Annotated in this window: 247 protein-coding genes, 2 tRNA genes and 2 pseudogenes (2 of these 251 only partly in view); 172 read left to right on the forward strand and 79 right to left on the reverse strand. The window is 60.4% G+C overall.

What is annotated here, in order from left to right; genetic code table 11:
* A protein-coding gene (locus HALNA_RS14630; protein ID WP_049937074.1) for a DHH family phosphoesterase crosses the window boundary here: on the forward strand, positions 1-232 show its end. 1,226 nt of this gene lie to the left of the window's left edge; only the last 232 of its 1,458 coding nucleotides appear in the window; its start codon lies off the left edge, out of view; it ends in the stop codon at positions 230-232.
* On the opposite strand, the gene HALNA_RS14635 is transcribed toward HALNA_RS14630, so the two are convergent.
* From HALNA_RS14635 to HALNA_RS14655, 5 genes are all read right to left on the reverse strand, one after another.
* Complete coding sequence (locus HALNA_RS14635) at positions 229-519, reverse strand: PRC-barrel domain-containing protein (RefSeq protein WP_049937075.1); 291 nt, start codon at positions 517-519, stop codon at positions 229-231. The genes HALNA_RS14630 and HALNA_RS14635 overlap by 4 nt on opposite strands.
* A 96-nt stretch (positions 520-615) precedes the next feature.
* The gene (locus tag HALNA_RS14640) at positions 616-2,814 is read right to left on the reverse strand and encodes an LUD domain-containing protein (protein WP_049937076.1); all 2,199 of its coding nucleotides are present in this window, start codon (positions 2,812-2,814) and stop codon (positions 616-618) included.
* Complete coding sequence (locus HALNA_RS14645; RefSeq protein WP_049937077.1) at positions 2,807-3,319, reverse strand: LUD domain-containing protein; 513 nt, start codon at positions 3,317-3,319, stop codon at positions 2,807-2,809. The genes HALNA_RS14640 and HALNA_RS14645 overlap by 8 nt, the downstream gene beginning before the upstream one ends.
* A 45-nt stretch (positions 3,320-3,364) precedes the next feature.
* Positions 3,365-5,089 (reverse strand): Nramp family divalent metal transporter, encoded by a 1,725-nt coding sequence (locus HALNA_RS14650; protein WP_245576037.1) that lies wholly within the window; start codon positions 5,087-5,089, stop codon positions 3,365-3,367.
* Positions 5,090-5,275: 186 nt separating this feature from the next.
* The gene (locus HALNA_RS14655; protein WP_049938089.1) at positions 5,276-5,827 is read right to left on the reverse strand and encodes a helix-turn-helix transcriptional regulator; all 552 of its coding nucleotides are present in this window, start codon (positions 5,825-5,827) and stop codon (positions 5,276-5,278) included.
* Positions 5,828-6,153: 326 nt separating this feature from the next.
* On the opposite strand from HALNA_RS14655, the gene HALNA_RS14660 reads away from it, so the two are divergent.
* Both HALNA_RS14660 and HALNA_RS14665 read left to right on the forward strand, forming a co-directional pair.
* Entirely contained in the window at positions 6,154-7,863 is a 1,710-nt protein-coding gene (locus tag HALNA_RS14660; RefSeq protein ID WP_394324591.1) for an L-lactate permease, read from the forward strand.
* 102 nt (positions 7,864-7,965) lie between these two features.
* Positions 7,966-10,980, forward strand: coding sequence for an FAD-binding and (Fe-S)-binding domain-containing protein (locus tag HALNA_RS14665; protein WP_049937078.1), 3,015 nt, complete (start codon positions 7,966-7,968; stop codon positions 10,978-10,980).
* Here HALNA_RS14665 and HALNA_RS14670 read toward each other — a convergent pair.
* The 3 genes from HALNA_RS14670 to HALNA_RS14680 all read right to left on the reverse strand — a co-directional run bounded on the left by HALNA_RS14670 (position 10,977) and on the right by HALNA_RS14680 (position 12,809).
* Entirely contained in the window at positions 10,977-11,735 is a 759-nt protein-coding gene (locus HALNA_RS14670) for a helix-turn-helix transcriptional regulator (protein ID WP_049937079.1), read from the reverse strand. The two genes, HALNA_RS14665 and HALNA_RS14670, sit on opposite strands and share 4 nt — an antisense overlap.
* Positions 11,736-11,958: 223 nt before the next feature.
* On the reverse strand, positions 11,959-12,378 hold the full coding sequence (locus tag HALNA_RS14675; RefSeq protein ID WP_049937080.1) for a GIY-YIG nuclease family protein: 420 nt from the start codon (positions 12,376-12,378) through the stop codon (positions 11,959-11,961).
* Complete coding sequence (locus tag HALNA_RS14680) at positions 12,375-12,809, reverse strand: thiol-disulfide oxidoreductase DCC family protein (RefSeq protein WP_049937081.1); 435 nt, start codon at positions 12,807-12,809, stop codon at positions 12,375-12,377. Before HALNA_RS14680 ends, HALNA_RS14675 begins: the two co-directional genes overlap by 4 nt.
* An 89-nt stretch (positions 12,810-12,898) precedes the next feature.
* On the opposite strand from HALNA_RS14680, the gene HALNA_RS14685 reads away from it, so the two are divergent.
* Positions 12,899-15,199 (forward strand): DEAD/DEAH box helicase, encoded by a 2,301-nt coding sequence (locus HALNA_RS14685; RefSeq protein WP_049937082.1) that lies wholly within the window; start codon positions 12,899-12,901, stop codon positions 15,197-15,199.
* On the opposite strand, the gene ppk1 is transcribed toward HALNA_RS14685, so the two are convergent.
* On the reverse strand, positions 15,196-17,463 hold the full coding sequence (gene ppk1, locus HALNA_RS14690; RefSeq protein WP_084510168.1) for a polyphosphate kinase 1: 2,268 nt from the start codon (positions 17,461-17,463) through the stop codon (positions 15,196-15,198). The two genes, HALNA_RS14685 and ppk1, sit on opposite strands and share 4 nt — an antisense overlap.
* 162 nt (positions 17,464-17,625) lie before the next feature.
* Between ppk1 and HALNA_RS14695 the strand changes: the two genes are divergently transcribed.
* The 5 genes from HALNA_RS14695 to HALNA_RS14710 all read left to right on the forward strand — a co-directional run bounded on the left by HALNA_RS14695 (position 17,626) and on the right by HALNA_RS14710 (position 24,983).
* Positions 17,626-18,777 carry an alpha-1 4-glucan-protein synthase gene (locus HALNA_RS14695; RefSeq protein WP_049937083.1) on the forward strand — a complete coding sequence of 384 codons (1,152 nt, stop codon included), beginning with the start codon at positions 17,626-17,628 and terminating at the stop codon, positions 18,775-18,777.
* Between the two features lie 209 nt (positions 18,778-18,986).
* Positions 18,987-20,153 carry an ABC transporter substrate-binding protein gene (locus tag HALNA_RS14700; protein ID WP_049937084.1) on the forward strand — a complete coding sequence of 389 codons (1,167 nt, stop codon included), beginning with the start codon at positions 18,987-18,989 and terminating at the stop codon, positions 20,151-20,153.
* Between the two features lie 6 nt (positions 20,154-20,159).
* Positions 20,160-21,761, forward strand: coding sequence for an ABC transporter permease (locus HALNA_RS14705; protein ID WP_049937085.1), 1,602 nt, complete (start codon positions 20,160-20,162; stop codon positions 21,759-21,761).
* Positions 21,751-22,890, forward strand: coding sequence for an ABC transporter ATP-binding protein (locus HALNA_RS19460; protein ID WP_084510068.1), 1,140 nt, complete (start codon positions 21,751-21,753; stop codon positions 22,888-22,890). The genes HALNA_RS14705 and HALNA_RS19460 overlap by 11 nt, the downstream gene beginning before the upstream one ends.
* Positions 22,890-24,983: a DUF7846 domain-containing protein gene (locus tag HALNA_RS14710; RefSeq protein WP_245576038.1), complete on the forward strand. Its 2,094-nt coding sequence runs from the start codon at positions 22,890-22,892 to the stop codon at positions 24,981-24,983. Before HALNA_RS19460 ends, HALNA_RS14710 begins: the two co-directional genes overlap by 1 nt.
* Here the strand turns inward: HALNA_RS14710 and HALNA_RS14715 are convergent.
* A complete protein-coding gene (locus tag HALNA_RS14715) occupies positions 24,958-25,848 on the reverse strand; it encodes a Vms1/Ankzf1 family peptidyl-tRNA hydrolase (RefSeq protein WP_049937087.1) in 891 nt (296 codons plus the stop codon). The genes HALNA_RS14710 and HALNA_RS14715 overlap by 26 nt on opposite strands.
* Before the next feature lie 81 nt (positions 25,849-25,929).
* Between HALNA_RS14715 and HALNA_RS14720 the strand changes: the two genes are divergently transcribed.
* Entirely contained in the window at positions 25,930-27,090 is a 1,161-nt protein-coding gene (locus tag HALNA_RS14720; RefSeq protein WP_049937088.1) for a lycopene cyclase domain-containing protein, read from the forward strand.
* Between the two features lie 87 nt (positions 27,091-27,177).
* Here the strand turns inward: HALNA_RS14720 and ilvD are convergent, their stop codons facing one another.
* Both ilvD and HALNA_RS14730 read right to left on the reverse strand, forming a co-directional pair.
* Complete coding sequence (gene ilvD, locus HALNA_RS14725) at positions 27,178-28,920, reverse strand: dihydroxy-acid dehydratase (RefSeq protein WP_049937089.1); 1,743 nt, start codon at positions 28,918-28,920, stop codon at positions 27,178-27,180.
* 145 nt (positions 28,921-29,065) lie between these two features.
* Positions 29,066-29,599: a MogA/MoaB family molybdenum cofactor biosynthesis protein gene (locus HALNA_RS14730; protein WP_049937090.1), complete on the reverse strand. Its 534-nt coding sequence runs from the start codon at positions 29,597-29,599 to the stop codon at positions 29,066-29,068.
* A gap of 225 nt (positions 29,600-29,824) precedes the next feature.
* Between HALNA_RS14730 and HALNA_RS20675 the strand changes: the two genes are divergently transcribed.
* The 10 genes from HALNA_RS20675 (at position 29,825) to HALNA_RS14775 (ending at position 36,541) form a co-directional block, all read left to right on the forward strand.
* Complete coding sequence (locus tag HALNA_RS20675) at positions 29,825-29,983, forward strand: hypothetical protein (RefSeq protein WP_169719049.1); 159 nt, start codon at positions 29,825-29,827, stop codon at positions 29,981-29,983.
* 87 nt (positions 29,984-30,070) lie between these two features.
* Entirely contained in the window at positions 30,071-31,111 is a 1,041-nt protein-coding gene (locus HALNA_RS14735) for a zinc-binding dehydrogenase (protein ID WP_049937092.1), read from the forward strand.
* A complete protein-coding gene (locus HALNA_RS14740) occupies positions 31,101-31,391 on the forward strand; it encodes a hypothetical protein (protein ID WP_049937093.1) in 291 nt (96 codons plus the stop codon). The genes HALNA_RS14735 and HALNA_RS14740 overlap by 11 nt, the downstream gene beginning before the upstream one ends.
* 77 nt (positions 31,392-31,468) lie before the next feature.
* A complete protein-coding gene (locus tag HALNA_RS14745; protein ID WP_049937094.1) occupies positions 31,469-31,819 on the forward strand; it encodes a DUF5802 family protein in 351 nt (116 codons plus the stop codon).
* A gap of 194 nt (positions 31,820-32,013) precedes the next feature.
* Positions 32,014-33,231: a CaiB/BaiF CoA transferase family protein gene (locus HALNA_RS14750; protein ID WP_049937095.1), complete on the forward strand. Its 1,218-nt coding sequence runs from the start codon at positions 32,014-32,016 to the stop codon at positions 33,229-33,231.
* Positions 33,231-34,328 (forward strand): LeuA family protein, encoded by a 1,098-nt coding sequence (locus HALNA_RS14755; RefSeq protein ID WP_049937096.1) that lies wholly within the window; start codon positions 33,231-33,233, stop codon positions 34,326-34,328. The genes HALNA_RS14750 and HALNA_RS14755 overlap by 1 nt, the downstream gene beginning before the upstream one ends.
* A gap of 66 nt (positions 34,329-34,394) precedes the next feature.
* Positions 34,395-35,006 carry a translation initiation factor IF-2 subunit beta gene (locus HALNA_RS14760; protein ID WP_049937097.1) on the forward strand — a complete coding sequence of 204 codons (612 nt, stop codon included), beginning with the start codon at positions 34,395-34,397 and terminating at the stop codon, positions 35,004-35,006.
* Between the two features lie 38 nt (positions 35,007-35,044).
* Entirely contained in the window at positions 35,045-35,764 is a 720-nt protein-coding gene (locus tag HALNA_RS14765) for a fumarylacetoacetate hydrolase family protein (RefSeq protein ID WP_049937098.1), read from the forward strand.
* A 38-nt stretch (positions 35,765-35,802) separates the two neighbouring features.
* On the forward strand, positions 35,803-36,051 hold the full coding sequence (locus HALNA_RS14770; protein WP_049938091.1) for a DUF7385 family protein: 249 nt from the start codon (positions 35,803-35,805) through the stop codon (positions 36,049-36,051).
* Between the two features lie 55 nt (positions 36,052-36,106).
* A complete protein-coding gene (locus tag HALNA_RS14775) occupies positions 36,107-36,541 on the forward strand; it encodes a universal stress protein (protein WP_049937099.1) in 435 nt (144 codons plus the stop codon).
* Here HALNA_RS14775 and msrB read toward each other — a convergent pair whose 3' ends face one another.
* Positions 36,542-36,991, reverse strand: a complete 450-nt coding sequence (gene msrB / locus HALNA_RS14780) for a peptide-methionine (R)-S-oxide reductase MsrB (protein WP_049937100.1) — start codon at positions 36,989-36,991, stop codon at positions 36,542-36,544. It lies immediately after the preceding gene.
* Between the two features lie 42 nt (positions 36,992-37,033).
* The gene (locus HALNA_RS14785) at positions 37,034-37,708 is read right to left on the reverse strand and encodes an HAD family hydrolase (RefSeq protein WP_049937102.1); all 675 of its coding nucleotides are present in this window, start codon (positions 37,706-37,708) and stop codon (positions 37,034-37,036) included.
* 157 nt (positions 37,709-37,865) lie between these two features.
* Here HALNA_RS14785 and HALNA_RS20920 point away from each other — a divergent pair, with 157 nt between their 5' ends.
* The 5 genes from HALNA_RS20920 to HALNA_RS14810 all read left to right on the forward strand — a co-directional run bounded on the left by HALNA_RS20920 (position 37,866) and on the right by HALNA_RS14810 (position 44,763).
* Complete coding sequence (locus tag HALNA_RS20920) at positions 37,866-38,441, forward strand: hypothetical protein (RefSeq protein WP_049937103.1); 576 nt, start codon at positions 37,866-37,868, stop codon at positions 38,439-38,441.
* 145 nt (positions 38,442-38,586) lie between these two features.
* Complete coding sequence (locus HALNA_RS14795) at positions 38,587-39,621, forward strand: lamin tail domain-containing protein (RefSeq protein WP_049937104.1); 1,035 nt, start codon at positions 38,587-38,589, stop codon at positions 39,619-39,621.
* Positions 39,622-39,749: 128 nt separating this feature from the next.
* Positions 39,750-41,381 (forward strand): COG1361 S-layer family protein, encoded by a 1,632-nt coding sequence (locus HALNA_RS14800; protein ID WP_084510069.1) that lies wholly within the window; start codon positions 39,750-39,752, stop codon positions 41,379-41,381.
* Between the two features lie 54 nt (positions 41,382-41,435).
* Positions 41,436-43,826 (forward strand): efflux RND transporter permease subunit, encoded by a 2,391-nt coding sequence (locus tag HALNA_RS14805; protein ID WP_049937105.1) that lies wholly within the window; start codon positions 41,436-41,438, stop codon positions 43,824-43,826.
* A gap of 28 nt (positions 43,827-43,854) precedes the next feature.
* On the forward strand, positions 43,855-44,763 hold the full coding sequence (locus tag HALNA_RS14810) for a dihydrodipicolinate synthase family protein (protein ID WP_049937106.1): 909 nt from the start codon (positions 43,855-43,857) through the stop codon (positions 44,761-44,763).
* Here HALNA_RS14810 and HALNA_RS14815 read toward each other — a convergent pair whose 3' ends face one another.
* Complete coding sequence (locus HALNA_RS14815; protein ID WP_049937107.1) at positions 44,764-44,961, reverse strand: hypothetical protein; 198 nt, start codon at positions 44,959-44,961, stop codon at positions 44,764-44,766.
* Positions 44,962-45,046: 85 nt separating this feature from the next.
* Between HALNA_RS14815 and HALNA_RS14820 the strand changes: the two genes are divergently transcribed.
* The 11 genes from HALNA_RS14820 to HALNA_RS14870 all read left to right on the forward strand — a co-directional run bounded on the left by HALNA_RS14820 (position 45,047) and on the right by HALNA_RS14870 (position 53,434).
* Positions 45,047-45,817: a PHP-associated domain-containing protein gene (locus tag HALNA_RS14820; protein WP_049937108.1), complete on the forward strand. Its 771-nt coding sequence runs from the start codon at positions 45,047-45,049 to the stop codon at positions 45,815-45,817.
* A 47-nt stretch (positions 45,818-45,864) separates the two neighbouring features.
* Positions 45,865-46,824 carry a S49 family peptidase gene (locus HALNA_RS14825; RefSeq protein ID WP_049937109.1) on the forward strand — a complete coding sequence of 320 codons (960 nt, stop codon included), beginning with the start codon at positions 45,865-45,867 and terminating at the stop codon, positions 46,822-46,824.
* The gene (locus HALNA_RS14830) at positions 46,814-47,818 is read left to right on the forward strand and encodes a motility-associated ABC transporter substrate-binding family protein (RefSeq protein WP_049937110.1); all 1,005 of its coding nucleotides are present in this window, start codon (positions 46,814-46,816) and stop codon (positions 47,816-47,818) included. The genes HALNA_RS14825 and HALNA_RS14830 overlap by 11 nt, the downstream gene beginning before the upstream one ends.
* A 58-nt stretch (positions 47,819-47,876) precedes the next feature.
* Complete coding sequence (locus HALNA_RS14835) at positions 47,877-48,422, forward strand: peptidylprolyl isomerase (protein WP_049937111.1); 546 nt, start codon at positions 47,877-47,879, stop codon at positions 48,420-48,422.
* 54 nt (positions 48,423-48,476) lie between these two features.
* On the forward strand, positions 48,477-49,928 hold the full coding sequence (gene pabB, locus HALNA_RS14840) for an aminodeoxychorismate synthase, component I (protein WP_049937112.1): 1,452 nt from the start codon (positions 48,477-48,479) through the stop codon (positions 49,926-49,928).
* Entirely contained in the window at positions 49,925-50,506 is a 582-nt protein-coding gene (locus tag HALNA_RS14845) for an anthranilate synthase component II (RefSeq protein ID WP_049937113.1), read from the forward strand. Before pabB ends, HALNA_RS14845 begins: the two co-directional genes overlap by 4 nt.
* Positions 50,491-51,357: an aminotransferase class IV gene (locus HALNA_RS14850; protein WP_049937114.1), complete on the forward strand. Its 867-nt coding sequence runs from the start codon at positions 50,491-50,493 to the stop codon at positions 51,355-51,357. Before HALNA_RS14845 ends, HALNA_RS14850 begins: the two co-directional genes overlap by 16 nt.
* Before the next feature lie 82 nt (positions 51,358-51,439).
* A complete protein-coding gene (locus HALNA_RS14855) occupies positions 51,440-51,895 on the forward strand; it encodes a hypothetical protein (RefSeq protein ID WP_049937115.1) in 456 nt (151 codons plus the stop codon).
* 60 nt (positions 51,896-51,955) lie between these two features.
* A tRNA-Leu gene (locus HALNA_RS14860) sits at positions 51,956-52,040 on the forward strand.
* 547 nt (positions 52,041-52,587) lie between these two features.
* Positions 52,588-53,073: a DUF5813 family protein gene (locus HALNA_RS14865; protein ID WP_049937116.1), complete on the forward strand. Its 486-nt coding sequence runs from the start codon at positions 52,588-52,590 to the stop codon at positions 53,071-53,073.
* Positions 53,074-53,113: 40 nt separating this feature from the next.
* Positions 53,114-53,434: a hypothetical protein gene (locus tag HALNA_RS14870; RefSeq protein WP_049937117.1), complete on the forward strand. Its 321-nt coding sequence runs from the start codon at positions 53,114-53,116 to the stop codon at positions 53,432-53,434.
* Here the strand turns inward: HALNA_RS14870 and tmk are convergent.
* Positions 53,431-54,009 carry a dTMP kinase gene (tmk, locus tag HALNA_RS14875; protein WP_049937118.1) on the reverse strand — a complete coding sequence of 193 codons (579 nt, stop codon included), beginning with the start codon at positions 54,007-54,009 and terminating at the stop codon, positions 53,431-53,433. The two genes, HALNA_RS14870 and tmk, sit on opposite strands and share 4 nt — an antisense overlap.
* Before the next feature lie 165 nt (positions 54,010-54,174).
* On the opposite strand from tmk, the gene HALNA_RS14880 reads away from it, so the two are divergent.
* The 5 genes from HALNA_RS14880 to cofG all read left to right on the forward strand — a co-directional run bounded on the left by HALNA_RS14880 (position 54,175) and on the right by cofG (position 58,963).
* Positions 54,175-55,062 (forward strand): complex I NDUFA9 subunit family protein, encoded by an 888-nt coding sequence (locus tag HALNA_RS14880; protein ID WP_049937119.1) that lies wholly within the window; start codon positions 54,175-54,177, stop codon positions 55,060-55,062.
* Between the two features lie 158 nt (positions 55,063-55,220).
* The gene (locus HALNA_RS14885; RefSeq protein ID WP_211226027.1) at positions 55,221-56,408 is read left to right on the forward strand and encodes a tubulin/FtsZ family protein; all 1,188 of its coding nucleotides are present in this window, start codon (positions 55,221-55,223) and stop codon (positions 56,406-56,408) included.
* Entirely contained in the window at positions 56,377-57,177 is an 801-nt protein-coding gene (locus HALNA_RS14890; RefSeq protein WP_049937120.1) for a hypothetical protein, read from the forward strand. The genes HALNA_RS14885 and HALNA_RS14890 overlap by 32 nt, the downstream gene beginning before the upstream one ends.
* Entirely contained in the window at positions 57,177-57,794 is a 618-nt protein-coding gene (gene cofC, locus HALNA_RS14895) for a 2-phospho-L-lactate guanylyltransferase (protein WP_049937121.1), read from the forward strand. Before HALNA_RS14890 ends, cofC begins: the two co-directional genes overlap by 1 nt.
* 32 nt (positions 57,795-57,826) lie before the next feature.
* Positions 57,827-58,963, forward strand: a complete 1,137-nt coding sequence (gene cofG, locus HALNA_RS14900) for a 7,8-didemethyl-8-hydroxy-5-deazariboflavin synthase subunit CofG (RefSeq protein ID WP_049937122.1) — start codon at positions 57,827-57,829, stop codon at positions 58,961-58,963.
* A gap of 4 nt (positions 58,964-58,967) precedes the next feature.
* On the opposite strand, the gene HALNA_RS14905 is transcribed toward cofG, so the two are convergent.
* Both HALNA_RS14905 and cofH read right to left on the reverse strand, forming a co-directional pair.
* On the reverse strand, positions 58,968-59,522 hold the full coding sequence (locus HALNA_RS14905) for a hypothetical protein (protein WP_049937124.1): 555 nt from the start codon (positions 59,520-59,522) through the stop codon (positions 58,968-58,970).
* Between the two features lie 2 nt (positions 59,523-59,524).
* Complete coding sequence (gene cofH, locus HALNA_RS14910) at positions 59,525-60,892, reverse strand: 7,8-didemethyl-8-hydroxy-5-deazariboflavin synthase subunit CofH (RefSeq protein WP_049937125.1); 1,368 nt, start codon at positions 60,890-60,892, stop codon at positions 59,525-59,527.
* Positions 60,893-60,985: 93 nt separating this feature from the next.
* On the opposite strand from cofH, the gene uppS reads away from it, so the two are divergent.
* Together uppS and HALNA_RS14920 are read left to right on the forward strand one after the other, a co-directional pair.
* Positions 60,986-61,915 carry a polyprenyl diphosphate synthase gene (uppS, locus tag HALNA_RS14915; RefSeq protein WP_049937126.1) on the forward strand — a complete coding sequence of 310 codons (930 nt, stop codon included), beginning with the start codon at positions 60,986-60,988 and terminating at the stop codon, positions 61,913-61,915.
* A gap of 37 nt (positions 61,916-61,952) precedes the next feature.
* Positions 61,953-62,843: a mechanosensitive ion channel family protein gene (locus HALNA_RS14920; RefSeq protein WP_049937127.1), complete on the forward strand. Its 891-nt coding sequence runs from the start codon at positions 61,953-61,955 to the stop codon at positions 62,841-62,843.
* On the opposite strand, the gene HALNA_RS14925 is transcribed toward HALNA_RS14920, so the two are convergent.
* Both HALNA_RS14925 and HALNA_RS14930 read right to left on the reverse strand, forming a co-directional pair.
* On the reverse strand, positions 62,779-63,987 hold the full coding sequence (locus tag HALNA_RS14925; RefSeq protein ID WP_049937128.1) for a DMT family transporter: 1,209 nt from the start codon (positions 63,985-63,987) through the stop codon (positions 62,779-62,781). The genes HALNA_RS14920 and HALNA_RS14925 overlap by 65 nt on opposite strands.
* A 224-nt stretch (positions 63,988-64,211) precedes the next feature.
* Complete coding sequence (locus HALNA_RS14930) at positions 64,212-64,820, reverse strand: undecaprenyl diphosphate synthase family protein (RefSeq protein WP_049937129.1); 609 nt, start codon at positions 64,818-64,820, stop codon at positions 64,212-64,214.
* A 107-nt stretch (positions 64,821-64,927) separates the two neighbouring features.
* On the opposite strand from HALNA_RS14930, the gene HALNA_RS14935 reads away from it, so the two are divergent.
* Positions 64,928-66,241 carry a DUF92 domain-containing protein gene (locus tag HALNA_RS14935; RefSeq protein ID WP_049937130.1) on the forward strand — a complete coding sequence of 438 codons (1,314 nt, stop codon included), beginning with the start codon at positions 64,928-64,930 and terminating at the stop codon, positions 66,239-66,241.
* Positions 66,238-66,657: a GNAT family N-acetyltransferase gene (locus HALNA_RS14940; protein WP_157573554.1), complete on the forward strand. Its 420-nt coding sequence runs from the start codon at positions 66,238-66,240 to the stop codon at positions 66,655-66,657. Before HALNA_RS14935 ends, HALNA_RS14940 begins: the two co-directional genes overlap by 4 nt.
* Here HALNA_RS14940 and dnaG read toward each other — a convergent pair.
* On the reverse strand, positions 66,654-67,982 hold the full coding sequence (gene dnaG, locus HALNA_RS14945) for a DNA primase DnaG (protein ID WP_049937131.1): 1,329 nt from the start codon (positions 67,980-67,982) through the stop codon (positions 66,654-66,656). The two genes, HALNA_RS14940 and dnaG, sit on opposite strands and share 4 nt — an antisense overlap.
* A 158-nt stretch (positions 67,983-68,140) precedes the next feature.
* On the opposite strand from dnaG, the gene HALNA_RS14950 reads away from it, so the two are divergent.
* A complete protein-coding gene (locus HALNA_RS14950; RefSeq protein WP_049937132.1) occupies positions 68,141-68,959 on the forward strand; it encodes an MOSC domain-containing protein in 819 nt (272 codons plus the stop codon).
* 52 nt (positions 68,960-69,011) lie between these two features.
* Positions 69,012-69,932: an HFX_2341 family transcriptional regulator gene (locus tag HALNA_RS14955; RefSeq protein ID WP_049937133.1), complete on the forward strand. Its 921-nt coding sequence runs from the start codon at positions 69,012-69,014 to the stop codon at positions 69,930-69,932.
* A gap of 4 nt (positions 69,933-69,936) precedes the next feature.
* On the opposite strand, the gene HALNA_RS14960 is transcribed toward HALNA_RS14955, so the two are convergent.
* Positions 69,937-70,983 (reverse strand): enolase, encoded by a 1,047-nt coding sequence (locus HALNA_RS14960; RefSeq protein ID WP_049937134.1) that lies wholly within the window; start codon positions 70,981-70,983, stop codon positions 69,937-69,939.
* 80 nt (positions 70,984-71,063) lie between these two features.
* Complete coding sequence (locus HALNA_RS14965; protein WP_049937135.1) at positions 71,064-71,813, reverse strand: DUF1405 domain-containing protein; 750 nt, start codon at positions 71,811-71,813, stop codon at positions 71,064-71,066.
* A 102-nt stretch (positions 71,814-71,915) separates the two neighbouring features.
* On the opposite strand from HALNA_RS14965, the gene pdxS reads away from it, so the two are divergent.
* On the forward strand, positions 71,916-72,815 hold the full coding sequence (gene pdxS, locus HALNA_RS14970) for a pyridoxal 5'-phosphate synthase lyase subunit PdxS (RefSeq protein WP_049937136.1): 900 nt from the start codon (positions 71,916-71,918) through the stop codon (positions 72,813-72,815).
* An 18-nt stretch (positions 72,816-72,833) separates the two neighbouring features.
* Here the strand turns inward: pdxS and HALNA_RS14975 are convergent, their stop codons facing one another.
* A complete protein-coding gene (locus tag HALNA_RS14975; protein WP_049937138.1) occupies positions 72,834-74,315 on the reverse strand; it encodes a PAS domain-containing sensor histidine kinase in 1,482 nt (493 codons plus the stop codon).
* Positions 74,316-74,402: 87 nt separating this feature from the next.
* Positions 74,403-75,284, reverse strand: coding sequence for a homoserine kinase (locus HALNA_RS14980; RefSeq protein WP_049937139.1), 882 nt, complete (start codon positions 75,282-75,284; stop codon positions 74,403-74,405).
* A 103-nt stretch (positions 75,285-75,387) separates the two neighbouring features.
* Here HALNA_RS14980 and HALNA_RS14985 point away from each other — a divergent pair, with 103 nt between their 5' ends.
* Positions 75,388-76,725 (forward strand): MFS transporter, encoded by a 1,338-nt coding sequence (locus HALNA_RS14985; protein WP_049937140.1) that lies wholly within the window; start codon positions 75,388-75,390, stop codon positions 76,723-76,725.
* Here HALNA_RS14985 and carA read toward each other — a convergent pair.
* Positions 76,722-77,789: a glutamine-hydrolyzing carbamoyl-phosphate synthase small subunit gene (carA, locus tag HALNA_RS14990; protein ID WP_049937141.1), complete on the reverse strand. Its 1,068-nt coding sequence runs from the start codon at positions 77,787-77,789 to the stop codon at positions 76,722-76,724. The genes HALNA_RS14985 and carA overlap by 4 nt on opposite strands.
* 97 nt (positions 77,790-77,886) lie before the next feature.
* Here carA and HALNA_RS14995 point away from each other — a divergent pair, with 97 nt between their 5' ends.
* On the forward strand, positions 77,887-78,300 hold the full coding sequence (locus HALNA_RS14995) for an Lrp/AsnC family transcriptional regulator (RefSeq protein WP_049937142.1): 414 nt from the start codon (positions 77,887-77,889) through the stop codon (positions 78,298-78,300).
* Positions 78,301-78,308: 8 nt separating this feature from the next.
* Here HALNA_RS14995 and HALNA_RS15000 read toward each other — a convergent pair whose 3' ends face one another.
* Positions 78,309-78,725, reverse strand: coding sequence for a DUF7522 family protein (locus tag HALNA_RS15000; RefSeq protein WP_049937143.1), 417 nt, complete (start codon positions 78,723-78,725; stop codon positions 78,309-78,311).
* A 96-nt stretch (positions 78,726-78,821) separates the two neighbouring features.
* On the opposite strand from HALNA_RS15000, the gene HALNA_RS15005 reads away from it, so the two are divergent.
* The 5 genes from HALNA_RS15005 to HALNA_RS15025 all read left to right on the forward strand — a co-directional run bounded on the left by HALNA_RS15005 (position 78,822) and on the right by HALNA_RS15025 (position 82,273).
* Positions 78,822-79,253, forward strand: coding sequence for a DUF5778 family protein (locus HALNA_RS15005; protein WP_049937144.1), 432 nt, complete (start codon positions 78,822-78,824; stop codon positions 79,251-79,253).
* Between the two features lie 211 nt (positions 79,254-79,464).
* Positions 79,465-80,805, forward strand: a complete 1,341-nt coding sequence (gene hemA, locus HALNA_RS15010) for a glutamyl-tRNA reductase (RefSeq protein ID WP_049937145.1) — start codon at positions 79,465-79,467, stop codon at positions 80,803-80,805.
* A 123-nt stretch (positions 80,806-80,928) separates the two neighbouring features.
* Positions 80,929-81,207, forward strand: a complete 279-nt coding sequence (locus HALNA_RS15015; protein WP_049937146.1) for a 4a-hydroxytetrahydrobiopterin dehydratase — start codon at positions 80,929-80,931, stop codon at positions 81,205-81,207.
* Positions 81,204-81,563 (forward strand): LWR-salt protein, encoded by a 360-nt coding sequence (lwrS, locus tag HALNA_RS15020; RefSeq protein ID WP_049937147.1) that lies wholly within the window; start codon positions 81,204-81,206, stop codon positions 81,561-81,563. Before HALNA_RS15015 ends, lwrS begins: the two co-directional genes overlap by 4 nt.
* A 50-nt stretch (positions 81,564-81,613) precedes the next feature.
* Positions 81,614-82,273 carry an HAD family hydrolase gene (locus HALNA_RS15025; RefSeq protein ID WP_049937148.1) on the forward strand — a complete coding sequence of 220 codons (660 nt, stop codon included), beginning with the start codon at positions 81,614-81,616 and terminating at the stop codon, positions 82,271-82,273.
* On the opposite strand, the gene HALNA_RS15030 is transcribed toward HALNA_RS15025, so the two are convergent.
* The 3 genes from HALNA_RS15030 to HALNA_RS15040 all read right to left on the reverse strand — a co-directional run bounded on the left by HALNA_RS15030 (position 82,270) and on the right by HALNA_RS15040 (position 86,175).
* A complete protein-coding gene (locus tag HALNA_RS15030) occupies positions 82,270-82,935 on the reverse strand; it encodes a HalOD1 output domain-containing protein (RefSeq protein ID WP_049937149.1) in 666 nt (221 codons plus the stop codon). The two genes, HALNA_RS15025 and HALNA_RS15030, sit on opposite strands and share 4 nt — an antisense overlap.
* Before the next feature lie 136 nt (positions 82,936-83,071).
* On the reverse strand, positions 83,072-84,958 hold the full coding sequence (locus HALNA_RS15035; RefSeq protein WP_211226028.1) for a molybdopterin biosynthesis protein: 1,887 nt from the start codon (positions 84,956-84,958) through the stop codon (positions 83,072-83,074).
* Positions 84,955-86,175: a molybdopterin molybdotransferase MoeA gene (locus tag HALNA_RS15040; protein ID WP_049937151.1), complete on the reverse strand. Its 1,221-nt coding sequence runs from the start codon at positions 86,173-86,175 to the stop codon at positions 84,955-84,957. The genes HALNA_RS15035 and HALNA_RS15040 overlap by 4 nt, the downstream gene beginning before the upstream one ends.
* An 85-nt stretch (positions 86,176-86,260) precedes the next feature.
* Between HALNA_RS15040 and HALNA_RS15045 the strand changes: the two genes are divergently transcribed.
* The 8 genes from HALNA_RS15045 to HALNA_RS15080 all read left to right on the forward strand — a co-directional run bounded on the left by HALNA_RS15045 (position 86,261) and on the right by HALNA_RS15080 (position 94,111).
* The gene (locus tag HALNA_RS15045; RefSeq protein ID WP_049937152.1) at positions 86,261-86,617 is read left to right on the forward strand and encodes an Hsp20/alpha crystallin family protein; all 357 of its coding nucleotides are present in this window, start codon (positions 86,261-86,263) and stop codon (positions 86,615-86,617) included.
* A 5-nt stretch (positions 86,618-86,622) separates the two neighbouring features.
* A complete protein-coding gene (locus HALNA_RS15050; protein ID WP_049937154.1) occupies positions 86,623-88,299 on the forward strand; it encodes an ABC1 kinase family protein in 1,677 nt (558 codons plus the stop codon).
* Between the two features lie 54 nt (positions 88,300-88,353).
* Positions 88,354-88,731 (forward strand): translation initiation factor IF-5A, encoded by a 378-nt coding sequence (locus tag HALNA_RS15055; protein ID WP_049937155.1) that lies wholly within the window; start codon positions 88,354-88,356, stop codon positions 88,729-88,731.
* Positions 88,732-88,807: 76 nt separating this feature from the next.
* Positions 88,808-89,638 (forward strand): agmatinase, encoded by an 831-nt coding sequence (speB, locus tag HALNA_RS15060; RefSeq protein ID WP_049937156.1) that lies wholly within the window; start codon positions 88,808-88,810, stop codon positions 89,636-89,638.
* A 31-nt stretch (positions 89,639-89,669) separates the two neighbouring features.
* Complete coding sequence (locus tag HALNA_RS15065) at positions 89,670-90,428, forward strand: Nif3-like dinuclear metal center hexameric protein (RefSeq protein WP_049937157.1); 759 nt, start codon at positions 89,670-89,672, stop codon at positions 90,426-90,428.
* Positions 90,429-90,512: 84 nt separating this feature from the next.
* The gene (locus HALNA_RS15070; protein ID WP_049937158.1) at positions 90,513-92,162 is read left to right on the forward strand and encodes a hydroxysqualene dehydroxylase; all 1,650 of its coding nucleotides are present in this window, start codon (positions 90,513-90,515) and stop codon (positions 92,160-92,162) included.
* Positions 92,153-93,049: a hypothetical protein gene (locus HALNA_RS15075; RefSeq protein WP_049937159.1), complete on the forward strand. Its 897-nt coding sequence runs from the start codon at positions 92,153-92,155 to the stop codon at positions 93,047-93,049. Before HALNA_RS15070 ends, HALNA_RS15075 begins: the two co-directional genes overlap by 10 nt.
* 48 nt (positions 93,050-93,097) lie before the next feature.
* Entirely contained in the window at positions 93,098-94,111 is a 1,014-nt protein-coding gene (locus HALNA_RS15080; RefSeq protein WP_049937160.1) for a deoxyhypusine synthase, read from the forward strand.
* A gap of 33 nt (positions 94,112-94,144) precedes the next feature.
* Here HALNA_RS15080 and HALNA_RS15085 read toward each other — a convergent pair whose 3' ends face one another.
* Complete coding sequence (locus tag HALNA_RS15085; protein ID WP_049937161.1) at positions 94,145-95,092, reverse strand: ArsA family ATPase; 948 nt, start codon at positions 95,090-95,092, stop codon at positions 94,145-94,147.
* Between the two features lie 695 nt (positions 95,093-95,787).
* Between HALNA_RS15085 and HALNA_RS20150 the strand changes: the two genes are divergently transcribed.
* The 18 genes from HALNA_RS20150 to HALNA_RS15150 all read left to right on the forward strand — a co-directional run bounded on the left by HALNA_RS20150 (position 95,788) and on the right by HALNA_RS15150 (position 102,849).
* Positions 95,788-95,979 carry a hypothetical protein gene (locus tag HALNA_RS20150; RefSeq protein ID WP_157573555.1) on the forward strand — a complete coding sequence of 64 codons (192 nt, stop codon included), beginning with the start codon at positions 95,788-95,790 and terminating at the stop codon, positions 95,977-95,979.
* The gene (locus tag HALNA_RS15090) at positions 95,979-96,536 is read left to right on the forward strand and encodes a DUF6735 family protein (RefSeq protein ID WP_049937162.1); all 558 of its coding nucleotides are present in this window, start codon (positions 95,979-95,981) and stop codon (positions 96,534-96,536) included. The genes HALNA_RS20150 and HALNA_RS15090 overlap by 1 nt, the downstream gene beginning before the upstream one ends.
* A complete protein-coding gene (locus HALNA_RS15095; RefSeq protein WP_049937163.1) occupies positions 96,536-96,886 on the forward strand; it encodes a hypothetical protein in 351 nt (116 codons plus the stop codon). Before HALNA_RS15090 ends, HALNA_RS15095 begins: the two co-directional genes overlap by 1 nt.
* An 8-nt stretch (positions 96,887-96,894) precedes the next feature.
* Entirely contained in the window at positions 96,895-97,302 is a 408-nt protein-coding gene (locus HALNA_RS15100) for a hypothetical protein (protein WP_049937164.1), read from the forward strand.
* Positions 97,299-97,562, forward strand: a complete 264-nt coding sequence (locus HALNA_RS15105) for a hypothetical protein (protein WP_049937165.1) — start codon at positions 97,299-97,301, stop codon at positions 97,560-97,562. The genes HALNA_RS15100 and HALNA_RS15105 overlap by 4 nt, the downstream gene beginning before the upstream one ends.
* 45 nt (positions 97,563-97,607) lie before the next feature.
* Positions 97,608-98,057 carry a hypothetical protein gene (locus HALNA_RS15110; protein ID WP_049937166.1) on the forward strand — a complete coding sequence of 150 codons (450 nt, stop codon included), beginning with the start codon at positions 97,608-97,610 and terminating at the stop codon, positions 98,055-98,057.
* A 90-nt stretch (positions 98,058-98,147) separates the two neighbouring features.
* Positions 98,148-99,008 carry a poly-gamma-glutamate hydrolase family protein gene (locus tag HALNA_RS15115; RefSeq protein WP_049937167.1) on the forward strand — a complete coding sequence of 287 codons (861 nt, stop codon included), beginning with the start codon at positions 98,148-98,150 and terminating at the stop codon, positions 99,006-99,008.
* Positions 99,009-99,197: 189 nt separating this feature from the next.
* On the forward strand, positions 99,198-99,401 hold the full coding sequence (locus HALNA_RS15120; protein ID WP_049937168.1) for a hypothetical protein: 204 nt from the start codon (positions 99,198-99,200) through the stop codon (positions 99,399-99,401).
* Positions 99,398-99,616 (forward strand): hypothetical protein, encoded by a 219-nt coding sequence (locus HALNA_RS20680; RefSeq protein ID WP_049937169.1) that lies wholly within the window; start codon positions 99,398-99,400, stop codon positions 99,614-99,616. Before HALNA_RS15120 ends, HALNA_RS20680 begins: the two co-directional genes overlap by 4 nt.
* Positions 99,613-99,852, forward strand: coding sequence for a hypothetical protein (locus tag HALNA_RS20160; protein ID WP_157573557.1), 240 nt, complete (start codon positions 99,613-99,615; stop codon positions 99,850-99,852). Before HALNA_RS20680 ends, HALNA_RS20160 begins: the two co-directional genes overlap by 4 nt.
* The gene (locus tag HALNA_RS15130) at positions 99,849-100,232 is read left to right on the forward strand and encodes a hypothetical protein (RefSeq protein ID WP_157573558.1); all 384 of its coding nucleotides are present in this window, start codon (positions 99,849-99,851) and stop codon (positions 100,230-100,232) included. Before HALNA_RS20160 ends, HALNA_RS15130 begins: the two co-directional genes overlap by 4 nt.
* Positions 100,229-100,654 carry a hypothetical protein gene (locus HALNA_RS20165; protein WP_157573559.1) on the forward strand — a complete coding sequence of 142 codons (426 nt, stop codon included), beginning with the start codon at positions 100,229-100,231 and terminating at the stop codon, positions 100,652-100,654. The genes HALNA_RS15130 and HALNA_RS20165 overlap by 4 nt, the downstream gene beginning before the upstream one ends.
* Positions 100,647-100,796 carry a hypothetical protein gene (locus HALNA_RS20170; RefSeq protein ID WP_157573560.1) on the forward strand — a complete coding sequence of 50 codons (150 nt, stop codon included), beginning with the start codon at positions 100,647-100,649 and terminating at the stop codon, positions 100,794-100,796. The genes HALNA_RS20165 and HALNA_RS20170 overlap by 8 nt, the downstream gene beginning before the upstream one ends.
* Positions 100,793-101,092, forward strand: coding sequence for a hypothetical protein (locus HALNA_RS15135; protein WP_049937171.1), 300 nt, complete (start codon positions 100,793-100,795; stop codon positions 101,090-101,092). The genes HALNA_RS20170 and HALNA_RS15135 overlap by 4 nt, the downstream gene beginning before the upstream one ends.
* A gap of 288 nt (positions 101,093-101,380) precedes the next feature.
* Positions 101,381-102,037 (forward strand): hypothetical protein, encoded by a 657-nt coding sequence (locus HALNA_RS15140; RefSeq protein WP_049937172.1) that lies wholly within the window; start codon positions 101,381-101,383, stop codon positions 102,035-102,037.
* The gene (locus tag HALNA_RS15145) at positions 102,034-102,366 is read left to right on the forward strand and encodes a hypothetical protein (protein WP_049937173.1); all 333 of its coding nucleotides are present in this window, start codon (positions 102,034-102,036) and stop codon (positions 102,364-102,366) included. Before HALNA_RS15140 ends, HALNA_RS15145 begins: the two co-directional genes overlap by 4 nt.
* Positions 102,363-102,539, forward strand: coding sequence for a hypothetical protein (locus tag HALNA_RS20175; protein ID WP_157573561.1), 177 nt, complete (start codon positions 102,363-102,365; stop codon positions 102,537-102,539). Before HALNA_RS15145 ends, HALNA_RS20175 begins: the two co-directional genes overlap by 4 nt.
* Complete coding sequence (locus tag HALNA_RS15150; protein ID WP_049937174.1) at positions 102,532-102,849, forward strand: hypothetical protein; 318 nt, start codon at positions 102,532-102,534, stop codon at positions 102,847-102,849. Before HALNA_RS20175 ends, HALNA_RS15150 begins: the two co-directional genes overlap by 8 nt.
* Before the next feature lie 121 nt (positions 102,850-102,970).
* Here HALNA_RS15150 and HALNA_RS15155 read toward each other — a convergent pair whose 3' ends face one another.
* Positions 102,971-103,234: a hypothetical protein gene (locus HALNA_RS15155; protein ID WP_049937175.1), complete on the reverse strand. Its 264-nt coding sequence runs from the start codon at positions 103,232-103,234 to the stop codon at positions 102,971-102,973.
* A gap of 367 nt (positions 103,235-103,601) precedes the next feature.
* Between HALNA_RS15155 and HALNA_RS15160 the strand changes: the two genes are divergently transcribed.
* Both HALNA_RS15160 and HALNA_RS15165 read left to right on the forward strand, forming a co-directional pair.
* A complete protein-coding gene (locus HALNA_RS15160) occupies positions 103,602-104,462 on the forward strand; it encodes a hypothetical protein (RefSeq protein ID WP_049937176.1) in 861 nt (286 codons plus the stop codon).
* A gap of 703 nt (positions 104,463-105,165) precedes the next feature.
* A complete protein-coding gene (locus HALNA_RS15165) occupies positions 105,166-106,182 on the forward strand; it encodes a restriction endonuclease (protein WP_049937177.1) in 1,017 nt (338 codons plus the stop codon).
* Between the two features lie 24 nt (positions 106,183-106,206).
* On the opposite strand, the gene HALNA_RS15170 is transcribed toward HALNA_RS15165, so the two are convergent.
* The gene (locus HALNA_RS15170) at positions 106,207-107,001 is read right to left on the reverse strand and encodes a hypothetical protein (protein WP_049937178.1); all 795 of its coding nucleotides are present in this window, start codon (positions 106,999-107,001) and stop codon (positions 106,207-106,209) included.
* Between the two features lie 152 nt (positions 107,002-107,153).
* On the opposite strand from HALNA_RS15170, the gene HALNA_RS15175 reads away from it, so the two are divergent.
* Entirely contained in the window at positions 107,154-107,540 is a 387-nt protein-coding gene (locus tag HALNA_RS15175; protein ID WP_049937179.1) for a hypothetical protein, read from the forward strand.
* On the opposite strand, the gene HALNA_RS20180 is transcribed toward HALNA_RS15175, so the two are convergent.
* Positions 107,537-107,761, reverse strand: a complete 225-nt coding sequence (locus HALNA_RS20180) for a hypothetical protein (protein ID WP_157573562.1) — start codon at positions 107,759-107,761, stop codon at positions 107,537-107,539. The two genes, HALNA_RS15175 and HALNA_RS20180, sit on opposite strands and share 4 nt — an antisense overlap.
* 249 nt (positions 107,762-108,010) lie before the next feature.
* Here HALNA_RS20180 and HALNA_RS15180 point away from each other — a divergent pair, with 249 nt between their 5' ends.
* The 3 genes from HALNA_RS15180 (at position 108,011) to HALNA_RS20185 (ending at position 111,565) form a co-directional block, all read left to right on the forward strand.
* Complete coding sequence (locus HALNA_RS15180; protein WP_049937180.1) at positions 108,011-108,586, forward strand: hypothetical protein; 576 nt, start codon at positions 108,011-108,013, stop codon at positions 108,584-108,586.
* 91 nt (positions 108,587-108,677) lie between these two features.
* Entirely contained in the window at positions 108,678-109,658 is a 981-nt protein-coding gene (locus tag HALNA_RS15185) for a hypothetical protein (RefSeq protein WP_049937181.1), read from the forward strand.
* Entirely contained in the window at positions 109,655-111,565 is a 1,911-nt protein-coding gene (locus tag HALNA_RS20185) for a hypothetical protein (protein ID WP_157573563.1), read from the forward strand. The genes HALNA_RS15185 and HALNA_RS20185 overlap by 4 nt, the downstream gene beginning before the upstream one ends.
* 24 nt (positions 111,566-111,589) lie before the next feature.
* Here the strand turns inward: HALNA_RS20185 and HALNA_RS15195 are convergent, their stop codons facing one another.
* The gene (locus HALNA_RS15195) at positions 111,590-112,369 is read right to left on the reverse strand and encodes a hypothetical protein (protein WP_049937183.1); all 780 of its coding nucleotides are present in this window, start codon (positions 112,367-112,369) and stop codon (positions 111,590-111,592) included.
* Positions 112,370-112,582: 213 nt separating this feature from the next.
* On the opposite strand from HALNA_RS15195, the gene HALNA_RS20190 reads away from it, so the two are divergent.
* The 26 genes from HALNA_RS20190 (at position 112,583) to HALNA_RS15305 (ending at position 127,880) form a co-directional block, all read left to right on the forward strand.
* Complete coding sequence (locus HALNA_RS20190) at positions 112,583-112,723, forward strand: hypothetical protein (protein WP_157573564.1); 141 nt, start codon at positions 112,583-112,585, stop codon at positions 112,721-112,723.
* Positions 112,723-113,151, forward strand: a complete 429-nt coding sequence (locus tag HALNA_RS15200; protein WP_049937184.1) for a hypothetical protein — start codon at positions 112,723-112,725, stop codon at positions 113,149-113,151. Before HALNA_RS20190 ends, HALNA_RS15200 begins: the two co-directional genes overlap by 1 nt.
* Positions 113,148-113,705, forward strand: a complete 558-nt coding sequence (locus tag HALNA_RS15205; protein WP_157573565.1) for a hypothetical protein — start codon at positions 113,148-113,150, stop codon at positions 113,703-113,705. The genes HALNA_RS15200 and HALNA_RS15205 overlap by 4 nt, the downstream gene beginning before the upstream one ends.
* On the forward strand, positions 113,698-114,276 hold the full coding sequence (locus tag HALNA_RS15210; protein WP_049937186.1) for a hypothetical protein: 579 nt from the start codon (positions 113,698-113,700) through the stop codon (positions 114,274-114,276). The genes HALNA_RS15205 and HALNA_RS15210 overlap by 8 nt, the downstream gene beginning before the upstream one ends.
* Entirely contained in the window at positions 114,273-114,545 is a 273-nt protein-coding gene (locus HALNA_RS20195) for a hypothetical protein (RefSeq protein ID WP_157573566.1), read from the forward strand. Before HALNA_RS15210 ends, HALNA_RS20195 begins: the two co-directional genes overlap by 4 nt.
* A gap of 5 nt (positions 114,546-114,550) precedes the next feature.
* A complete protein-coding gene (locus tag HALNA_RS15215; protein WP_049937187.1) occupies positions 114,551-115,081 on the forward strand; it encodes a hypothetical protein in 531 nt (176 codons plus the stop codon).
* Entirely contained in the window at positions 115,078-115,533 is a 456-nt protein-coding gene (locus tag HALNA_RS15220; RefSeq protein WP_049937188.1) for a hypothetical protein, read from the forward strand. The genes HALNA_RS15215 and HALNA_RS15220 overlap by 4 nt, the downstream gene beginning before the upstream one ends.
* Complete coding sequence (locus HALNA_RS15225) at positions 115,530-115,883, forward strand: hypothetical protein (protein WP_157573567.1); 354 nt, start codon at positions 115,530-115,532, stop codon at positions 115,881-115,883. The genes HALNA_RS15220 and HALNA_RS15225 overlap by 4 nt, the downstream gene beginning before the upstream one ends.
* A 146-nt stretch (positions 115,884-116,029) precedes the next feature.
* Positions 116,030-116,224: a hypothetical protein gene (locus HALNA_RS15230; RefSeq protein WP_049937191.1), complete on the forward strand. Its 195-nt coding sequence runs from the start codon at positions 116,030-116,032 to the stop codon at positions 116,222-116,224.
* Complete coding sequence (locus HALNA_RS15235; RefSeq protein WP_049937192.1) at positions 116,221-117,939, forward strand: helicase HerA domain-containing protein; 1,719 nt, start codon at positions 116,221-116,223, stop codon at positions 117,937-117,939. Before HALNA_RS15230 ends, HALNA_RS15235 begins: the two co-directional genes overlap by 4 nt.
* Positions 117,936-118,442 carry a DUF2283 domain-containing protein gene (locus tag HALNA_RS15240; protein WP_084510070.1) on the forward strand — a complete coding sequence of 169 codons (507 nt, stop codon included), beginning with the start codon at positions 117,936-117,938 and terminating at the stop codon, positions 118,440-118,442. The genes HALNA_RS15235 and HALNA_RS15240 overlap by 4 nt, the downstream gene beginning before the upstream one ends.
* A 55-nt stretch (positions 118,443-118,497) precedes the next feature.
* Positions 118,498-118,731 carry a hypothetical protein gene (locus HALNA_RS15245; RefSeq protein ID WP_157573568.1) on the forward strand — a complete coding sequence of 78 codons (234 nt, stop codon included), beginning with the start codon at positions 118,498-118,500 and terminating at the stop codon, positions 118,729-118,731.
* Positions 118,732-119,146: 415 nt separating this feature from the next.
* A complete protein-coding gene (locus tag HALNA_RS15250) occupies positions 119,147-119,392 on the forward strand; it encodes a hypothetical protein (RefSeq protein ID WP_049937196.1) in 246 nt (81 codons plus the stop codon).
* A gap of 431 nt (positions 119,393-119,823) precedes the next feature.
* Positions 119,824-120,228, forward strand: a complete 405-nt coding sequence (locus HALNA_RS15255) for a hypothetical protein (RefSeq protein WP_049937198.1) — start codon at positions 119,824-119,826, stop codon at positions 120,226-120,228.
* Positions 120,229-120,430: 202 nt separating this feature from the next.
* On the forward strand, positions 120,431-121,330 hold the full coding sequence (locus HALNA_RS15260; RefSeq protein WP_049937199.1) for a hypothetical protein: 900 nt from the start codon (positions 120,431-120,433) through the stop codon (positions 121,328-121,330).
* Positions 121,327-121,617 (forward strand): hypothetical protein, encoded by a 291-nt coding sequence (locus tag HALNA_RS20200; protein ID WP_157573569.1) that lies wholly within the window; start codon positions 121,327-121,329, stop codon positions 121,615-121,617. Before HALNA_RS15260 ends, HALNA_RS20200 begins: the two co-directional genes overlap by 4 nt.
* A complete protein-coding gene (locus HALNA_RS15265) occupies positions 121,617-121,856 on the forward strand; it encodes a hypothetical protein (protein WP_049937200.1) in 240 nt (79 codons plus the stop codon). Before HALNA_RS20200 ends, HALNA_RS15265 begins: the two co-directional genes overlap by 1 nt.
* Positions 121,857-121,900: 44 nt before the next feature.
* A complete protein-coding gene (locus HALNA_RS15270) occupies positions 121,901-122,509 on the forward strand; it encodes a hypothetical protein (RefSeq protein ID WP_049937201.1) in 609 nt (202 codons plus the stop codon).
* Between the two features lie 29 nt (positions 122,510-122,538).
* Entirely contained in the window at positions 122,539-123,108 is a 570-nt protein-coding gene (locus HALNA_RS15280; protein ID WP_157573570.1) for a hypothetical protein, read from the forward strand.
* A 141-nt stretch (positions 123,109-123,249) separates the two neighbouring features.
* Positions 123,250-123,978 (forward strand): DDRGK domain-containing protein, encoded by a 729-nt coding sequence (locus HALNA_RS20205; RefSeq protein ID WP_157573571.1) that lies wholly within the window; start codon positions 123,250-123,252, stop codon positions 123,976-123,978.
* Between the two features lie 142 nt (positions 123,979-124,120).
* On the forward strand, positions 124,121-125,056 hold the full coding sequence (locus HALNA_RS15285; protein WP_049937204.1) for a DUF932 domain-containing protein: 936 nt from the start codon (positions 124,121-124,123) through the stop codon (positions 125,054-125,056).
* 80 nt (positions 125,057-125,136) lie between these two features.
* On the forward strand, positions 125,137-125,397 hold the full coding sequence (locus tag HALNA_RS15290) for a hypothetical protein (RefSeq protein ID WP_049937205.1): 261 nt from the start codon (positions 125,137-125,139) through the stop codon (positions 125,395-125,397).
* Between the two features lie 254 nt (positions 125,398-125,651).
* Complete coding sequence (locus tag HALNA_RS15295; protein WP_049937206.1) at positions 125,652-126,659, forward strand: hypothetical protein; 1,008 nt, start codon at positions 125,652-125,654, stop codon at positions 126,657-126,659.
* Positions 126,660-126,666: 7 nt separating this feature from the next.
* On the forward strand, positions 126,667-127,065 hold the full coding sequence (locus tag HALNA_RS20210) for a hypothetical protein (RefSeq protein WP_157573572.1): 399 nt from the start codon (positions 126,667-126,669) through the stop codon (positions 127,063-127,065).
* 78 nt (positions 127,066-127,143) lie between these two features.
* Positions 127,144-127,455, forward strand: coding sequence for a hypothetical protein (locus HALNA_RS15300; protein ID WP_049937207.1), 312 nt, complete (start codon positions 127,144-127,146; stop codon positions 127,453-127,455).
* Between the two features lie 53 nt (positions 127,456-127,508).
* Positions 127,509-127,880 carry a hypothetical protein gene (locus HALNA_RS15305; RefSeq protein ID WP_049937209.1) on the forward strand — a complete coding sequence of 124 codons (372 nt, stop codon included), beginning with the start codon at positions 127,509-127,511 and terminating at the stop codon, positions 127,878-127,880.
* Positions 127,881-127,885: 5 nt separating this feature from the next.
* Here HALNA_RS15305 and HALNA_RS15310 read toward each other — a convergent pair whose 3' ends face one another.
* The 4 genes from HALNA_RS15310 to HALNA_RS15325 form a co-directional block, all read right to left on the reverse strand.
* Complete coding sequence (locus HALNA_RS15310; protein WP_157573573.1) at positions 127,886-128,338, reverse strand: hypothetical protein; 453 nt, start codon at positions 128,336-128,338, stop codon at positions 127,886-127,888.
* A 26-nt stretch (positions 128,339-128,364) separates the two neighbouring features.
* Positions 128,365-129,264 (reverse strand): hypothetical protein, encoded by a 900-nt coding sequence (locus tag HALNA_RS15315; protein WP_049937211.1) that lies wholly within the window; start codon positions 129,262-129,264, stop codon positions 128,365-128,367.
* An 88-nt stretch (positions 129,265-129,352) separates the two neighbouring features.
* Positions 129,353-129,655, reverse strand: a complete 303-nt coding sequence (locus tag HALNA_RS15320) for a hypothetical protein (RefSeq protein WP_049937212.1) — start codon at positions 129,653-129,655, stop codon at positions 129,353-129,355.
* Positions 129,652-130,002, reverse strand: a complete 351-nt coding sequence (locus HALNA_RS15325) for a hypothetical protein (RefSeq protein WP_049937213.1) — start codon at positions 130,000-130,002, stop codon at positions 129,652-129,654. Before HALNA_RS15325 ends, HALNA_RS15320 begins: the two co-directional genes overlap by 4 nt.
* A gap of 197 nt (positions 130,003-130,199) precedes the next feature.
* Between HALNA_RS15325 and HALNA_RS21705 the strand changes: the two genes are divergently transcribed.
* The 13 genes from HALNA_RS21705 to HALNA_RS20220 all read left to right on the forward strand — a co-directional run bounded on the left by HALNA_RS21705 (position 130,200) and on the right by HALNA_RS20220 (position 134,971).
* Positions 130,200-130,463, forward strand: a complete 264-nt coding sequence (locus tag HALNA_RS21705) for a winged helix-turn-helix domain-containing protein (RefSeq protein ID WP_394324598.1) — start codon at positions 130,200-130,202, stop codon at positions 130,461-130,463.
* Complete coding sequence (locus HALNA_RS20215) at positions 130,460-130,708, forward strand: hypothetical protein (protein WP_157573574.1); 249 nt, start codon at positions 130,460-130,462, stop codon at positions 130,706-130,708. Before HALNA_RS21705 ends, HALNA_RS20215 begins: the two co-directional genes overlap by 4 nt.
* Before the next feature lie 44 nt (positions 130,709-130,752).
* Positions 130,753-131,217, forward strand: a complete 465-nt coding sequence (locus tag HALNA_RS15330; RefSeq protein ID WP_049937214.1) for a hypothetical protein — start codon at positions 130,753-130,755, stop codon at positions 131,215-131,217.
* Entirely contained in the window at positions 131,217-131,573 is a 357-nt protein-coding gene (locus HALNA_RS15335) for a hypothetical protein (RefSeq protein WP_049937215.1), read from the forward strand. The genes HALNA_RS15330 and HALNA_RS15335 overlap by 1 nt, the downstream gene beginning before the upstream one ends.
* The gene (locus tag HALNA_RS15340; protein WP_049937216.1) at positions 131,573-131,911 is read left to right on the forward strand and encodes a hypothetical protein; all 339 of its coding nucleotides are present in this window, start codon (positions 131,573-131,575) and stop codon (positions 131,909-131,911) included. Before HALNA_RS15335 ends, HALNA_RS15340 begins: the two co-directional genes overlap by 1 nt.
* Positions 131,908-132,210, forward strand: coding sequence for a hypothetical protein (locus tag HALNA_RS15345; RefSeq protein WP_049937217.1), 303 nt, complete (start codon positions 131,908-131,910; stop codon positions 132,208-132,210). Before HALNA_RS15340 ends, HALNA_RS15345 begins: the two co-directional genes overlap by 4 nt.
* A complete protein-coding gene (locus HALNA_RS15350; protein ID WP_049937218.1) occupies positions 132,210-132,485 on the forward strand; it encodes a hypothetical protein in 276 nt (91 codons plus the stop codon). The genes HALNA_RS15345 and HALNA_RS15350 overlap by 1 nt, the downstream gene beginning before the upstream one ends.
* A 23-nt stretch (positions 132,486-132,508) precedes the next feature.
* Positions 132,509-132,829: a hypothetical protein gene (locus HALNA_RS15355; RefSeq protein WP_157573575.1), complete on the forward strand. Its 321-nt coding sequence runs from the start codon at positions 132,509-132,511 to the stop codon at positions 132,827-132,829.
* 125 nt (positions 132,830-132,954) lie between these two features.
* Positions 132,955-133,644 (forward strand): N-6 DNA methylase, encoded by a 690-nt coding sequence (locus HALNA_RS19470; protein WP_084510073.1) that lies wholly within the window; start codon positions 132,955-132,957, stop codon positions 133,642-133,644.
* Positions 133,644-133,892: a hypothetical protein gene (locus HALNA_RS15370; RefSeq protein WP_049937222.1), complete on the forward strand. Its 249-nt coding sequence runs from the start codon at positions 133,644-133,646 to the stop codon at positions 133,890-133,892. The genes HALNA_RS19470 and HALNA_RS15370 overlap by 1 nt, the downstream gene beginning before the upstream one ends.
* Before the next feature lie 38 nt (positions 133,893-133,930).
* Entirely contained in the window at positions 133,931-134,368 is a 438-nt protein-coding gene (locus HALNA_RS15375; protein ID WP_049937223.1) for a hypothetical protein, read from the forward strand.
* A gap of 230 nt (positions 134,369-134,598) precedes the next feature.
* Complete coding sequence (locus HALNA_RS15380; protein WP_049937224.1) at positions 134,599-134,802, forward strand: hypothetical protein; 204 nt, start codon at positions 134,599-134,601, stop codon at positions 134,800-134,802.
* Positions 134,795-134,971, forward strand: a complete 177-nt coding sequence (locus HALNA_RS20220) for a hypothetical protein (RefSeq protein WP_157573576.1) — start codon at positions 134,795-134,797, stop codon at positions 134,969-134,971. The genes HALNA_RS15380 and HALNA_RS20220 overlap by 8 nt, the downstream gene beginning before the upstream one ends.
* A 206-nt stretch (positions 134,972-135,177) precedes the next feature.
* On the opposite strand, the gene HALNA_RS19475 is transcribed toward HALNA_RS20220, so the two are convergent.
* Positions 135,178-135,717, reverse strand: a complete 540-nt coding sequence (locus tag HALNA_RS19475) for a TATA-box-binding protein (RefSeq protein ID WP_084510075.1) — start codon at positions 135,715-135,717, stop codon at positions 135,178-135,180.
* A gap of 154 nt (positions 135,718-135,871) precedes the next feature.
* Here HALNA_RS19475 and HALNA_RS15385 point away from each other — a divergent pair, with 154 nt between their 5' ends.
* From HALNA_RS15385 to HALNA_RS15405, 6 genes are all read left to right on the forward strand, one after another.
* A complete protein-coding gene (locus HALNA_RS15385) occupies positions 135,872-137,884 on the forward strand; it encodes an N-6 DNA methylase (protein WP_049937225.1) in 2,013 nt (670 codons plus the stop codon).
* Positions 137,885-137,886: 2 nt separating this feature from the next.
* Positions 137,887-138,732, forward strand: a complete 846-nt coding sequence (locus HALNA_RS15390; protein WP_049937226.1) for a hypothetical protein — start codon at positions 137,887-137,889, stop codon at positions 138,730-138,732.
* Entirely contained in the window at positions 138,732-139,388 is a 657-nt protein-coding gene (locus tag HALNA_RS15395; protein ID WP_049937227.1) for an HFX_2341 family transcriptional regulator domain-containing protein, read from the forward strand. Before HALNA_RS15390 ends, HALNA_RS15395 begins: the two co-directional genes overlap by 1 nt.
* Positions 139,389-139,502: 114 nt before the next feature.
* Complete coding sequence (locus HALNA_RS15400; RefSeq protein WP_049937228.1) at positions 139,503-141,074, forward strand: type I restriction-modification system subunit M; 1,572 nt, start codon at positions 139,503-139,505, stop codon at positions 141,072-141,074.
* Positions 141,074-142,318 (forward strand): restriction endonuclease subunit S, encoded by a 1,245-nt coding sequence (locus HALNA_RS19480; protein WP_084510077.1) that lies wholly within the window; start codon positions 141,074-141,076, stop codon positions 142,316-142,318. Before HALNA_RS15400 ends, HALNA_RS19480 begins: the two co-directional genes overlap by 1 nt.
* A gap of 32 nt (positions 142,319-142,350) precedes the next feature.
* Positions 142,351-145,323 carry a type I restriction endonuclease subunit R gene (locus HALNA_RS15405; protein ID WP_084510079.1) on the forward strand — a complete coding sequence of 991 codons (2,973 nt, stop codon included), beginning with the start codon at positions 142,351-142,353 and terminating at the stop codon, positions 145,321-145,323.
* Here the strand turns inward: HALNA_RS15405 and HALNA_RS15410 are convergent.
* A complete protein-coding gene (locus tag HALNA_RS15410; protein WP_049937229.1) occupies positions 145,318-145,869 on the reverse strand; it encodes a TATA-box-binding protein in 552 nt (183 codons plus the stop codon). The two genes, HALNA_RS15405 and HALNA_RS15410, sit on opposite strands and share 6 nt — an antisense overlap.
* 135 nt (positions 145,870-146,004) lie before the next feature.
* On the opposite strand from HALNA_RS15410, the gene HALNA_RS15415 reads away from it, so the two are divergent.
* A complete protein-coding gene (locus tag HALNA_RS15415; RefSeq protein WP_049937230.1) occupies positions 146,005-146,229 on the forward strand; it encodes a hypothetical protein in 225 nt (74 codons plus the stop codon).
* A 202-nt stretch (positions 146,230-146,431) separates the two neighbouring features.
* A complete protein-coding gene (locus HALNA_RS21785; protein ID WP_449404870.1) occupies positions 146,432-146,587 on the forward strand; it encodes a DUF7837 family putative zinc-binding protein in 156 nt (51 codons plus the stop codon).
* 196 nt (positions 146,588-146,783) lie between these two features.
* On the opposite strand, the gene HALNA_RS20225 is transcribed toward HALNA_RS21785, so the two are convergent.
* Positions 146,784-146,960, reverse strand: a complete 177-nt coding sequence (locus HALNA_RS20225) for a hypothetical protein (protein ID WP_157573577.1) — start codon at positions 146,958-146,960, stop codon at positions 146,784-146,786.
* Between the two features lie 199 nt (positions 146,961-147,159).
* On the opposite strand from HALNA_RS20225, the gene HALNA_RS15420 reads away from it, so the two are divergent.
* Positions 147,160-147,393, forward strand: coding sequence for a hypothetical protein (locus HALNA_RS15420; protein WP_049937231.1), 234 nt, complete (start codon positions 147,160-147,162; stop codon positions 147,391-147,393).
* Positions 147,394-147,782: 389 nt separating this feature from the next.
* Positions 147,783-148,808 (forward strand): hypothetical protein, encoded by a 1,026-nt coding sequence (locus HALNA_RS20230; protein WP_157573578.1) that lies wholly within the window; start codon positions 147,783-147,785, stop codon positions 148,806-148,808.
* Between the two features lie 294 nt (positions 148,809-149,102).
* Here the strand turns inward: HALNA_RS20230 and HALNA_RS15425 are convergent, their stop codons facing one another.
* The 4 genes from HALNA_RS15425 to HALNA_RS15440 all read right to left on the reverse strand — a co-directional run bounded on the left by HALNA_RS15425 (position 149,103) and on the right by HALNA_RS15440 (position 152,551).
* Complete coding sequence (locus tag HALNA_RS15425) at positions 149,103-150,041, reverse strand: hypothetical protein (protein WP_157573579.1); 939 nt, start codon at positions 150,039-150,041, stop codon at positions 149,103-149,105.
* A 14-nt stretch (positions 150,042-150,055) separates the two neighbouring features.
* Positions 150,056-150,790 (reverse strand): HD domain-containing protein, encoded by a 735-nt coding sequence (locus HALNA_RS15430; RefSeq protein WP_169719051.1) that lies wholly within the window; start codon positions 150,788-150,790, stop codon positions 150,056-150,058.
* Between the two features lie 267 nt (positions 150,791-151,057).
* Positions 151,058-151,243: transfer RNA gene (locus tag HALNA_RS20235), tRNA-Thr, on the reverse strand.
* A 666-nt stretch (positions 151,244-151,909) separates the two neighbouring features.
* Positions 151,910-152,551, reverse strand: a complete 642-nt coding sequence (locus tag HALNA_RS15440) for a tyrosine-type recombinase/integrase (RefSeq protein WP_049937234.1) — start codon at positions 152,549-152,551, stop codon at positions 151,910-151,912.
* 209 nt (positions 152,552-152,760) lie between these two features.
* On the opposite strand from HALNA_RS15440, the gene HALNA_RS15445 reads away from it, so the two are divergent.
* Together HALNA_RS15445 and HALNA_RS15455 are read left to right on the forward strand one after the other, a co-directional pair.
* On the forward strand, positions 152,761-153,027 hold the full coding sequence (locus tag HALNA_RS15445; protein ID WP_049937235.1) for a hypothetical protein: 267 nt from the start codon (positions 152,761-152,763) through the stop codon (positions 153,025-153,027).
* Between the two features lie 54 nt (positions 153,028-153,081).
* Positions 153,082-154,986, forward strand: a complete 1,905-nt coding sequence (locus tag HALNA_RS15455; RefSeq protein ID WP_157573580.1) for a hypothetical protein — start codon at positions 153,082-153,084, stop codon at positions 154,984-154,986.
* A gap of 17 nt (positions 154,987-155,003) precedes the next feature.
* On the opposite strand, the gene HALNA_RS20240 is transcribed toward HALNA_RS15455, so the two are convergent.
* Positions 155,004-155,240 (reverse strand): hypothetical protein, encoded by a 237-nt coding sequence (locus HALNA_RS20240; RefSeq protein ID WP_157573581.1) that lies wholly within the window; start codon positions 155,238-155,240, stop codon positions 155,004-155,006.
* A 232-nt stretch (positions 155,241-155,472) separates the two neighbouring features.
* Here HALNA_RS20240 and HALNA_RS15465 point away from each other — a divergent pair, with 232 nt between their 5' ends.
* Complete coding sequence (locus tag HALNA_RS15465; protein WP_049937239.1) at positions 155,473-155,907, forward strand: hypothetical protein; 435 nt, start codon at positions 155,473-155,475, stop codon at positions 155,905-155,907.
* 57 nt (positions 155,908-155,964) lie between these two features.
* On the forward strand, positions 155,965-156,603 hold the full coding sequence (locus tag HALNA_RS15470; protein ID WP_049937240.1) for a hypothetical protein: 639 nt from the start codon (positions 155,965-155,967) through the stop codon (positions 156,601-156,603).
* 26 nt (positions 156,604-156,629) lie between these two features.
* On the opposite strand, the gene HALNA_RS15475 is transcribed toward HALNA_RS15470, so the two are convergent.
* Together HALNA_RS15475 and HALNA_RS20245 are read right to left on the reverse strand one after the other, a co-directional pair.
* Complete coding sequence (locus tag HALNA_RS15475) at positions 156,630-157,532, reverse strand: hypothetical protein (RefSeq protein ID WP_049937241.1); 903 nt, start codon at positions 157,530-157,532, stop codon at positions 156,630-156,632.
* Positions 157,533-157,536: 4 nt separating this feature from the next.
* Positions 157,537-161,676 (reverse strand): hypothetical protein, encoded by a 4,140-nt coding sequence (locus HALNA_RS20245; RefSeq protein WP_157573582.1) that lies wholly within the window; start codon positions 161,674-161,676, stop codon positions 157,537-157,539.
* 122 nt (positions 161,677-161,798) lie between these two features.
* On the opposite strand from HALNA_RS20245, the gene HALNA_RS15485 reads away from it, so the two are divergent.
* Positions 161,799-162,380: a hypothetical protein gene (locus tag HALNA_RS15485; protein ID WP_049937243.1), complete on the forward strand. Its 582-nt coding sequence runs from the start codon at positions 161,799-161,801 to the stop codon at positions 162,378-162,380.
* 39 nt (positions 162,381-162,419) lie between these two features.
* On the opposite strand, the gene HALNA_RS15490 is transcribed toward HALNA_RS15485, so the two are convergent.
* The 11 genes from HALNA_RS15490 to HALNA_RS15540 all read right to left on the reverse strand — a co-directional run bounded on the left by HALNA_RS15490 (position 162,420) and on the right by HALNA_RS15540 (position 175,475).
* The gene (locus HALNA_RS15490) at positions 162,420-164,015 is read right to left on the reverse strand and encodes a glycosyltransferase family 2 protein (protein ID WP_049937244.1); all 1,596 of its coding nucleotides are present in this window, start codon (positions 164,013-164,015) and stop codon (positions 162,420-162,422) included.
* Positions 164,016-164,225: 210 nt separating this feature from the next.
* On the reverse strand, positions 164,226-164,825 hold the full coding sequence (locus HALNA_RS15495; RefSeq protein ID WP_049937245.1) for a hypothetical protein: 600 nt from the start codon (positions 164,823-164,825) through the stop codon (positions 164,226-164,228).
* A gap of 111 nt (positions 164,826-164,936) precedes the next feature.
* Entirely contained in the window at positions 164,937-165,869 is a 933-nt protein-coding gene (locus HALNA_RS15500; RefSeq protein ID WP_157573583.1) for a hypothetical protein, read from the reverse strand.
* A 334-nt stretch (positions 165,870-166,203) separates the two neighbouring features.
* Positions 166,204-168,165 (reverse strand): COG1470 family protein, encoded by a 1,962-nt coding sequence (locus tag HALNA_RS15505; RefSeq protein WP_157573584.1) that lies wholly within the window; start codon positions 168,163-168,165, stop codon positions 166,204-166,206.
* A 799-nt stretch (positions 168,166-168,964) separates the two neighbouring features.
* Complete coding sequence (locus HALNA_RS15510) at positions 168,965-170,158, reverse strand: hypothetical protein (RefSeq protein WP_157573586.1); 1,194 nt, start codon at positions 170,156-170,158, stop codon at positions 168,965-168,967.
* 150 nt (positions 170,159-170,308) lie between these two features.
* Positions 170,309-170,707 (reverse strand): hypothetical protein, encoded by a 399-nt coding sequence (locus tag HALNA_RS15515; protein WP_049937249.1) that lies wholly within the window; start codon positions 170,705-170,707, stop codon positions 170,309-170,311.
* A 795-nt stretch (positions 170,708-171,502) separates the two neighbouring features.
* Positions 171,503-172,441: a hypothetical protein gene (locus HALNA_RS15520; protein WP_049937250.1), complete on the reverse strand. Its 939-nt coding sequence runs from the start codon at positions 172,439-172,441 to the stop codon at positions 171,503-171,505.
* A gap of 15 nt (positions 172,442-172,456) precedes the next feature.
* The gene (locus HALNA_RS15525; RefSeq protein ID WP_049937251.1) at positions 172,457-173,017 is read right to left on the reverse strand and encodes a hypothetical protein; all 561 of its coding nucleotides are present in this window, start codon (positions 173,015-173,017) and stop codon (positions 172,457-172,459) included.
* Between the two features lie 12 nt (positions 173,018-173,029).
* Positions 173,030-174,727, reverse strand: a complete 1,698-nt coding sequence (locus HALNA_RS15530) for a hypothetical protein (protein ID WP_049937252.1) — start codon at positions 174,725-174,727, stop codon at positions 173,030-173,032.
* Complete coding sequence (locus HALNA_RS15535; RefSeq protein WP_049937253.1) at positions 174,724-174,912, reverse strand: hypothetical protein; 189 nt, start codon at positions 174,910-174,912, stop codon at positions 174,724-174,726. Before HALNA_RS15535 ends, HALNA_RS15530 begins: the two co-directional genes overlap by 4 nt.
* 38 nt (positions 174,913-174,950) lie before the next feature.
* Positions 174,951-175,475, reverse strand: a complete 525-nt coding sequence (locus HALNA_RS15540; RefSeq protein WP_157573587.1) for a hypothetical protein — start codon at positions 175,473-175,475, stop codon at positions 174,951-174,953.
* A gap of 318 nt (positions 175,476-175,793) precedes the next feature.
* Between HALNA_RS15540 and HALNA_RS15545 the strand changes: the two genes are divergently transcribed.
* Entirely contained in the window at positions 175,794-176,216 is a 423-nt protein-coding gene (locus tag HALNA_RS15545) for a hypothetical protein (RefSeq protein ID WP_049937255.1), read from the forward strand.
* 75 nt (positions 176,217-176,291) lie between these two features.
* Here HALNA_RS15545 and HALNA_RS20255 read toward each other — a convergent pair whose 3' ends face one another.
* Together HALNA_RS20255 and HALNA_RS20260 are read right to left on the reverse strand one after the other, a co-directional pair.
* Entirely contained in the window at positions 176,292-177,941 is a 1,650-nt protein-coding gene (locus HALNA_RS20255) for a M48 family metalloprotease (RefSeq protein ID WP_157573588.1), read from the reverse strand.
* Positions 177,942-177,946: 5 nt separating this feature from the next.
* Positions 177,947-178,423: a hypothetical protein gene (locus HALNA_RS20260; protein ID WP_157573589.1), complete on the reverse strand. Its 477-nt coding sequence runs from the start codon at positions 178,421-178,423 to the stop codon at positions 177,947-177,949.
* A 310-nt stretch (positions 178,424-178,733) separates the two neighbouring features.
* Here HALNA_RS20260 and HALNA_RS21225 point away from each other — a divergent pair, with 310 nt between their 5' ends.
* From HALNA_RS21225 to HALNA_RS15605, 14 genes are all read left to right on the forward strand, one after another.
* A complete protein-coding gene (locus tag HALNA_RS21225) occupies positions 178,734-178,955 on the forward strand; it encodes a hypothetical protein (RefSeq protein WP_157573590.1) in 222 nt (73 codons plus the stop codon).
* 6 nt (positions 178,956-178,961) lie between these two features.
* Complete coding sequence (locus HALNA_RS15560) at positions 178,962-180,131, forward strand: hypothetical protein (protein WP_049937257.1); 1,170 nt, start codon at positions 178,962-178,964, stop codon at positions 180,129-180,131.
* A complete protein-coding gene (locus tag HALNA_RS15565; RefSeq protein WP_049937258.1) occupies positions 180,131-182,641 on the forward strand; it encodes a VirB4 family type IV secretion system protein in 2,511 nt (836 codons plus the stop codon). Before HALNA_RS15560 ends, HALNA_RS15565 begins: the two co-directional genes overlap by 1 nt.
* Positions 182,641-183,618, forward strand: coding sequence for a hypothetical protein (locus HALNA_RS15570; RefSeq protein WP_049937259.1), 978 nt, complete (start codon positions 182,641-182,643; stop codon positions 183,616-183,618). Before HALNA_RS15565 ends, HALNA_RS15570 begins: the two co-directional genes overlap by 1 nt.
* Positions 183,615-185,537, forward strand: coding sequence for a type IV secretory system conjugative DNA transfer family protein (locus HALNA_RS15575; protein ID WP_049937260.1), 1,923 nt, complete (start codon positions 183,615-183,617; stop codon positions 185,535-185,537). Before HALNA_RS15570 ends, HALNA_RS15575 begins: the two co-directional genes overlap by 4 nt.
* On the forward strand, positions 185,534-185,947 hold the full coding sequence (locus HALNA_RS15580) for a hypothetical protein (protein WP_049937261.1): 414 nt from the start codon (positions 185,534-185,536) through the stop codon (positions 185,945-185,947). The genes HALNA_RS15575 and HALNA_RS15580 overlap by 4 nt, the downstream gene beginning before the upstream one ends.
* Positions 185,948-186,020: 73 nt before the next feature.
* On the forward strand, positions 186,021-187,055 hold the full coding sequence (locus HALNA_RS20265) for a hypothetical protein (RefSeq protein ID WP_157573591.1): 1,035 nt from the start codon (positions 186,021-186,023) through the stop codon (positions 187,053-187,055).
* Positions 187,056-187,415: 360 nt separating this feature from the next.
* Positions 187,416-187,694, forward strand: coding sequence for a hypothetical protein (locus HALNA_RS15585; protein WP_049937262.1), 279 nt, complete (start codon positions 187,416-187,418; stop codon positions 187,692-187,694).
* 615 nt (positions 187,695-188,309) lie between these two features.
* The gene (locus HALNA_RS15590) at positions 188,310-190,565 is read left to right on the forward strand and encodes a hypothetical protein (protein ID WP_169719052.1); all 2,256 of its coding nucleotides are present in this window, start codon (positions 188,310-188,312) and stop codon (positions 190,563-190,565) included.
* A gap of 10 nt (positions 190,566-190,575) precedes the next feature.
* On the forward strand, positions 190,576-191,013 hold the full coding sequence (locus HALNA_RS20270; protein ID WP_157573593.1) for a hypothetical protein: 438 nt from the start codon (positions 190,576-190,578) through the stop codon (positions 191,011-191,013).
* A 60-nt stretch (positions 191,014-191,073) separates the two neighbouring features.
* Positions 191,074-191,304 carry a hypothetical protein gene (locus tag HALNA_RS20275; RefSeq protein WP_157573594.1) on the forward strand — a complete coding sequence of 77 codons (231 nt, stop codon included), beginning with the start codon at positions 191,074-191,076 and terminating at the stop codon, positions 191,302-191,304.
* Positions 191,305-191,314: 10 nt separating this feature from the next.
* A complete protein-coding gene (locus HALNA_RS15595; RefSeq protein ID WP_157573595.1) occupies positions 191,315-191,572 on the forward strand; it encodes a hypothetical protein in 258 nt (85 codons plus the stop codon).
* Between the two features lie 228 nt (positions 191,573-191,800).
* Positions 191,801-192,100 (forward strand): hypothetical protein, encoded by a 300-nt coding sequence (locus tag HALNA_RS15600; RefSeq protein WP_049937265.1) that lies wholly within the window; start codon positions 191,801-191,803, stop codon positions 192,098-192,100.
* Entirely contained in the window at positions 192,097-192,366 is a 270-nt protein-coding gene (locus tag HALNA_RS15605; protein WP_049937266.1) for a MarR family winged helix-turn-helix transcriptional regulator, read from the forward strand. The genes HALNA_RS15600 and HALNA_RS15605 overlap by 4 nt, the downstream gene beginning before the upstream one ends.
* On the opposite strand, the gene HALNA_RS15610 is transcribed toward HALNA_RS15605, so the two are convergent.
* On the reverse strand, positions 192,351-192,674 hold the full coding sequence (locus HALNA_RS15610) for a hypothetical protein (protein WP_049937267.1): 324 nt from the start codon (positions 192,672-192,674) through the stop codon (positions 192,351-192,353). The genes HALNA_RS15605 and HALNA_RS15610 overlap by 16 nt on opposite strands.
* A gap of 51 nt (positions 192,675-192,725) precedes the next feature.
* On the opposite strand from HALNA_RS15610, the gene HALNA_RS15615 reads away from it, so the two are divergent.
* Complete coding sequence (locus HALNA_RS15615) at positions 192,726-194,717, forward strand: ATP-binding protein (protein WP_049937268.1); 1,992 nt, start codon at positions 192,726-192,728, stop codon at positions 194,715-194,717.
* Between the two features lie 189 nt (positions 194,718-194,906).
* Entirely contained in the window at positions 194,907-195,440 is a 534-nt protein-coding gene (locus HALNA_RS15620) for a winged helix-turn-helix domain-containing protein (RefSeq protein ID WP_049937269.1), read from the forward strand.
* Positions 195,441-195,444: 4 nt separating this feature from the next.
* On the opposite strand, the gene HALNA_RS15625 is transcribed toward HALNA_RS15620, so the two are convergent.
* The 5 genes from HALNA_RS15625 to HALNA_RS15645 form a co-directional block, all read right to left on the reverse strand.
* Positions 195,445-196,293, reverse strand: coding sequence for a DUF6610 family protein (locus tag HALNA_RS15625; RefSeq protein WP_049937270.1), 849 nt, complete (start codon positions 196,291-196,293; stop codon positions 195,445-195,447).
* A gap of 154 nt (positions 196,294-196,447) precedes the next feature.
* Entirely contained in the window at positions 196,448-196,630 is a 183-nt protein-coding gene (locus tag HALNA_RS15630) for a hypothetical protein (RefSeq protein ID WP_049937271.1), read from the reverse strand.
* A 5-nt stretch (positions 196,631-196,635) separates the two neighbouring features.
* Entirely contained in the window at positions 196,636-196,953 is a 318-nt protein-coding gene (locus HALNA_RS15635) for a hypothetical protein (RefSeq protein ID WP_049937272.1), read from the reverse strand.
* 255 nt (positions 196,954-197,208) lie between these two features.
* Positions 197,209-198,195 carry a tyrosine-type recombinase/integrase gene (locus HALNA_RS15640; protein ID WP_049937273.1) on the reverse strand — a complete coding sequence of 329 codons (987 nt, stop codon included), beginning with the start codon at positions 198,193-198,195 and terminating at the stop codon, positions 197,209-197,211.
* Positions 198,196-198,708 (reverse strand): hypothetical protein, encoded by a 513-nt coding sequence (locus HALNA_RS15645; RefSeq protein ID WP_049937274.1) that lies wholly within the window; start codon positions 198,706-198,708, stop codon positions 198,196-198,198.
* Positions 198,709-198,964: 256 nt separating this feature from the next.
* Between HALNA_RS15645 and HALNA_RS15650 the strand changes: the two genes are divergently transcribed.
* Both HALNA_RS15650 and HALNA_RS15655 read left to right on the forward strand, forming a co-directional pair.
* Entirely contained in the window at positions 198,965-199,216 is a 252-nt protein-coding gene (locus tag HALNA_RS15650) for a hypothetical protein (protein ID WP_049937275.1), read from the forward strand.
* Positions 199,213-199,506: pseudogene (locus tag HALNA_RS15655) on the forward strand (nucleic acid-binding protein); the annotation flags it as partial. The gene HALNA_RS15650 and the pseudogene HALNA_RS15655, both read left to right, overlap by 4 nt.
* 458 nt (positions 199,507-199,964) lie before the next feature.
* Here HALNA_RS15655 and HALNA_RS15660 read toward each other — a convergent pair.
* The 3 genes from HALNA_RS15660 to HALNA_RS15670 all read right to left on the reverse strand — a co-directional run bounded on the left by HALNA_RS15660 (position 199,965) and on the right by HALNA_RS15670 (position 202,513).
* The gene (locus HALNA_RS15660) at positions 199,965-200,693 is read right to left on the reverse strand and encodes a hypothetical protein (RefSeq protein WP_049937276.1); all 729 of its coding nucleotides are present in this window, start codon (positions 200,691-200,693) and stop codon (positions 199,965-199,967) included.
* An 87-nt stretch (positions 200,694-200,780) separates the two neighbouring features.
* Positions 200,781-201,170 (reverse strand): ArsR/SmtB family transcription factor, encoded by a 390-nt coding sequence (locus HALNA_RS15665; protein WP_049937277.1) that lies wholly within the window; start codon positions 201,168-201,170, stop codon positions 200,781-200,783.
* Positions 201,171-201,337: 167 nt separating this feature from the next.
* Positions 201,338-202,513: a Rossmann-fold NAD(P)-binding domain-containing protein gene (locus HALNA_RS15670; RefSeq protein WP_049937278.1), complete on the reverse strand. Its 1,176-nt coding sequence runs from the start codon at positions 202,511-202,513 to the stop codon at positions 201,338-201,340.
* 239 nt (positions 202,514-202,752) lie between these two features.
* Between HALNA_RS15670 and HALNA_RS15675 the strand changes: the two genes are divergently transcribed.
* A complete protein-coding gene (locus HALNA_RS15675; protein WP_049937279.1) occupies positions 202,753-203,097 on the forward strand; it encodes an ArsR/SmtB family transcription factor in 345 nt (114 codons plus the stop codon).
* 123 nt (positions 203,098-203,220) lie between these two features.
* Here the strand turns inward: HALNA_RS15675 and HALNA_RS15680 are convergent, their stop codons facing one another.
* Positions 203,221-207,621: a PAS domain S-box protein gene (locus tag HALNA_RS15680; RefSeq protein WP_049937280.1), complete on the reverse strand. Its 4,401-nt coding sequence runs from the start codon at positions 207,619-207,621 to the stop codon at positions 203,221-203,223.
* Between the two features lie 115 nt (positions 207,622-207,736).
* Here HALNA_RS15680 and HALNA_RS15685 point away from each other — a divergent pair, with 115 nt between their 5' ends.
* From HALNA_RS15685 to HALNA_RS15695, 5 genes and pseudogenes are all read left to right on the forward strand, one after another.
* A complete protein-coding gene (locus HALNA_RS15685) occupies positions 207,737-208,147 on the forward strand; it encodes an ArsR/SmtB family transcription factor (protein WP_049937281.1) in 411 nt (136 codons plus the stop codon).
* 67 nt (positions 208,148-208,214) lie between these two features.
* A complete protein-coding gene (locus tag HALNA_RS20280; RefSeq protein ID WP_157573596.1) occupies positions 208,215-208,370 on the forward strand; it encodes a hypothetical protein in 156 nt (51 codons plus the stop codon).
* A gap of 32 nt (positions 208,371-208,402) precedes the next feature.
* Positions 208,403-208,564, forward strand: a pseudogene (locus tag HALNA_RS21230) (ion transporter); the annotation flags it as partial.
* 167 nt (positions 208,565-208,731) lie between these two features.
* Complete coding sequence (locus tag HALNA_RS15690) at positions 208,732-208,926, forward strand: cold-shock protein (protein ID WP_049937282.1); 195 nt, start codon at positions 208,732-208,734, stop codon at positions 208,924-208,926.
* Between the two features lie 114 nt (positions 208,927-209,040).
* The gene (locus HALNA_RS15695; RefSeq protein WP_084510085.1) at positions 209,041-210,171 is read left to right on the forward strand and encodes a mandelate racemase/muconate lactonizing enzyme family protein; all 1,131 of its coding nucleotides are present in this window, start codon (positions 209,041-209,043) and stop codon (positions 210,169-210,171) included.
* Here the strand turns inward: HALNA_RS15695 and HALNA_RS15700 are convergent, their stop codons facing one another.
* Complete coding sequence (locus HALNA_RS15700; RefSeq protein ID WP_049937283.1) at positions 210,172-211,797, reverse strand: spermidine synthase; 1,626 nt, start codon at positions 211,795-211,797, stop codon at positions 210,172-210,174. It lies immediately after the preceding gene.
* Positions 211,798-211,880: 83 nt separating this feature from the next.
* Between HALNA_RS15700 and rdfA the strand changes: the two genes are divergently transcribed.
* The 3 genes from rdfA (at position 211,881) to HALNA_RS15715 (ending at position 214,900) form a co-directional block, all read left to right on the forward strand.
* Positions 211,881-212,480, forward strand: coding sequence for a rod-determining factor RdfA (rdfA, locus tag HALNA_RS15705; protein ID WP_049937284.1), 600 nt, complete (start codon positions 211,881-211,883; stop codon positions 212,478-212,480).
* 133 nt (positions 212,481-212,613) lie between these two features.
* Positions 212,614-214,542, forward strand: coding sequence for an archaea-specific SMC-related protein (locus HALNA_RS15710; protein ID WP_157573597.1), 1,929 nt, complete (start codon positions 212,614-212,616; stop codon positions 214,540-214,542).
* Between the two features lie 109 nt (positions 214,543-214,651).
* On the forward strand, positions 214,652-214,900 hold the full coding sequence (locus HALNA_RS15715; RefSeq protein ID WP_049937286.1) for a hypothetical protein: 249 nt from the start codon (positions 214,652-214,654) through the stop codon (positions 214,898-214,900).
* Between the two features lie 74 nt (positions 214,901-214,974).
* Here HALNA_RS15715 and HALNA_RS15720 read toward each other — a convergent pair whose 3' ends face one another.
* Complete coding sequence (locus tag HALNA_RS15720; protein ID WP_049937287.1) at positions 214,975-216,822, reverse strand: BCCT family transporter; 1,848 nt, start codon at positions 216,820-216,822, stop codon at positions 214,975-214,977.
* A gap of 78 nt (positions 216,823-216,900) precedes the next feature.
* Between HALNA_RS15720 and HALNA_RS15725 the strand changes: the two genes are divergently transcribed.
* A complete protein-coding gene (locus tag HALNA_RS15725) occupies positions 216,901-218,136 on the forward strand; it encodes an NAD-binding protein (protein ID WP_049937288.1) in 1,236 nt (411 codons plus the stop codon).
* A gap of 183 nt (positions 218,137-218,319) precedes the next feature.
* Positions 218,320-218,760: a universal stress protein gene (locus HALNA_RS15730; protein ID WP_049937289.1), complete on the forward strand. Its 441-nt coding sequence runs from the start codon at positions 218,320-218,322 to the stop codon at positions 218,758-218,760.
* 32 nt (positions 218,761-218,792) lie between these two features.
* Here HALNA_RS15730 and HALNA_RS20685 read toward each other — a convergent pair whose 3' ends face one another.
* Both HALNA_RS20685 and HALNA_RS15735 read right to left on the reverse strand, forming a co-directional pair.
* Complete coding sequence (locus HALNA_RS20685) at positions 218,793-218,963, reverse strand: hypothetical protein (protein WP_169719053.1); 171 nt, start codon at positions 218,961-218,963, stop codon at positions 218,793-218,795.
* 51 nt (positions 218,964-219,014) lie between these two features.
* Positions 219,015-219,482 (reverse strand): hypothetical protein, encoded by a 468-nt coding sequence (locus HALNA_RS15735; RefSeq protein ID WP_211226030.1) that lies wholly within the window; start codon positions 219,480-219,482, stop codon positions 219,015-219,017.
* A 78-nt stretch (positions 219,483-219,560) separates the two neighbouring features.
* Between HALNA_RS15735 and HALNA_RS15740 the strand changes: the two genes are divergently transcribed.
* Positions 219,561-220,142 (forward strand): hypothetical protein, encoded by a 582-nt coding sequence (locus HALNA_RS15740; RefSeq protein WP_049937290.1) that lies wholly within the window; start codon positions 219,561-219,563, stop codon positions 220,140-220,142.
* A 9-nt stretch (positions 220,143-220,151) separates the two neighbouring features.
* On the opposite strand, the gene HALNA_RS15745 is transcribed toward HALNA_RS15740, so the two are convergent.
* The 3 genes from HALNA_RS15745 to HALNA_RS15755 form a co-directional block, all read right to left on the reverse strand.
* Positions 220,152-221,903 (reverse strand): BCCT family transporter, encoded by a 1,752-nt coding sequence (locus HALNA_RS15745; protein WP_049937291.1) that lies wholly within the window; start codon positions 221,901-221,903, stop codon positions 220,152-220,154.
* Positions 221,904-222,125: 222 nt separating this feature from the next.
* Positions 222,126-224,675 (reverse strand): GcvT family protein, encoded by a 2,550-nt coding sequence (locus HALNA_RS15750; RefSeq protein ID WP_049937292.1) that lies wholly within the window; start codon positions 224,673-224,675, stop codon positions 222,126-222,128.
* On the reverse strand, positions 224,676-226,104 hold the 3' portion of the coding sequence (locus HALNA_RS15755; RefSeq protein WP_049937293.1) for a GcvT family protein. 1,148 nt of this gene lie beyond the right edge of the window; the window shows 1,429 of its 2,577 coding nt (coding positions 1,149-2,577); the start codon falls outside the window, past its right edge; the stop codon is at positions 224,676-224,678. It abuts the gene before it with no gap.

The raw sequence follows: 226,104 nt of genomic DNA on the forward strand, positions 1-226,104 counted from the left end.
CATCCGCATCAACATCGGAAACGTGTTGGACGACGCCTACGGCGGCATCGGCGAGACGGGCGGCCACTCGACACAGGGAGGCGTCGAGATTCCGCTCGGCCTGTTTACCGGCATCGAGGCCAGCGAGGACAACCGGGATACGCTCCTGGCGCTGGCCGAGGAAGCAGTTCGCAAGAAGCTGTTCGACGCGATGGGCGTCGAGAGCGCGGCCGAGGCTGGAAACGGGAGTTAGGCGACGACCTCTTCGTCCTCGTTGTCGTCTTCTAGCCGTTCGACCACGTCGTTGATCAGGATGACGTCGCCGACGGCCCGGACCCAGCGGTACGGGATCATCACACCCTTGCCGGCCTCGATGCGGCCGGCGAACAGTTCCTGGCTGAGTTCGCCAAGTGCGAGTCCGGTGACGGCCTGCTGGTTCAGATCCAGTCGCACGTCCTCGACTTCCCCGACGAAGACCCCGTTGTTCGAGTACACCTCGCGCCCGACGAGCGTCGTAATCTCCTGTGGCGTGCCGTCCATACCCCACCCTGTTCGCCGCGGGTCTTAATAGTTCGCGGATAGGGGCGACGGTGGTGTGTGGCGGCGCATCAGCGGCGGCTTTCGTGCGCGTCTTGTTTACGGCGCGATCAACTCGACCGGATGCGTCGACGGCCGCGAGAGCAGGGCGTCGAGTTGCTCCAGACAGGAGGTGCCGCTGGCGACGACGGTTCGATCCCGTGTTTCCGGTGTCGAGAACTGCTCGGCCAGGTCGTCGCCCACGTCCATGCTCAGTTCGTAGTAGGTGTCCTTGTAGCCGAAGGAGCCGGCCATCCCACAACACTCCACGTCGGAAGTGAGCACGTCGTAGCCGAGGTCCTCGAGCACGGCGACGGTATGGGCCTCCAACCCCAGCGTCCGCTGCTGGCAGTGGGCGTGGTAGGCGACTTCGTCGCCGTCGCCGGCGCGGAGGGCGTCGGCGTCGGCGCCGTTCTCCAGTAGGCCGTAGACGTACTCCATGATCTCGTAGGAGTGCTCCCCCAGTCGCTCGGCGGACGCTTCGGGGAGGAACCGCTCGTACTCGCCGTCGAACATGGCGAGGTCGGAAGGTTCGATCACGACCACGTCGCGCCCGGCGTCGATGTATTCGGCGAGGGAGCCGTAGACGTCGTGAGCGTGGTCCTCGGCGGTGGCGATCATCCCCTGCGAGAGGGGGGCGCGACCGCTGGAACGCACGGCGGGCACGCGGACGGAGACGCCGAGCGCCTCCAGTACGCGCACCGCGGCCTTCCCGCGTTCGACCTGGACGTGGTTGGTGTAGACATCGGGGTAGAGGACGACTTCGCGGGTCGGATCGGAGACGGTGGAGACGCGGTTCCCGAACCACTCGACGAGCGTCTCACGCTGGAATTCGGGCAGGTCACGGCGGGCGTCGACCCCGGCGACGCGTTCGAGCGCCCACCGGGCCGCCCCGGTGTCGGCGAGCCAGTTCGAGACGGGGGCAGTCGCACTGCCCAGTTTCGCCAGCGTCTCGAAGTTGCCGAACAGCCGCTTGTCCAGATCCAGTCCGCCGGGCTCCTCGTCCGGCGTCAGCCCCTCGACGAGGAAGTCGTAGCCCTCCGGTTCCTTCCCGCGGTTCACCCGATCGCGGACGACGGTGTTGATCCACGGGATGTCGATCTTGGTGGGACAGCCGTTGACACACCGGGAACAGCCGGTACAGAAGTCGTTGAACTCGGCGGCGGTGTCGAGGCCCTCGATGCCCGCCTCCCACCCGGTGCCGATGCCGCCGGAGTACGTCTCGCCGCCGAAGGCGTGACCGCCGACGTGCTGGAAGTTGGCACAGGAGTTCGAACACTGGCCACAGCGGATGCAGTACAGCGTCTCGCGGAGTTGGTCGTCCTCGCGCATCGCCATGCGGCCGTTGTCGATCAGGACGAGATGGAAGTCGCGGTCGGAATCGCGCTCGGAGAGCGGCGTCTCGTCGTCGTCGAAGTCGACCGTCGGCGAGTCGACCGGCGGGGTGAGCAGGGAGACGTAGGCGGTGAGGGCCTGACCCGTGCCCGACCGCGCGAGGAGTTCGAGAAACGGGGAGAGCTCGTCGGTGGAGGGAACCACCTTCTCGACGCCCGTGACGGCGATGTGGGTATCGGGCGTGACGGCGCATTTCCGTGCGTTGCCCTCGCTGGTGACGATGGCCATCGTGCCCGAATCCGCGGTGACGAAGTTGGCGCCGGTCATGCCGATATCGGCGTCGCGAATGCGCTCGCCCAGCTTCTCGCGGGCGAAGCTGGTGAGTTCGTTGGCCGTCTGCGGCGGGTCCGCGGGGTCGAACACCGTCTCGAACAGCTCCGCGATACTCTCTTGGGAGCGGTGGATGGCCGGCGCGATGAGATGCGAGGGCGTCTCGTCGGCGAGCTGAACCACCCACTCGCCGAGGTCCGTCTCGACCACGTCGACGCCGTCCTCGGCGAGGGCGTCGTTGACCTCTAGCTCTTCGGTGGTCATCGACTTGCTCTTGACCATCCGCTCGGCGTCGTTCTCGGCCGCCACGTCGCGGATGTACCGGTTGGCGTCGGCGGCGTCGTCGGCGACGTAGAGGTGGCCGCCGTTGTCCTCGACGGCTTCGCGAAGCCGGTCGATCAGTTCGGGGAGGCGGTCGATGGCGTCCTCCTTGATTTCGCGGGCACGGTCGCGGAGTTCCTCGTAGTTCTCCAGGTCGGCGACCGCCTCCTGTCGCTTCCGGTTGAAGCCCTTGGTGTTCTCCTCGATGGCGGGACCCTCGGTCGCCATCAGGCGCCGGATTTCGGCCGCCTTGTCGCCGCGACCCTTACTCATCGAGCATCACCACGTGGACGGCCTCGGGGCCGTGGGCACCGAGGACGAGTTTCCCCATGTCGGCGGTGGCGCTCGGGCCGGTGGCGACGATGGCGCTCAAGTCCTCCGCTCGGGCGGCGTCACCGAAGCGGTCCAGCGCCTCGGGCAGGTCCGGGAGCACGTCGCTCGCGCGGAGCACGGGAACGTGGAGTTTCGGGTAGAGGGAGACGAGTTCGGCACCGTCGTCGGTCGAGGGCAGGAGGACGCTCCCGTAGTTGGCGACGCCGTAGGAGGCGGGCGTGACGCCCGTCGCGGCGCGTTCCAGGTCGGCGGGCGTGGGGTCGACGGTCACGCTGTCGGGGTATTCGACATCGAACGGGAGGGAGACGCCGACGGCCGGATCGCGGACGATGCCGTCGAGCGTCGTCGCGAAGTCCTCGACCGTCGTCCGGGTCGACTCGACGCCGAGGTCGTCGAGGGCCGCCTCGAACGTCGAGAGGGTCGGGTTCGTGGTCGTCGTTGCCATGCCCGATAGCTTGGGACGCGGCGGCTTTGTAGCTTCGGTCCGCGGTCAACGACCGGCGAGGGCCGCGACGGTGCCCGACGCGGCGCGCTTGGCGCCGACGGAGCGAACCACCGCGTACGCCTGCACGAGCGCATACCCCACCCAGAGGGCGTAGCCCCCGGGACCGCTACCGACGACGCCGACGCTCGTCCCTACGCCGTCGACGCCGGCGGCGGCCGCCGTCTGGCCGATCAGGAGGACGCTGAAGTAGCCGTAGAAGCCCGACGCCCACCACATGGCGACGAGCCGGCTCCAGCCGGGCTGGAGGTGTTCGGGGAGTCGCCGCGTGTTGACGAGGAGGGTGAGGACGGTGTACGGCCACATCATCACGCCCGAGAGGGCGGCGCCGACGACGAGCAAGAGGAAGGGACCACAGGTGCCGAGCGGCGCCGAAAAGAGGAGGATGACGACCACGCCCCAGACGGTGAAGCCGGTGAGGAGCCACCAGAACAGCCGCGAGAGATCCCAGCCGGCGTCGCGCGCGAACGTCTCGTAGACGGCGTCCGCGGAGTTGCGGACGAACGACTCGACGATGGCGTACTCGGTGGTAAAAAGGGCGACGAAAAGGAGGACGAAAACGAGCAACGCCCCGAGGCCGCCGAGCGAGGGGGCGATAGTGCCAAGCCACATATCGAGCGCGTTCGCGTCGGCCCCCGGCGCGTGCCGGCGCGCGACGGCCATCAGCACCGTCGCCACGAGGAGGAGGCCAACGACGAACGTGAGGAGGTGTTCGACCTGAATCACGCGCCACCAGCCGCGCCACCGCTGCAGATTCAGGGCCGTGGCGCGGAAGGTGAAGCCGTCACGCCGGATCGGTTCGGGGTCGTCGCCGGTGAACGGGTTGCGCACGCGGCCCTGGTAGTTGCCCATGCCGTACCCCTTCTCGCGGGCCCAGAGGCTCTGTGAGAGGTTGAGATAGCCGCCGGCGCCCGCGAAGGCGAGGCCGCCGAGGAAGACGGCCACGTCCATCTCGGGGGGAAGCGTTCCGACGCCAGTCACGGCCGTGGGCAGGGAGCCGACTTCGGCGACGGCGCCGCTGGCGACGGCGAGGACGAGTGCCGTCGCGATGGCGACGAACAGCAGGCCGATCTGGAACGCCTCGACGGCGTTGTAGGCGACGGAGGAGACCTGATACGAGAGCCAGACGACGAGCAACAGGGCAACGGCGAGCGGTTTCCACGCGGGGAAGCCGAGAAGCGTCGTTCCGGCGAGGCCGGTGGCGGTGGCGGCGACCTGTGCGGCGCCGGCGGCCCACCCGGGCCACCCGAGGCTGAGGAGACCGGCCAGAAGGAACACCCACGGCCACGCGCGGTTGACGCGGACGTACGAACGAAAGACGCTCTCGCCGGTCGCGAGCGTCCACCGCTGGAGTTCGGTGTTGACGACGAACTGCGTGAAGACGCCGACGACGAACGCCCAGTAGATGGCCCAGCCGTGGCGGGCGATCAGACCGGGCCAGAACAGCGTCTCGCCACTCCCGAGCGACGCGCCGAGCATGATGGCGCTCGGCCCGACGACGTGACGGACACGCGGCACCCGCGGGAGTTCGGCCAGTCGGAGCGCCCCGCCCGTCCCGCGGTCGGGGTAGTCGGTCGTATCCGGCGCGCGCTCTAACTCGTCGTACGGCAGGGGACAGTACCACGTGCCGCGGTACTGCCGCCCCTCGACTTCGGAGGCGTGGACGGGGCGGTCCGCGTCGGTGCCGTCGGTAGCGGACGTATCGTCAGCCACGGTCGGAAGGGTCGCGTGGCGTCCGGCAGTCGCTGGTCGTCGGCGGTGTGCGCATGGAAGTCGGGACAGTGAGAGGTCGGTGTCGCGCCGAAAAAAAGGGACCGGTCGGCGGGCTCGGACGGAGTGTCGTAACCGTATCCCGGATCGTCTCGGCGAATCACCGGTACTGACGTACAGTGACCTGCCTCAGTCGCCGCCGAGGAAATGCCAGAGGTGGCCACGCTCGGCGGGCGGATCGACACCCGGGAGTCCCTTCAGCGCCGGCTGGATGGCGTTCCACCACGCCTCCGCGGACTCGTAGCCCGCGGGGTTGTCGTGGTAGACATCGCGGAGGAAGTCGGCCTTCTTGGCCTCGGGGTTGGACGCGAGGTAGTCGTAGGCAGCCGACAGCGCCTCCCGCCGCACCTCGAGGGTCGGCCCGCTTCCGGGGAGCGCCGCGTCCCGGATGGCGTTGTCGACGGCGAGTGGGCGGCCGTCGTCGGGGTCGGGACCACGCTCCATCGGCACCCACCAGACCCGGCTCCGGGCGCCGACCTTCCGCGTCCGGAGCCGTCCCCGGTCGACGAGCGTCTCCAGCTTGTTGTGGGCCGTCCGGCGCGAGCAGTCGAGCGCCGTCATCACGTCGCTCGCGGTGAGCGGCCGAGCGAGGTCGTCCCGTTCGTCGAACACCTCCAGCGCCCGCTCCGGCGGGATGTGATCGGCGTACTGCCCGTCGTCGTTTCGGGGCCGATCGCTCATGCCGAATCCCAGTTCACACGTAGGCATAAGCCTTTGCACACGAAAAAATACCCACTGCACACGTGTGAATTTTCCTTTTCGCTCGTGTGCACCGGATTTCGGCGGGACGATAGTAACCGGCATAGAACGCTTCAAAACCCGTAATTTGCCAGTTCATTCGACTGAACGTCGCCTCGAACGACACGTCGGAATCCGAGTGACCATCACGAAAAGCGAGGAACGCCGGATATATATCGGGGTAAACGGTGGCATAGAACGATGCCAGATCGATTAGCGAACGATTGTGGAACGAATCGGACGGCGGTCGACGCCGGGGCGGTGGCGTGATGGCGGCCATCGACGTCGCCATCGCGATGTTGCCGCTGGCGGCCATCGCGTACCTGATGGTCGGGCGATTCTGGCCGGCGACGCGGGCGATGCCCGTCGCGTGGGTCGTCGCCATCGGCGCCGGCTACTTCGGGTGGAACATGTCGCCGACCTGGATCGGCGCCGCCACCATCAACGGCTTCATCACCGCCGCGAACATCCTCTGGATCGTCTTCGGGGCGATCCTCCTGCTCTATACGCTCAAACGGACCGGGGCCTTCGACGCGATCAATCAGGGCTTCGCCTCGATCAGCGACGACCGGCGCGTGCAGGTCGTCCTGCTCGTTTTCCTGATGGGCTCGTTTATCGAGGGCGCGGCGGGCTTCGGGACGCCCGCGGCCATCGTCGGCCCGTTGCTGGTCGGCCTCGGCTTCCCACCGCTCGCGGCCGTCGTGGTAGCGCTCACCGGCAACCTGATGGCGATCACCTTCGGCGCCGTCGGGACGCCGCTCATCATCGGCATGATCGACATCTTCGGGGACGTGGAGGTCATCAACTCCGCCGTCGCCGCACAGGGCATGACTGTCCAGGGATGGGTGGCCGAAATCGCGGTGTGGGCGGCCTCCTTCCACGTCGTCGTCGGCGCCGCCCTGCCGTTCATCGGCGTGGCGATGATGACTCGCTTCTTCGGCGAGGAGCGCTCGATCAAGCCCGCACTCGAAGTCCTGCCGCTCTGCCTGTTCGCGTGGGCCTCCTTCGCCGTTCCCTACTGGGCAACGGCGTACGTCCTCGGGCCGGAGTTCCCCGGCCTGATCGGCGCGATGGTCGGCCTGTTCGTCACGGTCGGCGCGCTCAAAGCCGGCTTCTTTCACCCCGACGAGGAGTGGGACTTCGCCGAGCAGTCCGCGTGGCCCGACCACTGGGTCGGCGACATCCAGCCCGGCGAGTCCTCCTCGCGCGAGGCACACGTCGCCGCCGACGGCGGCACCGTCCAGACCATGTCGCTCCCGCGGGCGTGGGCGCCCTACGCCCTCGTGGCGCTGCTGCTGGTCGTCACGCGCGTCGTCGGCCCGGTGACGACGTTCCTGCAGTCGAATCTCGTCTTGCAGTGGCAGGGAATCCTCGGCACGTCGCTGTCGGCCTCGTTCGCCACGCTGTACCTGCCCGGTGCGGTGTTCGTCGCCGTCCACCTGCTGACCATCCCGATCCACGGGATGTCCACCGACGAGGTCACGGGCGCGTGGAGCGAGACGATAGAGAAGGTGACACCCGCCGTCATCGCCCTGCTCTTCGCGGTGGCGACGGTCCAGATCATGCTCCAGTCGGGAACGGCGACTGGGACCGACGGCATGCTGATCGTCCTCTCCGATACGATGGCGGGGGTCGCCGGCGGCGTCTACCCCTTCTTCGCGTCGCTCGTCGGCGCGCTCGGGGCCTTCCTCGCGGGATCGAACACCGTCTCCGACATCCTGTTCGGCACCTTCCAGTACGGCGTGGCCGATCAGATCGGCTTCCCGCGGACGATCATCCTCGGCGCGCAGGCCGTGGGCGGGGCCATCGGTAACCTGATCGCCGTCCACAACGTCGTGGCGGCGCTGGCCGTCGTCGGCCTCGTCGGCGAGGAGGGACGCGTCATCCGCTACGAACTCATCCCGCTCGCGTACTACGCGACGGCGACGGGACTCCTGACGCTGCTGTTCGGCTACGTGCTGTTCCCCGGCGTGTTCTGATACGTGTTCCCGGCGGGTCGCCGGGACCGACGGACAGCAACCCGTACGAGCGCGTCGGTCGATACCCCCCATTTTATGCGGCTATGCACCAAGTGGCCGCCAATGGCAACGACAGGCGACGCCGACATCGATCCCGCGTCGGCGGGCGATTACGACTATCGAAGCGACGGCGTCGACCGACCGGGAATGGTCGACGACCTGAACGGGCTGATCGCCGGCGACGTTCGATTCGACGACTACTCCCGACAGCTCTACGCCACCGACGCCAGCGCCTACGAGATGACGCCCATCGGCGTCGTCTTCCCCACCTCGACGGCCGACGTGGCCGCAGTGGTCGAGTACTGCGCCGAGCGGGGGATTCCCGTCCTCCCGCGGGGCGGCGGCACCAGCCTCGCCGGCCAGACCGTCAACGAAGCGGTCGTCCTCGACTTCTCGCGGACGATGACGGACGTACTGGAGATGGACCCCGACGCCCGGCGCGCCCGCGCCCAACCCGGCGTGAAACTCGGCGACCTCAACGCCGAACTCGCCCCCCACGGGCTGAAGTTCGCACCCGACCCCGCGTGGGGCGACAAGAGCGTCCTCGGCGGCGCCATCGGCAACAACTCCACCGGCGCCCACTCGCTGAAATACGGGAAGACCGACGCCTACGTCGAGGAAGTCGAGGCCGTCCTCGCGGACGGCACAGTGACGACGTTCGGCGAGGTGACACTCGACGAACTGCGCGCGGGCGCCGACCCCGACGGGTCGCTCGAAGAACGGTTCTACGCCGAAACCCTCCGCATCGTCGACGAGGAGGCCGACGAGGTGCGCGAGAAGTATCCGGACCTGAAACGCAACGTCTCCGGCTACAACCTCGACGTGCTGATCGACGAGGCCGAGTCGGGGTCGGTCAACCTCGCCCGCCTGCTCGCGGGCAGCGAGGGGACACTCGCCATCATCACGGCGGCGACCGTCTCGCTCGAACCCCTCCCGGAGACGAAAGCAATCGGCCTGTTGACCTACGACGACCTACTCGACGCGATGGAGGACGTGGCGCCGATTCTGGAGCACGACCCCGCCGCGGTGGAGGTGATGGACGACGTGTTGCTCGATCTGGCACGGGAGACGGCCGAGTTCCAAGACGTGGTCGGGATGCTCCCCGAGGGGACGGATTCGGTCCTGCTCGTGGAGTTCTACGCCGACAGCGACGACGAGGGTCGACGCAAAGTGGCGGATCTGATCGCCGACCGGGTGCCCGGCGGCGAGTCCGACGCGGACCCGTCGGCCGGCGCCGCGGACCTGACGGCAGACTCCCGGCGCGCCCGGGCGGCGATGGAGGCCCACGACGCCGAGACGCGGGAGAAGTTCTGGAAGATGCGCAAATCCGGTCTCCCGATCCTGCTTTCCCGCACCAGCGACGCCAAACACATCGCGTTCATCGAGGACACCGCCATCCCGGCCGAGAACCTGCCCGCCTACGTCGCGGACTTCCAGGAGATCCTCGACGATCACGACACCTTCGCCAGCTACTACGCCCACGCCGGCCCGGGCGTCCTCCACATCCGCCCGCTGGTCAACACGAAGACGGTCGACGGCATCGAGACGATGGAGTCTATCGCCGACGCCGCGACCGATCTGGTCGTGAAATACGACGGCTCGGTGTCGGGCGAACACGGCGACGGCCGGGCGCGCACCCAGTGGAACCGGAAGCTGTACGGCGACCACCTCTGGCAGGTGTTCCGCGACCTGAAGACCGCCGTCGATCCCGACTGGCTGCTCAATCCCGGAAACATCTGCGGCGACGCCGACATGACCGAACATCTCCGGTTCGACGCCGACTACGAGTTCGACGCCGGCTTCGACCCCGCCTTGGAGTGGGACAACGAGAACGGCCTCCAGGGCATGGTCGAACTCTGTCACGGCTGTGGCGGTTGTCGCGGTCCACAGGAGACGACCGGCGGCGTCATGTGCCCAACCTACCGCGCCAGCCAGGAGGAAATCACCGCCACCCGCGGCCGGGCCAACCTGCTCAGACAGGCCATGAGCGGGAACCTCGACGACGAGGCCACCGACGTGGAGTTCATGCACGAGGTGCTCGACCTCTGTATCGGCTGTAAGGGCTGTTCGAAGGACTGCCCCAGCGAGGTCGACCTCGCGAAACTGAAAGCGGAGGTGACACACGAACACCACCAGCGCCACGGCTCCAGCCTCCGGGACGAACTGTTCGCGAACATCGACGCGCTGAACGCGCTCGGATCGAAACTCGCGCCCCTCTCGAACTGGGCGGCGAAGGTGCCCGGCGCCCGCCTGCTGATGGAGAAGACGGTCGGCATCGCGCGGGACCGCTCGCTCCCCACCTTCCACCGCGAGTCGCTGGTCGACTGGTTCGACGCCCGTGGCGGCGCGCGAGTGGGCGAAGACGAGGCCGACCACCGCGTCCTCCTCTTTCCCGACACGTACACGACGTACAACGCGCCGGAGGCGGGGAAGGCGGCGGTTCGCGTCCTCGAAGCCGCCAACGTCCACGTCGAGATTCCCGAGGCCGTGACCGGGAGCGGCCGGCCGCCGTTCTCGAAGGGCTTTCTCGACTTGGCCCGGGAGCAGGCGGCGACGAACGTCGACGCCCTCGCGCCCCGGGTTCGGAACGGCTGGGACGTGGTCGTCGTCGAACCCTCCGACGCCGTAATGTTCCAGTCGGATTATCTGGACCTCCTCTCGGGGCCGGACGTGGAGACGGTGGCCGCCAACAGCTACGGCATCATGGAGTACGTCGACGCCCACCGCCTCGACGAGGCCCTCGACGTCGACGCGCCCGACGAGACGTTGACCTACCACGGCCACTGCCACCAGAAGTCGACACGGAAGGACCACCACGCGGTCGGCGTGTTGCGGCGGGCGGGCTACGGCGTCGACCCCCTCGATTCGGGCTGCTGTGGCATGGCCGGCTCATTCGGCTACGAGGCCGAGCATTTCTCGATGAGCACGGCCATCGGTTCCATCCTGTTCGATCAGATCGACGCCAGTTCGGGCGACCGGGTCGTCGCCCCCGGCGCCTCCTGTCGCACCCAACTCGGCGACCACTACGACGAGAAGCCCCCGACACCCGTCGAGGCGCTGGATCGGGCGCGGCGCTAGACGGGCGTCGCCGCCGTCCACAGCCGCTCGTAGAGCGCGCGCGCCCACCGCGTCGCCGCGGGGTCGTCGGTGCCGAGAAAGCCCCGCGGCGACTCGTCGCGGTAGACGACCAGCCCCATCTCGGGGCCGTCGGGCGTCTCCGCGAGAACGAGCGTCACGGGGTCGTCCCGGTCGAGACGGCGGAGCGACACGTGGCCGAGGTCGATCACTTCCTGCAACTCCCCGGGCCGCGTCGTCCGCTGTCGCTCGATGATGCGTTCCGTCGTCAGGAAGCAGCCGGTCATGCCGTCGAGTATCCGGTCGTGGTAAAGCCGGGCGTGGCGCGAGAGAAACCGCCCGGTGTACGCCGAGACGTGGGTGGCGTCGGCGACGAGGGTGGAGACGCATTCGACCGGTCGGGTGGGGGCGTGGGGTTGTGCCTCGACGACCCGCACGCCGTCGAGGACGGCCGGATCGAGGTCGAACGAGAGGGAGACGCCGTCGAACAGGGGAGCAACGGCGGCCGCGGCGTCGATACGCGCCGCTCGCTGGCCGTGGGCGTCGAGTGCCAGTCGCCCCGGAATCGTCACTCGATACCCGTCGGACGACGACGCCACGAACCCGTGGGTCGCCAGTTCGTGCATCGCCCGTTCGGCGGTCGACCGCGAGATGTCGACCCGCTCGGCCACTCCCACCTTCGAATCCGGCGCTCCGTCGAGCGCGCGAAGCACGTCGATGCGGCGCTCGACGGCCGCGACGGGGGAGAGATCGGTCATCGACCACCACCCGGTCCAAAACAATTATATATCATTCGTCACGCTGCGACACATTCTGCAGGGGGTAACATGAACATATCGTCGAATGTGTTTAGTAGTGCCGGGGTGCCTCTGACACAGGGTTCGTGGCGGGTTGCCCGGCCCGCCGCCCGAGCCGACGCCCGAACCGGCGGGTTCGCCCGGATCCGCCGGCTCGGGTGTCCCCGGTCGCGCATTTTCGAGTTCATCCCGACCGCCTGACCGCCCGGTGTGCCGATTCGACCGTCGCCCGCAACTGCTCGACGTCGTCGTTGCCCGCCAGATGCGAGCGGCAGCCACAGTCCGAGGCGCCGAAGCCAGCGACGGGACCGGCGGGGAGCCGGCCGGCGATGTCGCACTCGGCGTCGACGCCGGGCGACGTGACGACGGTGCGGAGTTCGGTGGCTGGGTGGCCGAGCAGGTAGTCGACGTGCCAGTGCCGGGTGTCGCTCTCGCCGGCCGCGAGGCGGCGGTGCCGGTCGACGCGGGCGAAGCCGCCGCTCCCGAGGGCGCTCCCGGTATAGGCGTACGCGCCGGGGGAGAGGGCGTGTGAGCCGAGCGCACCCACGTCGAGTTCGACCGCCTCGGGAAGCGCGAGCAGGAGGGTGTACGTGCCCCCGGTCATCGACGGCCGGTCGGTGCGTCGGGGGACGCCGCGGCCGTGGCGAGCGCCGGGAACCGCTCCCGGGCGGCGTCGTCGAGTCGGGAGACGCCGTGGTAGTCGTCCGGGTCGCGGCCGCGGCCGGAGAGACGCCCAACGACGTTCGCGATGTGGTCGTAGTTGTCCCGGACGAGCGCCCCGACGACTCCGGGGGTACCGGCCCGGTCGGCGAGTTCTTGGGCCGCGGACCGTCCGGCGTACACCCGTCCCCGTGCGGCGTCGACGAGGAACATGGCGAACGGCGTCTCGCCGTACTGCGCGTCGAGGAAGGTCTGTGCCGCGTCGTCGTACCACGAAATCGAGCCGGTCGACGGGAGGTTGCGGAGCGCCCGCGCCGCCACGGAGCAGTAGGCGCAGTCGCCGTCGTAGATCAGCACCGTCTCGGGACTCGTCATGAGCGGTCGTTGGGTTCGCGGGCGCAAAACGGTGTCGCGGGCACCCGTTCGACCGCAATCCGTATGTCCGCGCCGTCCACACCGCCAGTGTGGACGCCGTCGACCGACTCCGAGCGCGTGCCGACGCGGACCAGCTCGCCGACTACCGCCCTGTCCCTGGCCGTGACCCGATATACGCCGACTGTGATCTCGAACCGCGACTGGCGAGCGCGCTCGACGGGCGGGGGATCGACCGGCTCTACCGCCACCAGGTCGAGGCTATCGAGGCCGTCCGCGACGGACGGGACGCCGTGCTCGCGACGCCGACGGCCAGCGGGAAGAGCCTCGGGTACACCGTCCCCGCGTTCGAGCGGGCGATGGACCACGGGGGGCGGACGCTGTATCTCGGCCCGCAGAACGCTCTCATCGCCGATCAGGCGGACGGGCTGGACGAACTCGCCCGTGCGCTGGGGTTCGGCAGCCGCGTCTCGGTCGCCACCTACACCGGCCGGCTCTCGCAGACCGAAAAGCGCGACGTACGTGACCGCCGGCCGACGGTCCTCCTCTCCAACCCCGATATGCTTCACTACGGCCTCCTGCCGCACGGCCACCGGCTGTGGGAGTGGCTCCTCTCCTCGCTCGAACTCGTCGTCGTCGACGAGGTCCACGGCTACCGTGGCGTCTTCGGGAGCCACGTCGCCCTCGTCTTTCGGCGGCTGGCCCGCCTGTGTGAACGCTACGGGAGCGACCCGCAGTTCGTCTGCTGTTCGGCCACCATCGGCAACCCGGTCGAACACGCCGCGCGGCTGACCGGGCGCCCGGAATCCGGCTTTGCCCTCGTCGACGAGGACACCAGCGGTCGGGGACCGCGCCACTGGCTGCTGTGGAACCCGCCGGCGTACGAGGGCGGCGAGGGGTCGGGCCGTCGCCGGTCGAGCCACGTCGAGACGAAGCGGCTGTTCGTCGACCTGGTGGCTGCGGGCCACCGGACGCTCGCTTTCACGCGGGCCCGCCAGACCGCCGAGCGCTACGCCACCGAGAGCGCCGACACCCTCCGCGACCGGGGCAAGCGCGACCTGGCGAACCGGATCGAGGCGTACCAGGCCTCGCTGCGCGACGACCGCCGGCGCGACATCGAGGACGGACTCCACCGCGGCGACGTACGGGGCGTCTGGAGCACGAGCGCGCTCGAACTCGGCGTCGACGTGGGCGGGCTAGACGCCGTCCTCCTCGACGGCTACCCCGGGACCCGGATGTCGACCGTCCAGCGCGCGGGACGGGCGGGCCGCGGCGACGACCCCGCGGTCGTCGCCCTCATCGCCGGCGAGGACCAGTTGGACCAGTATCTGATGGACAACCCCGACGACCTCTTCGACGGCGACCCGGAACGGGCGACCGTCGACCCCGCGAACGAGCACCTGTTGCCCGCCCACGTCGCCGCGGCGGCGACGGAGAACTGGCTGTCGCGGGCGGACGAGGCATATTTCGGCGAGGGCTTCGCGGACGTGGTGGCGGACCTCGAAGCCGAGGGCGAACTGGAACGCCGCGAAACGAGCGAGGGGATGCGGTGGACCCACGCGGGCGACCACAGCCCACAGCACGGGACGAGCCTCCGCACCGTCGACGACCGCGAGGTCGACCTGCTGGCCGACGGGGACGTGATCGCCACCCTCGGCCTCGGCGACGCCCTCCGGGATGCCCATCCCGGTGCGATCTATCACCACCAGGGCCAGTCCTACGAGGTGGAAGGGCTGAATCTGGACCGCGACGTCGCCACCCTCCAGCCGACGTGGGCGGACTACTACACCCGCGTCCTGACCGAGAAGTCGATCACGGTGGATCGGGACCGGACGGCGACGCCGCTGTCGGCCCGGCCCGACGTCGACGTGTGCCTCGCGGACGTGTCCGTCACCGAGCGGGTGACTGGGTTCGAGCGCCGGGACGCGAAGCGGGGCGAGACGCTGGGTCGGGAGGCACTCGACCTCCCCGAGACGACGCTGTCGACGACGGCGCTGTATGTCACCGTCCCCGGGGACGTGGAGATGGCGATGCGGGGAATGGGTGACTTCGCCGGCGGCATCCACGCCGCCGAACACGGCCTCATCTCACTTCTGCCACTCGAACTGCTCTGTGACCGGGCGGACGTGGGCGGCCTCTCGACGCCGTATCACGACCACACCGGCGCGAGCACGGTCTTCGTCTACGACGGCTACCCCGGGGGCGTCGGCCTCGCCCGGGGCGCGTTCGATCGAATCGAGCCCCTGCTGGCCCGAACTGGACGAATGATCGACGCCTGTGGGTGTGCGGACGGCTGTCCGGCCTGTGTGCAGTCCCCACACTGTGGGAACGCGAACGAGCCGCTGGCGCCCGAGCCGGCGGTCCACCTGCTGGAGTCGCTGACGGGGGATTAGTCCGTCGCATCGTCGTCCGCGACGGATGCCGCGCCGTCCGCCGCAGTCACGAGGAGGTCGCCGGGACTCGCGGGGTGGTCGGTGTCGATGCCGCGGTCGTCGTCGCTCTCGTGGGCGGCCCGCGTCGCCGCCATCAGTATCTCCTGAGTGCTCCAGACGGGGTCCTCGCCGGGCGTTCGCTGTTCGTAGGTCCCGTCCGACGCCATCTCCCAGCCGGTGCGGTTGTCGTTGCGCATCACTTCGAGGACGAACCGGAGTTGCTCGCGGAGGTCGGAGTCGGTGACGGGCGCGACGGCCTCGACGCGGTAGTCGAGGTTGCGCGTCATCCAGTCGGCGGAGCCGATGAAGTACTGGGGGCTCGCGCCGTCGGTCGATTCGGCCGGGTCGTCCGGCCCCGCGCCGTTCTCGAAGTAGTAGATCCGGGAGTGTTCCAGGAAGCGCCCGACGACCGAGCGGACGGTCACGGTGTCGCTGACGCCCTCGATGTCCGGGCGGAGCCGACAGATGTCGCGGACGAGCAGGTCGATATCGACGCCGGCCATCGACGCCTCGTAGAGTTCCCGCACCATCGCCGGGTCTTCGAGCGCGTTCATCTTGGCGGCGATGCGCGCGGGCCGGCCGGCGCGAGCGTACCGGGCCTCCCGGCGCACCAGGTCGGTGAACCGTTCGCGCATCGTCACGGGCGCGACCAGAAGTTTGCGGAACTCCTCGTCGAGCGACGGTCCGGTGAAGAAGTTGAAGACCGTCACGAGGTCCTGCCCGATGTCGCGGTCCGCGGTCAGGAGGCCGAGGTCGACGTAGCCTTTCGCCGTCTCGGAGTGGTAGTTGCCGGTGGCGACGTGGGAGTAGAGCGTCACGCCATCCGGCTCCTCGCGGACGACGAGGGCCGTCTTGGTGTGGGTTTTCAGCCCCACCGTGCCGTAGGCGACGTGGATGCCGTTCTCCTCGAGTTTGCGCACCCACTGGAGGTTGTTCTGCTCGTCGAAGCGGGCCTTGAGTTCGACCATCACGGCCACCTGTTTGCCGTTGTCGGCGGCGTCGATCAGCCGCTGGATCACCTGCGAGTCGCTCGCGGTGCGGTAGATGGCGGCCTTGATCGCCAACACGTCCGGGTCGTTGGCGGCGGCGTCGAGGAACCGTTGGACGGTGCCGTCGAAGGAGTGATACGGATGGTGGAGGAGCACGTCGTCGCTCGCGATTTCGTCGAACAAATCGCCGCCCTGGAGCGTCACGTCGCCATTCAGCCCCTCGGCGAACCGGGGATGGGGGAGCGGCGACCACCGCTCGCGTTTCAGGTCGGGCCGGTCGAGGTCGGTGAGCGCGTCGAAGTCGCGGTAGTCGAGGGGGCCGCTTCGATAGAACACCTCCTCGGGATCGAGTTCCAACTGGTCGGCGAGAAGGTCCACCATCGCCTCCGGGGCGTCGGCGCTGATCTCCAGTCTGACCGCCATGGCGAAGCGCCGCTGTTCGATCACCTCCTCGATGGCCTCGATCAGGTCCTCCGCGACTTCCTCGTCGCGCCGGACTTCCGCATTGCGCGTGATCCGAAAGATCGCGGTGTCGAGCACCTCGACGTTCGGCATCAGGAGGTCGAGATGTGCCTCGATGAGTTGCTCCAGCAGGATATACCGCGATCCCTCCTCGACCGGGACGAGCCGCGGGCGGTTCTGTGGGACTTTGATCCGGGTGAAGATGGGCTCCTCGTCGGGGTCGTGGCGGACGAAGACGCCGAGCGAGAGGCTGAGATTCGAAATGAAGGGGAACGGATGGGCGGGATCGAACGACAGCGGCGTCAGCGTCGGCATGACCGACTCCTGGAAGTACGCCCGCATCCGCTCGCGTTCCGCGGCGGTGAGGTCCTCGTGGTCGAGGATAGCGATGCCCGCCTCCGCGAGCGCCGGCCGGATCACCTCGCGGTAGCACTCGGCCTGCCGGTCGAACATGGGGCCGGTCGTCTCGAGTATCTCCGCCCACTGCTCGTGGGGCGTCCGTCCGTCGACCGTCGGGTCGGTGATGCCGGCGTCGATCTGCTGTTTCAGGCCGCCGACCCGTTTCATGAAGAACTCGTCGAGGTTGCGGGTGAAGATGGCGAGAAAGCGCACCCGCTCCAGAAGGGGCGTTCGCTCGTCGAGCGCCTCGTTGAGGACCCGCTTCTGGAAGGCGAGGTGGCTCAACTCGCGGTTCAGGTAGAATCGCGGGGCGTCGAGGTCGGGAGAGGCGCACTCGTCACCGTTCGCGCCGTCTGTATCGTCTGGTTCGGACATGACTGGGGATGCCACGGCGTCGTCGCCGTCGCCTGAAATCACCGTACTGGAGGACGAGACTACACAAAGCCGTTGGTATGATTTCTACGGTCCTCTATCGAGAAATATATATCGCTGGCGCGGAGCGACAGGTACTTTAGGTGGGCCTAAACAATGAGTGGCATGGACGCCGACGTGTGCGTGATCGTTCCGACGATACGGGAGTTCGAATGTGTGCGGTCGTACGTCGACAACGCCGAGGCGCACGGCTTCGACACCGACCGACTGGAGTTCGTGCTGGTGACCGAGGATCACTGCCCGACGGGTGAGATGGCGGCGATGCTCGACGACCTGGGCGTGGCGGGCGAGGTGTTCGACGGGAGCCGACGCGAAACGTGGCTCGACGACCACGGCGTCGGCGACTACGGCCACCTGATCCCGGCGCGGAGTCACGCCCAGACGAGTTTCGGCCTGCTCTACCTGTGGGCCCACGACCACCCCTACGGCGTCTTCATCGACGACGATACGCGTCCCCACGACGACGTGGACTTCTTCGGGACGCATCTCCGGAATCTGGAGGGCAAGCGCACCGTCGAGTCGGTGCGCTCGGACGAGAACTGGGTGAACGTCCTCTATCACGCCGCCGACGACCACGGCCTCTACCCCCGTGGTTACCCGTACGCGGCGATGGACGAGACGGTCGAGACGGGGACCCGCGGGGTCGACGACGTGGTCGCCTCGCAGGGACTCTGGACGAACGTACCCGACCTCGACGCGGTGCGTATCCTGATGGACGGCGACCTGCAGGGGCAGGCCGAGACGCGCCTGACCGACGCCGACTTCGGACCGGATTTCGTCGTCGACCCTGGCCACTACCTCACCGTCTGCTCGATGAACCTCGGCTTCCGCCGGGAAGTCGTCCCCGCCTTCTACCAACTCCCGATGGACGACAACGAGTGGTCGGTCGGCCGGTTCGACGACATCTGGAGCGGCGTCTTCCTCAAGCGGGCGGCGGACGTGCTCGGCAAGGACGTGCTGACGGGCGACCCGCTCTGTCGCCACGACAAGGCGCCGCGTTCGACGTTCGACGACCTGCACAACGAGGTGGCTGGGCTGGAACTCAACGAACACCTCTGGAAACTGGTCGACGACGCGGGCGACGACGCCGACACGTACGCTGACGCCTTCGCTTCGATGGCCGACGCCCTGCTGGAGGCGGAGGCCGACTACCGCAACGGCGACTTCCTCGCCCACGTCGGCGAGTGTATGCACGACTGGCTGGACTGTCTCGACGAACTCCAGTCCGTCGAGCGAGCGGTCCCGGCCGACGACTGATAGTGTGTACTGTAACTGTGTACCGGTGGTTCGCCAGAACGGGTCGGCGAACCACCGGTGAGGACGTACAATAATCACTATCCGACCGTAAGCCGGTACCGGCGAGTCGCCATGTCGGTCCGGGACACCGATCCGTCCGGGGCGCGTCCCGACTCGCGGAGTTCCCGAACCGGCAAGTATAAGTGTTTTAGGGCGGCCTAAATCAAAGTATGACGGATCACCGTAGCTCTCGGCGTCGAATCCTCCGACTCGGGGGCGCCGCCGGACTCGCATCGATCGCGGGCTGTAACGGACTGCTGGGCGGCGGCAGTGGCAGCGGCGGGAATGGGGGTGGCGGAACCGGCGGCGAGAACGTCGTCGGTCAGATCGGTTCCGGTCGCTCGCCGTTCGGCGCGCGCGACATCTCCGGCGGCGTCTCGATGGCCGAGATGCCCGATCTGAGCGGCGAGTTGACCCTCTACTCCGGCCGTGGCGAACCGCTCGTCGGCCAACTCATCACGTTCATCGAGGACCTCTACCCCGACCTGACGATCCGGCCGCGATACAACTCGGCCGCGGAACTGGTAAACCAGATCGAAACCGAGGGGTCGGGCAGTCCGGCCGACGTGTTCTACTCCGTCAACGCCGGCTCGCTCGGCGCGCTCAAGGACCGCGAACGGACGGTCGAGCTCCCGACCGAAGTGCTGGACATGGTCCCCGATCAGTTCCACGACAGCGACGGGATGTGGATCGGCACGTCCGGACGCGCCCGCACCATCCCGTACAACACGAACGAACTCTCCGACTCCGACATCCCCGACGACATCTTCGCGTTCCCGGAGACGGAGGCGTTCCGCGACGCCATCGGCTGTGCCCCCACGTACAGTTCGTTCCAGGCGTTCATCACGGCGATGCGCGTGCTCAACGGCGAAGCGGAGACCCGACAGTGGCTCAACGGGATGCTCGAACTCGGCCTCGATACCAACTACGCCGACGAGTTCCTCGTGAGTCAGGCCGTCGCCGACGGCGAACTCCGCGCCGGTTTCGCCAACCACTACTACATCCAGCGGGTGCTCGCCGGCCGGCCGAACGCCCCCATCGCCACCGCGTTCACCGAGGGCGATGCGGGCGCCATCTTCAACGTCGCCGGCGCCTGCGTCCTCGATACCGCCGCGGACACCGACCTCGCCGCCAACTTCGTCCGGCACCTGCTGTCGGCGGAGGCACAGGACTACTTCGCGCGGGAGACGTTCGAATACCCGCTGGTCCCCGGCGTCGAACCCATCGGTCGCCTGCCGACAATCGACGAATTGAACCCCCCCGAGAATTTAGACCTCACCCAGCTATCCGATCTGGAGGGGACGGTCGATCTCCTCCGGGACGTCGGAGTGCTCTGACGCGCTATGGCCACGGACCACCCCACCATCGACGACGCGAGCGACGACCTGCCGCTACCGACGACGGTAGCGAGCGGGGCCGTCGCCGCCGCCGTCCTGTTGCCACTGGTGTGGCTGGTCCGAACCGCACTCGACGTGGGACTGGCGGAGGCTATCGACATCTCGACGCGCCCGTCGACGGTGCAGGTGTTGGTCAACAGCGCCGCGCTCGTCGTCGTCGTCACCGTCGCCTCGGTGCTCATCGGCGTCCCGCTTGCCTACCTGACGGTTCGGACGGACCTCCCCTTCCGCCGAGGGGTCACCGTCGCAGTCTCGCTTCCTCTCGTGATCCCGAGTTACATCGGCGCGTTCGCCTTCGTCTCGGCGTTCGGCCCGCAGGGCGCGTTCCAGCGGCTGCTCGCCCCCCTCGGCGTCGAGCGCCTCCCCGAAATCTACGGCTTCGTCGGCGCCTCGCTCGTTATCACGCTCTACACCTACCCCTACGTGTTCATCACGACCCGTGCGGCGCTGAAGTCACTCGATACGACGCTCATCGACGCCGCGCGGACGCTCGAACACAGCCAGTGGGAAGCGTTCCGTCGAGTGACCGTCCCGCAGATCAAACCGGCGGTCGGCGCCGGCTCCCTCCTCGTTGCCCTCTATGCCCTCTCCGACTTCGGGACGCCGGCGATCATGCAGTTCGACGCCTTTACGCGCGTCATCTACGTCGAGTTCACCACCTTCGGCCGCGACGTGGCCTCGCTGCTCTCGCTGCAACTCGTCGCGGTCACCCTGCTGATTCTCGGCCTGGAGTCACACATCCGGGGCAACGAACCGCTGTACGCCGGACGGCAGGGCGGCCGCACGAGCGGCACGGTCCGGCTCGGCAAGTGGAAGTACGTCGCGATGGCGGGGTGTCTCGCCATCTCCGGGCTGGCGCTTTTCGTCCCGCTCGGCATCCTGCTGACCTGGCTGGCACAGGGGGGCGCCGAAGTCGGGAACGCACTCGCCTTCCGGCCGTCGTACGCCCTCAACTCCGTCGGCGTCTCGGCGGGCGCGGCGCTGGTCGCCACCGTCGCCGGTCTGCCGGTGGCGTATCTCGCTGCGAAACACCGCTCGCGCCTGACCGAAGCCTTCGAGCGGGCGACGTACGTCGGCTACGCCGTCCCCGGCGTGGTGCTCGGCCTCGCCTTGGTGTATCTGGGCACGTCGTACGCCCAGCCCATCTACCAGACGCTCTACCTGCTGGTCGCGGCCTATGTCGTCCGCTTTCTCCCGCAGGCGGTTGGGTCGATGCGGGCGTCGTTCCTGCGGGTCAACCCCGCACTCCCCGAGGCGGCGCGGACGCTCGGGCGCTCCTCTTTCGGCGCCTTCCGCGCGGTGACGCTTCCGCTCATCGCGCCCGGCCTCCTCGGCGGCGCGGCGCTGGTCTTTCTCACCACGATGAAGGAACTCCCGGCGACACTCCTGCTCCGGCCGTCGGGGTTCAAGACACTCGTCACCCACATCTGGACGGCGACGGCGTCGGGCTACTACGGCCACGCGGCCGTCCCCGCGCTCATTCTCCTCGGCGTCTCGGCGCTCTCGATGCTGGTGATCCTCTCACAGGAGGGATACGATGTCAAATAGGACGATGCACGCGACGGACGTACGGACCGACGAACCGACCGCCGGCGACGCGCCGGTCCTCGAACTGGACGACGTCTCGAAGTCGTACGGCGTAGAACGGGTCATCGAGGACCTCTCACTCTCGATCCACGAGGGTGAAATCCTCACGCTCCTCGGCCCCTCGGGCTGTGGGAAGACGACGACGCTCCGTCTCATCGCCGGTCTCGAACGCCCGAACGGTGGCGAAGTCGCGCTGAACGGCACGCCAGTCTCCAGTTCCGACCGCTTCGTCGAACCCGAGGACCGCGGTATCGGCGTCGTCTTCCAGGAGTTCGCGCTCTTTCCCCACCTCACCGCCGCCGAGAACGTCGCCTTCGGACTGGAGGCCTGGGACGCCGACGCCCGCGAGCAACGGGTCGACGAACTCCTGGACCTCGTCGGACTCGAAGCGCAGGGCGACTCCTACCCGGACGAGCTCTCCGGCGGCCAGCAACAGCGGGTGGCACTCGCCCGGTCGCTCGCGCCCGAACCCGAGGTGCTTCTGCTCGATGAACCCTTCTCCAACCTCGACGTCGACCTCCGCGTGAAGATGCGCGAGGAGGTACGACGCATCCTCAAGGAGACGGGCGTGACCGCAATCTCCGTCACCCACGACCAGGAGGAGGCCATGTCCATCTCCGACCGCGTGGCCGTCATGAACGACGGCCGGATCGAGCAGGTAGGCGACCCCGAACAGGTGTTCCAGCAGCCCGAGTCCCGATTCGTCGCCGGCTTCCTCGGTCACGCCAGCTTCCTCCCCGGCTACGTCCACGGCGGCGAGGTGACGACCGGCCTCGGCCCGATCCCGCGCGATCAGATCAACGGGCTGGCGGGCACCTACGACCGCACCCGCATCGACGTGCTCGTCCGCCCGGACGACATCCGGGCCATCCCCGTCGACGGCGAGGCCGACGGGCAGGTGGTCTCCCGGCGCTATCTCGGCCCGACGATCCTCTACGAGGTTCGCCTCGACGACGACACCGCCGTCCAGTGTATGCACAACCACGACGAGTCCATCCCGCTCGACACCGAGGTCCGGATCGAACTCGACGCGGATCACGAACTCGCCTGGTTCCCGACCGACCAGCGGCCCCCCGACGCCGACGAATAGTGTCCGCGCGGCCCCGACGCGACCGTCTCGTCGCCGCGGCTCTCGCCGTCCTCGCCGGCCTCGTCGTCTACTGGCTCGCGGTCGACCTCTTTCCGTACCACTCCGTCAACGACGACGAGGGCGTCTACCTCACGCAGGCGGCCATGCTGCTAGAGGGTAAACTCTTCCTCGATCCCGGCGCGCTCGGACGCCTCGTTCGGCCGTGGTTTTTCGTCGCCGACGCCGCGGGCGGCGACCTCCGCTACTACTCGAAATACTCCCCCGTCGCCGCCGGCGTCTTCGCCGTCGGCAAACTGCTCGGCGACTGGAACGTCGCGCTCGGCCTCGTCGCCGCCGGCAACGCTGCTCTCGTCTACGCCCTCACCGCGGCCGCCTTCGACCGGCGGACCGGCCACCTCGCGGTCCCCCTCCTCGTCGGCGCGCCCCTCTTTCTCTTTACGTCCGCCGTCTTTCTCCCGTACGCCCCGACGACGCTCCTGAACCTCGCGTTCGCGGTCGCGTACGTGCGGACGATGCGTCGCGACTCGCCGCGCTGGGGACTCGTCGCCGGCGCCGCCGTCGGCCTCGCCTTCTTCGCCCGCCCCTACACCGCCGTCCTGTTCGCGGTGCCCTTTATCGCCCACGCCCTCGGCTCGCTGTGGTGGACGTACGGGACCGAGGACTTCCGCCCGACACTCACCCGCCTCCTAGCCGTCGCCGGCGTCGGCACTGCGGGCGTCGCCGTCACCCTCGCGTACAACCTCGTCATGACCGGCGACCCCCTCGTCTTCCCGTACAAGGCGTTCGGCCCGAACGACGGCATCGGCTTCGGCCGCCACGAGTTGCTGGGCTACGACCGGGTGTACACCCCGGCCCTCGCCGCGGAGACGACGGGCCGGCTACTGAGCCTCCTGACGACCGAGTGGACCGTCGCCGGCCCCGTCGGCACCCTCCTCGCCCTCGTCGGCCTCGCGGAGCTCCGGGCCGACCGAGACGCGCTCGCCGATCCGGCGCTCTCGGCGCCCGCGCTCCGGGTCGTCCTCGTCGGCCTCGTCCCCGCAGTCGTCCTCGGCAACGCCTACTTCTGGGGGACGCTCAACGGGCTAGAGAACGGCCTCATCGGCCTGCTCGGTCCGTACTACCACTTCGACCTGCTCCTCCCGCTCTCGGCGTTCGGCGCCGCGGGGGCGCTCGTCCTGTGGCGTCGCCTCCGGGACGCGACGGCCCCCCTCGACGCGCCGAGGCGGGGCGCCGTCCTCGCCGCGGCCCTCGTCGTCGCCGCTGGCGTCGGCGGCGTCGCAGGCGTCGCGGCGGTCGAGGACCCCTACGACGAGAACCGACTGCGCACGTCGAACCTCGCGAACACGTACGAACCCTTCGAGTCGTGGTCGCCCGAGAACGCCGTCGTGTTCGTCCCCGACCCCTACGGCGACTGGCTCCACCACCCGTTCCAGTATCTGCGCAACGACCCCGGATTCGACGGCGACGCCCTCTACGTCATCAACGACGGCGACGTGGAGCGGTTCGCCGCCCTCGACGCGGCCGGCGACCGCCGGCCCTACCGGTTCACGTATCGGGGCGAGTGGACGGGCGCGGTGACGCCCACGGAGCCGGCGCTGGTGCCGCTCGACGTGAAGGCGGGCGACCGCGTGGCGGCGACGACGACCCTCGGCGTCCCGGCCCGGGCCACTTACGCCCGCGCCCGAATCGTCACCGAGGCGGGGAGCGCGCGGGTGGAGATCGGACGGGTGGACGGGCCGGTCACCGTCGACTGGGGCGTCGACGCCACCGACGGCACCGCCACCGTCCGCGCCCCGAGCGGCACCGCGGCGGCGACGGCGCCACTCCCCGCCGGCGTTAGCGAGGTGACGCTTCTCGTCACCTTCGTCGAACCCCAAGGGACGACGGTCACGTACCGCCAGACCGCGAGCGTCGAGCGGACGGCCCGCGGCGTCCGCGTCATCTGGCCGCCCGAGATCAAAGTGTGCTCGCTCACTACCGACTGCGGGCGCGAGGGGGTGTACGTCGGTCCCGACGGCGACTACGTCTCCGGCGTCGCCGTCGAGACGAGCGCGCGAGCCGAAAACGTCACAGCAGCGTCAGCCGCGTGGTGAAAAACGAGTCCGCGGCGTCGCCGAGGGCGGCCGCGGGATCGCCGCTCGCGTCCACCGTCTCGACGGCGACGGCGTCGTGGTCGATATCGTCGAGGGCCGTCCGTTCGCCGAGGAGGACGAGTCGATCGGGGTCGCGCCGGTCCAGTGCGGCCCGACAGTCGTCGAGGTGGGTGGCGATCTGGTCGTTCCGTCGGCGCTCGAACCGCGACTGCGAGAACCCGCCCTTGGAGTGGGCCGATTTCACGTCCGTCTCGACGGTCTCCACGTCCGCCAACTCGCCGTCTTCGTAGACGCCGACGGCGAACAGATCCGACCGCACCAGCGCGACGGTGAGGCCGTCGGGCGGGTGAAACCAGTCGTCGTCGAGGCGGAAGCCGTCGTCCCACGCGACGAACGCCTCGGGGGCGAGCGGCGGGTCGAGGGCGACGCTCACGAGGCGAGCGTCGTCGACACAGACCAGACGGGGGGCCGCGCGGTCGACGAGGGGCGTGCGGTCGCCGAGGAGGTCACGGACCGCCGCCGGCACGTCGTCGTCCACGAACGCCGTCAGCGCCCCCTCCGGCCCGGCCTCGACGCTCCGGAGGCGGTCGAGGACGGCATCGAGGCGGTCGCCACGGAGCGACTCGACGCCGCGGGGGGCGAGGTCGGCCGCCGACTCGTCCTCACGCGCGGCGAGTTGGCCCTCCAGATCGGCGATGCGGTCTTCGAGGCGGTTGACCCGCTCTTCGGCCGTCTGGCGGGCGGTGGCGGCGTCGGCCCGACGCTCACTCTCGGCGTCGAGTCGGCGCTCCAGATGCCGTTTCTCCTCTTCGAGTTCCTCGATGCGCGTTTTCAGTTCGGCGCGCCCGAGCAACGAGTCGAGCATGGACGTACGAGCGAGCGCCGGCGTCTTCTACCCTGCGGCCGGCCGGCAGTATATGTGGGTGCGGCACGTACCCGGGAATCGATGGCTATCGCCCGGCACGGGACCGGTGCGCGCGCGACTCTCGGCGCCGTCGCCTCGCAGATCCATCCCGTCTTCATGACGCCGCCGCTGGCCGCCTCCGGTTTCGGCGCCGTCCTCGGCGGGCTTTACGATCCGGGGCTGGCCGTCTTCCACGTGGGCGTCGCGTTCTGTGCGCTCTACACCGCCCACGTCAAGGACGGCCTCGTCGACTTCCACCGCCGCGGCGAGGACGACGACCACCCGCTGACACGCCGGGGCTGTCACCTCGCGCTCGCCGGCTCGACGACGCTGTTTTTCCTCGGCACCGCCGCGCTGTGGCTCCTGGTCGATCCGGTCGCTGCCCTCCTGACCCTTCCCGGATGGCTGGTCGCCGTCCTCCACGCGCCACAGTTGGATACGAACCCGTTCGGCGCGACGCTCGGCTACCCCGTCGGCATCGGCTTCGCCCTCCTCGGCGGCCACTACGTCCAGACGCGGACGCTCTCCGTGGCCGCCCTCGCTTTCGCCGTCGTCTTCGTCGTCGTGCTGGCGGGGATCAAAATCGTCGACGACACCACCGACTACGACTACGACCGCTCGGTCGAGAAGCGAACCGTCGCCGTCGTCCTCGGACCGCCGGCGGCCCGCCGCCTCGCGACCGGCCTGATGGCGGCGGGCATGGTCGCCGTCGTTGCCCTGTCCGTTACCGCGGTCGTTCCCCGCGGATCGGCACTCGCCGTCGTCCCGTTTCTCGGCGTCGCCGTCGTCGCCCGCCGGGCCACCGCCGAACTCGCGACGATGCTGCTCGTCCGGGCCTCCTACCTCTTTTTTGCCCTCCTCGTCGTCGCCGTGTGGCTCCGCCCGCTCGCGGGCCTTACGCTCCCCGACATCACCGTCCTCGGCCCGTACACCTACCTCGCGACCGAACTGTTGTGGGGGACGATCGCCGTCGCGCTGGTGGTTCGGGCCGGCGCGGTGCGGGCCGCGGCGCGGACGGCGCTCGTCTGCTACCCCTTCGCCTACGTCTGGGACTGGTACACGCTCTCGATCGGCGTCTTCGCCATCCCCATGCGGACGGGGATCGACCTGCTGGGAATCCCGATCGAGGAACACCTGTTCATGCTGATCGTGCCGACGGTGGTCGTCGGCGTCCACGAGACGTTGCGCGAACTGGACGGGTAGGCCCGCCGCCTGCCGTCGGGGTCGCGACCGCTCGTCACAAAAGCCCGACGAAAACCACCTGCTGGCTCGCTCCGCTCGCCTGCCGTCTCACTCCCCCTTCGCGCCCGGATTCGTCACCGCGCCGTTGGCCGCGGAGTCGAACAGTTGTCCGTACTTCGCCAGCACGCCCGAGGTGTAGTTCGGTTCGGGGTCGTAGCCCTCCAGACGCTCCTCCAGTTCCTCGTCGGAGAGATCCACCGAGAGTTCGAGGTCGTCGATGTCGATGGTGATCTCGTCGCCGTCTTCGAGTGCGGCGATGGGCCCGCCGACGAACGCTTCCGGGGCGACGTGACCGATCGAGAAGCCACGGGTCGCGCCCGAGAACCGGCCGTCGGTAAAGAGCGACACGTCCTCGGCGTGGCCCTGACCGGCGACGGCGGAGGTGACGCCGAGCATCTCGCGCATCCCGGGGCCACCACGCGGGCCCTCGTTCCGGATGCAGATCACGTCGCCCGACTCCACGTGTCCCTCCTGAACGTACTCCATCGCGCTCTTTTCCTCCTCGAACACCCGGACTGGACCCTGGTGGTGGAGGTGGTCCTCGCCGGTGATCTTGATGACGGCGCCCTCGGGGGCGAGGTTGCCGGTGAGGATGCGGATAGCGCCGCGTTCGTGGATCGGATCGGCGACGGTGTGGAGGAAGTCGGCGTCCAGTTCGTCGACTGCGGGCGGGTCGTAACGCTCGATGGCCTCGGCCATCGTCTCGCCCGTCACCGTCAGTGCGTCGCCGTGGAGCAGGTCCGCATCGAGGAGTTCACGCAGGACGACGGGCACACCCCCCACCTCGTGGAGGTCGTTCATCACCCGCTCGCCGCCGGGCTGGAGGTTGGCTATCTTCGGCGTCCGGGCGCTGATGCGGTTGAAGTCCTCGATGTCGAGGTCGACGCCGGCCTCCGCGGCCATCGCGAGGAGGTGGAGGACGGCGTTGGTCGAGCCCCCGACCGCCACCTGCAGGGCGATGGCGTTCTCGAACGATTCCTGCGAGAGGAAATCGGAGGGCGTCCGCTCCGCCTCGACCACGTCGAGCACCAGTTCGCCGGATTCGCGGGCCACCTCGTAGCGAGCCTCGTCCTCCGCGGGCGGCGAGGCGGAGCCGAGCGGCGCGAAGCCGATAGCCTCGCTGATCGAGGCCATCGTGTTGGCGGTGAACATCCCGCCACAGGAGCCCGCACCGGGGCACGCGTGGCGTTCGAGGTCGTCGAGTTCGTCGTCGGTCATGTCGCCGGACGCGACGGCGCCGACGCCCTCGAAGACGTTCTGGATGGTCACCTCGCGGCCGTCGTGCTCGCCGGGCATGATCGACCCGCCGTAGAGGAAGACGGAGGGGAGGTCGGTCCGGATGGCCGCCATCATCATCCCCGGCATGTTCTTGTCACAGCCGCCGATAGTGACGAGGGCGTCCATGCGCTCCCCGAAGGCGACGAGTTCGACGGAGTCGGCGATCACCTCCCGCGAGATGAGCGAGGACTTCATCCCTTCGGTCCCCATCGAGATGGCGTCCGAGATGGTGATGGTGCCGAACTCGATGGGCATACCGCCCGCGCCGTCGATGCCGTCGAGGGCCGACTCGGCCACCTCGTCGAGGTGGACGTTACACGGCGTGATGTCAGCCGCGGGGTTGGCGACGCCGACCATCGGCGATTCGAGGTCGTCGTCGGTAAAGCCCATGGCACGGAACATCGACCGATGGGGGGCACGATCACGACCCGCGGTCACCTCGTTGCTCCGGAGGTTCGGATCCTTGCTCCCGGCGTAGGGCTCCTCGTCGGTTGGCTCCTGCTGCTGGCTCATGTGGGACCCCTACTCACTCGGGGCGTTAAAACCCTGCCGACCGGCTTCGCGCGGTTTGCCGTAGTCGGAACCGATGGCCGCCGAACGGGGATGGCGACGCCGGTGAACGGCTGCGATAACCGCTATCGGTCCCCGAAACGGGTGGCTAGTCGTCCCGCGTCGCCAGTCCCGACAGATGCCCCGCCTCGGGGACGATCACTTCTTCGGCGCCGAGCGTCGCCGCGTTCTCGCTCCCCGGCAGGCAGAAGACGGGCGCCCCCTCGACGACGCCGGCGATAGCTCGCGTGCCGACGATCCGCGTCCCAATCTCGTCGTACGAGAGCCGGCGGAACAGTTCGCCGAAGCCGGGCAACGTCTTCTCGAACAGCGGTTCGGCCGCCTCGACGGTCACGTCGTCCGGCGTCACGCCCGTCCCGCCGGTGCTCACGACGGCGTCTACGTCGCCACGGCGCGCGACGTTCCGGAGCGTCGCCTGCACGCGGTCGTAGTCGTCGGGGACGAGTTCCCGCGTCACCACCTCGTGACCCTCGGCCTCGAACGCCGCGGCGATGGCGTCGCCCGCGGGGTCGTCGTCGAGCGTCCGCGAGGACGAGACGGTGACGATGCCGGCGCCGAGGGTCTCGACATCGTGGTGATGGTGGTCGTGGTCGTGTCCATCGTCGTGACCGTGATCGCTCATACGCCACGATTCGGCCGCCGTCCACTAATACTGTCGGCTGTAGCCGTGTGCGCCACGTCGGCGCCTCAGGACCGACGGCCGTGGGCCGCGTCGCGACCGCCGGACGAGAAAACCGTCGATACTGATCATTGTAAGTCAGTACCGGTGGTTCGCCAGAACGGGTCGGCGAACCACCGGCAAACAGTTACAATAAACACTATGACACGTCGCGCCGTACCCACGGGTATGGTCGACGGAGCCACGACCGGGAGCCGCATCGTCTGTCTGAACTGCGGGTTCGAGACGCCGACGGGAAGCGACGCGTGGGAAACGGCCGACCACCCGTCGCTCGGCACCCTCACGCAGTGTCCCGAATGTGGAAGCACGAACGCGACGAGCAGGTAGTCGACTCGACCCGAATCGGTGTCGCTTCCTACGGGTTCCGAACCCACGAACCACACCGTTTTGTCCGTCGGCGCGGTTAGCGAGGGTATGAAAGCGGTTCAGATCACGGCACACGGGGGTCCGGAGGTAATCGAGTACGGCGACGCGCCGGCGCCCGAGGTGGGGAACGAGGACGTGCGCGTCGACGTGAAGGCGGCGGCGCTCAACCACCTCGACGTCTGGACGCGCCGGGGGTTGCCGGGGATCGACCTCGACCTGCCACACACGCCGGGGAGCGACGCGGCGGGCGTCGTCCGCGAGGTTGGGGCGGACGTAACCCGGTTCGAACCGGGCGATCACGTCGCCGTCACCGCCGGCGTCTCGTGTGGCGACTGCGAGTTTTGCCGCCACGGCGAGCCGTCGATGTGCGTCTCCTATCACATCCTGGGCGAACACGTCCCCGGCGTCCACGCCGAGGAGTTCGCAGTCCCGGAGGCGAACCTCGTCCCGGTGCCCGACGACGTGCCCTGGCCCGTCGCGGGGTCGGCGTCGCTCGTCTTCGGCACCGCGTGGCGGATGCTCGTCGACCGTGCCGACCTCGGCCCGGGCGAGTCGGTACTCGTCCTCGGCGCCTCGGGCGGCGTCGGCCACGCCGCCGTCCAGATTGCCGACTACCTCGGCGCGGAGGTGTTCGCCACCGCGAGCACGGACGCGAAACTCGACTACGCCGTCGACTGCGGCGCGGATCACGCTATCGACTACGAGACCACCGATTTCGCGGGCGAGATCCGCTCGTTGACCGACGGCCGCGGGGTCGACGTGGTGGTCGATCACGTCGGCGCGGAGACGTGGGGCGACTCGCTCGCGAGCCTCGCGAAGGGCGGTCGCCTCGTCACTTGCGGCGCCACGACCGGCCCGAACCCGGAGACCGACATCAACCGCATCTTCTGGAACCAGCTATCGGTGATCGGGTCGACGATGGCGACGCCCGGCCAGTTCGACGACGTGCTCGAACTCGTCTGGGACGGTACGTTCGAGCCCCGGATTCGGGAGACGCTGCCGATGAGCGAGACGGCCCGCGCACACGAACTCCTCGAGAACCGCGAGGGGTTCGGGAAAGTCGTCGTCGTCCCCGACAGTGAGCAGTGACGGGGCGGCCAACGGCGACGACACGGTGACGGTCACCACCGGCGAGGCGCCGACCGACGCCGCGGCCGACGACGAGGAGGAGGGACTCGGGCGGGTCGGCTGGGTGCTGGTCGCCGCCGTCGTCGTCGCGGTGCTCGTCGTGCCCGGCATGGTCTATCTCTGGCCCGCCGGCGGGGCCGTCTTCGGCGCCACCTACCGCTCGGCGATGCTCGTCCTCCCGATGATTCCGGCCGTCATCCTCGGCCTGATCGCCGTCTGGTCGATGCGCGACCGGCGCTGAGCCGCCGGATTGCGGTTCTATATAAATTTCCCCGACAAGATTTATACCGTGTGGTGTGGTACCGTATACCGAATCGCATGTTCGAAGAGTTCTCCTCGGGCTACTACCTCGGGCGACTGTACGTCGAACCCCACGGCGGTGAGCACGCCGTCATCCACCGGACGGACCACGAGCGGATGAACCGGCGGCTCTACACCGACGGCGAGGGCGTCGAGCGCCTGGACGCGCCCCTCGTGATGAAACTCGACGGCCGGCACTTCCCGGTCCTCGGGCAGGAGGGCGTCCCGTCGGGCACACTCGGCCTCCCACCGGACGTCACCGAATCCGACATTCCGGACCGACGCGAGGTGTTTCTCGCCAAACCCGACCGCGCCGCGGAACTCCTCCGCTACGCCGGCTACACCGACACGCAACGCGAAGCCCTCTGATACGGTTTAGTGTAAGTCATTACCGGTGGGTCGCCAGGACTGGTCGGCGACCCACCGGTAAACAGTTACACTAATCCGTATGAGACGCGGTATCGTACGTTAGTGCCCGTGGGACGGTCGGCGACCCGCCGGAACGACGATCCGTCCGACCCCGTCCCGACAGCTTATCGGACCGCCTCCCGTAGCGGTCGTTCATGACCGCACGCGAACGGCAGGGACCGCTCGACGGTCTGCGCGTCGTCGACTGCTCCGGCATGATCGCCGGGGGGTTCGCCACGACGCAGTTGGCCGACTTCGGCGCCGACGTGATCAAGGTCGAACACCCCACGGGCACCGATCCGCTCCGCGAGTGGCCGCCGTACGACGGGGGCGTCTCGCTCTGGTGGAAATCCATCGCCCGCAACAAACGCTGCGTGACGCTCGATCTGAGCACGCCGGAAGGGAGCGCGCTCCTCCTCGATCTGATCGCCGACGCCGACGTGCTCTTCGAGAACTTCCGCCCGGGGACGATGGAGAAGTGGGGGCTCGGCCCGGGGCGTCTCCACGAGGAGAACCCGGGACTGATCGTCGTCCGGCAGTCGGGGTACGGCCAGACGGGGCCACGCTCGGCGAAGCCGGGCTTTGGCACCGTCGCGGAGGGGATCAGCAACTGGGCCCACGTCAACGGCTTCCCCGACAGCAAACCCCTCCTGCCACCCATTAGCCTCGGCGACCTCACGGCCGCCACCTTCGCCGTCCAGGGCGTCATGTTCGCGCTCTTCGAGCGTGACGTGGGGCGGACAGGCGGCAGCGGCGAGGGACAGGTGATCGACATGAGCCTCTACGAGCCCCTGTTTCGGCTCTTCGTCTCGGAAGTCGAGGCGTACGACCGTCTCGGTGAGGTGCGCGAGCGCATCGGCAACCACCACGAGAGCGCGGCGCCGCGGAACGTCTACGAGACGGCGGACGGCTACATGACGCTCTCGGCCTCGGCACAGTCCATCTTCGAGAACGTGGCCGAGGCCATCGACCGACCGGACATCGTCGACGACCCCCGTTTCGCCACCAACGAGGCCCGCGTCGACCACGCGGACGAACTCGACGAGATAATCGAGGCGTGGACGCGGGAGCGCTCGACCGACGAGGCCATCGCGGGGATGGAGGCCGCCGACGCCATCGTGGGTCCCGTCTACGACATGGCCGACATCTTCGAGGACGAGCAGTACGCGGCGCGAGACGACATCGTGGAGATGGAAGACGACGACCTAGGCTCGCTGAAGACGGCGGCGCCGGTTCCCCGCCTCACGCGCACGCCGGGTGCCGTTTCCCACGCCGGCCCCGGACACGGCGAGCACAACGACGAGGTGTTCCTGTCCGAACTCGGCCTCGACGAGTCGGCGTACGACCGCCTCCGCGAGGAGGGCGTGATCTGATGGCCGCCCTCCGCGACGTGACGATCCGTGAGGGCACGCAGATGCCCGGACGGGAGTACGGCGTCGAGGCCCGGGTGGCGGCCGCGCGGGCGCTCGACCGCCTCGGTCTCGATGCGGTGCAGGTCGGCTTCCCCGTCGTCGGCGAGACGGACCGCGAGGCGATCCGCCGGGTAGCGGGCGACGACGGCGTCGACGCCGACATCGTCGGCATCGCCCGGGCCCGCACCGGAGACGTGGAGGCCGCCCTCGACGCCGAGGCGGACGTAATCGAGGTGTTCGTCCCCACTTCGGAGCGCCAACTCGAGAACGTCCTGGGGACGTCGAGGGAGGAGGCCATGGAGATGGCGGCGGCGGCGCTGGACCGCGCCCGCGAGGGCGGCGCGGGCGTCCACCTCACGCTCGTCGACGGCTTCCGGACCGACCCCACCCACCTCGTCGACGCATTCGAGCGCTTCCCGTCGGTGCCGACGATCACCGTCGCGGACACGGTGGGCGCACGGATTCCGGACCGCGTGCGGACGGTCGTCGCCGACCTCCGCGACCGCGGCGTCGACGGCGACCGACTGGGCGTTCACTTCCACGACGACGTTGGCGTCGCCGTCGCGAACACGCTCGCGGCGGTGGGTGCCGGCGCGACGACTGCGGACGTGAGCGTCGCGTCGCTCGGCGAACGCGCGGGCAACGCGGCGCTCGAACGGGTCGTGGTGGGGGACCGAATCGACGGTCCGGGAGCTTTCGACCTCGACGAGACGGAACTCGTCCCCGTCTGCGAGGCGGTTCTCGACGCCCTCGACGAGTCGGTCGACCCCCGGACGCCGATCCTCGGGAGGGACGTGACGACCCACGAATCGGGCATCCACACCGCCGCGATGCTCCGCGATCCGGCGACGTTCGAGCCGTTCGACCCCGCCGAGTTCGGCGGGAAGCGCCGTCTCGTCTTCGGTCCCGGAAGCGGCCGGGGGAGCGCCCACGGCTTGCTAGAGCGAGCGGGGATCGAGCCGACCGACGAGCGGATCGCACGCCTCCTCGACCTCCTGTCCGAACGGGGACCGATGGATGCCGCGGCGGCGAGTGAGCTGGTCGAGGGGACGTTCTGACCGCCGGTCGTGACGTGCCAGCGCGACTCACGGAACCGATTTACGACGTGACACCGTCGCGAAAGTATGAACTACGATTCTGCGCTCGACCGTGCCTACGACACGCTCCCGGAGCGAACGCGCGAGGCGGGTGACCGTCTGCAGGTCCCCGACCCCGAGGGCGAGTCCGACGGCGCCTTCACGCGGCTGACGAACCTCGGCGACATCGCCGACGCCCTCGGGCGCAAGCCCGAGCATCTCCACCGATCGATCCAGCGCGAACTCGGGACGAACGGCCAGTTCGACGGCGACCGGGCGCGGTACAACGGCTCCTTCACCGTCGCCGACTTCGACGCCGCCATCGACGCCTACGTCACCGAGTTCGTCACCTGTTCGGAGTGTGGCCTGCCCGACACCAACCTCGTCCGCGAGGACGGCGTCGACATGCTCCGCTGTACGGCGTGTGGGGCGTTCCGACCCGTCGAGAAGCGGCCGAAACAGACCTCGTCCGCGGGCACCCCGACACTGGAGGAGGGCAAGACCTACCAGCTACAGATCACGGGCACCGGTCGCAAGGGCGACGGCGTCGCCGAACGCGGCAAGTACACCATCTTCGTCCCCGGCGCCCAGGAAGGGCAGGTCGTCGAGGCGTACATCGACAACATCAGCGGGACGCTCGCGTTCGCACAGCTCGCCTAAAGCGAAACCGATAGCCCGGCGGCGGGCGTCGTCGGCCCATGCGACTGGCACGCATCTGTACGGCGAAGGGGATTTTCACCGGCGAGTACGAGGACGGCGTCGTCACGACCGAGGGCGACGGCGCGACGTACGTCGTCGGCGAGGACGCCGAACTGATGGCGCCCTGCGATCCCGCCGCCATCTTCTGTACCGGCCGTAACTTCGGCGCCAAGATCGAACAGATGGGCGAGGGCGACCGGCCGGATCGACCGGACTGGTTCGTCAAGCCACCGCACGCTCTCCACCCGCCCGACGCCGCCGTCGAGTACCCCGAGTGGGTGGCGTCGTTCACCTACGCCGGCGAACTCGCCGCGGTGATCGACGACCGCTGTCACGACTTCGGCGTCGACGAGGCCGACGACCACATCCGCGGCTACACCATCCTCAACGACCTCGACGCCTACGAGCAGGACCGCCGGACTGCGCGGAAGGCGTTCGACGGATCGGCGCCGCTCGGGCCGTGGATCGAGACCGACGTCGACCTCGACGGGATGGCGATGGAGACGGTCATCTCCGGCGAGCAGCGGCAGTCGGCGACGACCGACGAGATGATCTTCCAGCCCGGGGAGGTCGTCGCCTTCCTCTCGGAGCGCTACACCTTCCGCCCCGGCGACGTGATCTCGTTCGGTAGCCCGGCCAACCCCGGCCTGTTGGAACCCGGCGACACGGTCGAGATCACCTACGAGGGCGTCGGCACGCTCCGAAACGAGATCGTATGAGCCACAACGCCTAATCCCGGCGCGTGCGCGTCACCGGTATGGCCGACCGTCTCGACCTCTCGGACGGGTTCGACGTCCACGACTACCGTTCGGGGCTGAAACTCCACACCCAGGACGGCTCGTCGATGTATCTGGAGAACCGACAGGGGTACGAATGTCCGGCCTGTGGGCGCCCGTTCGAGCGCCTGTTCGTCTCGGACGACGACCAGGTGACGTTCGGCAATCCGCCGGATGCGCCGTTCTGTCTCGCGCGGACGCCCGACCGGTTACTGCTGTTGACACATTGAGCCACGGCGGAACCGAAAAGGGTGAGAGCCCACGCGCCGAACCGACGAGCACACGATGTACGAGGACATCCTGCTCCCGACGGACGGGAGCGAGTCGATGGACGCGGTGATCGAACACGCGGCCGACATCGCCGCGCGCCGCGACGCCACGGTCCACGCCCTGTACGTGATCGACGACCGCTCCTTTCTGACGCTGCAAGACGACATGAAGGGGGACGTGGTCGACGGCCTCCGGACCGAAGGGGAGACGGCGACCACGGCGGTCGCGAGCCAACTCGAAGCCGACGGCGTCACCGTGCGGACCGCGATCCGCAAGGGTAACCCGGCCGACGAGGTGCTCGCGTACGCCGACGAGAACGGGATCGACCTCGTCGTCATGGGAACCCACGGTGCCGACTACGAGCGGAACATGCTCGGCAGCGTCTCCCAGAAGGTCGTGACGATGTCGGCGGCACCGGTGCTGACGGTCAACATCGGCGGGCAGGAGTAGTCACTCGGGGTCGAAGTCGAGGGCGACGGAGTTGATGCAGTAGCGCTTGCCCGTCGGGTCGGGACCGTCCTCGAAGACGTGTCCGAGGTGGCCGCCACACGTCGCACACAGCACCTCCGTCCGGGTCATGCCGTGGCGGGTGTCGGTTTCGAGTTCGACCGCGCCGTCGACGGCGTCACCGGACCCCGTCCGGTTGCTCGTCGGACTGCGTCCGACGGCGTCGTAGAAACTCGGCCACCCGCTTCCGGAGTCGAACTTGGTGTCCGAATCGAAGAGTTCGGCGCCACAGCCGGCGCAGGTGTACGTGCCGTTCCCCTTCCGGTCGAGGAAGTCGCCGCTGAACTTGGGTTCGGTGCCGCGTTCCCGCAGGATGCGATACTCCTCTTCGGTGAGTCGGTCGCGCCACTCGTCGTCGGACAGGTCGGCGAGTGAGCGGTCGTGTTCGCTCATACCCGGTGTAGGGGCCGGAGACTCATAGCCTCGGCGCCCGGGTCACCGCCCGCGGACCGGAACGCCGTCGATACCGAGCAAGTCGGACAGCCCGTCCAGTTCGTAGGTCGGATCGACCGACAACTCGTCCGTTTCGCGGTGGGGCCGCCGGACGAACGCGGCGTCGAGGCCGGCGTTTTGCGCCGCCAGTACGTCCGATTCGCTGTCGCCGACGAACAACGCACGGTCGACCGCCAGATCCGACAGCGCGCGGTGGAGGTAGTAGGGATCGGGTTTCTTCCGTGCCAAACTCCGGATCGTGGGGTCGCGGCCGTAGGCGGTCGCGAAGAGATCGCGGGTGGCGAAGAAGTCGTGCATGAACTCGACGGTGTCCTGCTGGTTCGAACTGACGATACCGCGGGGAGCGTCGATCTCGCGGACGGCGTCGAAATCGTCGTAGAGGGCGGCCCGGCCGGCCCGGAGTTCGACCCGCTGGGCGTGCGAGGAGTGGTAGTCGCGGGCGCGCCAGAACCGGGCCGGATCGAGATCGTAGGCCGCACAGACATCGGCGAGTACGTCGGGCGTGACGCCGAGGGAGAGCCGGTCGATATCGTCGGGGTCGGGGTCGGGGACGCCGAGGGCGTCGAACGCCTCCCACGTCGCGCGGCGGAGCACCGATCGTTCGATCGGTTCGACCAGGACGCCGTCGTTGTCGAACAGAACCGCCTCGTAGCTCATACCCGAGGTACGCCCGTAGAGACGAAAAGGGTTTCATGCGGATCGCCGTCCCGGATTGCCGGCCGCGGTGGGGAAAGAGCGAGCGTGGTCGCCGCCGGTCTCGGCGCTGAGAATCGAAGGGCGAGCTTTAATCCCCTCGACCGCTACGTCCGCGTCGATGGGCGACGACCGTGTCGAACGACGGACGATCCTCGGCGCCGGTGCCGGCCTGCTCGCGTCGCTGAGCGGCTGTAGCGGCCTGTTCATCGAACCCGAAGCGACGGGGACGCCGGGCGGGGACGCGCCGACGGCGACGACGACGGCCACACCGACGGCGACGGCCACGCCCGAACCGACCCCGGAACCGACGCCGACGCCGGCCCCGCTCCCGAGCGAGGACATCGAGATTCGGAACCGCCGGCTCGCCGTCCGGCGGAGCCAGTTCGAGAAGTTCGCCTTCGTCACGTATCGGTTCGACATCGAGAACGTGGGGACGCGGACGATCAGGGACGCCGAGTTCCGGGTCCGGGTCCGGTACGAACACGAGGAGTTCTCGCGGCTCGCCGCCACCGACTACCCCCGGTTCCGGTTCGACGACGACGCCGACGACGACGAGGACGGCCTCACTCCCGACGAGACGGCGGGCGTGAGCGGGCGGGTTCGTTTCGAGCGCGACGGACGGGCACAGGAGTCCACCGCCGGCGAACGGTTCGACCTCGAACTCGCGGTACGCCGAATACGGTACGTCCGATAGCGATCATTGTAAGTCAGTACCGGTGGTTCTCCGACCCGTTCTGGCGAACCGCGGGTAAACAGTTACTATGAGACGGGCGGTCGTTATCGCGGCTGAGAGCGCGGGCGAATAACTAAGTCGATCGCTCACCGAGCGGGGGGCAACGGTGTTCACCCTCGCCGCCGCTGCGCTCGGCCTCGCACTCGTTTTCGGTGCCGGAGCGTACGCCGTCACCCGACTCGACGCCCTCGACCATCGCGCCGTACTCGTCGTGGTCGCGGTGGGGTTGGCGGTCGGAGGCGTGGCCGCCCAGGCGGCACCCGTCACACCCGCGACGACGACCGGGACCGACCGGGTGCCGGACGCGGGGGCGGCCGACGGCCGGGCGGCGCTCGAAGCGACCGATTCCGTCGCCGCCACGAACGACTCGACGGCAGTGACGACGGCGACGGTCGTCGGCGTCCTCGCCCCCGACCGACTCACCTACCGGACGGCGGCCGGCGAGCGGCGGACGGTTCGACTCGCGGGCGTCGCCGCGCCCGGCGTCGACGGGGGCAACCCCGAGCGATTCGACGGGGTGGTGACCGGACAGCGGGGGCGGACGTGTCTCGCCGAACAGGGTCGGCGGGCGCTGGTCGACGCGCGGACGAGCCTCGTCGGCGAGTCGGTGACGGTCGCGTCGGTCGACGCCGGGGGCGCCGTGCTGGTCGCCGACGGCCGGTCGATCAACCGGCGTGCCGTCGAGCGTGGATACGCACGCGCCACCGACGACCGATACGCCGACGCGGAGCGGGCCGCCCGGAGTGCCGGGCGCGGCGTCTGGTCGTGTGCGACCGTCGAAGCGACGCCCCCGATCCGGGAGTCCGAGGAGCCGGGGATGTACGTCGCGGCCGTCCACCCGAACCCCCCGGGTGACGACGCGACGGCACTGGCCGAGGAGTATCTCGTCCTCAAGAACGCGGGCGATCGGACGGTCGACCTCTCGAACTGGTATCTCGTCGACGGGGACGGGAAGATGTACTTCTTTTTCGACGGGCGGACGCTCCGCCCGGGCGAGGAACTCGTCGTCCACGTCGGGGGGGGCCGGAACACCGACCGCCACGTCTACTGGGGGTCGTCGTCGCCGATCCTCGATAACGATCACGAGACGTTGAAACTCGTCGACGGTGACACCGAGCGGACGGTCAGACTGTCGTACTGATCTCCGAGCGGTTCGCTCGCTGCCTTCGGGACCCAGCACGTGCCGAACAACCATTCACCAGTTGAATTTCGTTGCCGTTGAATAGGGGTAATCGTCATCGTTATCCCCAGCGCACCGCAGGGGAAACTATGAGGCGGCTCACGATTCTGTCGGTCGTTGGACTTCTGCTGGTCGCACCGATCGTTCCCGCGGTGGCGTCGAGCGTCGTCACGGGGAACCCCGACTTGAGTTACAGCGTCGCTGACAACACGTTCCGGGCGAACGAGCGGGCACAGTTGACGGTCGTGGCGACCAACGACGGCGACATCGACGACGGGGGCGTCGCGCGCTTCGAGGACCAGGTGCAGACGGCACGGAGCGTCCAGATGCGCGTCCGCGAGGGACAGGTCGACGACGCCATCGACGTGAAGACGGGGACGGTGACGGCGGGGAGTATCGGCCCCGGCGGCACCGCCGAGTTCGGCTTCGCCCTCGAAATCGGCGACGCCGAACCGGGCACGTACACCATTCCGATCGAGGTGACGTACCGCCACGCTCGGGCGGTCGTCTTCGACGAGACGCCGTCCGGTCCGGCCGAAATCGAGTACACGTGGCTCGACGAGGAGGAGACGATCGACCTGCAGATCCGGGTCGAGGAGCGGGCGAAATTCGACATCGTCTCCGAAGGGACGAACCAGTTGTTCGCCGGCGACACCGGATCGCTGGCGTTCACGATCGAGAACACGGGGACACAGACGGCCGCGAACGCGTCTGTTCGGCTGTCCTCGGGCGCGTCGGGCGTGTTCTTCGGCAGTCCATCGACCCCGTCGGCGGAGACGGGCGTGTTCGTGCGGTCGCTCGACCCGGGTGAGACGCGACGGGTGTCGGTTCAGGTCGGCGCCACCGACGACGTGACGCCGGGCGCGTACCCGGTCAACGCCGTCGTCACGTACCGCGACGAGAACGACATCGGCCAGCGTTCGGATACGTTGACGACGGGCGTGACGGTGCGAGCAGAACGGACGTTCTCGATGTCGGAGCTATCGACCGAGAACTTCCGGGTCGACGAGTCCGAGGCGCGGCTTTCGGGCGAGATCACCAACACGGGGCCGGCCCCCGCCCGGAACGTCGTCGTCAGGATGCGCAATCAAGGCCCAGTGACGCCGACGAACGGCGAGTCGGCGGTCGGCACGCTCGATCCCGGTGAATCGGCCGCGGTGAACTTCACCGCCGCCATCGCGAGCGACGCCGAACCGGGATCGAACTCCTTTACGTTCGACGTGGAGTACGAGAACGCCGACGGCGACGTGTTGACGGCGTCGAACCCGATCCGAAAGACGGCGGTCATCGGCGCCGAGCGGGACCGCTTCGAGGTGTCGAACGTCTCGACGACGGTCACCCCCGGCGGGACGGCACGGCTCACCGCCGACGTGCGCTACGTCGGCGACGATCCCATCTCGGCGGTCAACGCCCGCCTGTTCACCAGCGACCCGCTGTCGACCTCCGACGACGGCGCCTTCCTCGGGACGATGGAACCGGGCGACACGGCGACGGCCACGTTCCGGATCAGCGCGACGAGCGACGCGCTCCCCAAACAGTACGCCTCGTCGATCGAGGTGCGGTACGACGAACCGGACGGCGACACGGAGTTCACCGACGGCATGCCGATCGGCGTATCCGTGAGCGAACCGTCGGGCGGCCCGCCGGTGCCACCGATCGTCATCGGCATCGTCGTCGTACTGGCCGTCATCGGCGGAGTCGTCTGGTATCGCCGACGATGATCCAGCCGTCCGACGGCGACGCGACGACGACCGCGACGGGGGAGGGGTGTTGACGTGTCGGGACTCCGCCGGCTGTTCCGCACCGTCGGCCACGAGATTCAGGCCCACCCGGTCGCGACGCTTCTGATCGCCGCAGTCCTCCTCGTTACGGCGTTCGGCGGCGCGGCACAGATCACCAGCGTCACGGGCGATCAGGCGTTCACCGCCGAGAATCCGACCCTCGAGAAGTTCGACGACGCCTTCGACCGCGGGTCGATATCCGTCCTCGTGAGAGGTGAGGTCACCGACCCCGCGACGGTCAGGGCGATGGCCCGCTTCGACGACCGGATGTCGGCGGTCGACGACGTAGCGTACGTCTCCAGTCCCGCCGACCGGGTGCGCGCGGAGTACGGCCGGATTCCGGACTCTCAGGCGAAAATCGAGCGCGTCCTCGGCACGCCGGATCTGGCGTTCGTGCAGGTGGTGTTCGATCCCGGCCTCACACAACCCGAGGAGCGACCCATCTACACCGAGTCGCTGTCCGCCGAGGAGTGGGCGCGCTTCCCCGCGGGCGTCGGCGTGATCATCACCGGCTCGGCCGCCTTCTCGGCGCAGCTCTCGGTGCTCATCCAGCAGAGCACGAACCAGTTGCTCGGCCTCGCAGTCGGGCTGATGATCGTCGCGCTCTTTTTCATCTTCCGTGGCGTGCGGCTGCGACTCCTGCCCATCGTCGCCGTGTTCGTGGGGGTGCTCTATACGTTCGGCGCGATCGGCTACGCCGGCGTGCCGAACTCGACGCTCACGAGCGCCGTCTTCCCCATCCTGATCGGCCTCGGCATCGACTACTCCGTCCAGTTCCACGAACGGTACGAGGAGGAGTTGGAGACGGCACCGCCGCGACAGGCGCTTCCGCGGGCGCTCGCGGGCATCGGTCCGCCGGTGTTCGTCGCGATGCTCGCCGCCGCGCTCGGCTTCGGCGCCACCTGGATCTCGACTCAGGGGACGCCCGCGTTCGTCTGGTTCGCCCAGACCTCCATCTTCGGCGTCCTGCTGACCTTCCTCGCGGGCCTGATCGTCCTGCTGCCCGTGTTGACGCTGTACGCCCGACTCCGACGGCGCGGGCTGGGCGAACTCGGCCTCCGCGAACTCGCCGACGGCGGGTGGACGGGGGACGCAAACGACGGCGACGAAACGGCGTCGGACGAGGCGGTCGGTGAGCCGGACGCGACGGTGGAACCGGCCCCGGAGCCGGAGCGGGTCGCACAGCCGGACGCCGCCGACCCCACCGACTCCGAACGCGTCGGCGCACTCGGGCGGCTGCTCGGACGCACCTCGCGAGCGCTGGCGGCCAACCCCGGGGTCGTCCTGCTCGTCGCCATCCTGCTGATGGGAGCGGGCTTCCAGGCCGGATCGGAGCTCGACACCCTGGCGGACACCGAGGAGTTCATCCCCCAGGACCTGCCGGCCTACGTCGACCTCCAGCAGTTCCGGGCGGCGACCGGCGGCGGAACGGCCGTCCAGTACGACGTGATGGTACTCGGGAGCGACCTCAGACATCCGGCGGTGTTACGGTGGATGGATCGGTTCGAGCGGACGGCCGTCGGGGCGCCGCTCGTCCAAGGGGTCGACTCGCCGGCGACGCTCGTCAAGCAGTACAACGGCGGGGAGATTCCGGAGACCGAAGCGGGTGTCGAGCGCGTCCTCGACCGCGTCCCCGCCCAGGAGCGGGCCAGATACTACAACGACGGCTACGCCCACATCACGGTCGTCGCGGCCCAGGACATGACGACGGGCGAGACGCTCTCGTTCATTTCGAACGTGAACGAGGTCATCTCGTTCAGCAACCCGCCGCCGGGCGTGCAGGTCGAACTCACCGGCACGGCCGCCATCTCGCCGCCCTCGATCGTCGATCAGATCGAGAGCCGGAACGTGACGACGGGGCTGGGGGTCGCCCTCATCTTCGCGCTCCTGTTGCTCTACTACCGGCGGCTGGTGAAGGCGGTGGCACCGCTGGTTCCGATGCTGTTCGTCATCGGGTGGCAGAACCTCTACATGGCGGCGCTGTCGATTCCCGTCTCCCCGCTCGGCGCCTCGCTGGGGGCGTTGACGGTCGGCATCGGCGCCGAGTACACCATCATCGTGATGGAGCGCTACTACGAGGAGAAGGGACGAGCGGGTGCGAGCAAACTCGACGCCGTCGAGATAGCGGGCACCCGCGTCGGCAAGGCCATCTCCGTCTCGGGGATGACCACCGTCTTTGGCTTCTCGGCGCTGACGCTCTCGCCGTTCCCCATCCTCTCCGATTTCGGCTTCCTGACCGTCGGGGTCATCTTCCTGACGCTGGTGGCCGCACTGGCGACGCTGCCGCCGACGCTGATCGTCCTCGATACGGCCGAAGAGCGCCTCCATGCCGCGTTCGGCCGGTCGGGGGCGGACGCCGACCCATCCCCCGAGGGGAACGCCTAACTGCTCGCGTGCCGAGACGGCAATCACTATGCCAACCCCACCCGCCGACTCGGAGTATGGTACGGCGCTCGTCCCGACGGTCACGCCCTTCGCGAACGGTTCGGTCGACGCCGAGGCGGTCGCCGACCTCGCGGAGTTCGTGCTCGATGGGGGAGCCGACGGCCTCATCCCCTGCGGGACGACCGGCGAGTTCGCCAGCCTCAGTGACGCGGAGTACGGGACGGTCGTCTCGGCGAGCGTCGACGCGGCGGACGGCGCACCCGTCCTTCCCGGCGCTGGGGCGACGAGCGTCGCCGGCACGCTCGAGCGCATCGACATCGCGGCCGACTGCGGCGCCGACGCCGTCCTGGTCGTCCTCCCGTACTTCCACGGGGCCAACGACCCCGCGGGCAACGAGCGGTTCCTGCGCGCCGTCCTCGACGACGCGTCGCTCCCCGTTATCCTCTACAACATCCCTTCCTGTGTCGGGCAGTCCATCGACGCCGACCTAGTCGAGGCGGTGGCGGACCACCGGGCGCTCGCGGGCATGAAGGACACGAGCGGCGACCTGACGCATCTGCTCGAAATCGTCCGGCGAACGGGCGAGGAGTTCCACCTGTTCCAGGGGTGGGACAGCCAGCTCGTCCCCGCGGTGTCGATGGGCGCCACCGGCGGCATCAACGCGGTGTCGAACTACCTCCCCGGCCTCATGGCGGAGGCCATCGACGCGGCGGCCACCGGCGACATGGACCGCGCCCGTGACCTCCAGTTGGATCGTATCGCGCCCCTGTTCAACACGTCGCTGGAGTATGGCTTCGCGCCGACGACGAAGGCGGCGCTGGTCGAGCGCGGCGTCATCGACGACGATGCGGTCCGCCCGCCGCTGGTCGAACTGAACGACGACCAGACGGCGACGGTCCGGGACGTGCTCGGCGAGTCGCTGACAGCGGCAGAATAGCTACCGGTCGCGTGCTCGAACCCGGTAGTAGCTGATCGCTCCGGAGAGGGCCACGAGTCTGAGGCCGAATCCGAGCCCGACGTACAGCAACGTCCCTTTGGGCAAGATGGCAGTCAGCAGTCCGAACAGAGCCATCGAGGCGACGATCAGGGCCTGTACGATTTCGATCGGGGACCAGTCGCGAGCCGTCTCGACCATCGGGCCCACGTTGCGTCGGCCGCCCCGTAGCTGTTGTGTGGAGCGAAGCCACGAGGCTTATCCTGTCCGCCGACGAACGTACGGTGTGAGTCAGACGACGCTCCGGATCGACCCGCACGTCCACTCGGAGGCTTCCTACGACGGCCACGACCCCGTGGAGCTTCTGCTGGAGCAGGCGGCCGAAATCGGGCTGGACGGCATCGTCGTCACCGATCACGACGTGATCCACGAGTCGCTCCGGGCGGCGGCGCTGGCACCCGACTACGGCCTGATCGGGATTCCGGGCGTCGAGGTGTCGACGGCGGTGGGCCACCTGCTCGCCATCGGCGTCTCCGAGATGCCGCCGCGGCGCGCGCCCCTCGACGAAACCGTCGCATGGGTTCGCGACCACGGCGGCGTGGCGGTCGTCCCCCACCCGTTCCAGCGGAGTCGCCACGGCGTGCCCCGGCGACACCTCGTCGACTGCGACGCGGTCGAGGTGTTCAACTCGTGGCTGTTCACGGGGTTTCGGAACCGTCGGGCGCGGCGGTTCGCCGTCGAACACGGCTACCCGGCGCTGGCGGCGAGCGACGCCCACTCCGTCCCCCACGTCGGCCGGGCGTTCACCGAACTCGCCTTCGACGGCGTCGACCGGGCCGACATCGACGGGGCGGCGGTGCTTGACGGTGTTCGCAACGGATCGACGCGGATGCGGGGCCGCCGCCAGCCGATCCCCACTTCGGCCCGGCACTACGCGATCGGCTCAGCGCGAAAGAGCGGCTACTACGCGAAAGTCGGCGCGCTCAGGGGGCAGGCGGCGGCCCGGGCGGGAGCGCTCCGTGGCGTGCAGTTGCTGGCCGAACTTTCGCCGCTGTGAGCGACGGCGCCCGACGTTTTTTGTAGTGGTACACCTTGACGTACGCTATGGCGAGCAGAATACGGGCCCTCCTGACGCGAATCGCACGTTCCTACGTGCTGTTCGTCGTCATCGGAGTGATCGTCGGCCTCGCGTTGGCACCCGTGGCGTGGAACGCCACGTCCTCGGAAGGGACGGTCGCCGTCGTCCCCGTCGCCGGGACCATCGATGGCGGGACCGCCGCCGGCGTGTCGTCGATGCTGCAACAGGCCCGTGAAGATCCGGACGTGAAAGCAGTCGTGTTGCTCGTAAACAGCGGGGGTGGTGGCGCCGCCGCCAGCGAGGAGATGTATCTCCAGACCAAGCGGACAGCCCAGGAGATGCCGTTGATCACGAGCGTCGACGCCGCGGCGGCCTCCGGCGCGTACTACACCATCGCGCCGAGTGACCACATCTACGCCAAGCCGGCGTCGACCGTCGGGAGTGTCGGGGTATTGGCGACGACGCCGACGGCGCTCGAGCCCACCACCATCATCTCCACGACCGGACCGAACAAGCTGACCGGCGGCGACGAACGCGAGTTCAATTACATCCTCGAATCTCTGGGTAACGCCTTCATCAGCGCCGTCTTCGAGCAACGCGGTGACCGGCTAGAGCTCTCGCGGACCGAACTCGAACAGGCACGCATCTACAGCGGAACGCAGGCGGTCCAGAACGGTCTCGTCGACTCCATCGGCGGGCGCCAGGCCGCAGTCGAACACGCCGCCAACGAGGCGGGACTCGACAACTACAACGTGCGGGTCATGCGCCCGGACGGAACGGCGCGCTTCCTCTCGCGCTCGAACTACATCGCCTCGACCGCCCCGAACAAGACGATGGTCTCGGCGGCGTACCTCTACGGCGAGGAGCCGTCGGGGCCGGTGTTCCTGATGGTGCCGGCGGCGTACGTGGAGCCGGCGACGAACGACTCGGCCGGCGGCCCCGCGGCTGCGGCGACGGGCACCACGGGAGGCGCCAATGTGGCGTGAGTTGGGGAAACGGCTGGTCGTCCTCGTCCTGACCGTCGCCGTCGTGGTCGCCATCGCGGCCGGGGGCCCGGCACTCCTGGGGAACGACGACGAGCGGGAGCCGCTCCAGAACCCCGAGTACAACCCCGACGAGGTGGTGCCCCAGACGCTGGCGGCGACGGGGACCGTCGAGGCGAACCCCGCCGCCTCCGCGGACGACACGGGGACGGTCGTCATCGACCGCGGACACGGCAACCGGTTCACCCGCTCGGATATCGAGCCTCTGGTCGACGCGCTGGTTCGCGAGGGCTACCACGTCGAGTTCTACACCGACGGCGACCTGGCGACGGCGCTCGAGGACGCGGACGCGTTCCTCGTGATCGACCCCAGTTCGGAGTATCTGTCCGGCGACATCGACGACGTACGGCAGTTCACGGGCAACGGCGGGCGACTGGTGATGATCGGCGAGCCGGATCGGACGGCAGTCAGCGCCGGCCTGTTCGGGGCGAGCATCCAGACCCAGGAGAGCCGGCTCACGGCACTCGCCTCGCGGTACCGGATGAGCGTCGATACCGAGTATCTCTACAACCAGGAGAACGCGGACGGGACGTTCAAACACGTCATCGCACAACCGACGGGCGAGGGCGGACTAGGTGGTATCGACCGCGCGGCGGTGTATACGGCGGCGGCCGTCACCGCCCAGAACGGGACGGTACTCCTCCGGAGCGCGCCGAACACCCACAAGTCCGGGAGCGACGAGGTGACCGGCGAGTATCCGCTCGTGGTCCGGCGGAACAACGCCCTGTTGCTCGGCGACAAGACGTTCATGAGCGGTGATCGCTACCGCGTCGCCGACAACGAGCGGCTGGTCGCGTACGTGGCCGAGTTCATGATCGAAGGCGACTACCAGGCGCCGCCGGACGTGACCGACGAACCGTCGACGGGCAACGGGTCCTCGACGGGCGACGGGGCAGCGAACGTGACGGTGGAACCCGCGACAGCCGGCGCCGACTGACGGCCGGCCGGATGGCACAGGACAGCAACGTTATCCCGCCGGACCGCAAGGGGTTGGTATGAGCAATCCGACTGCGACGCTGCATACGACACACGGCGACATCACGGTCGAACTGTTCGCGGATCGCGTCCCGAAGACGGTCGAGAACTTCGTCAACCTCGCCGAACACGACCCCGCGGCGAGCGACGACCCCGCTCCCGAGACGGTGACGTGGGAGGACCCGGAGTCGGGCGAGATTCGCGGCGACTCGCTCTATGCCGACATCCCCTTCCACCGGATCATCCACGGGTTCATGATCCAGGGTGGCGATCCGACCGGGACCGGGCGGGGCGGCCCGGGCTACACCTTCGACGACGAATTCCACCCTGACCTCCGCCACGACGGGCCGGGCGTCCTCTCGATGGCCAACCGCGGCCCGGACACCAACGGCTCGCAGTTTTTCATCACCCTCGACGCGCAGCCACACCTCGATGACGAACACGCCGTCTTCGGCGAGGTGGTAGAGGGGATGGACGTGGTCGAGGAGCTCGGCTCGGTGAAGACGGATCCGAACGACCAGCCGCTCGACGAGGTCCGCCTCGAATTCGTCGATGTGGATCGTTGAGGAGGCGGCAGTGGTGGCGGCTACACCTCGTCACCACGCGACGGAGGGAGGCACGTGAGCGACACGAGCGGCGGACCGACGGTCGTCACCTCGCGCGACGAGTTCCGCGAGACGGCACGCGGAGCGGAGCCGGGACGCGTCCCGGTCGTCGTTCGGCTGGACGCGGAGCCGTTCGAGGCGTATCGACGAGCGCGGAGTGACGCCCCCGCGGTGTTTTTCGAAACCTCGGGCGGCCAGCCGGGCTGGGGCTACTTCGGCGTCGATCCGGATTTCGTTCGGGAAGTGTCCGGAGCGGGTGCCCTCGACGCCATCACCGACCTCGTGGCGAGCGAATCGCTCGCCCGCGGCGGCTGCGAGGTGCCCTACCCCGGCGGCTTCTTCGGCTGGCTCTCCTACGATACGGTGCGGGAGATAGAGGACCTGCCGTCGTCGGCGGTCGACGACCGCGGCCTGCCGCGCCTCCAGCTCGCGCGCTACACCTGCCTCGCGGCGTGGCGGGCGGGCGAGTCGACGCTTCGGATCGTCGCGACGCCGCGCGTGGACGGGGACCCCGATGCCGCCTACGACCGGGGCGTCGAGCGCGCGCTGGCGCTGGCCGAAGTGGCGACGACGGGCGATCCGTCGGTGGATGACCCTCGGGCGACGGGGCCGGTGAGCTTTACCAGTTCCTGTGACCGCGCGGCGTACGCCGACCGCGTGCGGCGGGTCCAGGAGTATATCCGCGACGGCGACACGTTCCAGGCGAACATCTCCCATCGGCTGACGGCACCGGCGGCGGTCCACCCGGTCGACGTCTTCGCCGCGCTCCGGGACGTGAATCCGGCGCCGTACTCGGGGCTGGTCGAGTTCCCCGGCGTGGATCTGGTGAGCGCGAGCCCCGAACTCCTCCTGGAACGTGACGGCGACGGCCTGCGGACGGAGCCAATCGCGGGGACGCGACCCCGGGGGGAGACTGGCGCCGAAGATCGCCGTCTCGAAGGCGACCTGCGGAGCGACGAGAAAGAGCGGGCCGAACACGCGATGCTGGTCGACCTCGAACGCAACGACTTGGGGAAAGTGAGCGAGTACGGGTCGGTCACCGTCGACGAGTACCGCCGGGTGGATCGATACTCGGAGGTGTTCCACCTCGTCTCCGAGGTGACGGGGCGGCTAGCCGAGGGGTACGACCTCGGCGACGCCATCGGGGCGACGTTCCCCGGCGGCACGATCACGGGCGCGCCCAAACCACGGACGATGGAGATCATCGACGAGGTGGAGACGCGGCGGCGCGGGCCGTATACGGGCAGCATAGCCGCCATCGGGTTCGACGGGCGGGCGACGCTCAACATCATCATCCGGACGCTGGTCCGCCACGGCGACGAGTACCACCTCCGGGTCGGCGGCGGCGTCGTCCACGACTCGGTGCCCGACCGCGAGTACGACGAGACGCTGGCGAAGGCGCGGGCGCTGGTGAACGCGGTCGACACCGCTCTCGGCGACGAGATGGAGATGGAGGTCGGGGGATGACTCGAATCCTCGTCGTCGACAACTACGACTCCTTCGCGTACAACCTCGTCCAGTACGTCGGCGAGGCGGCCGCGGAGGTGGTCGTCCGCCGGAACGACGCGGTGAACGTGGCGGGGATTCGTGATCTGGACCCCGACGGCATCGTCGTCTCGCCGGGGCCGGGCACGCCGGCGGACGCGGGCGTGTCGATGCCCGTCTTCGCCGACCTCGACTACCCCACGCTGGGGGTGTGTCTCGGCCACCAAGCGCTGTGTGCGGTCCACGGCGCGACGGTCGGCCATGCCCCCGAGGTGGTCCACGGCAAACGCTCGACGGTCCGGCACGACGGCGAAGGCGTCTTCGCCGGACTGGCCGATCGGATCGACGTGGGTCGGTACCACTCGCTCGCGGTCGGGCGCGGGGACGTGCCCGACGTACTGACCGAGACGGCCCACACCGACGACGAGAACGGCGTCGTGATGGGCGTCCGCCACCGCGAGAAACCGCACGTCGGCGTCCAGTTCCACCCCGAAAGCATCCTGACCGAGGACGGAAAACGGCTCGTCCGAAACTTCCTGGACCTGTGCAGTACCACGTGAACGGCCGGCTGGTCGACGCGAGCGAGGCGACGATCAGCGTCGAGGATCGGGGCTTTCTCTACGGCGACGCCGCCTTCGAGACGTGTCGTGCCTACGGCGGAACGGTGTTCGAGTGGGAGGCCCACCGGGACCGGTTGGAACGCACCTGCGAGACGGTGGGGATGGCCGGGGCCGTCCCCGCCGACCTCGACGAACGGATACTGGCGACGCTGGAGGCGAACGGCCTCGATGACGCGTACGTCCGCGCGTCTGTGACGCGGGGGGCCCAGCCCGGCAAGTTGACGCCGGCCGAGACGGTGGACCCCTCGGTCGTGGTGATCGTCAAGCCACTCCCGCGGAGCGGCGTCGACGGCGAGTCCGTGTGGGACGGCCCCGCCGAGGTGCGGACGGTCGAGCGGCGGCGGATTCCGGAGGCGGCGATGCCCGCCGACGCCAAGACGCACAACTACCTCGACGGGATTTTGGCACGACTGGAGCTTCGGGGGACGGACGCGGACGAATGTCTCGTCCGGGACACCGAAGGCGCCGTCGCGGAGGGGGCGACGAGCAACGTCTTCTTCGTCGAGGACGGGACGCTCAAGACGCCCTCGGTCGCCGTACCGATCCTGCCGGGCGTGACGCGGGCCGTCGTCCTCGACCTGGCGGCCGAACTGGGGGTGCCCGTAGAGACGGGGAGCTACGCTCCGGAGGCGGTTCGGACCGCCGACGAGGCGTTCCTGACGAACACGACGTGGGAGGTGCGTCCGGTGGCGACCGTCGACGACGCCTCCGTCGGCGGCGGGCCGGTTACCGACGACATCGCGACGGCGTTCGATCGCCGGGTCGAGGCGTGCTACCGGGACGGGAGGTGAGCGGTGTCGTGTCGGCGCTCGTGTCGCCGTTCTTACTATTGTCTGACGACAATTTATCAGCCGACGGTCCGAAAGTGGACGTATGAAAATCGATCCTGCGGAACAGGAAACCGAGACGAACGGGACGGCCGAGGCGACGATGGTCGACGAGGTGGACGAGTCGGAGAGCGAGAGCGCGGTCGTCGGCGAAGTCGAACCGCTGACAATCGGGTTGCCGGACGGGAGCGAGAGCGTCTCGGAGGCCATTCTGTCGCACCGGCGGATGCTCACCAACCCGTCGGAACACGGGCTGGTGTCGGCGGACGACGCCGCGGAGGTCCAAGAGACCGTCGCGGAGTTGGCGGAGGACGTGCCCGAGGACCTGCAGGGAGAGATGGAGACGCTGGAAGCGTCGGTCGAGGAACTCGCGGCGGGGGTCGGCCGGCAGGAACAACAGATTCGGGAGCTTCGTGACACGGTGGCGTCGCTCGCGGAGATTCTCGGGGCGTCGGTCGAGTTCCGAACGTTCGACGAAGCCGACGGCGAGGCCGACGCGTAACCGGCCGACGGTTCCACGGACCGAAAGCGATTTGCGGGGGAGCAGGAAACGAACAGTCGGGCGAGGGTGGCCGAGCCAGGCCAAAGGCGGCGGGCTTAAGACCCGCTCTCGTAGGAGTTCGGGGGTTCGAATCCCCTCCCTCGCACTGCCGCTCGAACGAAGGTGACGAGCGTGCAGTGTGCCGAAGGATTCGAATCAGGGAGTGAAACGACCGTGGTTCGAATCCCCTCCCTCGCACTGCCGCTCGAACGAAGGTGACGAGCGTGTAGTGTGCCGAAGGATTCGAATCAGGGAGTGAAACGACCGTGGTTCGAATCCCCTCCCTCGCATCGAGTGAGGCGCCCACGGGCGCCGAGCGAGTGCGTCGGGATTCGCAGCCCGACGAGACGAGCGAAGCGAGTCTCGGCCCGGTTCGAATCCCCTCCCTCGCATCGAGTACACGACGAGCCCCCGGCTCGGGAGTCGTAAACGGAAAGCGAAAAGCGATTGGACGGGCAAAAAGTGGCCCGTCCGATCGCTTGCCGCCCTGAATTGGTCCCCGCTGACGCTTCGGCCCTCCAGACGAAGCGTCACTTAACACAAACGGGGGGAGAAACTTAAGCGTGCCGCCGTCGGCAGGATGGTGGGGATGCCGAAAGCGGTGGACGGGACGAACGCGAGGGACTTTTGACCACGGGACGCCTGCAAGGGGTATGACCGAGACAGCCGGACGGGCCGCGCGGGCGTTCCGCGACCACGGCGGGTTCGAGCGTGCCGGCGACTGCCGATTCGAGTCGACGACGACGACGTTCGACGCCGTGGTCGACGCGGTGGACAGCGAGGGACGGATCGACTACGCCGTGCGGGTTCGGGTGCCGTCGCTCTCGGCGGCCGTCGACGGCGACGTGGCGGCGGTGGTAGAGGAGGGCTGGCTAGAGACGTTCGAACTCCGCGTCGGCGACGTCGACGGCGTCGTGCGCGGCGACCACGATTTCGACCCGGCCGTCGACCTGACCGCTGGCGAGGTAGTCGTCGAGTTCGGGTTCACCGACATCGACGAGCGGCGGGGCGTCGACGACGCGGCGGCGATCATCAACTACGTCGAGGGCACCTACGTCCAGGGGATTATCCCCGGCTACGACTACGTCGAACCGGTCGACGGCCTCGTCGACCGGGCGCGGCAGGCGGGCGAACGGTAGGAGTCGACAGGCCAAAGCCGATCGAGTGTCTACTACCGGCATGGCGACGATTCTGGATTTCGCCCTGATGGCCGCCGTCTTCGCCGGGAACACGTTCCTCGCCGCGGTCATGACCCGCTTCTTCCGCCTCCAACTCAAGACACAGTGGGGGACAGTCGTCTACACCGCGTTGCTGGTGCCCGTGGCCCTCGTCGTGACGACCATCGTCACGTTCAGCCTCGGCGTCGGCGTCAACCTGGGGAGTCCGGCCGCCGTCCTCGGCCTGATGATCGGACTGCCGATGGGCCTCGGCGTCACCATCGACGTGTTGTACGTTCCCTCGCCCGAGGAGTACGAGTTGCCGGAGACGACGGGGCGCTAGATGAGGCGGTCGGCGGCGTCGAGGACATCGTCGAGGACGGCCTGTGGCGGTTGCGTGGCGTCGATGCGGACGAACCGCTCGGGGTCGTCCGCGAGCAGTCGTTCGTAGTTCTCGCGGACGACGGAGAGGTAGTCGGCGCGTTCGAACTTGTTCGTGCCGCCGCTTCGCTCGGCGGCGGTGTCGGGGTCGACGTCGAGATACAGCGTCGTGTCGGGCGGGCGCGAAAACGGCTCGTGAATCGAGCGGACGTATCCGAGGGGGTCGTCGAGGTGGTCGGCGAGTGTCGCCGCCTGGTAGGCGATCCGTGAGTCGGAGTAGCGGTCGGAGACGACGAGCGATCCCTCGTCGAGCGCCGGGCGGATCACGCGGGAGAGGTGGTCGGCGTGGTCGGCGGTGTAGAGGAAGAGTTCGGCCAGCGGATCGGCGTCGGCGTCGGCGATGGAGCGGGCGACGGCCTCGCCGTACCAGGAGTCGGTCGGCTCGCGCGTGAAGACGGCATCGGGGTAGCGGTCGCGAAGCGCCCGCCAAGCCGTCGTCTTGCCGCTGCCGTCGAGACCCTCCAGCGTGAGGAGCATACTGGCACATACCACGGGGGCCGTTTAACCGTCCGGGTCGGCGGCGCGTCACTATATATTCGATTTCTGATACGAATGCGATGCCGTCGTGGTCGGGGTGCTATCCGTCGTGTGAACGGTTCACAGCGCGTTAGCTTTAGGTCGATACGCCGAAATGTATAGGCTATGAAGATTCTTGTAACCGGCGGGAGCGGGTTCGTCGGCCGACACCTGTGCCGCGAACTGAAAGCGCGCGGACACTCGGTGACCGCACTCTCGCGGCGGCCGAACGAGGGCGATTTGCCCGGCGGCGTCGAGAAGGCGATGGGCGACGTGACGGCGTACGACTCGTTGCTCGAACCGATGCGCGGGATGGACGCCGTGGTCAATCTGGTCGCGCTGTCGCCGCTGTTCAAGCCCTCCGGCGGCGATTCGATGCACGATACGGTGCACCGACAGGGCACCCGGAACGTCGTCGACGCGGCGGAGGAGACGGGCGTCGAGAAGATCGTCCAGATGAGCGCGCTGGGCGCCGATCCGAACGGGGCGACGGCCTATATCCGGGCGAAAGGCGAGGCCGAGGAGATCGTCAAATCGTCGTCGTTGCGCTACGTCGTCTTCCGGCCGTCGGTCATCTTCGGCGACGGGGGCGAGTTCGTCCCGTTCACGAAGAAACTCGCCCCGCCGTATCTCACCCCCTTGCCCGGCGGGGGCAAGACGCGGTTCCAACCCATCTGGATCGGTGATCTGACCCCGATGCTCGCCGACGCCGTCGAGGACGAGACGTACGACGGTGGCGTATACGAACTCGGCGGGCCGGAGAAGCGAACGCTCGCGGATATCGCCAAACTCGTCCACGGCAACGAGGGGCGTCCGGTGACGGTGGTCCCCGTCCCGATGGCGATGGCGAAAATCGGCCTGTCGGTGCTGGGATCGCTCCCAGGCGCGCCGATGGGCGCCGACCAGTACCGCTCGCTCCAGTTCGACAATACGACCGCACACAACGACGTCGAGGCCTTCGGCGTCGACGAGTCGGAGCTGACGACCCTCGGCGACTACCTGGCCGAGCGCTGACGGACGGCAGACGCGCGTCTGACAGGGAGCACGGACCGTTCATCCGATCGTCGTCGGGCGATTCGTCCGCGAAAATCCCGGCAGTACGCCGCCATCGCCCACAAGGTTTATGTCCGTTTTCCGCTTGGGTTCTTCCCAATGAAGAGGGGTCTGAAACTATGAAACTGGCTATGATCGGGTTCGGACAGGCCGGTGGGAAGGTCGTCGACAAATTCCTGGAGTACGACCAGCGGACCGGGAGCGAGATCGTCCGCGCGGCGGTCGCGGTCAACACGGCCAAAGCCGACCTGATGGGCCTGGAGCACATCCCGCAGGAGCAACGAGTGCTCATCGGCCAGTCCCGAGTGAAAGGGCACGGGGTGGGCGCTGACAACGAACTCGGTGCGGAGGTCGCCGAGGAGGACATCGGCGAGGTTCAGGGCGCCATCGACGGCATCCCGGTCCACGAAGTCGACGCCTTCCTGATCGTCGCCGGCCTCGGTGGGGGCACCGGGAGCGGTGGAGCGCCCGTCCTGGCGAAACATCTCAAGCGCATCTACACCGAACCCGTCTACGGGCTGGGCATCCTCCCCGGCAGCGACGAGGGCGGAATCTACACGCTCAACGCCGCCCGATCGTTCCAGACGCTCGTCAACGAAGTCGACAACCTCCTCGTCTTCGACAACGACGCCTGGCGACAGACCGGCGAGTCCGTCCAGAGCGGCTACGACGAGATCAACGAGGAGATCGTCAAGCGGTTCGGCATCCTCTTTGGCGCGGGCGAAGTCCGCAAGGGACAGGAAGTGGCCGAGTCCGTCGTCGACAGCTCCGAGATCATCAACACGCTCTCGGGCGGCGGCGTCTCCACCGTCGGCTACGCCCGCGAGACGGTCGAGCGCAAGGGGAAGTCGGGAGGGCTGCTCTCGAAGCTCACCGGCAACGACGAGTCCATCGAGGACCAGCTCGACTCCGCCAACACGACCAATCGTATCACCAGCCTCGTTCGCAAGGCCGCCCTCGGTCGCCTGACCCTCCCCTGTGAGATCGACGGCACGGAACGCGCCCTCCTCGTGATGGCCGGGCCCTCCGCTTACCTCAACCGGAAGGGGATCGAGCGCGGCCGGAAGTGGCTCGAAGAGCAGACCGGCAGTATGGAGGTCCGCGGCGGCGACTACCCCATCAACAACAGCGACTTCGTCGCCTCCGCCATCCTGCTGTCCGGCGTCACGAACGTGCCCCGCATCAAGGAGCTCCAGCAGGTCGCCATCGAGGCACAGGACAACATCAACGAGATCCGCGAAGAGAGCGAAGCTAATCTACAGAACTTGGTCGAAGATGACGAGGACGAACTGGAATCGCTCTTCTAGGGTCGTCCTCGCCACACTCGTCGTTCTGCTCGCCGCGGCCGTCCCGGCGGCAGCAGTCTCCGTCACTGGCGAGGACGTTCCCGAGGAGGGACAGGTCGGCACGCAGGTATCGGCGACGATCACCCTCGACGAACTGTATCGGAACCCACAGAGCGAGCAGTGGCAGCTCTCCGGGACGACCGAACTGACCGACGTGTCGTGGACGGTCGTCTTCTACGACCAGACGGGGTCGCAGGTGAACCTGATCGAACCCACCGGGCAGTCGTTCTCGGGGGTCGACGTCGCCGCGAGCGACGGGATAGCGGAGATCGAGGTTCGCGTCACGGGGACCGTTCCCGAAATCCAGTCGTACAGTTACGACCCGCCCCAGCGGTTCACGATGATGGAACTCACCCGCGGGCAGTCCGGGGGCGCGAGTAGCACCATCGACACCTGGCGCAGCCACCACTACACCGAGTCGAGCGACTCGGCCCGACAGGCCATCGACGAAGCGGGCAGCGCCATCGAGGACGCCCGCGCCGCCGGCGCGAACCCCAGCGACGCCCAGGCCAACTACGAGGACGCCATCGCGGCGTACGAGGACGGCAGTTTCGACGTGGCGACCAACCTCGCCAACCGCGCGGCCGAGGGGGCGAATCAGGCCGCGCAGTCGAGTCGGACTCGACGGACCATCATCTACGCGGTGGGTGGACTGCTCGTTCTCGCAGTCGTCGTGGGCGGTGTCCTCTACTGGCGCTCCCAGCAGGGGCCCGACGACCCGCTCGGGTAATGCGACTTCTCGTCCCGTTCGAGGCGACACGGCCCAAGACCCGCCTCGACGGGGTCCTCGATCCGGGGGAACGCGCGACGTTCGCGCGAGCGATGCTTCGGGACGTACTCGACGCCTGCCGCGAGGCTGGCCACGACCCCGAAGTCGTGGCGACGGGGCCGGTAGCGACGGCCGACGTGCCGGTGACCGTCGACGACCGCCCGCTCTCGGCGGCCGTGAACGCCCGCCTCGGTGGTGACGACCCCCTCGGCGTCGTCGCCGCGGACCTCGCGCTCCTGACGCCCGCCGCCGTCGACCGTCTGGTCGACGCCGCGGTCGCGGCCGACGTGACCATCGCGCCGGGACGCGGCGGAGGGACGAACGCCCTCGTCGTGTCCCACCCCGACTTCCGCGTCGACTTCCACGGCGCCTCCTACCGCGATCACCGGCGTGTCGCCCGGGCGGTGGGTGCCGACGTGGCGGTCGTCGACTCGATGCGACTGTCGACGGACGTGGACGAACCCGCGGACCTCGTGGAAGTGCTCCTCCACAGCGAGGGCGAGGCCGCGGCGTGGCTGGGCGAGCGGTTCGAACTCGACGCCGGCGAGGGACGGGTCGGCGTCGTCCGGACGGAGTGAGGTTTTTCACCGTCCGGCGCGGAGGCGGGACCATGACACGGGCGCCGGAGACCGACGACGAACGGGTCGCCCCCGAGACCCTCGTCGAGGCCGACGCGACCGACGCCCTCCTCGACGTGACGCCCGCCGACGTGGAGCCGGCGTCCGAACTCACCTTCGCGCGCAACGTCTTCCTGCCGCTCACGACGGCCTGCCGGTACACCTGCACCTACTGCACCTTCTATGACCCCCCCGGCGAGGCGACGCTCATGCCGCCCGAAGCGGTGCGCGAACAGCTACAGGTTGGCGCCGACGCCGGCTGTACCGAGGCGCTCTTTACGTTCGGCGACGCGCCGGACGAGCGCTATTCGGGGGTTCACGACCAACTCGACGACTGGGGCTACGACGACGTACTCGACTACCTCTACGACGCCTGCGAGATGGCGCTCGATACGGGCTTGCTCCCCCACAGCAATCCCGGCGACCTGCGGGAAGACGAACTGGATCGGCTGGCCGAGGTCAACGCCAGCATGGGCGTCATGCTGGAGACGACGGCGGACGTGAGCGCGCATTCGGGCGGGCGAAAGAAGACCCCGGAGCGGCGGCTTGGCACCATCCGGGCCGCGGGCGAGGCCGGCGTTCCCTTCACCACGGGGATTCTGGTCGGCATCGGCGAGAATCGCCGCGACCGTGCGGAGAGCCTACTCGCCATCGGCGAACTCCACGACCGCTACGACCATATCCAGGAGGTGATCGTCCAGAACGTCGTTCCGAACGAGCGCTCGGACTTCGAGCGGCCGAGCGTCGAGACGATGCGCGAGACGGCGGCGATGGCGCGGGCGGCGCTGCCTACGGAAGTGTCCGTACAGGTGCCGCCGAACCTCTCGCCGACCCGAGAGCTCTTGGACTGCGGCGTCGACGACCTGGGGGGCGTCTCGCCGGTCACGGACGACTACATCAACCCGGAGTACGCGTGGCCGGCGCTCGAGGAACTCGAATCGCTCGCCGCCACGGCGGGTATCCCCCTCCGGGAGCGCCTGCCGACCCACGAGCGGTATCTGCCCCCGACCGTCCGGCGGGCGGGCGTCGAGGGCGCGCCGGGGACGTGGCTCCGACCGGCGATCCGGGCGGCGCTCGGCGCCGACGACGACGCCGGGATGCGGTATCGCGCCGTCGCGGACGCCCCGTGAGCGGTCACAGGAGCCGTTCTTCGAGGTCCGGCAGGCGCTTGCGGACGAGCGTGTAGGCGCCGCCGACGACGAGGAACGTGAGGGCGACGCGACCGACGGGTGGGTCGAACAGGATCAGCCCCGGCGACATGAACAGGACGGTGAGCAGGTAGTCCTCGGGGGCGCCGTCGTAGCGAACCAAGTAGCGGGGGCGGAGCCACCGGCTCCGGGAGTGGAGGTAGACCGCCTCGGCGGAGGTCCGCTCCCAGGGCCGGGGTTCGGTGCCCGCGCCGAAGGTGTCGCTGACGGAGTGGACGGCTGCCGAGAGGAGGAAGTACGCGACGGCAACGGTCACGGCCGAGGGCCGGAGGGCGGCGACGGCGAGAGCCGGGACCGCCCCCAGCCAGTAGTAGTCGGGGAAGTGGAGCGTCTTGCGGTGGACGCCGGCGAAGAGGTCGAGGTCGGGGAAGACGCCGCCGGCGATGGCGGCGATGGCGGCAGGGGCGGCCAGTTCGGGCGCGACGAACGTTAGGGGCACCGCGAGCAACAGTCCGACGGCCGCGTGCGTCGTCGCCATCATGCTCAGTCGTCCGCCGGGGTGGGCGATCGATCGAGCATCGGCGTCCCGTCGGCCCGGGGGCCGAGTCGGGGGCCGTAGGGGGCGTCGTCGGGGTCGATCGGTCGGCGCCGTTCGTAGTCGGTAGAGCGCTCGACCGGCCGGCGACCGATGGCTGTCACCATGTCGACGTAGTCGGCGACGGACCGGAACTCGCCGTAGTCGCCGCCGGCGCGTTTCGTTATCTCCTCGGAGAGGAGCGTCCCCATGAAGTCGTTGGCGCCACAGGAGAGGGTCTTCAGCGACTTCTCGTCACCGAACTTCACCCACGAGGTCTGAATGTTCTCGATGTTGTCCAGAAAGAGCCTGGAGACGGCGATCATGAGTTCGTCCTCGGCGTCGGTGGCGCCGCCGGAGACGAGGCCGCGGTCGTAAAGCGGTGTCCGCTGGTGGACGAAAGAGAGGGGGACGAACTCGGTGATCCCGCCCGTTCGGTCCTGCAGGTCACGCACCCGTTTCAGGTGCATGGCTCGGTGCATCTCGTTTTCGACGTGGCCGTACATCATCGTCGCGGTGACGGGGAGGCCGGCGGCCATCGCTCCCTCCATCGCGTCGAGCCACTCGCCCGTGTCCATCTTCGCCGGACAGATCACCTCGCGCACCTCGTCGACGAGGATTTCGGCGGCGGTGCCGGGCGCGCTGTCGAGGCCCGCCCCACGCAGGCGGCGGTAGATCGACTCGTACGACCAGTCGGTGCCACGGCGAGCGTGATAGGCCTCCTCGGGCGTCACGGAGTGGACGTGGACGCCGTCGACGGACATGGCGCGGATCTGCTCGGCGTAGGTGCCGGGCGAAGTGGTGTACGCCTCCGGCGGGCGGTAGTTCACGCGCTCCGGGTCCTCGACGGCGTCGAGCAGTTCGCGGTGGTCGGCGTCGAGGGCGAACGCGGGGTGGAGCCCGCTGACCGAGCACACCTCGGAGATACCGCGGTCGACCGCCGCCTCGACGGCGCGTCGCGACTCGGCGGGCGTCTTCGTGAAGCCGCCGTGGTCGTCCGGGGCGTCGGCTTCGAACGCCGACGCGCGGTCCTTGAAGTTACAGAACAGACAGCCGGTGTCACAGGCCGTCGTGACGTTGTTGTTGAGGTTGACGACGAACGTCACGTCGTCGCCGACGACGTCGGCGCGGCGCCGGTCGGCCGCCTCCAGCACCCGTTCTTTCCGGACGGGGTCGATTCCCGGGCGATCCGTCCCGGTCGTCAGGAGTTCGACCCCGTCGTCGACGGTGAGCCGGTGGCCGTCACGCGCGTTCGCCAGCGCGTTCTCGAACGACTGGTCGGTGACGGGGACGTGCTCGAAATCGAAATCCCCCGCCGCCGTGTCGGCGTCACTCATCGTGACATCACAGACGCCCGAGGCTAATAGGGGTTGTCGTCACCGCCGTCGCGTGTCAAAAGACCCATACCGGACGGTGCCGACACCACGGGTATGCACGCGCGGGTCCGTCGCCTGATCGAACGCGCCTACGAGCGCCTCCTCCGGCGCGACATCGACGGCACCCCCGACCACGTAGCCATCATCCAGGATGGCAACCGGCGGTACGCCCGCGAACGCGGCAACGGGGCCGCCGACGGCCACCGCGAGGGCGCCCGGACGACCGAACAGGTGCTCCGCTGGTGTCAGGAACTCGATATCGACGAGCTCACGCTCTATGCCTTCTCGACGGAGAACTTCGAGCGCCCGCCCGCGGAGCGCGAACACCTGTTCGACCTCATCGAGTCGAAACTGCGGAGCTTCGCCGACAAGGAGGACGTCCACGAGAACGAGGTGTGTATCCGGGCGCTCGGCGAAGTCGACCGCCTGCCCGACCGGGTTCGCGAGGCCGTGGCCTACGCCGAGGAGCGGACGGCGGGGTACGACCGCTTTCGGCTGAACGTCGCGCTGGCCTACGGCGGCCGGGCGGAGTTGCTGGGCGCCGCCCGCGACACGCTGCGGGCGGTGGCCGACGGCAACCTCGACCCCGCGGACGTCGACGCCACCGAGATCGAACGCCGGCTCTACGCCCGACCCGTCCGCGACGTGGACCTCATCGTCCGCACCGGCGGCGACGAGCGAACGAGCAACTTCCTGCCGTGGCACGCCAACGGCAACGAGGCCGCGGTCTTTTTCTGTGCGCCCTACTGGCCGGAGTTCTCGAAGATCGACTTCCTGCGGGCGATCCGTACCTACGAATCGCGGGCGGCGTCGTGGCGCCACACCCGCCGGGAGCGGGCCGCCGCGCTGGTTCGGGCCGTCGCGGGGTCGTCGCTGATCGAGACCCGGGAGGTCGTTGGCCGCCTTCGAGAGCAGGCTCCCCACGTCGCCACCGACGAACTGACCGCGGAACTCGACCCGCCGGACGGCAACACGACGGAGTAGGCCGAGACGCTTTGTACCGCCCGGCCGTGTCGCCCGTATGCTCCAAGTCGCACTCCAGACGGCCACGTCGGCGCCGACACCCGTGGTCGGCCCGGGGGGTCTCGCCGCCTACTGGGACCTCGCCCGTCGTGCGGTGTGGTTCGTCGCCGGCTTCGTCGCCGTCGTCCTCGTCGGGTGGTTTGTGATCGAACCGCTCGTCGCGCGGTTCGTCCGCCGGCGCAACCGGAACAACCCGACGATTCAGGAGGCCGTCTCCCGGTACGTCCGCCTGCTCGCCCTCGTCGTCGCCTTCTTCGTCGCCGCGGGCACCGCGGGCTACGGCCGGTTCATCGGCGACTCGGCGCTCGTCATCGCGGCCGGGACTCTCGCCGTCGGCGTCGCCGGCCAGACCGTCATCGGCTCCATCGTCAGCGGTCTCGTCCTCGTCGTCGACCCCGAGTTCAACGTCGGCAACTACGTCGAGTGGGCGGACCACGAGGGGACCGTCCAGTCCATCACGCTCCGGGTGACGCGGGTCCTGACGCCCGACGGCGAACTCGTCACGGTCCCGAACACGCTCCTGACGGGGCAGGCGATCACCCGACCGTACGGCCGGGGACGGTACCGGATCGTCGAACACGTCGGCGTCGCCTACGAGGCGGACGTGGCGGCGGCGCTCGATCACCTCACCGCGGCCACCGAGGCCGTCGACGACATCGTGGCCGAGCCGACGCCGAAGGCGTACGTCGACGACTTCGGCGCCGACGCGGTGGTGCTACGGGTCCACTACTGGATCGAAGACCCACGCAGACAGGACATCTTCGCCGTCCGGTCGGCGTACGCCCGGGCGGCCAAGGAGCGACTGGAGGCGGCCGGAATCACGATCAGCCCGGCTTCGAAGCGGGAGCTTCTGGGTCGGATCGACGTCGACGACGGCGAGGCCGACTAGTCGTCGCGTGCCACCGTCGCCAGCAGGAGCCGTTTCGTGCCGCGTCGAAGCGCTCGAACGACTCGGACCGGACGACGAAGTGGTGGCTCCCCGAGTCGGTTTCCGTCCCCGCCTCGCGGATGGGATGGACCGTTGGCTCCGGTCCCGGACCACCGTCTCCATCAGCGTGAGGTCCGGGTGTTCGTTCCGGCGGACCGCCGTCAACTCGCTCACCCGTCCGACCCCTCCGTTCGGTTCCGGCGCCCGCGCAACCAGTCGCCGACGACGCGCTCGGTCGCCGGCGACGCGAGGACGACGCTCGCGAGGATACCGCCCCGCCGACTGCGATAGCCGGCGTGAGCGGCTCGCTCAGGAGGACGATTCCGAGGACGACCGTCGTCAGCGGCTCGCTCGTGCTGACGATGCTGGCCGTGCTGGCCGGGATGCGCGCCAAACCGGCGGTGAACAGGATCATCGGGAACAGCGTCCCGACGACGGTGATGCCGGCGATCAGGCCCCAGTCGGCCGGCGCCGTCGGCACGGTGAGCGTCCCCGTCCCGACCCCGTACAGCAGGACGGCGGCCGTCACGCCGAGAAAGACGTACGCGGCGTGGACGAGCGGGCGAACCGTCGCCACCATGACGCGGGTGCCGATCGAGTAGACCGTGTAGGCGAGCGACGCGACGCCGACGAGGAGGAATCCGGGGAGGCCGAACGCCACGCCGCCGCCCGCGACGAGCGCGACCCCGCCGAGTCCGGCGGCCAGCGCAAGCGTCTTCGGAACCGTCACCGATTCGTCGAGCGTGACCGCCGAGACGAGCGTCACCTGTACCGGGTAGGTGAAGAGCACGAGCGTCGCGACGCCGGCCGACAGCCACGCCAGGCTCTCGAAGTAGGCAATCGACATGAGACCGTAGACGAGGCCGAGGCCGAGTTCGGCGGCGAGCGTCCGGGGGGCGAGGCGAACCTCGTACCCCCGGCGGGCGAGATAGCCCCAGAGAATCGCCGTCGCGGCGAGAAAGCGGCCGCCGAGAAGGGTCGCCGTCGACAGCCCGACGGCGCGGGCGAGTTCGCCGAAGATGCCCAGGGTCCCGAAGAGGGCCGCACCGGCGACGACGAGGGCGACGCCGGTGCCCGTGCCGGCGTCGGGGGGTCGTCCGTCCATACGCGTACCAGTGTCCCCCGCGTCAACTACCTGCCGGATACGAGTGTCGGCCGTTTAATTACGCGGGGACAGCGAAGACACACGTGTGCCGCCGATTCGCCGGGACGGGAGCGGCGTCACTCCGAGCGGCTTGCCAGCGGGCCGGCGACGGGGACGGCCCGAGAGCGGCGTCGGCGTCCCAACTTCCGAGGGACATCACTCCCGTTCGTCCGCCGGCGTTCCGGCTAGCGACCAAATCGCCGCTGACGGTTCTGGTAGTCCAGCACGGCCCGCAGATAATCGCGCTTGCGCACGTCCCGCCAGTTCACGTCGGTGAAGTAGAGTTCGGAGTAGACGGACTGCCAGATCATGAAATCGGAGAGTCGTTCGGCGCCGGTTTTGATCAACAGATCGGGTTCGTCGGGAAAGACCAGTCGGCGTTCCACGTCCGCCTCGTCCACGTCCGCGGGGTCGAGGTCGCCGGCCTCGACCTCCTCGGCGAGCGAGCGGACGGCGGCGGCGAACTCCCCTTTGCCGCCCAGGCCGACGTTGACCTGCACGGGGGCGTCGACGGGCTCGGTGTCGTCGGGGGCGCGGACGGCGACGGGTCGGGGGGCGTCGATGGTCCGAAGCTCCCGTTCCAGCGTCGGCACCACGGCCTCGTCGAGGACGCTCACCGAGACGGTGGCGCGCTCGGCGCCGTAGTCGAAGGCCCAGCCGAGGACGCGTTCGAGGCGGTCGTACGCCCCCTGTTCCAGCAGGTCCCGCTCGGTGAGAACGAGGGCGACGTGTGCCGGCGGGTCGGCGGCGTGGAAGCGCTGTCTGAGCGCGAGATACCGATCGTACAGGCCCACGGTGAGGGCAGGTGACGCGGGTGCAAAAGCCCACGGATTCGGCCAACTCGGTGACGTGAGCGGGCCGTGTCGGGACCGTTAAGTGGCCGTCCGAGGTAGCGGAGGGTGTGACGTCCACCCTTCGTCGGGCCGGAGGGTTCGCGGCGGTCGGGACGCTCGCGCTCGCCGCCCCGGAACTCGGGCGGGCGGCCGCCGCCCCCTTCGCCATCGTGGCGCTCCTCGCCGCGTTCGTCGTCGACGAGGGGCCGGTGTTCGAACTCTTCGCCCGGCCACAGGACCGGCGCGACGGCCGACTCAACGGCCTCGCCGGGTTCGCACTCGCCGCGACAGGGCTCGCCGTCCTCGCGACCGCCCCCCGAGAGTCGATGCCGACGACCGTCTTCGTCGCGGCGGTTTTCGTCGTCGCCTACGGCAACGTCGGCGCACGCGCCGTCGAGCGACTGTGGAGCGATCCCGGTCGATCGGTCGCCGGCTTCAGCCTCGCGGCCTTCCTCGCCGCGCTGATCGGTCAGGTGGTCGTCGGGTGGAACCTCGGCGCCGTCCCGTCGCCGGCGGCCGTCGTCTTCCTCGCCGCCGCTGGCGCCCTCGTCGCCGCGCTCCTGCGGTCGATGCTCTACGAGCGCGACGACCCAATCGTGATGCTCTCGACCGGCCTCCTGCTGTGGCTGTTCGACACCATCGGCGTCGAATCCGGGGTGGTGGAGGTGAGCGTCGCGCTCTTCCTGACCGTCGCCCTCGGCTACGTCTCCTACCGGACCGGCACCGCGTCGGTGCCGGGGATGGTGACCGGCGTCCTCCTGGGCCTGCTCACCATCGTCTTCGGCGGCGTCGGCTGGTTCGCCGTCCTCATCGCCTTCTTCGGCATCGGCGGCCTCTCCGCGAAGTATCGGTACGAGGAAAAGAGCGAACGCGGCGTCGCCGAGGACAACGAGGGCGCCCGTGGCAGCGGGAACGTCCTAGGGAACGCCGCCGTTGCCCTCGTTGCCGTCATCGGCTTCGCCGCCAGTACGGGTATGGGCGTCGATCCGGCGCTTTTCCGGTTTGCGTTTACCGGCTCGCTCGCCGCCGCGATGAGCGATACGCTCTCCAGCGAAATCGGCGTCCTCTTCGACCGTCCACGCCTCATCACGACGCTCGAACACGTCGACCCCGGCACCGACGGCGGGGTCACGTGGCAGGGCTACGTCATCGGCGTCGTCGGCGCCGGCATCGTCGCCGCCGTCTCCGTCACCATCTTCACGTTCGAGGCGCCGCGACTCGCCGCCCTCGCCATCGTCGGCGGCGGCATCGCCGGCATGACCGTCGACAGCGTCCTCGGCGCGACACTGGAGGGCGGCCGCGTCGGCAACCAGACCGTCAACTTCTTCGGGACGCTCGCCGGGGCCGTCGTCAGCGCGGCGCTCGCGCTCCTCCTGTTGTGATTCGCGCCGCGACGCCGGCTGACGCCCCGACGCTCGCCCGACTCCAGTCGGTCCTGCCCGAACCGAGTCCCGACCTCCTCGAGAGCGCCCTCGACGACGGCGCGATGACGCCGGCGACGGCGCTGGTGTCGACGGCCGACGCGGACACGCCCGTCGCGTACCTCCTCGCCGTCCCCGGCGAGGCTGTCTACGTCGCGGAACTGGTCGTCGCCCCCGACCACCGAAGAGAGGGGCGAGCGCGGGCGCTACTCGACGCGTGTGCGGCGCGGGCAGGTCCCGACGCGGCGCTGACAGTCACCGTCGCGCCCGACAACGAGGCGGCGCGGTCGTGTTACCGGGCGTGTGGCTTCGAGAAAGAGGGGCGCGTTCCCGACTTCTTCGACGACGGCGACGCGGTGCGGTACCGACGCGACTAGTCGGCAGTCGCGAACTGATCGACGGTCCGGACGCGAACGTCGACCGGCGTCTTCACCATCTCGCCCGACGAGCGCGAGACGATCTGTTCGATGCCGCGCTGGGCCGCCACGTCGAGGACACGCTGGGTCAACTGGCCGTCGAGGACGAGCGCGTAGGGGGCCGTCTCCGCGTCGGCCAGGGCGTCGAACGCCTCGCCCGCCGGCACCGTCTCGATGACCTCGAAATCGGCATCGAGGAGCCGCGCGGACGCCGTCTCATCGTCGATGACGGCGCGGACGTGTTCCCGGAGCGTCGACGGGGCTTCGTCGGCGGCGCCGTTCCGGTCCGCGGACGTGGTGCCGTCGGCGTCGGCGTCAGCGTCCGGAGCCTCCGTCTCGGCGGCCGCCGTGGCGTCCGCCGCGTCGCCGACGGGAACGGTGGCGGTGGCCGCGATAGCCTCGCTCGACCGCTCGTCCGTCTCCGTCTCGGTCGACTCCGGCGCCGGCGTCGACTCCGAATCCAGGTCCGGTTCGGCCGAGTCGTCGAAGAGGTCGCCGTACGGCGTCTTATCCCGGAGTGCGGACATGACCTCGTGTCGTTCGAGGTCCTCGACCGACCGGCCCTCGGGCGCGAAGACGACGTAGTCCACGTCGCCGACCTGCGCGAGTTCGCGCAGGATCAGTTCACCGCCACGGTCGCCGTCGAGAAAGGCGGTGACGGTCCGCTCCGCGGAGAGATTCGAGATGGCGTCGGGGACGTTCGTCCCTTCGACGCCCACGGCGTTTTTGATGCCGTACTGGAGGAGCGTGAGCACGTCGGCGCGGCCCTCGACGACGATGATGGCGTCGGAGTCGGCGACGCGCGGCCCCGCGGGGAGACCGTCGAACTCCGTTATATCCTCGATTCGGACGCTCTCGCGCACTTCCTCTAGGATCTTGGAGGAGTCCATGACGCTCTCGTCGAACGACCCCGCGAGCAGTTCCTTGGCGCGGTCGATCACCTGCCTGCGCTTGGCTTCGCGCACGTCTTCGATGTTCGTCACTTCGACGGAGGCCTGACAGGGGCCGACGCGGTCGATGGTCTCCAGTGAGGCGGCGAGGATGGCCGTCTCGACCTTGTCGAGGCTGCTGGCGATGGTGATGCGACCGAACGACTGTCCGTTCTCGCTGTCGATCTGTACGTCTATTCGGCCGACCTTCGAGGACTGCTGGAGGTCCCGAAGATCGAGTTCGTCCCCGAGCAGTCCTTCGGTCTGCCCGAAGACGGCACCGACCACGTCGCTTCGTTCCACGACGCCGTCGGCCGCGATAGATGCGTGAATGAGGTATTTCGCTGTGTCGTCCATTGATGATCCCCTCGTAGGGGTGATGATGGTGATGACGGGTCTACGGGGCGACCCATGTACGCCTATATACTTTTCGGGCGCGCGTAAAATACCTGTCGTACCGATCGGGGTCCGCGTTCGCACCAACGGTTATGTGAGCGACTGTCGAAAGGCAGGTAATGGCACACATCGAGCGACTGCAGGTGTTTCCCGTCAAAGGGCTCGACGGGGTCGAGGTGGAGACGATCGGGATCAGCGACGCCGGTACGGCCGCGGGCGACCGGGAGTACGCCATGTGCGACCCCGACGCAGGTCGCATCGAGACGGGTGAGGATATGCTGACTCTCGCGTACAACGGCAAGCAGACCGACCGCCTCCACGACGTGCGGACGGCGTTCGACGCCGGGACACACACCCTGACCGTCGAACCGAAAGACGGCGGCGAGCGACGGTCGTTCGATCTCTCGACCGACGAGGGGCGCGCCGACGCGGGTGTCTGGCTCGGCGACTTCATCGACGACCCGGTCGACCTGCGCCGGCGCGAACCGCCGTCGTTCGTCGACCGGCCCGACGCCGGCCCCTCGGTGATCAGCACGGCCACCCTGGAGGAAGTCGCGTCCTGGTTCGACGACATGACCGTCGACGGCGCCCGGCGGCGCCTCCGGGCCAACGTCGAAGTCGGCGGCGTCCCCGCGTTCTGGGAGGATCGGTTCGTGGGAACCGACGTCCCCGGGTTCGCCGTCGGGGAGGACGCCGTCCGGTTCGAGGGCGACGAGCCCTGTGCCCGGTGTGTCGTCCCCAGTCGCGATCCGGAGACGGGGGACCCGTTCCCCGAGTTCCGGCAGCGATTCGTCGAGCGCCGCGAAGCGACGTTCCCCGAGTGGGCGGATCGGGACGCGTTCGAGCATCTCTACACCGTGATGCTCATCTCGCGGGTGCCCGAGGCGTCGCGGGGCCGGGCGATATCGGTCGGGGACGCGGTGACCGTGCCGGAATAACAACGGTCGGAAGACTGGTACTTTATATAAACACCCGCCCCACGTACCGCATATGCAGACCCACATCGTTCCGGTCGGGTTCGACTACGACCGGCTGATCGCGCCGCTGATCCGCGACCAGTTCGACGTGGATCGGGTGATCCTGCTCGAAGGCGCCGTGGGAAGCGAGGCCAACGTCGAGTACTCGCGGAACATCTCGGCCAAACTGGAGCAGGACTTCCGCAACCTGCTCGGCGCCGAGACGTGCCGTGTCGTCATCGCGGACGTATACGACTACGACGCCGCCTTCGAGGATGCGTACGACCTCATCAACGACGAGTTGGACGCCGGCGCGCCGGACGGCGAGGTGTGGGTCAACGTGAGTTCGATGCCCCGGCCAGTGAGTTTCGCCTTCGCCACCGCCGCCCACTCCATCACGCTCGAACGGCAGGCCGACCGTGACCGCATCCACACCTACTACACCGCCCCGGAGAAGTATCTGGAGACGGAGCTCGCGGAGGAGTTGCGCGCGAACCGCGACCTGTTGGCGGCCCTCCTCGAGGACGGGGCGGTGGAGGACGAGCGGATCACCGAGCGCCTCGACGGGACGACCGAACTGCTCGACGAGTTCGACGAGCGCGGCACCACCATCGGCGCCAAGCGAATCGGCGACAACCACATCGTCGAACTCCCGGTCGCCTCCTTCTCGAACGTCAAACCCTTCGAGGAGGTGATCCTGTTCGAACTCGGCGAACACGGCGAGTTCGAGTCGGTGTCGGAACTCGCGGAGGCGCTCGCGGCCGAACTCGGCGAGGAGTACACCGACAGCTTCCGGTCGAAAGTTATCTACAACGTCGACCGCCTGGGTCCCGGCGGCAAGGGGTACATCGAGCAGGAAGAACACGGCAAGTCCTACCGGACGCGGCTCTCCCGCATCGGCGAACTCTGGGTGCGCGCCCACGCCGACCGGGAGGACGTGCCGGTGCGCGAGTAGCGCGTTAAAACGTCAGCCCGCGGGCGTCGTCGCTCGGCACCAGCGGACTCCCCGGCAGGTCGTCGGGAAGGGTGGGGAGGTTGTAGCCGCCGGGCGCCACGTCGTTCGGCGCGTCGGGGTAGAACGTCGCCGCGAGCGTCTGGATGTGGTCACGACCCACACCGAGTTCGAACTGGCCGCCGCCGTACAGCGCCATATCGTGCTCCCGAGCGTACTCGATCGTCTCCAACACGGATTCGACGGTCCCGAAACGCGAGGGCTTGATGTTGAGCCACTGTGGCTCGAACGGGCGGTCACGCACGCTCTCGGCGCCCGTGATCGGGGCGTCCCAGGAGACACGCTCGCGCGCCGATTCGACGATTTCGCGCGTCTCGTCGGTCACCGCGGGGTCCTCGATCACCGCGTCCGGGAACCCCTCGATCACCCGCTCGTAGAGGGCGGGGTCGGGCGGCTGATCCACCGTCGTCCCGACGTAGTGGCCCTTCAGGTCGAGGAGGCGGACGGCGCCGGTGTCGGCGAGGGCGGCGACGAGGTCGGCGTCCCAGTCGCTCGTCGGGTCGAGTTTCAGGCCGAGGTCGGGATGGTGATCGAGGATCGCCGCCACCCGATCGATCGTCGGCGGGTCGCCGAGGCGGGTGCTGACGACGAAATTCAGGGGGTCGCGCTCCCGGCCCAGCGCCGACGCGAAGTCGGTGTCGGCCTGCCGGAGCGCGAGGTCGAGTGCCGCGCTCTCGATCCCCCAGCGTCGGTAGTGGTGCGCCGAGGGCTGTCCCGGCTCTTTCGTCGGGAAGAGCGCCACGTCGTCGAGGGCGGCCGAGAACTCGTCGAAGGTGAACTCGCCGGTCGGGACGAGCGCGTCGAGTTCGGCGAGGGCGTCGTGATCTTCGGTGTCGTAGGTCACGTCCTCCCCGCGGCCAACCGTCCCGTCGCCGTGGAGTTCGAAGACGGTCGTCGCACGGACGAACCCGCTGGAGGTGTCACGTTCGTGGCGGGTGCGCGATTCGCGGTCGATCCGAAGCGGGAGGTCGGCGAGGGCGTCGTAGAGAGCCATACCGTCGGAACGGGCGCCAGCGAAATAACGGTGCGCCAGGTACGCTGGGTGACCCAGCGTCGACGGGTCGCCTGACGCGGCTACTCGCGGCGGCCGGCACCGGATTCCAGTTTCTTCACTCGCGTCGCGAGCGTCAGGAAGGTGGCGGTGAGCGTCAGGACGACGGCGAAAGCGGCGGCGAGTTCGTGGGTCGGCGAGAGGTGGGTGATCGCCCCGTCGACGATTCGCTGGCCGGGGAGGAGGGTGTGGTGGGGCGTGCCGAGAACGGGCACGAAGTAGTCGACCAGATCGTTCAGACCGTACCACGCGACGGCGACGGCGACGGCGCCGACGGGGAAGTCGCTGTAGCGGTGGATCAGGAACGCCTCGACGACCATCATCAGATGACTCCCGAGGAGGAAGGCGTACATGGGCACCGGCGTGGTCGCGAGGAAGCCGTCGGCGAATGCGACGAGGACGAAGGGCGTCCAGAATCCGAGTTTCCAGCAGCCGAAGAAGGCCAGCGCGTTCACGATGTCGTTCGAGCGGCCCAGTTTCCAGAGAGCGAGCGACAGCGCAATAAACAGCGTGGCGACGGGACTGTCCGGGACGAGCGGCCAGATTGCGACTGGTTCGGCCGCGAACTGGAAGCGGTAGTACCAGAAGCCGAAGGCGGTGCCGACGAGGTTGACCCCGACGACGGCCCACGCGAGCGAGAGGCCGAGGTTCTCGACGGATCTGGGGAGGGGAGCGAGCCACCGTGGGAGCGAGTCGGGCGCGGGGAGGCCAGTCCCGTCGACGAGGGTGACGAGGCGTCGGAGCGCGGACTCGGATTCCGACCCGGAACTCATTGTCGACCCGAGGGAGCGGCCCGGTAAATCGGTGACGGTGGTGGCGGACGGCAACATCTACCGAAAGCCCGTGCTTAAGTCGATCCCACCGTAACGATAGATATGACCGACCTCGAAGAGCTTCGTCGCGGTACGGAGTTGGTAAAGCGCGGCTTCGCGCGGATGCAGAAAGGCGGCGTCATCATGGACGTGGTCAACGCCGAACAGGCCCGCATCGCCGAAGACTGCGGCGCGGTGGCGGTGATGAGTCTCGAAGCCGTGCCGGCCGACATCCGCAAGCGCGGCGGCGTGGCACGGATGGCCGACCCCGCGGCGCTCACCGAAATTCTCGACGAGGTGTCGATTCCGGTGATGGGGAAAGCACGCATCGGCCACCGGAAGGAAGCCGAGATTCTCCAGGCCAAAGGCGCCGACATGATCGACGAGAGCGAGGTGCTCACCCCCGCCGACGACGACTACCACATCGACAAGCGGGAGTTCACCGCGCCGTTCGTCTGTGGCGCCCGAAACCTCGGCGAGGCGCTCCGCCGCATCGACGAGGGCGCGGCGATGATCCGCACCAAAGGCGAGGCGGGCACCGGCGACGTGAACCAGGCGGTGACCCACCAGCGCGCGATCAAAGGGTCGATCCGCGAACTCGACGGCATGGCCTACGAGGAACGTGAGCGATGGGCCCGCGAACACGGCGCGCCGCGTGATCTGGCCCACGAGACGGCCGATATGGGCCGTCTTCCAGTCGTTAACTTCGCCGCCGGCGGCATCGCGACGCCCGCGGACGCGGCGCTCATGATGCATCACGGCTGTGACGGTATCTTCGTCGGCTCCGGCATCTTCGGCGCCGAGAACCCCGAGGCGATGGGAACCGCCATCGTCGAGGCGGTCAACAACTGGGACGACCCCGACCGCCTCGCCGACATCGCGACGAACGTCGGCAAGGGGATGACGGGCCAGTCCAACGCCGATATGGCCGAAGAGGAGAAGTTGCAGGGTCGCGGCGTCTGATCGACGCCGCCCGACCGCTCACCGTTCCGACGTGTCGGCGTCGCCCGGGATCCACCGCGCCGCCGGGAAGACGAGCGAGACGACCGCCCCCGAGGGCTCGTTGTCAGTTATTTCGACCGTGCCGCCCATCGCCGTCACGAGCCACTTCACGAGCCACAGGCCGAGGCCGCTCCCGTGTTTCAGTGGCCGCTCCTCTCCCTCGGCGATCACCTCGCGTTCCATCTCGGGGATGCCGTTGCCACGGTCGGCGACGGCGATTTCGAGCGAGCCGTCCGCTCGTTCCCGGACGCGAACCGTCACGGTCGGGGCGCCGTCGCTCGAATGCTCGATGGCGTTGTCGACGAGTTCCTCGACGGCGACCCGGACGCCCCGTCGGTTGACGAGGACGACCGGCGCCGCGTCCTCGACGCGGATCGTCGCCCTGGGAGCGGCGTCACGGTACTCCGCCACGATAGCGTCGAGCAACGGCCGGATCTCGACGGGCTGGCTGTCCCGAATCCGCCGGTAGAGGTTGTCGAACCGGCGCGCCCGTTCGGCGACGTCGAGCAACTCCTCGGCCGCCGATACGATCGCGTCGAGATCGGTCCGGGCCAGGTCGGCCGGAAGGTCGCCGTCGGCATCGAGCGTCGTCAGGAGCCCATCGGCCCGCCCGGCAACCACGTTGAGACCGTTTCGCAGGTTGTGACGGAGGACGCGGTTGAACACCATCAGTTGCTGGCGGCGAGCCGTCTGCTCGGTGACGTCCTGGATGGTCCCGCGCAGGAGGGTCGCCCCGTCGACCACGACCGGCTGCCCCGTCGTCCGGACGAACCGGGTCGAGCCGTCCGCCGTGACGAGGCGGGCCTCCACGTCGTAGGGAAGCTCCCACTCGAGGGCGCGCTCGACGAACGTCCGAACCGTTCGGCGATCGGTGGGGTGGTAGAACTCGATCGCCTCCTCGATCGAGGGCTCGTACGCCGGCTCGACCCCGTGAATCCGGCGAGTGCCGGGCGTCCACCGGAGCGTCTCCGTGTCGAGAGCGAGCTCCCACCCCCCCACGTCGGCCGCCTCCTCCGTCCGCGCCAACAGGTCACGGCTCCGTTCGAGCGCGAGTTCGTGTTCCTGTCGCTCGGTCACGTCCGTCTGAATCGAGACGAAGTGGGTGATGGTGCCGTCCTCGTCGGTGATCGGGGCGATGGTCTGCTCGGCGACGTATCGCTCGCCGTCGGCCCGGCGGTTCACGATCTCCTCCCGCCAGACCTCGCCGGCGCGGATGGTCGTCCAGAGTCGGCAGAAGTACGACTGGTCGTGGTGGTCGGCGTTGAGCAGGTTCGGTGTCCGGCCGATGGCGTCGGCGGCGTCGTAGCCGGTGATGGACTCGAACGCCGGGTTCACGTAGACGATCCGGCCGTCGGCGTCGGTGATGAAGATAGCGTGGCCGGCCGCCTCGACGGCGCGTTCGAACCACGCCTGGTTCGGCGGCTGGCTCGTCGCGGTCGTTCGGGTGTCGGCATCAGCCATCCGTTCTCGACCCTCCACAGCTGAGAGATATAGGCCCTGCGAACGAGTCCAGATCGTGAGAATCGGACGGCGACGGGCGTCGACCGATCATTCCGTATACAACGTCGCGCCGCGACCGATCCGCGTCTGGTAGGCGCGGGCGTCGACGCCGGCGTCCATGAACGCGTCCACCATCGCGGCGGCGATGGGCCGACGATCCTCGGAGTGACAGGCAGCGACGACCCCCGGGCCGGCGCCGCTGACGGTGACGCCCGTCGCCCCCGCCGAGAGCGCCGCCTCGCGAACCTCGGCGTAGCCCGAGATGAGGTCGGCGCGGGCGGGCGTGACGAGGCGGTCGTGCATCCCCCTCCCCACGAGGTCCGGGTCGTCGCGACACATCCCGGTCGTCAGCGTGGCCGCGCGGCCGACGGTGTTGACCAGTTGCTCCATCGTCGCGCCCGCGGGCACCACGTCGCGGGCGTCGCGCGTCGAGACGACGATTTCGGGGAGGCAGGCCACCAGCGGGATGTCGGCGTCGACGACCGTCACGTCCCGGCCGGTGGCGATGGTGAACCCACCCAGGAGCGCGGGCGCGACGTTGTCGAGGTGGACCTCGCCGGAGACGGTCGCCTCGCCTTTGCCCGCGATGGGGACGAGGTCGCGTCGCGAGAGGCCGCGGTCGTAGAGTTCGTTGAGCGCGAGGGCGGCGGCGGCCGCGCTGGCGCCGGAGGAGCCGAGTCCCGAGGATGGGCGGATACCCTTGTCGATGCGGATGTGCGCCGGCGCGTCCAGTGCTTCGGCGACCGCGCCGACGGTGTTCGACTCGGGATCTTCCGGAATGAACTCGGCCCCGTAGCCCGTCACCTCGATGGTCGTCCGATCGGCCTTCTCGACGCGGACGATATCAGCCGGTCGGTCGAGGGCCGCACCGAACACGTCGAACCCGCTACCGAGGTTCGCACTCGTGGCGGGAGCCCTGACCGTAATCATGCCCCGGAGTTGCGCGAGTCGGGTCAAAAACCTGCCGAAGGGTCGAAGCGGACGGAGTGGAGTTCAACACAAGGATTAGGCGGCTAGCCCGCCGCGTAGGGGTATGGTCCGCCCCGCCGGCGCGACGGCGACGGTCGAGCGCCCTCCTCGTGCCGTCGCGACGGTCGTGTTCGTCGTCTTTCTGGATCTCGTGGGCTTCGGCATCGTCATCCCCATCCTTCCGTACTACGTTCGGAGCTTCGGCGTCGGCGACGTGTTCATCGGCTTGCTGGCGGCGACGTACTCGCTGACGCAGTTTCTCGCCGCTCCGACGCTGGGTCGCGCCTCGGACCGCTGGGGTCGCCGGCCGGTTCTCGTCCTGTCGCTCGCGGGGAGCGCCGTCGCGTGGACGGTGTTCGGCCTCGGCGACCTGGTGGGCGATGTCGCGGGGGCGGCCGCCGGCGTGGCCGTCCTCTTTCTGGCTCGCGCCCTCGCCGGCGCTATGGGGGGCAACATCGCCGCCGCGCAGGCGTACGTCGCGGACGTGACGCCGCCCGAGAAGCGGGCGGGGGCGCTCGGCCTCGTCGGCGCCTCGTTCAGCCTCGGCTTCATTTTCGGCCCGGCCATCGGCGGCGCACTGGCGAGCGAGACGGCGGTGCGCGCCGCGTCCGGACTGCCGGTGCCGCTCCCCGCGACGCCCTTTTCGCTGCCCGCGTTCGGCGCGGCGGCGATGAGCCTCGTCGCCCTCGTCGTCGCCCTCGTCACGCTAAAGGAACCCGCGCGACACCGGGTGACGGGCGCGCGGTCGACGCTCGTCGACGACTTCGCGGCCGCGCTCCGTGACCCCGCGCTCCGCGGCCTCGTCCTCGCCTTTTTTCTCGTCTCCGTCGCCTTCGCGGGCGTTCAGGTCATGTTCATCCCCTTCGTCGCCGACGCGGATGCGTACGGGTTCGACGCCTCGGCCGCCGCCCTGTTGCTCACCTACGTCGGCGTTCTCGGCGCGGTGAATCAGGGCGTCCTCGTCGGGCACCTCGCGGACCGATTCGGCTCCGGACGCCTCGCCGTCGCGGGCGCGACGATTCTGTGTGTCGCCCTCGCGGCGCTGCCGTTCGCCCCGGCGCTCGGGGGCGTGCTGCCGCCCCTCGCCGGCCCGCCGTGGCTCACGCCCGAACTGGTCGCGTTGCTGGCCGTCCTCGGACTCCTCTCGTTCGGCAACGGCCTCCTGAACCCGTCGCTGGCGGCGCTGGTGTCGGCGAGTTCGGGTGCGGACCGGCAGGGCACCGCCTTCGGCGTGACACAGGGAGCGGGGAGCCTCGGTCGGACCGTCGGCCCGCCGGCCGCGGCGGCGCTGTACGCGGCCGTCTACTGGTCGCCGTTCGTCGCCGGGGCCGTCGTCGTCCTGCCGGTGATCGCGTTGCTCGTGGAGGTCGGACGGGGGACGGCGACGGAAGCGGACGCCTAGTCCGACGTGGCGACGGTGGTGTCCGTCGACACCAGATCGAGCACGTCGTCAAAGAAGTCGAGCGAGTCGTGCGGACCGGGGTTGGCCTCGGGGTGGTACTGGCGGGTGATGACGCCAAGATCCTCGTTTTCCAGCCCTTCGGCGGTTCCGTCGTTGACGTTCACCTGCGTCACCTCCAGTCGGTCGCCGGGTTCGCCAACGGTGTAGCCGTGATTCTGGGTGGTCATGACGACCCGCCCGGACTCCAGGTCGCGGACAGGTTGGTTGACGCCGCGGTGGCCGAAGGCCATCTTCTCCGTGCTGCCGCCGAGGGCGTTGGCGACGACCTGCTGGCCCAGACAGATGCCGGCGACGGGGAGGTCACCGACGTACGTGTCGACGAGCGCCTCCGCGTCCTCGAAGTTCTCGGGGTCGCCGGGGCCGTTCGAGATGAAGAGGATGTCGGGGTCGACGGCCGCCACGTCCTCGGCCGTCGCGTCGTAGGGCAGGACGTGAACCGTCGCGTCCCGTTCCAGCAGGGAGTCGACGATGGAGCCCTTGGCGCCACAGTCGATCAGAGCGACCGTGGCGGCCGAACCGCCCTCGTAGAGGGTTGGCTCGTCGACGCTCACCTGCGCGCCGATGTCGGTGTGCTCGCTCATGCCCTTGCATTCGGCGAGTTCGGCCCTGGCGTCGTCGGGCGTGGCGTCGGGGCCGACGGCGATGCCACACTTCATCGCGCCCTCCTCGCGGATGGCGGTGACGAGGTCACGGGTGTCGAGGTGGTCGATGGCGGGAACGGCCTCCTCGTGCAGCCACTCGACGACGTCCTCGGTGAACTCGCGGGCGATGGCGGCGCGGGGGTGAATGCGATCGGACTCGAATCGCTCGGATCGGACGCCGTAGTTGCCGATGAGGGGGTACGAGAAGGTGAGGACCTGCTCCTCGTAGGAGGGGTCGGTCAGACTCTCTTCGTATCCGGTGTACGCGGTCGTAAAGACCAGTTCGCCACGCGTCCGACCCGGAACACGACCGCGTGCCTCGACGACACGGCCGTCTTCTAGGGCTAGGTAGGCGTCCGACATTACGAGAAACACAGTCATCCGCGGCCATTAAGCCTTCCTTTCGAAGTGAGGTTACGAATTTCGTAATCGGTAAGTCGCTTCCGGCGGTACTCGGGGTATGGACGACCTGGACCGACGGATTCTGAGCATCCTCCGGCGGGATTCACGCACGCCGTATACGGAGATCGCGGACCGCGTCGGCACGTCGGAGGGGACGGTCCGTAACCGCGTCGAGCGACTCGTCGACGAGGGGACCATCGAGCGCTTCACGGTGGCGACACGCACCGGGAACGTCAAGGCGATGATCGAGGTGTCCGTCGCCGTCGACGTGGACACCACCGACGTGTCGGCGCGGATGGCCGAGTGGAGCGAGGTCGACTTCGTCTGGCAGGTCTCGGGCGAGGCGGACATCGTCATGGTCGTCGACGCCGCCGACACCGGCGCGGTGAACGACCTCATCACCAAAGCGCGGGATTTGGACGAGGTGCAGAACACGAAGACGCGACTGATTCTGGACGAGCAGTTGGGGTGACGACGCGCTCACGCCTCCTGCAGGAGGCGTCCGACAGCGGTCGCCGCCTCCTCGAAGGCGGTGACGTCCATGTCGTCGGTGGTGACGAGGACGCCGGCGTCGCCCCGGATGACACGGGCGACGAACCCGTCGGCGTGAACGCGGACGGTGAACTCGTAGGGACCGATGTCGGAGCCGCCCGCGTCGCCAGCGAGGGCCGTCCGAACCGGTATCTCGGCGAACCCGGTTCGCTCGAAATCGACCAGTTGCGACTTCGCTTCGGCCGTCCGCTCGGCCGTCTCGTAGAGGTCCCGTCGGGTGTACAGGACGTCGAACGCCGACGGGGTGAAGTAGACGACGCTGCGGAGCGAATCACCGAGGGTCGTTCGCGCGGCGCGGACGAGGTGGTCGGCCGTCTCGGCACCTACTGATGTTTCGAATGACATTTTCACGTCCCGCTTTGGCGTTACGCTGGCTCAACGGTTTCGGTGAGAGCGGCCGAAACCGTCATCCGTAAACCGACGCTCCGCGGATACGGGGGTATGAGCGACTCCGACGTACTCGATGCCGACCTCTACCGGCGGACGAAGGCGCTGCTCGAACCCGGCGACATCGATCTCGCGGGCGCCATCGTCCACACCGACCTCTCGGGACGGGAGGACCTCGAAATGCACGAACTGACGGTCGAACTCAACGAGGTCATCGCTGCCCACGCGGACACGGGCGAGGCGTACATCCACGCCGGCAACGACGATCCGAACTTCTCCTCGAACCAGTTCCAGGGGCGGACCGTCGAGGACGACGCGTTCGTCTGGGAGTGTCAGCAGCTCCTTCGGGAGGGGACCTTCGACATCGTGTTCTACTACGAGGCCGACCTCGATCAGGACGCCCTCGTTTCGGCGATCCGGGACCGCGGATACGACGTGACGAGCGTCGTCCTCGACGCGGACGACGAAATGACCGTCGACGGATAACACGCGCCGTGACGGGGGTTTTCAACGGGCGAAAGACGACGGGACGTTTAAGACCCCGCACCCAAGAGTGCAGGTATGAACGGGGCCCACAGGGTCCGCCGGACGCCCCCGGCAACGGGGTGGCGGCGACATTGGAAGGGTTTAGGTGGAACAGGGACGAAAGGCGAGATGTCCCGAGGAACGTAACAGACGTGTCATCGGGTGATCAACTGTGACGACGGGTGTCATCAACGGAGTAACGGTCTCCCACCAGCGGGCGACCGTCGACGAAATCGAGTCGGCCGGCGCGGCGGACGAGGAGACGGCCGTCCGCGACCTGCTGACTCGCGAGGGGGTCGACGAGGCGTTCGCCCTCCAGACCTGTAACCGGGCGGAGGCATACGTCGTCACGGAGTCGGTCGCCGACGGGCGGGCAGCGCTCGCCGACTTCGCCCCCGAGGTTCGGGACGGGGCGGTCCACGAGATGGATCACGAGGCCAGCCTCCGCCATCTGATGTGTGTCGCGGCGGGCCTCGAATCACTCGTCCTCGGCGAGGATCAGATCATCGGCCAGTTCCGCCGGGCGTTCGAGACGGCGCGGGGCGCCGGCGGCGTCGGCGGCGTCCTCGACCCGGCGCTAACGAAGGCGCTGCACGTCGGCGAGCGCGCACGGACGGAGACGGGGATCAACGAGGGCGTGGTGTCGCTGGGGAGCGCCGCGGTCGAACTCGCCGACCAGGAGTGTGACCTGGCGGACGCGACGGCACTCGTCGTCGGCGCGGGCGAGATGGGACGCATCGCCGCGCAGGCGTTCGACGACACGGGCGTCTCGACGCTCGTCGTCGCCAACCGGACGGTTCCCCACGCCACCCATCTCGCGGACGAGGTGGAGACGACGGCGCGTGGCGTTCCCCTCGACGTCATCCCCGCCGCCGCCGAACGGGCGGACGTGCTCGTCACGGCCACCAACAGTCCCGATCCGATCGTCGACCGGACGACACTCGCCGACGCCGGGCGGACGCTCGTCATCGACCTCGCTCAGCCCCGGGATGTCGATCCGAGAGTGGCCGACCTCGACGGGGTCGACACCTACGACATCGACTCGCTGGAGGCCATCACCGACCGGACGCGGGCCCAACGGCGCGACGCGGCCGACGCGGTCGAACGGATGATCGACGAGGAACTCGACCGGCTACTCGACTCGTTCAAGCGCCGGCAGGCCGACACGGCCATCAGCGCGATGTACGAGAGCGCCGAGATGGTCAAGGAACGGGAACTCCGGACGGCCATCTCCCGGCTGGAGTCACAGGGCGAGTTGACCGACGAACAGCGGGAGACGGTGGCGTCGCTGGCCGACGCGCTCGTCGGGCAGTTGCTCGCGGCGCCGACCAAGAGCCTCCGCGACGCCGCCGCGGAGGACGACTGGACGACGATTCAGACCGCGCTCGGTCTGTTCGACCCCGAGTTCGGCGGCGAGAAGTCGGCGCCGCCGACGGCCGAACGACCCCGCGAGGCGCCCGACGACGCCGACGGCATCCCACAGCACGTCCTCGACAAACTCGGCGACGAGTAATACGGTTTAGTGTAACTGTTTACCGGTGGGTCGCCAGGACTGGTCGGCGACCCACCGGTAATGACTTACACTAAACCGTATAAGGCCCCAACCGTTATTCTCCGGGCGACCGATCGTTCGGGCATGCCCAACAGACTCGACGACGACGAGATCGAGCGACAGCTTCCCGACGGCTGGGAGCGCGACGGCGACGAAATCGTCCGTGTCTACCAGTTCGACGACTACCTCGACGGCGTCACCTTCGCCACCCGCGTCGGCGAAGTCGCCGACGAGGAGTTCCACCACCCCGAAATCCGCATCCGCTACGACGAGGTCGAAGTCCGGCTGACGAGCCACGAAGCGGGCGGGATCACCGATACGGACGTGCGGCTGGCGAACCTGTTCGACGACGAACGCCGATGACCGCCGCGTACGTCTTCCGGGTGACGTTTCGCCTCCACACCGCAGGCGTGACTGCCGACCCCGAGCGCTTCGAGACGGTCGTCACGAAACCCGCGGCCGACCCGGGGACGGAAGGATGGCTGTTCTTCCGAGACGAACTGTGGCGCGGCGAGGTGAACGACGGGGCGCACCTGCGGTCGCTGGCCGAGGACTGGCTCGGCGTCCCGGTCGAGTCGGTGACGTTCAGCGAGTTACGGATCGACGAGGGATCGCTCGACGCGCTGCGGGACGAAATCGAAACAGTCGACGAGTTCGACGACCCGCCGACATCGGTGCTACACACCCACCTCGGCAGTTCGATTCGGGTGGACGGATAGTCGGCCGGGGGCGGAAAACACTTGTCCGCGCCGCGCGTACCTGATACCGAATGGTCGCACACGCCTACGACTTCTGGCTGTTCGACCTCGACGGAACCCTCGTCGACGTTGACCCGGACTACGCGGACGCGGTGTTCGACCGCGTCGGCGACCGACTCGGTCGAACCTTCTCCGATCGCGAGGTCGAGGTCCTCTGGCACGGGCTGTCGGGGGAGCGCACCCCACAGCTACGCGAGTGGGGTATCGACCCCGAGACGTTCTGGGCCGCCCTCCACGAGGCCGAAGATCCCGAAGCCCGCGCCGCGGCAACCTACCTCCACGACGACGCCGACTTCGTCGCCGACCTCGACCGCCCCGTCGGCCTGGTCACTCACTGCCAGGAGTATCTGGTCGATCCGGTGCTCGACCACCTGGACATCCGCGACTGGTTCGATACGGTCGTCTCCTGTACCCACGACGTGGGCTGGAAGCCCGACCCCGCGCCGGTGTATCTCGCCATGTCCGACCTGACCGTCGATACGGACGCCGACGGCGTCCTCGCCGGCGACGGACCGAACGACATCGGCGCGGCGTGGAACGCCGGCCTCGACGGCGTCCACGTCGAACGCCACGACCCCTACCGGCGCGGCCGCTGTGTACTCGGCGACTACCGCGTGCGCTCGTTCGACGAACTGCGGGCGGCGGAGCGGCCGACGGCGGCGGGCGACTAATCCCGGACGAGGACGACGCCGTCGCCGGTGACGGCGAGTTCGCAGTCGGCGTAGACGAAGCGAACCTGAACCGCGTCCCGCTTTCGCCCGTCGGCGCGATGGACGAGCAACGACAGCGCGTCGGCATCGATGGACTCGTACAGCGGCGGGAACTCCGTGGCGTCCCGGCCGGTGTACGCCTCGACGGCGGTGACGATGACCGTCGCCAGATCGTCGGCCTCGGCCCGGCGGTAGCGGCCGATAGGGACCCACTGTCCGGCATCGGTATCGCCGTCGTTGCGGGTCGCTACGCGGGGCGCCGGTTCGACGACCGACGACGAGTCGACGGTGACGGTCAGCACTCGGTCGAACAGGTCGTCGAACGGCTCGGCCGACCCTTTCCGGACGTACTCCGTCCGCGAGTCACGGAGGACGGGGTCGAGGGCGTCGTAGGTCGTGGAGGTGAACAGCACGACCGGCAGATCGGGGAACGTGGTCGCCACGCGCGTGACGAACGGCTCACCGTCGGCAGCCCGGAACGAATCGCTGACGAGACAGTCGACGTCGTGAGTCGACAGCATCTCCAATCCGGTTTGCGGGTCGGAGGCTGTCAGCCAGTCGAGTTCGTCGCGGACGTCGGCCCAATCGCTCGACACGTCGAGCATGGCCGGGTCGTCGTCCACGTGCAAGACGGTACGCTTGGAAGACACGAACCCACGCTTGGCGGCGGGATTACAAATAATCTCGGGCGCCGTATCACAGGAGACACCGGGAGCGTGCGCTGGAGCAGGTCGACTCGCCGACCGGCGTACGCCCGTCTCAGGAGTCGACGCCGGCGAGCGACGCCGTCACGTCGTCGAGGCGGGCGTCGAGGACAGCCCGGAGCGCCGCGACGCCCGGCTTCCCCGTCCGGTCGGGGTTGGCCAGCACGCGAACCGACTCGACCCCGAGGGGGACGAACCCGCAGTCGAGACGTTCGGCCGTCGCCCGGAGGCCGATACCGGCGTCGACCGCGCCCGCGAGTACCTTCCGCGCCGGGCTCTCGATCCCCTTGACCGTCAGGTCGTAGCCGTCGACGGCGTCGGTCAGGTCGCGGCGGTCGAGCCCCCGCTCCGCCGCGAGGGCGTCGAGTTCGGCGTCGAAGCTGGCTCGCAGCCCCGAATCGCGGGCGCGGTTGACGACGCGCAGGTCGCAGTCGACCAGGTCCGCCAGCCCGTCGATCCCTTCGGGGTTGCCCGCGGGGACGACGAGGCCCCACTCGCGGGTCCAGCCGCCGAGGTCGACCGCGTCAACCTCGCGGTCGGTGGGTCCCGAGACGACGGCCACGTCGGGCACGCCGTCGCGCAGGCGGCGGCGACCCTCGCGGCTCCCCACGTCGAGATAGCGGGGACGCTCGACGCCGTCGAGCAGGCGGGAGAGCGCGGGGTCGTCTTCGCCGACGCCGAGGAGGGTCGGGGCACGAACGTCGGGCGAGAAGAGTTGCACCGTCACTGCCTCGCCCGCGGCGAGATACTCCGTGTCGGCGTCCACCTCGACGACGCCGTCGGCCTCGACGAGGCTCGTCGTCGCGCCGCTGCCCTTGTCGACGGGGTAGACGAGGGTGTCGCCGGCGGCGTCCTCGACGAGGCCGACGGGCATGAGCCGCGTCCGGCCCTCGCTGTACCGCTCCTGAACCGCCATCTGCCCGTCGACGGTCGCCGTCCCCGAGGCGGGGAGGCCGGCCGCGGACCGGACCGCCGGCGCGACGAAGGTGCGGAAGATGGTGAGCGCGGAGACCGGATACCCGGGGAGGCCGACGTACGCGGAGTCGCCGAGACGACCGATCAGCATTGGCTTGCCCGGCTTGACCGAGACGCCGTGCAGGAGGAGGTCGCCCCGCTCCTCGATGACCCGATAGATCACGTCCACCGCGCTCGCGGAGGTCGACCCCGAGGAGAGCACGAGGTCACACTCCTCGGCGGCCTCGACGAGCAGTCGCGCCATCTCGTCGTAGTCGTCGCCAGCGTGGGGGTAGAGGACGGCCTCGCCGCCCGCCTCCTCGACGCCCGCGGCGATGGTGTAGGAGTTCACGTCGTAGATCTGTCCGGCAGCGCTGTTCAGCGCCTCACCGGGGCGGACGAGTTCGTCGCCGGTGGAGACGATACCCACCGTCGGTTTCCCGCGGACGGGCACCGCGTCGACGCCGAGTGCCGACAGCAGACCGATCTCCCGGGCGGTGAGGGGGGTTCCGGGGCCGAGCGCCCGCGATCCCGCGGCCACGTCGGTGCCCGCGACCATCACGGCGTCGCCGGGGGCGACCGAGGTGCGGATGGCGACCCCGTCTCCCGTCTCGTCGGTTCGCTCGACCATCACGACGGCGTCGGCACCGTCTGGCATCACGGCGCCGGTCGAGATTTCGGCGCAGGTTCCCTCGGCCACCGCCACGTCGGGTTCGGCGCCGGCGTGGACCGTTCCGACCGTCTCGAGGACGACCGGGTCCGCCTCGTCGGCGCCGAAGGTGTCGCGGGCGCGGACGGCGTAGCCGTCGACGCTGGCCCGGTCGAACCCCGGCACGTCGAGTTCGGCGTCGATCCGGTCGGCGAGGACGCGCCCCCGGGCCTCGTCGAGCGGGACCGTCTCCGGCTCGGGCGTCAGATCGAGGCTCTCGATGGCCTCGTGGGCTTCGGAGGGTGGGCGGAGGTCGCGGAACTGTTTGCGGCTGCTCACGCGGACCACTCCCAGTTCTCGACTGCGACGGTCGCCCCGGCGTCGTACCCCTCCCGTCCCTCGGGGACGACGACCCACCCGTCCGCGAGGGCGACGCTGGAGAGGACGCCCGACCCGCTGGCGCGGGTGGGTTCGGCGACGCGTTCGCCGTCCGCCTCGGACAGACGAACCCGCGCGAACGTCCGGGTGCCGGGTTCGCTCGAAACCTTCCGTTCTAGCCGCGCGTCGACGGTCGGATGATCGGGGATCGGCATGTTGCCGGCGGTTTTGAGCACGGGCCGGAGGAACTGGACGGCGTTGATGATACAGGCGACGGGGTAGCCCGGCAGCATGATGACCGGCGTTTCCTCGACAACGCCGAGGGCGACGGGGTGGCCCGGCTTGAGCGCGACACCGTGGACCAGCACCTCGCCCAGTTCGTCGACGACTTCGGGCGTGTAATCTCGTTCGCCGACGGAGGAGCCGCCGGTGGTGACGACCACGTCCTTCGCCAGGTCGCGCTGGATGGCGGCGCGGATGGCGTTCGGGTCGTCGTCGACGACGTTACGGTAGGCGGGAACCGCGCCCCAGCGGTCGGCGAGACGGGAGACCGTGAGGCCGTTCGTCTCGATCACTTCGCCCGGGCCGGGGTCACGCTGGACGAGTTCCTCGCCCGTCGGGACGACGCCGACCGTCGGCGGGTCGTACACCGTCACCTGATCGACGCCGACGGATTTCAGGAGGCCGAGATCGGAGGGGCGGATCCGGTGGCCCGGCCGGTAGAGCTCCTGGCCCTCGGCCACGTCCTCGCCCACGTCGCCGACGTTCTCGCCTTCGGCGACGGCGTCGAACACTTCCACGTCCGAGCCGACCGTCTCCGTCTCCTCGACCATGACGACGGCGTCGGCGCCGTCGGGCAGGTCGCTCCCGGTGTGGACGCGGACGGCCTCGCCAGGGACGACCGAGTCCGTCCCCTCGCGGAGGACGGCCGGCGAGCGACCGGAGGCGCCGAAGGTGTCCTCGGCGCGGACGGCGTAGCCGTCCATCGCGGCGCGATCGTATCCCGGCACCGGGTTGGGGGCGGTCACCGTCTCCGCGAGAACGCGGCCGTCGGCGCGACCGAGCGCCACCCGATCGGTTCGGTCGTGGCCGGCCACCGCGTCGAGGACGGTCGACAGTGCCTCGTCGACGCGGGTTCGGTCCTTGAACCCCGCGCGTTCGAGATCGTCGTGACTCATACCCGTCCTTGCGCTCGGGGATACAAAAACCCGTCCGGGGGGAGACACCGCGGCCTTTTTCGATCCCCGTTCCTTACGCACGGTCATGTCCGCACTGCGGGATGCGCTTCGGGACCTCCCCGAGGCGGTGTTCGCCGATCTGCTCGAGAGCGACGACGCGTATCTGCTGGTCGTCGACCTGCCCGGCGCGACGTCGGAGACGGTCGACGTTCGGGTCGAGAAGGGGCGCCTCCTCATCGAGGCTCGCCGCGAGAAGGCCCTTCCCGCGTCGTTCGAGTACGTGCGCGAGGACCGGCCGCTCTTCCTCGACGCCGAACTCCCCCTGCCGCCGGACGCGACGGGCGCGGGCGCCGACGGGTCGATGGATCGGGGCGTCCTCGAACTTCGCCTCCCCAAGTACGAGGCCGCGCCGGAGCAATCCATCCCCATCGAGGACGCGTAAGCCGGGTGGTCACGCTGGTCAATCTCCGTGCCTACTGGCGGTTCGTCCGCGTCATCCACCAGTTCCTGCCCCTGATCGTCACCTACACCCGCGACCGCCGGAAATACCTCCTGTTCGGTGGGGGGCGAAGCGTCAGCCCCGAACGACAGCGTCAGCGGGCGGATCGCCTGCTCACGTCCCTGCTCACCCTCGGCCCGACGTTCATCAAGCTCGGACAGCTGTTGTCGACCCGACCGGACGTGCTCCCGCCGGCGTACATCGAGGTGTTGAGCAGCCTGCAAGACGACGTGCCGCCGGCGCCGTGGGAGGAGACCAAGCCGGTACTCGAAGCCGAAGTCGGGCCCGTCGACGACGTGTTCGACGAGTTCGACCGCGAGGCCATCAGCGGCGCCAGCCTCGGGCAGGTGTACCGCGCCACCTACGAGGGCGAGGAGGTGGCGATCAAGGTGCGCCGACCGGGCGTCGAGGCGCTCGTCGAGGCGGATCTGCGGGCGCTCAAGTGGCTCCTGCCCGTTCTCCTCCGTTTCGTCGACGAAGCGCGGCGGTTCTCGGTCGAGAACGTCGCCGAGGAGTTCGATACGACGATCCGACAGGAGATGGACTACGAGCGCGAGCGCCGGATGCTCGGCGAGATTCGGGAGAACTTCGCCGACAACGACCGCATCCGCATCCCGACGGCCGTCGACGAACTCTCCGGGTCGCGGGTGCTGGCGATGGAGTATCTCGCCGGCACCAAGATCAACGACGTGGAGACACTCGACGAACGGGGGATCGACCGGAGCGACCTGGCCGAGAGCCTCCAGCGCATCTATCTCCAGATGATCATCGAGGACGGCGTCTTCCACGCCGACCCCCATCCCGGAAACCTCTCGGTCATGGACGACGGCTCGATCATCTTCTATGACTTCGGCATGAGCGGACGCGTAGACGCCTTCTTCCAGCAGAAGATCGTCGATTTCTACATCGCCGTCGCCAACCAGGACATCGACGGCATCCTCGACGCGATGGTCGAGATGGGGACGCTCAGCCCCACCGCCGACCGCGAGGTGATGGGCAACGTGATGGAACTCGCCATCGCGGACGTGCGCGGCGAGGACTTGGAACAGTACCGCGTCCAGCAGGTCATCCAGCAGGTCGAAGACACCATCTACGAGTTCCCACTGCGCCTGCCGCGGAACTTCGCGCTCATCATGCGGGTCGCGACGGTCGTGGAGGGGGTGTGTGTCACGCTCGACCCCGAATTCGACTTCATCAGCGTCGCCACGGAGTATCTCACCGAACAGGGCTACCGCGAGCAGGGGGTCAAACAGGCCGTGGAGACGGCGGGCGACCAGTTGGAGGCCACCGCCCGCTCGCTGGTGACGGTGCCGCCGAAACTCGACGACGTGTTGGACCAGGTCAAACGCGACGACCTGACCGTCGAGGTGAAACTCGACGATCAACACGACGTGCTGGATCAGTTGGCGAAACGAATCGCGTACAGCATCCTCGTCGCGGTCGGCCTGCTCTCGACGGCCATCCTCTACTCGTTCAACGAGGCACCGGAGGCGGCGGGGGTCGCGGGGGCGATCACCCTCCCCGTCGGCGTCCTGCTCTATCGCTCGTTACGTCGGAAGAAGGGAGTCAAGGCACGGCCACAGTTCACGAGACAGGAGATGCGGCGGCGCCGTGGCGACGAATAGTCGGTCGAGCGGCTTTCCAAACCGTTTATACACCACCTTCCGTTACCTGCCCGTATGGCGCGAGAGCAAAAGCAGGTGCGGGAACTGCAGGAAGGGAGCTACGTTATGATGGAGGACGCCCCCTGCAAGATCAACGCGTACAGCACGGCCAAACCCGGTAAACACGGGAGTGCGAAGGCGCGTATCGAAGGCAAGGGCGTCTTCGACGCCAAGAAGCGGTCGCTCAGCCAGCCGGTCGACGCGAAGGTGTGGGTCCCGATCGTCGAGCGAAAGGGTGGGCAGGTCGTCTCCGTCTCCGGCAACGACGCCCAGATCATGGACCTCGACACCTACGAGACGTTCACGATGCGCATCCCCGAGGGCGAGTCGCTGTCGCCCGACGACGAGATCGAATATCTGGAGTACGAGGGCCAGCGGAAGATCGTCGGGTAATGGGCGTCGTAACCGTGCCACGGCGGGTCGCTGCGGCGGTTCGGCGACCCGTCAGTACCGGCTCACACCGACCAGTATGACGTTTCCCGGTGCGACCGCCGGCCGTGACGAGGCGGCGTACGTCGTCGTCGGTGCACCGCTCGATATCTCCACGACCTTCCAGCCGGGCACCCGGTTCGGTCCCGACCGAATCCGTCGCTTCGCCGGCTCGTTCGAGGATTACGACCACCGAACCGGCCGCCACTTCTCCGACTGCGCCGTCCACGACGCCGGCGACGTACACGCGTGGACCGACGCCGCCGAGTACGTCGACTACCTTGCCGGCACGCTCCGTGACGCCCGGTCGGACGGCGCCGTCCCCCTCTTGCTGGGCGGCGAACACACCGTCACCGTCGCGGGCGTCCGCGCGGTCGATCCCGATCTGTTCGTCTGTCTCGACGCCCACCTCGACCTCCGGACCGACTTCGACGGCGATCCGTGGAGCCACGCCTGCGTGACCCACCGGGCACTCGACGCCGCCGACCACGCCGTGATCGTCGGCGCCCGCGCCGGCTGTGCGGCCGAGTGGGAACGGGCGAGCGAGGCCGACGTGACCGTCGTCGACCCCGAGAGGGTGGCCAACGAGGGCGCCGCCGCCGTCACCGCGGCCGTCGACGACCTCGCTACCGCGACGACGTATCTGAGCGTCGACATCGACGCCGCCGATCCGGGCGTCGCGCCGGGAACGGGGACGATGGAGCCCGGCGGCCTGTCGGCCCGCGAGATGGCGGCCGTGATCCGCGCCGTTGCCCCGTACGCCGACGGCTTCGACGCCGTCGAGGTGAACGACCGCGACGACGGGCAGGCGGCGGCGCTCGCGGCCCACCTGCTTCGGGCGTTCGTGGTCGCCCACGCCGACGGAGCATAGTTTACAAACCCCCACCGCCCGAGTGGCCAGTATGCGGCGTGATACATTCGTCTCCCGGCTGGACGAGCGGCTTCGCACCGACGACTACGCGGACGTGGACGCGAGCGCGAACGGCCTGCAGGTCGGGCGCATCGAGGGCACGGTCGAACTGGTCGCGCTCGCCGTCGACGCCGCGGAAGCGACCATCGCCGAGGCAGTCGAACGCGACGCCGACCTCCTCCTCGTCCACCACGGCCTCGCGTGGGGTGGCTTCGACCGGCTCACCGGCCTCGACTACGACCGGATCGAACCCCTCGTCGAGAACGATGTGGCGCTGTACGTCTCACATCTCCCCCTCGACGGCCACCAGGAACTCGGTAACGCCGCCGGCGTCGCGGACGTTCTGGACCTGACGGATCGGGAGCCGTTCGGCGAGTACGGCCCCGAGTACGTCGGCACGCGGGGGACGGCGACGGAGACGTACGACGCGGACGACGTGTCGACCCTGCTGAATAACGCACTCGACACGGAGACACGGGTCCTCGGGTTCGGCCCGAACGAAATCGAGGAGGTGGGTATCGTCACCGGGAGCGGCGTGGACTGGATCGAGGCGGCGGCCGAGGCGGGTCTCGACGCCCTCGTCACCGGGGAGGGAAAACAGAAGGCGTACCACGAGGCGCGGGACCGCGGCCTGAACGTCTTCCTCGCCGGCCACTACGCCACGGAGACGTTCGGCGTCCGGGCGCTGGGCCGCGTCGCCGAAGGGTGGGGGATCGAGACGACATATATAGAACATCCGACAGGTATCTAACCGGACCGTTCGGACCGTGGAGTGGACGTTAATCGGGTGTCTGGTCGGGGAAACAGTTATGTTCGATCCCACTATCGGAGTTACATGTCGAGACGGACGCCACGGGTCGCCGTGCTGGGTGGAGGAGTCGGTGGCCTGAGTGCCGCACACGAACTCGCCGAGCGCGACTTCGGCGTGACGGTGTACGAGGCACGGGAGCGACTGGGCGGAAAGGCCCGAAGCTTCCCCATTTCGACGCCCGACGGGGGGACGGTTCCGGCCGAACACGGCTTTCGATTCTTCCCCGGCTTCTATCGAAACCTGCGCGAGACGATGCAACGGATTCCGCTCCCCGAGGGCGGGACGGTGGCTGACAACCTCGTCCGAACGAACGAGACGCTGATCGCGGCGACGGACGGGGCGGAGACGGTGTCGGAGACGCGGACGCCGGGGTCCATCGCGGAGTGGGCGGCGGCGTTCAAACCGACCATCGGGGGCGGCGAGTTGACGCCGGCGGAGACGAACTACTTCCTGCGGCGCCTGCTCGTCCTCCTGACAAGCTGTCGGGCGCGACGCGAGCGCGAACTCGACCGGGTGTCGTGGTGGGAGTTCGTCGACGCCGCGGCGCAGTCGCCGGCCTACCGGAAACACCTCGCCGAGAGCACGCAGGCGCTGGTCGCGCTCCAGCCCCAGCGAGGGAGCGCCCGCACCATCGGACAGATATACGTCCAGCTGATGTTGGATCAAATCGACCCCAACCGACCCACGGAGGCGGTGCTCAACGGGCCGACGAGCGAGGTGTGGATCGACCCGTGGGTGACGCATCTGGAATCGCTGGGCGTTGAGTTCCACACCGACTCCCCGGTGACGAAAATCGACGCCGACGGCGAGGGCGTCACGGGCGTCGAACTCGCGGGCGGCGAGCGAGTGACGGCGGATCACTACGTCGCGGCGCTCCCCGTCGAAGTGATGGCGTCGCTGGTGACGCCCGGCCTCCGGCGGGCGGCGCCGTCGCTCTCGCACGTCGGACGCCTCGACACCGCGTGGATGAACGGCATCCAGTTTTACTTCACCGAGGACGTGCCCCTCGCGCGAGGCCACCAGGCCTACACCGACTCGCCGTGGGCGCTGACAGCCATCTCCCAGCGACAGTTCTGGGACGACGGACCGTTCGACGTGGGTGTCGACAGCGGCGGCGCCGTTCAGGGCGTCCTCTCCGTCATCGTCTCGGACTGGGAGACGCCGGGCGTCGTCTACGACAAGCCCGCCCGCGACTGCAGTCGGGAGGAGATCAAAACGGAGGTGTGGCACCAGCTCGCCGCCCACCTGAACCGCGACGCCGAACGCCTCTCCGAGGACGCCCTCTACGACTGGGTGCTCGACCCCGCCATCGTCGAGGACGGGCGGGGGATGACGAACACCGAACCGCTCCTGATCAACACGGTCGACTCGCTTCGCCACCGGCCACGGGCAGTGACGGTGGCGCCGAACCTCGTCCTCGCGGCCGACTACGTCCGGACGGAGACGGACCTCGCGACAATGGAGAGCGCGAACGAGGCCGCCCGCCGGGCGGTCGCCGGCATCGTCGAGCGGGCGGGCGTCGACGCCGACCCACCCGAGGCGTGGGGCCTGGACGAACCCCGGCTGTTCGACCCGCCGAAACGACAGGACGCGGTGGCGTTCAAATTCGGCCTGCCGCATCCGGGCGAGGCGGAGCGGGGGCTACGAAAGACGATCCGAGGGCTGTGGGGCTGAATCACGCTGCGATCCGCGACGCGGTGTACGACTCGCTGACGGCCGAGTTCGCGACGGCGGCCGGCGACCGGCCGGCGACGGTTCCCTTGACGCCGTTTTACGACCGGGCGCGCGGGGTCGTCGTCGTGACCGCCGCGCCGGCGTTCGCGGGGAAAGCCGAGCGGGCGGCGGCTGAGCCACGCGTGTCGCTCCTGTTGCACGACGGGACGGACCGGCTACACCTCCAAGGGCGAGCGACGGTCCGGGACGACGATCTCGAGGAAAACGCCGCCGTCGTCGAGCGCCTGCTCCGCGACGAGCCCCCGTCGCCGAAACGGGCGGCGATGACCGCCGCGGCGGAGGTTCTGAACACCCGGCTCGGTCTCCTCCTCCTCGACTGGTACGGACTGCGGATCCTGCTCGACATCGAGCCGACGGCGGTCGAGCGCCACGCCGACCGCGGCGTCGGAGTGACGGAGCCAGCGTGGTCCGCCGCGGACGTGGACGCGAGCGAGGCGGCGGCGTACGACCGCGCGGTGGCGACGGTCGTCTCGGACGGCTGGCCACGGAGTTGGCCGCTCGTGGCGCCGGCGGTCCGTGACGGTCACCTCCGGCTCTCGCCGCCATCGGGCGTCTCGCCGACGGACGGTCAGCCGGCCTGCGTGCTCGTCCACTGGCACGACGACGGCCTCACCGGCCTGGAACAGCGAGTTATCCGTGGGCGGTGCCGGGTCGCGGACGGCGGGACGTGGTTCGACCCCGCGAGCTCCACCCACCTCCGGAATCGAAGCGTCCGGGATCGGCTCCGGTTCGTCGCCGACGGCAAGCGGCGAACGCGCGCGTACTTCGCCGAGCGTGGGGAGCAGTACCGTCTGTGGCCGGGGCTCCGAACGCTAGTCGAGTGGTAACGACCGCGGACCGCGTCGTTGAAATCGCTGGGGCGCACAGAGCGGCCAATGACGGACGACGACGCGAGCGACGGCGGGCACGACAGCGGCCGCGAGGAGTTCCACGAGGACCCAATCGGTCACGCCGAGGTGTGGCCGGGCATGAGCGTCGGCGACCTCGCGACGGAGTACCGCATGGCTGGCATCGGCGCCGCGGAGATGGGCCGCGCGGTCGACATCTACGCCGAGATGCTGGGCCGCGACGACGTGACCAACTTCTTCGGCCTCGCGGGCGCGATGGTCCCCGGGGGGATGCGGTCGGTGGTGTCGGCCCTGATCCGCGACGGCCACATCGACGCCCTCGTGACGACGGGGGCGAACCTCACCCACGACGCCATCGAGGCCATCGGCGGGAAACACCACCACGGCCGAACCGCGGCGGCGGGCCACGAGCGCGACCACGACGAGCAGCTCCGCGACGAGGGCGTGGATCGCATCTACAACGTCTACCTCCCACAGGAGCATTTCACGCTGTTCGAGGGCCACCTCCGCGACCGGGTCTTCCCCGAGTTCGACGGCGTCGTCGCCACCAGCGAGTTCACGCGGGAACTCGGGCGGGCGAACCTCGCGGCCAACGACGGCGTCGACGAGGACGCCGGCATCGCCGCCGCCGCGTACGAAAACGACGTCCCCGTGTTCGTCCCCGCGGTTCAGGACTCGGTGCTTGGCATCCAGGCGTGGATGCACTCGCAGGTGTCCGCGTTCACGCTCGATGCACTCGCGGACCTGACGAACATCACCGACGTGGCGTTCGACGCGGAGAAGGCGGGTGCGACGGTCGTCGGCGGTGGCGTCCCCAAGAACTTCGTCCTCCAGACGATGCTCACGGTGCCCGAGGCGTATGACTACGGCGTCCAACTCACCACCGACCCCGCCTCGACCGGCGGCCTCTCCGGGGCCACCCTCGACGAGGCGCGGTCGTGGGGGAAGTTGGAGAAGTCGGCCAAAAACGTCACCGTCCTCGGCGACGCGACGATCACCCTCCCCCTCCTCGTCGCCGGCGCGCGTGACCGACTCGACTGAGCGAGACCGACGGCAGTGACCGACTGCCCGCGGTCACGACCGGCGGTGAAGTTCCGGGCCGACCCGCTCTAAGGCATCGATCCCCTGTGTGTCTCCCGGTAGCTCCGGCACCCGCCGGACGGGCAGATCGAAGCCCGCCTCCACCGCCGCGAGGCGGTCGGCGTGACGGACTTCGTCGCGCCGGCACCGGTCACAGGCACAGTCCTCAGGGTTGGTGAACAGCCGATTCACGACCAGCGACTCGACCGACACGTCCGCCTCGCGCAGGCGGGCAACGAGGCGCTCGCTCTCCGCGATGGCCATCCGCTCGGGTGTGAGAACGACCCGGAAACTCGTCCGCTCGGGATCACGGAGGAGCGCCCCGACCGCCTCGATGCGGTCGTGGAGGGTCGTCACGGCGTCGGCGTCGTCCGACCTCCCGCCCCAGTACGCCGCCGGCCCCAGCACCATGCTCCGGGCGGCGCGGGCGGTCCGCCGTACCCGTTGCTGTACGTCGCCCGCGACGCCCAGCGTCTCGGCGAGCACGGCGGGCAGATCCAGCAGTCGTAACGTGTGCCCCGTCGGCGCCGTGTCGAAGACGACGGTTTCGTAGTCGGCGTCGGCGTAGCGGGCGATATACTCGAGCGCCGCCACCTCGTCGCCGCCGGGAACGAGTCCGGCTTCGAAGAGTCGTTCGAAATCCGCGTCGTCGAGGTGGAGGCCAGCGTCGCGGAACTCGGCCGCCAGCGCCTCGATAACGCCACGGTAGGCCGCCTGTCCCGTTTCGGGGTCGACTTCCGCCGCCGCGAGCGAGTCGGCAACGTCGGTCGGGTCGGCGCCCAGATCGCGCTCGAAGGCGTCACCCAGCGAGTGGGCGGGGTCGGTGGAGACGACCAGCGTCCGCGCGCCGGTCCGGGAGCGGGCGAGCGCGTGCGCCGCCGCACAGGTCGTCTTCCCGACGCCGCCTTTCCCCCCGTAGAGGACGATGCTGGTATCGGTCATCGACTCCCGCTACACGCCCGGAGCACACAAAGCCGTGGGTCGGGGGACATTTGTGGCTCCGGAGCGGAGCGTCGACCGGCCGATGACGAGCGCACCGCTCCGAACCGGGGTGGCACCCGGTAGTGAAGAGCCCTATGAGTGCCGAGGCCTCTTCTCCTATGTAGGACTATGCCGTGTCCTACTACAATTTAACGGAAGCTACGCGGAGAACTGAAGATTTTAAAGCTATTTCCGTATTCTATCTGTCGGCGGTTGAGGCCTGAGATGTGTAGTTGGTGAGTGGATTTCTGGGTTCGGCAGTGTGGAGATGATCTGATTTGAGGTGTGGTCTGAGTTGGTTAGATTGGGAGGCCTCTCGTTTCTCTGCTCCTCTCTCGCTTTTCCGGTGTTAAGACCGTATAATATAGTTGTTAGAGGGTTGGGACCTGTTTCAGTGCTGTTGTCCTGACCTGTGGTTTTCTGTCTGTGCTATTTCTGACCCGGTTTTCTGGCCTGGTGATTTGGTTCTGGCCTGTTTGATGAGCTGGTTTTCGGGGCTTACTTCTAATATGTAATACAGCCATAGTTGTACATTTAAAAGAGTTGATGGTTAATTAACAGATAGGCGGAAAACATGACACAAGCCGACAACACCTTACAACTTCCACAAAAGGAGAAAATCCAGCTAAGAACAAATCCACAGGTGGATCTTTGAAATGACAGTACAAGTCTGTGAAGAATGTCCTGAATGTGGTTCTGAACTATCAAGAGAACCGCACATTGAACACGGCACACGAAGACAGAAAACAAAAAGAGTGTACGTAAAATGTGAGAACTGCGAGTTTTCAAAATACAGTGATGAAATCAGTGAAGAGAACAAAGTCCCTATCGAAGAGGTGGCCCAGTAGTGGGACACAGAGCATTCCTGGTCAAACAGGAATCAGAAAACCAATTCAAATACACCTACTCCCACTGGGGAGCAAACAAATTCAAGAAACTCAGCGACGAGGCCTTCTACAGCGAGAAAGACATCGAAGACGAAGACCTTCACAACAGGTTCTCCAAGCTCTGGGAATCAGCAAAGAACCACGGCGAAGAAATCGAGACAGCATCTTCTCTTGACGAAGTCATCGACATAGAACGGACCACGATAGAGGCCTACATTATTGAAGACCGCGGCGGGGAACTTCACGCAGTCTTCCCGACCATCACAGAAGACGTCAACGTTGCAGTAGCCCGGAAATTGAACGGAGTTAGAGAGCTGCACCGGCTCAAAGGAGTACACCGGAAACTGAGCAACTATATCACGGTGGCAGAGACCCAAGGCCTTGAGGAAGAGACGATACGACGGGGAGTCCGGACAGCTATCACTGATAGAGTAGCGGGTAACGATGTCACCCTGATTCAGGAAGACGACAACCCGCACGTTAAAATCTTCAACAAGGTCAGCAGGGTGATTCCCTGATGGTTCTGAGTAGCAAGAAAGAGAAAGCGAAGAAGCAGGTAGCTGAAGAAATCCGGGAAATTGGAGGCGTGGCGAATATTGAAAGTCCTGTAAAGCAGGTTCTTGAACCGGCGGTAGAAGAAGTCACTCCTTCAAAGTTCCATTACATTTGGAAGGACATCAAGGACGCAGAGAAGCAGGATAGTCTCCCGATGAGAGTCCCAGAAAAGCCGACGATCAAACGGGTAGCTAAGAGAATTATTTATGAGGAGTTGATGTTGGCGGCAAGAGATGGTTATCAGGAATTGACTGGGGAAGATATTCAACTCAACCTTTCGGGAAGCGACCTTCAAACGGGTGAGGAGCAGTGAAATCTTCGGTGGCAGCACTAGATCTTGAGTGTGGAGATGCAGCCTTCCAGATCAAAAAGTGGGAGGACGAGTTAGCGAAAGAGACCAAGTCAGCATTGAAGGATATGGCCGAGGTGGAGGACGCAGATGTCGAGGCTGAGGCCGCGGCCTTCACTGCGAAACTCTTGTTCCTGGTCACGGACGGAGACTGGAAGCAGGCGGAGGGAATCGCCTCCGTACTTGAATCGTTTTTCAGCGAACAGACAGCGGGCAGCGAGATAGAGATGCCTGAAGAGATAGAGGCCTCGGAACAGGAGGAAGGACAGGCCGACGAGGAAGACGTAGATGAGGCCTCAGACACTGAGAAATCTGAAGAAGATGGGGACGGAGAAGAAGCCGAAACAGAAGACGACGGTGACAGGGTGATCATCAAGTGACGAACAAGACGATGGAACGCCAGAATGCGGCGAAGACAGTTGGCCAGGTCTTCCAAGGCCAAGGCCCTCTCACCGAAGAAGAGGAACAGCAGTTCAAGGAATTGATCGAGGACGTAGCCGAGTTCAACAAGCGAGGCCGGTTCAAAGACCGTCAGCAGCCAGATAACGAGGAGCAACAGCCGCAGAAGGTAGAGATCGAATTATCCACCGACGGCGGAGAAAATCCAGAAGAAGAAACCGAGGAGGAAGATGACGAGTGAAACCCTCTGTCTTCCTTTTCTCTTTCTTTGAGGTGGAGTTCTGACGTGGGAGAGGTCGGTTTTGCTGAAGAAGCCCGGCGAATCGAAGAAGAAGCTGATTCGCATCAGGAAGTCGTGAGCGAGCTAATGGGTTCCAGAGAGTATCAGGAGGCGCTCCTGGAACAGGGATGGCACAAGGAAAACTATGGGATTTCAGTAATGGGTGTCTCTTACTGGCAGGAGCAGAGGAAGGACGCAACCGATACCCACCATTTCGAGTATCTGCTGCGGGAGATCATGGAGGCCAATCTGGTTTTCTGGAAGCACTACCACGACTTTGACTCTGATCAGGCCTTCGTGGGGGCCGTATCTAATGGAGACCTAAATACTGCCAGCGGCAGTGTGGAGAATATCGTTAAGACGTGGGATTGGCTGACCGAGAAAATCGACGCACCGGAGGAACTGGAAAGCCAGCAGGAAGGCCTCAACAGTTTCACAGGGAGGAGTGTTTCCTGATGGAACTCTTCTCACCTGTTTTCTCTATTTTCCTCCTTTAGGTATTTCCATAAAGAGACTTGGAGGAGTGGTTCGTAGAGGTAGAACAAGATGACTGAGGCAGTCGTCAGTGAATCGCGCGGGATAGAGGAAGGGAACCGCTGCAGTCTATCCTCGCGCCTGGCCGAGGAATTGGAGAAGGAGCCGGGGAGCCACATAAAGGTAGAAGGCGGGTTGAAGGCTTACTTCGTTGTCGACGAGATCCGTGGTGGGGACGAGTCGGAAGAGGTCTGGGTCTCAGTTGAAGGCTTGGACAGGATCAAATCCGAATCCGGGCAACAGGTAGAGATCTCGGCTACGGTTCCGGACTCGAGTTACGCGGAGGCTTGGAAAACAGCTGGTTTCTACGAATCACTGTTGGAGTCGGAGGGCAGTGATGTCTTCATCTCTTGTCCTCACGGCGGGGATGCGGAGAAGAATACGGATGTGATGGGCCGTCACCTCTGCCAGATGCTGTGGGAGAACAATGTAGGTGCTTCGGCGTGGCTGTGCCAGGGCTTTGATTCAGGATATGACGGTAAGGATTCGTACAGTCGCTGGCATTTGAGGAAGCCGGTGAAGGCCTTCGATGCGTACCCCAGGTTGGAGAGTGTCAGGGACCGGCGTTTCGATTATGTCGTCGGGTTCCACCTGCAACAGAAGGATTACAGCACGGTGATGGTGGGAGGTCAGGCCTCGGATGATCTACGGAGAGCTGTAGCTGAGTCGCTTCAAGAGAAGTTGGGTAGTTATGCGGATGTCGAGTGGAGATACAGCGAGTTTGCTTTGACTGGGAGAGGAGACAAAAACTCGGTGAATTACTTCACGAAAGACGGTCAGGGGCTTCAGATCGAGATGCCGCCGAAGGTCTGTAGAAACAAGTTCAAGGCGGTTCCACGGGCGGTCAGGAATGTTTTGACTGAGCTTCTTTAGAGAAGGCGACAGTGAGGCCCTGGGATTAGGTATAAAAAAGTATGACTACTACTAATTTATATGGCAGAGAAGTGTCATAAATGCGGATATGAATGGGACTGTGACTCCGATATGGATCGGGTGACTTGTCCCAACTGCAGTCGCAAAACCTCGAATACAGCAAAAACACAGGCAGAGGCCTGATAATTGATGCCTGAGTTTGTTGAGAGGATTCAAAGAGTCGTTGAGGAATATCCGGAGCTGGAAGATGTTTCGGATGAGGCTTTAGAGGCATTTGCACAAGCAGCAGGCCTCAACGTAGCAGACGAAATTCAGGAGATGATCTCCGAGGAGACAGAGGGTTCAGAAGAGAGACTCGAAGAACTCCTTGAACAGAGGCCTGATAACCAGTGAGTTGTGGGGAGTGTAGAGGCCAGATCACGGTTCAGCACCCGGATGATGAGCCGATCCTTGCTTTCCGAGAGTTGATGGAGAAATTGGCTGAGGAGATCGGCAGTAGGAAGGAAGCCCGGAATGTAGCGAATCAACTTGTTCAGGATGTCTACCACGGCAGTCCTGAAAACCTGGATTTCATAGAAGCCCTCGAAGAAGAAGGTGGGAATCAGTGATTGAAGACCCTCCTGAATGCTTCAAATGCGAGCAAAAAGCCGGTGACGGCGGTTTAGCTCATGGCCTTGTGAAGATCTACAGCCGTGAAGAAGATGAGGTAACTGTAGTAGGCGGTAAAAGAGATGTGACCTACAAGACTAAGCAAAGATGGGTTTGCATTGAGTGCCTCTTGACCACTGTTGCCAGAGCATCATTTGAGGAAGCCTTAGACTACGCAGAGGTGGAAACTCAGTGAGTGAGGTTTGTGTTGACTGCAGTGAGGAAACCGAGAACAGGATGACGATAAACAGGGAGGAACAGCCGGTGTGCGAGGCCTGCGAGAAAGCCCACAAGATTATGCAGTTAACTCGTATGCCTGCTGAAGTGATTCAGCGGAAGGAAGAATATGTCGCAAGCCTCAGGGAAAAGGCCCGGGTTCTGGCCCGTACAAGGCTGAACAATGGGGAGATGCCTGATGACCAGCACTGCCAGATCTGCGGAGAAGTCAAAGAAGACGTCAACGAGTTTGAGGCAACAGACGACGTCGAATATGCCTGTATCTCCTGCGTTGGAAAAGCGATTAGAGGAGAAGTCGAAGGCGTAGAAGTCAACGAAGGGAGGCCTGATATCGAATGAAGACGGAAAACTACGTCAATCCTGGATTTTGCGAGGACTGTGGAAAACTCCTTGAAGACCAGAAAAAATGCCCTGACTGCGGTGGAGACGTTGTAGAGACATGGGAAGAAGAATGTCCTAAGTGCGGTGAAGAGCATTACCACAGGCCTCACAACGAGTGCAACTGTTGTGGAGAAAAATCCGTTGAGATAGGGATGCACTTCCCCGTTCTCTGCTACGAGTGCAGCAAAGTTCTTGGAGAGATCAGGCAGGAAATCAATCCGTGCCCTAACTGTGGCGAAACCAAGGGCAGGCAGGATGGAAAGACAGGCCTTCACATCTGTGGCAACAGCAATTGCAGAGTGAAGTATTACGATTCTGAAGACAACAGAGAGGTCTACGACAGGATTAGAGAACGCAGGGGGCTTGATACCGGTGAGTGATCCTTTCCCTGAATTTCTGGACTGCCCTGAATGCGGTACTAAGGCCTCAAGAATGAATGAAGTAATTGATCGAGATACAGGAGAGGTTCTGGAGGCCAAATACATCTGTAGTTGCGGATTTGAAGAGGTGAAGTCCAAGTGAGTGATTCCCGGTTTACTGAGGAATCTTTGTTCACGTATATCGGTGATCCGGAAGAGGAGAACATGGTGCGGCTGGAGAAGGGTGATGTCGTCCGTTATGAGAAGTATGGGAAGGAGATGGAGGCCTTCTTCGTAGCAGCTGAACCGGGTACGAATGCGGTTAAGATCCGGAAGGCTTCGGATACCTTCGATTACATCACGTTAGAGAGTATCAAGGGGAAGGTCGAAGACCCGGAGATCAGTGAAGGCTTCATCGACGAACGAGACTTGGAAGAGGTGAGAACCACAGTTGAGTGAGAAGAGGGAGTTAATTGCTCGAGTTGAGGAGTGTCCTTACTGCGATCATAGTTCTGAAGATCTCTGTGATAGGCACCAGGGTATTCTCGATTCTTTGCCGACCGAGTACGTTGTAAGATGCATCGGTTGTGGTGACGTCTTTTCGGAGGTCCCTGAGAATGGCAGGGTTGAATGTCCTACCTGCGAAAAAGCTCTAAAATCTAATAGAGGTGAGAATCAGCGCTGACTGATGAGGGTTATCAGGAAACTCTTGTCGGTGACTCTCCAGTCCTCGACGATGATCTAATTGTGGAGAAGTATTGGGATGGAGGTCATCGCCAGGTCATCGATAGTTTGCCGGGCGAGGATTCGCATCTAGATCTGCACGAGACTTCGTCAAAAGTCGGTTCGCCGGAGGTCGAGTACCCCAGAGAACGGGACCACTACACCGTTTCCAAGTTCACTGGTTATCATGACGGAAGGAGCCGAACGGAGTACAAAGTCTTCGACATCGAGGTTGACCGGGAAGAAAATCCGGAGGATGCAGAGAGGATCGAGGATCTTCTTTCTGAGCTTCGCCGTCTTCCAGGGCTTGAGGACGAAATCAACCAGTACGACTCTTTCGAGGAGCTTGAGGAGAATAGTGATACGGTCAGAAAGTATGAGGCTCTGTACGGCGCTTTGAAATCGGCGTGGGACAAAGACAGTTTAGCCAATTACGCCACAGGACGGCGGAGGCCTCGAATGTTCGAGGTCGACCAGTTCCCACAAGGGTTCTACGGTGTACCACGACTGTTCCACAGCCACGCAGACCAATTAATCGGAGACAAGCTGCAGGAAGAGGATCTCGGCAGTCATTCGGTGGCTTGGGGTAGTTTCATCGTCGAGCCTGAGGACTTCTCACAGGTCCACGACCTGTTGGAGCCGTTCTACCACACGCCTGGCGATGGGGTGGTTCGAGAGTGAGGATTGAGAGGCATCAGTCGGAGACGTTCGTGTTCGGAGACAACTGGGTTGCGATGTGGTACGATCCGGCGTGCGAAGTTGACAATCCTTCCTACTCTGACGTTTGCTGGTCTGTCAAAACTAATATAGACGAGTTCCGGCACGTCGACAGCAAAAACAGGGATGCGTTACAGGCCTGGGCCAGTAAGCGGAGCAAAGGTGTCCAGTACGAGAGGTCACAGGCGAATGAGGTCTTCAAAGAGATCAAAACCGAGATCTTAGCCCGTGAGATGTCTCTGGAGGAAGCTGAGAAGATAGTGGAACAGACAACAGAAGGTGATTCAGAATGAGCACAGAAGAACAATCAAACGACTTACCGTCTCTTGATAAAATCAAAGGCCACCTCAGGTATGATCTGAAGGCGATTGATACAGTTTCAGAACAGCACGCTGAGCACATAGTGGAAGACCTGGAAAATCTGATAGAGAAGAAGATCGAGGAGGCTGACTCTTCGGATGCCTAAGTGGGAGCACAACTTTCTGAAGATCCACGAGGGCTGTGGAGGCCTGGTGTACTGGGTTGAGGCCTTGGAAACTCCAGGTGTCGGCTACTTCGGCAAGTGCAGGAAGTGTTCTGTGGACCGGATACCTGTGGAGCAGATGATCCCGGTGAACGTGATTGATTTCGAGGACGAACCGGTGGAGATTGCTTCAAAAGTCCGTTCGGAGAAGCTGGAAGACCTGGCTTGGGATCAGGATAGTAGCTGGGAGAAAAATCAGGAACGCCTGCAAGAAGAACTCAGGACAGCGGAGGTGAGAGGCCTTGAAAGATAGCGATCATATCGGACGGTTCTTTGATATAGAAGAGATGAAGAGGAAAATCGGTTAGAGAGATCTCCAGAGCGATTTAGAAGGTGACACCTCGGAATGAGTTGGTCAACTGACTTTCTTTTCTTCACTGTTCGAGCAGGTCTTCGATGGTCTGGTCGTCTCCAAGCGACGTGAGGATCTGTTCCCTTGTGTCCTGCATTTCTTCGAGCTTCTCGGGGGTTAATCCGTATTCGCTTCTGAGGACGTACTCGAAGACAGCTTTCTCATTGATCTCGTATTCCTCGCCGCAACTGGGACAGCTGTATGGAATCTTATCGTTGTATTCGATATCTTCGTCGAGGATTTTCTGCGCTAGTTCGGCCTGAGTATATTCTGCTCCGTCGCTCATTGGCCTTGATTACAGTTGGGACATTTAAGAATTTCATCTCCGCCTTCCTGGGGTTGCCAGGTTTTCGCAGCTCCACAGTTGCTGCAGAACCCGCTTTGCTCTTTCTTGTTGTCGCTGCATTCTCGGCAGTCATCGAAGAAATCGTGCATGTGTATGTGTTTAGTTGGATGGTTCGACGCCGTCAGGCCAGTCCGGGGGAAAGAGACGTTGAACATGAAGTTCTTCTTTGATCCAGGCTTCGTCTTGGATATCCGGGTCGTTGTTTTCTTGGAGGACCGAGGTCTTCTACTGTACAAATTTTCTCTTTCTACATTATTTAGGTTTTTGCATAAAGTTTCTTAGGGGGCGGGTTCGTGTATTACTTCTAATGTTGTTGACGGAGGTAGCTGTCAGTGAATCACGTGGGATAGAAGGGAGAAACAGGTGCGGCCTTTCTTCGCGCTTGGCAGAAGAACTGGGGAAGGAGGAGGATGACCATGTCAGGGTGGAATCCACACGGTCGAAGGCTTACTTCATCGTCGACGAAGTCCACGACGGCAGGCCAGATGTCAAAATGGGTGAGGAGGGTTTGGAAAGAGTCGGAGCCGAATCAGGTGAGCAGGTAGCTGTCAACGCAACTGTCCCTGTTGAAAGCCGTGAGGAGGCCTTCATCACTGGCGACATAGCCGAGACCTTGTGGGATAGGGAAGGGGCTGAAGTCTTTATTTCGTGTCCTCACGGCGGCGATATCGAGTATAATACGGATGAGATGGGGATGTACCTGTTCAAGAAACTGCGGTCGCAGGAGATCGAGTCATCGGCGTGGATGCTTCACGGGTACTACAGTGGTGATAGTAAGGATGCGTTCGAGCGGTGGCATGTCAAGAAACCGGTGAGGGCCTTCGACGCCTACCCTGGTTTGAGGCAGCTGATTGAGAGGGATGCTTCGTTCAGGTATGGCGTCGGGTTTCATATTCACGAGTATGATTATGTTGCTGTCGGCGGCATGGCTGATCAAGAGATCCGGAAGATGGTCGCTGACAGTATCCGTGGGCCTGTCCCGTCGAAGTACGATATTGTGACAGATTACGGGGAGATGGATTTGACGGGGAGGGGGACGACGATGTCGCATAACTACTTCGCAGAAGACAATCAGGGCGTGCAGATTGAGATGCCGTACAAGGTGGCATACAACAAGTTCCACAGCGTCCCTGAAGCGGTTGCGGACGTCTTCACTGAGATCCTGTAGGATTTACTCGTCTTCCGAACATTTTTATTGTTAGTTGTCGCACCTCGGTATTAACACCGTGTCCTCCAGTGATTACTCTTCAGAGTGCTCCTACTGTGACGCGAAACCGTTTTCCGAGGGACCTCAACACAGCAGTAGTTGTTCTCGGTATCAAGAGGAATTAGCTTTGAGCACGGATCTTGCTCACGAATATAGTTGCAAGCACTGTGATGCCCGGCCTTTCGTTGCTGGTGCACATCACCGTAGGAATTGTCCTCGTCGTATAGAGGAGGATGTTGAAATATCCGTTACTGGAGATTATGATTATGCAGAGATGTGTAAGTTCTGTCGTGCGGAACCTTTCTCCCAAGGTCCTCACCACAGTTCTGATTGTGAGAGAAAGCAGGATGTTCCACAGTATGGGACGAAATTAGCACATAAGAATGAGTGTTCGAAATGTGGTGCCAAACCGTTCGTGGCTGGATCACATCACAGGACGGACTGTATACGGCACATTCAGTAAGGTTTTACTCAATCTCCTTATCGAACGCAAGTGACTTCTCTTATTTCCTCATTAATTCTTAGGTCGCTTCACTGATTATAGTATAATGACCTCTAATCTTACTCCGAGCTAAGTTGTAACAGTACCCAGTCGGGCGATATACGGAGGTGATTATATTATCCTCTGGCCTACAACCTACCTGAATAACGGGCGTCAATCTACATGGATAAGGTATTCAATTCTGAGGAGAGCCTGGAAGACCTCACTGAGACACAGCAAAAAATCATAAAATATGCAACTGAAAACCCGGAATGGACTCATCAAAAGGTTGCAAACGAAGCCGATTGTTCGAAGGGCTACGTAGGTACGGTTCACAGAGACTACATCGCTGAGGAAGTCGACGTTGGTTCAGTTTCATGGGACGATATTGACGACGAATTATATGAAAGCCTTGTAGCGGGTTTAGAGGCGCAAGACGATGTTGACAGGGTAGAGCAAAAATATGATCTTGAATTGAGTGAGGGCGATTCTAAAGAAGTCGACGTCGCTGTTTGGAAGGAACTTGAGCGCTATGAGCTCTTGATCATTATCGAGTGCAAGTTCCATGAGAGCCCTATTGAGCAGGAGATCGTGTCTGGTATGATACGGAACAAAGAGAACTCGGAAGCTAATCATTCTGTCTTAGTATCTAAAAGCGGCTTTCAGGAAGGTGCTATCTCACAAGCAAAGGATGCAGGAGTCGACCTATATACTCTCAAAAAATTAGAGGATGATGATGCTGGCCGATATGTTCAGACCCTCGATCTCAGCTTGACGATGTATAATCCCAGTGTGGAGCCTGTCGAGATCCAGATCTCACCGGTTGGATTCGTACCAGATGATCTGATATCCCGAGCTCAGCTGAATCAAGACCCGCCTCTATGGGACGAGGATTACACCTACTTAGGAATCAGCCTAAACGAATATCTACGGGAGTTAGGTGACGGAAAGAGCCATGGAACGTATCGAGAAGATATCGAGGACCGGTTTATTGAACATGATGGCGTTTTCTACCAGATAGATTACATAAAATACGACAAGGTGCCTAAGGAACCTCAAGCAGAGTACGAAGAAGAAATCGATCTACTTGATGAATACGACCTTGTTATGATCGATGAATTGGAGCCTGATGAAGATGATCGCGAGTTCTATTCTCTGCAAGATGTACTCGAATCATTCATCGACGAAGTCCATAGGTAAACACTGCACAGCAGAACGTTTTCCTTAGTCTTTCCTAGAGAAGAACTGGTTGTCTTCGATGTTAATGCTGCTTCTTCCTTCGGGAGTATAGTCGTTCTTTTCTTTCCATTCCATGTTTTCTTCGAGGCCTTCGTACGTGACGAAGTGTTTGAAGTGAGGAGTTCCTATGTATCGCGGGTGGATTCTCTGGTCCCAGAGCAGATTGACATCGTCAGGGAAGCCGTGCTCCTCGATTTTGGAATGGACTTTCTCTGCCGACTGTTTCTCTCCACTGCATAGGAAGAGCAGGACGGATTCAGATTTTTCGCAGTTTCTGAGCGGGGTCAGAGGGAATGGTTTCTCGTTCCGAGGCGTCTCGATGAACAGCTCTGCAACCATGTTCTGGCCGGCAACGATTTTGATATCTCCGTGTCCGAGATTGTGGCCGGTCAGCGGCATCATGGATTCGAACACGTCCGCCATAGCAGCTGAGATAATGCTTCGAGACAGTGGCTCACACCGGACAGGCACTAACAGGTTCACTTTGTCGACGAGCTGTGGAAGTGAGGTAAGGCCTTCAGCGAAGAGTATGGAGACACCACGGCTGCGATGCAGAAGTTCGAGTACTTGGTTCTCTACGTCAGGTTCGGTGAGGTCGCCGGATAGGAAGACGAAGTCACTTTCTTCAACGTCTTTGAAGCAGGCTTCCAGTTCTGGTTCAGAGTTGACGGTGTAGAGTTTGACGTCGGTCTCGGTGCCGATCATCCGGACTGTTTCCGCGCCCGTTTCTCCGATGCCGATCACAGTGACGTCTTGCTTCCAGATAGGGTCGTCAGTCATATTGATGTCCTGTACAGTGCTTTGACGTAGCGGTACCGGTCTTCGACGTCCCTGCAGAAGGCCTGTGACATTGCTGTTCTGTCAGTGGCTTCCTCTTCTCCGCCACAGTAAGGGGTTAGGTAGAAAAGACTCGGGTGAACGTTGTTACAGTAGTGACTGAGGGTTTCTCGTTCGATGCGGTAAGAAGGATTCTCGAGTCTGAAAGCGTCTACAGCCGTGAGGACTTGGAGGTCAGTGAGCGGCGTTTCTATACAGGCCTTGGAGACTCTCGTTTGGAGATCCAGTATTTCTATGGGGATCAATTGGCAGTAGGGGAGTACTATGACGAGAAGTTGGGCCGGGGATATGTGGTGAGAGCTCGTTTCTATGTTTCAGAGGATCTGGAGGATTGGACGCCGTACCAGTTGGAGACTGAGGATGGTAGTGTGTCCGAGATTGATGACGATGAGGAGCTTTTGGAGGCGACGTTAGAGCAGATGCGAGAGTGGGATAACCGTCTTCAGGACGAGTTTCCTCCAGGCGTAGTTACCAGGGTTTAACTGATCACAGGTTCGCCCGAGGCGGTGTACAGTGCGTGGAATCTGTGTTTGTTCCTGCAGCTCGTGGAGACTGTGTATGGTGGGTTGCCGACGGGGTATGCAGTCGCGTTTTTCGCATCCTCTCTGACGCCGGCGAAGTAGTATTGTTCACCGTTGTTCTCGATGGAGGCCTCGACCTGTACTTCTGTGCTGCAGTGTGGGCAGTTGACGGTCTCAGTCATAGTTAAGGAATGTTCTCGTGTCCGAGATGCAGGTCGGACGCCAGGAAGCGAGTCATCTGTAATCGGTAGTTGTTGTTTAGGCCTTCTCACTGTTTACGATTTTGCATAAATTCGTGGTTTGAGGTTCATCGATTTGATTCACCAGAAAGCTGAAGGAGTCCTTGAGCAGAATACGTATACAGAGTGAATGGTTCTAAGCAGGGCTCAATCTATGTTTTTGGAGATAACCATCGACATCAGCGTGATGAAGTGAAGGAGCGACTGTATTCCGTAATCCCGGAGAGTGCTGAGGCCTTGGTGATGGAACACGCTGAAAAGACGGGTGGAGAGGAGCCTTCCCAGTGGACTGCCTTGAAAAATCCGAGTCTCCTGTTGATGAAGTTGCTTCTGGTACGGTGGGAAAAGCGGCGGAGGTCGGCGTCGGACAGGATTACAGGCGGCGGTCAAACCAGTGTAGCGGCGGAGGTAGCGGAGGAGCTCGGTCTCGAAGTAAAATACACGGATCTCTCATGGGTTCAGCGCTTTGATCAGCAACCTGTGTACCTGACGGCGGCTTCCTGGGCTGCTGTACTGCTGCTTTTCTTTGGCTGGATTCTACATCCGCTCCTGAGCGTTCTATCTATCCTGCTCATCCCAGCTGTAATGTTTTGGACTCGCAGGGGCTACATGGGGATGCGAGATGAGAGGATGGCTGAGGACCTGAGGAAGTACGGAAGCCAGTACTCGGAGATCGTGTTCTTCGCGGGCGACAGTCATATCGACTCAGTAGCGGAACTGCTTGACGGCGAATTTGAGATGATAGAAGAAGGAGAATCTAGGCCCTGAATCCGTCGAGTTGGAAACCCGCTAAGGCCTGTTATTCTTGTTGAGAAAGACCACCACAGGTTCTATGTTACATACTTGGCAAAGAGGCGTTATGGTAGAATGTAATGGGGTTGCTATCTATCGATGTATTAAAGAAAATGACGAGTTGGTGGAATTAGCTGTTCTTGACTCTACTGAAATTGAGGAAGGCGAGAATGAAACTGTCAAAGAGGTCTCGCAGAGTCTAATTAAGGATTTGATTGGAGACCACAGCATCGGAAGTCGAAGAAGCACTCCAGATTACGGGGATAGTAAATCGGCACGGATCCACGAATACACAGAGAGCGCTGAAGTGGAACGAGAAAATGGCTACGTCACTAAAGAAGTGCTTGAGGAATTGCGTCACAGCACGAACTTGGCGGAAAATTCCCGTGCTATAGCTGAGTGGTATCTTGACGAGACTCAGTCACGGTCTGATCTCATTCTGGTTATTCCATATACTTACGACGACGAGAATTTCGTAGGGGTAATCAAGACACCCTATCTTGATGACGCATACCAAACGGATCCATCTGATATTCTACGGGAGGCTCAGCAAGTTATCCGTGAAGACACTCACAAAGGGATCATCCACCCGCGCTATGATTTCTCTATCGGAGAAATTGACACGGGGGAAGCTAAAGTCTATCAGAGCGGAGGAGGACAACAGTACGCGGACTACTGGATAGGGTTCGTAAACTTAGCTGACAGCAAGGTAGAGGATGAGGAGCTGGTTGAATCAGTAGCAGATGGTAGTGGGCCAGTCGCTGCTATCCAGTCGTCTTCAGAGTTTTCGGATCTACCTGGCCGCGTTGATGACGAGAGTGTTTTAGATGGGAGGATAAACATCGAAATCTCAGGTATTTCGTTAGATGTTGATGTCGGTGATTTAGCTGAGGGGAGAGTCCGTCTCGCAGAAAAAGATGGAAGCTACTTCGTGATTTTCACCGGCGGAGACTTAGATGTTGAAGCTAGCGATGGCAGCACCAGTCAAGAGCTCCCGGATCTAAATGAGTTTGAGGACTTGGAAGAGGCCCTCGGCGACTATCTATGAATCTTGAGGAAGTCGATTACTTCCTACAGCATTTACAACCCCTTCAGCAGAAAGGCTGTATCGAAGAAGGTCTTCGGAATATAACGGCACTGTTGGATCCGGATAGGCTTACACGGGGTGAAACTGGTGCAGTCCTTTCGAATATCTTAAACTATACCTCCGTAATTCAGGACTGCAGTATTGACATAAATGCGGATGGTTTCAGCGAACATCTTTTCCGCATCACCAGTACTGGAGTGAGCCTGCGGGAAGATGCTATTGAGTATTTAGACGAAGAGACAGGTATCAGTGCTTCTAGGTACCGTCGGGATATAAATTCCCACGCTGATAGCGGAAGAGAAGGTAGCGTTGTATACGAGTTAGTTAATCTCCTTCAGGAGATATCGAACACATCCTACACGGTGGATTCCACGATTCTAATTAGTAAGTCCGAGATTCTGGATATCTGGATTGCAGGGTCATCAAATTGGTCGGTGAATCCTGATAGACTGAGCCTTCAGTTCTGGTTTGAAATTGAGAACTTCGTAGGTTGGGTAGACAGCAGGGATCTAGCTGAATACGCTTCAGAGATGTTCTCTGCCGAGGAAATGCCGGTGCTGGTTTACCACAGCAATAGCACTGAGACGGATTTGAATGGAAGTGAGCATTTTCCTGTATTTGCGCTCTCCGAATCACCGCAATATCTCTCAAGTCGATATGATTCCTACAGGAACAAGATGTCTTCAACCCGAGAGAACACCTCTTACTTCCATCAAGCTCCGGCTATCACACCATCCCTCTTCGCTGATTCGCCTTCGCTACGGACCGTGTTCAAACCAGCTTTTGTCTACTCTGTCTTTGCAGTCTTTTCTGATAGAGTTGCTGTATCAAATTCTTCTTTCTTGTTCTCGGCTGAATACGGTCCCAACACGATCGATAGAGATGAGGTTGATATTGAGGAGTTCTCTTCAAACCTTTCAGAAGATCAGTTGGCAGATTTAGCTGATCTGTATCAGGAGTTTGCGCGGAGAGAGGATCGAGCGAAGTTTGTGGAGTTCTGGCGGCGTAGTATGCTTCAGAACTGTGATGGAATCACAGACATGATCGATGAGGTTGCGGACATACGGAAGAGCTACCAGTTCATCGAAAGCGAGGTGATTGAGAAGAACTTCGATGAATTGAGTGATGCGGTCCGCGACACAAATGCCTTCATGACGGAGATCACTTCACAGGTTTCGGATACTACGACTGCTCTTTCTGACGAGATTCAACGGTTGGTTTTCGCCCTTCTGGGCGCTATTATAGCGAATCTTTTCTTGATCCTTCGCTGGAGTAACTTTGACACTGTCATCCCGTTCTCCCTGTTTGTTGTGAGCGCGATACTGCTGTTCTATTTCCCACTTATTGATCGAAGGATCGAGGAACTGGAGGAGATGAAATCCAAGGGTCAGGAGGACTATGAGACGTACAAAGACTTGATTTCGAGTTTCACGGGTCAGGCCTTTGACTTCGGTGACCTGGAAGACCGTAAGGACGAGTATCTCTTATACGCTGATCAGAGGCTAGAGTGGTCAAGGCGGAAAATCAGACAGATACATGCCGTTTTGCTGCTTACTGGGTTGATGTTCGTTTTCTTCGCCAATTACCAGTACCAGTTCCACTCTATTCAAGTCGCGTTCTCAGGAGTCTTTTTCCTCTCAAGTGCGTACATTACCTATAGGACGCACACACAGACCGACGAGTACAGCTATCACAAATTTGACTTGACCCTTTCGGGACGAGGCCTCTCTGATGATAGTGACGGAGAAGCTGACAGCGAAGAAATCGAGATCTCAACGAACTACTTACCGTTGATAGTTTCAGTTCTATCCTTAGCAGCTATAGCGATCCACTTTGCTGTATGCTATCCGTTTGGGCCTCAGGGATAGAAGAACGGTCTAATACTTTCGAAGCTACATATTCCCCCAGACACGGAACAGGACTTTGGCAGCGTATCGTGCCTGTGCCCGGTAGTCCTCCATCTCGTTTTCAGTAATATTGGTCTCGATGGAGTGGGCCTCTGCGTTGGCGTCTTGCCGGAAGGTGTTCAGTTCGTCTATGAAGTCGCTGTCAAGGCCTCCGGACAAGTGATGGAAATCGTTGAGGTTTTCCTCGAAGTTATCGATGAGGTCGCTAAACTTCCTGAACCGGTGGTTTTCAGGGCGGTAGTACAGGTCTATTCCTTGTTTCCCGTACTCCTTCCGGAGAATGTCGATGATAAGGTTCTCCAATAGTTTTCGTGTCAGGACGAGGGTGGCGTCGTTTACTCCGATACTGTAGCAGTGGTTGATGTCGTCGACGAGGTCGGGATAGAAGGTGCCGGGGATGTTGTCGAGGTCGAGGAATTGTTCGGAACGGAACGTAGAGTGTAGCGCCCCTGTTCCAAGTTCTTCGTTTTCAAGGATTTCCAGGGCTGGGTATTTTTCCAGTGTGTCTGTGTCGGTTTCGGCCAATGTGTAGATTCGCTGCATTACTCCGAGGGCTTTGTCTTCGTCTTCTTCGGCTACCTCTCTGAGGAACTGGGTTGTGTTGGCTTGCTGGTCGTTATCGCGGTGGTCCCAGCTGGCGTGGAACCGGTCTATATTTTTCAGAGTGTCGTTGACGCCGAACTCTGTAGCGGCCATTACCCAGTCATCTGTTTCCAAATCTTTCTGGACGGAGAATCGGGAGAATTGGCCGATGAGAGTTTCCATAGGATTTTGAGACATAGACAGGTGGTAGAGTAGTCAGCCACCTGTAACTACCGCATGTCTGGATTAGATATAAAAAAGTCACTTGGAAAGTGAGTGTTATGAAGAATATTTATGAGACATTTGAGGACGAGGATTTTGAAAATCTGGAAGAGGTGAAGGGCGACCGCACCTGGCACGACGCCATTCTCGAAGAGTTCGGGGTGAAACAGTAGAGTGGGAGATCTCGTAGATACTGAAGCCCAGATCGGAGAACTCAGTTTCAACGTCAAGAAAGAATACGAATGCCCGGACTGCGGTTCTGTCCACGTCCTGGATATCGATGTAGACGGTGAAGTTGAGGTGACTGTCTACTGATGAGCTCTATCCCGTTACCGGAGAAGGACTGGATTTTCTACATCCATCCCACAGGCCATATGCTGTACCATAGGGAAGAGGTCGAAGGCGAGGTCCGGGAGTTCCCGGTTTATACTCACGCAGCTGTGGAGACGTGGCATTTCTCAGAAACTCATTCAAGTACTAAAAACGGCGGTCAGTACGAGGTAGAAGAGCCGTCGAATGATTTCTGGGAGGGCGTAGGTCTGATCCATGACTTCCTCCAATCCGATGCTCAATCTCAGAAGAAGGAGATGCTTCAGGCGGTCAAGGAACTACAGCACAGACTAACATACCACGAAGCAGAGGCCTTAGACCGGTTATTCGGCACGGTCAGAAACTTGGAGGAAGAACCCAGTGATGTCCGAGAGGTTCAGGCCTTGTTCTCCGAGGTGAGAAACCAGCAGTGAGTGAGGACGAAGTTACTGCCGGCGAATGGTCAAAAGATGCTGCCGACATTCAAGCAGTAGTATCCGACGATCACCGTGTAATCGATAAACTCAGAGAACTGGGTAGAAACCCGGCCTCTATGAATCTCTCCCGGTTCAAACGGACTCACAACTTAGAGCAGGCAGTCGTCTCGGTCTATTATCTGAGGAGAATGGTTGATATTCTGGAAGAAGGCGGATACACCAAGGTATTGGTCGAGATGGGTACCGATACGCCGGTACAGTTCACTGCCTCCGGTAGAGAGTCGAATACTATAGGCTGTATAGCACCGCAGGTCGCTCCGGAGGAGAAAGAAAAACTGCTAGAGGCTCAGCAAGAACTCGGAGACTTTCAAACAGAGTGTCTCCACGAAAGTTGCGATTGGCAGGATACCTACGAAGGCCTTGACGAGGCTAAAGATGCTGGCCGGGAGCATCGTTATTTTGAAGGTCACCAGTTCAAGGTGTACAGCCCGCTCGGAAAAACCGAATTTGACAGCACAAGGCCTGAAGAGGTGAAGGCCAGCAGTGAGTGAGGGCGAGAATATCTGTGATCGCTGTGGTGCAGATTTGAGAGAAGAAGGCGTATTCCATTCCTGCTCTGGTAGCCGGGATCAGAAAGAAGTAGATGAGGAGAAGTACCGTTTAGAGGTTACAGGCCTCGGGTACTGTCTTTACGACGAGGAGAATTTCCCGGTAGTGGTTCACTCGGCGTGTCCGATCATCAACAGTCGAGACGACAGTATCGGGAACATGGAAGAAAGGCCTGTACCAAACGAAATCAAGGCCGCGCTGTACCTTCTTGACAACGCACAAAACCTGTACGATGACGGCGAGGAAGTTCGAGCTCGGTGCTACGAGAAGGTAGTTGAGACTGAGTTATTCGAGGAAATGAGTCAAAGGAATAGACAATTTCTCAACGTGATCTGGGACAACATCGAGGGCGACAGTACTGTTCCCGAGATCGAGGAGTTCCGGGACTGGTGTGTTGAGACCGTTGATGCTACCGAGGTAGTTGATCTGAATATGATGGTTGACGCGGTCCACGCCGATATAGAAGAGCAGCTCGACGAGGACGAAGATGAAAGAGGTGAGAACCAGCAGTGAACAAGACGGAGAAGCGGATCTTGCTTGGAGTTGCATTCATCCTTGTAGCACTTTTCTCCGCTGCAATCGGTTCAAGTGTAACTAATTCTGAGGCCTCTGAACTAGATCTGTACTGTAAGGCCCAGGATATTGACCTTGAGTACAACAACTCTATCAAGGCGACAGAATCCGGGTTAGTAGTCCAGTGTGTAGATGATGGTGAGGCGTGGAGTTTCCTACTAACCAGAGGCTCAGATGCTAAAATCGACACTACAGAAGAAGGTGAATAGATGCTATGGTAGACGAAGACGGTGTAGAACAGATTGAAGAAGTAGAAGAATATGCAAAATCTAAACTCGCAGATAAACTCGACTACTGCTCGAAGACCGGCGAAGTACATCGATACGATGACTTCGACAGGTTCAGCCTGTGGACTCTAATCGGTAGAAGGCCTTGCAGGGCCTGTGGAGAGAAATACTCTAACGGACAGATCAGGAGTAGCAGGCCTATAGAGAAGGTCCTCGAGAAAATTGAGGAACTGAAGAAGTCTGCCGAACGAGGCTTTCCGGACAAAGTAACGAATGCACGGGAACTTGCCCAGTGCCCAGAGTACGAGGATGACTGGGTCCACGACTTGGGCTGGTCTGAGAGAAGAAGATATCGTAACGCCAAGAAAATCCTCAGTTACGACAGTTTCGTTGACTCCGATAGTAGAGAGGAACGAGAAGAACTGACAGCGATGAGATTCGATGATAAGTCGATGGCTGAAGTCGGAGATATCGTTGACATAGCTGAGATTCTGCTTGAGGAGCGTGATAACCAGTGAGCGAAGAGTTGATTCAGAAGGTCAGTCAGACAGTGATGAACGACGTTGAGGACCTCGAAAATCCGCAGGGGGTGGCGATGGTTACTTTCGGAGATGGAGCGATACCGAGTATCCATTCTGCCGAGGGAACTGATGTACAAACCCAAGATCTCGTGATCAGTATCAACGCTCTTCTTGAGATGGCTCTTCAGAAGACGACTGCTCCAGAATCAGTAGTGAATCAACTGCGGTCAAGGGTCTCCAGCAACATCGAAGACCCCCCGGTTGAATTGACCGGAGAGAATCCTGACGTAGAAGAGATGAAAGTGAATGAGGGTACGGAGCAGGGAAGATACCCGTTCAGATGGGGAGACGAGACAGTCGAGATTGTAGCAAGCGAAGGCACAGCTGAGGAGATCCTCAACGCTCTAAGAGAGGCCCAGCAGACAGACGGAGGTGAAACCCAGCAGTGAGTGAGGAAGAAGAGATTGAGGATATTGACCCGGATGCGTGGAGAGTTGGAGATTCTTTGATCCGAGGTGAGCTACCGTATCATGGAGACTCTGTGGATTCAGCCAAGCCGCTGTATACACCTGATGGCATTGCTGAACTTGCTCACCGGTTGTGGACACATTGGAGCCAGCACATCGCTGAAGAGGAAGACATCAGTGAGGACCGACTTGAACGGTGGAAACAGCTGTGGATACCTTACGAAGACCTGAGTGAGGAGGACAAGGAGGACGACCGGAGACTTGTCCAGCGGTTCCTATCTGAGAAACCTGACTACGATGCTGAAATCGATACTACGGGTGATCCAGAGTGAGTGCTATCTGGCTTGCTGTCTGCGTGGAATGCCAGGAGGCAGCGCCTTGTGACGACCGAGATGAAGCTGAAGAACAGATAGAGGACCATCACCACCAAGACAGGGTCCAGTTCGTCGACAAAATTGTACTAAGGTGAATAGATGCTATGGTATATGATTCAACGAAGGTTGAACACGGTAACGTGGAAGGACTCCGGGAAGATATTGAGGAGCTTCTGAAGCGGTGGAAAAATGAGGAAAATCTGAATAGAGAAACGGCGATCGAGACTTTAGATGACTTGGAAAGCGACCTTGAGTTCCGAGAAGACGATATCTTCGACGAAGAAGGTGGTATAGAGTGACAGAAGACGATGAGAAGACGATTACGGTTACAGAGCAAGGCCTGAAAATCCCCTTAGTAAAAATACTTACTGGCAGAGGCAGCATCTTCGGTCAGACAGGGTCAGGAAAGAGCAATACCGCAGGCAAGATAGCGGAAGAAATCCTCGAAGAAGGCCGTCCGCTGCTCGTGATCGACGTCGAAGGAGAGTACTACGGCCTCAAAGAAGAATACGAACTACTGCATGTCGGAGCAGACGAAGAATGCGACTTACAGGTAGGACCGGAGCACAGCGGGAAGATCGCCGAACTCGCACTTGAGCAGAACGTCCCGATAATCCTCGATGTCTCCGGCTACATCGACAGAGAAGAAGTCAACGAACTGGTTCACGATACCTGTAAAGCACTGTTCGACAAGGAGAAGAAGCTGAAGAAGCCGTTCCCGATCTTCATCGAGGAAGCGCACGAGTGGATTCCGCAGCAAGGGAAACGCGGAGAAGACGGCGAAGTCACGGATATGTTGATCCGGATCGGGAAGAGAGGTAGGAAGAGAGGCCTCGGCATAACAGCTCTAAGTCAGAGACCTGCTTCGGTCGACAAGGACTACGTCACCCAGTGCGACTACAGGATCTGGCATCAGGTTACGTGGCCTTCAGATCTTGACACGGTGAAAGACGTTCTCGGGAAAGAGTTCGAGGACAAGGTGAAAGATCTGGATGTCGGCCAAGCCGTTTTCGAAGGGAACTTCCTGGAAGAAGACCGGCAGATCGTCAAGTTTCTTCGGAAGCAGACGTTCGACGCCGGCGACACACCAGGCCTTGACAACGTTGAACGACCTGAGCTCAAGTCTGTCTCCAGCGACCTCGTAGAAGAGCTGGAGGAGATCAGTGAGAAGAAGCAGCGGGAGAAAAGCCGGATAGAAGAACTGAAGCAGAAACTGGAAGAGAAAGAAGAGAAGTTGGAAGAGGAACGTGAGGCGCGAAAACGTGCCGAGGACATGAGTCAGATGGCCGAGCAGTTCACGCAGGCTATGGCGTCCGGAGGTAACGCCGAGGTCGAGGAGAAGGTTGACGAGATCCGTGAGGAGAAGAACGAGAGAATCCGTGAACTGGAAAGCGAGAAACAAGAATTAGAGAACGAGGTCTCCCAGCTCCGGGAGGAGAATCAGAGTCTTCAGCAACAGGTTTCGGAGCTTGAGGAATACGAGCAAGCAGTTCAGCATATGGACCAGCTGCGTGAAGGAGTTCAGAGAATGTCCGAGGCCTTGGGTCTTGACACAGGTAGTACTGATGAGAAGTTGAAGGAGAAACTGCAGAAGAAAGAAGAACAGATTGATGATCTGGAGGCGAAGGTTCAGAAGCTTCAGCAGCAGGGATACAGTCTCGACGACGAGTTTGAGGAAGCGATGGACTTCCTGAAGCACGAAGCAGTGAAGGAAGAGGTAGAGAAGGCCTCTGACAAGACTACTTACAGCGAGGACAACGCTTGGGATGCACTCTCAGTGCTTGTAGACCAAGAAGAAGCAACTCTAAGCGACCTTACTCCGTATGTCGACATTAATCGAGGCAGTCTCTCGAAAATCATGGCTCGTTTAGCTGAGCACGATGTTGTGGACAAGGGTAAAAAAGGCCAGAAGAACCTGTACAGCTTGAATACGGAAGGATTGAAGGATATAGTTCAAACTCAGAAGAAGCGGTCAGAGATGGCTGACCTAAAGGAGAAGGTGAAGAATGAGTGAGGCGTTTCTATAATCCGGAGTCCGGTACTGCAGTCTTAGACCTGGTAGATGACTATGAAGCAGTAGAGACAGTAGATACGGAGACCGGTGTGAACCTGGATTTCGACGAGGACGGGAAGTTAGTGTCCATCGAGATCTGGGCCTCAGACAGGATCCCGGAGCAGTTTTTCCAAGCCGAGGAAGTAGACATTGAAGGCCTTGAACCGGCAGCGTACTTGGTCGAGGTTAACGGGATGAGAGACTCTGTCTCCTTGGAGTCAGAACAACTTGACTTAGCCAACTACGGGCATGACTCAGTGGAGGAGATAGAGCTGGCTCGGAAGGACGATATCCATCTCTGGCTTGCTGATCTGAAGAAGGCGATGGACTTCGACTCCCGAGAAGAGGCCGAGGGTGCCCGGAAGCTTGTGGAGCAGGCAGGCCTTAAGCTTGGTACCCACGGCAGGCAAATTCTGGAGGAAAAACTCGAAGACGACGAAGAGGGTGATAAGCCTGATAATTGAGATTACCGTACAGAGTCTGACCCGCTTTGTCTTGTACTATCTTAGCTTCAATTCAGTGGTCACAATGTGGTTTGCAGTCGAGCTCTACAGATATGGAGAGGACAACCCTGAGATATTCAGAGGCCCAGATAACAAGCGATTCACAACGAAGTTTATCATAGGTGTCTTCTGGATCGTTCTCTTTCCCATGATGTTTACGTTCTACTTTTCGGATAGAGCCTGGGAGGAGATTATCGTCCCAGACCAGTACGAAAATCTTGAGAAAACTACAGAGGGTGATAGAAACTGATCTCTGACAAGGAGAAAATACGGCGTATAGAGAACATCGAAGGCGTCTACTTCGACATTCACGCGAAGAATAGGGCGGAGAACCGTGTCGGCCTCAATCCTTGGACGCCGAAAGAATACGAAGAAAGGATCGTCGAGCAGGAGCCGGATTTCTACTGGGACCGCAGGCACGAGAACTACCAGGCAGTATTCGATGAAGTGGTCTTCCCGTTCTCCCTGAAGCTGCATGATGATCGGCCAGGCCTCTTAGCCCGAGTCGAATCAGCGCTGCCTCCTCAGGATGGTTATCGGGAGGAGAGTGACCGGTTCATCTTGTTGAAGAGGGGAAGCGGTTCGAGTATTGGCAGGTCGCGGGATAAGGTTTCGTTGGAAGCAGCAGCGGATATCGAAAGGGAAACTGACGGAGGGGATACGAAGTGAGTGAAGACGTCGTTGATTTCAGGTTCGAGTATATCGTGACAGGCCTTGCTGCATTGGTGATCATCGCTGCAGGTTCTTACTTGGTGTACAGCCTGTTTGATTTGCTCTCCGAGTTTTTGCCCGGAGGAATGGTGATCGCTGTTGCAGTAATCACGGTACTGCTTGTGTTCTCTAATATGATCGGAGCGGTGCTGTGGACGGTCTCAGGCCTCGAAAACAGTGAAGGGGGTGAGGATGCTTGAGCAGGTTTCTTTTGGTGACGAACAGCGGGCAGAAGGGATGTCGCTGGCATATATTCAAAAACGGTGACGAGGAATGTCTGTGTAAGAGGTACTCGGCTGGCCAGGTCGACGGAAAGGATACTAAGAAGCGAGTGACGTCGGAGAAGTTGGCTCAGTTACTTGACCAGGACAATCCGCCAGGTCTCGGGTCCTGGGCAGGACCTTGCCGCGAAGAAGCCTTAGAACAGTTGACCGGCAGGAAACAGTTCTCCTGCAGTATCTGCGGCCAACCGATCTCGAATATAAGCGGATTGAAGATCCATGTCTCTCGGACCCATGGAAAACCGATGGAAGCAGCCGAACAGATGATATCGAAAGGTGGTGCCTGAATCGAGATCTACGATGTAGATGTTGACTGGAAGGAAGAGTTCGGCAACGACCCACGTCTCCACTTGGAGGCTGACGACATCCTTACTATCGATGAACTCGAGTACGAGGGCTCCGTGAGTGAAGGCCTGTGGTACGCTGAAAGCGATGATGGCTTTGTCTCATACTTTGCCTGGGACGGAGGGCAGCAGGACGGGTACGGAGGCCGTCACTACGAGATCACGACCGTTGACGGTGAGGAAGTGACGTTGAAAGGGCCTTGGAGCAGCCGTGCCGGAGTAATGAACTTGGCCGGTTACGGGCCGTGTATGGATGTCCGATTCAACAGTACAGGCACAGGAGCAGTTACTGTGGATCGTGCGGAGGACGTCGTCGACGAGTATCTGGAAGACGTCGAACTTGAGAGAGTGGAGAAATTCAGCAATGACGAACCATACTGGATACCCCGGCGAGGTGAGAATCTGGAGTGAATGACCACTGCCCTGAATGCGGAGAACCAGTAGAGGCCTCTCGGAAACTAACCAAAGGCCCGCACAAACACGACAACAACTTTCTCCAGAAAATCGATGCAGACGGATACTGCATCAGCTACCACACCAAAACCCACACACACGGAGCCAAGGCCTACGCCAAAATCCATCTTCACAAACAGTCAGAAGGTGAGAATCTGTAGTGGCAGAACTGGTTTCTGATGAAGACAAGGAAGAACTCCAAGCCTTAACGGACAAGGATAAGAGCGAAATGAATGACGGGGAGCTAACCCGTCTTACGAATCTGGCGTTGGAGAGGAAGTTCGATTACCCGGAGTGGGGCTTGTTCTTCGAGGTCACCGGAAAGAACAAAAAGAGAGCTGATGCAATAGCGTACAACCTATTCCCTTCCCGGAATTTCAAGACGATAGGTTTCGAGGTTAAGGCCTCTCGAAGTGACTGGAAAAGCGAACTTGAGAAGCCCTCTAAGAACGACTGGTTCGTCGGCCAGGTGGACGAGTTCTACGTGGTAGCCGCGAAGAAAGGTATCGTGAAGGAGAGCGAGCTGCCCCAGGGCTGGGGTCTGTATGAGATGAAGGGCGGTGGAAAGCTGTACGAAGTGATCGAGTCAGATCTCACTGAGCACCAGGACCGTGAGATGGATCCAGAGTTCTTCATGAGAGGTGTGAAGAAGGCCGTCGAGAAGATGCACAGCGCCCAGGTTTCCAAGAAGAATGCCCGACAGAGAGGATATCGTGAAGGAAAGAAGGAGGGACAGAAAGATGAGAATCTGGATTACGAGTCGGAGAAATTGATCGAGGATGGAAAGAAGTACAGAGAGCTCAGGGACGGGGTGAACGTCAGTCTCTACAGTTTAGATGACGAGGATATTGAACTCTTGAATAAGGCCTTGGACGTTCTGAAAGGCCTTGATAGCGGTTATCGCAGTGTTGTATCTGAGTTAGAGCAGTTGATGAGTAAGAATGCGGACGTTCAGGAGAAGATTTCCGAGGTTAAGAGCGAAGTCCAGGAGCTGGGTGAGGAACTGGACGAAAAGCAGGATGTGACCTTGGATAAATTCGGAGGTGAGAATAAGCCGTGACCGAAGGCTATCAGAACAAAAATGTTGAGAGACTTGTTGGTAAAGTCGAATCTGAGAGAGAATTGAAGATGTATGCCGTCCAAATTTCTTCGATTGTTTGTGGACTTTCCATAGTAATTGCTCTGTTCGTTTTCCAGACCTCTTTACTATTGGCTGTGGCAGTAATTATACTCTCAATTCCAGTGGCTTACTACGAATACAGGGAGACGATGAGGCGCGGCCGGAAGGCCTTGAAAAGCTGGAAAAACCTTGATCCAAAGGTCAGAGGTGAGAATCAGCAGTCATAGTGGATGGCAGAGAGGTTGACGGCTACTATATCGCAAAGGCCTACGACGGCACAGACTTCGAAGAAGAGGAGATTTTCTACGCTTCTGCCGGCGTCCCAGACTACGTTGAAGAACACGAAGACGCGATTGACGAGGCCTTGGAGCAGAATCCGGACAAGATGATCTTCCCGGCCACGCTGAAAGAAGCAGGAGAAGCTCTGGACCCTGCTTATGAGAGAGGTGGCTCTTCATCCGAGTAAGAGAAGAGGACAATCCTGAGTGTGTAGAAATCACGGAGGACCACTTGGAGAAGTTCCAGGACTGTGACCCTCTCCCGATCTATGAGGTGCCCACGGAGCAACTGGGGTACGGAAACAGGATCTTGGTCAAATTCAGAGAGTTGGTTTTCGGCCAAGAAGGGGGTGCAGAGTACACTGCTTTGCCTTTCCCCAAGATCAGGGTCAGTAAGGAACTCAACGAAGAGATAAAGGACGATGTTGTGAAGCACGAGGTCAACCATCATCTTGACCGGACGAGATCAGAACCGGATAAGTACGATATCAGGTTCGCAGCTATAGTCATCCCTGCTTTCATCGTTACACTTTGGTCAGTGCATCTATCCGGCCTCCTAAGATATGTTTTGTCAAGTGTAGGGCCGACGGTTCTCATTGTCTATCCGTTGTATCACCTGTTTGTGGTGGATGAGAATAAGGCAGATCAGGGTACGATTTTCGAGGATAGGGATCTCTCGTTCAAGAACTTGGCAACCTATCCTGTAGCCCTCGCTGCTACTCCATTCAAAATCTTGAGTCTGGTTGAGGAGTTCTGGATGGAGAGACCGCGGATTTTCACCGCTGTCAGAGACTCCTTCTCTAAGATCGAGTGGCAGAAGGTGATATCTGAATCAGCTTAGATGAGCCTCTTGACCATCATATACAGCAGTTGACTGAAGTTGACGGCATCGACGAAGCTACTGCACAAGATCTTCTTCAGGACTACGATTATCCGGGTGAGATCTTTACCGATCTTCACTTCAGCACTGTTACTGAGGATCGAAGTTATCCGGATCTTCCTGTCGACGATGTCGGCCAACTACATAGAGAAATGATTGATGCCGGGATCAACTATTACACCGGAAAGGCGGTGTACCGGGAAGCAGTTCAGCCGGATCCTGCGGACATTCTGAGGTTCAGCTACCCGGAGAACAGCGACGAGGAATACGACTTGCTGGGTAAGACTATCGATAGCTTGGCCCACTACTGGAGAGACACGGATAATTTCCTCGAGGTCAAGCGGTTCGAGCATACGTTGGAAGGATCTCTGGAAGATGTTGAGGACGACACGGAACGATTCCCACATCAACGGAGGGGCTACCTTCGAAGGTACGTCGACGACAGAGAGTGGGAGATTCTCAGAGAACCTGACTACGAGGATATCAGGGAAAACTCGGTTCCTCGTTCTGTGGACCTGCCGGACGAGACCGAGCAAACAACCTTCTCCGACCTACGGTGAAGATCCGGGCTTGGGAACAATAACCAAGCCCCACGGTTTCTGGTGGAGATACTGACACCTGTCTCGTTTCGAATTTTCTAATTCAATAGAATCTGCAAGTTCTGCTAGGTCTTATTGTTGATCCCCCCGCCTTGTCCAAGTATGCGTGATCATGAAGACTACCTGAGGGAGGAAAGGAAGCCTGTAGAGCCGAGGAAAGAGGACTTGAGCAATCTTCCAAGTGCTGCCGAAGAGCGTGCCGAGATCGAGAGGCAACATCAGGAAGAGTTGAGGAGAAAACAACGACGTATGATGGAAGACAGGCAGAGGCAGCTTGATGCCTTAGCTGCGGAAGAAAAACTCCGGATGATGGACCAGCCAGATCCTCTTCAACGATCTGGGAAATCAGTCGCTGCCAAATATACGTTGCCAGCGTTAAAGAAATGCGTTGACACCGGGCTTTCCACTACCTGCAAGAACTGTGGTGCAAAACCGTTCTCCGAAGGCCCTCATCACACCTGTTCCAGGGAGGAGAAGGTACTGAGACTCAGTACTGACTTGGCGCATAAGTACAGCTGCGGGGAATGCAACGCCCAGCCGTTCGTCCCCGGCGTTCATCACCGAAGAGATTGTTCTCGCAGGCTCAAGAAGAAAGTCAAAGATGTGGTTGAGAACCGTGATTACTCCACGCCCTGCAAGTACTGTGGCGTGAAGCCGTTTTCTCAGGGACCGCATCACGACAGTGATTGTGATCGGAAGTGGAGCTACGTTGCCTACTCAACGAAACTCGCTCATATGTACAACTGTGCCGAGTGTGATGCGAGGCCTTTCGTCGCCGGCCCGCACCACAAGGATTCTTGCAGCCGGCATTTCTACAGTACTGTCTTCTGAACTGGGTCAAGGGGTGAGGCCCTGCATTTGTTTTTTAAGCAGTATTTCCTCAACCTGTTCCTGTGGTGATCACACCATCGCAAATGAAGACAGATACCGGTTCTCAGATTTAGATGGACTTTATCAAATCGCTGAAGATGAAATGCCAAGCGTCGCCCGGTTCGACGTCCTTGCTTCACATCCTGAGAAGGAAAGCCTGGACTCGGTCCCTTGGAGAGATGCACTATACACTGACGAGGACGAACCGCAATTGGCCGGCGAGGTCAGTAGCGGAGACGACTACTACAACATCATACAGTACGGCGATATCCTCGAGGCAATCGGCCAAGGTATCGAGGCCAGGGACGAGGATATCCAACCGGAAGGAGAAGTCGCCTTGTCCAATACGCGGCATAAGATGACTGCCCGGATTGGCATGGGTCAAACAGTCGAAGCAGCACCAGGCGACCGCATCAACCTAGATCTACGTGCTCGTTCAGGGCACTCGGGTTACCACGGCTTGAAGTTCGATGTCGGTGCGATGCGAGAGATCTGCAGTAACGGGATGATGGCATTCGTCGCAGATCAAAGCTACGAGCAAACCCACAGTGAACAGTTCCAGCCAGGCCTTGCATACCATGCTGTTGACGCTGTCGTTGACGGAGTAGATACGGTCGAAAGGAGGTTGGAGCAGGCTCAGGAACGAGAGCTGCGGAATCAGGATGAGGCACTTCTCATTTTGCAGGATATCGGTATCGACCGTTACCTGGAAGATCCGACTCCGGACTTGCTGACTGCGTTGAACGAAGAGGTCGAAGACCCTGACAACCCTTCCTTGTACGAGACTTTCAACGCCGCAACCTACGCACTGACACACCTCTCCGAAGACAGGCCTCAGTACCAGTTGGACGATGGCTACGAGCAGGCCGCTCAGCTTCTTGAGTACGGTGAAGGGATTCCGCATCCAGACATTCTCGGTGAGGACGCGGTTCGCCGCAGATCAAACCAGTTGATCGAGGATCCAGAAGCTGAGGAGTACTGGGAAGGCGAAAGAGAATCTCTCCGTGACTTGATGGAGTATCACGAGGTCGAAGCCTGAAAGGTGGTGTAGAGATCCAAGAGGAACTCGAAGAGGAGTCTCTGTTAGAGGATGAGTTCGGACGATCTATCGAAGAGCAGTTGCAGGATAACATCGCCTACAACTTCTGGGTTGACCGCGACCTCCACAGTATACACGAGGAATACGTTTCAGACGGGTATCTACAGGATGGCGACGAGGAGTTGCCGTTCGGCATCCATGTCACCTACGAGGATGGAGGACCTCAATTCAGGATTGAGGAACCGTACATCGCTCCTTGGCACCGGGACAAGGCTATCGAGTTACTTGATGAAGGTTACGAGGCTTTGGTCAACTGGCCCGAAAAACGAGATGAATTATAACATTTCTAATATAATAGTGTAGTAGAAGAGTTGAGTCCTCAATCAAAAGAAAACTGCGAGACTTGATCGACCGCATCGAAGAGAAACACGTCTGCCAGATCTGCGGCACTGAGTATGGTGACGAACGGGAAGCGCTCAGTTGTGCAGACTCTTGCCTAGATTTCTCTTACCGCTACATTCGTTCGGATAGGTACAGACACCAGTCCCGTCAAGTCATTTTATAAGTAGTATTACCTCATTCAGAAATAGTTCCTATGAAGCTTCCTTCCTTGAAGCAATCAGCTGCAGCAACCGGAATCGCAGGCCTCGTACTACTACTTTTCCTGATCGGGCCTTCCGTACTCTCCGTTGCTCAAGACAGCCGCAAACAATCCATCTCGTTCTACCACTTAACTGACGACGCAGGATCTACACAGGCACTTCACCAGAATTTGAAGGATACATACCCGGGAACGTTCAGTGATGTAGCGAAACTCGGGAAGTACCGTTTCGACCTTTCTATGCGTGGACTGACTTCCGGTGGTGACGGATGCTTCCTCGTACCGAAAGTCAAGAAAAACGGAGTCGAAATAGACCAGTTCAATCTCCAAGACAACAAGATCACGAGTTACAGTGGATGGGCTGACAAGGACGGGACAGGCCGAGTTGAGAAAACCTACGGCGATTACAAGGCCTCATTCGGTAACACTCTCTACATGGATGAATCGGTTTACTACGGTACTTACTACGGTGTTCAAAGCTGTGAAGGCGCATTCAACAAATACGAAATGGAGATTCCTTGGAACAAGATCTCCGTCGAAACTAATACTCCGAAAAAATCCCAGGCTGATAACCCGGTTGCCTTGACCTACACGTTCCATAACCAGTGGAAACCGATGGAAGCAGATCTCGAAGCCGAGGTCTGCATCGGAAACGGGCTGTGCAAAACAGTACGGAAGGAAAACGTCTCAGTTCCTGTCGGTACTTCAGCCAGCACGATCAGTCTAACTCCGAACGCTACCGGAGAACTGAAGACAGACTTTGGAGGTTCAATCGCTTTGGATATGGAGCATCTCAGAGTTGAAGGCCTCAGCGTCGACTGTGACAACGACGGCAGCAACGAGCGCCCTTCCAAATGCTCCAGCATAGAAATCGGAGAAATCCAAGGCTCAGACGTTGTCAAACTAAGGGAGAAGCAGCTAGGCCTGGCACAGCAAATCCAGCTCAGACTTGCTAAACTCTATACAGGGATTATCGACGGGTTTCCCTTCGTCGGAGCGTGAATCAACAATGAACTCGAAAACTAAGACTACGGTACTTCTATCAGCATTTCTGCTGGCAGTTTCAACTGCCGCAGCTGCAACTCCTACCGGCCCTGAAACAGGACCATCCGAGGTACCTGGTGACAGACCTGAACAATTTCCGGGTAACGTGACTCCTAAGAATCAGACCGGCCCATTCTCGATGATACCTGGCATAGGCAACCGTACTCTGCCGTCGATGCCAGAGCTTCCGGACCCTGCCTCTGCTGTAGTAAAGTCGGTTACTGGCACTATTGACGATGCTTTTAATTCTGTAACTGGCTTCGCTGGCGGGATTGGTTCCTTCCTATCTGAGAATCTGCCTGTTATCGGCGGAGCTGAAAAACAAACGCAGCCGGTGAATGGCACTAACTCGACAAGGAGGTGAGAATCAGCAGTTAGTATAGAGCGGGATTCTGCGGCGTATGCTTTCGACAGGATTGAACATTACCAGGACCTGTTCGGTGTGGACGATGAGCAAATGGGTGTACTGTTGGATCCTTGGTACCGAGAGTTTGAGGATATCGCCAATAATGAGAGACTTTCCGAAGGAGAGGAGCACTGGGAACTCTTGGTCTATGCTACTAACAGTGAGTGGTTGAGAGATCCTGAGATGGATGCTACCGCTAACATGACTTTGACGATGGATTATCCGGAGATGGATGCGGAAGAGTTTCTGGGCGTGGTCTATCCAGCTGCAGTAGAAATGTTTGAGGAAGAGTACGGTGGAGAAGTTGATTTCCTCGGTTACCCAGAGGTGCCAGACGAATACCTCTAACTGGGTAGAGAGTTGAACGAGGTTGTTGCTGGAAAAAGGGAGGTTGTACTGGATTGAGTTTTGATGAACGACACAAGGGAGAGATCTCGAATCACATCGAGCATTTCCGGATGAGTCACAGCCTTGACTACGATGATCTGGCGATAATGGTCGATCCTGTCTACCTGAAAGGGGACAGAACTGAGCAATATCTCCCGCAAGACGAGTACTGGGAGGTCACAATCTACGCATCCAACAAGGAGTGGCTACAAGATACTGAGAAAGGCGAGCACCAGGATAGAGTTGTCCAGTACACGTTTGAAGAAACCGGCAAGGAGGAGTTTCTCGAGGAGGTTTACCCGGATATCGTTGAAACATTCGAGGAGAAGTACCGTGACAGGGTTGGACGGCTTTTGCTCCCTGACGAACCAGAATACAGTCTCTAACAGGTCTATGCGGTTTTGACGTTTTCTAACGCGGTCAAGGCTTGCTGGTAGACCTCGGAATCACGGGGCCAGTCTATCTGCATGATGATTGCGCCTTTCGGCATGTCCGTCCAGGACATGTACTCATCCAAGATTTCCTTGGAAGATGCATCGTCCTCCATGCACGGCCTGATTTCGTCGACGGCGAGGCCTACACTGCTGGTATAGATATCGACGTAGTCTTGTTCGGCATCTGGATCTCGGACCTCTCTTTGGAAGTGGCCTATCCGTGCTTCTTCCGCGAGTTCGTCAAGGACCTGTTTGAGTTCTTTTTTAGAAAGATCGAGATTGGTTCCTTGCTGGAGGGTGTACTGCCAGTTGTCCATTTTCCGCTTGCTTCTGGGGTCGAGAACGATTTTGAGGACTTGTTCTTTGTCTTGTTCTGTAACTGTTTTCTCCATGGCTTCGCTGGATATCACAACACATTGTTTATTCTTATAGCTGATCAGAAGTCGTCGAATCCGGCCTGAATACTATCGTCTTCCTTGTCGACGTCTTCTAGATCTTCTTGCTTCATGTCGTCGCGGTGGTCTGGGATGTGTAGTTTCCCGGCGTCAGGACTCTGTTCGTTCCTGTAGATTTCGGTGTCTCCCAAGGCCTTGAAGAACCTGTGAGCGTCCATATCGTACGTGTTCTCCAGATGCTCGACGTCGCTGGTTGCCGCCCAGCTGACTGTCCTCAAGTTGCTGTAGTCGTCGACAAGAAGTTCGGCCAGGGATTCGTCGACGCCGTCAACCCGAGAAAGTTCCTCGACAAAGTGATCTTCAGCCAGTTCGTCGACTTGGAAACTGTCGTAAACCTCCTCGCTACCCCGGTCAAGTATGTGGATCTTGTCCAAGATCTTCGTACCAGTGATTTCGTTGTGGCCTCGTACTGTAGGCTCCAATTGGTACTTCTCCAGTGCGTTTTCCGGAGCCAGTTCCAAGTAGTCAGGCCGATAGTCTACGAAGACATCGTTCTCGTCCTCTGCCTCTGTTTCGAGGATATCAGCTACCGCGTTGAACGGTGCTCTGAACGGGAGGACGTACTCCCCGTCGTCCAATTGGATGCTTCCCTCTAAGGCCTCGTTCAACTCGGGGTTGTACTCTGGATCAGTGACCGAGTGAAAGTCGTGGCTTGGAATTTCTCCTTCGATTTTCCAGGGCCTCTGGTATGTGTATTCTCTCAGTGCTTGTTCTGGGTCACCGTGGTCCAGCCTCCACCGGTCATCCTCTACGTACCTGTCTTCGCTGCTGTTGTAGCTGGCCAGGATTACTTCTGCGTGCTCCGGCGTGTATCGAGCGAAATGAGTATGCCCAGCTGCGGCATCGACGCCGATAAACTGGTACTCTGCGCCATCTACCAAAATCTCTGATGGGGGTTCTGCTACATCGTCGATTGGTGAGTCACCACAAGAAGAGAACCGTGAAAACTACTTTTAAAACATTTAGTCCTCAGAAGGCGTCTCTCATGCCGTCTTGCATCCCCACGTCGTCGGGTTTACCGTGGAGATCGATGCTTTCCATCCGGTCGACGAACTCCGTCAACATCGCGTGAATCCTCTCTACCTCTTCAGGGCTGGCAGCGGAGGCCTCTCCTTCGATCTCGTTGAGTTCCTGCTTCAGCTCCAGCTTCTCCTTCTCAGATTCCTCTACCTCTTCCTCGAGGAACTCGATTTGATCGTGCAGCTGATCGATGTATGCCTTCAGTTCTTCTTTGGAATCGAACTCGTCAGGGATTTCGGGTGCGGTGGTCATGAGTAGTCATTTCCGGTGATGTCGCTGACGGTGTCTGCCACGGAACCGTTGAGGTTTCCTCGATTGCTGAGGTCGATATCGTCGATTTTCTTTTCTAACCTGTTGATGGTGGCTTCGATTTGCCCCAAGTCGTGTTTTGCGTTGTAGTCCAGATAGTCCTCAACCGTCTGAAGTCGTTCTTTTTTGCCCTGGATCTCGTCAAGCTCTTGCTCCAGTTCCAGCTTGTTTTTCTCTGATTTCTCAAGTTCCTCTTCCAGAAATTCGATTTGGTCGTGTAGTTGGTCGATGTACTGTTTGAGCTCTTCCTCTGAATTGAACTCGTCGGGGATGTCGGGTACTTCAGTCACTGCTGGCCTCCTACTGGCCTCCTGTGTTTCTGGGGACTTCTAATTTAGGGATATTCATAATTCGGTGTTGGCTGCTTTATTCTTTGGCTCCGACACAAGGTATAAAAAAGATGTTTTCGGATAGGTATGTAAGGTGATATGAAATCGAGAATCCTTATTCAAAACACGATAGCTACAGCGTCCCAGAGATAACCGAAATAGACAAAGCTTTTCTCAACCCTAAAACAGTCCAGATCCTGATCTCGCTGACTGGTGGCACCAGTTACGCAAACGAGATCTCAACAACGGTGGACTGCACCTACTCCCACACGGTACGGATACTGCAGAAACTGGAGGAAAACGGCCTGGTAGAAGGCGAGAAAGAAGGCCGGAAAAAGAACTATAAATTGACCGATGAAGGCCAGGAACGAGCCGAGGCCTTAGTCAACTTCCTCGAAGCAGGAGGTGAGAATCAGTCGTGAGTAAATGGACTGTAGTAGACAAGGAGGAGCTGAATGAGTATCGAGAATACATCTTTGTCGGAGGAGAGTTATTTGGTGTGACCGTTGGAGCTCTTACAATAGCAATCCTTGATACAAATAGACCGGCAGCATTCTTGGGTGTCTTCTCTCTTGTAGTTCTCATCGGGATCTGGTACCTGTATAGGAATGAGTTCTCCAGTATCAGGAAGGCCTTAGAAGACGCCAAAGAGGGTGAGAATCAGTAGTGGCGGAGACACGGATTCACTATCTTGGTTGGGGCCAGGAGAATATGGCTGTCGAGGAGGATCCGGGGATGGGTCCTGCTTCGGAGCTGTTCCACAAAATCTCGGTCGAATCTGTTCTCGACGAAGACGAGAAACCGCCACAGGCATTCACAGAGGAACGGTTTGACGAACTGTACGACGAAGTCACGGTTCTCGACGGCGAGTACTTCGAGGGGGATTTAGAGGATATCTGGCAGGGCTTCCAGCACAACGACTTCCCCAGTATGGACGAGTTCCTGGAGGCCAGGTACTGCGAAAACTGCGACAGCTACATCGAAGGCAGTGATGAGGCCTTGACCCACGCCGTCCAGAACCACGGATACAATACTGAGGAAGAGTTCGGTGAACCGGAGTATATCCACGGCATCCGCTCTATGAGTGTAGGCGACGTAGTCCAGATGGACGATGTGTATCATCAGGCCCGGAACATCGGCTTCCAGGAAATCTCCATAGGAGGTGAGAGCCAGTAGTGGAGGAGGGACTGTTAGAGAAGTATCGTGAGAAACTGTACGCTTGGATTGACGAACACATCTTGCTCATAGGGCTTCTCACATCTGCGATCTCGTATGGTCTGATTGGAAATTTCATCGTCCACACGAGATCCTGGTTGACGAATCCTTTGAAGCTAACAGGCGGAATTGTCGGAGTGTTCTTCGGTTTTTATGATACGATGCTGTGTATCCGTGGTATCCATCTGGAAACTGACTCTGGCGAAGAATATAGCCTTGTTCAAGAGATCGCCACTGCGGTACTATTGCTCCCAGTGTACTTTGTTTGGGTGCCAGTACATCTGTTCAAAGATATGGTCAGAGGTGAGAGCCAGTAGTGGCGAGTGAAGAGCTGTATGATGATATCTTCGAGGAGACCTACCAGCGTGCCACGCCAGGCCTCGAAGAAATCGAGGACGACGGTACGGAGTACCCGGACGATGTCAACGTTCCCTACCTGCATTTCCTTGATGGCGACGAACTGGAGGAAGTGATCGAAGACTACTGTGACCAGTACGATGTCCCAAGCCACGAGGAGAGGCAGGTAAAACGCAACGTGGTCCTCGGTAAAAGCCCGTCCACCAGCTTAGATAACGTGGACAGAGCACGGGAAGACGCAGGCCTCAAACCCGTTTCAGAAATGCTCGAAGAAGACGGAGGTGGAAGCCAGCAGTGAGCGAAGACTACGACCCGTTCGAGTATCGGGGAGATACTGGGGTTCCCCGGCAGAGTGGATACGAAGATGAAACCGAGGAGATCTGCCGGTACATTCTTGAGGAACGTGGCGACCAGAGGATCGGACAGTACCTCATCAACGCAGTTCGGCACAGTGACGAATGGGAAAGGCTGGAAGAACAGGGAAGAGAAACCAGCCGTTCGGATAAGGAGAAAACTGAGAGCGTTCTTTGGAATATAGAAGCTCCAGAGCTTCTGAAAGCCATAGAAGAGTTCGAAGGCAGAGGTGAGAATCGGTAGTGGAACTCGACTCTATCGAAGATCTATACGAGAACGCCTTGATGATGGCGAACGGCGAATCCCTGGAGTACAGAGATCTCACCGTGGAGAAGGTTGACTGGACGCATCCAGAACACACAGAGTACGCAGTATTCAACGAAGACGGTGAGAAGGTGGAGTCTCTCACGATCTCCGCCTACGACTCCGTCGACGACCTCCAAGGCTACTTGGACGAGATCGCAGACTACGGCCCGGAAAACCTGGAAGACTGGACCAGCAGAGGTGAAGATCTGTGAGACCTGATCTATCGACAGAGGTCTTGGAAACCGCCATCAAAATCGTGAACGAGCTAAAGTTCAGCGAAGACGCCGAGGACAAGTACGGCTGGCTGGCGAACCCAAAATGGGAGTTGAAAGGCTTCTCCAAGAGCTACAGCGACGAAGATCCTTACTATAGTCTGAAGCTCAGGTTTGAATCGTTCAGGCTTCAAAGAGGAGATATCGAGGAGATAGTAGAGTTTCTGGACGAGTTTAAGCAGGTCAAGAACCATGACCACTACTTCTCGCACGATACTCCGTTCATCATCACATTGGAAATCCCGGCAGAAACAGAAGAAAACGGAGAGGGTGATGCGGAATAGCATCAGGCCCCGGGTACAAGGAGGCCGCCGAGCCCGTCGTCGACAAACTGGAAGAGATCCAGTTCATCGGCGGATACAGCCGTCACCAAGTATTCGAGGATTTCCTCGATCTGTCGCTGTACGCCTTGCAGAGAGACGACGAATCCTACCTCGACGTGATGGACAAGTACGGCGAGAAAGAGGCCCAGCTGTACAGTGAGGCCTTCGATGAACTCTTGAACGCCTCCGAATCCGCTAACCACGATGTCCTCGGCGTCGTCTACGAGGAACTCGGGAATAGCAGTGATCACTTCGGCCAGCACTTCACTCCGCACAACCTGTCCGACATGAATGCGGAGATGGTCATCGACGAAGACCCAGACCCAGGTAGGGAAGATCCCTACAGTGTATTGGATCCGGCTGCGGGAAGCGGACGCCTCTTGATCTCCGCCGCGAAACAACTACCAGAAGGAACGCAGGGCGAGTTCTACGCCGTCGACAAAGACTCAACGTGTGCGAAGATGGCCGCTCTCAACTTGACGTTCTTCAACATGGACGGATACGTCGTCCACGGAGACTCCTTGACCCAAGACTACCACACGGTCTGGGCCACGGAAGGCAGCGCCTTCGGCGGGTCAGTCCACGAGCTCGACGACGATCAGTGGACCAATCCATACGACCAGGAAGTCAGCGAAGAACCCGAGGACAACGTCGACGAAAAAGAGATTCAGGAAGACACCGAGGAGAATCAACAGGCGGATACGCCGGACATAGATTTCGACGAGATCCGTGAAACCCAGCTTTCCGACTTCACCAGTAGAGGTGATACTCCGTAGTGGCAATTGCAGATCTACTTCAGATCTTCTGGGAGGGTTTCGTCGACGATGTGAAGGCCTTGTACAATCTGATGGATGAGACTGCAGAGACAGATTACGAAGTAACAGGCAGTATCCTGCTCTGGGCCTTCAGCTACCTCTTCGGAATCTTCCTGTTGACCGTGTTGATTCCCGGCTTCGCCTTAGCTGAGCTCGACATAGCATTAAGTAGAGTACAGAATCGAGGAGGTGAGAACTCTCAGTGCTGAACTGGTTTGTAGAGTCGAAAACACGGTACCTCGTATTGATGTTGGTCGTGAAGACTGCGGACATCGCCAGCACATTTCTCTTAGCAAAACAGTACAGCTGGGAGATGGAAGCCGGTTACACAATGATAGGCTACTTAGGCCCGGCTCTGGGCCACGTACCATTGGCTTTGGCTACCATCCCGATCGCAGTACTGGTCGGATACTACGCGTATGATCAGGTTCCTGCAGGTGCGGAGTTCGCTGTATTGTACTTCGCTTGGATCTCAGTCGGGAACTTCACACAACTCTGGCTGCCTCTGATCGGTACGCTGTGGAACGTTGCAGGCCTCCCTATCTTGGTCAGTGTCATACTTGCTCGAGGTTTTGACCCGATCTGGTTCGACCGGTCTCCGACCAGGGATGAACTCTTGGAGAACATTGAAGCCGCCAAGGCGTGGAAGACACGGCTTTTCGGAGGTGATCAAGGTGCAGTGTAAAAGGACGAAGTGCAGGAACTCAGTTCCCGATCACAGGGAGGAGTACTGTTCGGGTACATGTTTCAAAAAGGACAAGATCAAATCACCATACAGAAGGCGGTGACCTCGGAATCGGACGGAAACCAACACCTCTGGAACTATTTTTCAGGTACGGATGGATGCTTATTGCCGTAGGGGTAGTAGGTGGTGCGCTCTACAGCTCAGTTCAAGGGTCTCATCCACGCTCGGTGATGCCGGACGACTTCAATTACACGGAGTCGAAGAAGGCCGTAGAACAATTCTACGGAGTATCCTGCAGTAGCGTTTCTAACGATACCTTCGTTGATCAGTACGAGTTCGAGTGCTCGCAGACCCAAGGCAACTACAGCTACGTTGCCAGTGCCAGGGTCGAGTACAATGCTACAGGCCTTGACGAGGTGTATCTCTATGAATGATTTCGGTCCTGACTGTACCGACTGCGGGACAGATCTCTACATCAACCCTGTTGAGAGGCCTAACGTTGACTGGGTGAAAGTTGTCTGCAGCAACTGCGGCTATATCGACACTATCTCGATGATCCGCCTCGGACAGAAGAAGAGACGTGCAGAAGGTGGTAGCAGCTGAGTTCGGATCCCGGCTTCCACGTTACATATTTTGCTCTCTGGAAGCTCACCGGGATCTATGCAATTGTCAGAGGTGAGCCTGGTTTAGGCCTCTTCTCAATCATAATAGGATATTTCGTGTTCATAGTGGAGATGTACCGAAAAGAGAATCTGAAGAGGATGAATATACCGGGTGACGATAAAAGCCGGTAGAGCCGGTGATGCTTTTTACAAGATAGATTCGAGTTCGGATTTCAAGCCCTCAAAGGCTGATTCTGCCTGTTCAATGGATTTTGCACCGGTTATCACGGTCTTTCCAGAGCCGAAAATCAGTAGTACACAATCGTATTCAGTCGGGCGATATACAAGTCCAGGAAATTGCTCGGGTTCATACTCACTTTTCTCCAATCCCAGACCGATTGTGAGAGCGGACAGGTTGATTGGTTCATCTAGATCTGCGACACAGACATAATTTTGGATAGAGAACCAATCATCTTCAGCAGAAGGGAGGACTCCGTGGTCGTGGAGAGCTGAGAGGAATCTATTCCTTGTTTCTACAGCTTGCTGTTTGGAGGATGAACCTGTAATGATGTATTTGCCTGTGCGGTAGAGTGTGATGAGAGGTTCAGTGTTCTCTAATCGAACGTATGCCCCCGGGTATTTCTCAGGGTCATAATCAACAATGTCGTCAAGTTCTTGGGCAACAGCTTCCAACTCAAGTTCCACTCTCAGAGAGCCAGAAGAAACAACGTTGACGACCTCTACCATCTTAGCTGTCTACCCCGTTCCGGTGTTATCGACTTATACACTGGTGATGTTACTGGAAAACCCTCTGCAATAAATATCAGATATTTCATAAGTATAAACTCGTTTTTGACTGTCCAAGCAAACTTCTTTGTAGTCATCATCGGAACAGGAAGGTATGCACGAGCAGGAACTCGTTCAGGACACCTACGACGAGCTCACAGACATCTACGGAGAGGATCGAGTTGTACTTGAGCCGTTTATCGAGGGGCAGCTGAGCTTCCGTCCTGACCTCGCCGTCTTGGATGAAGATCTGGACGAGTTCTTTGTAGTCGTTGAATGCAGCACAGTTATTTCGGAACACAGGGAGCGAGAAGATTTGAAAGAGCTCCGCCGTCTGATGAATCACTCCGGGGCACCATACGGCGCACTGGTCTCCGAGTCTTTCGAATACGTCTTCAAACTTATTCCAGGGGAGGACGGGGAACAGGTGGAGCGAGAACTCGCTGGATTCCCCAGTGATGAGGGCCAGGAACGGCGTATCTTAGAATCTGCGGAAGAAATCCAGATGAAGTTCTGGCGGCTTGCCGATTACTTCAGAGGGAAGATCGGTAGAGACATTGAGAGCCAACTTTACCACAGTCTTTTCCGAAAGCTGGCTGCTGAACGACACAACTACAATCTGGATATCGACAACCTCTCCGAGGAAGACCTGACGGAAATAGACGAACTGATTGAGCAAAAATACCCGCCGTTTCAACCTCAACGCCATCAGCACGATGTCGAGCTCCAGAAACAGGTTTTGAACACATTCTACGGCATCGATTTAGACAAAACTCCGCCGAAACTCGCCGAAGCATTTGTTCTACTCGAAGACCAGTCACAAAGAGGTGCGCCTAAAACCACTCCTCTATGGCTGAGCAAAGCCTTTCTCGACCTATCAGAGACCGGTGAAGGAGACGTTGTCCTCGATCCAGCCGCAGGGTACGGAAACATTCTCCGAGAAGCCAGTGCCCGAGGTGCAGACGCACACGGGGTCGAAATCAATATTAATGCCGTGAACAGCGCCATCTTCCTCAACGAACTGTTCGGCACTAACGTCTCCTACACGGCAGGCGACTACCTGAAACTCTCACAGGTAGATCACAGCTTGCCGACAGAGTTTGACCAGGTCTTCATCGATCCACCATTCAACCTACATTACGAGAAGCCGGACGGGACCCCCGCACGCAACGGCGACGAAAAATTCGTTCTGGACTCACTGGAACGGCTCAAACCCGGCGGCCGACTAACAGTCATACTCCCAGTCGGGAAACTGTACAAGAGAAGGAGTTCTGACTTCCGAGAGACCCTCCGTACAGAGTACACGATAGAATCTCTGATCGAGATCGACGCCCCGATCTATGACCATACTGGGATCTCTACAGTAATACTGCAAATAGCAAACGAACCATCCTCACCAAGCGACGAGATCTCTTACGCCATCGTCAACAGTGACGAAGATCCGGAACAGAAAATCCCAGCAATCATAGACGACATCCGACTCGGCAAGGCCGATACACTGGAGCTGCGCAGGCTGGAAGGGGGATCCTATCTCCCCAGTGAAATCATCCAGATGGACAAGACAAGCCGCAAACTACAGCAGCAGTACGACAAGGTGGAAGAGATCCAGGATGTCGCTAAGGAAATCCGTGGCGGCACCAAGAAGCCGGATCAGGTATTTGAGGAAGACAGCGATCACCGGCTTCCATACGTTAATATCCGCGATATCCAGCAGGAGACGTACTCCGAGTTTGTCGATGTCAGCGACAACATCGTGAGAGCGGACGAGACAGACGTCCTAGTCTCGGCCACTGGAGCAAAGATTCACATCCACCATCCCGAAAGAGAGATAGCTCCAAGCTCGATGTGGGCTGTCGTCCGCTTCCGTACAGAGGAGGAAGCACTGGTATACGCCCACTTCCTGGATACCGAACTGGCCAGAAACCAGCTGGAATCGATGCAAGGCGGGGCGACAGTACAACATATCCCCATTAGACGGTTGCGGGAGCTGCTGGTGCCTGAGTTCTCGGAAGCGGAGATTCAGGATAAAGCAGAGTCGATCCGGAAGCGACTGGAAAAAATCGCTGACTTGGAACAAGAGCAGGCACAGCTCCAGGATGATCTCGAAGGTCTCTTCGGAGGTGAATAAATATGAGCCAGTCCTCCGCCCCGCCGACCAACGAGGAAATGATCGAAGAGCAGATCGACAAGTGCTTCGATCTGCTGGCAGACATCATCGAACCTCGGATAGACGTCGAGAGCGATGACGACGTCTACCAGAAGATAGACGAGTACTTCGGCTGGGTAGAACAGTCTACGCGAGCTTCGTTCCAGGACCGGTTTAACACCGCGCAGCTGTACAACTATCTTCGGTATGTCTTCCTGGGTCTCGCTGATGAACAGGGCTACCGGGAGAAGCTACAGCGAGAAGTCGGCGGAGAGATCCGGAACGAAGACAACGTGGTCAACGCATTCCGCTGGTTCAAAACGTACTCAACGGTGCTCCTCGACGAGGAAATTGACATTTCATACACGTTCGCCTTGGAGAACCTGAACGAGTACCGCGAAGACGAGATCGCCCACCCGAAGGACCTCCCATCACCTGACCAACAGGCCGATCCCGTACTCCTGAGTTCACTCCTCCTCATCTGGAACGCTCTAGAAGGAGTCATCCGGACCTGGGGACGGATCCTGGACTTAGACGAGGATACATACGAAGACCGCCGGCGTCTTCTCGACGACAACCACGACTTCCATATCGGATTCGTCGACCACGTAGAAGGCCGGGTCGGATACGTCACCTCATTCCAAGAAGGAGAAGCAGGCAAAAGCATCAGAATAGAGCCCCAGTACGTCGAATACTTCCCCTCAGAGGGAGACGTGGTCATCCTGAAAGCAGAGCAACAGTACAACCACAACGACGAACCCTTCAGCAGTCTCACACCGGTCATCGAGAACAACAACCGGGTTCGGAAATTCGTTGAAAGCAACAGATAATGAGCCTGCACATAGTCCCTCACGGAGAAACGACAGTCCACATCAAGCGAGGACTACAAGCCCATGGGTCTGCCGACCACGTCCAGCTACTGACCAGCGAGAAATTCCGGTCAGTCGGGGATGAGCTCGCAGAAGAGCTCAGTGAGTTCGGATACAACGTCGAAATAGACCTCATAGACGCGTTCGACCTTCGAGATGTAGTCGATGCGGTCGTGAGTGTGGCGAGAAAAAACCCTGACCAGGAGATCTACGTGAACATTACAGGCGGTACAAACCTGATGGCTGGAGCAGCCACTGCCTCCGCTTTCTTCATCGGGGCAACTCCCTACTACGTTCTGGAACCCCAGACCGGAGAAGAATCAATTGACGAACTGGTACAGAAGCTCCCCTCACCTACCCAGCCGTTGAATTTCGAGATAGAGGGGCTGCAACTCGATGTTCTGGAAACACTCGGTAGGTGGGATGAGGAGGGACGGAAAGGCGTGATACTCCGAGAGATCGGTGAGGAACTGAGCGAGTCATCCCAGAAAATCAGTTACCATGTCAGCCAGCTGGAGGAGAAGGGCCTAGTCGAAACAGAAATGGAGGGGAGAACGAAACACGTCTACGTAACCGACGTGGGGCGTTTGTACCTGCAGTGGACCTCGCACGAGTAAACCGCGATTCAGAGGTGTCCGAAAATATGATCGAACTACACAATCTCGGCGTGAAATCGGCAGCAGAACCGGCAACCAGCAAACTTGAAGTGGCGATCATGAGGTGCTAAAATAATGAGTATTAACGGGGAATCCGATGAGTTCGAGAAAAGCCTCTGGCAGTCTGCCGAGGGCCTCCGTGGCCCCGTAGAGTCAGCCGAGTACAAGCACATCGTCCTCGGCCTCCTCTTCCTCAAGTACATGTCGGACGCATTCGAGGAGCGTCGAGAGGAACTGCGAGAGCTCACGCATGATGAGGACTCGACGTACTACTGCGGTGATGACGATCAGGAGCGTAAGTTCATCCTGGAAGACATTGACGCCTACCGTGCAGAGAAAGTCTTCTACGTCCCCGAGGAGGCCCGCTGGGACACCCTCGTTGGCCGTGCTACCCACCCTGACATAGGCTCCCAGATCGACGACGCAATGAGAGCAATGGAGGACAAAAACCCGGACCGCTTAGACGGGATGCTGCCGAAGCGGTACTCACGGATCCCACAGGACACTCTCGAAGGACTTCTAAATGATTTTTCTGAACTGGACCTCGGAAACGGTCAAGATACGCAGGACGAGGACGTCTTCGGACGGGTTTATGAGTACTTCATCAAGGAGTTTGCCCGTGAGGAGGGACACCGTGGCGGAGAGTTCTACACCCCCAAGCACGTCGTCGAGTTACTCGTCGAGATTTTGGAACCGTTTGAAGGCCGTATCTTTGACCCGTTCTGCGGTTCTGGTGGGATGTTTGTCCAGAGCCACAAATTCTTAGAACGAAAGGGTGGCGACGAAGACCAGATCTCTATCTACGGTCAAGAGGTCAACGAAGCCACTTGGCGTATCTGTAAGATGAACTTGTATCTTAGAGGTATTGATGGTAACATCCAACGCGGAGACAGTATCCGGGACGATAAGTTCGGTAATCTCAGTGCTGACAAAATAATCACGAACCCGCCGTTCAACATGAGCGAATGGGGGAAAGAGACTGTCTCTGATGAAGATCCGCGGTTTGAGTATGGAATGCCGCCTTCCAGTAACGCGAACTTCGCCTTCATCCAGCATATGGTTTCTCACCTTGACGAAGACGGCATGGCTGGCACAGTCATGGCGAACGGATCTATGACCGTTCAAGGTAAAGAAGGGGAAATCCGTGAAGAACTAATTAAAAACGGTGACCTCTTAGATGCCGTCATCGCACTTCCAGGTGAGTTGTTTTACACAACCTCGATTCCCGTTTGCCTCTGGATACTTAGCAAGGGAAAGGACTCCGACAGATACCGGAACCGCGCGGAGGAAACGCTATTCATCAACGCAAAGGATCTCTATGAGTCAATTGATCGGACGCAGAACCGCTTAACTGAGGAGCACATCCAAGCTATAGCTGATACCGTACGAGCGTACCGAGGTGAAGATAGCGTAGGTGATTATGAAGACGAAACGGGATTCTGCAAGGTGGCAACGACGGAGGAGATCGCAGATAACGACTATATAATAACTCCTGGACGGTACGTAGGAATTGAACGTGAATCGGGCAACGAAGTCCCGTACGAAGTAAAAATGGAAGAACTGTCGGCTGAGCTCCGTGAGCAGTTCCAGAGGTCGAACGCGCTTCAGGAAGAAATCGAAGCGAATATTGAGGATTTGGGGTTCTGATGACTGAGAAAGATTTGGAAACTCTCGTTGACGAAGCAGAATCAGCCGAGGTGAGCGACATATATGAACCAGGAAATGAGCGTTGGGAGATGCGGCCTCTCTCCGAGCTGATTGAGCCTGTACTCGGTAAGACACCTAAACGAAGTGAAGACCAGTATTGGGGCGGTGATATACAGTGGGCTAGCGCCAAAGATATCTCACAGTCTAAAACAAGACATATCTACGATACTGAGGAAAATATGACCGAAGCTGGTAAGGAGGCCAGTAACGCGAAAATCCTTCCTGATGGAACTGTCGTTGTCATCGCTCGAGGGGCGACCATGGGCCGGGTTGCGCAACTTGGGAAACCTATGGCTTTCAATCAGACCTGCTACGCTCTGGACACTAACGAACAACTATTGGATGACTATCTGTATTACGCTTGGCAGTATGTATTCGGGCAGGTCCAAGCGGTATCTTACGGTACAGTCTTTGACACCATTACGATGAAATCGTTCAAAGATATCGAGGTTCCAGTACCTTCTGTTCCGGTCCAGCGGGAAATTGCTAAGGTGTTGTCTGCCCTTGACGATAAAGTTGAGATGAATAGAGCGGTTGGTAGTACTGTAGAAAATATGATAGAGGTAGTCTATCAGTCTATTTCTGAAACTGCGAACTCTTCACGAGTAGAGTTTAGTGAGATTTGTGACACAACAGGAGGCGGAACGCCAGACACAGATAACTTGGAGTATTGGGAAGGTGAGGTCAAATGGCTCACGCCCAAAGAAGTGACAGGACTGGATACAAGTGTTGTCTACGATACCGAGAGAAAACTCACCGAAGATGGGTTAGCCAACACATCTGCAAAAGTGATGCCAAAAGATTCCACTTTATTATACAGTCGAGGTAAGAATGTTGGAGAAGTGGTTATTAATAAAGAGCCTATGGCGACAAATCAGGGATTTATATGTATGAATCCGGATGAATCGATTGTCCCTGAAGTATTATTAGAACTGGTTAAGGGTCATCGAAAGGAGATTGAGCAGTTAGCAACTGGTAGCACTTACCCAGAAATAAGTCAGCGGGACCTCAATCAAATCGAGATACCGCTCCCGGAAAAAAAGGCCCAAGAAAACTTTGCTAAAGTGGCGTCCCCAGGATATGACTACATATATTCACTGTTGATTGAGTGCGACCTGCTCGAAGAAATCCGAGATACCTTGTTGCCAAAATTGTTATCGGGCCAAGTACGGGTCGATGAATAAAGCACAAGTCGTTCTGTTGAGGGGTTATAATAATGGGTCTTGACGAACTCCAACTGGCCGAAAAACCGGCTATAGATCTTCTCCAAGATATTGGCTACGAGTACGCCTCTCCAGCGGACTTGGCGGAAGAGCGGACCTCTACCTCTGATGTCGTCCTTCTGGAACGTCTTGAAGAAAATCTCCGAAGAATCAACCCTGACATTCCCCGAAGAGGGTTGGAAGAGGCAGTCACTCAGCTCACCAGTACACAGTCCCCGAACCTACTGGAAGACAACCAGCGGCTTCACAAGCAATTGGTAGACGGCGTCCAGGTAGAGTACGAGCAAAATGGAGAGCAAGTCGGGCGGTTCGTCAACCCGATAGACTTTGACAACCCGGAAACCAACGACTGGCTGATCACCACGCAGTTCACCGTTCAACTCGGTGAGAATCCTCGTCGCCGGCCCGACATGGTTGTCTTCATCAACGGGCTGCCTATTGGCGTCTTAGAGTTCAAGAACCCGACCGACCCGAAAGCTACCCTGGAAAACGCCTACGACCAAGTCAACAACCGGTACTGGAACGATATCCCCAATCTCCTGCGGTACAACGAAGTCATCGGCCTGATGTCGATGAACGAGGCGTTGGTCGGAGGCCTCAAAGCAGGCTGGGAATGGTACAGACCGTGGCGGTACATTGAGGAGGAAGGTGACAACCCGGATTACTCCGAGGAAGAAGTCCTACTTCGTGGCGTATTCGGGAAAGAACGTCTTCTAGATCTGATCGAGAACTTCGTTGTCTTCAGCAAGAAGGACGGCCAGCTGGCGAAGATCCTTGCCGGGTACCATCAGTTCTACGGAGTCCGTGAAGCCGTTGAAAGCGCGAAAGAGACGATGGGCAGTGAACTCGGCAGGGCAGGAGTCTACTGGCACACACAGGGATCCGGAAAATCCCTGTCAATGGTGTATTTTGTCCGGAAGATCCGCCGTAGCGAGGATTTCGGAAACCCGACCTTCGTAATCGTAACCGACCGGAACGATCTGGATGAGCAGATAGTTCACACGTTCAGCGATGCCGGTTACAACGTGGACTGGGCGGACAGCATCGAAGATCTTCGAGACCAGTTAGACCGGAAAGCAGGTGGCCTGGTATTCACCACTATCCAGAAGTTCCAGACCAAGGACGACGAACGGGATTATCCCGTGGTAAACGAGCGCGATGACATCATCGTCATGGCTGACGAAGCCCACCGGTCACAGACAGAGCAGCTTGGTTTGAATCTGCGCCAAGCACTTCCGAACGCTTCGTTCCTCGGATTCACCGCTACCCCGATCCACGAAGGCGACAAAGCTACCCGAACCACCTTCGGAAATCACGTCAGTGAATATACTATCGACCGGTCGGAACAGGACGGATCTACCGTCCCGATCTACTACGAGTCGCGTTTCGCAAAGCTCCAGCTCAACAAAGATGCAATCAGCGAGTCAGTTCGAGAACTACTGGACTCAGGGTCAGAGGACTTGGAAGATGAGCTTGTTGAGAAGTGGACGAACCTTCGCAGAATCATCGAGAACGCTGACGACCGATTAGAGCGCCTCTCCGAAGACATCGTCGAGCACTACAACAACCGGGAAATCGAGGGAAAGGCGATGGTTGTCGCCATCAGCCGGAAAGCCGCAGTAAAATACAAGCGGTACATCGAGGAGCAGCCGGAGGCTCCGGAGGTCGAAGTCGTAATCTCTGAACCTGAAGAATACCTTGATGATCCGCCGCCAGAAGGCGAACTGAAACGCCGGTTCAAAAACCCGGACGACTCACTGAAAATCGTCGTAGTCTGCGATAAGTGGACCACCGGGTTCGACTGCCCTCCACTCCACACCCTGTACATCGACCGTCCGATGAAGAACCACAACCTGCTGCAGACAATCGGACGGGTCAACCGGGTCTACAAAGACAAGCCCGGTGGCTTGGTGGTCGACTACATCGGTATCGCCGAGGACCTGCGCCGAGCCTTGGACAAGTACACGGCAGATATCCAAGATACCGCAATGGTGGATGTCGAAACTGCCGTGGACGTAATGGAACAGAAGCACCACCAAGTCTCCCAGTATCTCTCGAACGTCGACTACGAAGGCTGGCAGGACCTCAGTGAGGTAAAATTGACTCGGCTGATTCACCGTGCGGAGAGCGAAGTGATCGAGACCGAAGAGAAGCAAGAGAACTTCATGCAGGCTGTCGCTGAATTGAGGCGTGCTTTCGCCCTCGTCACCCCGCACGAAGCTGCTAACAAAGTCCGGTCCGACCTCCTATTCTTTGAATCGGTGAGAGACAGCCTCCGGTCGCTTGAAGCGGAAGGCAGCCGCCGAGATGAGAATATGGACTCAGCGATGAAGAAGCTGATTGCGGAAGGCGTCACTGCAGACGATGTCGTCTCTGTGGCGGGCTTTGACAAGTGGAAATCTGAGGAGCCGATTGTCAGCGAAGATTTCCTATCCGATGTTGACCGGGTCGAAGAGCCTGAACTCCAAGCTAAAATGCTTGAGTCGCTGTTGAAGAACGAGATTTCGACTCGGAAGCAACAGAACTTGGCAAAGTACGAATCCTTCGAAGAAGAACTGGAGGATACCCTTAATGAGTACAACAACCAGTTCCTGACGACTGACGAGGTTATCGAGGAACTGCGGAATTACGCGGATGAACTGCAGCAAGAAGACCGGCGGAAAGAACGCCTCGGATTGACTGAGGAGGAACTTGCTTTCTACGACGCCATCAGCTCCAACACAGAATCCGAAATACCGGAGGAAAAGCTCAGTGAAATCGCTGAAGAGCTGTGCGAGATGCTGAAGGAGAACGTCAATATTGACTGGACCAACCGGAAAGCCATGAGATCGAAACTGAAAATCCGGGTGAAAGGTCTGCTCCGGAAGAACGGATTTTCCCACGAGGACTACGACCCACTCGTAGATCCTATCGTCCATCAGGCTGAGGCTCTGTACGGTGATGTCACTGGCGAAGCCGGTTCATGAACCAGGTAGATTCAATTCACTAAGCTCTTCCTTCAAGTATTCTACACCTGCTTGAGCCTGACCTCGCTTCTCCGCACCTCCGATAATCACTTTTCCACTTGCAAAGAGTAGCATAGTAATCTGATGTCCTTCAGGCCGGAAAACTAGGCCAGGGAACTGCTCAGGCTCGTATTCGATATGGTCCAATCCGAGCGCAACTGCCAGTGTCTCCAAATCAAGTTCTTGCCCGAGGTCCTCCATACAGACCAGCGTGGAGAGTTCAAACTGGAGGTCCGGAGATTCCACTCCAATATCAGCCAGGTGTTCTCGGAACTCATCCAACGCACTCTGCAGTGAGTCCTCACTCTCCGCCCCTCGTATCTGAAAAGATCCTGTCCGATAAACGGTGTATGCAGGCCCGTTTTCTTTTAGCCGGATTGTGACCATACTAGATGACTGAAAGTTCGCATCAACATTATCCAGCTGATCCTCGAGTTCGTCGACGAGAGCCTCTAAGTCGATTTCTCGACCGAGAGTTCCGGTCCCCATTGTGCTTACGACCTGCATTATTCAGCTGTTAGTGCCTGATAATCCGTCACGGTGTTTAAATCCGTAGTACTGGGCATTCCCCCGCTCATTCCCTTTTGCTGGAAGAGATAGGCAGTCGCCAGTATTTCATTAGATAGGCTATTTTACTGCTGTATGTTCGTGGTGGAGATCAAGACCTCAGCTATCGAACCAGGGGGGAAGTTATTCAAGCAGATTTACACCGAGAACCGTTCCAGAAGACGGGAGTTCGATTCTGAGAGTGAGGCAGATAACTGGGCAGATGGACTTGATGCGGTCAGCAGCAGGAAAATCTATTTACAGTCTTCGAATGATTTAGACGATCCTGAGTTAGATGCATATCTAATCGGTCAGGAATGATTCTCAAGTACGACTCTGTTAGGTGTACGTCGGGCTTTTCAATGGGATGTGGCTCTCGTAGTGTGATCGTTTCCAAGCTCTACTTTCACTGTGGTTGGGTGAGGTATATGGGTGTGCCAGTCATCAGGCTTTGTTAGAGGGCGATTCCCCCTTGCCCTCAAAGTGTCACACACATCCCCCCTGGTTTACAGGGAGGCTAACCATGGCTGCTCAGAAATCATCTCGCCTCGGATTCTGCCCATTATGCAACGAGGAGATACTTCCCCGCCACACCCTCATCAGGTACGAAACCGGGGAAGGAGAGCAAGAAGCCTGGACAGAATGCCCCAACTGCAGCGAAGTCGTCCACCCACAGTGAGCCTCTCTTTACTGGAAGAAGTGAAGCGGGTTCTGAGGCCTTCAAACAACGATTTATTCGAGTGCCGGCGCTGCGGCAAAACCCTTGAACAAGACACTGAGAAGTGCCCTGAATGCGGATGCGGAGAAATCGTCCAGTACAAATTCTAGACGAGGCCCTCCCAGTGTTTCAAAAATACTCGAATACTATTTCTAAACTATAAGGTGAAACCGGTATTACAGACGTAGAGTTCACAGACCACGCTTTCGAGAGAGTTGACGGCAGTGAGAAATCCAGATGCAAACTCCCCGAATCCATCATAGAGAAATGGGTTCACAGAAGAAAGGGCAACCAGTTCTACGACAGGGAAGAAGACACGCTCCTGTTCATACATCAGAAAACGGTAGTCGTCACAGATTATGAGCCGGAGGATGATATCTGGCTTATTGTAACGGTGTACCGCAGTCAAAGCCCTGGCAAGGCAGGTCTTGAACGTTACTCGAAAGTTGACCCAGAGGACTTCAAAGAGTCTCGCAGGAAAAACCAGTAACCGGACCTCGTGTTTTAAAAATAGTAGAAGGTGAATAGGTGTTATGCTGGAAGGAGTATTGGAGAACGAATGGACGGCCCTCTTCATCTTCGAGGCCTTCGTGACATTCGCTGTCTTCGGAGCCTACCTCGCCGTTTTCTGGGGGCTTGGTGAAATACCGCAGCTGCAGTTCAGCTTGGAATCCTTCCTCAACCAGTACGGAGTCATATTCTTCCTCGCCTTGATAATCGTCCGTACCGGGAACAGAGTTCTAAACACTGCGATGCAGGGAATGTAGATGGGAAAACTGGTGAGCCTGGTCCTGGTCTTGGCGTTACTTTCTCTATATCCACATGATGACGTCAGGCCTTGAGTTCGATGGTTTCTGCAGTGATCCGGATTCTCGTAACAAGGTCGGTGATGTCAACGGTGTTTCTGATTCGATCGGGGATCTGCATCGAGGCCACCTCAACAGTCGAGAAACAGTTCTTCGGCGTGGTGTGGCTGCCGGTGTACAAATGGGGTGTTGAATGTCGGTGTCTGGAACTACGGTTTCTTTTTCACCTTGGCTGCACTGTTCTGGATTCTACGGAAGATCTTCTGGTAGTAGGAAAGCGGCGGTCTCAGGTTTTCTCTGCAACGTGGTACTGCATAACCTACTTGCAACTGGGATATCACAACTTCGCTGTGACAGAGAACTCGTTGGATCCCTGTAATCTACAGAGGCGTCAAGTGCTCAAAGGCCTCAGTGGCGTCATATGCATTACAGGCCTTGCAGGCTGTACGGGTGGAAACAACGGTGGTTCTGAACGTACTGCTACAGAGACAGAGGCCTTAACCCCGCGTTCCACACCGACAGCAACACCCACACCTGAAGCCGAACACGCCGACATCACAGAAATGGCCCACAACTGGGTACAGGAACAGCCAACACAAGGCCAAGGTAATGGAATTATTTTTGATACTTATAGTCCCCAACAGCTAAAAGAAAAATATGGTGCATTAAGAGTTACAGGTCCCAGTAACCAAGTTTTTGATAGGGTTCCATATTCTAGGGAGGAAGTACCAGAGAGCTTTAGACAAACATTCTTTAGTGGAGATAGAAGGACTCTGCGTGTGGACCAGTTGCCCGGGGGTGTCTCGGAGGAAGATGTGGCTCAAGGCCTTGAGGAATCTGGCTACAGACAGGAAGGTTCTGTGAATGGATTTGATGTCTACTTCAATCCGATTAAGGGCTCAGTCCACGCACTTGGCGAAAACAGACACGCCTTCACATTTGATTATGCCGGTCTAGAAACTACTACTGAGGTCCTCAGAAATACTCTTGAAGATACGTTAGAAAGTTATGGAACTGATATCTTTACTGAGGATATGCAGGCCGCCCAACAAGCATTAGACGTCCAAGATAGCTTTGGGATGTCTGTAGATCCAGATTTTGACTATATTACTGGTTTTGACGATAAGTATGGACCTTCGCTTGGAGCTTCAACTTTAGATGTAGAACGGGGAGCCTTGCAGTCTGCATGGGTGTTCGATAACGCCGGTGATGCGGCATTTGCCCAAGCTTACTTAGAAGACGGAAACATCGGTGGAGGCTACCAAACAGTCAACAGAGACGATGGAAGCAGAGTAGTCACAGCAATAGGGAAAGACGATGCAGCAGTTAAGGATATCAAAGATGGAGAGGCAGTAACAGGAATGCCAAAAATTTAATTAAGGGGTATTTTTAGCAAACTTCTTCGCACTTGAGGGGGCTTTCTGTAGCCCAGCTGCATTTGTTGGTGGCGGCCTGACTTCTTATATTACCTGCCTCTTCGGTAAGAGTAGGACTTGGTTCGCATTGGCAGGCTTGTGTGAATTTGGCTTTGGAGAGGCTGCAGGAGGCGTTGTTTTGTTGGTTGTCGAGCCAGGTGCCGAAGTCAGAAAGTACCCTTCCCAACTTCAGTACAGAATTTAGAATGAGCGAGTCGCTCCGGATGTTCGACGTGGAAAGAGATCGTGAGACACCTATATCTCGTTTAGTGAAGGCTGCTTTCCTTGTTTTTCGCTGCCCTCCTCTCCTTGGTTTTTGTCGAGACTTTCCGAGATGTTTTCCTCATCCTTGTTTTCACGGTATTCGTCTTCATCGACGTCGGGCGGGAACAGCAAGTCATCCACGTCTTCGTCCTGACTGATCCAGACACCGTCCTCGTTTTTGACGTACTCGACGCCGTCCATCGTCATCGACTCACGGTCTCCTTCGCTGGTAGAGGCCTCATCCTCCTCTTCTTCGTTTTCGGTATAAGTCTCGTCGTCCTCGTCTTCTTTGTTGCCGTAGATTACTTCGCCGGCGTTGGCAGAATCACTGCCCCCTGTCTCTGAACCTGTTTTCGAGGAGGAATCAGTTTCCTGATCGCCGCAGCTGTCGTTCTCGGCGTTGTCTTCTCCACCGGTGGAAGGGATGATTATGGACTCCTCGTTCCCATCGTCGACGTCTTCTTCTTCTTCGCTGTCGCCGCGGTCAGAACCAGTCTCACCTTCTCCATCAACCTCTGCAGGGTCCTCGACGTCGTCGACATCATCTAATCCCTCGGTGTCTGCAGTTCCTTGCCTGTCCAGCCAGTCCTCAGCAATCTTCACCGGGGTCGCCTTCTTCGACTCATAATCATCCAGCAACTCCTCAATGTACTCCTGATCACGGCTCTCAGATTTCTTCTCCAAGAGATCTGGCCAGTCATCCTCCGGATCTTTCAACAGTTCAGTGATACGGGGCTTAACCAAGTTCGGGCCTTCAAACTGCGCCAACTCGTGACCTTGCTCGACAGCGAGAAAGGCATGAACCTCCTTCGGAGTCGGCCAATAACCCTTCTCCTCGTAGAAGTTGCGGACAGCCATAAACGCCAATCCCTGCCTATCCGAGATCTTACCCTCCTCCTTCAAGTCGTAGTAGGCGTTGATGCTCGTCATCTGAACCGACACCGTTACTGCTCACCTCCGTTCGCGATGAAACTGACCGCCTTCGAGAGTTCACCGGGATCTACACTACCTACATTAGGAAGAGAGAACTCGTCGACGAAGTCAGATGCCTCCGTTGCTGTACTCAGGGCTGAAACCCTGCTGAGGATTTCCTGTTCTTCCTCAGTCTTCCTACCGCGGATAACCTGCTGCAGTTCCTCACACGGATCCGCGATCTCGTAATGACACACTCTTCTGGAGACGATGTAGTCCGCCCGGTGATGCACTCGTTCCAACACGGTTTCCGGAGCTTTTCCCTCACCCCAGTTTCCGTTGTGGCTGTCAATCAAGCCCAGTACTTCGTCCGGCAACTCGGTATTCCTGCCGAGGTATTCGGATGCGATCCTGTCGTGATCGCTCTTCGTATGGTGTTCGTCTCGCGGGTAATGGCCTTGTTTGAAGATATCATGTAGAAGGATTGCGGCACGTCCATAGTCAACCTCATCTTCGTCGATGCGTTCCATCTCTACCTCTGTCCGAGCCAAATCCTCAAACGCAGAGAAAGCCCTACAGCTGTGGATCCACAACCCATGCTTGCCTCGGGTATCCGGCGGATGATGATTTCCAGAAGAAGAAGCAGGGCACCACCAGAAATACGACGGAGAATGATTCAGGAATACGTCGATAACCTGATCCCTCAGTTTTTCGTCTTCGATTTTACGGATTTCTGGGAGCCGGCGAAGCAGCTCCTCACGGTCCAAATCAGGTAGGTCGTTTTCGATTATACATCACACTCGTAGAGGCGGTAGGGATGGATTCGAACCATCGACAAGGTAAGCTCAGGCCTTTTCCGTTGCTTCTCACCGTAGTGCCTCACGGCACAGGCTTTGAACCCTTACGGGCGAGCATTGTACTCAGGCCATCAACGCAAACCTGCTCTGGCCTATCTGAGCTACCTACCGCTGAAATATGTAACAGCCGGACGTAGGTCACGTCCGGCTCCGGCTTCCATCCGTATCCGGCTGAAAAGCCCCTGCTGGGACTTGAACCCAGAACAGTGCGGCTACAAACCGCTCCACAGCATTTGCTTAGAGGTCTACTAGCCTTCTCGCTTGTTGGCCGTTTCTCTGGCTTTTAATCCAGGAGTCCGGCTCCGCTTCCAGCACCCGACATAAGCTGAACTGTGCGCTCTAACCCGGTTGAGCTACAGGGGCGTAAAGGATTGCAGGGCTCAGGGGAACCCAGTGCTTCAACGAGGGTGAGGTGTCTGCCCACCCTTGTCCCCTGTTAGAGGACAAGGTGTCTACGCACGCCGGTTCTCGGCAGTATTCAGAGCGCACCTTACGAAAGACTCCGTGCGAACTATGTTCCTGTTGAAGCAGCTCCCCTGGAGGAATCTGCAAAAGAAGACAGGCAGGAAGTGATCCTGCTTACAGCCACAGATTTTCGCTACTTTAGGGCTCTGTCCCTGCCCTAGTTCTCCGTGAGACTTTGCGCCTCTGGAATCAAATCAGAGAGTGATTGGATGATAGGAGCGCCAAGCTGCGGCAGGTTCTACCTTACCTTACGTCATTGCAGCTGTACAATCTCCCGATATTCGTCTCACAGAGCAGGGCGTGTAGAACTAAAGGCCTGAAACACCTTCCTGCCATGCCTCAGGTCCCTTGTTCGTGAAGTGCGGGAGGGAGAGGAAAGCTGGCTCCCCACTATGACCAGGGTGCTGGGAGGCAGGTAAAAGGTGTGAGGCCTTCAGAATGTGCTCCTGTCACCACCGAAGCGGTGAGATACCGATCGGTTCCAGGAGACTTCTTCTAACAGTAACTTACCACTAGCTGTTTTTAAATGTTAGCTGTAAAGCCAGATCGGCATCATAGAATACCTCAGTCCCAGTTCTTAGCCGCCTCATTCAGCACGTCACGATTTTTCTCATTAGCGAGGTGAGCATAGAGATCCATAGTAGTCTGCATCTCTTTGTGTCCCATCGTGTCCGAGAGCTCCTTCGGCGGAACGCCGTTCTCATACATCCTTGTGCCGTAGGTGTGCCGCAGTGCGTGAGGCCTCACACGCTTCGGTTCTGGGACCTCTTCAGTGATCTCTTCTTTCGAGTCGAGTTGAGGATAGAACCCGTTCTCCCAGGCAAGATCTCTCATCAGGTCCTGAAAGTACTTGGTTGAGATATGGGAGTCAGTTCTTGGACTGGGGAAAACGTAGTCATCCGGGTTCTCTGTACGACAGTTAACCCAGTTGATGAAGTCTTCTTGTACAGGGATGTCTCCGAGAGAATTGAGTGTTGGAACGAATCGAACTCCCGCTGGCGATTTCGTGTTCTCTCGTTCAATATCTACTCCGGTGTTGCCGAAGTTGACGTGTTTTTGTTGGAGGGTTACTGTTTCCTCGTTTCGCAGACCGTGCCCTAAGCAGGTCTTGATCAGCATTCTATCGAATTTGTCTGTACAAGCAGTGAGGAGGGCGGTTATCTCCTGTTTTGTGAGTATCCTTTGTTGTCGGGAGGCCTCTGCCATATAGTCTTATTTAGTGGGTGACGTTTTTATCTCTATTCGGTTTTCTAGACAAAAGCGAACAAGTTGGTGTGAGAGCTGGCTTCTTTCCGAATTTCTTGATTCGGATGCTTCGTCGATTTACCTTATAGCTATAAGGTTTCTTTATAGCTATAACCCAGGTCAATTTCCCCCCTAAAAATAAAAAGAAGCATGTGAAATATGACAATAAGATGACCGAGCTCAAAGACTTCAGGAGTGACAAGATCGATCAACTGAGAGAAGATGTACTCACCCTACTCGAGGAAAATGACGGAGAAATCTACAACAGGAAACTAGCTACAGACGAGCTCGACTCAGACACATATAGCTGGTCAGAGAACTCCCTCAAGATGGCCTTGTCCAAGCTTAGAGATCAGCTCGAAGAGGAGGGAAAGATCAAGGTGGAAAAAGAGGATACTGACTCAGTTGCCCAGGCCAAGTTATGGGTGAAAACATGAGATCCCGGCCCTCAGCACTTTCTCACTACTACACTATTCACAGGTGATCCACGATTGTCAGATAATCATGAAAACATCAAAAACACTGTTTCTTCTCAACCCTCAAAATCTACTGAACCAGCTTCTATCGAGATCCACGTACCTCAAGGCCTTGACGCCGAGATCCAGGTGAGGCAAAAGGAAGACCTGGAAACAGTATTGGCGAATCTCGAACTGCTTGCTCGCCGCCAAGACTTCGAGACTGAAAGCCTTCTTTCCCGATCGGTAGATCAAGACACTACCGGAGAGGACGAGGATCTTCTCGGCTGGGTTAATCAACTGGATGAACACATCAGTGAGGTCGAGGAGAATCTTCAAGATCTCACCCAGAGGATTGACCAGGTTGAGGACGCGGTCGGCGGAGACGATGACGGCCAAATCACCGAGTTGAGGGACACGGTGCAGAAACTGGATGACAAAGTAGAGGATCTACCAGACGACATACCTCATCACCTTGCAGAGCTCCGTGAACAAGTAACGGCCTTAGAAGAATACATCGAGGACGTCGACGAGTACGCCACTTCTGTCGACAACGAGTTAGAGGCCTTGAGGCAGAGAACCTCAGAAAGGGAAGAACAAAAATCTTCGGAAACAGTAGATGAGGAGGACGACGTCGACGAGGAAACCACTGCAGAGGAGTCGGTAGAAGGCCGATTTACGGAGGAAGAGATCATGGAGATGTCCCGGGATAAACGGGCTGAAAGGGTTAGACCGGTTATCCGGGAAAAGCAGCCTGTCGATTTTGAAGCTATCTGCAACGAGATTCTTGGCTACAAACCAGACTGGGACAAACCAGCCTACAAAGCGCTTCACAATGCCATTCAAACATTCAGAGATGAGTTATTGACAGAGAAAGATGGCCGCAGTTCACTGTATGCCTTCTCTGAAGAGGCCTTCGAGGACTCACCTGAGCAAGAAGACACTGAAGACAGGGAAAGAACGGAGGACAGCTCGGAGTCAGAAGACGACGTCGACGAAGAGGAAGAGGAAGAAACCGAGAGTGAAGGCTCCTACTCTATAGACGTATTCCAAAATCTTGACACAGACAATAGAGCGAAGCTGATCAAAGACGTCATCGAAAAGAATCAGCCGATATCAGTAGAGGAAATCAGTGAGGAACTATTCGGACACAAGGCAGATTCCGGTTCGAAAGAGTACCAAGAAATCCACAATAGGCTGGCTTGGACTCTCGAAGACGAGATAACGAAGGAAGACGGTCTATATGAGATTGCAGAAAGGGACGACGGAGAAACCGAAGGTGAAGGCCACCAGGACTCCACAGTCAGTAGTAAACCTGAATCAGAGACCGTCACAGAGGTGAGGGAAGACAACAGCCCTGAAACACAGATTTCGGAAGAAGCAGAACCATCAGAACCTGAAGAAAGCAGTGACAGTGATCGACCGGATTTTAGTGACAACGGCGGACGGTACAGTCTTGAAGAACTGAGGAACGACGAGGATCTCAGCGTAGAGGCCGGGGTCCTGAAAGTGTTCCAAGAGTACCGGAAGGACTGTGATGCAATTTCGATACCTGAAGCGACACAGGTACTGTTCGGATCTGAGGCCTCGGAGAATGAAGAAGAGTACCAGGTTGTCTGGAACCAACTCGAGGAACACGCATTGAAAGATGGGGAGCGGGTCAAGGAGATCAAAGAGGATGGAGAAACCCTATACGAGGTCTACGGCCCGTTCAAGTACTGCAATCTGTACTACGACACCCATCACGACGTGATCTGCACAGAATGCCCGCTGGAAGAAGCAGTGTACACATCAAGGGAGGCGAAGAAACATCATATAAATACAAGAAACGATGGAATGAAAGAGCACCACAACTCCTTCATCTCTGCGCAGATCCCAGACAACTTCCAAAACGGAGAAACCGTACACACCATCATCAAACGCGAGTGTGGTAAGCAGTGAAGGAACGACTCTTCTCCTTAGCGAAGGGAACCGGTGAGGCCTTTCTCACGGTCAACCTTCTCATCTCTCTTCTTGCTTCCTTTTCTTACCCCAGTTTCTTTCATATCGGTCTCCTGTTCAGGCCTCAAGTACTGGCGTTGACCATCCCTCTCTCCCTGGCATTCCACTTCAACATCAAATACTTGAGAGAACGGATGCAGCAACCAGAGAACATCGGTGAAGACTTCGAAGAGGTGAATCCCGATCTCAGTCACTGAACTTGAGAAATTCGTCGACAACTACAACGAGAATCCCGGTGAAGAAGGCGACTTACTGAGGAAAATATCCCAACTCGGTGCAGAACTTGAAGTTAGTGAGGAAACCCTGGACAAGGCAGCTGAGCTCATCGACAAATACAGAGACCAGCTCGAGGTCGAAGAAGATCACTTGCCGCCTGCTTCTCTCCACATCGCTTCAAGACTTAACGACGAACCACGGACCCAGAAAATGATTCTATCCGAGCTGCTTTCCGATCGTCACATCCTCAACCAGAGATCGGTCAAGTACACGGAGAAGGATTTGAAACGGCAGGTCAAGAAGACAGTGAAGAAGCTGAGGAAACATATCGACGCTGAATTATTCTTCGTCCGAAGCCACGAGCATCTATCCTATCTTGTCTCTCAAATCGATCAAATCGAAGAAGACAGCGAAGTCGTGGAACTAGCAGAGCAGTACTGCAAGACTATACAGAGACAAGGCGGATTGTCTCGAAGCAAAGTAGCGATTGCCGGAGCCTGTCTCGAAGCAGCGGTCGAGGAAACCGACGTCGACTACACGCTTAGGCACACCGAGTTGGCGGAGATAACCGGGATGAACAAGACCACGTTCGAAAACAACCTCGCTGCAATCCGAGAAAACAACCTGCTATCAAAGGAAACCTGAAAAACAACTACGGTCGGGAATTATATTCCCCAGGCAACCTCTTTCCTACCTTACGTAATGGCGGCGACAGAACTTCACATCTCCGGCGGAAACCACATCACGCTACCATCCCGCCGGAAAAAATCTAAGGCTGACAACTTCGACCGATTGGATATCATCTTCGTCGAAGCTCCACTGTCAAAGAGACCTGGAAAACTCGAGCAACTTGCCAACTTAGCCACTGTCCCTTTGCTAATCACCGCTATCTACATCATACTGCTTGGCCAGAAATTCTTCCAAGTGTTAGGACTCCATGACTCCCACATTGTATACGACTTAGCAGAAGAATACGACGCAGAGATCATCGAAGTCGACATGGATCTTTTCGACGTCATCGCTGAATACAGGCTTCTCTGGATGTTCCTGCATCATGGAATCGTAGTCTTGGCAATCCTCGCGTTACCGACGCTTGCCGACGCCGCTCAGTGGATACCGGTCTCCGCAGCTGTTTCTTCTGTCTTTGTAGCTGCTGCCGTCCTGATCTTCGGAGCATTCGCCATCGGAACCATGCCTGCCAGAGATGCACAAATGGCCTACGACATCAAGGAATACGCCGAAGAAAACCGTGTTGACGACGCACTCTTGGTTATCGGCGCTCTCCATCATTCAGGTATACAGAAGTGTCTTCAAGACTCCGAGCACATCCAGTTAGCATGAATACTTGCTGGCGGAGGCCAAAGTCGTCACCCAACTACTTCGTCCGTTATTTTCGCACCGATGGTTAGGCCTTGGAATAGTTTCACAGCAACGTAGTACCCGGCCAAGAGATACATGATACTGTCCAGGATAACGATTGCCTGGCCGACGTACAGCAGTGGTTCCGGTGCAGACAAGATCGTGGTGTAGAACTCGACGAGGCCTCCTGCATTCGACGTGTTAATGCTTCTGTGAACGCCGTAGAAGAATCCGAAGGTTATCGGGATGTACCGCTTCAACGGAAGGTAAACTCCGAGATCCGCACCGTACAGGTACAACGCAGAGACGAACATTATAGAGAACGCTACGGCCTTGAATCCGAGACTGGTCAAGCCGTGGATGTATGAGAAAAACACTCCGGCAGGGAATGCACCAGCGACCATAGCGAGAGGGGCATTGCCCGTCTTCTCGTAGACAACGACTGAGATTACAGAACCGAGGCCGAGCAATGCGATGTTCTCACCTCCAGGTGCCAAGATCAGGTTGACGATATCCCGTACTGAAGCAGGTTCACCGGTCATCGCTGCAGAAGCGTACATCCTACTCGGCAGCCGGAAAGCACTCAATTGAATGTTTGAGACGAGTGTTCCGAAATTCAGGACCACCATCGGCAGTACTGTTGCGAAAGCTGATTGAGGCCATGAGGCCTCGCTTTTCGTCAGGCTTCCTCCGATGATATAGATCATCAGCCATCCGAACAAGGTGAGGAGGAAGAACGCTACACCGAGAATGATGACATCAAACTGGTTTCCGCTTCCTACTGTTCCCTGAATACCGTAGAGGATGAATCCTCCTGCGGAGGCGAGTGTGCCGAATAGAACGACGAATAGGTTGACGTAGTCATACTCCGAGTTCTGTGCAGTCTTCAGTATCGATGTAAGATCTCCCACTTGGTCAGATCCACCTCTTTTTTGTCCATGCTACTAGGAGGAAGCCGAACAATGCTGTTCCGAGCAGGCCTGCCGAATCTTTCGTCGGCACCGGGACCTGTTCGACCTGTCCCTTACACTTCCCACTATCCGAGTAGCTGTAAGCACTGGAAAGACTGGAGGACAGACACACCTTCTCAGACCGGACCAGTTGATCGGGAAGCTGCGGCAGCAATTCCTTCAATTCCTCAATTGGGTCAAATCTTTGAACCGGCTTAACGGTTACAGCGAGCTGACCTGCCTCTCCCTGACTTGCCTCGGTGTCGAACTTGCAGGTGAACTTGCCGTCTAAGCCAAGCTCTCGGAGCTTCTCCTTACTTGGAATTTCGAATCTAGCCTTTAATAAGATACTTGAGGACTGCTTGTACGTTCCCTGGGTCTTGCTCGGAACCAGTGTAGTAACGTTACTGCGGTACGGTTCCTGAACATTGACCGCGGATTTCACTTCGACAAAACGACACGCCGTCGAGTTACGCGTGGCAACGGTAACCCTATTCGGCTCTTTGTCGAAGTTGTAGACGGTGAGGTACTTCACCTGGGTTCCGCCGTAGTCCACCGTGTAGTACTGCTGAGTGTCGAAAGAGGCCTTCACCGTCGTATTGTTTGTCGGTTTTGGCGGTGGAACAGGACCACTACCTCCGGAACTTCCACCGGTGCCGCCTCCTTCGCTTGACGTCCTGTATTTGTATTTCAGGATGCCGTTGTACGTGCCTTCGTGAAGCGAAGAGTTACCGTAGTCCTCCGGTACGATGACGTAGATGCTTTCCTGTGTTTCGTTGATGTTGAGGCCTGAACCAGAGGCGTTGATATCTACTGAACTGGATTCCCGGTTATCCCATTCCGGTGCGTTGTCTTTGTCCAACTTGATCTTCAGCGTGGATTCCTCGGTGGCGTTGGAAGGAACCTTGACGTTGAAGTTCAGCTTGACCGTGTCGTAGTAGCTGCTCGGCGTGTTCAACAGGACCTCCGTATCCTGATCATACACAGTGCCGGTACTGCAGCTGTATTCGACGGCGAACTCTTTCTCGGCCTGTGGAGGGAGATCGACGACGCTCTGGTTTTCCTGGCTGCAGGCCTTTTGGTTGAACGCGGTCGTTGTCGACAGGTTCTGGAAGTTAAGATCTGCCGTGTTGTTGACCTGGGCTGTCCGCGTGGCCTTGATGGTGGATCCGATGCGAATAGTGTCGTTGACCGGCCTGACTTCGGAGAGATTCTCTTTGACGTGGTCGACGGCGAAAGTCCGGTTCCAGCACTCCTTCGTCAACAAGGAATCCATCTTTGAGATATTCCCCTGTGTGTCGATGCTGCAGGTACTGGAGAGATCGACGTTGCTGAGTGAGATGTCGAGCGTTTTCAGATCTGCTGTGAGCTCTGTCCTGTTGAAGACGTACTGGCTTGTGAGCGAACTCGTCTTCGAAGTGTTCTGACCTCGGTTGACTGTGGAGAGTGTTTCGTTAACGATCCAGTCTCCGTGGCTTTCCACTGTATGAGTAACACTGCTGCCTCCGGAGAGAAGGCCTGCCCACTGATCCGGAGAGTCAAGAGTGCCGGGTATGGAGAGCCCGACCGTGTAGTTGATCGGGTCAGAGGCCTGGTTCACAAGGGTGTAGGTCTGGTTCAGGTACTGAGTGCTGAGACTGCTGACCTGATCTGTGTCCTGGCGATGCCCTGTATCTGTCCGGGCCAAGTCTACGTCTTTGTTGCCAGAGTACGCTCCCTTGCTGTCACTGACGTTGACCGAGGCCTGAAATGGGAAACCGATACTACTCTTTAATGAAGAGTTCGTGAACATCGAGGCAGAGGAAAGGCCGTGGAAACCTGCTATGTCAGATTCTCCCTGCGGGTCAAGTCCGAACTCCAGTGAAGCAGACCCATCGCTCACCACTACTTCACCCCCCGTGATCTGGGGCTGTTTCTGCGTGGTGAACGAGTACGTAGAACTTGAGACCGAGGCACCGCTGTCATCCGATACTACGACGCCCCAGTTGTACTGTGTACCCCAGTCAAGGCCTGAAACCTCGAACGTGCTCGTAGAACCACTGGAAACACCAGTCTTCTCACCGACCACACTCCCATTCAAGTAGTACTCAACGGTAAGAGGATCTTCATCAGGATCACTCACATTAACTGAGAAAACAGGACTTTTAGAATCTACCTTAGCCGAATCAGACGGGTTTTTCAGGGAATCAATTACAGGTGGGGAATTACACTCTCCCAAAATTTGCAAACCTGGATAATTATTTTCTCTCGTACACCAATCATTAGCAAAATCAAAATTCATATAAGAAGATGCTGAACTACCCGTCATTTCAGAAGTAGTGAGTCCAGTACCATATTCACTTGTAGACATTCCAGAACTTACAGTATCCCAATAACCGTTAGTGACAGTTGGATCTTCATAAGTAGAACTTACAAATCCATATTTAACTGAACGTTCACCAACAACTTTACCAGTTGAAAAAGTATTCTTCAAAGTACTTGTAGAATATTTCGCCATAGCAAATCCTGCTACATTACCAATAGAGTTCTCACATTTCAAAGTAATATTTACATGAGAATAAGAATTTCTAATTGTAGCATCTCCATCCATAAACCCAACAAATCCTCCAGCAAACTTTGCACACTCTCCATAACTTGTACCACTGCTTGAACCAACTTCAAACGAACCTGAGACAGAAACATTTTCCACTAAACCTCCATTTTTCACAACAGCAGCAACAGAACCAGACCTACCACCAATATAATCTGCCGAGAACTTTCTTATCCGAAGATTATAAACTGTTCCCTCAAGAGTACCCCAAATACCATTACTGTATCTATAAACATCTATATTTGAAATAGTATGTCCATTACCGTCAAAAACTAAACTTGTAGTTGATTCATAAGCCATTCCATCTACTGTCGTACCGCTACAATTAATATCAGATACTAATTCAAAAGAAGAGGATAGATGATTATACATATCATTGAATTGTGAACAGGTGCTAATCTCATAGGGATCGCTTGAAATTCCTGAACCTCCAGCAAATGAACCAAGAATCCACATCCGAAGGTTGTTAGTTTCGTTCTCCCAAGAGTCAATCTTGTACTGCAGAGTCGTAGTAGAATTAGCCTCGATTGTGGTGTTATAGGCCTTGATACTGTAGTCCGTGGTATCGTTGAGGAGAGTGGCTGTCTTGTTCACTTGCTGGGCTGTGTCGACAACTTCTGAATAATGACTGCTGTTGAGCTCCTCAGTGTTCCTGCCGAAGTCAACGGAAAGCAGTTTTTCATCCTTGGGATGTGCGATGACGACGGTGACGTTGTGAGGATTCTCCTCGTACCTTCTGTCGTACTGCATCAGGAACCGGTCGACGTAGTCATCTGAGGGTGTGTTGAGCCCGTCGTACTTGTTGATCTGACCGCTGACCGGGATCAGTTGAGGATCATCACCGCTGTACACGTTTTGGCTCTCCCAGACCACTTCTGCAGGCTTCCCTGATTCGTTGTAGATCAGGTCGTAGTTGACGATCAAGTGTTCATAGTGGCTTCTGACATCGATATCCCACTCAACACTGTATTCCTTGCCAGAACTGGTAGTCCCTGTATCGTTGAATGAGAAAGTGAAGACTCTACTCTCGTTTTCAGAGTCTATTGATGCCCTGGCCTGCTGATATGCATCAAAATAGGTTTGAGGGTAACTGGAGTTCTGACAGCCACCGTAGTATTCCCCACCGCAGTTACCCAGAAGTCTTGCAACCGCTCTCGTGGGATAAACAGAGTCCTGCCAGGTATACGTTTCACTCCAGGAAGGGTTCTCGAATTGGTATCCGACGTTTAGAATCGCTTCTTCACTGATGATATCACCCTGGTCGTTGTAGCCATCCCAGGTCGTCAACTGGTACTGTTTCTGCCCGACGTTCTTATGCAGCTGATCGGGAACGAAAACCTGCGTAGGCGAAAGAGTCTGATTCATATAGGAAGTCTCGAACCGGATGTCACTATCTGTAAAGTGAGGTTTCACGTTCTCAAAATCAAGGCCTGCTACGTTGACTTCGGCTGCTAACGCCGACGTTGTGAGAAACAAAGCTGCTGCTAACAGAAGCAAGGCCTTCCGATCAGACATATAAAAAATAGGTGCAACGTTATTTAAAAAAGTGCATTCGATAGAGATCGATCACCGCCACCCCTCAGAATACCTCATCTACCACACATCCTTTTCATCACCACGCTCAAAACAGCCGTTATATGACAATCACTGGCGGCATCCTGTTCCGCGAAGAACCCTACACAGGACTCGACGAGCTCAAAGAGGAGCGGATGGACAAGATCAGCAGCACCCACCAGAACTCTGCCATCGACGAGATCCCGGAGATCGAGGAAGACGAGTTCGTGGAAGGGACGATGAACGCTGTCGGCCTGAACATTCCCTCCTTCGACTACGACAAACTACGGAAAGAGGAACGCGGCTCACCGGGCAACGAAAGTCTGCGGGTCAAGCTATTGGTCAGCGGGAACGTCGACCTTCTTGAATACCCTCCTGAGACCGGTTACCCGGAAGTCGAAGTGGGTGATGTGAACGGGAACTGGCTGGAATGGTGGGTCTCTATCGAAGGAAAGAGCGGGGACGAGGTAAGCCAGGAGATCGAGGAGAAACTCGAAGACCTGCAGGAAGGCCTTGGCGCTCTCCGACCCAGATTAGAAGAGGTGAACGAAGAGCTTCGGGAACAGGCGAGAGAAGAGTATCAGACCCGGATGGAGAAAACCGAGAAGCATTCTGAGACGATTCAGAACATCGATGTCACTACTCCGGACGAGAAAGAGGATTAGCAAAGCCTTCTCGAAAAGGGAAGAAGATAGAAGCCGGGTTTAGACCCTGGCGAGTTGGATTCCGGACAGCCCGGCTAACCCGGCGAGACCTGCTGCCGCCAAGATTTCTCCGTAACCCAGCATCGACAAGCCAGTTCCTACGATACCAGTCATCAGGAATGCCGCTGGCATCCACGCCAACATCCGGACCACGCGAGAGCTCTCTGAGTCATGGTTCCACAGAATCAAACCAGGTGCCAAGAGGAACGCGGATCCGACCGCCAGCAACGGCAAGTCGTACAGCAGGCCTACCACCGAGACGAAGACACCCGACAGAAGCGTGAACGGCATCGCCCGGACCTGATGAGAGACGTGGACTCCATTCTCCTGCTTCGGAGTCGTATGGAAGAACGCATCATCGCCTCGGACTATCTCCACGATCTTCTTCACGGCAGTAGGAGCCAAGCTGCAGTATACCGCTGTACTGACGGCTAAGAACTTCGCCAACTGCAACGGTTTGTCCCTCATATCGATGAGGAACGAGAGGACAGGACTGACCAGGGTCGCCAACGTCATCGCGTAGAACCCGGCACTGAACTCGAGGTCCAAGCCGAGGCCGAATACGGCTGTCACACCGAGAATATACGAGAGGAACAACGTGGACAACGGCAGATTCAACACCGGGAAGGCTACATCCAGTTTCTCAGTGACCGAGGCCTTGCTCTTCAGGAAACGAGGCAGTTCCTCGACGATGTACTCTGTCGTCCCAGCGCTCCACTTGATGTGCCGCTTCCACATCGCATAGTAATCCTCCGGGAAGTCCTCGCCACAGACGACATCGTCAGCAAACACTCCCTTGTATCCGTGTTCACGGATCCGGGTAGCAAACGCCAAGTCCTCAGACACCATCTCAGGGAAACCATCGATCTCTTCCCAGGCACTTCGTCGGAAAACGGTGCCGTGGCCGAGAAACATAACGAAGCCGTACCTGTTCCGCTGAGGCATATACCGGTCCCAGTGAATATCGATGCCTTTGCCGAGCAGCTGTGCGAACCGTGATTCCTGCTTGTTAGTGTCGTGGTTGGCTTGGACGAATCCTACATCAGGAGCGGAGAAGTAGCGGAGGATCTCTGAGAGAAACGTGTCTGGGAGTCTTTCGTCGCTGTCGACGACCGCGAAGTACTCGGCGTCGATATGTTCGACGGCGTGGTTCAACGCACCGGCTTTGAATCCTTCCCTGTTCTCTCTGCGGATAACCTCCACGTCACTGTACTGCTGGGCGAACTCGTCGACCTTGTCCCGAAACTCTTCCTCAGTGCTGTCGTCCAGGATGTACAGAGGAGCGTCGAAGCCTTGCTGGATGCAGTCTCTCGCGGTGTCGACGTCGAAATCGTTGAACGTCGGAAGCAGGATCGCAGCATCCAATCTCTCCACTTGTTTCGTGTCGAGTTTCTCTGGTGTGGTCCGTGGAAGGTAACCGAAGATCTGGACCACGATGTTGTAGATACCGTACAGCCAGAAAACCGAAATCGATGCGAGCAGGAATCCGACAACAACCTTCCCCAGAAATCCGTTGATCGAACCGACAATCTGCAGTGCTTCACCACCGAAGAAAAGTATTGAACCAAGCCACGTAGAAAGAATCGTGGCGTACATCACCGGGCTTTTCGCCTGACTGATGACGTATCAAGCCCTGTCAGTTCTGAAGTCGTTGTAACCGGTTTTAGAAGGGTGTAGCTGTAGGTCGAGAAGTGAATTAGTTGCTCTCATATGTAATCCCTCTCAGCGAGTGATGCGTCTACCTGAGTAATCCATAACAACACAATTGCCGAAAGAAGTTTTTAAAATCTGAGGTATCTGGTCGGGTCAGCCCGCTTTTCTGATTCCGACTTCTACAGGCTCAAATTCGTGGCCATCAGGCGTCTGAACGACTTTCCAGCAGTTCAGGCCTCCAACCTCTCCCTCAAGCTGCACGATCTGATCATACATGATGCAGGTCCATCTGATATCTGACTCAAGAGAGCGATCCTCTTCAGAAAGCCTCTGACTGAAATCCGGCTGTGTATGGGTGAAGCCGTCGAACTCTGTAGGAGAGAAGAGAGTTGAACAGCTACCGGCGACAGCATCGTGCTCCGACTTCGAGATCTCGTCGACAAGACGTAGCCGAGTCACGACTTTGTCCTCCACCTTCATACAGAAAAGACGCTCATCCGCAGCGTTGTAACCGATACTTGCCGCTCCTACATCGTTAAGCTCCTCAACCTCCTCAACGGGGAAGGTCAGGACCGGGGCCTGGCCGTCATCAAATGCGTCGAGGCCTTCACGCATCACGAACCGGGCCTGAGCATCGAAATTAGAGTGAGTGTACATCGTGTAGAGAAAGCCTCCGGATACGAGTAGAGCTGCGAATCCGAGGTATATCCAGTCCTCTAATGTGATTTCAAGCAGCTTTGCGATTAGAGACATACAGAAATTTCTCGACCTCTCGTACAGGTGAGAATGTGAATCTACTATTTAAGAAAGAAAGGGAAAAAGGAAGGGAAGTTGTTGGTGGCGGTGTCAGAGACGGTCACCCATTTAGTTGAGCGTGATGCTCGAAGTGACCATCGGTACACCGGTGTCCTGAGCAGGTGTTGCTGCGTTCTCGACGCCCCACTTGACCTGGTTGCCTTCGATGTATGGAGCTGAGTCGAGGACTGCGAACTCAAGAGGTTCGCCGGAAGTTCCGCTGCTGCCTGCCTTGACGACGATGCTTCCTGACCTCTCTTTCTCGTAGGCTGTGAGCAGTGGTTCCTTGTCTTTTGTCGCTGGGTATACTGCGTAGGCCTTGTCGAATCTGTCAGGTGCAGAGCTTGGCATCGCTATCTTCTCAGCGTTAGGCATGGAGACCTTGCTCAGATTGGAGTTGGATGCCTTGTTGACGAGGACAACCTTCGGGTTGTACGCCCTCTTGTTGACATTGACGCCAACCTGCAGTCCGTCGAGAGTTACTCTCTCATCAGCAGACAGATCTACGGATGAAACGGTGTTCCCGTTCGGTCCGAAGAACTTGACTGCGATGTTGGATGTGGATACACCTTTCCAGACCTTGATGTTGATGAGCTCGCTGACTTGGTCAACGAACTTCTCCTTCGTGATTCCGTAGTCGTAGGTGCTGCCGAAGGCAGTTACTTTTGCACTGGTTCCTGTTACGAACTCTTTGTAGTTCGCTCTACTGTCTGCGCCTGCGGATGCACTTCCTAGATCGTACGTTTTGCTGTCACCGATCCTCCAGGCATGGACTGTAGTTGCTACTTGTGCGTTCGAGTCCGAGGTCTGGGAAAAGGCTGCGATGGAGACTGTTGCTGATTCGCCAGTTGCCACGTTAGAACCTGGGTTTGACCCGTTGTTCGCTGGGTCTGGGTTCGCTGAGCTCATGTACGGCAGGTTGCCTGTGGCACCTCCAACAATTAGCGCTCCGAGAACGAATGCTCCGAGGATTCCTCCGATAAGCTGTTTTCCAGTAGCCATATTAATTTGTCACCTCCTGCGGTGTAGGGTCAGACAGAGACTGGATCAGCTGGAGAACTGGCTTCCGACCCAAATAATTCAGAAGTGCTATCGGAGTCGCCGCTACCAGGCGTATGTGGTTCACTCCGGTTCTCAAGTGGCTGGCTCCAAGCCATCGAACCAGAGCGTTCGTGATACTGGCCCTGTGACAGATCCGAGTAGCTGAGGTCGAAACCTTCTCCAAGCAGATCCCGTACTGGTTCTCTGCCTGCCTTTAACGGATTTTGATAAAAACGACACATCCTATCAACGAATTTGGATTTACTGCTTAAAAAAGAACGGTGGGAGAAAATCCTTAGAGGTTGATTTCAGGAGCACTCGCACTGAGATACAGATAACCCATCACAACCAAGCCCAGTACCGTGACCAAGAGGCCTAACGGATCTGTGACCAATTGATAGACCGCTGTTGCGATCATTCCTCCACCGAGAAGGCCTATCACCAGTCTAACGTGGGAATCCTTTACCGGGATGAACTCTGTCGCAAGTCCGTCTACAATTTTACCGAGCTTGACACCGACCAAGGCGAACCCGCCGAGGAACGCGATGAACGTTACAAACACCTGCAACCAGTTCAACGCATTCGCGTCACCGCTCCAGATATTCTCGAAAGCATTCAGAGGATTACTCAGTTGAGTACCGGTGATTGGGAGAGTGAACCGTTTACCGAACAGGCCTCCACCAGATCCACCACCGGTACCTTCCTCCCTACAATCGTATTGGATATCGTTGTTGACGAAAACCGCCTTCAACTCTCCCGTACACGTATCCTGCTTCTGAATCTTGAGACCGTCAGGACAACTGTAGATGACGTCGTTCCCGTTCTTCTGCTTCACAATCTCCTTGCCCTGAGTACATTCAGACTGTTGCGTAGCCTCCACCGAGACACTGGTCGAAACCTCTCGACCACTCCCCGTATCCTCTACAGTGATACTGCATCGACCTGTATACGAGGCCTGCTGCATACTCGTCGAAGTGAACGTAACCCGGAAACTGTAGGACGCAGTCTCACCGGGAGCAACCCTTTTCGTATTCTGAAGAGCATCCGCCTGGAAGTACTGACTACAGCTGCCAGCACGGGCTGAGAAACTGCCTTCCGCCCCGCCCACGTTCTTCACGTCGACAGAGATCCTGCCGCTACTGAGCTCACCGAAACTGGCACCACTCGATGAAACAATCTTCGGCTTCCCAACCGGCTTCGAGACAGTGATGTACCCGTTCTCACCGGCATCAACATAGACATTGAACTCTGGGTAAGCCAATCGACTATCCATATCGGCCTTCAATGCTCCACTCTGGAAGCTGGAATCCAAGACCTCAGCATTCGCCAACGGAGACTCACTGTACCTCTTCTGAGCGTTCTCGGCCTTTCCGTTCAACAGGCCTTCAATATAGCTTTCAGAATAGTCTCCGGACTTCCACTTATCGAGAAGCCTGTTCCCGTCGTTCTTGATGTAGTTCCAGTAGTTATCGTACCGTTGCTCACTGATCACTCTCCAACCGCCCTCATAGTTGTTACCGTGGATGGCAAGTTCATCGTCGACAAGCGGAGGATTCTGACCTGTATCCAAGTTACCCTGCCATTTCACCTTGGCATACCGGCCAAGATTGGAGACAACACCTGATCCACCATCCCCATTTGTTATTATAGCAGTCTGCGGATTCTTATCGCCTGCTTGCAGCCTCCACTCGGTTCTGAAGATTTCATCCGGGGAGCCGATATCAGCTACATCTCCGTAGTACCCGTTCTTCCGCAGGCAGAAGGCCTGGTAATTGTAACTTCCTGTCCAGTAATCGTACCAGCTCTTGGCAGCGGCCTCGACCTTACTGGTTCTATCTCCGATCGCTACTCCGCCCTCAGTGAAGTCAGCACAGTTTGAGGTAACCCAGTTCCATAGCTGGTCTTTCGTATCGAATGTCTTCTTCATCCCCTCCCAGCCGTAGATCTTCTTCAAACCGGTCTCCTGGAGCGGGTAGCGAGCGTAGGTGTTCTGGTGAGAAACACTCAAAGTCAAGTCTTCTTCCGCAGTAGCTCCGGTCTTGCTCTCAATCTCACTGGCACCGAGATGGACGTTAATCTTGTCAGTCGCAAAGTTCGAGACATAACCAGCCTGAAGAACTTCTCCGTCGAAGAACTCGCTGTTGCTCTTATACGAGACAGTATCCACCGAAGTAGTATCTGCTGCCGCAAATGCAGTGAACATGAGAAGGAAGAATGCCGCTACTGAGGCCTTCCAACAATTACCCACTCGTTTCACCTATGCAGTTGGCCTCCTGGTACAGAGTACCGTTGATAATTTTGAACGTGACGTTGGAAGGAATTGAGACACCTCTCTCAGAGGCGTAGTTCCGGAGATCTTGTTCGGAGTCGAATGTCTGGTTATTTGGCTGGACCTTATGCCAGCATCCATCTCCTGTACTAACTGAACTCAGTGGACCGAGATTTAGGGCAGAAGCGATTGCTAACGCTGCAATCAACAGGAATGCTGCTCCTGCGAATACGTTGAGTGCTGTCGATCCTTTTCGTCTACTATTAATTTGTTATCACCCTGCTTTGATGTCAATCATTTTCTTGACCGCTACTAAACCGAATCCGACAAAGATACCGTTCGTTATCGCTGCGAACAGCCGCTCAAAGCCTGTGCTTGGACTTGGAACTGCGAAAAAGTAGAATCCGGATGCAGTCAAGACCAATGCACCTGTAACGTACAGACTCGGAATGAATGGTACTCGAGTCGGGACGCGGTCGATGCTCAACAGTGCTGCTACTACAAATGAAGCTGTCACCATTAACTCTGGATGCTGGAAAGCCAACTGTATGATCGTGTCGAGTACCACTTCAGTCGTTCACCGGCCACGAGTCTATGACTGAGGTTTCTTCGCTGCCGCAGCCGTCCTCACGGCTTTTGTAGTGACGGTTCGGTGCGGAGCGATCCTCCTTTGCATCTGTTCTGTATGTTTCTCCGCAGCCTCTACACTGCACCAGGCATCGATACTTCTCAGCCATTTTATCTATATTAGAAATGATCGAATACTACTTATAAAACTGGCAGACGGCTACCCGGTGTGCCGAACCAGGGGACTGTAAAACTTCACTACAGGACAATCCTCGACGTCGTCGTGCTTCTCCGGGTTCACGTACAAGAACTCGTACTGATTCAGGTCGTTGATCTTCTTACGCCACTTCTCCTTATCTCCCTGCCCGTACAGGTTAGTCGAGTTCACTGCCTTCCGCCAATCCACCGGATTCAGGCCTTCACCGATGAACATGTGCGTCGTATCCCCCACGAAATCGTAGGGATCTGAGCTCTGCGGATACGGGAGTTTGGATGGGCGCTGTGTACTGAGGATAGTTGCTATATCTGCTTGCCTTCCAGCGATATCGAGGATCTTCTGGAAGTATTTCTTGACAAGGTTGCCTGTGTCTCGACCAGCTACCTCGTGGAACTCATCCCCATATAATATGAATGGACCTTCGATATTCCCTCTGCGGATCTCCTTGATGAAGTTCCTCATCAGGACAGCGACGTAGAACTGGAACTTCTCCTCATCACCGTAGGTATAGTTGTCGTAGTGCTTGAGACTGAGAGAGATGACCGCCCGCTTCTCCTCAAGGTCGTGATTGTTCAACTCGTGTTCTCCCTTGTCTTCTTTCCAGACAAACTCGTCGCAGTCATGGCACTCCCAGCACTCGATATAGTTGAACGGGTTCTTTCTCAGATTAGAGGCGAGTATCTTACTGTTCTCCAAGCTGTTCAGGGTCCTTTTGATAGGGCCTTTGAGATTATTCGTGTACTCGATCTCGACATCATCAAGCTTGGATTTGAGCGAGATGAAGTTCTCGTCCTCGATGCTGAGATCTCCGAGCAAGTTGTCGAAGACCTGTTCCTGTGGTTCACTGTTGAAGTCGAGAAGAAACATCAGATCGGATTTAGTAATGTCCTCAAAACCGAGTGTGAACTGCTCGATGTACGATGGTTTGCCGTTCCGGTAGTCGTCTACAAGGAACTTTGGCTGGAACAGTTTTCGAGGTACACGGTGAGGTTCTTCACCGTCTATCAGGCCCATTGTTTCGATCATCTGCTTTGAGGCACCGCCTGCATAGGAGATCGACTGGAAGTCGTTCTTGACATCCGAGAAATGAACCGGTGTCCATCCATCATCGTAAGCTGTGGAGACAATCCTTTTCCCGGCAACCGTCTTTCCACGGCCTGTAGGAGCTACAAGCAGTATCCTCGTTGTATCCGTCAAAGAGATATTGACCGTGTCTCCAGATTCAACTTCGTAGGCGATGGGGAGACTGCCGTTGTAGTCGACGTCGATCTCTTCCTCTTCCTGACTGTACTTCCGGTACTTCGGGTCTCCTGCCTCAATCGCGTGCTCAAATAGTCCGACTGTGAATCACCGGTCCTCAGTTGAGGCCTCTTCCTGAGGCGATCCTTGGTTAATCGTGATTTTGTTTCCTCTCCCATCTCTCCGCTTCCCGGTGACGCCTTCTGCCTGCAGCCAGCTGTACTTTCCTTTGAACGGGTTGATCCTGCCTTCGGGGTCGTGGATATCGCCGCTGTACTTCCTGATCTGATTGTCGGAGAGATCGTAAATGTACGCGAGTATTTCACGCTTCTTCGTATTTCGAGGCCTTCCGATGATCCCGTACATCAAGTGCTTCTCACCGTCCACTCTCACCCACCTTGAGTCCGTGTGGAAGTCACGGTTAGCATCGTCCGTTGTATCCAAGTTCAGAGGACGGTATGCCAAGGCCTTCTGCACTTTCTTGTTGAGCTTCTCCGGTGCTTCCACTGGCTTGACTTTCGCTGTCTTCCGTTCAGAATCGAACGCGAAGGCATCCTGATCCCAGTTATAGTAAGCTACTGCTCCTCCGATTATCGTTGACAGTCCGAAGACCCAGGTCCAAGGAATCAGGCTTGTATAGAAATTCCCGAGCAGAAATACGAAGACTGCTGCCGAGTAGATTTTGGCGTCTTTCAGTCTAATAGCTATATCACCTGCGGTAAGACAACTAAGACTGAGTACCCTGCTCCTGCACCGAGCAGTGTAAAGACGAAGTAGCCTACGAGAGGGCCTCCATGCTTGAGGCCTCTTATGAGACCTGCTACTTGCACTATCAGGAAGACTGCAAATGCGATCAGGAGATGGGTCTGAGCAATTTCGATCATAGTACTTTCTTTATGAACTTGTTTTCGAAGATCGATTCTATTGGAGGGTTTCCGCCGAATTTGTAGACGTTGACTCTTCCTTCCCCGTATTCCTGGTAGATCTCGTGGACTAACCGCTCTTGGTCGATCACTGGCTCACCATTATCTACGGAGTAAATCTGTATCGGAGCTTCCTCTACCGGTCCCTTGTACTTCGTAACGTCCTTGATGTAGTTTCCCTGGATCGGTTCCGTACCTGCCTCATACTCCGCTACTTGGTATCGATGATTCTGGAAGCTGCTGTTATCTGTATAATCAACAGTAGTTGTCCTTTTTACTAGTTTCTCAGGCAGGTCGTCGTATCGGACGTCTTCCTGTGCCTTGTTGTCCCGCAGCTTTCGGATTATCAGAGCCAGACTACATCACCGGATTAGAAGAGCTATACGCCCTCTATCTGCTGTCCGAAGTTTTCGAACCCTTTCTTCTGGATGTTCGTGACTTGGCCCTTGATAATGTGCTCCTGCTTGTCAAGCTCGTCCGCATACCACTCCAAGTCCTGTCCCGGGTTTTCGTCGACCAGTTCATAGAGATCTCCCTGAAGACCGTTGAGGTCGCTCAATTCTTCCTCAGAATCCACGGCTTGATCCTGAGACTCGGATGTGTTCGCCGGAGTTGTGGAGACCTGTTCTTCTTCAGTATCTATCGAACCTGACGTTGAGACTGCTGCTGGCTCAGGCTGAGGTGAGCTCATTTCTTGGGCAGCGGATTCGAGAGCCTCGGCAGCCTCCTTCATATTCTCAGAAAGCTCAATGTGGTTCTCACTCAACTCCTTCTCAAGATCCTCAACTGAGTCAGTTACTTCGTCGACCACTTCCCGGCTCATGTTCTGGAACTGGTTTTGACTCTCACTTACGTACTCCTTCGTCATCTCCATAACCTTCGACTCATCCTGTCTCATCTGCTGCAGATCAATAGCATCGCTCAGCAAGTCATCCTGATCCTTGTAGACCTTCAACGCCAACGCGAGGCGGGAAACCAGCTGCCTGTAATCACGGATGGCCTTCCTCATCTTCTTCGCATCCTCCGCGTCTACAGCATTCCTTCTCAGATTTTCCTCAAACGAATCTTCCTTCCAACGGCTCTCGACATCTTCAGCTTTCTCTAAAGCTAAGTCCGCTTTCGTCGAGGCTGAATCCTCAATCTGACTGGCGTGGCTTCGGCGTCGATCTAGGATATCCCGCAGATTGTACTTGTTGACGCTTCCCTGGTCGAGTTCGCTCTCAGTCTTCGACTTCAGATCTTTCGCAGCCTTATCCAGATCCTGATTTTCAAGTATCTTATCTGTAATCTCGTCGTCTTTGTCGTCAAATAATCCCACTTAGGAAACCACCTTCTAGATAGCGTCTTCAAGGGCTACGTCGCTGCAACTTGGACAGTAGCCGTCGTTGTCCTTCCACCGAGATTTTGGATTCGTGCTACCGCAGTCATCGCATTCGATGCCGCTGGAGCTCGAAGATTTGGCAGCTTCCTTCTTCTCCCATTCCTCTCGTTCCTCACGAAGATCGTCAGCTTTCTTCTCTGCTGTTCCTTTCTCCTTCTCTAAGCCATCTATCTCTTCTTGGAGACCTGCTATCTTCTCTTCCAGATCCTCGTTCATCTGATAGCCGATAGTCCGCTTGAATTTTTCCTCGGGAAACTCAGGGATATCTTTCGTAGGCCTGAGCACCATAACCCGGAACCCGGCATCAGTCCGGTATTCCTCGATATTTTCCTCCTCGTCAAGAGGGTGTGGGAAGGCCTTCGGCCGCGAGTAGATCTCTGAGCCTTTGGTCCCCATAGGCCTTATTTCAGGTTTTACCCGTTCTGGGTATTCTTCCGGCCTTTCCATTTCACCGGTGTGGCCGCCGAAGTATTCGCCAAAAAAGAGGTCGACTACGAATGGTTCTTTTGCCATAGTATAATTTAGTCACCCGAAGATACCGTCCTCATCATCGTCTCCTCCGAGGAAATCTGTTGAAAGTATATCTGTGGTTTTGAGACGTGTGTAGTAGAACGATGGTCCGACCCTGCGCTCCCAGAGGAATGCTCCCCAGCCGAACAATCCGAATACGAGGAAGACCTTGCCCCAGAAAGCGTTGTCCGCAGCTTTCTGTTTCAGCCTCTCTTTCTCTTCTGTACGGAACTCCTCTGCTTCTTCCTGAACCTGTTCCGGAATGAAGACTCGAGCACTCTGCTTGAGATTAGAGCCAATCGGCACCGTATCTGCTGAGATAAAGTATGAGACCATCCACCCCGATTTTTCGCAGTTATCGCTGTTTACCGGACTGTAAGTAACATTCCGGTCGAACACTGTGATCACCTCTTTCTTTGGAACCTTGCACTGCAGGTATTGACCGTTGAACCGGACATCATCAATCGAGACGTGTTGCTTGACGCCTTCGAAGCTGAGCCGTCCATTGAATCTTTCCGGAGTGTCACCGTACAGTTTGAGGTAGACTGGTGTAGGGCCTTCAACCGTCACTGAGTGGTTCTCGTTTCTCAGGAACTTCTCGCCGTTCCGTGTCTTGATCGCAAGGTTCCACGTTTCGTTGGGGCTTTGCAGTGGCTGGCTGAAGGATTCGAGCCGGATCTGGACCTGTGTCTCTCTGTCTATCTCTCCGATCTTCTCGACGATCTCTGACTCTACCCGGTAGTTTTGAAGCGAGATTGAGTTGTTGACTTGGACGGCGTCGATTTTCTCGACTGTGTACTTCGAGGTGAAGTTGACTCTGTTTCCTGCGCCGTCGATGACGTAGCCGTCAACGTAGAATGTTCCCGGTGTGTCTGAGGGAGGTTTTGCGGTCCACTTCTGCGTGTTTTCGATTTTTGTGAAGGACAGTGTCTCTACCGTCTCGTTCACCGTCTTGGTCGTGTTCCCGGATTGCACCGTGGTCTCGTTAAGGATCTCTGCTTTGACGGTGGATATGTTGAGGTTGTCTGAGGCCTTGACCGTGAAGTTCTCCGGGAACGTAGCGGTGAAACCCGGTGTCTCCACGTCCTGAATGACTGGTGTAACGTTGTCCTTGAACTGGAGACGGACAGGTACCTGCTGAGAATTGTTGTAGGATCCGTTGAGAACCAGGGTTCCGTTGTACAGTCCGTATTCTGTTGTTTCACGCACGTTGTACTGCAGTACGATTGAGGAGTTGATTTCAGGGTAGACGTTGACCTCGTCGGTTACTTGGAGGTACTCCGAGACGTTCCCGGTGAGCGAGATATCTATTGTAGTATTTGTGTTCCCGGTCAGAGAAACTCTCTGTCCAGTGAGTTTGCCAGAAGTCCCGACATTGACCGTATCCTCGATCCTGTCTGGGGTCAGAGTCCAGTCGACATAGGGCAGAACTTGGACTGTGAAATTGTGGCTGTAATTGTTCTCCAGTTCGACTCTTCCATCGTAGGCCCCTACTGGGATTGAGAGAGGGATATCCGCTACGATGGAATTGTTCTCAGTTCGGACCGGGAAGGAGAATGTATTGGTGGAGATATTTGATCCGTTGATCGTACTGTTTGTGGCGAGTACAGTCTTGTTCGTAGGGTTTGCTTGAATCTGGTCGGTATGTGTTGCTGCTGCAAGGCCTGAAAGCAGTAGAAGTAGAGATGCAGCTATTGTCGTCTTGTAGTTCATTCGAAGTCATCCTCGTTAGGTACATCGATTAGCTTTTTCAGGTCGTCCGTGCGGATGATTGCTATTTCTTCTCCCTTCTCAAAGTCGGAGTCAGCTGGTACTGTGACAAGTTTTTGATTATTCTGGCTTCTCTCCCAGATCTCCATTCTTTCTATTTCAAAAGGGAGCAGGAAGCCATCCGGCATTACTATTAGATTAGTTGTCAATTAGTGCTTTTAAACAACTATGTTGTTGAGTTCGTCAGGTTAGTAGCATTCCCTGGATCCATCAACGGATTCAATCTCTCAAACTGAACCAGCTCCAAGACGTTCGTTAAGGCCTTCAGCGTCCCAACATCCGGAAGCCAGCCTGTTACCGCGAAGACGATAGCGAAGTAATTCATACCGATCAGCCCCCAAACAAGAAGCGGAGAAACATCCGGGTCAAACCACGCAGCTACGATGTATCCTGCTTTGAAGTACCAGAGAACATGGGCAGCAGCGCCTACAGCCGTGATTAGCAACGTGAGATACTCCCATCCATGAGCCATCGGAACCTGCTGCAGAACCGAGATCACAGTCTGAATACTCTCCCCAAGCTGCAACGCATACGAGACAACAACAGGTTTCACAGCCCCCGTTTGGATCGCTTCTCGAAGAGCATCCTTGTGTTCCCAGACAAGAACAGAGGCAAGCGTAAGCCAACTCCAGAAACCCATATTCGAAGAAAGCAACGTCCTAACCCGTGCAAAGGACTTGACGACAGCCAACTTCCCGACCTTGAGGACCGTGAATAGGCCGTTCAGTAGCTTGTACAGAAGATAGACGATGCTTTTGGCTGCGATACAGAGTCACCTGTAGATATAGCTGCAGACCGTACACTGGATGCGCTGGTTGCTGGACTGAAAATCTTCCATGGAGAGTCGGACGTCTTCATCACAGATCTTGCAGGGTCGGTAGATTATAGGATTTTGGTGAGGTATCACAATAATATTCCTCACGTATAATTGAATCTTCAGCGCTTTTTAAAGCGTGTTGGTGGGTGGGTCGGCCTCAGCTTCTTAATTCCTACTTGGGTTATTCTCGTTATGCCGGGCTATCTGGACTACGATCTTTCTGAGTCCGTCGATTACGAGATCTACGACAGTTCCTCTTGGAACGAGATCGACGGATTCCTCGAACAAAGCATCCGCAACGAGAAGGAACGGTTGGAACAGCAACTGGAACAGATCTACCGGCAGCTCAACGAAAGGGAAGAGATCCACGAAGAGAAGATAGACTCTATTGAATCTGAGATCTTCAGGCAGAAGGATCGGTTAGACTCTGCAGAGAGAAGACCTGGAAACGATGACGTGCAGGTTCGAGAAAGACTGAAAGAACTCTACCGAGAGAAACGGAAAGCGAAAGAAGCTGTGTGGGAGGACAAGCAGGATCTCCTACAGGAGAAACGGAGCCTGGTCCGAGAACTTCGAGAGCTCGAGGAAAGCCGGAGCTTAGAGGAACTTCTCTAACGTTCCCTCTTCATCAGAAATCACTTCCCCTTTCTACCAGTTTGGCTGAGAGAGCCCCTTCCTCGAATTTTCGATTCAAGGCAGGGGTAGTTCACACTCTAAATTATCAATCCGTTCCTCGATACTTGGATGTGCTTTTCGAATAGCGTAATTGCCGAAGAAAAGGTCAAAGTAGTTGTGAAGGCCGTCACCATTCGAGTACCCGCTTAGAGGAAGTAGACTGGTAGTTGTCTTTGGATCTCCCGGGTTCCCTCCGAACCGTTCAAGGGAAGCGATAACAACCTCTTCGCTTACGATATCGGCAGCTCTCTTATCTGCCTGGAGTTCCCGATGCCTATAATTCACGAAACTGTAGAAGATATTTCTCCCGGTTAACGTAATCAGAGAGAGGATAGGAATATAGAAACTGAGAAAGGCCTCGCCGTTTCGGATATGAGCCTCTTCATGCGCAATTACAGCCTGAATAAGCGGTTTGTCGAGATCATTCAACGCATCCTCTGTGACAAAAATATAGTTCTTGAATCCTGTACTGATGCTGGCCGCCTGATAGCTGGAGTCTTTCGTTTTCCAGCTTCGTATTTCGGCTTGTGGAGAACAAACATCGGACTCAGAATTTGAGTTGCGAAAAAGCCGGTATATCTTGGAGAAGTGAGCTATAGTTTGATAAAATATCCCTGCTGGAAAGTACAGGACGGGAAATATACTGGTTAGCATGGCTGCGGCAAGAAGAGGATCATGTACTAGGTTGGGCAAGATGTATCGCTGCAAGACTCGAACCGCGGCGTACGTCAAGGTATAAAAGAGAACTGGGAAGAAACCGATAGCTAAGAACTGAGCTTTACGACTGCCTGCTGTCCTGTAATCTTCGATAAAATCGAAGTAATCATTGACCCCTTCCATTTTGATATAGATGACTAAAACCCACAAAACAAGGGCAGATGTGAGGAAAATCGCGATTCTTTGAGATAGAACGCCGACCAAAATGTAGAGGCTCATTTGATTTTGAAGATTTATGATTATATCTGGACCAAAAGCAAAGTATCCTATCATCAGACCAGACGCAGTTACTGCAAAAATTAATGGAGTGATCTGCCTGGGATTGCTCTGTGAGAAACTGTACTCAAATCTAAAGACAGAGAAAAATCTGTCAAATACTAATAAAATAAAGTTAAGAGCTACAGTAACTAATAATACGGAGAAAAATAGGCCGTTTAGAGATTCATAGCCAGAACTGTTCGACATAAAGCATCCTACTAAGAGAATACTAGAAATTAGTGGAGTGAATATATACACTGTATGAAACTGTTCTAGATCTCTGAACTCACCTCTACCCGACAACAGGAGTGACTTCTGTCTTTCAGCACAGGTCACCCAGAGTAGAACCATAACTATAGACAATAATGAGAGCACCAAAGAAACCGGAGTTAGTTTAAAAGAAAATATTGTATAGCTTCCAAAGAATACAAGCGGGAGCATCCAGAGCAAGTGCCAAACAATAGATGTTGATATCTGCTCTTCGACAAGAAAATGCCCGTCACTGATTTTTATTTCAAAATCATATTTGAATCCTACCAAACGGCCCCGAAAAGTCTGATCTATTGCGCTTAAAGAATCCCTATCTAGTTTAACGCCATGATCCTCTGCAGCAGACTCTAAAACCTCTAGAATATGCTCTCTTGAAATATCGTCCTTTACCTTCGTTCTCACTAACAGCTGGTCAAACATTACCTCTAACTAAATCTTGGAACTCCGCTTAGATCACTATCATCAAACCGGTCACTGTATTGATTTTCCGTCAAGATATATGCCGACTTCTTATCTTCATTATTCATCCCCTTATGATACATAAAGTGCAACCAACCATCCTCAGGTAGATTAACTTTCTTCGATATCTCTGGTTGAGCCTTCGGGCTACCACGGCCTTCGTACCCATCAAATAACTTGGCAGGAATTACGCATAAGTAGCTGCTATCCCCTTTAGAGAACTTGGTAGATCCAACATATTCGTATTCTTCCTCTTCTAAGTGGTTCTTTGTAACTAACACTACTCCAGTCACAGAGTGATAGTACCAGTGCACATCAAAACCCAACTCAAGAATACTTTCTTCTCGAAATAGACGATCGGGAATCCGGATCTGTTTACTCCCGTTATATTCCTGAACTTCAGCGATACCCGCATGGGTCCAGAACCGGTCCGTCCCGCTCATATGTATGATCCTGAGCGGGGCCTCTTATTTAGTCCTGAATAAGAAACGTGAGATATCTTGTAGAATCTTTTATTTCAACAGACACTGTCATTACTGCCTCTTCTGCAGGATTACTGGAATATCAATCCTTCTGGGGTTCACCTACTCTACTGCAGTGATGAAATCAAACCTGCACCAAGGCCTGAAATACGGGCTGAGTAAGGCCTTGCCGGCGATAATCGCACTGATACTTCTAACTGATCCTGTCGCCGCTCAAAGCGCTACCTCAGGATGCACAATCCCGAGTTCCCTCCAACCCTTGTTTGACCTGTTGAGCACGCTGGAGACACTGGCGTTCGTCGCCGGCGTCTCCCTCGGCGTCGTCGGACTCTCCACAGCAGGCGTGATGATCGCAGGCCCGTTCGGAGAGGACTGGGTCCGCCGAGGAAAACAAATAGCGAAAAACACCGTCCTCGGCGTCATCATCCTCGCGTCCGCGAACATGGTCGTCGCCTTCCTCATCAGCCAACTCGGACCCAGCTTCTGCACCTAAAAGCCAATGAAGAGAATACTACTCGCAGGCCTCGCAGTCATCGCCTGTATAGGCCTACTGTCAGCTCCGGCAGCAGCAAATCACCAAGAAACTACGGCGACGCCAAGTAACGGAAGCGGAGACCAAAGCGGAGAAGACGATGAGCCGATCATCGATTTCAGCGGAGTCGTCGAGGCAATCAACGACCTGATTGAGGACTTCGAGAAGTTCACCGGCAGCTGGGACCAAACTCTGAAAGACATCCTAATCGCCGTCCTCTTCCACCCGTTCAAACTCCTCGCCCAGCAGCTTCTGAACGCTCTCTCAACCATCCTGATGCACACGCCGGACGTCCACCCGAACCCTGCCATCGAACAAGTTCACAGCAGAGTCCTGCTCGTGACCTACCTGCTGTCAGGCCTCGGACTTACCGCGGCAGGCCTACTGTACATCACCGGGCCTCTGCTCGGAGTCTCGTACAACGAGGTTCGGATGATCATTCCGCGGCTTCTCGCCGCGTTGATCTTCTCCACCGTTTCCCTTCCGTTGCTTCAGTACGCTGTCGAACTGAGCAACGCCTTAGTCTACGCATTTTCCCCGGACCAATTGTGGATGAGTTTGACTCAGTTGGCAGGCCTGAGCACCGGCTTAGTGCTTGCTTGGGTTGTCAACGCTGCGTTGCTGCTCGTGGTCGTCGTGATGTTCATCATCAGGAACGTGTACCTGATGTTCGTTGCCGCAATCTCACCGCTGTTGGCCTTGGCCTGGAGTGTGCCGAAGGCGAAGCGGTACGCAGATTCGTTCATCGCTGGCTGGTGGACCGCACTGGCGATGGCACCCTTGGATATGCTCGTATTGAAGTTCAGCTTCGCAATGCTGCAGGGCAACGGAGCAAGCATCACTGCAAGCATCTCGAACTGGATCCTCGGTGTGGGAGCGTTCTCACTTCTAATCCTTGTCCCATACCAGCTCTACGGAGCTTCTCAAGCAGCTATCGGCCAGGCCTATGTCGTCAGTCAGGGAATCAAGAGCAGAGCGAAACAGGCCTACCGCATCCAACAAGGCCGGGGAACGGGAGGAGAAACGGACTTCGACCTCTCAAATGATGAAGCTCGGCGTCTGAAGTCGTACAGACGGAAGAAGCGCCGGCAATCCTCTGACAACGGCTTCCGCAGCAATTGGGGAGGTGGCGACTGATGACTGAGAAGGTTCGGATGCCGGCGGACCTTGACCAAGTCACCTTGAAGCTGCTCGGAAAACTGGACGCCAAAGATCTGGCAAGGCTCGGAATCCCCTCCGGGTCAGCCTTCAGTTACCTGTACCAAATCCCGAGTCCCTCCCTCACCGCATTCGCCGGCGCAGGAGCTGCAGTAGGTATCGGTGCGACCTGGGCACTCTGGAAGCCCTACGGACGCAGCCTCGACCAGAATCTGTACCAAGCCGCTCGATGGACACTGCAGAACAGAAATGGAGTTGAGACGCCGGAGATCGAGGACAACGTCCTGAAGACGGGCAGTTCCGTGGCCGCATTGATCGAAGTAGATCCCGTCAATATGGAGCTGAAATCCGGCGGCGAGAAAGCAGCACTCCACAAACTGTACCAAGAACTGCTGCAATCTGTCGACTACCCGGTCACGGTCTACAGCACCCAGCAGCCGTTCAGTTTCGCCCAGTACTTCGAGAACCTCGAAGACGGCGACGAACTCCAAGACGACTACCGAAGCCACTGCGAAGACTTAGTGGAAGACGGGAACAGCCGGACACGGCACTACCTCGAAGTTCGCGTCGACGACGGCGACCGCAGCGAACTGTCGAACCGTGTCGGAGAGATCCTGGAACACCTGACTTCGGGAGGCCTCACCACGTACAGAGTAACCGAAGTCGACGACGTCGAAGACAGCCCCGAAATCAATCCCAGGTACATCCAACATCCCGAATCAGAGGAAAGAAGCTGTAGCAAGACACTGTACATTTCGGGCTACCCCGGAGACGTAGACTTCTCTTGGATTTCGCAGATCCTCCAAGTCGAGGGACTCATCGACGTCACTCAAACCATCTATCCGAAGACCTCGGCAGATACTGTCTCCAAGCTGCAGAAACTGGAGAACAAGGCAGAAGCCGAGAACCAGTCCCTCGTCAGGAAAGGGTACGGCAGCAGCAGAAAACTGGAACGATTGCTCGACGACGTCGACTGGTTCCAGAACCTGCTGGCCGACCAAGAGGACCAACCTGTCAGGTACGGTTGCTACGTTACCGCCTACGGGGAGAGCAAGAAGGAATGCGAAGCTGCGGTGAGGAAAGTAGAGAACCGGTTGAAGACCCTCGGTATCAACTACCGAGGTACTGCTCTTCGTACGGATCAGGCCTACCAGTCAACGACGCCAGGGCTCAGAGACAAGCTGGAAGAGCGCCAACTGATGCCTGCGGGAAGCGCTGCTTCCGGCTTCCCATTCACACAGGCCTCGACCGTCGACGAGAACGGTGTCCTGTTCGGAGTCGATCAATCGACCGAGGCACCGGTTATCCTTGACCGGTTCAAGTGGAACGCGGGTCACGCAGTACTCGCTGGAGCTACTGGATCCGGGAAGAGCTTCCACTCCAAGCTATTGCTCCTTCGCTCAGCACAGGTCTACGACAACCTCGAGGTCAAGATCATCGATCCGAAACCAGAGTACGGAGATCTGGAGGACTTCCTCGAAGAATACGCCTCAGTCACCCGGTTCGGACTTGAGGCGTCCATCCAGGATGACACTGAAGAACTGATTCAGAGTGTGGAAGAGGCCTACAGCCAGGCTCAGGAAAGCGATGCGAAGACCATCGTCGTCATCGACGAAGCACACCGCCTGCTGCAGAATCAGGAAGGTGCTTCGGTCCTATCCACGCTGGTTCGTGAGGCTCGGTCGTCGAACACGGCAGTACAGCTGATCACGCAGACAATCAGTGACTTCTACCGGACGGAAGATGGAGAGGACATCCTGAAGAACATCCCCTGCAAGGTGCTGTTCGCACACGAAGACGCGGATGACAGGCCTGCACAGGCCTTCCAACTCTCCAACGTCGCAGAAACCCGGCTGTACAACTTGGCAAAAGGCGACCAAGACTCTACGGATTACAGCCAGGCAATCCTCAAAGTCAGCAACCAGTTCGAGTCCCGTGTCAATGTGGAAGCCTCGGACGTTGAGGCTTCGATCATCGAACACGGAGAAATCCCCGAACAAACCAGAGAAAATACGGGCAGCATTGACCTCAGCTACAACGAGACAACCAGCGACGCCGATAATTCAAGCTTGGCTGAGAAAGCGAAGGCCTACATCAAGAATGTCCGTGAGAAGATCGAGAAGCTGTCACTGCCGAACTTCAATCTTCCAAAGCCTGGTCTACCCAGTTTCTCCCTGAGCAACAGCAGCTATCTCCGTTCCAGTAACGCTCGTAGCTGGAATAATCCCCTGCCGGACATTGAGGACGAAATCCCTTACCGCGGATACCTGAAGAAGGCCTGCTTTGCAACTGGGTTGTTCTTCGGGACGGGTCTCTTCGGTGCAATCCTTGTCAGTAGTGGACGCGTCATCGTTGACACCCTCCAGCAGTTGGTCGGCTTCGGTTCAATGGTTCAAGGAGTACTGGAAGTAGTCTGCCCGCTGATCTTGCTGGGGGCTCTATTCGGCCTCTCCGACCCCTACACTGCGATTCACGGGGATGATGCCTAATGAGTCTTCGAAACCGTATCTACCAAGACCACATCACAGTCACGGAGGAGCAAGCACAGAGACTGAGCTACAGCACTGGGACGTGGTACGACATCGAGGTCAGACCTCCGAAGAACAAGGACGTCCCTACAACGCTGCGAGAGTTCGCCGCCGGAATCAGAGAACTACAGACAAAGTGGCTGAAAATTCGGAACGCCTCACCGACCATCGCGTTCGAAATCCGGAGGCATACTCCTGACAAGCTCACGTTCCAGTTCTCCACACCCACAAAGAGACTGGAGCGAAAAGTCCGGACACAGCTCTCAAATCAAGTTCCAGGAGTGGAGTTCGGAGACGGTGTCGAAGGCCTACCAGTAGGAGAAGAATCCACAGCAGGAGGAGGCTTCCTCACCGCAGGAAGACGGGACTGGTACCCATTCAGGACGGACTTCGACGAGCCACCAGTCAACTCGCTGGTCTCGACGTTCCACCGCCACGCGATGCAGAACACCAGTTTCGTCGTCCAAGTCCTGTTCAAGCCGGTTGTCGGAGAACGAGTCCAACGCTGGCTGTGGAAGAAACAGGCCTACAAACAGATCCAGTATCTGAAGAAGGAGAAAGAACAGCTCTGGGGAAGTCGCTCTCCAACGAAACGGGAGAAACGGCAGGCCGACAGCATCGAAGCCAAGGCCGGGAACAGCAGGTTCCACACCACGATACGGTTCGCCGTCATCGGTGCAGACGAATACACTAAGAGCCGAGTCAAGGAACTCGCAGGAGCATACAACACCTACGAGAACCCGGAAACCGGCCAGTACCTCGACACCGTCACCGTTGAGGCCTTGAGAGAGCAGAGGATCTTCGACTTCCTCCAAGCAGTAGCCGACAGAAGCTACAGTGGTTGGGGCCGACGTTTCCAATCCTCACTTGACGAGCTTGCTGCATTCGTATCGCTTCCCAGCAACAGCCGCGAGAACATCCAATTCGCCCAGCCATGAATCCCGAAGAAGTCCAAAACCTGATCGAGAGCACCGAGAACCTGAGCACGACGTACCTCGGCAGCCGTGAAAGCGATCTCGGCGTCGAGGAAAACATCGGCCTCAGCGACGACAAACGCCTAACACACGTCCTAAACGTCGGACCGACCGGCTACGGGAAGAGCCAGATGATGACGCACGTCGCGTTACAGGACGCCGAGAAAGACCACGGCCTCGCCATCATCAATCCGAAAGGCGACCTGATAGACGAGTTCCTCGCCAAGCTGCCGGAAGACCGTGAAGACGACGTCATCTACATCAATCCAGCGCATGATCCAGTGACGCCGATCAACGTCCTCGATCCCTACGTCTCCGAGGAAATGTCTGAGGCACAAAAGGAGAACCAGAAGGAGATAATCGTCTCCGACCTCATCGACCTCTTCAAACGCCAGTCAGAGAACTGGGGCGACCAGTTCGGCCGCGTTCTCGAAACCCTGCTCCGGGCACACCTCGACCTCAACATCAAGAAAGACGCCGGAAACTCTCTGCTCGATGTCTTCCGCTGCGTCGTCAACCAAGACAGCCTCACAGAACTCATCGACCAGACGGAGGACGAAATCATCCGAGAACAACTGGTCCGAGTCAAAGAAGACATGACCAGCTACGAGATGGAGCCCTTGCAGCGACGGCTGAACGACTTCGTGATGAACCCGACCATCCGCAGGGTTATCGGCCCCGAAGAATCCGGAGTCGACTTCCGCGAAGCCGTGAACAACGGGAAGATCGTCCTGGTCGATATCCAGAAGGGTGAGGTCGGGGATACTGTCTCGCAGTTGGTCGGCAGCATCGTGATAACGAAGATCTGGGCAGCTGCTCAGAGCCGTGTCACACAGCCCGTAGAGGAGAGGACGCCATTCCTTCTCTACGTCGACGAGCTGCAGAACTTCGGCGGTGAAGGAAGCAACTTCACGAAAATCCTCTCCGAAGCCCGTGAATACCGTCTCGGCTGCTGGCTCGCCACGCAGTATCTCCATCAACTGGCTACAGATATGAGGCGTGCAGTCACCAACAACTGCCGTACCAAGATCGCCTTCAATCCGTCTGGTAGCGAGGACGAAACTCGGATAGCGGGGATGTTCCAAGATCTCTCGAAACAACGCCTGAAGAGCCTGGGTAAGTACCGTGCTGCGGTGCAGAAACCAAGCGAGAGAAGTCATAACTCCGCTACCTTGTTCGACACCTATCCACCGTGGGAAGGAGATTACAGCGACGTCGACAACCTCAAAGAACAGGGAACGGTCGCCACATCTCAGGGAACTTCTCAGACGAAGGCTTCGCAGAGTCTCGGGAAGGGCAACAACGCGGGAGGAAACAAGCACCGCGAGCTCCTCGCCCAGGCGAAGAAGCAGTTGGAAGCTCGTGGTTTCCAGGTCAACCTGCTGTACCAGGATACTGGAGATGACAAGCCGGACGGCCACGTCCACCTACCGGACGGAGATATCGCACACCTCGAAGCAGAACACTCGACTCTGGCCCGCCCGGTCAAGGTCCTCCGCAACCTGAAAAGGGCTGTTGAAGACGACCGTGAGGTATTCTACGTCGTCGAGGAAGGAAAGGCTGCCAAGCTACAGAACATCGTCGACGATCCGAAGAACCGCCGTGGAACTGAATACGAGGATACCGAAGGCAGCTACAGCTACTACACCGATGAGGACGGTGAGGCATTCACCGAGTTCGAAGATCTCGAAGACGCTGAGTACCGTGTGATCGAAGTCATCGAAGGCGAACTTGAAGTCCACGACGAGAAAGTTGAGCCGGAGTGCCCGGCACTTGGAGAGAACACTGAGGAAGAGCTGGAGTCATTCTGCCTGCATCGTGAGGAAGACGGGTTCTGTACTGAGCTTGAACAGCAGTGTGTCCTGCTCGAAGAAGGAGAATGAGTGAAGAGTTCCAGGAGATCCGGGACAAGGATCACGTCGTCCTCAGTCATATCGAGGAGGGCCGTGACGATGTCCAGAAGATCACCGAGGAAACTACACTGGAGAACCATCACGTCTCTTACAGCTTCGAGAAGCTGGAAGATCTCGGCCTGCTCACTGTAGAGAAGCCAGACAAGATGGTTGAGAGGGTGGTCGCCGGCCAGAAACGGGTGTTCCAGCATCCGAAGCAAGCCGAACTAACCGAGAAAGGCCTGCAGTACTTGGAGGAATCTCAGTCAGAGAACGTGACTGAGTACGAGGACGTGAGTCACGGAGAGCTCGTTGAGAGGGTTGGAGATTTGGAGGACCAGGTAGATCAGTTGAAAGAATCGTTCAGACTATTTAAGAAGCAGATCCAGCAAAAACTGTAGGCCATGTTTACTAATCCACCAGCGTTTCTCACCTGAACAATCTTTATACGTCTGATATCTGAAATCGCTATACATGACTGGCAGCCGAGATGACGGCGCGGTAGATGATACACGTAGATACCTTCTTCAAACAGTAGGCGGAGCACTAACAGCAGGCCTTGCAGGCTGTACAGGCGGAAACAACGGTGGTTCTGAACGTACTGCTACAGAGACAGAGGCCTTAACCCCGCGTCCCACACCAACAGCAACACCCACACCTGAAGCCGAACACGCCGACATCACAGAAATGGCCCACAACTGGGCACAACAGGTTCCTACAGAGGGAACAGGGAATGCACTTGGTTTTGATACTTACAGTCCTCAGCAATTGAATGAAAAATACGATCAGGTAAGGCCTGTTTTGCAAACTGGACCGGTTTTTGAAATGTTGCCATATTCACGCGAGGAGCCTCCAGAGAGCTTTAGACAGACTTTCTCAAGAGGGGATCCAAATCATAGAAGAACTCTACGTGTGGACCAATTGCCTAGCGGTGTTTCGGAGGAGGATGTTGCTCAAGGCCTTGAGGATTCAGGATACAAACATGAAGGTCCCGTGAATGGATTTGACGTATACTTCAATCCAATAAAAGGATCGGTTCATGCACTTGGTGAAAACAGACACGCCTTCACGTTTGATTATGCGGGTTTGGAGACCACTACAGAAACTTTGAAAAGCACTTTAGAGGATACGTTAGAAAGTTATGGAACTGATGTCTTTACTGAGGATATGAAGGCAGCCCAAGACGCATTAGATATGCAAGATAGCTTTGGTATGTTTGTGGATCAAGATTTTGACTATATTACTGGTTTTGACGATAAGTACGGGCCTTCGCTTGGAGCTTCTACTCTTGATGTTGATAGAGGTGCTTTGCAGTCTGCTTGGGTGTTCGATAATGCCGGTGATGCAGCATTTGCCCAAGCCTACTTAGAAGATGGAAACATCGGGGGAGGCTACCAAACAGTCAACCAAGAAAGCGACAGCAGAGTACTCACAGCAATAGGAAAAGACAACCAAGCCATACAAGACATGAAAGACGGAGAGGCAGTAATTGGAATGCCTCAAATTTAATTTCTTATATGATTTAACATACATCATTACAGCTCAGAGGCGGGGAACTTGTAGCCCAGCTGCATTTATTGGTGGAGGCCTGACCCCTTATCTGGCTTGATTCAGGAGTGGACTTATCTGTTTGGCTGCTGCAGTTGCAGGCTTGTGTGAATTTGGCTTTGGAGAGGCTGCAGGAGGCGTTGTTTTGTTGGTTGTCGAGCCAGGTGCCGAAGCTGCCGGTCTGACCTGAGACCAGGAACATGACGACTCCTGCTGTCATGACTAAAACGGTTGCAGCTATTATAATCTCCACCAATTTTGTAAGGCCTTAACTCCAAAACCACAATTTGCTTTATAAATATACAGTTATAATCACACAGTATGGAAGAATCACTCAGACAGACACTACACCAATTCCCCTACCCACGCGGAAAAGACCAACACAAAGCCCTGGCAAACTACTTCGAGGCCAAAAAGACTCAGAGCAAGACCCAAGCTGCAGAAACCGCCGACATCAACCACCGAACAGCTACCAAATTCGAAAACGTCTACAAAGACCTGACCGAGCAGGAGAAAATCAAGCTCGACCAATTCCTACTGAAGAAAAAGATCGAACGTAGCGACCAGGTTGAAGCAGACGAAGAAGGCCTCACAGTGTAGACGTTCTACTTTCTCTCCTTTTTGTTTTTATCAATAAAACAACCATTTAAAAATGACTTAGACTAATATGATGATAGGCGATAGAAATGTTATCTAAAGCTAAGTCTATCTTCAAAAGGAAGGCTTCGGATAATAACGGTACAATCCGAGTCAACCTACCAAAAGAAATTGCACAACACCTTGATCTAAAACCAGGAGACACAATAGCATTTCAATCAGAGCATAGTGATGATCATGGGCCATATGCCAGCTTCTGGAACCACTCCAAACAACAGGGTGATGCTCAATGACTTCACTGAGAGATGTCCCCCCGTCAAACCCTGTTGTGGTTGTTGTGGATCGGAATATTCCTGCCGTAGAAAGCCTGTCTCTCGAAAATTATCTTCAAAATAGTGTTCCGGGTCTTGTTGTGGTTGTTGTGGGTCGTTGTGGAAAGGTAATACGACATATTACGAACCCACAACAAAGCACAACAAACACAACAGAACCCACAACAGCAAATAATCTACAGAGAACCATCTCAAACCCCTCCATATCCAATGACACAACACATACAACAGCTAATCACGCACGCGCGTGAGTATAGAAAAATACCCCCCTCAGGTGATGAGCTCGATGACAAACAATCTATCAAAAGGACAAAAAACGCTTCTAAAAGCAATCAACAGAAAAGAAAAACCCTCAACCTCAGAAATAGCCGAATCTAATCGAGTACAAGAGCACTACTCCAGCAGAAATACAGTCAATACAGTTCTAAAGAGGATAGAAGAAGAACACGAACTTGTAAAAAGCGACAAGTCAGGTAGATCGAATACCTGGAAACTGACCTCCAAAGGACAGAGAAAAGTCGAGAAACTCCTTCGAGAGGCCTCCAAGAAAACAGAAAAAGACGAGGCCTTCTTCGACAGCGAACAAGCCATCGATGTCTGGTCCCAATACTACGAAGAAATCATCCCCGATCAGATTAGAGAAGTCGAGCTCGGGAAGTCCAGCATCCACATTAACTACGAGAAACTGGAGAAATTCGACGCCGCGCTTGCAGACGAACTCCTCATTAAACCAGACGAAGTAATTGATTCAGCCAAAACAGCTCTGCGCAGGATCCCAGAGATCAGCAACAACGAAAGTATGGATGTCAGGATAGAAAACGTCTCCTCCATCGATACTAAATCTATATCAGAGATCTCTAGCAGCGATCTCAACCGGCTTATCAGCATAGAGGGAGTCCTCGAAAACTGTACTAACGGCTTCTTTAAGCTCGTTGAGGCTGACTTTGAGTGCCAAGACTGCCACGATGTCTACAGGAAAACCTTCAACGAGGGAGAGAATCTGAAGAGCCCGTACAAGTGTGACTGTGGATCCAAGAAGTTCACAGTACTCAACAAACGGTTTGAGAACCGGAGATACCTCCGTGTGAAAGAATCACCGAACGTTAGAAACAGGGATAAGATTACGGTCGTTGTCGATGGGGATCTTGCAGAAGACGAAAGGAAGAATATGAAAGCTACAGGGTCTGGTATCCGAATTACCGGCTATATCGAACCCTACAGAGAAAATAAGAATGACGACCACTACAAACTCCGGCTCCGCGCTAACAACATCGAAATTCTCGAGGACAAGTGGGAAGACATAGAGATCTCCACTGACGAGGAGAACAAAATCCTGGATATAGCACAACGTGACGATACCAAGGATCTGCTCGTAAGGTCGATCGCCAGCGAGGAAATCGACCACATGGAGTTGATGAAAGAAGGAATCCTTGTCTGGCTCCTCGGAAAAACCGAGCACGGGGATACTCACATCCTTGTTGTCGGTGAACCTGGTACTGGGAAGTCCCACCTCGGTCGTCACATCGAAGAAAAGTTCCCGAAAGTGATCGGAACAGTCGGAACTGGTTCTACCGGCGTAGGCCTTACAGCTACCGTCCGTAGAGATGAGATTACGGGTGATTTCGTTGCTGAAGCCGGTCAATTGCCGATGGCAGACCAGGGGTACCACATCACGGATGAGTTCGATAAAATCGACGACGGCGCTCTTACAGACATCAATGAGGCTCTGTCTGAAGGCACAATCAGTTTAGCAAAGGCCAATATCCAGACTAAGATCTCTGCTGAGACTTCAGAGTTCAGTATCTCTAACCCTGAGAACGATAATTTCGACAGGCATCAAGAGAGGTACAAGCAGATTCCGATTCCGGACGATAAGGCCAGTTTGAAGGATAGATATGATGCGATAATTGGCGTTACACGTAGTGACTGGAATAATGAGGAGGAGAAGGAGAAGGAGTTAGAGATTATTGATACGATTCTTGGCCGGTCTGTTGGTAGTGACGGTTCTTCGACTGGTTCTCAAAGGAGGGATACAGTAGACACTGATCTATTGATTAAGTATGTCGCTTATGCTCAGAGGCTGGATCCTAAGGTTTCTGACGATGCGCAGGAGAAAATGAAGGAGATCTATACTTCGATCAAGGAGCAGGAAGGTCCTGATCAGAATCTGTGGGATAGGCGTCGTTTTGTGTCGTTGTTGAAGCTGTCTATTGCTTATGCCAGAATCGATCTGAGTGATGAGGTTGCTCCAAAGCATGTGAAGCAGGCCAGTGAGTTCATTCGTCGGTCGTTATCGTCTATTGATTTCACGATTGGTGCTGACGATTTTGATGAGCTCAGTTCGAGCCACAGGAATCGGCTTCAGAAGGTCAAGGATGCAATTTCAACACTTTCCGAGAGAGGAGATGCTGATGACGCTGAGATACAGGATGTGATAGAGAGAGTTGATTTATCTGAAGATGTTGCGGAGGATGTGATTGAAAATCTAAAGAATAAAGGAGAGCTCTTTGAGCCAGAACAGGGTAGGGTCCAGACAATATAGGTGATCTGAGGTGGACACTTCACTAAGTAAGAAGCAGAAGTTGCTTTTATTGAAAGGGGCAAAGAATAACGGCATTATAACAAAGAGATTAGCTGAAGAGATCTATTCCAGCTGGAGTCAAGGTAAAAGTGCTATAGAAAAGCTGGAGGCCTTAGATTTCATTGAGAGATCTCATCCTGGAGTATGGAGGGTAAAGAAAGCTATAGATGACGTCAAGTCATCGTTCTCGCTTACAGAACAGAATGAACTATTGCTCATGAAGGCTGCTAAGAACGATGGTGTACTTAATTGGGAAATGGCTTCAAATCTTTATTCGAGTAAGAGATCAGCTAAGTCTGCTATTCAAACTCTTGTTCATCTGGGATATGTAGAGAACACGGTTCCAGGACAGTGGAAGGTCAAAAATGTAACCGATATAGTAGCTCAGGAGGTGAAAGAAGAGTCGTAGATTCGATTGATTCGGCTGCAAAGATTTATAAATAAAATATCATAACTACTTATTAAGACGATGACATCATCAGGTAGAAGTACGGTTCAGGTTCAACCAGAACCTGAGATCAATTCCGTTCCAGAAGCGGTTCAAAACCATAGAAGAGAACAGCAGGAAGACGAAGAGGAAGATGAGCCTGGGATCGTGAAGCGGGCGAAGAACTCAGACTTTACAGCGATCAGTATGCAGGACCAAGCCTCAACTGATTCTTCTTCAAATCCGGACTCCTCGCTTGAGGATTACCTCTGAGGTGCCGGCAGTGAAGAAGGAGCGCTTGAAGGGATTCATCATAGCAAAGCTCGACAATTCGCTTTTCAAAGATAGAGATAACTTTATCAAGGACAGTGAGGAGAACCTGGAAGCAGTGAGGGTTGAAGCCGATATCGAGGAGTGTGTTGAGGAGCTTATCGAGGAAGGCTGGATTGAGTACATCGAGGAAGGCAACAATCTGAAGCAGGTTGTTCCTGAGTCAGAAAAAAAGCAGAAGACACTACCTGCAGGTGGTTCTCAGCGGTGAGTCAGGGACTTCTTCCGCGTGAAAGCCTCGAGGCGCTTGTAATAGGGTTTCAGGACCCGGCGGTGGAACAGCCTTGAACCTGGTCAAGTGGCTTGCAATGGATGTGCAGGAAACCGTATTGATGAACACAGAGGCTTGGGAGATCCGGCCGCACAGTACTGAGAAGATCAGGTATCCACGGGTGGTGCCCTAATCACAGATTACGAAGAACCGCAATACAACCCCGAGTTGAACGAAGGCCTTGGCGGGACAGTCGAGTTCGGGGAAGATAACGAGGAGTACCTGTTTCCCCGTGACCTGCCAGCTGACAAGGTCCGCAAGATCCTCGAAGATGATCAGGACGCGGATATCTACGGTTCAGAGTTTCCTGGGTTCCGAGTAGAGACCAGTCAGGGAGTCCGGTACGATGTGATCCATTTGGACGGGAGTGAGCCGGTGGATGCGATCGGGATCTACGACGTCGACGAGGGTGAAGTCTTGGAGTTTTACGAGATGGATGATCTTGTCGAGGAGGTCGATGCTGTATGAAGCCGTTTGATTCGAGTCTTGTGAAGGGGACGCCGGCGAGGATTCTGTCGGAAGCTGCTGCAGAGGAGGAACAGACTGTATCCGAGATAGCACTGGAGGTTGAGACTCCGCAGTCCTACGTCGGGAAGATCCTGAGCGATCTTGAGGAAGAAGGATTCGTAGAATCTCGAAGGTCGGAGGATGACGCCAGGAAACGACTTTACACAGTCACAGAGCTGGGAGAAGAGTTTCTCGAGGTGTTGGAGAAGGCCTACGCTGAGGCCTGATCCTTCGCAATCTTTCTTTCTAAGAACTGGCCGGCTTTTTCGGGGCTCTGCGGTACGACTGCTTCCAAGTGATACCAAGGATCGTCGTCGCCTTCATCGCTTTTGTCTTTAGCGTATATTTCGGCGTTGAGGCCTCTGTACTGGGCGGCGTTGTTTTCGATTTCGTCTTTCCAGTGGCCTTCCCAGACGAAGATCCAGTCGCCTGATTCGATTTCTAAGGCACAGTACGGCGTATCGTTGCTGCTGGTGCGGTTAGTGTGAACTTCGACTATAGTGGCCTCTAGAAGCTCGATATCTTCGTCTCCCATAGTATCCAATTGTAATTCCTCTTTTAAATTTCTGACACGAAGAATGCTACAGTGTCTCTTCACGATCGGCTTCTACAGCAGGCGAAGGAAGCAGGTATCGACGACGATGATGAGGTTAAGAAGTTTCTCCGTATTATCGATAACTGTCCGAACGACAAGATCAAACGGCAATTTGCCAAGAAGCTCAGGGCGAAAATCAGACGGCACCGCAGCCATCCTTTTGACCGGAGTCACAGAACCTCAATTGGTAGATTATCGATTAATGTAGGACGGGGTTGGAAAGGGGGGTTGGTGGACCTGCCAGTAGAGGACTTGACCAAGCACGTACTGGCAGTCGGTCAATCCGGTTCTGGGAAGACCACGTTATTCTACAATCTGATGTCCGAGCTCGATGATCAGGAGATTCCGTTCTGGGCGTTCGACCTGAAGCAGGACTACCGGCATCTCGTCAAGTCTGACCAGATCGAGGATGTCCTTGTACTGCCTATAGAGAAGTTCAGGTTCAATCCGTTGAGACCTCCGCCAGGCGTCAAGCAGGGAGACTGGCTCTCCACGTTCATGGAGGTGTTCTGTGACAGTCAGGAGCTGCTCGGAGGATCTGACCGTTTCCTGGACAAGCACCTGCACCAGTTCCACGGCCAGACCAGTAATCCGACTCTGCTAGACTTGAAGAACTACATTGAGAACCAATCGGTACCACCTCAGAGAAAGTCTTTCCAGTACAGGATTCAGGGAAGCATTGGGCGGCTTATCCGGGATGCACCTCACACGTTCAACGTCGAACGAGGCTACAAGCTGGAAGAACTGCTGGAAAGGAACGTTGTCTTCGAGTTTGAGGGTTTGAAGACGTGGACGAAGAATTTCCTGATGGAGATTTTGATCGCGTGGATCTACGAGTACAGGAAGGCGCAGAATCATCGTGGCAGCGGTGTCCGGCACGTCACATTTCTTGATGAGGCGAAGACGATTATGTCGGTCTACAAGGAGCAGCAGGCAGCTTCTGGTCTACCAGAGATTGACCGGATGGTTGCGGAACTACGCGAGTTCCAGGAATCGTTGGTAGCTGCCGACCAGGAGGCGAAGAAGCTGACTGACTCGATCAAGGCGAACACGTATACGAAGATCTTGCTTGCTACGGGAGATGCGAAGGAGTTCAAATCGATAGCGGAGTCCCTGAAGATGGATGGACTTCAGAAGAGATGGGCGAGACAGTTGGCAGTAGGCCAGGCTGTGATCCAGCGGGGGGAGCATGATCCGGTCCCAGTTCGTCTACCTGACTTTGATTTGGAGAAGGATGTCACTGATGACGACCTGGTTTCCCGCCTGAGTGATGAGTGGCGTTCACTGTCTTTCCAGCCATTGGATGCTTCCACTTCAGAAGATGTAGAAGTAGCCGAAGAATCTGAACTGGAATCAGGTAGCGGTTCTGAGGCGTCCGAAGAACCCGAACTGGAGGTTTCGGAACGTGCGGAGCGTTTACTGAGAGATATTGTGGAGAATCCGTTCAATTCAGTGACTGAGCGTTACGAGAAATTCTCCAGCCGGTATCAGGGTGATAAGGCGAAGAAGGAGTTACTGGAGAAAGAGTTGGTAGAGGAAGCATCTGCTAAGTTGAAACAGGGAAGGGTCAAGCTGTTCGAACTCACAGATACGGGGAAGGAGTTTGCGGAAGATCTGGGAATAGAAATCGAAAGAATTGGCCGTGGAGGTGTGGTCCACCGCTACTGGCAACACAAAATTTCCGATAGACTCGAAGAGGAAGATCTCAACCCAGTCATCGAGAAAAGTCACGCAGATGTCTATGTGAATTACGATGGCGATGGAATCGCTATTGAAGTTGCGATGGGGAGAAACGAGAGGGAGATTGAGCACATCTCAGATAGACTGGAGCAAGGATTCGACCGAGTCGTTACCTTGTGTAGAAACGAGTACGTGAAGGAGTTTATCGAGCAGAAGAGGGAGAAGATCGATGTATCCGAAGAACAGGTAGATATTCTGCTGCTTCGGGAGTTTTTGGAGAGCGACAGCCTGTTTCACGAGTAGTTCAGGCTTGTTCTCGCGTTCAGCATAATAGGGTTAAGCTGGTTGGAACTCTTCGGGAGATTTGGCTTTGCACATCTGGGTTATAGACCATGACCGCTTCCCATCTTCCTTGACGAGTAGTTTCTCTTCTTCTGTGTTTATGTTGCCCAAGATTTATCTTTTTCCCTAAATTTTTGAGAGGCTGAGTCAATGGGCGACCCCAAGTTATCCAAACGCCTTTTTAGGCAGTTCCTCGTAGCGTTAGAGACGATGAAACCTGAACAGTGGGACAGAAGTGATTTCGAGGCTGTTTCCGGTCTGTTCCAAGGTTTGGCACACGAGGCGCGGTTAGCTCTTCTTCTGGGGATTTACCACGGCAAATCTCTGAATGAAATCGCTGAGTTTCTGGAGATCACACGCGGAGGGATGCAAGATCACTTAGAGAAACTGATTGACTGTGAGCTTCTGTACCGGCCTGAGGAAACAGGGAAGACGTATGGGTTGACTCCCTTCGGTTTGTTCTTTGTCGAGTTTCTCCTCCAGAATGAGGAAACACTGGTTGAGGCACTTGGTGAGCTACGGTTGGAAGAAAAAAGGGTCGAGTTGGCTGTTGAGGAAGTCCGTAATGAGGCGGAGGAACAGGACATCTCTTTGTCGGAAAAGGAGTGGCAGAGAAAGGTCCATTCCAGGAAGTGGGAACAGGCCTGGGATGACGTCAAAGATTCTCTTGGCGTCGGAGAGTAACCGTTTATATCTGAGATAGGCCTTCTCGGTGCTCGATAAACTCTTTTTGCGTCTTGCTTTGGAACGCCAATTTGCCTTTGTCTTCGTATTCCGAGACGTAGGCCTTCTCTAGATCCTCGATCGTTCCGATCGGGTCTCCGCCGTCGTCCATCCAGATCATGTCGTCCGGTTCTCGTACAGCTGGACCGTACAGTTCCCGAGGTTCAGTTGCAGGCCACACGTCTTTTTCCTGCAGATACTGCTTGATCTCTCGGTAGGATCGACGGGCAGTCTCTCGAGGGGTCATACCTGCGTTGTCCTGCCAACCGTCAGGTGTCCAGTATTCCCAGTACGCCATCCGAAGAGGAAGGTTACAGTCGTAGCCGACGACGTTGGCTGGAGGCCTTCCATCAATCGTGGGTTGGGTCAGTTTCTCTATAGCGCTGTAGGCTTCAACAGGATTTCCCCCAAGGAGGTGGACATCCCGGCCGCGGAATTTCGCCGGTCCTAGATCCTCTGCTTGGATGTCGCTCTTCCCGTTCGCATAACCCAGTGTCGTAGTTTCAGGGTCAAGGACGTCGAAGGCCTCCTCTGATTTTGGAGCGACGATAAATCTGCGGCGAGGGTAGTCGTCGAGAAGATCGTCAATAACTTCCTGATATTCTCTGGCCTGTTCTCTGTTGTAGGCGTCTCCGATCACTGCAACCTGTGGTTCTCTGTTATAGAACTCTTTGAGGAACCTGTCCAAATCTGGGTCTTCGTAGTTGTTGTCGAGAAAGCCTTGAGGAAGCCGGACATTGGTATGGTCCTCTGTTAATTGGTAGCTACTATCCTCACGGTTGCCGGGGAGAAAACCGCTTTTGAAGGCCTCCACTGCAAATGGGTGACGGCCGGTGCTACTGCAGTACTGCAGCTGCTGCGCTTCTTCTATCTTGTCTCCGTCGACCTGTATAACCGGCTATCCACCCTGTCAATAAATCACAAACCGATTTATAGAATTAAAAGATAACTGCCAGAAGGGAAGGGCTTCACGGATGTTCTTCGTGGATCTCTCCTATCTTCTTGACTGCTTGGAGAAGCTGATCGTCAAGGTCATCTAACGCGATCCTGACGACGGTCTCTACTTCTTCGGATTCCGCTTTCTGTGACGCTCGTTTCAGGTGTTCTACTGCCGCCGCCATCTCCTCCAAGGACTCTCCATCATTTCCCATACTTCTCAGTCATCGATCAGCATTTCCAGCCTGGCCAGCTCCATCCGATCAGACATCTCCTCGGCACGTTCATCGAATTTTCCAACCACTTTCTGCAATTCGTCTCGCCACAATTCCATGTGCTCCTGCTGCTTTTCAGCTACTAAGATGCCTTTAGCCAGGTTGAAATGCAGCTCTTCTATGTAGTTCTTCAGTTCCTCGGGATCATCTGGGAGATCTTCAACTGGAGTGTAGTACTCCTCAGTTTGCCTCAACGTCTCATCTACGAGCGGGTCATCGACGCCATCCGGCAACTCGATATCATCTGGAGGGTCGGATGCCATACTGACAGTCTGAGCCTCTCACTGTAAATAAATTCTCCTACCACATAAATATGGATTTGCATAAATCCGTGTATTATGCTTTCGGCAGCGAACGAGGAGACTGGGCCGCTGCTTACGGTTACAAATTCTCTGCAGTAATTTCAACGCTGCCAGTTTCTCTGAGTTCCTCTATCTCATCTATTGTCAAATAAACAGTTGCGCCGATTTCCTTGCCGTTCCTATCTGTCTGAACGTTGATTCTGTGTTCTCCGATTGTTAGATTCCACCTCCGCCGTACAGATTGAGGGATTTGATGTGTTCGAGGTACTCGTCGCGGACTTGGTCACGCGGGATCTTGGTGTACAGATCCATTGTTTCCTGGTCGCCGTCTCCACGCAGGTAACGGGTGAAGTGATCGGGCATCCCGTTGTTCCTCATTTCCGACGTGAAGATCGTTCTGTAGTAGTGTGGCGTGAATTTGTGGTGCCACCGGTCCTCGTCTTCGTGGTCCATTATTCCGGCTCGGACGGCTCCTCTACGGACTTCGCGGCGGATTCTTTCACGTTTCACTCTGCTTCCGTGGATGGCGGTGAACAGGTACTCTGAATCGTTATTGCTGACTGCTTGGAGTCGGCGTACCGCTTGAATTGTTTCATCATCCACCGGGTTGACAGTCTCCCGGCCTCCTTTCCGATCGGTGAGCCGGATGAATCCGTCGTCAAGCATCAGGTCCTGTTCCTTGATTGTGAGGACTTCGCGGATCCGAGCTCCTGTCTTCGCCATAAGGACGGCTGCGGTCTTGTCCCGTGGGTCCGGGATGTTCTTGATTATCTGTTTCCCGTTCTCCCAGGTAGCTGTCTCTGGACGAGGCCGTTTCTTCTTCGGTAATTCCTCTAAGACTACTGCTGCAGGATTTCCGGTGATATCCTCGAATCGTGGCCGCTTCATCGCCCAGGTGTAGAACGCTGACAGAGACTCTACGTACCGCCGCTTTGTATTCTGAGCGACCCCTCGATCATTCAAGTCCAAGACGTACTCCTCGACGTCACCGACCGTTACTTCAGACGGGTGTACCTCTGGTAGGAACTTGTGGAAGAAGCGTACTGCAGTCCTGCTGTAGGAGTTCAAGGTGCGGCGAGACGTTGATTTGTTCGTCGAGTCTTTGCTGCGTAGCCAGTCGTTGATGCAGTCGTGTTTGTTCTCGAATACCCGGTTTTCCCATTCGTCGTCGTCCAGCAAGATCTCGTATTTTTTCTTCGCCATTCAGTCGTCACCCCGGCTGTCCGAGTCTGAGAGTTTCCAGCCCCAGCCGCGTTCGTACTCTACCTCGTTACGGGCGGCAAGGAAGTACAGCTGGTTCTCCACAGGTTGCCGCAAGGCCTCATCCATTACTCCGGACTCTACGATACTGCGTAGAATCTCATCCAGTTCTTGGTAGTTGCCGGATAAATGATCTCGGAGGGTATCTGGGTCGAAGCTGATTGCTGTCGAGCTCTCCGATTCTTTTTCTTCTATTCGGTGCTCCAGTTCTTTGACCTCTTCTTGTAGTTCTTGGATCCGGGCTTGGTCGCCTTCGGCACGGAGTAACCCGTGTTCTCTGTAGGCCCGTGCTTCCTGGATCAGTTTGTAGAGGTAGCGGGATCGGCTGAGGCCTGCATTGTCTGCTTCTTCGTCCCACTCTTCTAGATCTTCTTCCTTGCAGACGACTTGCGCGACATCGGTATCTTCTGCGAAGCCGCCGGTCTCTTTCCACTGCTTCTTGTTTTCTTCTGACATATTGTTTGTCGACCTCCGATATGCAAGGAGAAGAGCGAGATTGCTCCCTCGACCTCGGACATGACACAAGTTAAGTGTCAATTCTTTTATGTCCTATGTTGGACGGGTTATTTATGAGTGCCGAGGCCGCCATTTTTGACGGTAGAGGTCGTCTCCGAGTGAATTTGGGTATGGCCACGATAGACATAGGCCCCGGTCAGGTTCCCCTCGAGCGAGCGGACACGGATTTATGAACGGTGCCGAACAAACACACAGTATGGCCGCCGAAATTTCCGACCGTGTTCGAGAAATCGCGGAGGCTCGCGGCCTTCCGGAGTCCGAAGTGTTCGAGCGGGCACTCGAACGCGGGCTCGAAGACCTGTGGGAGGACCTCGTGCTCGCACAGTACCTCGATGGGGAACTCGACCGCGAGGAAGCCATCGAGCACGTCGGGCGGACGAAAGTCGAGCGAGCGGAGCGAGAGCGTGAGGTCGTCGAGGAAGACGTGGACTGGGGTCTGAACGCGTGACGCTTGCGGCTGTCTCGGACGCGGGACCGCTCATTCACCTCGCCGAAATCGATTCACTTGAACTGTTCTCGACGTTTGACACACTACTTGTTCCAGAGACGGTTTACGAGGAAGTCGAGACCGGCGGTGTTCCGGACGGGTTGCCCGACCTCTCGTACGAACTCGTCGAAGCCGACGAAAGCCGAGTCGGAACTGAAGAACTGGACGCCGGAGAACGCGCCGCGATTGCGGTCGCTGAAGAGCGGAAGGTCGTTCTCCTGACCGACGACCTCGCCGCCCGAGAGGCAGCGGAGACGTGGCGAGCATCGTACTACCCCGCTCAACGGCGGGGGTAGTAAGCGTGCCGAATCGCACGGATACGACCTATGCGGGCGCTGTATCCCCTCCCAACTCCGTTCGCTTCGCTCACTCCGTGGAGGCGGGGGCTTAGCGCCTGCATTCCAGCTAAACGTCGCGGAGGCGCTGCATCTGACCCGCGGGTGGCGGGGACGGATCACCGAACCGGTACTGACCACGCTTATCACGGCGATGAACCCGCACATCGAGTTCTTCGACAGCCACAACTGGGGCTACTCGGTCGTCGAGTTCACCCGCGAAGACTGCACGTACGTCGGCTACGCCGTCGACAAGACGGTGAACAAGCCCGACGCGTCGAAAACGGTCGTCGCCGCGTACCGCGTTCCCGACGGCGACGTGCGCCTCGACGACGTGACGGGGAGTACCGGTGACGCCGCGACAGCGGGAACGATTACGGCGGCGTCGTCGCCTCGACGGCCTCGGCTAGTCGATCCAACGCGGCCGGATCGTAGGCCTCGTCGACGTGATTCACGTTCCACAGTCCCGACGCCCGAATCTCCGGGCTCCGACTGTGTCGGCCGAACCAGTCGTTCGGGCGGGGGTCGACGGGGTCGGTGTCGCGGTTGCTCAGCAGCGCGATGAGGTTTCGTTCGACGAACGCGCGGTCGCTATTGGGACCCGGTTCGTCGTCGAGGGCGACAGTGAGGAACGGCTGCTCGCGGATGTAGGCGCTCACGCGGCGTTCGAGGAGATACTCCTCGTCTCGGACGCCGGCTCGGTCCCGGTCGATGCTCGCCCAGCGCTCGCCCCAGTCGGGGTAGTCGTCGTGGAGGCCGTACTTCTCGATGATGGCCTCGCCGACGCGCTGGCGGTAGACGGAGCCACGATGGTTGCCGCCGTGGGGGTGGTCGGCGCTCCCGCTGCCCGTTCCGTAGTGTTGCTTCAGTCTGTCCCAGAGCGACGTACTGCTCCCCACGGAGACGGCGTGGGTGCCGATTCGGGCGACGCGCAACCCGCCGCCGGCGGTGCGAGGCTCGCCGGGTGCGAGGAAGACGTAGACGCCACGGTCGGGCCAGTCCATGTAGCCGGTGCAGCGTTTGAGTTTCCGCGCCCCGTCGACGCGGCGGTCGAGGTCGGCGAGGAGGCGGTAGAGACGGTCGAGGTCGTCCTGCCGGGTCACCCGTCGTGTCCTCGTGTCCGGGAACAAAAGGGTTCCGCGGACGGTATCGACACCGTGTCCGTGGAAGGGCCAACGGTGGCCGACCGCTCACGCCGACGGATCGGTGGCCGGCGTCGCGACGACCGTGAGCGCCCCGTTCTCGATTCGGACCGTCAACTCGTCGCGGGCGAGCCGAAACTCCTGACAGTGGTGGCCGTCGGGGTCGACCGCCGTCTCGGCCGTCACGAACCCGGCCGCTCGGAGTCGGTCGAGGCGCCGGTACACCGTCGCCCGCGACATCTCACAGCGCTCGATCAGGTCTCGGCCGCGCATGGGCGTACCGGCGAGCGCCGCGAGTATCTCCCGCGCGTACTCGTCGTCGAGGAGGCGGAGCTGTGCCGGTACGTCGTCACACGCGCTGACGACGACCGCGTCCGGTGTGTCCTCACGCCGGGCGTCCCGGGAACGCGGTCGGTCGGCCGTTGCAGTGGTCGCCATCGTATACGGACCCTCGCCTTCCGTCCCCGTAGGTCGACGGTCATTCTATACTGCCGCGTCGCCGCGAGTGGGCAATACATATTGTGTCGGCCGTCGGCGCCCGGCTCGTACGGTTTGGTGTACGTCGGCACCGGCGAACCACCGGGACACAGTTACGACGGTCCGTCTCAGAGTCGGTCGGGGACCTCACTCGCCAGCGCGTGCACCGACGACGGCGGGTCGGGGCCGAGAACGGCCGCCCGGGTTGCGCGCAGCCGTCGGATCGGCGCCGACTGGAGCCCGGAATCGGCGGCGTCGGGGTCACAGGCCGCGACCAGTTCGGTATCGCGGCGGCGGCGCCGGCGGTCGTAGCGCCCGAGACAGTCGGTGACGGCGCCCGCGCCCGACGCCAACTCGTCGGCGAACACCCACGCGTCCTCGATGGCGAGGGCGGCGCCGAGGCAGTCGCCGGGAATCGACGTTCGGCTCGCCGGGCCGAGGGGCGCAACGCCGTCGGCACACCGGGATGCGGGCGAGACACACGGGAGCCGTTCGTACTGGAAGTCGGGGAGCCGGTCCGCAAACGGGGTAACCGGCGGGTCGAAGAGATGTCCGAAGCGGTCGCCGACGTCGGCGGGTCCGACGGCGTCGGCGGCCGCCGTTTCCGTGGCCGTGACCAGGTGGACGAACGTCGCGTCCGGAGCCGGGACGGCGAACGCGGCGTGCCGGTCGCCCCACGCCTCGGTCGGCACGTCCGGCGCAGGGGCGGCCGCCGGCCAGCGCCCCGTCCAGCGGTGGATCGCTCGTGCGTCCGTCGCCTCGTCGCCGGGGAACAGACGGCGCTCGGTCGTGAGGACGGCGTCGAACAGTTCGTCGACGCCGCGTTCGAAGACGGCACGGACGCCGCGTTCGGTCGAAGTGAGCGTCGCGACCGGACGCTCGGCGGTTCGGACTCGGTCCAGTAGCCGGCGCTCGAGGACGGCGTCGAGGTCGGTGCGAGCGACCGCAACGAGCACGGGGTGATCGGTGTCGCCCGCCGGCCAACACCGGCCACGCGTCCGGCAGGCGAAACGGGACAGGGTGGTGCCGTGGCGTTCGACGGGACGCCGAAGTCCGAGGCGTTCGAGCAGCGTCAACCCCGACTGCCAGAGAGTCACCACCGGCGGGAGCGGCCGGCCGCGGGCGGGAGACGCAAGCACCGGATCGAGGCCCGCGCGGTCGAGAAATCCGGCGGCCGCCGCGGCGCCGATCCCGTCGCCGACGATCAGAACCTGTCGGTCGCGGGCGACATCGGAGCCGTCGTCACGGCGGGCGGCGGTGCCGGACGCGTCGTCGGACGGCCGCGAGAGACGACGGTCCGCCATCGACTCACCGACGACCGCCGTCGACGGATATCGATCCGAGACTGCCGGTTCGTCGCGACGGGAGCGGCGGACGTGCCATTGCGCTCCTTTCGAGTCGCCGTCTCATAAACCGGCAACGCGTGTTTCTGACTCGGAAACACCGATCCGCCCGCCGGAGTCAATATGGATAGCCCCCGTCGGCGTCGCGGGTAGTCAGCATAGACGGGACGCTTTGGGGGATGGATGGCGTTCGTCGGGATATGAAGACACGCGCCTCTCGCGCCGACCGCGACGCCCCGTCGACGGCCGCCGAGACGCTTCTCGCGTTGCTCGGCGACGAGTACACTTGCCGACTCCTCACGACACTCGACGGGCGCTCGCTCCCGGCGGCGGAACTCGTCGATCGCTGTGAGATGTCGCGGGCGACGGTGTACCGGCGCCTCGACCGCCTCGAAGACGCCGGCCTCGTCACCTCGCAACTCCGCTACGACCCCGACGGCCACCACCGCCGCGAGTTCGAACTCGCCCTCGATTCGGTCGAACTCCGTGTCGACGAGGGCGGCGTCGACGGGACGGTCCGGGCGACCGGGCCGGCCGACGACTGATCGCCCGCCTGCGCCGACTCGCCCACAGTGGGTATTGTCCCTGTTTCCCGGTGAGTCGCCGGACCGGGCCGGCGAGAGCCGATGACGACTTCCGGCGATCCTTCCCACGTACGAGACTCACGATCACGCCGAATCGCCGTTCCCGAGGAGGAGGTCGAACACCTTCCGCTCGCCGAGGCGGAGGTGTTTGTTGATCGTCGGCTGGGTGATATCGAGCGTCTCGGCGACTTCCTCGCCGCTGCTCTCGCGGGGCCACTCGAAGTAGCCCATGGCGTGTGCCGTCTCGATGGCCTCGTACTGCCGGTCGGTCAGACGCTGTTCGATCCGGCGGTGCAGTTCGCCGGGAGTCGTCTCCGTCTCCTGGTGTTGACGCTGGGCCGTGAGGTCGAGCGCCGGGAACTCCGCCCGGAACCGATCGACGATGGTGCGGATGTCGGCCTCGCGAGGGAGTTCGACCACGAGCGAGACATCGCCGTCGGTCGCCGCTCCGCGCCGGAGGACGCCGCCGTACTCGGAGACGAAGGCGCCGAACCAGGACGACCCGCGACGCTCGACGACGACTTCCCCGTCCCGGCGGGCAGCGACCTCGATGTCGCCGGGGAGAGTCGACGACGCCGCGTCGGCCACGTCCGCCGGGAGGTCGCCGCGGACGGTGTAGTAGACGCTGACGGAGCCGTCCTGTCGGCGGACGGTCCGCTCGTGGCGGACGCGACACCCCGTTTCACGCGCCAGTCGTGCGAAGGGGAGGCCCGCATCGCTCCCCCGGAACTCGAGTTCGAGCGTGTCGTCGGATTCGAGGGCGCGCCGGCGCTCGATGGCCGCGATGGCGTAGCCGATGGAGGTTCCGAGCTGTGAGAGCACGTCCACCTCCCGGTCCTCGAACTCGCCGGGGTCGTCGGCGACGACGACGAGCGCGCCGTAGGTGATGCCGCTGTACGCGAGCGGGACCGCACAGACCGACCCGGCACCGAACGTGAGGAGGAGTCGCTGCCACTCGCGACGGCGGCCGCTCCCGACCAGGTCGTCGACGACGCGGGGCTCGCCCGTCTCCCACGCCTCGGCCACGGGATGAGCCGCCGCCGAGTCGGTGCCGGGAGCGGCCCCGTCGAGGACGCGTTCGACGGCGTCGGCGTCGATACCGGCGGTCGCCCGGGGCGTCAGCCGGTCCGTCCCCACGTCGGCGGCGGCGATCCAGGCGGCGTCGAAGGGGTCGCGATCCACCAGTTCCGCACAGACTGCCTCCTGAATCCCGCGACGCGAGGAGTGGCCGGTGATGGCCGCCTCGATGCGCCGTGTCAGTTCGGTGATCGACTCCAGGCGACGGGCGCGCTCGGTCTGTGCCTCCAACTCCGCCCGACGCGATTCGAGTCGTCGCTCGCCGCGGAGCCGGTTCAGCGCGGCTTCGAGCGTCGCGGCGATGATGCTCGCCGCCTCGGTGTCGACGCCCGACCCACAGACGGCGAGCAGCCCGTTGCCGCCGAGCGGGAACAGGACCGCCTCCTCGCCCGGCCGCACGTCGCCCAACGGCTCGGCGCCGTCGTCAACGCGGTACATCGTCTCGCTGACGAACGCGTCCCAGGCCCGCGTGTCGTCGTCGGTGAGCGCGGGGAGCGCCGCCGCCTCCGGAAGCGCCGGGCCGGTGGCCGCCGGTTCGAGCGTGGCCGTCGCCTCGTCGTAGCGGTAGACGGCAGTCGCGGGCAGGTCGAACACGTCCGCGGCGGCGTCGACGGCCATCCGGGCCGCGTCGACGACGGTGTCGGCCGTCGTCAGCTCCGCCGTCGCGTCGTGGAACGACTCGATGGTCCGCTCGCGTCGTTTCGCCGCGGTCACGTCGCGGCTGACGATGACGACGCGGGGGACGCCGTCCGTCCACTCGGTCGGGTAGAACTCGGAGCGGACCCAGCGAATCTCGCCGTCGGGGCGTTCGATGCGGTACTCCCGTCTGTATCGCTCGTCGGCGTCACCGGCCGACACCGCCGCGGCGAGACGGTCGATGAAGGCGCGGTAGTCGTCGTAGTCGTCGGGATGGAGCGTGTCGAAAAACCCCTCCTCGTACGTCTCGTGGAGGCCGTCGAGCGGCTGGCCCCAGATGTCCTCGTAGCCGGAGCTGACGAAGTCGGGGGCCGGATCGCCCGCAGTCAGTTCGGCGGCCGGTGCGAGGAAGATGGCCTCGTCGATCCGATCGACGATCGCCTGCAGTCGGTGCTCGCTCTCGCGCAACTGCTCGGCCCTGTCCACCCGATTGAGCGCGGTAGTGGCGTGACCGGCGAGCACCTGCGCGGCGTCGAGGCGGTACGGCTCGTAGTCGTCCCGGCTGCAGTCGCCCGCCGCGAGGAGGCCGTGTTCGCCGAGCGAGACGACGATGGCGGCGTCGAGCGGGTTGTGGTCGTGGGACTCGCTGGGGTCGTACGTCGTCGCCTCGTCGCGCTCGAAGATCCCGTACTCCGTGTCGCCGGGGCCGAAAGACACCGGCCCGGTTCCGGACCGCATCTCCGCGACGGGCTCGGTCCCGTCCACGTAGGTGAGTCGCTCGGCGTCGGGGTCGTGACGCCAGCACGCCGTCATCGGCAGCCCGAGCACGTCCCGTGCCGTCTCGACCGTGATCCGGTACACCTCGTCGGTCGTCTCGGCTCCCTGAAGGCGCTCGGTGGCCGCCTGAAGCCGTTCGATCGTTCGTTCCCGCCCTCGGCGCTCGGTCACGTCCCGGAAGTTCGCCATCGTCGCCGGCTCCCCCTCGTGTCGGATGCGCGAGACGGACAGTTCGAGCGTCAGCCGGTCGCCATCGGCCGTCTCGACCTCGACATCGTACTGGTTGGGCGGGGATTCGCCGGCCACGCGGCGCTCGTATCGCTCCCTGACCAGTTCCCGGGACGACGGCGTGAACACGTTCTGGAACGGCATACCGAGCAGTTCCGCCTCGTCGTAGCCGGTGATTTCACAGAAGCGGTCGTTGACGAAGACGTACTGGCCGTCCCTGACGACGACGACGGCGTCGGTGCTCTGCTCGACCAGCGCCGAGTACTTCTGCCGTTCCTCCTCGATTTCGCGCTCGCGTCGCTTTCGCTCGGTGATGTCCTGTGAGGCGGAGAGGAACCGCTCCTGCCCGTTGATCGTCACGGGCGTGCCGGTCACGAGCAGCACGTGTCGGTCGCCGTCCGCGTCCTCGACGACCCACTCGTACTCCTCCGGTTCGCCGGCCGCCATGACCCGGTCGATGATCTCGGCGCCCCGTTGCTCCGTGTAGCCCTCGTCCGCCACACTGATGCCGACGGCACCGATATCCAGCAGCGTCTCCCGGTCGTAGCCGAGCAGGTCACACATGGTGTCGTTGACGCCGACCATCTCTTTCGTCTCCGGATCGTGGAGCGTGATCGCCGCGCTGGATTTGTCGAACAACTCCCGGTAGGTCCGTTCGAGTTCGCGTCGCTCGGTGATGTCGCTCGCGATGCCGACGTACCAGCCATCGCCCGCCGGCGTCTCGACCGGGTAGCCGGTGGCCGAGACCCACCGACGCTCCCCGTCCGGCCGGCGGATACGGAACTCGAACTCGTAGCTGTCGGCGGCCTCGCCGCGAGCGATGTCCTCGCGCATCCGCGCGAACTCCGTCTCGAACGCCTCCCTATCCCGGGGATCGATGGCGTCGACGAAGGCGGTCGCGTTCTCGTACACCTCCTCGACGGGGCGGCCCCAGACGTCTTCGTAGGCGGGGTTCAGATACCGAACCTCGGAGAAGTCCTCGTTGGCCACGTAGATGATCTCGTCGACGTTCTCGGCGACGAGTCGGAAACGCCGTTCGCGTCGCTTCCGCTCGGTCACGTCGCGGGAGACGGCGAAGATACAGGGGTCGTCCCCGTCGCTGCCGGGCCAGATATCGGTCGCCAGCCACCGGCGGTCGCCGTCCGCCGTCTCGACTTGCCACTCGTGGGCGGTCGGTTCCCACGTCGCGCCGGCGTCTGCCACGACGGGTTCGATGCCCGAATCCGTCGCGACGAGGGCGTCGATCCCCGCCTCTCGGAGCCGCGCCCGGTCGTAGCCGAGCAGGTCGACCAGCGCCCCGTTCGCGGCGCGGAGACGGCCGGTGTCGGGGTCGTGGGTCGCCGTCGCCCGGTCGAACCGCTCGACCGGATCGTCACGACGGGAGGGTCGGGCACGACCGGCGAGGCCGTCGATGCGGTCGACGACGGTGTCGGGGCGCGTCTCGCACAGCGAACGGGGAAGCCAGTCCGTCGCGCCGGCCTCGACGGCCGCGGCGACGGTCGACGCGGCGTCATCGCCGACCAAGACGACGACCGGAACCCGCGGCCGGGCGTCGGCGACGCGTTCGAGGACGGCCCGCCACGACGCGCCCGCGGTCCGGCGGTCGAGGAGGAGACAGTCGGTGCCGTCGAGATGCTCCGGGAGGGCGTCGAGGGGGGCGGTCGTCGCAGACAGACGAGTCCCGGACTCGCCCGTCGCGTCGGTGAGGGCCGTGGCGAACGCCGGCGGCCCCACCACATCGACGTGGAGGGGAGAGTGAGATGGCATCGCGTCGGCCGTACGAGGGCATCCTGTCACAAAACTCCCACGCACGGGGCACTGTCTCCGGCTCGGAGACTCCCCGGGGCGGTATATGTGACTGGCTCGCCACGTCCCGATACCGATGGCAGAGAGTATCTTCCCGGTTCGCGACGCGGAGTCCACCCCCGACCCCGACCCGGACCCGCAGATCGTCCCGCTCGGAGAGGCCGACGCGATCGTCGAAGCGCTCGCATCGGGGACGGCGCGTCGCCTCGTCTCCCTCCTGCACGAGGAGCCGATGGTGCCGTCCGAACTCGCCGAGCGGGCGGAGACGTCGATCCAGAACGTCACGTACCACCTGGAGCGGCTGAGCGACGCCGGAGTCGTCGAGGTGGTCGACACCTGGTACTCCTCGCGCGGGACCGAGATGGACGTGTACGCGCCGGCATCCGGCCCGCTCGTCATCCGCTGTGGCGACGGGTACGAGGGCGCAGTGTCGCGGGCACTCGGCGCGACGGCGGCGCCGGAAACTGGGCTCGCGAACTCCGACTGATACGGTTTGTTGTAACTGTGCCGGCCATGGAGGCGCCACCGACTGGGAATGAGTTACTGCGGCTCGTATGGCCGACCAGAGGGACTACGTGGGTCCCCGACGGACGGAAACGTATGCCGGCGGCGACCGTAGCGCCCGCGACGTGGTGCGCGTTTATTTGCTGGACCACCGGACGCCGCTCGGCAAAGTGATCGACGTGGCCTCGCTCGGGCTGAACCGATAGTAGCGTTTGGAACTGTTCGCACATCCGGTCTCGTCATCCCGTGGCAGGCGAGCAAGATCGTCAGGGAGTGGGGCCACAAAGGGAAGGTAAACGTCGCGTGTCCGAACTGCGGGCTCGCCTACCACGACGCCGACGCCTCACACTGCAAGGCGTGCGGTCACGTCGTCTATCAGGAGTTCGACTCCCGAGAGTGAGACGGCCCGACGAGGTGTCGGGATGGGCACGCAGCGCCCGTAAAACCGACAGATATGAAAAAATAGGTAGTGGTAGCGCGTCCCACGAAACGTTCGTCGTCATCAGATCGTCTTTGGAAAACGAATACACAACCCTTAACCGTCGAGTGCGCGTCGGTCTATTTGCAATGGCAAACGGTAAGGTTGATTTCTTCAACGACACTGGCGGCTACGGTTTCATCGAGACTGAGGATGCTGACGACGACGTTTTCTTCCACATGGAGGACGTTGGCGGCGAGGATCTGACGGAAGGGACCGAGATCGAATTCGACATCGAACAGGCCCCCAAGGGCCCGCGCGCGACGAACGTCGTTCGCGTTTAAACAGGACTTTCGTCGCCGTCCGGCGACGGGACGTATCTGTGCACTCACACCCGAGAGCGGCGCCGACGGCCTGTGCAACCAGCTTATATCGACACCACCCGAAGCGGTCGGTGTATGCAGGTAACTGACGTGGAGGCGACCCCGCTGGAGAGTCCCGTCGACACGGTGCAGATGAAAACCGGGGAGACCGAACAGACCATCGGCGTCTCGCCCGTCGTCGTGAAGGTTCACACGGACGCGGGAATCACCGGCCTCGGCGAGACGCTGACGTACGACCCAACGGGACGGGACACGGTGTACGCCGCGGAAGGGGTGAACGCGCTCGCCCGGCATCTGGTGGGCGAGAATCCCCTCGACGTGAGTCAGCGGTGGACGGAACTCTACCAGCACGCCAAACGCTCGGGGGCGTTCAAGCCGCTGTCCGCCATCGACGAGGCGCTCTGGGATATCGCGGCGAAGGATGCGGACAAGCCGCTCTACGAACTGCTCGGGGGAGCGGCAGGCGACGTGGCCGCCTACGCCACCTTCCCGCACCGCAAGTCGACCGAGGAACTCGTCGAGGACGGTGCATGGCTCGCCGACGCCGGCTTCGACTCCATGAAGATCACCGTCGGTGCGGGCGTCGAACGTGACCGCGAGCGAATCCGCACCATCGCCGAGGCACTCCCGGAGGGCTTTCGCCTGTCGATGGACGCCAACACCTCCTACGGCGTCGCCGAGGCGCTCCGCCTCGGCCGGACGGCCGACGAGTTGGAGATGGAGTGGTTCGAGGAGCCCATTCCCCACACGGACATCGAGGGACAGGCGGAGCTCAACCGTCGGCTCGACACGCCAGTCGCCGCCTACCAGTCCCACTACCCCCACTACCCGGCAGTCGATCACTTGCGCGCGAACGCGCTCGACGTGTATCAACCGTCGCTGTACGTCTGTGGCGGCGTGACGGCCGCGAACCGCGTCGCGACGCTCGTCGAGGCGTTCGATCGGCGGTTCGTCCCCCACGCGTTCGGCCCGCTGGTCAACTACGCCGCGAGCCTCCACGTCGCCGTCGCCAGCCCCGCCTGCGACCTCATCGAGTTCGCCGTCTACGACGACGACGCCGACGACCCCGGGCAGTACGTCGCCAGCCCCTACGTCGCGAACCAAGACGAGTTCGGCCTGGAGGACGGCGTCATGGCACCGCCGGACCGTCCGGGTATCGGCGTCGAACTCGACGAGGACATCGTCGCGGACCTCCGGATCGAGTAGTTACCGGACGGCACGCGCCGCGTCGGGACGGGAGATCGGGGCCGGATCGACGGGCCGAACGTCCCTCGCTTCCGACGGCGTCGTCACGTTCCCCGTGCGCTGGATCACGTATCGCTGGCCCACCATCGGATCGAGGAGGGCGTCGACTGGCGCCCGGTCGTCGCGCAGGACGGGCACGTCGTCGGTCGGCGGCGGCGGTCGGTACATCCCTATCTCGTCGGCGAGGTCGATCCCGATGTCCCGCGCCTCGTTGCGCCGGCGGAGTTCGGCCGGCGTGAACCGCTCGTCGCGCTTCGTGGCGACGACTTCGACGTTCTGGACGACGCTTCCTTCCGCGGTCGGGAAGGTGTATATCTGTGGGAACACTCTCGCCATCGTCTTGTACTCGGCGCGGTAGAACTTCGAGGCCGGGCCGCTCGGCGCGGAGATGAGGTTCGCGAAGAGCACGCCGTCGTCGTCCAGTCGCGATTCGGCGAGGCGCATGAACTCGACGGTCGTCAACTGGAAGGGCACCTTGTCCTTCTTGTAGGCGTCGAGGACGATCAGGTCGTAGGTGCGGTTCGTCTCCTGGAGGAACTGTCGGCCGCCGACGTTGTAGACGTTCAGGTTCGCGGACTCCTCCAGCCCGAAGTAGCGTTTCGCGGTGTCGATCACCTCGGGGTCGAGTTCGGCCACGTCGACGGTCACGTCGTACTCGGACGCGAAATGTTTGGGGCCGGTGAAGCCGCCGCCGCCGACGAAAAGCACCCGGTCAACGTCCTCGGTCATGAGCAGGGGGAGGTGGAAGTAGCGGGTGTACTCGAAGACGTGGCGGTCCGGATCGCTCACGTCCATCGCGCTGTGTGGCTGGCCGTCGAGGTAGAGGGTTCGCGTGTCCCCGACCTGCGTGACTTCGAGTTCCTGGTACGGCGTCTGGGTCCCGTAGAGAACGGGGCCGCCGGGCGAGACGCCGATGGCGCCGTTGAAGCCGGCGGCGACGACGAGGACGGCGACGGCAACGCTCGCGAGCGCCGGATCGCGGCTGCTCGCCCCCCACGCGAGCCACAGCGCCGTCCCGACACAGAGCAGGCCGAAGCCGACGCCGATGGCCTCGACGGACAGTTCGGGTATCAACACGAACGTCGTCACGAAGGCGCCGACGATGCTGCCGACGGTGCCGACGGCGTACACCTGGCCGGAGGCCGCGCCGACCGCCTCCGTCCCCGTCAGTTCGGCGGCGTAGGGGCTGACGTAGCCGAGGAGGTAGGTCGGCGGGCCGAAAAGCAGGGTGACCGCGGGGAGCGAGGCGAAACGGCTCGGGAGCGGGATGGCGCCGGCAGCGGCCATGAGAGGGTCGGACGCGAAGACGACGACGGCGACGTAGGCGGCGGTGCCGACGAGAAGCCACGCGAGCCGGTCGTCGGTCGCCCGTTCGGCCGCCCGCTTGCCGCCGAGGTGGTAGCCGAGCGAGAGCGCCGCGAGGAAGACGGCGATGATGCTCCCCCAGGTGTAGATGCTGCTCCCGAACTGCGGGGCGACGATGCGGCCGGCGAGGATTTCAAGCCCCATGCTGGCGATGCCGGAGACGAACACCGCGAGGCCGGGTCGGGAAGGTCGCCAGCCGGTTCGGTCGGGGAGGGAGGCCATTCGTCGGAGGGTAGGCGAGCGGGCGCATAAGCCTTGGCTCGGGACGGGCTTTATCACCGGGACGCGCGTACGGCCGAGGACCGATGGCCGACGGCTGCAAGGTCGAGCGTGTCTGTGAGCGCCGGGGGCTGGCGACGCTCCCCGAGCGACTGGTCGAGCGCCGAATCGAGGCCGACGCCAGCCTGCGCGCCCTCGAACGCGTCTTCAACCGGGCGGTGCTCGCGTCGGCGATGCGGGCGGCGGGGATGGAACTCGTCGACGGGGCGGCGGCGAACGTCCACCGACTCCTCACCGCCGACGACGTGAGCCACGCGGCCCGGACGGAGGCACGGGACCGCCTCGCCCGCGCCGGCGTCGACGTCGACGCCGTCACCGCCGACTTCGTCACCTACGGGACGATCCGCACCCATCTCCGCGAGTGCGAAGGGATCGAGACGGGACGGGAGGCGACGGTCGACGCCGAGACGGTGCGTGACACCGTCTTCAAGCTGGTCGGCCGGAGCGAGGCGGTCACCGAACGGGAGCTATCGCGCCTGGCGACGACGGAGGGGTTCGAGGCGGGCGAGCTCTCGGTGTCGCTGACCGCGCGCGTCGCCTGCGAGACCTGCGGCGAGGAGTACGGCCTTCGGCGCCTACTCGACCGCGGCGGCTGCGGCTGTGGTGACACCGGACGGGAGTCCTGACGGTCAGTAGCTGCTCGCCGGGACGGACCGGCGAGAGTCGCCGAGGCACCGGCTGAGTCACAAACGTAATAGGCCCGTTCCGACGTACCGTGTGTACGTTCGTCCGGCCGACGCGGCCGGACGGTTGCCGACGATGACCGGGGACGACACGACCGGCGAGTGCGAGCGCGATACGGCCCACGAGTGGCGACTCGGCGTTCGGAACGTCGGCGGGATCGACCGCGCGTCGGTGACGCTTACCCCGGGAGTGACGGTCGTCGCGGGCGCGAACGCCACAAACAAGTCGTCGCTGCTCGGCAGCCTCGGCGGCGTCCTCGGTGGCCCGCATCCGCCGCTCCGGGGCGGCTGCGACGACGGCACCATCACGCTCGATACCGGCGGCGAGCGGTACGCACTCGACCTGTGTCGGCGGGATGGGGAGACGGTCGTCGCGGACGCGACGCCGTACGCCGAGGCGTCGACCCTCGTCGACCTGTTCGTGGCCCTGGGAGAGGAGAACCCGATCCGGCGGGCCGTCGTCGACGGGGGCGACCTCCACGACCTGCTCATGCGGCCGGTCGACACCGACGAAATCGACGCCGAAATCGAGCGCCTGCAGGCGCGACGCGACGAAATCGACGAGCGGATCGCCGCGCTCGACGAGCGGGTCGACGACCTGCCCGAACTGGAGGTGCGGGCGACCACGCTGGCCGAGCGCCGCGACGACGTGGCGGCGCGACTCGACGAGCAACGGGACGCCGTCGACGAGGCGGACTACCGGGAGGCGGCCGAGGCGACACGCGAACTCCTCGACGACCTGACGAGCGCCCGGTCGGAACGCGAGCGACTCCGCGAGCGGCGCGAGACGAAGCGACGCGCCGCCGAATCGCTGCGCGAGGATCGCGCCACGGTCGAGGAGCGGCTGGCGGAGTCGACACCCGACGGAGCCGAGAGCGTCGAGGCGCGACTGGAGGAGATCGAAACCGAACTGCGGCGTCTCCGCGACCGGAAGGGGCGTCTCGACGAGACGATCAACGCGTTGAGCCCGATCGTCGAGTTGAACCAGGGGGTGCTCACCGAGGACGAGCGGCCGCCGGACTTCGGCGCGGCGGACGTGGTCTCGAAGCTGAACCCCGAGTCGGAGTCGGTCACCTGCTGGACCTGCGGCCAGTCGGCCGAGCGGGCGGAGATAGAGGCACAGATCGAGGCCGTCGAAGCGGTCCTCGACGAGAAGCGCGCGGAGCGGACGGCCGTCGAATCGCGGATCGAGGAGCGCCGGGCGGAGCGGGCGAACCTCGACGCTCGTCGCGAGGAGCACGCCGACCTCGAAGCGCGGCGCCGGCGCCTCGAACGGAAGATAGAGGAGCGCGAGCGGTCGATTTCGGCGCTCGACGACCGCATCGACGGCGTGAGCGACCGGATCGAGGCGCTGGAGGCGGAGCTCGAAACAACCGACGCGGCGAGCGACCTCGTTGCCCGCCACCGGACGGTGAGCGACCTGGAGTACGAACGCGGCCGCCTCGAACGCGAACTCGCCGACGTGGAGGCGGACATCGAGGCCGCGGAGGACGCGCGGGCGGAACGCGAGTCGCTTCGTGAGGAGCGCGAGACGGTGCGGACCCGGCTCGCGGCGTGTCGCGAGCGCGTCGAGCGGATCGAGCGCGAGACGGTCGAGACGGTGAACGACTGTCTGGCGCGCGTGCTGGATCGACTCGACTACCGCGGTATCGAACGCGTCTGGATCGAGCGCCGCGAGGCGGAGTCGGAGACGGTCTTCGACCTGCAGGTCGTCCGGACGACGGACGACGGCAGCGTCTACCGCGCGGCGGTCGACACCCTCAGCAAGAGCGAACGCGAGGTGGTGGGGCTGGTGATCGCGCTCGCGGGCTATCTGGTCTACGACGTGGCCGAGACGGTCCCCGTCGTCGTCGTCGACGCCATCGAGATGCTGGACGCGGCGCGCATCGGTGGGCTCCTCGGCTTTTTCACCGATCACGCCCGCTACGTCGTCGCGGCGGTCCTGCCGGAGGAAGCCGAGCGACTTCGGGAGCGGTTCGAGACGGCGGACCTCGAGGCGTCGTGACGGGGTCGGGCCGCCCCCGGCGCGTGGGAATTGCGACACACGCTACCCGGTGTCGTGGAGCTTCCAAATCCGGCGACTTATACCGTCGAACGGCCTACGATCGGTATCGATGTCGACGCTGAAACACGCCCCCGGCCCGGCGGCGCGGAGCGCCTTTCGGCTGGGTATGCTGACCGCCATCGTCGTCGGTCTCGCAACCCTCGGCGCTCTCTATCTGCGGGACGTGCTGACGACGGCGACGGCGCTCTATTCGCTGATCGCGCTGTTTCCCGTCTACCTCATCCTCGTCGCCTCCGCGCTCAGTGTTTGGCTCGGCTACGACAAGGACGTGACTGATCTCCGCCCGGTGTATCGTTAATACGGCCGGCCGTGCGTCAGTGGAACGGTTCGGTGCGCCGGGATACCGAACGTACGGGACAGCCGACGGTAGAACTACTCGTCGCCCCCGGGACGGGACAGGGCGGTGACGACGGCCCGGAGTTGCGCGCGGAGCGACGGCCGGTCGCGTTCGTGACGGCGGAAGGCGAGGGTCAGACCGACCAGCGCGACCAGCGAGAGGACGGCGAAGGGACCGCCGGTGAGCACGGCCGCGGCCTGGAGCGACTCGCCGCCGCCGACGAGCAACACGGCGCCGGCGACGGCACCCTGGAGGACGCCCCAGAAGGCGATGCTGCCCGTCGTCGGGGCGACGCCCCGTTTGGTCGCCAGTATCGACACGACGAGCGTCGACGTGTCGGCCGAGGTGACCATGAAGACGACGATGAGCGCGAGGAAGGCAAAGAGGAGGAGCCGCGAGAGCGGGAGAGCGGCGAGGACGGGAAAGCCGGCGACGGCCTCGGAGCCGCCCGCGGCCTCGATGGCCGCGAGCACGTCGGCGCGGCCGGATCGCTGGAAGGCGAGGGCGGTGCCGCCGAAGAGGAGGTGCCAGCAGACCGACGCGGCCCCGGTGGCGACGACGACGGTGAACGCGACGGTACGCACCCGCCGGCCCTTCGAGAGCGCCGCGAGAAAGAGGCCGGCGAAGGGTGCCCACGAGAACCACCACGACCAGTTCCAGACCGTCCAGTCGGCGACCCAGGAACTGGATGGAGCGAAGCTCATGGCGACGAAATCGGTCGCGTAGCGCCCGAGGGCGGTGGCCCCGGCGTCGACGACGAAGCCGCGCGGGCCGACGACGAACAGCAGGAGGGCAAAGAGGGCAAAGAGGCCGAGGTTGATGCCGGCGATGCGGCGGATGCCCCGCTGGACGCCGCTCTCGGCGGAGATACTGTAGATGACGACGAGGCCGGCGACGAAAAGGAGGGCGCCGGTGCCGCCGACGGCGACACCCCACTGGAAGGTGATGCCGGCGAGGAACTGCTGGCCGACGAAGGCGACGGAGGTGGCGACGCCGCCGATAGTGGCGAAGATGGCGAGTACGTCCACGAGTTTCGCGAACGCGCCGTCGAGGCCGTCGACGCCGAGGAAAGGCGTGAGGATGGTCGAGACGCGAAGCGGCGCGCCGCGCTGGTGGGTGAAGTAGGCGATGGGGAGGCCAACGACGAGGTAGGCGCTCCACGCCGACACGCCCCAGTGGAAGCTCGCGTACGTCAGCGCGGCGACGGCGGCGGCCGGCGACCGAGGATCGACGCCCGTGGCGGGTGGCGGCGACGCGTAATGAAAGAGCGACTCCGCGGGACCCCAGAAGACGACACCGGCGGCGATGCCCGCGGTGAACACCATCGCGAAGTACGTCGGATAGGTGTAGTCGGGGTCGGCGTCGGGGCCGCCGAGGCGAATCGAGCCCCACGGCCCGACGAGGAGAAACAGGGCGTAGACGACGGCTAGGAACATGGCGCCGAGAAAGAGCCAGTCGAACTCCCGAAAGAGGACGCGCTGGGCGGTGGTGACGGCCACGACGGTGCGATCAGGCGCGGCGAGGCGGGCGGCGAAGAAGGTAGCGAGGACGGCGACGGGAACGCCGAAGGTAACGGGGTCCTGCCTGGCGAGGAAGCCGCCGATCCAGTTGCGCCAGGAGAGGTGACGGACCCGGAGCAGATAGGGCGCCCCAGGTCGCGCGTCGTCGGCCGTCGGCGGGTCGACGGGGAGGAGCGCGAGGTAGGCCAACCCCGTACCGAAAAACAGGAGCGAGAGGACGAGCCATCCACGCCCGGAGACGACGGAGCCGACGATGGCCGGGAAGAAGAAACCGGAGACGACGACGATACCGGACAGCGCACAGGCCGGAAGGAGCGCCGAGCGGGCGAGTCGCTCCACCACGGCCGTGGCTCGCGATGCCATACCACACATGTCGCCCGGCGGAGATATAGGTGTGTCGTCGGGGGCTCCTTTTTATCGGTGCCGCCCGAACCGGGGGGTGTGGCGACCGACCCACCCGAGACGCCGGGTGACACGGCGCTCGACGAGTTGTTTCACCAGCCCGAGCAGGTGCCGCTCGTCTACTGGCGGGCGTTCTCCGGCTCGAAGACGGCCGTTCTGCTGGCGGGAGCGGCGGCCGTCCTCGCCTTCGTCGCCGGCATCTCCCACCTCAGCCAAGGAGGCGTCACGCCGACCGGCCCGCTCGCGGGGGCGCTGCCGCCGGACGCGGCGGCGGTGATGCCGCTTGCGAGCATCGTGGTCGCCTTCCTCCTGACCGGCGTCGCGGTGGGCCTGCGGAGCCGCTATCGACTCGCGTGGTACGGCGCGCTGGCCTGTTTTTCGGGGGTGGTCGTCCTCCCGCTGGTAACGGGCGCGGCGAGCGACGCCGTCCCGGCGCTCGCGGGCGCCGTCGGCCTGGGCTTTGCCGTCGCGAACCGGTCGGAGTTCGACCGCCCGGTGGAGTTGACGCCGTTCCAGACGACGGCCCTGCTGGCGTTCGTCGCGGTGCAGGTGTACGGCACCGTCGGCACCTACGCGATGCGGGAGAACTTCGTCGGCGTCGACACCGTAACCGACGCGTTCTACTACATCGTCGTGACGGGAACGACGGTCGGCTACGGCGACGCGACGCCGACGACGCAGGTGACCAAGCTGTTCACCCTCTCGGTGATCGTCCTCGGAACCGGCGCGTTCACCGTCGCCACGGGGTCGTTGATAATCCCCGCCCTCGAATCCCGCATCTCCAGCGCCTTCGGAACCATGACAGCCTCGGAACTCACGCTCCTCGACGATCACGTACTCGTCCTGGGCACCGGCGAACTGACCGAACCGCTCCTCGACGAACTCGCGACGACGGCGGACGTGGTGGTCGTGACGGCGGACGACGACGTGGCGGCGGCGCTCGACGACCACGAGGTGAGCGTGTTGACGGCCGATCCGACCGACGAGGAGGCGATCCTCGACGCCCGTATCGACACCGCCCGCGGCGTGGTAGTGGCGACGGACGACGACGCGCGGGACGCCCTCGCCGTCGTCGCCGCCCGCCAGGCCAACCCGGACGTGCGCATCGTCGCCGCCGCGACCGACCAGAAACACGTCGACAAACTCGAAGCCGTCGGCGCCGACGCGGTCATCAGCCCCGCGGTCATCGGCGGGCGACTGCTCGGCCAGTCTGTACTCGGTGCCGACGACGCCCTCGCGAGCGTCTTCGACGACGGCGAGGACGGCGACGCCTAGTACTGTTTATTGTAACTGTGTACCGGTGGTTCGCCGACCCGTTCTGGCGAACCACCGGGACTGACTTACAATGATCAGTATAAGACCGCCGTCGAACGGTGTCGGGGGAGTCGCCACCGACCGCGTGAGGCCCCCAAGTTATTTCCTCCAGTCAGGAGAAGGTCCGGTAAGGAACGTAGAGCGATGTACGAGAACATTCTGATCCCGTTCGACGGAAGCGACGAGGCGATGAAAGGAGCCAAACACGGCATCGAGCTCGCGGCGACGTGTGGGGGCACGGTCCACGCCCTTTATGTCGTCGATCTTCCGGGTGCGCCACGGACGGTGTATCTCCGTGACGACGAAGACGAGATGCGCGAGCGCTACCGCGAGTACGGCGAGGAGGTGACGGGCGACGTTTGCGAGATGGCGGCCGAGGAGGGCCTAGACTGCGTGACCGCGCTTCGAAGCGGATCGCCCGGTGAGGAGATCGTCGACTACGCCAAAGACGAAGGGATGGACGTCATCGTCCTCGGGAGCGCGTACCGGGGAAAGTGGGGGGCGTTGCTCGGCAGTACGGCGGAGAAGGTGGTTCGAACCGCCGAAACGCCGGTCGTGACGGTGCGCGAGAAGATGAACGACTGATACGGTTTATCCTCGGGGCCGGCGCGCCGACGTTACGCCGCGCCGTCCCGCCGGAGCCACCGCTCGCGCAGGTAGATGAGGATGCTCGCGCTCAGAAAGGAGAGCCCGGCGACGTTGAGCCGGCCCGCAGCCATCAGCCACAGCGCCACGGCGAAGGCGGCGACTATCAACAGCGCCAGGATCGTCGGGACGGCGTCGGGCATCGGACGTATCCACACGTCGGAGCGTAAAAAGTCTCGGCGACTCGTCGCCGATCAGTAGAAATGCTTGAACTCCCAGTGGTACTGGCAGTTCGGACAGTTCGCCCACTCGGGCACGTCGAAGGCCTCCGGGTGGCGCTGGCCGTGTTGCATCGGCGTCCGGCAGACCGGGCAGGTGAGCCCCAGAAGTTCGAGATCGCCGAACCGCTCGGCAGGGAGTTCGATCCGACACTCCGGACAGTCGATGGCGTCGCGCGAGTCGGCCTGGAGGATGCCGGCCGCACAGTCCGGACACCGGAGCGTCGCAGGCGGCCGATACGCCCAGCCGGTGTCGCCGTCAATAGTGGTGGTGTGGGTCTCGACGCTCGACAGTCGGAACTTGTTCGGGCCGTCCCCGGTCCGTAACGGCGCGATCAGCCGCTCGGCGAGTCGGCGACACGCCGAGAGGAACCAGCGGAACGCGGCGGTCGTCCGACTGACGGCCGCATTTCCGAAGCCTCGAGCGCCGGCGTCGTCGGCCACTGCGCGCCGTAGGGGACAGTCGCATAAATAGTCGGGGGCGGGGACAGGCTTTCCCCGAGGCCCGTTCAATCGGCGGGCGTGTTACGTTCACGCCGTGAAGTCGGTGCGACCGCGGGCGCCGTCGTCCTCGCACCGCTCCAGTGGGGGTTCGAGCCGACGAGCGTCGTCAGTAGCGAGCCGGGTCGAGCGATCGCGTCGTTTCTTCTCGTCTTGGGCGTCGGCACGGCAGTCCGGTACTGGCGACCGGGTCTGATAGAGCGGGCGGTCGACGCGACGTTGGAGCGGCCACTCACCGCGCCGCTTTACGGCGTGGCGACGGCCGTCCTCGGCTGGCTCGTCGTGGCGTACGCGTTCGGGCAGGCGCTCCGGATCGGCGGCGGCGTGGGGCAGGCGGCCGTGATCCTCGGAGTCGGCGGAGCACTCGCAGTCGCGGGATTCGGGGTCGTCGTCGTCGGCACCGGGCTGATGGCGGTCGTCGACGACCGGCATCGGTGGACCGGGGCGCTCGCCGGCGCGGGCTTGAGCGCGCTCGTCCTGTTGGCACTCCCGGATCGGCTCGGACTGGTCGTCTGGGCGTTCGTGGCCGCAGTGGGGTTGGGCGGGGGGGCACGCCGCTGGCTGCACGCGTCACGGTCGATCGAACGGAAGGTAAAGGAGTGAGGGGAGTCGTCAGTCGCTGCTGGCCGCGTCGTCGCCCTCCCTGACATCGGTCACCATCTCGTCGCCGGCCGTCACCACATCGACGTTCTCACGGTCGGTGAGTTCCTCGATGGTTTCGGCGAACTCCTCGGATTCGAGGATCTCGTACTCGTTGCTGAGCCCGAGATAGACGGTGTAACACATCAGACAGAGGATGACGGCGAAGGGGAGGCCGGTCGTGATCGCGGCCGTCTGGAGCGCCGTCAGACCGCCGCCGTAGAGCAGGATGGCGGCGACGGCGCCCTCGGTGACGGCCCAGAAGATGCGCTGGGCACGGGGCACGTCGTGTTTGCCCCCGGAGGTCAGGTGGTCGACGACCAGCGACCCGGAGTCCGAGGAGGTGACGAAGAAGGTGATCACCAGGAGTGTCGCGAGGATGCCCGAAATCGCCCCGAGCGGGAACTGTTCGAGCATGGCGAACATGGCGACCGTCTGACCGAGTTCGTTGTAGGTCGCAAGCGCCGCGCCGTTGCCCTGCAGGGAGTTGAAGAGGGCGGCCCCGCCGAACGTCGAGAGCCAGATGGTGGAGAACATCGCCGGCAGGACGAGGACGCCCATGACGAACTGTCGGATGGTGCGGCCCTTCGAGATGCGGGCGATGAACATCCCGACGAACGGCGACCACGCGATCCACCAGCCCCAGTAGAAGACGGTCCAGGCAGTGACCGTACTCCCGCCGGGGGCGAGGGTACCACGGAAGAAGCCGAGCGCGAGGATGTTGTTGAAGTAGACGCCGAGCCCTTCGACCCACGCACCGAGGATGTACACCGTCGGCCCCACGATCAGGAGGAAGCCGAGCAGGGCGAACATCAGGTAGAGGTTGATGGTGCTCAGGCGCTTGACCCCGCCGTCGAGGCCGGCGGCGACCGAGAGGGTCGCGATGCCGGTGATGCCCGCGATGAGGAGCACCTGAACGAGCGAGTTCGTGGGGATGGAGACGAGGCCGAGGAGGTCCCCACCGACGTAGGAGAGACCCTGGTTCACCTGCGCGACGCCGAGGCCGAGCGAGGTAGCCAGGCCGAACAGCGTCGCGAACACCGTCACGAGGTCGATGATGTGTCCCGGCCAGCCGTAGATACGGTCACCGAGCAGGGGCCAGAAGATCGATCGGAAGGTGAGCGGCAGGCCCCGGTTGAACGAGAAGAAGGCGAGGCCGAGACCGACGAGGCCGTAGACGGCCCACGGATGGAAGCCCCAGTGGAAGAACGTCTGGGCCATCGCCGCCGACGCCGCCGCACCGGTTCCCGCCTCCGCACCGAAGAAGCCGGGGACGTTCTGGAAGTAGTACAGCGGTTCGGAGACGCTGAAGAACATGAGGCCGATCCCCATGCCGGCGCTGAACAGCATCGCCATCCAGGAGAAGTCGCTGAACTCCTTTTCGGCCTCGACGCCACCGATCTTGATCTTGCCGAACTTGCTGAAGGCGAAAAAGAGGAGCACGACGATGAAGATGTTCACCGCCAGCAGGTAGAACCAGCCGAAGTTCTCGCCGATGAAATTGAACAGAGCCGTGTACATCGACGCGGCTTGGTCACCGAGCAACACGGTGACCGCGATGAACAGCGCGATAACTACGAGCGCGACCGGGAAGACGACCGGGTGGATGTCGAATCCGAACCGCTGGATGTTGGTGTCGCCGGGTTCGCGGTCGGATTCGGGGTGGAACAGCTCTACCTGGAGCCCCTCGGACATCTCTCCAGTCGTGTCGTCTGATTCAGCCATACCGTTCCTCCGTCCGGCGCGTGCCGGTCCTGTGTTGTCGATGGATCATGTGCGTGTCTCCGGATGTCGGTCGTCGGTCTGTGCGTCGCCCGCGCGGTCGTCGTCCGGCGAGCGATCGGTTGTCATGGTGCTGGGTAGCCGCACCCATGACAGAGAGCCACATAGAGTCTACTCGTTGTGTCAAATAAAGTTTGGCGTTTTCATCGACCCGAATCGGCCCGATTACCGGAGGATCTTCTCTCGGCCGGGGTCGAACAGCGGTTCGTCACGCACCGTGGCGTCGTACGTCGTCCCCTCGCACAGGACCTGCACCGGAGTCCCCGCGTCGGCGTACTCGCTGGGGAGGTACGCGTAGGCGATGGACTCGCCGACGCTGTAGCCGTAGTCACCGGCGACGACGTAGCCGAGCGACTCGTCGCCGTCCATGACCGGCCGCCCGCCGAGGACGATGTCGGACGAGTCGTCGAGGGTCAACGGCGTGAGTCGGCTGTCCGGGCCCGACTCCCGTACCTCGGTCAGCGCGTCGCGGCCCACGAAGTCGGTGTCCATGTCGACGGCGAAGGGGAGCCCAGCCGAGAAGGGGTCGGCGTCGGTGTCGATGTCGGTCCCCCAGAGGCGGTAGCCCTTCTCCAGGCGCATGGATTCGAGCGCGCCCCCGCCCATCGGCCGCACGTCGAGGTCCTGGCCCGCCTCCCACAGCGTCTCCCAGAGGCGTGAACCGTACTCCGTCGGCGCCCACAGTTCCCAGCCGAGTTCGCCGACGTAAGAGACCCTGAGCGCGAGGACGGGTACCTCGCCCACGTAGATGCGCTTGGCGCTGAAGTAGGGGAACCCCTCCGCGGACACGTCGGCGTCGGTGACCCGCTGGAGGAGCAGGCGGGAGTTCGGCCCCCACAGTCCGATCGTGGATCGAGCCCCTTCCTCGACGGTGACCGACACCGTCTCCGGGGCGTGTTTCTCGAGCCACCCGCCGTGGATGCCCGGCGAGTTGCCGCCGCCGGTCGTCACCACGAACTCCTCCGGGCCGAGGCGGACGACGGTCACGTCCGCCAAGATGTTCCCGCCCTCGTTACAGAGGAGGGAGTAGCGGACCCGCCCCTCGTCGATGTCCACGTCGTTCGTACAGACGCGCTGGAGGAAATCGGCGGCGCCCACGCCGGAGACGACGATGGAGCTGAACGAGGTCATGTCGAACATCGAGACGTGCTCGCGGGTGTGGAGATGTTCGGCCGCCTCGATTGGCGAGCGGTTGATTCCCTGCCACCCGTCCTGCTCGGGGATGTCGTCCGCGTAACGCTCGACCAGGTCGGCGTTGGACTCGTACCACTGCGGCGACTCCCAGCCGCCGGCCTGGTAGAACTCGGCGCCGAGTTCTTCCTGCTGACCGTAGAAGGGGCTCCGTCGGAGGCCACGGTGGTCGTCGGGTTGCCAGCGCGGTTCGACAATGCTGTACACCTGCCGGTACTGCGTGGCGCCGCGGTCGACGAAGTAGTCCTTCTCGCCGGCGTGGGGTTCGAACCGGTCGACGTGGACCCCGCCGGTCTCGACGGGTCCCGACGGGAGCTTCGGAACGCCCGTCTCCATCCACTCCGCGAGGATCTTGCCGTAGCCGCCGGAGTGGGTCCACCAGATGGCGAGGGCGGTCCACAGACCGTCGACAGCGCTCGTCTCGCCGAGGACGGGCATGCCGTCGGGCGTGAACACGAAGATGCCGTTCTCCGTCGCCTCGAACGCCGCATCCTCGCTGACCGGGAGGAGTTCCTCGAACGCCTGCTTGGGGGATTTGTCACGGTCGAGGTGGGTCGCGCGCTCCCAGTGTTCGTCGGTGAAGTCACGGACTGACGCCTGCCGGCGCTCGGTGTTCTCGCCCATCGCGTCGGGGTCGACCGTCAGCGACTCGTGGTTGTACGACCCGAGGCCGATGGCGTCGCCGTGGGTGCGGAAGTACAGCGAGTTGTCCTGGTCGCGGCCGACCGGCCGGGTCGGTCCCCGACTCATGGCGTCGGCGATGCGGTGATCGCCCGGCACCTCGAAGTCGCCCGTGTCGACGCGGGCCGTCGGCGCCGCGCCCGCCAGTTCCTCGATGGGCTCCGTCACGGCGTACTGGTGTTCGACGGGCGCGATGGGGAGATCGAGGCCGGCGAGTTGGCCCGTCTTGTACCCCCAGTTGTTCGTCGCGAGGACACACCGGTCACACTCGATGCGGCCGCGGTCGGTGTCGACGGCCGTCACCTGCCCCCCGCTGACGTCGAAATCGGTGACCGACGTGTGGCCGTAGAAGTCGGCGTCCGAGTGCTCGATGTACCACTGGAGGGCGGCGATACCGTCGACCCGACCGTCGGTCGGGGAGTAGTATCCGCCCAGAATCTCGTCCTCGTTCACGAGCGGCAGGTACTCCGTCACCTCCTCGGGCGAGAGGAGTTGCGGATCGGGCAGGCCGTACGCGGTGGCGTGTTCGACTCGTCGCTGGAGGAAGTCCATCCGCTCCTCGGAGCGGGCGACCTCGATGCCGCCGACCTCGTCGTAGACGCCGGCGTCGGAGAGGAGGCGGCTGGTGTAGTACGCCGTCTTCGTCATGAGTTTCGACGGCGACGTCTGGAACATGATGCCCGGCGCGTGCGTCGAGGACCCGCCGGTGACCGGGAGGGGCCCCTGATCGACGACGACGATATCCTCCGCGCCGAGCTCCGAGAGGTGGTAGGCGACGCTACAGCCGACCGCGCCGGCACCGACGACGACCGTCTTCGCCGAGGATGGGAAGTCGCCGCTCATCTAGATCAGCGGCTCCTCGCGGACGGTCGCGGCGTATTTCTCGCCCTCGTAGAGGATCTCCACGTCGGTGCCTGGCTCCGCGAACTCCGGTGGAAGATAGGTGTAGGCGACGCAGGCACCGACGGAGTAGCCGTACTCGGCGGAGTGGACGTAGCCGAGCGCCTCGTCAGTGTCGGGGTCGAGCACCGGGCGGTCGTCGAGAATCGCCGCCTCGGAGTCGTCGAGGGTGAGGGCGGCGACTTCGTGACGGACGTTGTCGCCGTTGGCAGCGGCCGCGACGGCTTCCTTGCCGACGAAGTCGGTGTCGAGATCGACCGCGAAGCCGAGGCCGGCCTCGTAAGGGTTGTGTTCGGTGTGGAGGTCCTCACCCCACAGCCGGAAGCCCTTCTCGATGCGCAGGGAGTCGAGCGCACCGTTGCCGTAGGGACGGATGTCGTACTCCTCGCCCGCGTCCAAGACGTGCTCCCAGAGTTGCTCGCCGTACTCGGAGGGCGTGTAGAGCTCCCAGCCGAGTTCGCCCGCGTAGGAGACCCGCAGGGCGGTGACGGGGACGTTTTTGATGTAGAACTGCTGGCTCGTGAAGAAGGGGAAGGCGTCGTCCGAGAGGTCGGCGTCGGCGATTTTCGACAGAACCGCCCGCGCGTCGGGGCCGGTACAGACCATCGCGGCGAGACTTGAGGTCACGTCGTTGACGACGACGCCCTCGGGCGCTTGTTCGCGCACCCACGCGACGTGATTGTTACCGACCTCACGGCCCGTCGTGAGCAGGAGATAGCGGTCGTCGCCGGTGCGGGTCACGGTGATGTCGGCGCGAACGCCACCCGCCTCGTTGCACATCAGGGTGTACCGAACCTGTCCCTCGTCGAGGTCCATGTCGTTCGTACAGAGGTGCTGGACGAATTCGCCGGCGTCGGGCCCGACGACTTCCATCTTGTTGAACGCGGTCATGTCGTGGAGACCGACGTGCTCGCGGACGTGGATGTGTTCGGCGCCCTCGATTGGTGACCAGTAAACGCCCTCCCACCCGTTGCGGTCGGGGATCCGATCGCCGTACCGCTCTACCAGATCCGCGTTCGACTCGAACCACTGGGGCTCCTCCCAGCCGGCGGAGGCCCAGAGCTCCGCATCGTACTCCTCGTGGGAGTGGTACATCGGTGTCCGGCGGATGTCGCGCTGTTTGCCCTCCCACACCCACTTAGGATGCATGATGTTGTAGACGATGCGATACTCCTCGCCGCCGATGTCGCGTGCGAAGTCCCAGCTTCCCTCGTGGTCGTCGAAGCGATTGACGTCACAGTGTGCGAGGTCGATCGGGCCGTCGGGCAGGCGCGGCACACCGTTCTCCATCCACTCCGCGAGCGCCTTCGCCGCACCGCCGGCGTGGGTGACCCAGATGGCCGCCGCCGTCCACAGTCCGTCGAGTTCCTGT

It is taken from the genome of Haloplanus natans DSM 17983, from assembly GCF_000427685.1.
GTDB lineage: Archaea > Halobacteriota > Halobacteria > Halobacteriales > Haloferacaceae > Haloplanus > Haloplanus natans.

Coding starts and splice junctions, on each gene's coding strand:
- HALNA_RS14635 (WP_049937075.1), bottom strand. CDS start 519: ATGGACGGCACGCCACAGGAGATTACGACGCTCGTCGGGCGCGAGGTG.
- HALNA_RS14640 (WP_049937076.1), bottom strand. CDS start 2,814: ATGAGTAAGGGTCGCGGCGACAAGGCGGCCGAAATCCGGCGCCTGATG.
- HALNA_RS14645 (WP_049937077.1), bottom strand. CDS start 3,319: ATGGCAACGACGACCACGAACCCGACCCTCTCGACGTTCGAGGCGGCC.
- HALNA_RS14655 (WP_049938089.1), bottom strand. CDS start 5,827: ATGAGCGATCGGCCCCGAAACGACGACGGGCAGTACGCCGATCACATC.
- HALNA_RS14660 (WP_394324591.1), top strand. CDS start 6,154: ATGGCGGCCATCGACGTCGCCATCGCGATGTTGCCGCTGGCGGCCATC.
- HALNA_RS14665 (WP_049937078.1), top strand. CDS start 7,966: ATGGCAACGACAGGCGACGCCGACATCGATCCCGCGTCGGCGGGCGAT.
- HALNA_RS14670 (WP_049937079.1), bottom strand. CDS start 11,735: ATGACCGATCTCTCCCCCGTCGCGGCCGTCGAGCGCCGCATCGACGTG.
- HALNA_RS14675 (WP_049937080.1), bottom strand. CDS start 12,378: ATGACCGGGGGCACGTACACCCTCCTGCTCGCGCTTCCCGAGGCGGTC.
- HALNA_RS14680 (WP_049937081.1), bottom strand. CDS start 12,809: ATGACGAGTCCCGAGACGGTGCTGATCTACGACGGCGACTGCGCCTAC.
- ppk1 (WP_084510168.1), bottom strand. CDS start 17,463: ATGTCCGAACCAGACGATACAGACGGCGCGAACGGTGACGAGTGCGCC.
- HALNA_RS14695 (WP_049937083.1), top strand. CDS start 17,626: ATGGACGCCGACGTGTGCGTGATCGTTCCGACGATACGGGAGTTCGAA.
- HALNA_RS14700 (WP_049937084.1), top strand. CDS start 18,987: ATGACGGATCACCGTAGCTCTCGGCGTCGAATCCTCCGACTCGGGGGC.
- HALNA_RS14705 (WP_049937085.1), top strand. CDS start 20,160: ATGGCCACGGACCACCCCACCATCGACGACGCGAGCGACGACCTGCCG.
- HALNA_RS19460 (WP_084510068.1), top strand. CDS start 21,751: ATGTCAAATAGGACGATGCACGCGACGGACGTACGGACCGACGAACCG.
- HALNA_RS14715 (WP_049937087.1), bottom strand. CDS start 25,848: ATGCTCGACTCGTTGCTCGGGCGCGCCGAACTGAAAACGCGCATCGAG.
- HALNA_RS14720 (WP_049937088.1), top strand. CDS start 25,930: ATGGCTATCGCCCGGCACGGGACCGGTGCGCGCGCGACTCTCGGCGCC.
- ilvD (WP_049937089.1), bottom strand. CDS start 28,920: ATGAGCCAGCAGCAGGAGCCAACCGACGAGGAGCCCTACGCCGGGAGC.
- HALNA_RS14730 (WP_049937090.1), bottom strand. CDS start 29,599: ATGAGCGATCACGGTCACGACGATGGACACGACCACGACCACCATCAC.
- HALNA_RS20675 (WP_169719049.1), top strand. CDS start 29,825: ATGGTCGACGGAGCCACGACCGGGAGCCGCATCGTCTGTCTGAACTGC.
- HALNA_RS14735 (WP_049937092.1), top strand. CDS start 30,071: ATGAAAGCGGTTCAGATCACGGCACACGGGGGTCCGGAGGTAATCGAG.
- HALNA_RS14745 (WP_049937094.1), top strand. CDS start 31,469: ATGTTCGAAGAGTTCTCCTCGGGCTACTACCTCGGGCGACTGTACGTC.
- HALNA_RS14750 (WP_049937095.1), top strand. CDS start 32,014: ATGACCGCACGCGAACGGCAGGGACCGCTCGACGGTCTGCGCGTCGTC.
- HALNA_RS14755 (WP_049937096.1), top strand. CDS start 33,231: ATGGCCGCCCTCCGCGACGTGACGATCCGTGAGGGCACGCAGATGCCC.
- HALNA_RS14760 (WP_049937097.1), top strand. CDS start 34,395: ATGAACTACGATTCTGCGCTCGACCGTGCCTACGACACGCTCCCGGAG.
- HALNA_RS14765 (WP_049937098.1), top strand. CDS start 35,045: ATGCGACTGGCACGCATCTGTACGGCGAAGGGGATTTTCACCGGCGAG.
- HALNA_RS14770 (WP_049938091.1), top strand. CDS start 35,803: ATGGCCGACCGTCTCGACCTCTCGGACGGGTTCGACGTCCACGACTAC.
- HALNA_RS14775 (WP_049937099.1), top strand. CDS start 36,107: ATGTACGAGGACATCCTGCTCCCGACGGACGGGAGCGAGTCGATGGAC.
- msrB (WP_049937100.1), bottom strand. CDS start 36,991: ATGAGCGAACACGACCGCTCACTCGCCGACCTGTCCGACGACGAGTGG.
- HALNA_RS14785 (WP_049937102.1), bottom strand. CDS start 37,708: ATGAGCTACGAGGCGGTTCTGTTCGACAACGACGGCGTCCTGGTCGAA.
- HALNA_RS20920 (WP_049937103.1), top strand. CDS start 37,866: ATGGGCGACGACCGTGTCGAACGACGGACGATCCTCGGCGCCGGTGCC.
- HALNA_RS14800 (WP_084510069.1), top strand. CDS start 39,750: ATGAGGCGGCTCACGATTCTGTCGGTCGTTGGACTTCTGCTGGTCGCA.
- HALNA_RS14810 (WP_049937106.1), top strand. CDS start 43,855: ATGCCAACCCCACCCGCCGACTCGGAGTATGGTACGGCGCTCGTCCCG.
- HALNA_RS14815 (WP_049937107.1), bottom strand. CDS start 44,961: ATGGTCGAGACGGCTCGCGACTGGTCCCCGATCGAAATCGTACAGGCC.
- HALNA_RS14825 (WP_049937109.1), top strand. CDS start 45,865: ATGGCGAGCAGAATACGGGCCCTCCTGACGCGAATCGCACGTTCCTAC.
- HALNA_RS14830 (WP_049937110.1), top strand. CDS start 46,814: ATGTGGCGTGAGTTGGGGAAACGGCTGGTCGTCCTCGTCCTGACCGTC.
- HALNA_RS14835 (WP_049937111.1), top strand. CDS start 47,877: ATGAGCAATCCGACTGCGACGCTGCATACGACACACGGCGACATCACG.
- HALNA_RS14845 (WP_049937113.1), top strand. CDS start 49,925: ATGACTCGAATCCTCGTCGTCGACAACTACGACTCCTTCGCGTACAAC.
- HALNA_RS14855 (WP_049937115.1), top strand. CDS start 51,440: ATGAAAATCGATCCTGCGGAACAGGAAACCGAGACGAACGGGACGGCC.
- HALNA_RS14865 (WP_049937116.1), top strand. CDS start 52,588: ATGACCGAGACAGCCGGACGGGCCGCGCGGGCGTTCCGCGACCACGGC.
- HALNA_RS14870 (WP_049937117.1), top strand. CDS start 53,114: ATGGCGACGATTCTGGATTTCGCCCTGATGGCCGCCGTCTTCGCCGGG.
- tmk (WP_049937118.1), bottom strand. CDS start 54,009: ATGCTCCTCACGCTGGAGGGTCTCGACGGCAGCGGCAAGACGACGGCT.
- HALNA_RS14880 (WP_049937119.1), top strand. CDS start 54,175: ATGAAGATTCTTGTAACCGGCGGGAGCGGGTTCGTCGGCCGACACCTG.
- HALNA_RS14885 (WP_211226027.1), top strand. CDS start 55,221: ATGAAACTGGCTATGATCGGGTTCGGACAGGCCGGTGGGAAGGTCGTC.
- HALNA_RS14890 (WP_049937120.1), top strand. CDS start 56,377: ATGACGAGGACGAACTGGAATCGCTCTTCTAGGGTCGTCCTCGCCACA.
- cofC (WP_049937121.1), top strand. CDS start 57,177: ATGCGACTTCTCGTCCCGTTCGAGGCGACACGGCCCAAGACCCGCCTC.
- cofG (WP_049937122.1), top strand. CDS start 57,827: ATGACACGGGCGCCGGAGACCGACGACGAACGGGTCGCCCCCGAGACC.
- HALNA_RS14905 (WP_049937124.1), bottom strand. CDS start 59,522: ATGATGGCGACGACGCACGCGGCCGTCGGACTGTTGCTCGCGGTGCCC.
- cofH (WP_049937125.1), bottom strand. CDS start 60,892: ATGAGTGACGCCGACACGGCGGCGGGGGATTTCGATTTCGAGCACGTC.
- uppS (WP_049937126.1), top strand. CDS start 60,986: ATGCACGCGCGGGTCCGTCGCCTGATCGAACGCGCCTACGAGCGCCTC.
- HALNA_RS14920 (WP_049937127.1), top strand. CDS start 61,953: ATGCTCCAAGTCGCACTCCAGACGGCCACGTCGGCGCCGACACCCGTG.
- HALNA_RS14925 (WP_049937128.1), bottom strand. CDS start 63,987: ATGGACGGACGACCCCCCGACGCCGGCACGGGCACCGGCGTCGCCCTC.
- dnaG (WP_049937131.1), bottom strand. CDS start 67,982: ATGGACGACACAGCGAAATACCTCATTCACGCATCTATCGCGGCCGAC.
- HALNA_RS14950 (WP_049937132.1), top strand. CDS start 68,141: ATGGCACACATCGAGCGACTGCAGGTGTTTCCCGTCAAAGGGCTCGAC.
- HALNA_RS14955 (WP_049937133.1), top strand. CDS start 69,012: ATGCAGACCCACATCGTTCCGGTCGGGTTCGACTACGACCGGCTGATC.
- HALNA_RS14960 (WP_049937134.1), bottom strand. CDS start 70,983: ATGGCTCTCTACGACGCCCTCGCCGACCTCCCGCTTCGGATCGACCGC.
- HALNA_RS14965 (WP_049937135.1), bottom strand. CDS start 71,813: ATGAGTTCCGGGTCGGAATCCGAGTCCGCGCTCCGACGCCTCGTCACC.
- pdxS (WP_049937136.1), top strand. CDS start 71,916: ATGACCGACCTCGAAGAGCTTCGTCGCGGTACGGAGTTGGTAAAGCGC.
- HALNA_RS14975 (WP_049937138.1), bottom strand. CDS start 74,315: ATGGCTGATGCCGACACCCGAACGACCGCGACGAGCCAGCCGCCGAAC.
- HALNA_RS14980 (WP_049937139.1), bottom strand. CDS start 75,284: ATGATTACGGTCAGGGCTCCCGCCACGAGTGCGAACCTCGGTAGCGGG.
- HALNA_RS14985 (WP_049937140.1), top strand. CDS start 75,388: ATGGTCCGCCCCGCCGGCGCGACGGCGACGGTCGAGCGCCCTCCTCGT.
- carA (WP_049937141.1), bottom strand. CDS start 77,789: ATGTCGGACGCCTACCTAGCCCTAGAAGACGGCCGTGTCGTCGAGGCA.
- HALNA_RS14995 (WP_049937142.1), top strand. CDS start 77,887: ATGGACGACCTGGACCGACGGATTCTGAGCATCCTCCGGCGGGATTCA.
- HALNA_RS15000 (WP_049937143.1), bottom strand. CDS start 78,725: ATGTCATTCGAAACATCAGTAGGTGCCGAGACGGCCGACCACCTCGTC.
- HALNA_RS15005 (WP_049937144.1), top strand. CDS start 78,822: ATGAGCGACTCCGACGTACTCGATGCCGACCTCTACCGGCGGACGAAG.
- HALNA_RS15015 (WP_049937146.1), top strand. CDS start 80,929: ATGCCCAACAGACTCGACGACGACGAGATCGAGCGACAGCTTCCCGAC.
- lwrS (WP_049937147.1), top strand. CDS start 81,204: ATGACCGCCGCGTACGTCTTCCGGGTGACGTTTCGCCTCCACACCGCA.
- HALNA_RS15025 (WP_049937148.1), top strand. CDS start 81,614: ATGGTCGCACACGCCTACGACTTCTGGCTGTTCGACCTCGACGGAACC.
- HALNA_RS15040 (WP_049937151.1), bottom strand. CDS start 86,175: ATGAGTCACGACGATCTCGAACGCGCGGGGTTCAAGGACCGAACCCGC.
- HALNA_RS15045 (WP_049937152.1), top strand. CDS start 86,261: ATGTCCGCACTGCGGGATGCGCTTCGGGACCTCCCCGAGGCGGTGTTC.
- HALNA_RS15055 (WP_049937155.1), top strand. CDS start 88,354: ATGGCGCGAGAGCAAAAGCAGGTGCGGGAACTGCAGGAAGGGAGCTAC.
- speB (WP_049937156.1), top strand. CDS start 88,808: ATGACGTTTCCCGGTGCGACCGCCGGCCGTGACGAGGCGGCGTACGTC.
- HALNA_RS15065 (WP_049937157.1), top strand. CDS start 89,670: ATGCGGCGTGATACATTCGTCTCCCGGCTGGACGAGCGGCTTCGCACC.
- HALNA_RS15070 (WP_049937158.1), top strand. CDS start 90,513: ATGTCGAGACGGACGCCACGGGTCGCCGTGCTGGGTGGAGGAGTCGGT.
- HALNA_RS15080 (WP_049937160.1), top strand. CDS start 93,098: ATGACGGACGACGACGCGAGCGACGGCGGGCACGACAGCGGCCGCGAG.
- HALNA_RS15085 (WP_049937161.1), bottom strand. CDS start 95,092: ATGACCGATACCAGCATCGTCCTCTACGGGGGGAAAGGCGGCGTCGGG.
- HALNA_RS20150 (WP_157573555.1), top strand. CDS start 95,788: ATGACAGTACAAGTCTGTGAAGAATGTCCTGAATGTGGTTCTGAACTA.
- HALNA_RS15095 (WP_049937163.1), top strand. CDS start 96,536: ATGGTTCTGAGTAGCAAGAAAGAGAAAGCGAAGAAGCAGGTAGCTGAA.
- HALNA_RS15115 (WP_049937167.1), top strand. CDS start 98,148: ATGACTGAGGCAGTCGTCAGTGAATCGCGCGGGATAGAGGAAGGGAAC.
- HALNA_RS15120 (WP_049937168.1), top strand. CDS start 99,198: ATGCCTGAGTTTGTTGAGAGGATTCAAAGAGTCGTTGAGGAATATCCG.
- HALNA_RS20165 (WP_157573559.1), top strand. CDS start 100,229: ATGAAGACGGAAAACTACGTCAATCCTGGATTTTGCGAGGACTGTGGA.
- HALNA_RS20175 (WP_157573561.1), top strand. CDS start 102,363: ATGAGCACAGAAGAACAATCAAACGACTTACCGTCTCTTGATAAAATC.
- HALNA_RS15150 (WP_049937174.1), top strand. CDS start 102,532: ATGCCTAAGTGGGAGCACAACTTTCTGAAGATCCACGAGGGCTGTGGA.
- HALNA_RS15155 (WP_049937175.1), bottom strand. CDS start 103,234: ATGAGCGACGGAGCAGAATATACTCAGGCCGAACTAGCGCAGAAAATC.
- HALNA_RS15160 (WP_049937176.1), top strand. CDS start 103,602: ATGTTGTTGACGGAGGTAGCTGTCAGTGAATCACGTGGGATAGAAGGG.
- HALNA_RS15165 (WP_049937177.1), top strand. CDS start 105,166: ATGGATAAGGTATTCAATTCTGAGGAGAGCCTGGAAGACCTCACTGAG.
- HALNA_RS15170 (WP_049937178.1), bottom strand. CDS start 107,001: ATGACTGACGACCCTATCTGGAAGCAAGACGTCACTGTGATCGGCATC.
- HALNA_RS20180 (WP_157573562.1), bottom strand. CDS start 107,761: ATGACTGAGACCGTCAACTGCCCACACTGCAGCACAGAAGTACAGGTC.
- HALNA_RS15185 (WP_049937181.1), top strand. CDS start 108,678: ATGGTAGAATGTAATGGGGTTGCTATCTATCGATGTATTAAAGAAAAT.
- HALNA_RS20185 (WP_157573563.1), top strand. CDS start 109,655: ATGAATCTTGAGGAAGTCGATTACTTCCTACAGCATTTACAACCCCTT.
- HALNA_RS15195 (WP_049937183.1), bottom strand. CDS start 112,369: ATGGAAACTCTCATCGGCCAATTCTCCCGATTCTCCGTCCAGAAAGAT.
- HALNA_RS15200 (WP_049937184.1), top strand. CDS start 112,723: ATGAGCTCTATCCCGTTACCGGAGAAGGACTGGATTTTCTACATCCAT.
- HALNA_RS15215 (WP_049937187.1), top strand. CDS start 114,551: ATGGTAGACGAAGACGGTGTAGAACAGATTGAAGAAGTAGAAGAATAT.
- HALNA_RS15230 (WP_049937191.1), top strand. CDS start 116,030: ATGGTATATGATTCAACGAAGGTTGAACACGGTAACGTGGAAGGACTC.
- HALNA_RS20205 (WP_157573571.1), top strand. CDS start 123,250: ATGCGTGATCATGAAGACTACCTGAGGGAGGAAAGGAAGCCTGTAGAG.
- HALNA_RS15285 (WP_049937204.1), top strand. CDS start 124,121: ATGCCAAGCGTCGCCCGGTTCGACGTCCTTGCTTCACATCCTGAGAAG.
- HALNA_RS15295 (WP_049937206.1), top strand. CDS start 125,652: ATGAAGCTTCCTTCCTTGAAGCAATCAGCTGCAGCAACCGGAATCGCA.
- HALNA_RS20210 (WP_157573572.1), top strand. CDS start 126,667: ATGAACTCGAAAACTAAGACTACGGTACTTCTATCAGCATTTCTGCTG.
- HALNA_RS15320 (WP_049937212.1), bottom strand. CDS start 129,655: ATGACCACCGCACCCGAAATCCCTGACGAGTTCGATTCCAAAGAAGAA.
- HALNA_RS15330 (WP_049937214.1), top strand. CDS start 130,753: ATGGCTGTCGAGGAGGATCCGGGGATGGGTCCTGCTTCGGAGCTGTTC.
- HALNA_RS15375 (WP_049937223.1), top strand. CDS start 133,931: ATGTTGGTCGTGAAGACTGCGGACATCGCCAGCACATTTCTCTTAGCA.
- HALNA_RS15380 (WP_049937224.1), top strand. CDS start 134,599: ATGCCGGACGACTTCAATTACACGGAGTCGAAGAAGGCCGTAGAACAA.
- HALNA_RS20220 (WP_157573576.1), top strand. CDS start 134,795: ATGAATGATTTCGGTCCTGACTGTACCGACTGCGGGACAGATCTCTAC.
- HALNA_RS19475 (WP_084510075.1), bottom strand. CDS start 135,717: ATGGTAGAGGTCGTCAACGTTGTTTCTTCTGGCTCTCTGAGAGTGGAA.
- HALNA_RS15385 (WP_049937225.1), top strand. CDS start 135,872: ATGCACGAGCAGGAACTCGTTCAGGACACCTACGACGAGCTCACAGAC.
- HALNA_RS15390 (WP_049937226.1), top strand. CDS start 137,887: ATGAGCCAGTCCTCCGCCCCGCCGACCAACGAGGAAATGATCGAAGAG.
- HALNA_RS15395 (WP_049937227.1), top strand. CDS start 138,732: ATGAGCCTGCACATAGTCCCTCACGGAGAAACGACAGTCCACATCAAG.
- HALNA_RS15400 (WP_049937228.1), top strand. CDS start 139,503: ATGAGTATTAACGGGGAATCCGATGAGTTCGAGAAAAGCCTCTGGCAG.
- HALNA_RS19480 (WP_084510077.1), top strand. CDS start 141,074: ATGACTGAGAAAGATTTGGAAACTCTCGTTGACGAAGCAGAATCAGCC.
- HALNA_RS15405 (WP_084510079.1), top strand. CDS start 142,351: ATGGGTCTTGACGAACTCCAACTGGCCGAAAAACCGGCTATAGATCTT.
- HALNA_RS15410 (WP_049937229.1), bottom strand. CDS start 145,869: ATGCAGGTCGTAAGCACAATGGGGACCGGAACTCTCGGTCGAGAAATC.
- HALNA_RS15415 (WP_049937230.1), top strand. CDS start 146,005: ATGTTCGTGGTGGAGATCAAGACCTCAGCTATCGAACCAGGGGGGAAG.
- HALNA_RS21785 (WP_449404870.1), top strand. CDS start 146,432: ATGGCTGCTCAGAAATCATCTCGCCTCGGATTCTGCCCATTATGCAAC.
- HALNA_RS20225 (WP_157573577.1), bottom strand. CDS start 146,960: ATGTATGAACAGGAGCGTGTCTTCTTCCCTGTCGTAGAACTGGTTGCC.
- HALNA_RS15420 (WP_049937231.1), top strand. CDS start 147,160: ATGCTGGAAGGAGTATTGGAGAACGAATGGACGGCCCTCTTCATCTTC.
- HALNA_RS15425 (WP_157573579.1), bottom strand. CDS start 150,041: ATGACGAGCATCAACGCCTACTACGACTTGAAGGAGGAGGGTAAGATC.
- HALNA_RS15440 (WP_049937234.1), bottom strand. CDS start 152,551: ATGGCAGAGGCCTCCCGACAACAAAGGATACTCACAAAACAGGAGATA.
- HALNA_RS15445 (WP_049937235.1), top strand. CDS start 152,761: ATGACCGAGCTCAAAGACTTCAGGAGTGACAAGATCGATCAACTGAGA.
- HALNA_RS15465 (WP_049937239.1), top strand. CDS start 155,473: ATGATTCTATCCGAGCTGCTTTCCGATCGTCACATCCTCAACCAGAGA.
- HALNA_RS15470 (WP_049937240.1), top strand. CDS start 155,965: ATGGCGGCGACAGAACTTCACATCTCCGGCGGAAACCACATCACGCTA.
- HALNA_RS20245 (WP_157573582.1), bottom strand. CDS start 161,676: ATGTCTGATCGGAAGGCCTTGCTTCTGTTAGCAGCAGCTTTGTTTCTC.
- HALNA_RS15485 (WP_049937243.1), top strand. CDS start 161,799: ATGACAATCACTGGCGGCATCCTGTTCCGCGAAGAACCCTACACAGGA.
- HALNA_RS15490 (WP_049937244.1), bottom strand. CDS start 164,015: ATGTACGCCACGATTCTTTCTACGTGGCTTGGTTCAATACTTTTCTTC.
- HALNA_RS15495 (WP_049937245.1), bottom strand. CDS start 164,825: ATGTCTCTAATCGCAAAGCTGCTTGAAATCACATTAGAGGACTGGATA.
- HALNA_RS15500 (WP_157573583.1), bottom strand. CDS start 165,869: ATGGCTACTGGAAAACAGCTTATCGGAGGAATCCTCGGAGCATTCGTT.
- HALNA_RS15525 (WP_049937251.1), bottom strand. CDS start 173,017: ATGGCAAAAGAACCATTCGTAGTCGACCTCTTTTTTGGCGAATACTTC.
- HALNA_RS15530 (WP_049937252.1), bottom strand. CDS start 174,727: ATGAACTACAAGACGACAATAGCTGCATCTCTACTTCTACTGCTTTCA.
- HALNA_RS15535 (WP_049937253.1), bottom strand. CDS start 174,912: ATGCCGGATGGCTTCCTGCTCCCTTTTGAAATAGAAAGAATGGAGATC.
- HALNA_RS15545 (WP_049937255.1), top strand. CDS start 175,794: ATGCCGGGCTATCTGGACTACGATCTTTCTGAGTCCGTCGATTACGAG.
- HALNA_RS20255 (WP_157573588.1), bottom strand. CDS start 177,941: ATGTTTGACCAGCTGTTAGTGAGAACGAAGGTAAAGGACGATATTTCA.
- HALNA_RS20260 (WP_157573589.1), bottom strand. CDS start 178,423: ATGAGCGGGACGGACCGGTTCTGGACCCATGCGGGTATCGCTGAAGTT.
- HALNA_RS15560 (WP_049937257.1), top strand. CDS start 178,962: ATGAAGAGAATACTACTCGCAGGCCTCGCAGTCATCGCCTGTATAGGC.
- HALNA_RS15565 (WP_049937258.1), top strand. CDS start 180,131: ATGACTGAGAAGGTTCGGATGCCGGCGGACCTTGACCAAGTCACCTTG.
- HALNA_RS15570 (WP_049937259.1), top strand. CDS start 182,641: ATGAGTCTTCGAAACCGTATCTACCAAGACCACATCACAGTCACGGAG.
- HALNA_RS15575 (WP_049937260.1), top strand. CDS start 183,615: ATGAATCCCGAAGAAGTCCAAAACCTGATCGAGAGCACCGAGAACCTG.
- HALNA_RS15580 (WP_049937261.1), top strand. CDS start 185,534: ATGAGTGAAGAGTTCCAGGAGATCCGGGACAAGGATCACGTCGTCCTC.
- HALNA_RS20265 (WP_157573591.1), top strand. CDS start 186,021: ATGACTGGCAGCCGAGATGACGGCGCGGTAGATGATACACGTAGATAC.
- HALNA_RS15585 (WP_049937262.1), top strand. CDS start 187,416: ATGGAAGAATCACTCAGACAGACACTACACCAATTCCCCTACCCACGC.
- HALNA_RS15590 (WP_169719052.1), top strand. CDS start 188,310: ATGACAAACAATCTATCAAAAGGACAAAAAACGCTTCTAAAAGCAATC.
- HALNA_RS20275 (WP_157573594.1), top strand. CDS start 191,074: ATGACATCATCAGGTAGAAGTACGGTTCAGGTTCAACCAGAACCTGAG.
- HALNA_RS15605 (WP_049937266.1), top strand. CDS start 192,097: ATGAAGCCGTTTGATTCGAGTCTTGTGAAGGGGACGCCGGCGAGGATT.
- HALNA_RS15610 (WP_049937267.1), bottom strand. CDS start 192,674: ATGGGAGACGAAGATATCGAGCTTCTAGAGGCCACTATAGTCGAAGTT.
- HALNA_RS15620 (WP_049937269.1), top strand. CDS start 194,907: ATGGGCGACCCCAAGTTATCCAAACGCCTTTTTAGGCAGTTCCTCGTA.
- HALNA_RS15630 (WP_049937271.1), bottom strand. CDS start 196,630: ATGGGAAATGATGGAGAGTCCTTGGAGGAGATGGCGGCGGCAGTAGAA.
- HALNA_RS15635 (WP_049937272.1), bottom strand. CDS start 196,953: ATGGCATCCGACCCTCCAGATGATATCGAGTTGCCGGATGGCGTCGAT.
- HALNA_RS15640 (WP_049937273.1), bottom strand. CDS start 198,195: ATGGCGAAGAAAAAATACGAGATCTTGCTGGACGACGACGAATGGGAA.
- HALNA_RS15645 (WP_049937274.1), bottom strand. CDS start 198,708: ATGTCAGAAGAAAACAAGAAGCAGTGGAAAGAGACCGGCGGCTTCGCA.
- HALNA_RS15650 (WP_049937275.1), top strand. CDS start 198,965: ATGGCCGCCGAAATTTCCGACCGTGTTCGAGAAATCGCGGAGGCTCGC.
- HALNA_RS15665 (WP_049937277.1), bottom strand. CDS start 201,170: ATGGCGACCACTGCAACGGCCGACCGACCGCGTTCCCGGGACGCCCGG.
- HALNA_RS15670 (WP_049937278.1), bottom strand. CDS start 202,513: ATGGCGGACCGTCGTCTCTCGCGGCCGTCCGACGACGCGTCCGGCACC.
- HALNA_RS15675 (WP_049937279.1), top strand. CDS start 202,753: ATGAAGACACGCGCCTCTCGCGCCGACCGCGACGCCCCGTCGACGGCC.
- HALNA_RS15680 (WP_049937280.1), bottom strand. CDS start 207,621: ATGCCATCTCACTCTCCCCTCCACGTCGATGTGGTGGGGCCGCCGGCG.
- HALNA_RS15685 (WP_049937281.1), top strand. CDS start 207,737: ATGGCAGAGAGTATCTTCCCGGTTCGCGACGCGGAGTCCACCCCCGAC.
- HALNA_RS20280 (WP_157573596.1), top strand. CDS start 208,215: ATGGCCGACCAGAGGGACTACGTGGGTCCCCGACGGACGGAAACGTAT.
- HALNA_RS15690 (WP_049937282.1), top strand. CDS start 208,732: ATGGCAAACGGTAAGGTTGATTTCTTCAACGACACTGGCGGCTACGGT.
- HALNA_RS15695 (WP_084510085.1), top strand. CDS start 209,041: ATGCAGGTAACTGACGTGGAGGCGACCCCGCTGGAGAGTCCCGTCGAC.
- HALNA_RS15700 (WP_049937283.1), bottom strand. CDS start 211,797: ATGGCCTCCCTCCCCGACCGAACCGGCTGGCGACCTTCCCGACCCGGC.
- rdfA (WP_049937284.1), top strand. CDS start 211,881: ATGGCCGACGGCTGCAAGGTCGAGCGTGTCTGTGAGCGCCGGGGGCTG.
- HALNA_RS15710 (WP_157573597.1), top strand. CDS start 212,614: ATGACCGGGGACGACACGACCGGCGAGTGCGAGCGCGATACGGCCCAC.
- HALNA_RS15715 (WP_049937286.1), top strand. CDS start 214,652: ATGTCGACGCTGAAACACGCCCCCGGCCCGGCGGCGCGGAGCGCCTTT.
- HALNA_RS15720 (WP_049937287.1), bottom strand. CDS start 216,822: ATGGCATCGCGAGCCACGGCCGTGGTGGAGCGACTCGCCCGCTCGGCG.
- HALNA_RS15730 (WP_049937289.1), top strand. CDS start 218,320: ATGTACGAGAACATTCTGATCCCGTTCGACGGAAGCGACGAGGCGATG.
- HALNA_RS20685 (WP_169719053.1), bottom strand. CDS start 218,963: ATGCCCGACGCCGTCCCGACGATCCTGGCGCTGTTGATAGTCGCCGCC.
- HALNA_RS15745 (WP_049937291.1), bottom strand. CDS start 221,903: ATGGCTGAATCAGACGACACGACTGGAGAGATGTCCGAGGGGCTCCAG.
- HALNA_RS15750 (WP_049937292.1), bottom strand. CDS start 224,675: ATGAGCGGCGACTTCCCATCCTCGGCGAAGACGGTCGTCGTCGGTGCC.